Here is a 230686-nt window from a genome sequence, read left to right on the forward strand (position 1 = left end):
AATTTTCGATATAACATCACTATTCCTGTGATCATGGACCCAAGTGTTGCGAACAGCATATCTTTATGGGCATCCCAAATATCACCTTGTTGACCATTATAATTTTCTGCTGCCTCAGGGGAAAGATTAATCGCAATCGACCATTCAATCCATTCGTAAATGAGACTGGTGGCCATGACAAACTGAACCACAATAAGAAAAAGTACTCGTTCAGATAATTGTGGTAAATAGAATTGAATGATCCTCAGGAAAAAAGGATAGAGAAGTAGACCATAGGCAAAATGGACCAAGCGATCATACATATTTCGCTCCCAACCCATCTGTGCATTTAAATGTATGTTGAAGTAGTGCATCAAACATTCATTATAGGGAACATACGAATATAAATAGTGCGCCCCAAAAATATGAATGATCAGAAATCCAATATAGAGAGAAAATGCGATAAAACTCAAACCAACTTTCTTTTGTATATAGATCAAAAACACCAGCATTAAAGCTGTGCCAAGTTGATGTAAGCCATAAGAAGCATATTCAAGAGGCTTTATACTTGCCAAGATCAGCACTACTATGAAAATGAAGAATACGAGGTGGTGTTTAGGAGTAAAATTTTTGTAGTGCATTTTGTTATATGTTGATTTGATTAATTTCTTCATATGATTGTAAGGTATCAATCCTGAGAATAAGCTGTAGATCGCATTATTTTTATAAATAGTTGTTTATATCAATAGCTCATTGCAATCATGGATGATCAGTTAGAATATGATTTATTTTGAGTTTTTATTATGACGGTTTCAGCTGCTTTTCTTGCACAGCAAAATGCATATTTTCATTATGAGTTTGAAGAGCTTACTTTGGATGACTTTCCTGAAGAGATCTCAGTATCACTCCGAGGAATGATGTTTAGGCATGACATTCAATATGCTCAAGTGACTCATTATATTTACTATAGCGATGTTTTAACTGGTGATGAATTAGAAAAGCTCAGAACTGACTTTATACGTTACTGTCCTGATGAAGCATGATTTTTATTGAAACATTTGATGAGTCTCATACAAAAAAAGCGAAGCCTAAGCTTCGCTTTTTTATTCAATACTATTTAGATTTTAGCAATCAAATCTTTAATTTGTTTCGCTTGCTCAGCAGCATTACCTGTATAAGATGCAGGTGTCATTTCAGCAAGACGCGCACGATCTGCTGCAGGAACAGCTTCTAATTCGTTACCATTCACAAAATTCACCATCATTTCGCGAGTCATTGCTTGACCACGAGTAAGGGCTTTAAGTTTTTCGTATGGTTTTTCAACGTTATAACGACGCATTACTGTTTGAATTGGTTCAGCGAGAACTTCTTGAGCGTTGTCTAAGTCTTCAAGAATACGGTCGGCATTCAATTCAAGTTTACCCACACCTTTCAAGCAAGCTTCAAATGCGATCAAGCTTTGTGCAAAACCAACGCCCATGTTACGAAGAACAGTAGAGTCAGTTAAGTCACGCTGCCAGCGAGAAATTGGGAGCTTTTCACCAAGGTGAGCAAGGACTGCATTAGCAATACCCAAGTTACCTTCAGAGTTTTCAAAGTCGATTGGGTTCACTTTGTGTGGCATTGTTGAAGAACCAACTTCACCTTCTTTTAATTTTTGTTTGAAGAAACCAAGAGAGATATAACCCCAAACATCACGGTTGAAATCGATGAGGATTGTGTTGAAACGACGAAGCGCATCAAACAATTCAGCCATGTAGTCGTGCGGCTCAATTTGAGTTGTATACGGGTTAAACGTGAGACCTAAAGATTCAACAAATGCTTGCGAGTGAGCAGGCCAGTTAATTTCAGGGTAAGCAGAAAGGTGAGCATTATAGTTACCTACCGCACCATTGATTTTACCTAGAAGCTCAACATTGTTGAATTGTTTGATTTGGCGTGCAAGACGGTATGCCACGTTCGCCATTTCTTTACCCAATGTTGTTGGGCTTGCAGTTTGACCATGTGTACGAGACAACATTGGTTGATCAGCGTGTTTTTCTGCAAGTGCAACAATTGAGTCCACGATTTGTTGCATAGACGTAGCTAGTACTTCACGACCGCTTTTCAGCATGAGTGCATGAGACAAGTTGTTGATGTCTTCAGATGTACAAGCAAAGTGAATGAATTCACCCGCATTTTTAAGTTCATCAATGTTTGCAATTTTCTCTTTTAAGAAATATTCAACCGCTTTTACATCGTGGTTGGTTGTGCGTTCGATTTCTTTGATACGGTTAGCATCGTCTTCAGAGAAATTTGCAACGATTGCATCTAAAGCTGCATTTGTTTCGTTAGAAAAAGCTGGCACTTCAGTAATTTCTGGGCGATTTGCAAGTGCTTGTAACCAGCGCACTTCAACAGTCACACGAGCATGGATTAAACCAAACTCAGAGAGGAAAGGGCGCAAAGCATCACATTTGCTTGCATAGCGACCATCTAATGGAGAAAGTGCGGTTAAAGCGTTCATAGCAATTCCTTAAACTTTGGAATGAAACGTAAAACAGAACTCGATATACATCAGGTTAAACCACCTGAAACTGTAAACGAGCGAGATCTTGAATATCTTTCAGTAACTTGCGTTTGGTGAAGATCATGCTCCATGAACTTCCACCTGACTGACGCCATAAATGCGCCATCTGTAAACCTGTAAACAACGAAGCACGAATACGATTGGTGTGCGAAGAATCCTTAAAAGCTTCTGCATTGCCTTTCACCATAATGCGAGGATTAATCTGTCCTGCAGTTTCGACATAGGTTTGAGCAAGGTTTGCAAGAATACTTGGATGTAGATAATTATGATCAAAAAAGGAGAGTTGTTTTAGTATTTTTTCTTGTGATTTTTCAATAATTTCAACGAATTTTGGGTTGCTATATACTTTCTTTTCTAAATGTAATAATGCCATTGCATAGGACATTGGAAGTTTTGCATTGGCAAATTTAGGTATTCTTGATTTTGGTGCAGTATTGAATGGTTGGGTGATGCTACTTTCTAATGTTTTTAATCCCAGAGAAATATCTGCAAGCTGGTTAAAAAAATCTAAGGTTTGACAATTCTTATTGGAAGTAGGGCGAATATTTAAACTCGCCTTAATTAATTGTTCTAAATAGAAGTTACCGTTTTCGCCAATATTTTGTCGACCTGCAATGGCTGTCATATGTGTCAGCTGAGTCGATTGAAATACTGCTGCCAAAGCCAAAGCTCTGTTTTGACGATCATTCAGAGTCTGAAGCTGCTGGAACGGTAACTCTGTCATGCCTGAAAATTCCTTTAAATAAAATCAGGTTTAGGCGCATTGGTATGATGAATCACACCGCCACCTAAACAAACTTCATCCGCGTAAAACACAACGCTTTGTCCTGGCGTAACAGCACGTTGAGGTTCATCAAATTCTACACGTACACCTTGCGGTGCATTTGGGTCATTAAATAAGACACATGCTTGATCAGGTTGTCGATAGCGAGTTTTCGCTGTGCAACGGAAACCATTTTCTGGAATCTCTTGCTCACCTGCAACCCAATCAATCGCTTCAGACCATAACATAGTACTTTGCATGAGGGGATGCTCATGACCTTGGCCAACAACTAAACGATTGCCTTCGATATCTTTGTGTAATACGAACCAAGCACCTTCTTCAGCGCCTTTCATTCCACCGATACCAATACCACCACGTTGACCGAGCGTATAGTACATTAAGCCGTGATGATCACCAACCTCTTTACCATCTTCAAGGACAATTTTACCCGGTTGAGCAGGTAAATATTGCTTCAAGAAGTCATTAAATCGGCGTTCACCAATAAAACAGATACCTGTAGAGTCTTTTTTCTTCGCTGTTGCAAGACCTAAATCTTCAGCAATTTTACGAACTTGAGGCTTTTCAATTTCACCGACAGGGAACAAGGTCTTGTTAATTTCACGACCATGAACGGCATGTAGGAAATAAGTTTGGTCTTTGTTGTTATCCACGCCACGGAGTAAAGGCGCATATTGCTCACCTTTAGAGTTGGTCATGGTTTCACCGCGACGAGCATAGTGTCCTGTTGCGATGAAGTCAGCACCTAATTTCATGGCATGGTCGAGGAATGCACGGAACTTAATTTCTTTATTACATAAAATATCTGGGTTTGGGGTGCGCCCCGCAGCATATTCAGCCAAGAAGTGCTCAAATACACGATCCCAATATTCCATTGCGAAGTTGGCTGTATGTAATTTGATACCGATACGATCACATACGGCTTGCGCATCTGCAAGATCATCCATAGCCGTGCAGTATTCTGTGCCGTCATCTTCTTCCCAGTTTTTCATGAAAAGACCTTCAACTTGATATCCTTGTTGAAGTAATAAAGCCGCAGAGACAGATGAGTCTACACCACCTGACATACCGACGATGACACGTTGTTGCATAGGATTAGGCATCCAAATTTGAAATTAAGGGAGAATTTTGGTGCTCATAAACGAGCGATAAAGGAAATTTTTGTCCTGATTGGGCATCTTGAATGGCTTTGATGACCAATGGGCTACGCGCGCGAGCCGTTTCTAATAGCTCATCTAGGCTCATCCAAACTGCACCTACGATACCTGTATCTAATGTTGCATTGGCAAAATACTGTGTTGATTTTGCTAAAAAACAGAAGCGGTAATAGGTACGATCCGGAAACATAGGTGGGGTATAGGTGTATATACCCAATAAATCTGTGACTTCAACTTGGTGACCTGTTTCTTCCATGGTTTCACGAACCGCGGCTTGAATAAGGGTTTCACCAGCTTCTACATGACCTGCAGGTTGATTAAAAACGGTGTGCATGACACCTTCCGTTTGTTCTTCTACAAACAGATATTTACCATCTTTTTCAACCACTGTTGCAACAGTGACGTGAGCAGTCCAAGCGGTCATAAAAAAGCACCAGATGAAGGGAAGGCATATTGTATAAAATTTTGAGGTGTGTGGCTATGATGGGAGGGGATTTCTTTGAAGGCGTTCTATCTTAAGTTTAACTAAGAAGTTCTTTGGATCAATAATTTAATAAAGGGCGTGGAACATGAAGAATCAACAAAAAAGCCCAATTTAAGTAAATTGGGCTTTTGAATGTAATTTAAGATTATGATTTATATGAAATAAAAAAGATAATTTCGCATAAGGTGTATTATGTTAATTTTAGGGGAATTTAAAAATTGAAAGAATAAAGAAGCGAAGTGCCTACATGGATCTGTTTTAATAAAAATAACAATTTATTACCCTATGATTTCAAATCTAAAGTTTTGATTCTACAAATAATTTTAGAGATTGATTCATGTATTTAAAATCTTTCCTTATAGATTTCAAATTATTACGCATCATAGGTACAAGTAGACCACTAAATGTCTCAGAATGTATGAGACAAGTGCTGTCATCTTCTTGGGAGCAAAGTTTAAAATGATGCTCACCATCTAAAAGACCAGAGATTAGAAAGTGACCTAGCCAGCTTAAAGACTGAGCATTTTTAACTTCCAATAGTGTAGGCTTAAATTCCATTGCTTTTTGCTTAGTTGGTTGAATCCTAATCTTTAGTTTTTCACCTATGTTTAACTTTCCTTAAACTTTACGGATAAAGGGATTCCAACTCTCATACGATTTAAAATCAGTCAGTACCTGCCAAACTTGCTCCGGTGTCGCATGAATATCAATATGTGTAGTTATCTTTAAAGAAAGCATAATTTACCTCGGGTATCTAGAATGGCGATTCTCTGCTTATAAGCATAATTTAGTAGGGTTATTTTTTTGCTGACAGTAATCCTCTTTATGGCAGACACATTTTCAAATGTCTCATCAGGTGACAATTTCTTTAAAAGTCTTTCTGTGCTGTAACCCCATGAAACTGCACCGAAAGCAATTCCTACCGATCTAGCTGCCTCATAATCGGTAATCTGATCACCTATATAGATAGTTTCTGAGGGTTTATAGCCTGCTTTTTTTAAAAGCTGCTTTAACCTAGATGCTTTTCCAAAAAAAGATGCACCACATTCAAAGTAATTAAAGTATCGACAGCTTGAACCAAGAATACGGGTCACATTTTCGTATCCATTTGAAGAAACCAGGCCCACTGTAATTCCATGTTCATTAAGGTGGGAAAGCATTTCATCGGTATGGTCGAATAGAGGAATCTTTGAAGGATTTACCTTCATGAGTTTTATAAAATTCTGAGTAATCGCAGGTAGTTTCCATACTGGTATTCCAAGAGTTTTCATTAGCTCTCGGGAAGGTATTTCTCTAAAAGATTCCACTTCATCTAAATGAATCTTCTTGAAAGAGTGCATGTCAGCCAGATGATTTATAGTTGAAACAAAGAAAGGAAATGAATCTGCTAAGGTTCCATCAAAATCGAAAATAACCAACTTATATAGTGTAGTTGGATAAGTTTGTGATAATACCATTTAATCTACTTTCTCTATATAAAATATTTTGAAATCATAAACTTGATGACTACCCCGTATTATGGGATAGCCACACTACTTTGATTATTTGAATAGAGGTAAGCATGTACTAAGCACAACGCATCAAAGCTGCTACTGCTTTTTCTAAAAATTGCAAAGTGGTAGGTTTGAGCCAGGTTCCCTCGGCAAGACTTGGTTCATTTTGCATGGCATTGCGAATCTTCGCATGTGTCGCTGGATTTTTGCCTGCGTAACCCTGTAACATGGAGAGCCATTGCTGTGCTAAACATTTTGCTTGTTCACTGTCAGGTTCAATCCCAGCACGAATGGCCTTCTCCAATCCAATCAATAACTGGGGCCAATTTTTCATCTCACGTACATAATGTTGCTTCATAAAAGCAAATTCCTGCTCGGATAAATAACGTGCAAAAACGTTCAGCTTACTCTCGGCAAATGCTTCAAGTAGAAACTCAACCACTTCCGGACGCACACCCAATTTTTCCTGAAATGCCGATTCAGCTGAATGCATGCTATTCAATTTAGCCAACCATTCAGGATTAGCAGCCGTATTCTGTTCGAGGGTCAGCATCCAGCGTGAAGCCAGGTTTTGGGCAGTTTCACTACTAGAAGATTCTCCGGCCTTAAAGAGTGCATTGGCTTCGATGACAAGCGCTTCCCATTCTTTTTGTTGTTTACTATCTGCCTGTAAAAAAGTCAGTTCTGCAAGTTCCTCTTTTGTAAAATATTGTTCGTACATAGACATAAGCTCCAATGTTTTTAGCCAATTGTCCGGTTCCAGCTCTTCACCATTCATCAGTTGATTTTTGAGACTGCTCAAACGATAGCGCAGTTGAGTCTGCTTAATGATCATCTGATCGATTACCTGAATCTGCCGATCAATTAATGGGGCGAGTGCAAGGTTTGGACTATTAAGAACCGCGCCAATTTCTGCCAATGTCATTCCAAGCCCTCGCAATGCCTGAATTTGGTATAAGCGAGTAATATCTTGACGACTGTAAAGTCTATAACCGGCGTCGGAGCGGGCCGAAGGCTGAAGTAAACCGATATCATCATAGTGATGAAGGGTACGAATAGTTAACCCTGTTCGCTTCGCCAATTCACCGACTTGTAATAACATCTTTTGACTCCTTTATCCCTTAGGCATGTTTTATGCTAGAGGCTAACGTTACGTGAGGGTCAAGTATCTAAGCTATAAAAAATATTTATGGTAAATAATTTACATTTTTGATGTTTTATTTATTTAGGTAGTAAAATTTTTTATATTCCATACATTTCCATCTTCCATTTAACATAATGGCTGTTATGCGAATTCAAAATTATTTATAATTTCCCGAAACCTTTACATAATTCTGCGCTGAATACGGCAGAAACGCTTTTTCTTTATCAGTCAGTGGACGCACTTTTTTCACTGGGCTACCCACATACAAATAACCACTATCTAATACTTTGTTGGGTGGAACAAGCGAACCCGCACCTATCATCACATCATCTTCAACAACAACATCATCCAAAATAATCGTTCCAATACCGACTAAAACACGATTACCAATAGTACAACCATGTAATTTCACATGATGACCCACAGTAACGTCCTCACCAATAATGAGCGGTGAACCTTCAGGTTTATCCGCTTTCTTATGACTGACATGCAACATGGAATGATCTTGGATATTGGAATTTTTACCAATCCGAATAAAATTAACATCACCACGGATCACAGCATAAGGCCAGACCGAAACATTCTCAGCCAAGACAACATCACCAATCACTAACGCAGTTGGATCAATATAATTTGTTGTATCAAATTTTGGGTAAGTCTCTAAGTATTTGCGGATACTTTCAGTCATAAAAAATTGCCTGTTTTTATTCATTATAAACAAAAAAGCACCCAAAAGAATTTGAGTGCCTTTATATCTTTAGTCAAGCTGCGAATTAAAATAAATTACTAAAGAACTGTTTGATATGATCAATCATACGCGAGAAGAAACCAGCTTCTTCAACAGCTTGCAAAGCAACAAGCGGCTTCTCCGCAATAACTTTGCCGTCAAGTGTCGCTGTTAATTTACCTACAACTTGCCCTTGTTGAAGAGGGGCATTTAAGTTCGGTTGAACCGCGATTTGAGTCTGAATGGCATTTGCTTGACCTTTTGGCATAGTCACGTTGAAGTTCTCAGCAAGCCCCACACTCACTTGATTAGATTGACCAAACCAAACTTTAGAAGTGGTCAACTCTTTGTGAGCGGGTTGAACACTGACAGTTTCAAAGTTTGCATAACCCCAAGATAACAAATCACGTGTTTGTGTTGCACGTGCTTGCATTGATGGAGCACCAAAAATCACTGAAATTAAACGCATTGGGCCACGTTTAGCTGAAGTCGTTAAACAATAACCAGCTTCAGAAGTATGACCTGTTTTAAGACCATCTACACTCGGATCTGTATATAGCAACGCGTTACGGTTACCTTGCTTGATCCCATTAAAAGTAAACTCTTTTTCAGAGTAAATAGGATAATACTTTGAACTGTCATGAATGATGTGCTTCGCAAGGGTAGCCATATCTTTCGCTGTAGAATAATGACCTTCAGCAGGCATACCTGTTGAGTTCATAAAGTTCGTGTTGGTCATGCCAATACGCTTTGCTTCTTGGTTCATGCTGTGTACAAATGTACCTTCATTACCAGAAATATGCTCAGCCATCGCCTTAGATGCGTCATTACCAGATTGAATGATAATCCCGCGTAACATTTCCAATACGGTTGCTGTGCCGTTGAGAGGTACATACATACAAGATTCTGTACTACTACCACGACACCAAGCAGACTCGTTCATACGAACTTTTTCATCTTCCGTGAGTTCACCGTTCAACAACTTTTGTTCAATAATGAAACTGGTCATCATTTTGGTCATTGAAGCAGGAGCAAGTTTTTCATTTTCATTTTTACTTGCGAGAATTTGACCTGTTTCATAATCCATCAAAACGTAAGACTTGTTATTGAGTTCTGGTGGTGAAGATAAAACAGTTGCTGCATAAGTAAATGAAGGTAATAGTAATAATGCAGCAATGGCGCTTTTTCGGGTCATTCTATGTAGTTCCAATCTTGTATGAACGCAAAAATCAGCTTTGCATTCTAGGACAAAGCAAAGCCGACTTCTAGCAGTGGAGTCGGCTTATTTCAATCGAATTGTAACTATTTCGTGCTCTATTTAACTGAAGACTGATATTTTTTTATATCCTCGCACACTTGTTGATTTGCTTTATCTCCAGCTTTTTTCGCATCTTGTCTCGCTTGAGCTAATGCTTGCTGATAATCCTGTTGTTTAATTAGATTGTTCAGCGTGGTTTGAGGTGAATTTTCGTTAGGTAAATAGTCTTTTAATAGCTTTTGATAGCCTGCTTTAAACGCCGCATCTTCTTCCACTAAACTTGGGCATGATTCTGAAAAGACATAGATTGCAGCGAGTTCATCTTTAGTCACTTTTTGTTGAGTAACTTCGATATTTTCTTTTAAGTCTTGAGCATTGGCGAAAGTGAAACTTGAAAATAACATTGAGCTGTTGATAAATGCGGTTGAAATCAATTGTAAAAAACGGTTTTGCATAAATGACTCAAAAATTAGTAAGTTAGTTATAAGAATAGAATAATCTTTTTTCGTGTTTAAAAAATAGAGAAAGTGTATTAATGCTGTTGGAACTCAGAAAGTAAAGAAGAAAAGTTCAGGTATGAACAGGGGGATGACTACATGCCGAGTTTTCAAGATTAAAGGGTAAGCAGATTTTCAAGATTAAAGGCGTTTAAAACCTCAACATCTATGCGTGTGCTCATTGTTGTGTTGGGGGATTTTGATTAGGCTATCGAACAGATGGGATTACATGAATTGAGTGAATTGTTTTGAATATTTTGATTGCCAACGATGACGGTGTGTTCGCACCAGGAATACAAGCATTAGCACAAGCATTAAAACCTTTGGGTCGAGTAGTCGTGGTTGCTCCAGAAAGTGAGCGGAGTGGTTTTTCAAGTGCATTAACGCTTGATCGTCCATTGCGACCCGTGCAAATTTCAGAAGATGTATGGGCAATTAATGGTACACCAGCGGACTGTGTTTATCTGTCCATGAATGGTCTATTTGATTTTGAATTTGATCTAGTTGTAAGCGGGATCAACAGTGGTGCGAATTTAGGCGATGATGTGTTGTATTCAGGTACAGTTGGGGCCGCGTTTGAAGGCCGACTCATGAAACAACCTGCAATCGCAGTTTCATTGGCTGGTCCAAATGTTCGTTCGTATCAAGATGCTCAAGATTATGCACAAGCTGCAAATTGGGTATATGAGTTTATTAAAAATGGTTTGCCTGAGTTACCACCGCGTCATATTTTCAATATTAATATTCCAGATACGGCTGAAATAAAAGGGACATTGGTGACTTATCAAGGAAGAAGAAAACAAACGAAACCGATTACCACACAAGTGGACCCGAGAGGTCGTCAAGTTGTTTGGATTGGTTTGGCTGGAGAGGCCGTAACAGATCCCGAAAAAAGCCAACTGGGTTATCAGTCAGACTTTTATGCCATTGCAAATGGATATGTCAGTGTGACACCGATCCAAATGGATGCTACCAACTATCAGGTGTTGGCTTCACTTGAATCTCAGTTAGAGCTTTAATTGAACGACCACAGGTAGGATGTGTTATAACTTTGTGAAAAATATATTTGAAACGGTGAATTTAGCATTAATTTTGCTACTCTTAAGCCGAATTCAGTCTTTTTAATCTTTTGTCAGAGAGGGAAATCATGCTTTTGGCCAGACCCAAAACAGTTTTGAAGTTGTCTAAACCATCTATTCACTCAGCATTGATCGCGGTTGCTGTCGCTTCTTTTCTTGGTTTGTCGGGCTGTGCATCGAAACCCCAAATCCACAATTCTGCTCGTTATGCTGTTGCCCCTGACTTCTATACAGTTCGTTCTGGCGACACTTTAAGTAAAATTGCGGCACGTTATGGATTGAGCTATTTGAGCATTGCGGAGATGAACGATATTGCACCGCCTTATCGCATCTATGTAAATCAATCTTTAAGATTAAAACCCTCTGGCAATCGACAAGTGACACGTTCGACCACGCGTCCTTTGACAGCGACTGAAACTCAGATTCAACGTCAAACCATTCAGTTACCAACAAAACCAGCTGTGGTTACGCCACCACCACAAACCACACCAGTACCAGCGGTAACTGCTGCAGTACCGACGACTTCGACTAAAGCAACTTCATTACGCTGGGTGAAACCTTCGAATGGTCCAGTCATTGAAAACTTCAATGTGGCAAGTAATGTCAAGGGATTACGTTTTGGTGGCAATGTTGGTGATCCAATTTTTGCAGCAGCTGATGGTCAAGTGGTTTACGCTGCTGATGGTTTAAAAGAATATGGTAATTTGGTGCTCATTAAACATATTGATGGTTATATCACTGCGTATGCGCACAATAACCGGATGTTAGTGAAGAGTGGGCAAAACGTAAGTGCAGGGCAACAAATTGCAGAAATGGGCTCGAGTGGTGCAACCCGTACGATGCTTGAGTTTCAAGTTCGTTTAGATGGTAAGCCAATCAATCCAGCAAATATTTTGCCAATCAACTGAAGATATTTAGTGCAATTTAACAATTTCTTCGTATAATACAATGAGTTGCTTTTGTTAATTTTTGTTAATTAGAGAAGCATCTCATAATTTCAGAGGGAAATTTATGTTAGATCAACTTCGCTCGATGGGCGTATTTGCATGTGTTGTTGAAAAAAGCTCTTTCAGTGGTGCTGCTCGAGATTTAGGCATTACGACGAGTGCGGTTAGTCAGCAAATTCGTTCACTAGAACAAGAAATGGAAGTAACACTTCTGCACCGTTCCACAAGAAAACTAAGTTTAACGGAAGCAGGGCAGGCCTTTTTTCATAGCTGTCAAGAAATGCTCGCTGCAGCAGAGCGCGGTAAAATTCGAATTAATGAGTTACGAGACGATTTAGTTGGTGATTTACGTATTGCAACAACGCCAGAACTCGGTGCAACCCATGTAGTTCCTGCGTTGTCGCATTGGATTTCGGCACATCGTGGTTTAACCGTTCACTTTGAAGTTGAAAATCAATTTGTCGATTTGATTCAAGAAAGAATCGATATTGCAGTGAGAATGTGTTCTCGCGTGGATGAGTCTAATCACTTATCTTGTCTGCCGCTTGCACGTGTGGATCAAGTCTTGGTGGCTTCACCAAGTTATTTGAATCAAAATGCAGTTATTTCAAGACCTGAAGATTTAGCACAGCATGATTTGATTCCAGTAAATATTGTAAAAAATCAGCAAATGATGACATTTGAACACAGTACATCGCGTGAATTGGTAAATGTGTCCATGGAAAATCGTTTACAGACAAACAATGTTTATGTCGCTAAATCACTGTGCCAAAATGGTCACGGCATTGCGCGATTATTATATCTGGATGTGCAAAAAGAATTAATGAATGGCACATTGGTTGAAGTTTTACCTGAATGGAAGTTACCTGCATACACTTTGAATGCAATGACATTAAAACGTGAACAACAACCAATGAAAATTCATCGCTGCCTAGATGCTTTAAAACAATATTTCAGCCAGTTGCCTGGTGGTCGAGTATTCCAAGAAGCATCTTAAGTGTTCTTCTTAATAAAAAAGCCGCAATATGCGGCTTTTTTATTGATCTTGGCTTAAGCCAAAAAGTTTTTAATCGCTGGAACTAAGCGTTTTAATAAATCATCAGCTTGTTCTTGATTCATATTCAACGCTGGCAACAAACGAACGACATTACCTGCGGTGACATTAATAATTAGATTGTGCTCTATGCGTGCAATATCCACCAACTCTGCGCATGGTTTTGGTAATTCAATACCAATCATCATACCAAAGCCGCGAACAATAACGTTTTGATCTGCAAGTTGTGTACGGAATTGATCAACTAAGTATTGGCCAATTGTTGCTGCATTTTCAACAATATTTTCTTTTTGCATCAAATCGATAATCGTGTAGACAATGCGCGAACCTAATGCAGTACCACTATAAGTTGATCCGTGGTTACCTGCAGTAAGAATACCTACACCTTTACCTTGAGTCATCACTGCACCAATTGGGAAACCATTACCCAAGCCTTTAGCTGTCGTCATGACATCAGGAATAATATTGGTATGTTGATACGCGAAATATTTTCCTGTACGACCGTTACCTGTTTGAACTTCATCTAGCATCATCAACCAATTATGTTGATTACAGATTTGACGAATTTCTTCAAGATAACTAAAACCTTGAGGGGCAGTATTTACACCACCTTCACCTTGGATCGGTTCAACGAGAATCGCGACGATATCTGGATGGTTGATTGCTGCTTCTTCAATTGCCTCAATGTCGCCAAAAGGTACTCGGATAAAACCTTCAACGAGCGGGCCAAAACCTTCTTGTACTTTTTTATTGCCTGTCGCAGAAAGTGTTGCCATTGTACGACCATGGAAAGAATGATCAGCTACAATGATTTTCGGAAGAGCAATACCTTGCAGATGACCATATTTACGCGCAATTTTAATTGCACCTTCATTTGATTCAGCACCACTATTCGAGAAGAAAATTTCTTCCATACCAGATACTTCAGCTAACTTTTGCGCAGCTGCAGTCTGCCAAGGTACTTCATAAATATTACTGGTGTGAATAAGCGTCGCCGCTTGTTCTGCAATTGCTTCTGCCAAAACTGGATGTGCATGACCTAGACCACATACTGCAATGCCAGTCAGCGCATCTAAATATTCTGTACCTTCAGCTGTATAAAGATACGAACCTCGGCCACGCACAAAGCTGATCGGTTGACGGCTGAATACAGGCATCAAATGAGATGGTTGATCAGTTTGAACTGGAGCGAGGGTGATATTGTTCATGTCTAACTCGTATTTGTTAGGTGGAAAATAAAAGTTTATCTAAGCAAAATCTGCTTAAGATTAAAAGCCTAATTGCAAATTAAACTGGAAAAATTTACCAATCCATACTCTTTACGGCGGTTTTAGGTATAATGCAGGCAGAATAGTTGAGGATTTAATCAATGACTGAACAAGTGCGTGATACAGAAGCGTTAATTCGTGATCAAATTGCAAAACATGCAGTTCTTCTTTATATGAAAGGCACACCACAGTTCCCACAATGTGGTTTCTCTGCACGTGCAGTTGAAGCATTGAGCCAAATTGGTCGCCCATTTGCTTATGTAAATATTCTTGAAAACCAAGACATTCGTGCGACTTTGCCACAAATTGCAAACTGGCCAACATTCCCACAATTATGGATCAATGGTGAGTTGATCGGTGGTAGTGATATTATGCTAGAAATGTTCCAAACAGGCGAATTAAAAACGCTCGTGGAGCAATATAGCCCAGCGCCTGAAGCTTAATTTGAGCGCAATAAAAAAAGCACCGATGGGTGCTTTTTTTATTTTGAAAACTTCAAACTAGTTTGAAGTTTCATCAGCGAGTTGAGAAGGTTGTTCTTCAGCATTGATCGCTTTATCTTTTTTAGCTTTGTCTTTTTTCTTCTTTTTTTTCTTTTTCTTTGGCTCTTCTTCAATTTCAGCGCCATCTTCAATGGCTTGCCAATATTCTAGCTGCTCCATGACAGCAGCGTAAATTGATCCTTTGGTATAGCGACCTTTTTTATTTAATTCTCCGACAGGACGCGCCATGAGAATCTCAAGTGCTTGATCAATTGTGTTGATGGCATGAATATTGAATTGACCGGCCTCGACAGCATCAATCACATCTTGACGTAACATTAGATGCTGCATGTTTTGACGTGGAATAATGACACCTTGTTTGCCTGTTAAACCTTGAAGTTTACATGCATCAAAGAAACCTTCGATTTTGGCATTGACGCCACCAATCGGTTGTACTTGGCCCAGTTGATTCATTGAACCCGTAATCGCCCATGACTGATCAATCGGCAGTTGGCTGATCGCAGAAATTAAAGCGGAGAGTTCTGCAACGGTTGCACTATCACCATCGACTTGACCATAACTTTGTTCAAAAGCCAAAGCGGCAGAGAAGTGCAAGGTTTGTTCACGTCCGAAATGTGCCTTTAAGAAAGACGACATTAACAGTACACCTTTAGCATGAAGTGAACCGCCTAACTCCACGCTACGTTCGATATCTAAAATATCGCCGCCACCCTGATACACTGAAGCAGTCAAGCGTGATGGTAGGCCAAATTCGACATCGGCGTAGTGAATCACGGACAAAGCATTTATCTGACCGAGTCGATGACCACGCGTTTCGATAAGCTGTGTACCACGAGATAAATCTTGCCAGTACAACTCTCGTAAATAACCTAGACGATATTGGCGGTGTTTGAGCGCAGTGCCGATATGTTCTGCTGTCACCATAGTTGCATTAGATTTGGATGCATGGTGATGAGATTCATGAATCAGATCACCTAAAGTTAAGGCATGTAGTGACAACGAACTCTGATCCTCTGCTTGACGACTTGAGTCGGTCAGTAAAGCAGCCAAGGCAGAACGATCAAATGGAAGGAGTTTAGAGGATTGAACATAGTCTGCAATCAAATGCATATAAGCTTGTTCATTTTCGTCATTACGTTGTAATGTGTCGGTAAAATCAGCTCTGATTTTAAAGATACTTCCTAACTCAGGCTCCACCTCCAGAATCTCATAATAGATTTCTGGTTCAGCCATTAAAATGACTTTCAATTGTAATGGAATCGAAGCGGGCTCAATTGAAATGCTGCCCGTCAGCGTTAGCATGTGCTCTAGAGATGAGAGTTTAATTTGACCAGACTTAATCGCTCGTTTGAGTCCTTGCCATGCGTAAGGTTGCTCTAAAAGCTGCTCAGCCTCAAGCATTAAAAAACCACCATTGGCACGATGCAGTGCACCAGGTCGTATTAAAGTAAAATCAGTGCTGATAGTGCCATTTTGCGTTAATTGTTCAACATGGCCAAGTAAGTTGTAATGTGTGGGGAAATCTTCAAAGATGACTGGTGCCCCAGAATTTGGCTTGTGGCTAATGACTAAATTTGCTTGATAACGCGCAGGGACACGGTTAAATAATGCAGGTGAAAAATCACTTTCTTCCTGTTCTAGTACGGTTTCCACATTGTCGATAATATCTTGAGCATATAATTTTAAGTATTGTTCAAGATGTTTGATATCTGGAAATTTATTTAAAATATGTTCCATGCGAGGAATAATGACTTGTTTGGCAATGTCACGATTCAACTCAGACACCATATCACGTGCTTCATCTTCAAGATCACCAATCTGTAAACCTAAACGCTCAAGCTTTTTATCCATATAACGGATATTAGACGCAATTTCAGAACGTTCTTTGCTACTCAGTGCATTGATGTCATCTTGAGACATCTCTTGAATTTTATTGTCTTTAAGATGAACAGGAATAAAGCAGTGTTCTTCATTACGACTGATCAACTTTAAATCAAGCTCTTCACCTTCTTTGGTGAGCTCAATCAAAGCTTGTTGTTGTTCATGACCTGTCGTTAAACGAATTTTTTCAATCCGATTGTGATACGTTTCAGCACTAAAACGACGTTCGAGCTGTTTGAAAATGGTTTGCCATGTTTGATGTAGCGTACTTTGAAACTTTGCGCCTTGTCCTGCAGGAAAGTTAAGCGCAATTGGGTTGCGTGCATTTTTGAAGTTGTATACATAAACCCAATCATCCGGTGTAGGCATATCTTTGGCATGTTGTTGGAGTAAGCGCTTAATCATGGTGCGTTTACCCAACCCTGCCGTACCCACAGCAAAGATGTTATAGCCTGAGTATGGAAGGGCAATGCCTGCTTCTACAGATGCTTTAGCACGATCTTGTCCTAAAAAATTATTAAGAGGCTTGATACGTTTTGTAGACGCAGGAATATTGTCATAATTTGGAATATGCGTCAGTTGTTCTGGTTTGAGTGCTGTTGCATTCAAGGTGTTTTGCGTGGCTTCAAGTTCAAATACGGATAGGAGCTTGTTTTGCGAGTTTTGTTCTAAGTTTGTGGATGTCGTGGTTAAAGCTACTGCGGTGGAACTAATTTGATCGTGTCTCTGGGTCACAGGTGAAATCCAAAACTATAATTTACATTTGATAGTTTAAGGTATACAGGTTTAGCCAAAAATATCAAGTTGAGATAGATCAAATTGATGAAATACTCGGTGAAGTTTGCGTAAATTATATTGAAACCAAGCGCATTACAGAGTTGAATAGCGAGAGTACTTTTCACTGAAAATAACAACGCAATGACATCACAATCTTCGTCACCAGAATCAGCTGGATGGACTTCGGCATTTAAAGCCTTTCTTGATCGACGCGCGATCATTATGCTTTTTTTGGGTTTCTCATCAGGTATCCCAATTTTTCTGATTTTTTCAACTCTATCTTTCTGGTTGAGTGAAGCCGGTATTCAGCGTAGTACCATTACCATGTTTTCATGGGCAGCCTTAGCTTATGCCTTCAAGTTCATTTGGGCACCTTTGATTGACCGATTACCATTGCCTTATTTAACAAGGAAATTGGGTAAACGACGAGGGTGGTTGTTGGTTTCACAGATTTTGGTCGCAATTGCTATTTGTTCAATGGCATTTACTGATCCGAGTATTCATGGAGGAAGTGTAGGGCCATTTTCAAGTTTAACGTTCATGGCGATATCCGCAATCTTTCTCGGATTCTCATCAGCGACACAAGATATTATTGTGGATGCTTATCGTATTGAGTTGACACAAGATACGAGTGTTCAGACGGTTATGGCTTCGACCTATAACGCAGGTTATCGAATTGCGACCATTGTAACTCAGCTCGGTGCATTACTCTTCGCTGCATCACTTGGTACAGCCATGGGTAACTATATTTATGAGGCGTGGCAGTCCACCTATTTACTTATGGCTGGATTGATGATGATTGGGATTGTGACGACTTTAGTGATTCATGAACCGGTAGTAAATCAAGAACCTCATCAATATCAAGCAAAGGATTATTTTCAGTTATTTATCGTCTTTGTGATTTCAACAGTAGTTTTCGTTTGTGGGTTTCTCCAATTTGGTGCTTGGATTTCACAGTTAAATATTGATGGTAATTTTTTGTCATTTATCGGGCAAGTTTTACGTTTCTTCGCGAGTGTGGCGTTGGCTGTGCTAGTCGTATTTGGATTAATCCGAGCAAAACTCATTGATGAAAAAATAGTCGTCGAGACATGGCTATCACCGATTTTAGATTTCTTCAAACGTTATGGTTTGAAAGTTGCGTTAGCTATTTTATTACTCATTGGTTTTTATCGAATTTCAGATATTGTCGCTGGAGTGGTTGCCAATCTTTTTTATCTTGATTTGAATTTTGATAAAGAAGAAATCGCTTGGTTTAACAAGTTTTTCGCCATTTTTTTTGTAATTTTAGGTGGCTTCCTTGGAGGCTTATTAGCTCAGCGTTATAACATTATGAAAATGATGTTGGTGGGCGCTATTGTTGCCAGCACGACCAATCTCATCTTTGTGGGGCTCGTAAAATCTGGACCAACGATGAATCAAGTCTTGGTACAAATGGGGGGGCAACAGCATCAAGTGACTCCTGATGAAGTGGGGAACTGGTCTTTAAAGCTCCCTGCATCTAATTTTGCTGAACATAATAGTATTCAAGTGTTATCCACCCCTGATGGTTATGATAAAGCCCTGAATGTTGAAATCCCGCTTCAACGCTATTCGAGTCAAGATGATTCTCAGATTTTCATCCAAGCCATTGGAGGGGATAATGTTCTCTACCAAGATGAGTTAAGCAAGGATGTCATTATTCGCGGTCAACTCTCGAACTTAAAAGCTGACAGCACACTACAAACACTGAATATTCGTATTTCAAATCAGCAAGTGATACCTGCGAAGTTGGATCAAAATAATTGGAGCGTGGTCGTCCCCGGAGACAGTCTAAAAGACCACACTAAATTTACGGTGCAAGCGGTTGTGCAGCATGCAGGTCAGGCGCATGAATTAACCCAAGATCATATTTATAAAACAGTTTCAACGATCCAACCGAAGTCACGTATGGCTTTATCTGATCTTCCAGCTGTTCAAGTTGATAGTGATCAAATAGTCGAACTCAAAGGTAAAGTGGTTGTCCCTTATAGCAAGGTGTGGCTGGTGATGGGGATTGTATTTGACAATCTCGCATCAGGACTTGCTGGTGCAGTATTTATTGCGTTCCTATCAAGTTTGACTAGCGTTTCATTTACAGCAATGCAATATGCAATTTTTAGTTCATTGATGTTATTACTTCCAAAGATGATTGGTGGCTATTCAGGTACAATAGTGACAAACTTCGGTTATTCATCATTCTTCTTTATGACTTTTTTAATGGGTTTACCTATTTTGTTACTTGTTATTTGGGTGGCGAAATTGTTAAATCAGTTGAAAAGTACATCTTTCAATCAATAGGTAAATTTTATGCGAATGTTACATACCATGTTACGTGTAGGCAATTTAGAGCGTTCATTGGCGTTCTATACTGAAGTACTCGGTATGACTTTGCTTCGTAAACGCGATTATGAAGAAGGTCGATTCACTTTAGCCTTTGTAGGTTATGGTGATGAAGAAAACAATACTGTTCTTGAGCTAACGCATAACTGGGATACAGACAGCTATGAGCTGGGTAATGCGTATGGTCATATTGCGATCGCAGTGGATGATGCTTATAAAGCGTGTGAAGAAATCAAAGCACGTGGTGGTAATGTTGTCCGTGAAGCTGGACCAATGAAAGGCGGTGTAACCGTAATCGCTTTTGTGGAAGATCCAGATGGTTACAAGATTGAACTTATTCAACAAGACAGTAATGCGAGAAATAATTAAGTTTCACTCGCTGATTGGTGAGTAAAATTTTAAAGATAAGCCCAATCGATGAGTATTGGGCTTATTTTCAATTTAGAGAATAAAAAGAGGGATATGGGGTGCTAAAGCTCTTAGCGTTAGATCGTTTCACGATATTGCTGTTTGTTATGGTGATTTTAGCGTCACTGATGCCAATTTCAGGTGTTGCTGCTCACTATTTTTCTTATTTCACCACGATTGCAATTGCAATCCTATTTTTTTTACATGGTGCAAAGTTATCACGTGAGGCGGTGATTCAAGGCATTAAACATTGGCAATTACACAGTTTGGTCTTTGCACTGACGTTTGCAGTTTTCCCAATTCTAGGGTTAATGGCTAAACCTGTATTGCTACCGCTACTTGGACAAGAACTGTATTGGGGCTTCTTGTTTATGTGCTTCTTACCCTCAACAGTTCAGTCTTCTATTGCATTTACTTCAGTAGCAGGTGGTAATGTCGCAAGTGCTGTGTGTAGTGCTTCATTCTCTAATATTATTGGTATGTTTATCACACCTATATTAGTGACCTTATTTATTTTAGGCCAGTCTGATCATGGGTTTGATCCAACCAGTGCGATCGTCAAAATTATTCTGCTGTTATTGGTTCCATTTATTCTGGGACAATTATTGCGTCCTATCGTTTTTCCTCTGATTCAAAAAGCCCCGAGTATTGTCAAAACTTTTGATCAAGGCTCAATTCTTTTGGTGGTGTATGGCGCATTCAGTAGTGCAGTCGTAGCAGGTCTATGGAATGAAGTCAGTGGGGTGACCTTAATGTGGTTAATTATTGCATGCTCTGTGCTTCTGACTTTGATTATGCTTTTAGCCTATCACGCCCCAAAGTGGTTTGGATTTAATCGTGCCGATCAAATCGCTGTATTTTTTTGTGGTTCTAAGAAAACACTCGCAAGTGGAGTGCCTATGGCGCAAATTCTTTTCATTGGACAACCTATGGGGATGATCATATTGCCAATTATGATTTTCCATCAAATCCAATTAATGGTGTGCGGAATTATTGCAAATCATTGGTCCAAGCAAATTGAAAAGTCTTAAAGGAAAAATTCGCTATCTGAAATAAAGTGGCGTATAATGTCGTCCACTTGTTGTGCTTAGCTCTGACGGAAGCCGTCTCGGTGGGCCAAAAGAATGGTCTGTTGTGGTGTTGATCTGCTGTATTTCAGCCTTTCCTCTGCGTCTGTTGTAATGGATGAAGAGAGTGATCAATTGCGATGACAGCTAAAGCCTTCTTAACTCTATGGAGAATCGACCATGCGCGCCGATATTCACCCAAAATACGAAAAATTAGTTGCTACTTGCTCTTGCGGTAACGTAATCGAAACTCGTTCAGCTGTTGGTAAAGAAACACTTTACCTAGACGTATGCTCAGCTTGCCACCCATTCTACACTGGTAAGCAAAAGAACGTTGACACTGGCGGTCGTATCGACAAGTTCAAACAACGTTTTGCTGGTATGTCACGTTCTATCAAACGTTAATACCCAAAATAAAAAACAGGCGTTCAGCCTGTTTTTTTATGTCCAAAATTCGGATTTAACTTTGATCTTGAACATTCATGAGCTGATCCAATTTACGCTGGTAATAATCACCTTGTAAAAATCTCACGTCGACATTCCACGCGTTGGCAAAGCTATTCATATCATTGAGATTTTTGAGTAATAAATTGACTGATCGATGACTATTGAAGTATTCAATCGCTTGTTTAAAACGTTCAATACCTTCTTCAGTATTTAAATCATCTGTGAATTCTTCATGCAGCGTGAAATTCTGAATATTGGCAACTTTGAGAATGAGATCGCTACATTTACTTAATCCAAACTCACAAACGGCAATATCTGCACCTTGCGCTCTCAATACCTCAATCGCAGGCAGAATTTCATTTAAATGTTGAGCAATGTATTTTTCTTTAAACTGTAAAATCAGTGGTTGAGGTGCTTTTGCGCCTACAATCATGAGCAGTTTTGAAATTAATTCTGCCAATTGATGATGCTTTAAAAGAACATGGTGTCGTAAATTAATAATCAGTTTAGCTTCAGGATATTGTGTTAAAAAATTGTGCAGTTGCTTTGCTGCTTCAACCAAAATCCATCGGTCAATTTTAATAGACAACTCAGGGTCATCCACCAATTCTTCAATATCATCCAATTGAATCCATTGGTTTTCAAAAATAAACCCACTGCTTACTTCATAGGTATTAAGACTAGTGTCTTCTTTATCATAGATTTGTTGGAACTTTAGCGTAATTTGATCGCGTTCAAGAACTTTACGAAGATGTACTAGGATATCGCCGTGAACTTCGTCTGACTGTACAGGTTCTTCAATTGCTTGAAATACAAATTCTGTTGAATGATCAGGCTCTACTTCAGAAGAAGGTGTATTCAACTGAATAGAGGTCGGCTCATCTGCTTGAGTAACTTCAAAATGAATCTCTTCAATTTCTTCAAGCGTTGTCTCTAAAGCAGCATCATTGCTCAATAAATTGGGTAGGGGTGTGTTATAAGCATTTGCAATGAGCTGTTCAAAATTAACTACATTTAAATCTGACAGTTTGAAGAGACTATAACCAATTTTGACATGCTGTTGATAGGTTTGATCTCCCAGATTGACGAGCCTAGGTTTTTCAAGCGCATGTAGCGCAGAGAGTCTTGATTTTAGAACTTTAATCGTTTCAGCTTGAATGATAGTGGCATACAGGGCTGTTTCAATTTTAAATACAGCGCCATTGGTCTGTTCGAGAATAAAGTCTGAAAGTTTGCCGAAATAGCCTTTAAAAGTATCCCAATCAGAACTCAAGATATAGTCTGGACAACTGGCTAGGCTGAAGATGACTAAAGCATTTTCTTGAGCAGGGTGTTCTTCAAGATGTTGTAAAATTTTTGCCAATGTTGTGTGTGGTGCAATTCTACTGTCTTGGTGAGGTGCAGTCTCAAGTTGAGGACTAAATGGTTGATCATCCTGTTGAAAATGCGTTGAAATCGTAATTTCAATGATTTGATTTTGATCTGTAGGATTACATTCAATTTGGACTGGATTTTGATGTGTTAACTGTGGATTAAGAGAAATCAGTTCAAAAGGTCCATACTCAAATTTACCGAAAGCTAATTTTTTAAATCGTGCTTTAAAAGATTGAATATCCTCAGGTTGTATTAAATCAATGAGCGGGGATCCAATAACGTCATCAAACGTGTTGAAGCCAAATAAATGCGTAAACTCATGGTTGCATTCAACGACAATCCCTTCTTCTATGATTGCAACTGCTTTTTTATGCTCTTCGATCCAATTTTGTTTAATTTGAACATTGTGTTTCAGTTCATCCGTTAATTGCATCTGATTTTTTTGTAAGCGACTAAAAGCCAATGCTCGAATAATTTTAAGTAAACATTGTTCAGGTTGATCAATATTTAAAACATCGTAGATGCCCATCGAAATGAGTTTTACTTCAGACATTTCTAGCGCTTCTGGAGCTAGATAAAGTGTTGGGGTAAAAGCTTTATCAGAATCTGCAAGCAGTCGAAGAAAATGAGTTAAGGTCAGTTCATAGGCACGACCAAACAGAATTAAATCCCAATCTAAATGAAGTTGCTTTTCAAGACTCACTTGATCATCGAGTAGCACTGCTTCTACCTTGTACTCGCGTTTTTCGAGTAAAGAGATAATATGGTTATAACGAATCTGGTTATCATCGACAATCAGTAAGCGCATTCCAGATTGTTTTAATTGTGTTGATAGAAGTAGGTTTTTCACTTCAATGCTTCCCATACATCTTGAAAACGATTTGATTCAAGGTTTTGATGTTGTAAAAATTCATCAATCAGATATTGCTGCTCATCATTAAATAATTCAAATTCAAATTGAACAAAACTTTGTGTGATGAGCATGGTCTTTATCAATTCTACTTTGATATCTTGATCAGTTAAGCGTAAATAAATAGATTGTTGTTCTTTGAAAAACTGTAAATTTGGCAAAATAAGAGAATGCTGTGGAGCATCAATCTTCAAGGTATGTACAAATAAACATGGATGATAATTAAAAGAACTTCGATCTGTATAAACTTTTGCGGCGCAAGGGTGGATGTCGGGTCCAATCACTTCAAGCCCAAGTTCATAGCTTTTTTTAACAGATTGTTTGATCCAACGAATTACACCACCTTTCCATTTGCTGTTCACTCCCTCATTAATCAGGATAAATTCACCAGTTCTTAAATTTGGAGGTGCTTCTTCTTCTAACCAACGTACGCGATAACCATTTAAACTGATATCTAAAACTTGAGCCGCATGGATTTGACGTGCCTGTTTATCTAGAACCTTGTTTGATTTGTCTGTATAGGCATCTGGGTAGTCATTTAAATATGTAAATGCAAACTCGTCTTCTGATTTTGATTTAGGCGGTGTTAGTCGTAAGGTTTCGCTAAAAGTTTTGGTTTTAGAGAGATAATAATGAGCGGTAAGTAAACTGAAACAGAGTTGTAACTGAGCGGAATGTTCATAACGTTCATGTCTGCGTTCAATGGTCGAGCCTAAAACATTTTGTACATGAAATTTAAGAGGCGCAGTTAAATATGCTTTCTCTTTCTTAGATAAATATTCATTGTCCTTTTGAATGGTTAAGTTGACATGCTCAAGCAACGATTGTGTCGCCACGAAAATGTTAGGTTTAAAACTCTCATGGTGTTTTCGGTTGTAAACTGGCGGATGATCTTTAGTGGTATCAATGACGTAACGAGATAAAGCGGTTTCGCGTGGTAAAACTTGCACTAATTGTGCCCAATCCGCTGTGCATTGATAGAGCGCGTAGATCTCAGAAGGACGAATTTGGTGAGTATTAAATATTTCTAATAATAAGACTTGGGCATAGCACTGTTGAATATTTTTTAAAGCGTGATGAGTGCCTTGCAATAAATTAATATTGACCGTGTGTTCTTGGTTTTTTAATGCCAAATCATACAGATAATGGGTCATTAACCATTGCTTAGACAAGGCAGAACGATAAAGCATCTGTTGTTGTACTAGCAATAAACCCAATTGTTGAAGAGCGTAATAACTGGAAAGGAGTCGTGCAGTTTTCACATTACGCTTTTGAGCAAACTTCAAAATAGAAAACTTTTGTTGTTTTAGCTGCATTTCACTGCGCTGTGCAATATCTATGTAGATATCAGCAAATAATGTTCTCAAGCGAGTGGTTAATTCTATAATATCTTTGTTACGGTCAGATAGAAAAAGACCTTGATTTAAAAAGTTTTTTTCAAGTCTCTCTAAAATATTTTCGATCAAAGGGTGTAGCGCTTGAATAAGATCAAAGCGCAATGTTTCCGAACATTTGAGTTCAGCGATTTCATATAGGGCTTTTAACACCGCTTCAGAGGTGTCACCTAATTGCATAATTGAAAGTTGAGATGCCCAAAAACCCAAGTCCTGAACATTTGCATTTGCAAAACTCAGTTGATCTCGAGTCAAGGCAGTAGGATAGTGAAAAATTTCTGAAATCTGAGCCTGAAGCATGTGAATGAGTCTCTAAAAAGTGGCAACTCCATAAAGCGGTGTTTTATTCTGTTCTCCCGCAATTTCTCTAACCAGCTTTGGAACCAAGTATCCAGGCAACCTTGCCAAAACCTCTTTATAGATTGAATCAATAGATTCACTTGGTAAATCAAAATGCTGAGCACCTTTCACTTTATCCAACACATGTAAATAATAAGGCATCACACGCGCATCAAATAATCGATGACTTAGATCAACCAAAATATCAGCATGATCATTAATACCTTTTAATAACACAGCTTGATTCAACACCAAAATATTTTGTTGTGAAATTTGCATTAATTTCGAAGCGGTAAAGTCATCAATTTCAGTAGCATGGTTTGAGTGTACCACTAGAATAATACGTAGCCTACTGTTTTTTAACAGAGAAATAAGTTCATCATCAAGCCGATTTGGGATAACGATTGGAACTCTAGAATGAATACGCAAAATTTTAAGATGTGGAATTGAACTTAATCTATCGATCCAAACGGCAAGTTTACGATTTGAAAGTGTTAGGGGATCCCCTCCGCTTAAGATCACTTCATTGATTTCTGGATGAGCGAGTAAGTAGTCTTGTATTTTTTTCCAGTCGTCATTTTTAGGTAAATTTTCTTGATATGGAAAATGACGTCTAAAACAATAACGACAATGAACAGCACATGCACCTGTTAAAGTCAGTAAAAAACGTGACTGATATTTATGTAATACACCTGGAATTAAATTGGCAGCCTCCTCATCAAGGGGGTCTGTCACAAAATCAGGATGTTCATTTAACTCCAGATGATGAGGGAGTACTTGAAGTAACAGTGGATCATCAGGATTAGATTTTTGCATCTTCGCGACGAAGGCGCGAGGGACTCTTAATTTAAATTGGGCTGATGCCAAAATTGCACCATGTATTAAATCTTCAGGTTGCAATTCCAAGAGTTCAATGAGCTCATGTGGGTCAGTGATTAAATCGCTGAGTTGATTTTGCCAATGTTGCTCTTGATACAAATAGTGGGTCATACAGTTTAAATTTAGAGGGAGATGAAAGGCTTCATTTTAAATCAAAACCCATTGAAAAACTCAGTTGTGTCCTGATTAAGCCTTCTTTATTGAATGTTGGGATGAAAATACTCAAGCCTAAAGATGATCAAATTAAGTCTACAACAGTAGTTCTGCATGGAACTTAGACAGCTTAAACGTTGTATTTCGGAATTTATCATTGCGGCAGAGTAGGTTGGTCATTTAGAATACGCAACATAAATGCATGTGCATGTGGCATATCATGCACCTGTCAGCCTTGCTAAATGACAGTGTAGCAGCCCATCGCATTAATAGATTAAAGTTAGTAAGTTTGGAGTGAGCCTCTCATGGCCTATTATTCTACGAACGATTTCAAGTCTGGCCTTAAGGTAATGCTTGATGGTAACCCATGCTCAATCATGGAAAACGAATACGTTAAACCAGGTAAAGGCCAAGCGTTCAACCGTGTTAAATTACGTAACCTTAAATCAGGTAAAGTATTAGAAAAAACATTTAAATCTGGTGATTCTTTAGAAGCAGCAGATATCGTAGAAGTAGAAATGGACTACTTATACAACGACGGCGAACTATGGAACTTCATGGATCCTGTGACTTTCGAGCAAATTGCGGCTGACAAAGTTGCAATGGGTGATGCTGCGAAATGGTTGAAAGACGATTCAAACGAAAAATGCACAATCATGTTATGGAATGGTGTTCCTTTAACAGTGAATGCACCTAACTTCGTGGTATTAAAAATTGTTGAAACTGATCCAGGCGTACGTGGTGATACTTCTGGCGGTGGTGGTAAACCAGCGAAACTTGAAACAGGTGCTGTAGTACGTGTTCCATTATTCGTTCAACAAGAAGAAAGCGTTCGTGTTGATACACGTACTGGTGAATACTTAGAACGTGCATAATGGTGTAAATTTATACTATTATCGAAAGGGATGATGACAATCATCCCTTTTTTAATGCCAAGGTCTAAGGTAAAGAAGAATTATTGAGGAGTATAGTCGCAAGGGAAAACAGCAGTAACACGAATAATAAAATTGAGCTGATTGCAAATACGAAATAATGAGGGTTTGATATGGATCAAATACAACCGAAGTCATCCATGACTTCGAAATTGATTTGGATTATTGTGGCCATAATCGGTGCAGTATCCTTTGGAATATTAGCGGTTAGTCGTGGAGAACATGTCAACGCAGTTTGGCTCGTACTCGCTGCAGTCTGTGTTTACAGTATTGCATATCGTTTTTATAGTTTATTTATTGCTAATAAAGTATTCGAGTTAAATGCTCGGCGTTTAACACCTGCGCACCGTCTAGCGGATGGTCTAGATTATGTGCCTACAAATAAAAGTGTTCTGTTTGGTCATCACTTTGCTGCGATTGCAGGTGCTGGTCCGTTAGTTGGGCCTATTCTTGCTGCGCAAATGGGTTATTTACCAGGAACGATTTGGCTGTTAGTCGGTGTTGTACTGGCAGGTGCAGTCCAAGATTTTCTAGTTTTATTTATTTCTACACGCCGTGACGGACGTTCACTGGGTGAAATGGCAAAACAAGAACTGGGTTCATTTGCAGGAATTATTGTGATGCTTGGCGCATTAGGGGTAATGATCATTATCCTAGCTGTGCTTGCACTCGTCGTGGTTAAAGCATTAACCAATAGTCCATGGGGTGTGTTTAGTATTGCTGCTACCATTCCAATCGCATTATTTATGGGCGTATATATGCGATATATCCGTCCAGGAAAGATTGCCGAAGTTTCAATCATTGGCTTTGTACTGATGATGCTCGGTATCATTTATGGTGAAAACATTGCGCAACATCCTTATTGGGGGCAATTATTCACTTTATCTGGTACAGAGTTAACATGGGCATTGATTATCTACGGTTTCATCGCTTCTGTATTACCAGTATGGTTGTTATTGGCGCCACGTGATTATTTATCGACTTTCTTGAAAATTGGCGTGATTGCAGGTTTAGCATTGGGTATCGTATTTGCGATGCCTGAATTAAAAATGCCTGCAATTACCCACTTCGTAGATGGTACGGGACCTGTATTCTCTGGATCACTTTTCCCATTCTTATTTATTACCATTGCCTGTGGTGCAATTTCAGGTTTCCATGCATTGGTTTCATCAGGAACTACACCTAAGCTCGTAAATAATGAACGCGATATCCGGATGATCGGATACGGCGGTATGTTGATGGAATCATTTGTCGCAATCATGGCGATGATCTGTGCAACGATCTTGGATCCAGGCGTTTATTTTGCCATTAACTCACCAGCTGCGGTGATAGGAACGACGGTTGAAAGTGCCGCAGAGGCGGTACGTAATTTAGGATTTGTGGTTACACCTGAAGCTTTAACACTACTTGCCCAAGAGGTTGGTGAAAGCACAATTCTTTCTCGTACTGGTGGTGCACCGACGTTTGCGATTGGTATGGCGCACATCATCACTGAAATTTTTAATAGTCGTGAAATGATGGCATTTTGGTATCACTTTGCGATCTTGTTTGAAGCGCTATTTATTCTAACTGCTGTTGATGCAGGAACACGTGCTTGCCGTTTTATGGTTCAAGATACTGTGGGTATTGTTGTCCCTGCGGTTAAAAACTCTAAGTCGTTTGTGGGCAACTTGATTGGTACTGCCGTTGCAGTGGCAGGCTGGGGTTTCTTTGTATATCAAGGTGTAGTTGATCCACTGGGCGGTATCAATAGTTTGTGGCCATTATTTGGTATTGGTAACCAAATTTTAGCTGCGATGGCGCTGATGCTGGGTACTGTCATTTTATTCAAAATGAAGAAAGAAAAATATGTGTGGGTCACCATTGTTCCAACGATTTTCCTCTTCATTACAGCGATGACTGCTGGTTGGCAAAAAATCTTCCATGAAAATCCAAAAATTGGATTCTTGGCACAAGCAGATCGTTTCAATGCGGCTATTGAGCGAAACGAAATTTTAGCGCCTGCGAAATCCATTGCGGAAATGCAAACTGTTGCTTTATCTAATCAGATTAATGCTGCGTTATGTGCATTCTTTATGATTGTTGCTGTGGTGATGTTGTTTGCTGCCATTAAAGTGATTCGTCGTGCTTTAGCAAATCCGCAGCCAACGGCTCAGGAAGCTGAAGCAATTTATACTGATCAAGTCCCTGCAGGAGAGACCAAATGAGTTTGAAAGAACAAATTCGTCAAAAGCTGGCATTGGGTAAAATCATTAAATTCACGATTTTGGCTCAGCCGAAGAAGTTTTTAATGTTGCATGGAATCAAAACAGTTCAACTGATTTGGCAGCGGCTACAACAAAGTTTTCGTTTAATGGTGGGTGTCCCAGATTACCAAAACTATGTAGAGCATATGAAAAAGCATCACCCTGACCTAGAGCCAATGGATGAAAAAACTTTTCATCGTTATTGTGTCGATGCACGCTATCCAAGTGCAGCAGGCGGTATGAAAAAATGTCCATGTTAATTTTCTAATATTAAATAAAAAACGGCACTGAGGTGTCGTTTTTTATTTGTTTTAATTGTATAAAACCTGACAAATTTATTGTTCTGAAACTCGTATACTCTTGATCAATAACAAAGGATAAAAACATGAAAATTGGAATTTATGGTGCAGGATCGATTGGCTGTTATATCGGTGGAAGAATGGTCGCAGCAGGCCATCAGGTGACATTTTACTGTAGGGAAAGAAGCTATCAAAAATTAAGCCAAAATGGATTTGAGCTCAGTGATTTAAACGGCTACCATCATAAGCTCACTCCAGATCAATTAAGACTTACAACAAATCTAGCAGAAGTCTTAGACACGGACTTAGTCATGATTTGTGTAAAATCAGCAGCGACAGAGCAAGTGGCATCTGAAATACGAAGCTGTGACACTCTCAATAAACCGAGTCTCATCAGTTTTCAAAATGGGGTGAGTAATGTTCCACGGTTAAAAAAAATGCTGCCAGAATGGGAGATTATGGAAGGAATGGTTCCATTTAATGTCGCAGAACTCAAACCGTCTCATTTCCATCAAGGTTCTGATGGAACATTAATGATAAAAAAATTTGTAGAAAGTAATCAGCTAAAAATAGTGTTAGATGCGGCGAAACTGCAAGTTGAATTCCGTGATGATATGTTAGAGGTACAGTGGGCTAAAGTCTTATTCAACTTGAACAATTCGATTAACGCTTTATCTGGTCTAACTTTAAGAAATCAACTTACTAATCGAATGTATAGAAAGTGCCTTGCTCAGGCACAGTTAGAGACGCTTCAAATTTTAAAGCAGGCAAATATTAAACCCGCACAATTAACGCCTGTACCAGCGAACATCATTCCTCATATTCTTCGACTTCCTAATTGGTTGTTTAAGTTGATCAGTCGCAAAATGTTAGCCATTGATCCACTAGCTCGTTCATCTATGCAGGATGATCTGAATTTAGGGCGCACGACGGAGGTTGATTGGATTAATGGTGAAGTGGTCAGACTTGCTAATACACTCGGGGGGAATGCACCGATCAACAGCTATTTTATTGAACAGATCAAGCTGGCGGAAAACAATAATTCAAGCCTTCAAATTGGACCTGAAGAGATGCTCACACAGTTGAAGCTTATTCAGCATTAAGTTTGATACTGATTCTTTAATACACTGATTATTAGAAATATTTGAGAAAATAAAAAAAACCTGTATGGTAGAAATATATAGTTTTGGAAATGTAAATGATGATTTGGGGAATGAAGCAGAGTGTTCAATCAAAAGATATTATACAGCCTGAGTTAGAATCTCAGATTCAATCATTTACTCCCAAAATTTCATTATTTCTAGAACAAATCAATCAAATTGTTTTGGATAAAAATACGCAAACTGAATTGGCTTTATGTAGTTTAATTGCAGGTGGTCATATTTTATTTGAAGACTTACCTGGATTGGGTAAGACCACATTGGCCAGTAGTTTGGCATCATTATCAGGTTTATCATTTCAAAGAATCCAATTTACCAATGATATGCTCGCCAGTGATGTAATTGGCGTGAATGTTTTTAATCAAAAAGAGCATCAGTTTGAATTTAAGTACGGACCTGTCTTTACCCAAGTTCTTTTGGCAGATGAAATTAATCGCTGTAGTCCTAAGACACAGAGTGCATTGCTAGAAGCGATGGAAGAGGGCTACGCCACGATTGATGGACAGCGTTATGCTTTACCTCAGCCTTTTTGGGTGATAGCAACTCAGAATCCACTCTTTCAAAGCGGGACTTATGCACTACCAGAGTCTCAGTTAGACAGATTCCTCATGCGGTTATCTCTTGGCTATCCATCTCGCCATGCAGAAAAAATACTTCTTCAACAAGAATCACGTGCCAAATTAATCGCACAGTTGATCCATGTATTTAATGAGACTGAAATACTAAGATTGCAATCCTTGACTCATCAAGTCCATTTAAGTGATGCAATTCAAGACTATTTATTGGATTTGGCTGCGGTAACACGAAAAAGTGCGCATGGTTTATCGACGCGTGGATTATTGGCTTTAAAACGAGCATCACAAGCGAGAGCGATCGTGCATGCCAGAGCCTTTGTCATTCCTGATGATGTAAAAGCTGTATTTTCAGCAGTATGCGCTCATCGATTAAACTTGAGTGAGGATGAGACGGTCTCCCTAATGAATCAGGTTAAATTGATTTGAGGGTATGCAGGTGACCAGTATCTGGAAGCAATGGTTAAAAAAAAGATTTCGGTTTGAGCAGAGTAAAAAAATTGGTCAACGCGATATTTTGATTTTTATTTATCAGCAAGGTTTCTTATATCTTGTGTTGATTTTGATCACATTTATTGCGGGTATTAACTATGCCAATAATTTGATATTAGGTTTCTGCTTTTTAATTAGTGCGATCTTATGCATTAGTTTTTATATCACCTTTAAACAATTGCATGGTCTTGAGATAGACATCATTACTGATGAAGTCGGACAGGTAGGGCACTCGATTTTATTTAAAATCTACTTGAATCAACCTTATTCATATTCACGTTATTTATCGATCTCCATCGATTCTGAGACACAGCACATTCACATTGACCAAAAACAGTCTGAATGTGTTATACCGATTCATGTTGATCAACGAGGACAGTATAACTATCCCGATATACACATTGCTTCAGTGTATCCATTTGGACTTGTTCGAGCTTGGACTTATATCTTTCATGGTCGACATGCATGGATTGCGCCACAAGCCAAAATAAATCCGAATACAAGCTTTTCAAATGAATTTGTATTGGATCAGGAAAAAGATGAGTTTAAAGAATTAAGAAGTTTTCAGGTCGGCGACTCATTACAAAGTGTATCTTGGAAGCAGGCTGCTCGTGGACAAGGTTTGTATATTAAAGTTTTTGAAGAGCATCAAAAGGATCGATGTGTTGATATTCATTATCATCATATGCCGTCAGTCGAGCATGAAGAAAAGCTCAAATATATGATGGGTGTGGTGGAGCAGTGTGAGCAATTACAAATTCCTTTTAAGCTGGTGTTACCTCATGCCGAACTGAATCAAGGATTTGGAGCTGAGCATATCAAGCAGGCTAAAATTCTGCTTGCTCAGGCATAAAGTGTGAAATAGAAAATAGGTTTAGATATATGGTACATCCTAAAGTTTCACAATCCATGCTATTGAGTTTGGCACTCATTTTATTTATCCAGATTATTTATCTACCTTATGCTTTAATTTTGGTGCTCTGTATTGAGCTTATATATTTATGGCATATTCAAAAAAGTAAAAAAAATGTCTCCAAAGCAATAAAATTTAGTTTTACAGCAATTGCACTTGGCGCGATTTATCTGCATTACCATACTTTTGTTGGTGTTGAGGCTGGGGTAGCATCGCTGACAACTTTTCTATTTGCAAAAGCATTAGAAACCCAAAAAAAACGTGATTTGATCATCGTTTTTAATTTTGCCTTATTCGTGGCGGCAAGTACGTTTTTATACAGTCAAACGTTGTATGTTGCTTTGGGAGTGGTACTGTGCTTAGTGAGCTGTTTTGTAGGACTGTATAGAATTCAAACCGCGGAGTTTCTGTCCACTCCTGAAACTAAAAATGGCTTAAAGCACGATGTCATTCATGTCGGTAAATTCATCGGATTGGCAATTCCTTTTTTTATATTGCTCTTTATTTTTTTCCCACGATTACCTCCGCTTTGGCATATCCCGATTCAACAAAATAAGGGGATGACAGGAATCAGTGATTCCATGTCCCCAGGTGACATTGCTGAGCTGTCTCAGTCAAATGAATTAGCATTTCGTATTATTGGTGATATCACAAAATTACCGCCTCGTTCAGAAATGTATTGGCGAGCTTTGGTTTTAGATCAATATGATGGTCAAAAATGGACGAGTCATGGATTTAATAGAGGGTTAAACGAGTTAAACTCTTATCAACTTTCTAATTTAAATCAAAAAGTTGAATATCAGTATTTGGCTAAAGATCCTTCTGTAGAATGGATTATGGGATTAGAGCAATCTGTACCTCAACAACGAAATTATTATCTCCGTTATGACGGTGGTATTTCAGCTCAACGACCTATTCAAACGGCTCAACCTATAAACTTAGTTTGGTTAGGGCGTGGGATGAAAATAAATCATGAACTTAGTCAGTTTCAAATTCAGTATTACACCCAGTATCTCCATCAGCGTGATATCAAAAGTCAAAGTTTAGCGTGGGACTTATTTATTAAAAGTGGAGAGCAGCCAGAGCGTTATATCCAGCAAGTTTTAGACTGGTTTAAGCAAAATAGCTTTCAGTATTCTTTATCTCCCGGTGTTTTGAGTGGTGATCGGATAGATGCATTTATGTTTAATTCACGACAAGGATTTTGTGAGCATTTTGCTTCTAGTTTTGTCATGATGATGCGTTATGTCGGTATTCCTGCCCGAGTCGTGACTGGTTATCAAGGAGGTCAATTTGCGCCAGACCAGAAAAGTTGGGAAGTGAGGCAGTTAGATGCACATGCTTGGACTGAAGTATATTTTGGAGGTCAATGGCAGAGGATTGATCCCACTGCAATGATTGCTCCTGAACGTATTGATCAGGGAATGCAAAATTTAATTCAAAATAATCAAACACTCTACTCTGAGAATACAAATTGGTCAGTTGCAAAATATCCTTTTTTGACAAAAGTTCGCGTATGGAGTGATTACGCAAGTTATCAATGGCAAAGTAAAGTTGTTGGATATAATGCTGATCAACAGCAGAGTTGGATGACAAAATTTGGAATTAATTCAGTTGCTTCAGTGTTTGTGATTATCCTTGCAGGCTCACTAATCATATTAGGATGTTATGCGCTATGGATGTTGAGAAAAAAGAGAAAACACTATTCACAAATCGATTGGGTACTTCATGTTTTCAATAGAAAATTAGGACTTCACAATCGCCGTTATTCTTACGAAACGGTTCGACAATGGTTGGAAAGAATTTCATCACCTTTAAGTCAAAATGATAGAGCTGTTTTCCTCGAAATTATCATTCTGTACGAGCACTTAAGTTATTCACAATCGAGTATTTCTAAACAAGAGTTCGCAAATTTTAAGTCAATGATTAAAACTTGTTCATATCTTTTGGTTAAATATGAAAAAGGCTTGTCAGCCAAGTGATTTTTGCATAAGATGCGAAGCATTCTAGGTGTATAGCTCAGTTGGTTAGAGCGCTACGTTGACATCGTAGAGGTCTCCAGTTCGAGTCTGGATATACCTACCAAGATTAAAAAAAAGGGCTTAAGTATTTTACTTAAGCCCTTTTTTCGTAAGCAAGATATTACTTCTTTATTTAAAAGTAAAGTATTCGTTATCACTTGCTCTATCAAGAAAAATTGCGTTTCAAAAATCTCTAAATTTGATATTAAATTATATATTTTAAGTATAAATACCCAAAATGCTTTAATCTAAATATTGGGTATTTCCGTAATTTATTAATATACCCGTACATTAACACTTACAATAACGTCCGAAATGTACGCTTTTGCCATCCTGTTTAAATATGAGACACGTATAATGTTCATATTACAGGGAAGTTGAGATCAACGTTCATTACCAGTTCTTCACTTTTCATTCAGAAGTAATGAAATTCATACAGTATTATCAAACTAAAGATGGATACTATTTTGTATGTTATTTCATCAAAATAGCGTACTAAAAGCTTATTTCATTGACTGAAATGCGACGAAGAACGATACTCTCAACGTTTTAATTTAAGCAAATCGGTTCTAAGAGACTGGACCAAAAGTTCGGTGCTCTGTAACTCAATCCAAAGCAAGGGGCTATATATGGCTGGTGGAAAGTCAACTATCATCTACACACTGACCGACGAGGCGCCATTACTGGCGACTTACTCACTACTGCCGATCATTGAGACCTTTACTAAGCCTGCTGGTGTTGAGATTGTAAAAACTGACATCTCAGTTGCAGCACGCGTGCTCGCTGAATTCTCTGAATACCTTAGCGAAGAGCAGAAAGTATCAGACAATCTTGCAGAATTAGGTCGTCTTACACAAGATCCAGACACAAACATCATCAAACTTCCAAACATCAGTGCATCTGTAGCTCAGTTGACTGCATGTATCAAAGAGCTTCAATCAAAAGGCTATGCAATTCCAGATTATCCTGAGAATCCTACGACTGAAGAAGAAAAAGCACTCAAAGCACGTTTTGGTAAATGCTTAGGTTCAGCAGTAAACCCAGTATTGCGTGAAGGGAACTCTGACCGTCGTGCGCCTGCTGCTGTTAAAAACTATGCGAAAAAACACCCACATTCTATGGGTGAGTGGAAACAGTGGTCACAAACTCACGTTTCTCACATGGATGAAGGTGACTTCTATCACGGCGAAAAGTCTATGACTTTAGATCGTCCTCGCAATGTGAAAATGGAACTGATCACCAATTCTGGTGAAACCATCGTTCTTAAAGACAAAGTTGCACTGCAAGACGGCGAAATCATCGATTCTATGTTCATGAGCAAGAAAGCACTTTGCGACTTCTATGAAAAAGAATTAGATGATTGTAAAGAAGCGGGCATCTTGTTCTCTTTACACGTTAAAGCAACCATGATGAAAGTTTCACACCCGATCGTATTCGGTCACTGTGTGAAGATTTATTACAAAGAAGCGTTCGAAAAACACGGTAAACTGTTCGACGAACTAGGTATTAACGTAAACAACGGTATGGCTGGTCTTTACGAGAAGATCGAAACTTTACCGACTTCTTTACGTGAAGAGATCATCGAAGATCTACACGCATGTCAAGAACACCGTCCCGCTTTAGCAATGGTGGATTCAGCAAAAGGTATCACTAATTTCCATTCTCCAAACGACGTGATCGTAGATGCTTCTATGCCTGCAATGATCCGTGGTGGTGGTAAAATGTGGGGTGCTGACGGTAAGCCTTACGACTGTAAAGCAGTAATGCCTGAATCTACATTTGCGCGTATTTACCAAGAAATGATCAACTTCTGTAAGTGGAATGGTAACTTCGACCCACGCACAATGGGTACTGTACCTAACGTTGGTCTAATGGCTCAAAAAGCTGAAGAATACGGTTCACATGACAAAACATTCGAAATCGCGCAAGCTGGTGTAGCTAACATCACAGATATCGAAACTGGCGAAGTTTTAATGTCTCAAAACGTGGAAGAAGGTGATATCTGGCGTATGTGTCAGGTGAAAGATGCACCGATCCGCGACTGGGTAAAACTAGCTGTAACACGTGCACGTAACTCTGGCATGCCAGCAATCTTCTGGTTAGACCCATACCGTCCACACGAAAACGAATTGATCAAGAAAGTTCAAAAATACTTAAAAGATCACGATACAGATGGTCTAGACATTCAAATCATGTCTCAAGTACGTGCAATGCGTTACACACTTGAACGTGTTGCTCGTGGTCTAGATACAATCTCTGTAACGGGTAACATTCTACGTGACTACCTCACTGACTTGTTCCCAATTATGGAGCTTGGTACTTCTGCGAAAATGCTGTCTATCGTGCCTTTAATGGCGGGTGGTGGTATGTACGAAACTGGTGCAGGTGGTTCAGCACCTAAACACGTACAACAACTTGTTGAAGAAAACCACTTACGTTGGGATTCTTTAGGTGAGTTCCTTGCACTCGCTGTTTCACTTGAAGAGCTTGGTATTAAAGAAAACAACCCTAAAGCTAAACTTCTTGCGAAAACATTGGATGCTGCAACTGGTAAATTACTTGACAACGGCAAATCTCCATCACGTCGTACAGGTGAGTTAGACAACCGTGGTAGCCATTTCTATTTAGCGAAGTTCTGGGCTGAAGAATTAGCAGCTCAAGACGAAGATGCTGAATTAAAAGCGACATTCTCTACTTTAGCGAAGACTTTAGCTGAAAATGAAGAGAAGATCGTTGCTGAACTTGCAGAAGTTCAAGGTAAATCTGTTGATATCGGTGGTTACTACGCAATCGATCAAGAGAAAGTAAATGCAGTTATGCGTCCAAGTGCAACTTTAAATGCTGCTATTGCAAGCATCTAATAACACTTAAGTTGAACTGAATTTCAGTTTGGCGGATTAAAAAAGCTGGTACTTCGGTACCAGCTTTTTTTATTAAAATTTTTGTAAATAAAACACTGATTACGCCCAATTAGAGAGAGCTTAAGGGGAGGATCTAAAAAACTTTCATTCAATTTGCATGCATTTCTGATTACAATGCGTTTTAATTTATTTTTAACTTATCTAGCTGTTTGGATAAGTTCTGTAGGTGCCCGCATGGAAATCAAAGTCAATTATCTCGACAATCTTCGACAGGAAGCAAAGTTCGACGATTTCACGGTTATTGCCGATCAACCTATTCGTTATAAAGGTGATGGATCTGCACCAGGCCCATTTGACTATTTTCTTGCGTCTTCAGCATTATGTGCAGCTTATTTTGTAAAGGTGTATTGTGCTGCACGAGATATTCCTACAGAAAATATTCGATTATCCCAAAATAATATTGTTGATCCAGAAAACCGTTATAAACAAATTTTTAAAATTCAAGTCGAATTACCCTCAGATATCTCTGAGAAGGATCGACAAGGTATTTTACGTTCAATCGACCGTTGCACTGTAAAAAAAGTCATTCAAACAGGTCCTGAGTTTGTTATTGAGGAAGTTGAAAGCATTGATGCGGATGCTCAAGCTTTACTTATGCCAAATATTGCCAAGGAAAATGTGACTGTTATTCCGGGCAAAGATTTGCCGCTTGAAGAAACGATTGCCAACATGTCTGCAATTTTGGCGGGCTTAGGGATGAAGATTGAAATTGCGTCTTGGCGGAATATAGTGCCAAACGTATGGTCTTTACATATTCGCGATGCACAAGCGCCAATGTGTTTTACCAATGGTAAAGGTTCAACGAAAGAGAGTGCCTTAGCATCTGCATTAGGCGAGTTTATTGAACGTTTGAATTGTAATTTCTTCTATAACGACCAATTTTGGGGTGAAGAAATCGCAAATGCTGAATTTGTGCATTACCCTGATGAAAAGTGGTTCCAACCAGGTCCAAATGGTGAATTGCCATCAGAAATTTTAGATGAATATACACTTGAAATTTACGATCCTGAAGATGAATTATTAGGCACACATCTGTACGACACAAATTCTGGCAATACTGCGAGAGGTATTTGTTCGTTACCTTTTGTACGCCAGTCGGATGGTGAGATTGTATATTTCCCTTCAAATTTGATTGAAAATTTGTATCTGTCAAATGGTATGAGCGCAGGAAATACCTTGGCTGAAGCACAAGTACAATGTTTATCTGAAATATTTGAACGAGCAGTGAAGCGCGAAATTTTAGAGGGTGAAATTACCCTGCCAGATGTACCTGAACATGTTCTAGCAAAGTACCCAAAAATAGTTGAGGGTATTAAGGGGCTTGAGGAGCAAGGTTTTCCAGTGCTGGTCAAAGATGCTTCATTAGGTGGGAAATTCCCAGTCATGTGCGTGACATTAATGAATCCAAGAACGGGTGGTGTTTTTGCATCATTCGGGGCTCATCCAAACTTTGAAGTTGCATTGGAACGCAGCCTTACCGAACTTTTACAAGGTCGTAGTTTTGAAGGTTTAAATGACTTACCACGTCCTACTTTCAATAGCCATGCCCTGACAGAACCAAATAACTTTGTGGAACACTTTATTGATTCATCGGGCGTTGTATCTTGGAGATTCTTCAGTTCGAAATCTGATTATGATTTCGTAGAGTGGGATTTCACCAGTCAGGGTGAAAATACAAATGCTGAAGAAGCTGAAAAGATGTTCAATATCCTAAAAGAGATGGGTAAAGAAGTTTACATGGCTGTATACCAACATTTAGGTGCAACTGCATGCCGAATTCTAGTGCCAGGATATTCTGAGGTGTATTTGGTTGAAGATCTGGTTTGGGACAATACCAATAAAGCTTTAGCCTTTAGAGAAGATATTCTTAACTTACATCGTTTAGATAATGAACAGCTCGAAGCTTTGCTAGAGAAACTTGAAGAAGTTGAAGTGGATGACTATACCGATATTATTACCTTGATTGGTGTTGAATTTGACGATAATACGGTGTGGGGTCAGTTAACTATTCTTGAATTAAAACTATTAATTAACTTAGCTTTGGAAAATTTCGAAGAAGCGAAAGACCAAGTAGAACAGTTCTTACAATACAACACCAATACTGTAGAGCGCGGTTTATTCTATCAATGCATGGATGTCGTTTTAGAAGTATTGTTAGATGAAGAAATGGAAATTGAAGACTATGAACCGAATTTTAGACGTATGTTCGGTGATGAGAGAGTTGATGCTGCAATAGGCTCAATCGAAGGTGATGTGCGTTTTTATGGATTGACGCCAACCAATATGCAACTTGAAGGTCTCGATCGTCATTTAAAACTTATTGAGAGCTATAAGAAGCTTCATGCTGCCAGAGCACGTTTTGTTTCTCAACAAAACTGATCGAATGAAAGGCCACTATGAAGAGTGGTCTTTTTATTTTAAAGATCAGCAAATCGATGCATCTAGTTAGGGTGCTCAATTTTTTATCATAAAATGAAGTTGTTATGAAAAGTACTGATAGTATTTATTAAAAATAGTAATTTATTGATATTTAAGGGAAATAATTCTATTTAACTGGTATTATTAGCTAAATGCATTATCATAGTGCATGACGAGTTAACTTAAGGCGAGCATTATGAATTTCTTGAAAAAAAAGAATAAAGCAAGTTTCGTTTTCTTTATTATTACTGCGTATTCCTGTTTGGGCTTTGGATTAGGTTACCTAATTTGGGAATACCTCCAAATGAAATAATGTTCATATTGATCGGTAAGAGTGCAAATTTAGAAAGTATTCACTGTTAGCAAGCTTAATTTACTCTACCATTTAAAATTAAATGATCTAAAAATCATCAGTGATTTTTTAAGGGGTATATTTAAATTTATATTTTTTAACGTGATTTAAATAAAGATTAAATTTTATCGTTTTATAACCTATGACTGTGTATTCAGCCCTTCAAATTCAGTCTATGTTATAATTAAAAATATATCCCGATAGATCGAATTGTCTAGCGACTGTTCAATTGATAGATCATCATATCAAAGCTGCTTTATTGCAGCTTTTTTAATTGTGCTTCAATTTATCGGAAATGTCATTTTGGTACGTTTATTGAATGCGTCATCTGAGCTACATTTGCCAATGAATCATTAAATAAATGATCTAAATAATTTTTACGACTCGCTCGATCTTAAGCAGGGGCTCGACAATGACAAATCCAAATTCTTCAGCGGGTTTGCTTGAACGCTTATTTAAACTAAGTGAAAACAAAACAACTTTTCGAACTGAAATGATTGCAGGGATGACGACATTCCTGACAATGTGCTACATCATCATTGTCAATCCAATGATTCTGTCTGAAACAGGAATGGATCATGGTGCGGTATTTGTTGCGACATGTTTGGCAGCAGCAATTGGTTGTTTTGTCATGGGTATTATTGCCAATTACCCAATCGCATTGGCTCCGGGTATGGGCTTAAATGCATATTTCACCTATTCGGTATGTTTAGGAATGGGTGTGCCTTGGCAAACCGCTTTAGCTGCGGTATTTGTGTCTGGTCTGGTCTTCATCGCGATCAGTATGTTTAAAATTCGTGAAGCTATCGTGAATGCCATTCCAATGTCTTTAAAATTGGCTATTGGTGGTGGTATTGGTTTATTCCTAGCATTAATCGCTTTGAAAAATGCTGGCATCATTGTGGATAATCCTGCGACTCTAGTGGGTTTAGGTGATTTAAAACAACCAACCGTTCTCTTAGCCTTATTCGGTTTTTTGATGGTTGTTGTTATGCATCACTTTAAAATACGTGGTGCGATTATCATCAGTATTTTAGTGCTGACTGCAATCTCAACATTCCTAGGATTGAGTGAATTTAAAGGTGTGATTGGTCAAATTCCTTCAATTGCACCAACATTCATGCAAATGGATTTTGAAGGCTTATTTACCGCAAGTTTAATCGGTGTAATTTTTGTGTTCTTCTTAGTTGATCTATTTGATTCAACAGGAACGCTGGTTGGTGTTTCACATCGTGCTGGTTTACTCAAAGATGGCAAATTACCACGTTTGAAGAAAGCTCTGTTTGCCGACTCTTCAGCGATTGTTGCTGGTGCTGCATTAGGTACATCATCAACGACACCATATATTGAGTCTTCTGCGGGTGTAGCAGCAGGGGGGCGTACAGGTCTTACAGCGGTAATAGTTGGCTTACTTTTTATTGCTTGTTTGTTCTTAGCACCGTTGGCTCAATCTGTTCCTGGATTTGCAACTGCACCAGCCTTACTCTTTGTAGGGGTATTGATGATTCAGGGTATTACACATATTGATTGGGATGATATTACTGAAGCGGTTCCTGCTTTCTTAACGATCGTGTTTATGCCGTTCACTTACTCAATCGCTGATGGTATTGCCATGGGCTTTATCAGTTATGCGTTGGTGAAGTTACTTACAGGTAAAGCATCTACAGTACCATATATGGTATGGATTATCGCAGTATTATGGGCGCTAAAATTTGCAATGTTTGGCGGCTAATTTTTAACAGTTTTTAAAAGGGTGTAAACTCAGTTTGCACCCTTTTTATTTTTGGTTTCATGAGGAGTAGCAATGAACCGTGTTGAGTTAATTAAAGCTTTACCTAAAGCTGAGCTTCATGTCCATATTGAAGGGACATTTGAACCTGAGTTGATGTTTGCCATTGCTCAGCGCAATGAAATTGCAATCCCATATCAATCAGTTGAAGAAGTCAAACAGGCTTATAATTTTCACAATCTGCAATCATTTCTAGATATTTACTATGCAGGTGCGAATGTATTGATCAATGAGCAAGATTTTTATGATCTTGCATGGGCATATTTTGAAAAATGTGCAGAAGATCGAGTGGTTCATACTGAAATGTTTTTTGATCCGCAAACCCATACGGATCGTGGTGTGTCATTTGAAACGGTAATTAAAGGCTTAAAACGAGCTTGCCACGATGCTGAGGTAAAATTAGGCATCACAACGCATTTGATTATGTGTTTCTTACGTCATTTGAGTGAAGAGGCAGCATTTGAAACACTTGAACAGGCTTTACCTTACAAAGACCAAATTATTGGGGTAGGGTTAGATTCAAGTGAAGTTGGGCATCCACCTTCTAAATTTGAAAGGGTATTTGCAAAATCACGTGATGAAGGATTTTTGGTTGTTGCTCATGCAGGTGAAGAAGGTCCAGCAGAATATGTCTGGGAAGCTTTGGATTTACTTAAAGTGAATCGTATTGATCACGGCGTACGCTCTGAAGAAGATCCAAAGTTGTTGGCGCGTTTGATTGCTGAAAAAATGCCTTTAACGGTTTGTCCATTATCAAATTTAAAGCTTTGTGTTGTAGATGATATGGCAGATCATAATATTCGCCGTTTGTTACAGCAGGGTGTGCATGTAACCGTCAATTCAGATGATCCATCTTATTTCGGTGGGTATATGAATGATAACTTTATTGCGATTGCTGAGGCCTTAGATTTAACAAATCATGAATTAAAGCAACTCGCTATAAATTCATTTGAAGCATCGTTTATTTCCGATGTGCAAAAACAAAAGTGGAAAGATAAAATTCTCGCAATTTAAAACAGTTAAACTTGTTTATGTGAAATACTGGAAGGTGGGGGCAAAATCCCACCTTTGGTTTAATATGCTTTAAACAATAGAGCCGAATGTGATGTTGAAATTGAAGTCTTTGTTTTGCTTGAGTCTGCTAATGTTGCCCGTAGTTATCGCGAATGCAAATACGACATTTACACAGCGTATATTAAAGCCTGTCATCCAGTATCAATGTGAGCGTGAAGTCGACCATTCAAAAATATGGAAAATAACGACATATTTAATGAATGAAGAAAACAAAAAGAAATTAAAATTAGAAACCTGTGATTGTGTATCAAATCATGCTTTAAAAGATATTCCGGCTCAGGAACTTGCCAAAGCAACAGTTAACGAAGATATCAAGCAAGAAGTCATTCGAAAAGCCATGTTGAATAGCCTAAAAGCATGTGTGATTAGCTCTAAATCTAACTCAGAAATTTAGAGCCGTACTCAATCAATCTTTAGGTTGTTTGGTCATGCTGTCTAAGACATGATCTTTATCTATAAAGTGATGCTTTAATGCCGCAGCAATATGTCCGAGTAAAAGTAAACCTGCAGCCCAAGAAATCCAAATATGAAGTGGTTTTACAATTTCAGTTACTTGAGGATTCTCACCTATTAAAGCGGGTAGATCAAATAAGAATAATACTGGTGCAGGGTAGCCGAGACTCCAACTCCATAAGCAACCCGTAATTGGTAAAGCCAGAAGCATAAAATAAAGTCCAAGATGCCCTAAATGTGCGAGTCTTTTCATGAGGGGAGACATTGTCTCTGGTAACTCGGGTGCAGGATGAGTGTAGCGCCAAAAGATACGAACCACGACCAGAAAAATAATGGTGGTTGCAATATTTTTGTGAAGCGTGATGACGTCACCTTTGAAGCTACCATCTACTTCATAACTTAAAAAATTGCCGCTATAAAAGCCGATCGCCCACGCCGTGATAAAAATAATCGCCATGACCCAATGCAAGACTTGAGCTGTACGTGTGTAATATTTGGATTTATTATTCATGATATAAACTTATGATTGAATTTCGCACATAATAATTTAAGCATAAATTATTTATAAGTATTGAAATGGGACACAGTGTTGAAAATATGCAACGGAATGCGACTTATAACTGAACATATAGTCGGGAAATACAAAAAATCTATTTCTTCATGATGTTACATTAGGCAAAATAGCTCAATTCGTAAGATGATAAGGACAATACTGTGAAAAAATTAATCGCTTTACTCGCACCAATGACATTAGTGCTCGGAGCTTGTGCTACAGGTACAACAGGGACATCATCACCTGCCGCAAATACCACTCAACAGTTAGGTTCGGCTGCACTTAAAATTGCGATCAATGCAAAATGCACAACTGAATTGAACAATATTTCTGCGTGGAAAACTGCAACGAAATTAATGACTGCAGAGCAGAAAGAAAATATCCAAGGTGAAATTTGTGGATGTGTAAGTGAAAAAGCTCCTCAAAGCGTAACTACGGTTGATTTGGCTACAGCAGCGATTGATCCAACAGCACGTGCAACAATCGTCAGCAATATCGTGACTAAAACTATTAATGAATGTGTAGCTGAAGCTGTACGTTAATTTCAAAGATACATGAATAGGCTGATTTTGATCGGCCTATTTTTTTAAGGATAAATTAGGAAAATGATGTTGATTGCTGGTGCTGATGAAGCAGGGCGCGGTCCACTGGTGGGATCGGTCGTTGCGGCTGCTGTAATTTTGGATCCTAACAATCCGATTCTTGGGTTAAATGATTCTAAAAAACTCAGTGAAAAAAAACGTGAAAAATTATTTATAGAGATCAAAGAAAAAGCACTAGCTTGGGCTATCTCTGAAGCGAGTCATCAAGAAATTGATGAACTCAATATATTGCATGCTTCATTGTTGGCAATGCGTCGTGCCGTAGAACAATTGAGTGTGCAACCACAACATGTATTGGTTGATGGCAATAAAATTCCCCAAGGATTGAGTATGAGTTGTGATGCTGTGGTTGGAGGAGATGCATTACATCCAGAAATTTCTGCTGCCAGTATCCTGGCTAAGGTGACACGTGATCATCAAATGTTAGAACTTGATGCTAAATATCCTCAGTTTGGTTTTGCAAAACATAAAGGCTACCCGACCAAAGCTCATTTTGAAGCTATTGCACAGTTTGGCGTGGTTGAAGAGCACAGGCGTAGCTTTGGTCCAGTACGCAAATCATTGGGACTTTAAACAGCTTAAACACCAAAAATTTAAAGCGGCTAAATTTAGCCGCTTTAGTCACAAAATCATTTCTAATCAACGATTGAAATCATTTTGAGTGTAATTCTCTTCTTCGTAAGAAGGTTGGTAATCTTGGTCAAGATGTTGCAAGTGCTCATGCATCGCACGTTCATGCTGAATTCGTTGATAGATTTCTTCACGATGTACAGATACTTCTTTAGGCGCATTCACACCAATTCGCACTTGGTTACCTTTTACACCAAGTACAGTGACACTGACTTGATCCCCAATCATTAATGTTTCACCAACACGACGGGTGAGAATCAGCATGTTTATCTCCTTGCTTAAACGCTAAACCTGCGATAGTTTTTTCAAAAAGTGAAAATAACAACCTCGGCACCACGAAATATTTTAATAGATAAATGTGACGAATTTAACCATTCGCACAGGACTATTGAAATTATCCCATAAACCTCTAGACCTAATATAACAGAGCCACTATAGGAAAAACTATAGTGGCTCTGAATATTTCTTCATCAAGTATGCATTGTTTCTGCTAACTCATGGCAGAAAATTAAGCACGTGCGCTAGACTCACCATGTTCGCGGTCAAGACCAAACGCAGTGTGAAGTGAGCGAACAGCAAGCTCTAAATAATTTTCTTCAATAATAACAGAGATTTTGATTTCAGAAGTTGAAATCATCAGGATATTGATGCCTTCATCAGCAAGTGCTGTAAACATTTTACTTGCAACACCAGCATGAGAGCGCATACCAACACCTACGATAGATACTTTTACAATATCATCACGTGTTGCAACTTCACGAGCACCGATTGCTTGAGCAGTTTCTTCAAGAATTTTTTTAGCTTTAGCAAGTTCGCCACGATTGACTGTGAATGTGAAGTCAGTTGTACCATCTTCTTCAACGTTTTGGATGATCATATCTACTTCGATATTAGCATCACCAATCGGTTTTAAAATTTTAGATGCAATACCAGGAAGATCAGGCACACCTAAGATAGTTAATTTAGCTTCGTCACGGTTAAATGCGATACCAGAGATAATTGGCTGTTCCATGTTGTCTTCCAATTCAGTAGTGATAAGTGTTCCGACGTTGTTTTTAAATTCTTCGTCAAATGCGCCATCATTTTCATTGTCGAAGCTAGAGAGTACGCGTAAAGGGACTTGATATTTACCCGCGAACTCAACAGAACGGATCTGTAAAACTTTAGAACCAAGAGAAGCCATTTCAAGCATTTCTTCAAAAGAAATACGATCAACTTTCTTCGCTTTTGGTGCAACACGTGGATCTGTTGTATATACACCATCCACATCTGTATAAATTTGGCATTCATCCGCTTTGAGTGCAGCTGCTAATGCAACACCAGAAGTATCAGAACCACCACGACCCAAAGTTGTTGTGTTTCCATTAGCATCAAAACCTTGGAAACCTGCAACAACGATGACACGACCAGCATCTAATTGTTCAGTCATGACATCTGTATCAATTGATTCAATACGTGCTTTTGTGAATGAGCTGTCAGTTTTAATACCAACTTGGCGTCCAGTCAAAGATTTCGCTTCCACACCGATAGAATTCAGTGCCATTGCTAACATTGAAATCGTTACCTGTTCACCCGTTGAAACCATTTGGTCTAATTCTCGTGGGTCAGGGGTGTCGGTAATGGCTTTCGCTAAAGCGAGTAGGCGATTAGTTTCACCACTCATTGCGGATACAACAACCACAACCTTGTGGCCGTGATCATGCCAACGCTTTACACGACGAGCAACATTTAAAATGCGCTCAGGAGTACCCATTGAAGTACCGCCATATTTTTGAACGATTAATGCCATAGTTGTTCCATATAAACCATGACCTTGAAGAGTTGTTCAAGGTCAGTTACACAAAAGGTGAAGTTTTATTTTGCAGCTAGCCAAGCAGTTAATTCTGCCATGACAGAAGCAAACTTCTCGTTAAGTGGCGCGCCACCTTGTGCCAAATCAGGCTTACCACCACCTTTACCACCTAGCTCAGTTGCTAAGTGTTTGATGATGTCACCTGCTTTTATAGAAGCTGTGAAGTCTTTAGCTACAGATGCGATCAAGCTCACCTTGCCACCCTCTACACCTGCAAGGACAATCACAGCATTTTCTAATTTTGATTTCACGCCGTCGTGTAGATTGCGAAGTGATTTCGCATCCATACCTTGAACAGTCGTGATTAACGTTTTGCGACCTGCAATTTCCTTAACTTGGCTAAGTAGTTCACCCGCCTGTAAATGTGCAAGTTTTTGATTCAATTGATCGATTTGCTTTTGTAAGCTTGATGCTGTGTCCGCTAAGGCTTCAACTTTCTCAATCGTTTGATCTTTTTGTGCTTTCAATAAGCCATTAATCGTGTTGATGTCTCGATCAGCTTTTTGAGCCACCTCAATTGCTTTCGTACCTGTAACTGCCTCAATACGACGTACACCTGCAGCAACACCGCCTTCAGAAGTGATTTTGAACAGACCAATGTCACCTGTACGTTTTACGTGAATACCGCCACAAAGTTCGATCGAGAAATTTTTCTCTTCAATGATTGAACCCATAGAAAGTACGCGAACTTCTTCGCCATATTTCTCACCAAACAACATCATCGCGCCTTTAGCTTTTGCAGATTCGATGTCAAGGAGTTCGGTTGTTACAGGCGTATTGGCAATCACTTCAGCATTTACCAGACGTTCAATTTCTTGAATCTGTTCAAATGTCACGGGTTGATCATTGGCAAAGTCGAAACGTAACACGTCAGAAGCAACCAATGAACCTTTTTGTTGAACATGTGAACCCAAGATTTGACGAAGTGCAGCATGTAGAAGATGAGTCGCAGAGTGGTTACGTGCTGTTGCTGCACGAATGTCTGCTTTAACTGTTGCTTCTACATTTTGAGTAACTTTAAAGTTACCCATGGTCACGATACCTTGGTGAACGAACGCACCACCAGATTTTTTCGTGTCTTGAACTTCGAAAATACCTGTATCGTTTTTAAAGATACCTGTATCACCAATTTGACCACCGCTTTCTGCATAGAAAGGTGTTTGGTTTAGAACGATTAAAGCTTCATCACCTTCAACGACTTCATCAACTTGTTCGCCATCCTTATAGATTGCGATGATTTGACCCTCACCAGCAGTTGCATCGTAGCCGTCAAACTGAGTTTCGCCTTCAACTTTTACAACGCTGTTGTAGTCGATTGCGAATTTACCCGCATCACGTGCACGTTGACGTTGAGCAGCCATTTCTTTTTCAAAACCAGCTTCGTCAATCGTTAAATCACGTTCACGTGCGATGTCAGCCGTTAAGTCAGTTGGGAAGCCGTACGTGTCGTAAAGTTTGAATACTACTTCGCCCGGAATGACAGAACCTTTTAAGTTAGCAAGCTCGCCCTCAAGCAATTTCAAACCTTGTTCTAAGGTTTTAGCAAATTGCTCTTCTTCTTTTAAAAGTTGCGCTTCGATACGCGCTTGTTGTGCTTCAAGTTCAGGATAGGCAGCGCCCATCACCTCAATTAAAGGCTTTAACATTTTGTGGAAGAATGAACCTGTCGCACCCAACTTGTTACCATGACGAACTGCACGACGGATGATACGACGTAGAACGTAGCCACGCCCTTCATTTGATGGGTTTACGCCATCAGCGATTAGGAATGAGCACGAGCGTGCATGGTCGGCAACGACTTTAAGTGATGCTGGGTATTCAACTGGTTTGCCTTCCGCTTGCGCTTTCGCTTCAAGTTCAGCAGTATCTAAACCAATAATTTCAGCTGCAGCTTTTAATAGGTGTTGGAATAGATCAATTTCGTAGTTTGAGTTGACGTGTTGTAAAACAGCAGAAATACGCTCTAAGCCCATACCTGTATCGACAGACGGAGCAGGAAGCGGATGGAGTACGCCATCAGCAGTACGGTTAAACTGCATGAATACGTTGTTCCAAATTTCGATGAAGCGGTCGCCATCTTCTTCAGGTGTGCCTGGTAAGCCGCCCCAAATGTGATCGCCATGGTCATAGAAAATTTCAGAACATGGACCACAAGGACCTGTATCGCCCATTGCCCAGAAGTTATCTGAAGCGTATTGACCGCCTTTGTTGTCGCCGATACGGATAATGCGAGACTCATCTAGACCGATTTCTTTGTTCCAGATGTCGAATGCTTCATCATCAGTGTGATAAACCGTTGCATATAATTTGTCTTTAGGTAGACCTAACCATTTTTCATTGGTTAAGAAATCCCAAGCGAATTTAATCGCGTCACGTTTAAAGTAATCTCCGAAAGAGAAGTTACCTAACATTTCAAAAAACGTATGGTGACGAGCTGTGTAGCCCACGTTATCTAAGTCGTTATGTTTACCGCCAGCACGAACACATTTTTGTGATGACACTGCACGTACATAATCTCGTTTTTCTAGGCCTAAGAAGCAATCTTTGAACTGGTTCATACCAGCATTTGTAAAGAGCAAAGTTGGGTCGTTGGCAGGAACTAGAGAACTCGACGCGACACGTGTGTGGCCTTGCGATTCAAAGTAACGCAAAAATGCTTCACGAATTTCAGCTGATGTCATAAAACGAGTACTCACAACCAAGTCACTCCATTAATTCTGTATTGGCAAATAATATGTCTGGGAAATAAAGTGCGAATTCACAAAAAAATTCACCCCAGCATACCGGGCTAAAAGTTTAAAAACGCCAAATTATAACGGAATTTGCCACCTGTACCAATGATTTTAAAGTGTTTTAATGACAATTCTCTTTAATTCTGATTTTAGGTGAAATTTTAATCATTATTGGTGTTGAGATCATTTTCAAATGCTTAAGCAGTGTATCTCGCACGAAGATCAATCAAAAATATTGAGTAGTCATAAGACCATTATTTATTACTGAATATTTTAGAAATACTTTAACATAGAGCTTTCAAGAACTTGTATTAAAGAGTTGAAGGTTACATATGCAGCGTATCGCAATTAATGGATTTGGACGAATCGGGCGAAATGTTTTAAGAGCTTGGTTTGAAAATCCAAAACAATTCAATTTTGAAATCGTTGCGATTAATGATGTGGCTGATGTAGAAACTTTAATTCATTTATTTAAATATGACACCACACATGGAAGATTTCATGGGGAAGTGGAGTTGAGTTATGTTGCAGAGCAAGTATTTCTCAATATTCATGCCTATCAAAAAAAATTAACTATTGAAGTCCACTGTCAAACAGAACCTGATCAACTACCATGGAAGCGTTTAAACGTTGATGTTGTTTTAGAGTGTACTGGTTTATTTAGATCTCGAGCAGAAGCGACACGTCATCTCAATGCTGGTGCTCAACGTGTGATAATTGGGGCTGCACCTTTTGATACGGTTGATGCTGCAATTGTGTACGGGGTAAATCATACAGAGGTTAAAACTACGGATCAGATTATTTCGAGTGTTTCATGTACGACACAAGCATTGGTTCCTCTGGTCAAAATTATTGACGATGCCTTTGGCATAGAAAGTGCGTTAATGACAGAAATTCATGCTGTTACAGCGGATCAATCCGTTTTAGATCATGTTCACCGCGATTTACGTCGTGCGAGGGCATCTGGGCAAAACATTATTCCAACGACTTCATCTGCTCTAGGTGCAATCAAACGTGTTATGCCAAAAATGGAAGGGCGAATAGACGGTTACTCAATTCGTGTTCCTACCATTAATGTGGCAGCTATTGATTTGACATTTATAGCGCAACAGCCAATTACAGACCATCAGTTAAATGAAGTGTTAATTTCAGCAGCACGAGAGCGATTTTCGGAAATTATGTCGGTAACAGATGAGCCTTTAGTATCATCTGACTTTAATCATTCTCCGTTTTCACTCATTGTAGATTTAACTCAAACCATGGTGGTCGGGAAGCAAGCTAAAGTCTATGCTTGGTATGATAATGAGTGGGGATATACCAATCGTTTACTAGATTTATGTCATTCATTTCCAGATCAGTCATGAAACTGAAATGCTGTGTCTTTTATAAAGGCTTAAGTCTATAACATAGATCAACTGCTAGTGCGTTCAGAATTACCAATAGAAGCTTATGAATAATCTAAAATTCCGATTTAATTATTTAAAAGTCTGATGCACATGGGGGTTGATCGTGATAGACTAGGAGAAATCGGGTGTGTTCCCGATTTTTTTATGCGGATTTGTTCCGCGCTGACAGAATTTAGGTTTACAACATGCCCATTTCAGAGACATGGTTATTACCTGATGGTGTAGCTGATGTATTACCAGAGCAAGCGCAAGTTATTGAAACTTTGCGTCGTACCGCGTTAGATTTCCTCGCAGCTCGAGGTTATCAATTGGTGTACACGCCATTTATTGAATACATCGAATCTCTATCTTCTCTTTCAGAATCGAATCAAGATTTAGACTTAGCCACATTTAAAGTAATCGATCAACTTTCAGGTCGTTTACTTGGTGTGCGTGCAGATATGACGCCTCAGGTGGCGCGTATTGATGCACACGTGTATCCAGTTGAAGGTGTTGCACGCTATTGCTACGCTGGAACGGTACTTCATACCAAACCACAAGGTTTCAATACCACACGTGCGCCTTTACAGCTCGGTGCTGAGTTGTTTGGTTCAGACAGTATCGATGCTGACGTCGAAATGATCGATGTTATGTTGGAATTATTAAAAAATACAGGTGTAACTGAGGCGATCCATTTAGATATTGGACACGTTGGTCTATTCCGTAGCTTAGTTAAACATGCAGGATTGAACAAAGCTACAGAGTCGCATCTATCTGATTTATATCAGCGTAAAGCATTGCCAGAACTTGCTGAATATACGCGACAACTTAAATTCGGATCTGATTTTTATGCGCTTGGTCGTTATGCAAGTGATTTAGTCGCTTTAAAATCACATTTAAGCCAAGAAATCTTAGAAGATTCGGCATTCCAAGAAGCATTTAATGCAGTTCAAAGCACACAAGATGCGATTCAGCAACGTTGGCCAAATCTGCATATTGGTATCGATGTAGTAGAGCTTCGTTCATATCACTATCACACTGGCTTAATGTATGCAGTGTATGCACCAAATCGTGCTGCGCCATTAGCTCAAGGTGGACGTTATGATGGTATTGGTGAGCATTTTGGTCGTGCACGTCCAGCAACTGGCTTTTCATGTGACTTATACGCTTTAAGCGCTGGTCAATTTAAAGCATTGGAAGTGATCGTTGCACCTAAGGGAAATAATGCTGACCTAGTCAAAGCAATTCAAGGATTACGTGATCAAGGCAAAAGCGTTGTGCAGTTGCTTGGTCAAGATGAGTTGAATTCAGTACCTAACGCGACTCACCAATTGGTGAATCAAGCGGGTGAGTGGAAACTCGAACAGATTTAATCACCTGATTTGAATACTAAATTTCAAATCATGTTCTTCAATTTTAACAGCATGATGCAATGAGGCTATTATGGGCAAGAATGTTGTGGTACTTGGTACCCAATGGGGCGACGAAGGTAAAGGTAAAATCGTTGACCTGCTCACAGATCAAGCGGCTGCAGTTGTTCGCTATCAAGGTGGACACAATGCAGGTCATACTCTCGTCGTAGGTGGTAAGAAAACTGTTTTACACCTCATTCCATCTGGTATTTTACGTGAAAACGTACTTTGCTTAATTGGTAACGGTGTAGTGCTTTCTCCTGAAGCGTTAATCAAAGAGATGACGATTCTTGAAGAGCAAGGTGTGCCAGTTAAAGAACGTTTACGTATTTCTCCAAACTGTCCATTAATTTTGCCAAACCATATTGCATTAGACCAAGCACGTGAGAAAAAACGTGGGAATGCCAAGATTGGTACAACAGGTCGTGGTATTGGTCCAGCGTATGAGGATAAAGTTGCACGTCGTGCGGTTCGTGTCGCTGATTTAGTGCGTGGTGGTGATCATCTCAAAGCATTGCTTGAAGAGTTACTTGAATACCATAACTTCCAATTAACACAATTCTACGGTGTAGAAGCGGTTAAGCTTGAAGACGTGCTTGCGTTATGTGATCAATGGCGTGAAGTTGTTGCTCCACTGGTTGTTGATGTTACTGGCGAATTGCATAAATATCGTAAGAACGGTGACAACATCATGTTTGAAGGTGCTCAAGGCTCACTTCTTGATGTTGACCATGGTACTTATCCATACGTAACATCTTCAAATACGACTGCTGGTGGTGTGAGTTCTGGTTCTGGTCTTGGTCCATTACACCTTGACTATGTATTGGGTATTACCAAAGCTTATACAACTCGCGTAGGTGCAGGTCCATTCCCAACTGAGTTGGTTTATGATGCTGCAAACGATGTTGGTGATGCAATTGGTAAGCACCTTGGTACTGTAGGTTCAGAATTTGGCGCATCTACTGGTCGCCAACGTCGCTGTGGTTGGTTCGATGCTGAAATCCTTCGTCGTTCAGTAGAAGTAAACTCACTTTCGGGTATTTGCTTGACTAAACTTGACGTTCTTGATGGTTTAGAAGAAATCAAAATCTGTGTAGGTTATGAAGCTGCAGATTCGGGCTGCGTAGGTTCTTCTGATGCACTTGCATTTGAAACTTTAAAACCAATTTACGAAACAATGCCTGGTTGGACTGAGTCTACTTTTGGTGCTAAATCTTTAGACCAATTGCCAGAAGCAGCAATCAACTATATTAAGCGACTTGAACAGTTAATCGAATGTCCAATCGACATCGTATCAACTGGTCCAGACCGTGATGAAACGATTATTCTTCGTCACCCGTTTGAAGCTTAATTAAAAGTTTTAAAAAAGCCCTGTGATATCACAGGGCTTTTTTTGATCTAAACAACGACCAAAGTTGTATAAAAATTGGCTGTGCTGAATCTTAGAGATTGTTAAAATCGAATGTATAAAATAATAGAGTGTGCAGGATGCATAAAAATATTTCTGGAACAATGTTTTATTCGTTGTTATTTGCAATGGGGGGGGCACCCACGATTGCGATGATGATAATTCGATCTCAAACAGTAGCCGAAGATGTGGTCTACCAAGTCTTTATTGGGCTGTCGATTATGATCGCTTGCATATTGGTCCCTATTATTTTAATTCAGAACACCTATTTATTTTTTAAACGTAAAGATGAGAAGCTTGAAACTCGTTTAAAACCGTGGAGTCAAACCTATCTCGTGCTTAATATTTTTTGTTTGGTCTTTTGGATCAGCTATCAATTTGTTTACTAAATTACATAACAAATAAAAAAGTGAAGAAAAATGAGATATTAAGCTTAGTTGAGTTTGTCTATAATTATGAACAAGTACTTTCAAGTAGATTGGAACATTATAATGAAGAACAAATTATTGCTCGGTCTTACAGCATCTGCGGTGATCTCGATTTCAGGGTGTACAACATTTGCGGATATGGCGGGTGCGGACTCAGCGACATTAAATGCAGCTGCTGCACAAAGTTACTCGCAAGCCATTGATACAGCTCGCAGCAAGGGCTTATTGGATACAAGCTCAAATACCTATAAGCGTATTACCAATGTCTACAATCGTTTGCGTCCATATGCTGATCAAATGAATCAAACGGGTCAGCCATTCCAATGGCAGGTATCTGTAATTAAATCAAGTGAATTAAATGCTTCTGTCATGCCGGGTGGTAAAGTTGTTTTTTATACAGGTATTGTGGAACGTTTAAATTTAACAGATGCTGAAATTGCGGCCATCATGGGACATGAAATGATCCATGCTTTGGAAGAGCATGCAAAAAGTAAATTGGGTGCTCAAGCTTTAACTGACTTGGCTTTAGGTGTTGGTTTAAGTGCAGCTGGGGTAGGTCAAGGTGGCGCAGCAGTTGCACAAATTGGTTCTCAACTGGGTGTAGGGTTGCCTTATTCACGTAACTTGGAGAGCCGTGCTGATCAGGGTGGATTAATGTTAATGGCTCGAGCTGGTTATAACCCACAAGCAGCGATTACATTATGGGAGAAAATGGCTAAAGCAAGTAATGGTGGCAATGCATCTTTCTTATCAACACACCCTTCAAATGCTCAACGAATTGAGGCGATGCGTAAAAACTTACCTGCAGCTCAAGCGATTTATAACCAAAGTCGCCGTTAAAAGAATAAAGCTAAAAAAGGATGCGTTAGCATCCTTTTTTTTTATATTCACCACTTAGTAAATTGTTATCACAGTATGGCTTTGATTCAAATGTATTGAAATCGAATTTATTAGACACTTAAGGTGCTGGATTTGGCTGTTGTTTATGGATGATCTCAATTTCCTGAAGTATTTCTTCTGACAATGACACATTAAAAGCATCAATATTTTCTTTGAGTTGATTTAAATCGGTTGCACCAATGATTGTGCTGGTCACGAAGAACTGCTGCTTAATGAAAGCTAACGCCAATTGCGTTAATGTCAGTCCATGTTTTTCTGCTAAGAGGGCGTATTGTTCAGTTGCCCATTCACTTTCAGGATTACTATAACGCACAAATCTAGAGTATAAGGTGACTCTGGCATTTGCAGGTCTCGCACCATGTCTAAATTTTCCTGTTAAATAGCCAAAAGCGAGCGGTGAATAGGCCAGTAAACCGATGCCTTCAAATTTAGCAATCTCCGACATGCCGATTTCATAGGTACGATTTAATAAGTTATAGGGGTTTTGTACAGAAACAAATTTAGACAGCCCTAACTTTTCAGCTAAATGTAGAAATTTCATGGTTCCCCATGGTGTCTCATTGGAGAGTCCGATATAACGAATTCTACCTCTATTAATTTCCGCTTGAAGGGCAGATAAGGTTTCCTCGAGTGGTGTGATATCTAGTGTACTGTGAGCATGGTGATTGGAATAACCCAATTGACCAAACATATTGGTTGGGCGTTGAGGCCAATGCAGCTGATAAAGATCAATATAGTCAGTTTTTAAGCGTCTAAGATTTGAGTCTAAGGCTGAGCTGATGTCGCTGGCAGTATAGCGAGTTGTGCCGCCTCTAATATTGCTACCACCTTGGCCTGGACCTGCAATTTTTGAAGCAAGAAAAAGTTGATCACGTTGGCCGCGCTGCTGAATCCAATTGCCGATAATTTCTTCCGTCGCGCCTTGAGTTTCGACTTTAGGTGGTACTGGGTACATCTCTGCAGTATCCCAAAAATTTAACCCCCGCTCGAGTGCATATTCCAGTTGTTGGAAAGCCTCGGACTGGCTATTTTGCTCACCAAAGGTCATTGTTCCTAAACAAATTTCGGGAACGTGTATATCTGTTTGCCCAAGTCGATTAAATTTCATGCTCAACATCCTTGCTGTATTTTTTAAGTTGATATATTGAAATCATACCTAATCTAAGATTCAAAACGTATGTAAAATAAATTCGAAAGTTTTCAGAAAAAAGGCAATAAAAAAGCAAATCGTCAGATTTGCTTTTTTGAATGTAGATCAGATGAAAATTTATTCATCATCATTGTTGTCAAAGTCGTCTTCAACAGAATTTACTGCTTCTAATGATGAATCAAAAATTAAGATAGCTTTACCATCAGTTTCAATCATGCCTTGTTCTTCAAGTGTTTTAAGAACACGACCAACCATTTCACGAGAACAACCTACAATACGACCAATTTCTTGACGAGTAATACGAATTTGGCGTCCATTTGGAAGAATCATTGCTTCAGGTTGAGCTGACAAGTCGATTAAACAACGTGCAATACGACCCGATACATCAATAAATGCTAGGTCAGTTACTTTTCGAGTTGTATTTTTTAAGCGACGAACGAGCTGTGCGAACACCGCATAGCTAAGATCTGGATACTGCTTACTTACTTCATGGAAGTTAGCATATGAAATTTCAGCAATCTCACATACATCACGTGTACGTACTTCTGCAGTACGCTGAGGATTACTTTCAAATAATCCCATCTCTCCAAAAAAGTCCCCTGGGTTTAAATAGGCTACAACAATTTCACGTTCATCATCTTCACGTAAAATAATTGAAACCGACCCTTTTAAAATTAGATACAGAGATTTCGACTCTGAGCCCGCATCAATAATTGAAGTTCGTTTTGGAAATCTATTGATGTGCGCACGCTTGAGCAAAGCTTTGACAGATTCAGGTAATTGACCTGGCGACAAAGCATCTGTACTAAGTTGTGAAAAATTAGAAGTCATGCTTTTTAAATTCCGATTTGGATAGTAACTAGATCTTTAGACCTAAATAAACTTGCCACGTGAAGCATAAGAGGTGAAATTCCTTATCAGCTCAATATATGCTAGTGTACAGTCCTAAGTAAATTTATAGTTTTTTTTAGGTAGTTGCAATGCATACTAGCGTACATTGGTTAGAGAATGTTGCTTTTGAAGCAAAATCTGAAAGCGGTCACCAAATTATCATGGATGGTGCTGAAGCTTACGGTGGTGAAAACCGTGGTCCACGTCCGATGGAACTCATTTTAATGGGGCTTGGTGGGTGTGCTTCGTTTGATATTGTGACCATATTAAAAAAATCTAGACAAGATGTGACTGGTGTTCAATGTCAGTTGAAAGCTGAGAGGGCAGACACAATTCCTGCGGTTTTCACGAAGATACATTTGCATTTTGTGGTTACAGGAAAAGCAGTTAAAGAAAAGCAAGTCGCTAAAGCGGTTGAGCTATCTGCAGAAAAATATTGCTCAGCAAGTAAAATGCTTTCAGATGGCGGTGTTGAAATTACACATGATTTTGAAATCATTGAAGCCGAAGCTTGATTTTATCGAGTTGAAAAAAGCAACCTTAAGGTTGCTTTTTTTATGTAAGTTGAGCGAATCAATTTTACTCTTGTACCCATGGCAGATTGTGAAATCGCCAACCATTATAAGTACCACGATGTGAGTTAGGGTCTAAATCACCTTCAAAACCTTGATCGATATTGTATACGTTCGTGAAACCAGCGTTATACGCCACACTCGCTGCTGCTGCAGAGCGCTTTCCACTACGGCACATGAGCAAAATGATGTCATATGCATTAACAAAAGATTGTAACTTCTCTAAAAACTCAGGGTTACGTTCAAGTGAGATGCCTGTGAGCCAAGGAATATGTTCTGAATGTTCGACATAACCTACGAATTTTCGCTCTTCATGTGTTCTGACATCAATAATGATCGCTTGCTGGGATTGAAATAAAAGCCACGCATCTTGGGGTTTTAAAGAGCCTGCAAAGAGGAGTGTATGATCTTCTACATTTTTTTTTGCTTCAGATAAAATAAATTTAATTTTATCTTGATGGACTTTATTTTCTGAGAGATTTATAAAATGATTCATGTAAGTATGCCTGAATGATTAAATCATCCGTTTATGGAAAACGGTGATTATTATAAGTTTTATCTATATTCTTTAAATAAATATAAAATTAATTGTTTATCTTATAAATTCATATTGAATGATTTTGCACAACATGTACCGATTAGGTCGATATAAGTTCGGCATACTCCTATGTGATGATTTGAGAACAATAATGACCGTTTACTGAGAGTATATTTTCTTTGTCATATGTAGTGAATAGTAGATAAATATCATAATCACCATGAAAAAATTGTGAAGTGGTATTGAAAAATGTATGAGCAGCACAAATATTATAGTTATAATCTATCTTTATTTTTTAAATAATTGAAATTTAAGAAAATAATTAAAAAACCGACTTGAAATATGACGCTTCTCACCCATTAACTAAGCAAGTACCAAATTTGTTGTGAGGAAAATAATAATGCGTTTTGAAAAATTTACAAATCGCTTACAGCAAGCCTTATCTGATGCGCAATCTTTAGCAATGGGCAAGGATCATACAGCGATTGAAGGCATCCATATACTATCGACACTGCTGGAAGAGCCATCAAATATGAGTTTGTTGCAGCAGGCAGGGGCGAATTTACGAGAATTGAGCACAAAGTTGCAACAGGCGCTTGCTGATGCACCAACACTTGCCCATCCAACTGGGGATATCAATCTCAGTCCAGATGCGGTTAAAGCGCTTAACTTGGCAGATAGTTATGCACAAAAATCGGGTGATGAGTTTCTTTCAACAGATTGGGTGTTACTTGGTTTAGCAGAAACAGGTGCAACCAAAACTATTTTAAATGCGGTTGGTGTTCAATCCGCAGGTTTAAAAGCGGCGATAACTAAAGTTCGAGGTGATGAAAAAGTCATGAGTAACAATCATGAAGATCAACGTGATTCATTAAACAAATACACCATTGATCTCACTGAGCGAGCACTTTCTGGCAAGCTTGATCCAGTGATTGGGCGAGATGATGAAATTCGTCGAACAGTCCAAGTTTTATCACGCCGTACAAAAAATAATCCTGTTTTGATTGGTGAGCCGGGTGTTGGTAAAACTGCCATTGTTGAGGGTTTAGCACAGCGTATCGTTAATGGAGAAGTGCCTGAAAGTTTAAAAAATAAACGTGTCTTATCACTTGATCTTGGATCGCTTTTAGCTGGTGCAAAATATCGTGGTGAATTTGAAGAGCGCTTAAAAGCTGTATTAAAAGATCTTGCTAAACATGATGGTGAAATTATCCTCTTTATCGATGAGTTGCATACTCTAGTCGGTGCAGGTAAAGGCGACGGTGCAATGGATGCAGGTAACATGTTGAAGCCTGCTTTAGCACGTGGAGAATTACGTTGTGTAGGTGCTACAACATTAGATGAATATCGACAATTCATTGAAAAAGATGCAGCACTTGAACGTCGTTTCCAAAAAGTATTGGTTGATGAGCCTAGTGTTGAAGACACGATTGCGATTTTACGTGGATTAAAAGAGCGCTATGAAGTACATCATGGTGTTAAAATCTTAGATTCTGCCATCATTGCTGCAGCTAAAATGTCGCATCGATACATTACAGATCGTCAACTACCAGATAAAGCGATTGATTTGATTGATGAAGCGGCATCTCGAATTAAGATGGAGCTTGATTCAAAACCTGAGTCTCTAGATAAATTAGAACGTCGTCTTATTCAACTGAAATTACAGCTTGAGGCTGTAAAAAAAGATGAAGATGCAGGAAGTAAAGCTGAAGTTTCACACTTAGAAAAACAAATTGCTGAAGTAGAGAAGGAATACAGCGATCTTGAAGAAGTGTGGATTTCTGAAAAACGTTTAGTGCAAGGTGATCAACAAACTCAGGCGGAGCTTGATCAAGCACGTATCGCGATGCAAAAGGCACAACGTGAAAATGATCTAGCTGAAATGGCACGACTTCAATATGGAGTAATTCCTGATTTGGAGAAACGACTCAGTGAAGAAGCATCTGAAGAGAAAGTTGAACCTAAATTATTGCGTAATAAAGTGACGGACAATGAAATTGCCGAAGTTGTAAGTGCAGCTACAGGAATTCCTGTAGCAAAAATGCTACAGGGTGAGCGTGAAAAATTACTCAGTATGGAAACATTTTTACATAACCGCGTCGTAGGTCAAGATGAAGCGGTAGTTGCAGTTTCTAATGCTGTACGACGCTCACGTTCTGGACTTTCAGATCCAAATCGCCCAAGTGGTTCATTCTTATTTTTAGGTCCAACAGGTGTCGGTAAAACTGAGTTAACTAAAGCTTTAGCAAACTTCTTATTTGACAGTGACGATGCCATGATCCGTATCGATATGTCTGAATTTATGGAGAAACATTCTGTTAGTCGTTTGGTGGGAGCACCTCCTGGTTATGTTGGTTATGAAGAGGGTGGTGTGCTAACTGAAGCAGTACGCCGTAAGCCTTATAGCGTGGTGTTATTTGATGAAGTAGAGAAGGCTCATCCAGATGTATTTAATATTCTGCTTCAGGTACTTGACGATGGTCGCTTGACTGATTCGCAAGGGCGTGTGGTGGATTTTAAAAATACCGTGATCGTTATGACTTCAAACTTAGGTTCAAATGAAGTGCGCGAATTAGGTGACATGGCGACGGAACAAGATGTACGCAGTGTTGTGATGGCTGCTGTTTCTGAGCATTTTAGACCAGAGTTTATTAACCGAATTGATGAGCTTGTAATCTTCCATGCACTGAAAAAATCGCAGATTCGAGGTATCGCGGATATTCAGTTAGATCGCTTACGTGCTCGTTTGGCTGATCGTGATTTAAGTTTGACTGTAGATGACACTGCTTTCGATGAATTAATTGAGGCAGGATATGACCCAATCTATGGGGCTCGACCACTTAAACGTGCTATTCAACAAAAGGTTGAAAATACATTGGCTCAAAAAATCTTGGCGGGAGAATTTTTGCCAGGAGATACAATTGTTATACAAAGCACTGATGGAAATTTGAGTTTTAGTAAACTTAAATTAAATTAGAATTTAATAAACAAACTTAGAAAACCTGAATTCGTTCAGGTTTTTTTTCATTTAAGTGATTTAAAAATAATAAATTTATTTTTTAATAAAATTGCTACTCAAATCTATTAAGTATAAGATTGCACTCAATATTTTTGTGAATAAATGTTTAATTTGTTTATTGATTCACAAAAGGAATTCATTGTTTAGCTTAATGGGATCAATATGCTAGAATTAAAACGACTCCGAAAATTAAAAAAAGAACCTTATAGTGAGTTTGTTAAGGTAAAAGATTTAAAACCCCGTGATATTGAAAAGATGTTCAATATTTACAGTAACTATTATTCAAATACAGTCTTTGAAATTTTTGAAAGAGACCTTCTGGAAAAGACTGGTGTGTTTATCATTCGAGAACCCAAAAAAGATTTTTTAGTGGGTTTCTCAACTGTAATGGAGCGAAATTTTACCGTGAATGGTAAAACTGCCCATGCTTTTTTTAGTGGTGATACCATTATTGAGGAGGCGTATTGGGGTAGTCGAGCATTACAACGTGCGATGTTTCGTTATGTAATGACCTTCAAATTACGTCATACGGGTGTACCGATCTATTGGATGCTGATCTCAAAGGGCTTTAAGACCTACTTACTTCTTGCAAATAATTATTATCACTATTATCCAAATCCAGAAAATAAAGATGAATATTTAAAAGATTATGTTGAAGCGTATTGTCGTGAGTATTTTGCAGAATACTATGATGATGAATCAAAGCTGATTGATTTTGGAGAAAACTATCAGTGTCTGAAACCTGATGTGGCCCCAATAACAGAAGAAATGCGCCAGAAAAATCGTAAAATCGAGTTTTTTGAGGAATGCAATCCATCTTGGGTTCAAGGTACTGAATTACCGTGTATTGGTGAGCTGCGTTGGGTTGATATTTTGCAAACAGCGGTAAGGTTTGTGAAAAAATCATCGCTCAAAAAAAATAAGTCGAATCTGAATAAAGATAAATTATCTAAATCGGCTCAAACCAAAGATCAAGATCAAGATTCTAAGGTGGCCTAATGTCTGTGATATTTGCAGCTCATCAAGTTTTAAATTTGGCCTGTAAAAAATCATTTAAAGACTTTTATCAATACGCTGATCAATTGGAAAAAGTTCAGCGTGATAAATTAAAAGTTATATGTGATGATCCAAAGATGGAATATGAGTCGTTTGCTCAACACTTTCCAGTAACACGTTATGCTGATTGGAAGCAGAAAGTTGAAGCATCACGTAATCAAGGCGTAAATTTACTTAATAAAAGTAAAATTATCCGATTCCAGCCTACAAGTGGTTCAAGTGAAGCACTCAAATTTATTCCTTATACCCAACAATTTTTAAGTGAAATAGATCAGGCGATTGGTTTATGGCTCACGAGTTTATATCGTCGTTATCCTGAACTAAAACGTACAACACACTATTGGTCTGTATCTTGGTTGCCTGAAAGCCAGCGTCAACTGACGACCACTCATAATTTAAATGATGATAGTGCCTTACTTTCTTTTTCAAAACGAATTTTAACTCAAATTACGCAAGCAGTCCCTGCGGACATTGCTTTGGCAGAAACTGCTGAAGATGCGATGTTCGCTACGGCTGTGTATTTAGTCAGAGATGAAAATCTCGGCATGATTTCAGTGTGGAGCCCAACTTTTGCACTGCAACTGATCGAAATTATCCAAGAAAATAAGAGTGAAATCGTTGAGGTTTTATCGACTGGTCAGTGGAGTCGTCAAAGTTTAGATTTTTTAAAAATCAAAAAATCAGTAAAACGTAGCCAGATTCTAGAACGATTAGATTTGGAAGATCCGACTTGTTGGAAAAAATTGTGGCCAAAGCTATTTTTAATTTCATCTTGGGATACCGCAAGCGCACAGCACTGGGCACAAATTTTAAAAACCAAAATTAAGGGTGTAAGTTTTGAAGGTAAAGGGCTTTGGGCCACTGAAGGCGTAGTGACTATACCTTTAGATGATCATTATCCCTTGATGTATCAAACTCATTTTTATGAGTTTCAAGATTTAGATACTCAGCAAATTTACCCTGCTTGGCAGCTTAAACCAGGTCAAATCGTGAGTCCGATTATTACGACAGGGTCTGGCCTAAAACGCTACATTATTGATGATGAATTATTGGTTGATTCTTTTTATCAGGGCATTCCGTGCTTTAAATTTCTTGGTCGAAAGATGACAGTTGATTTGGTCGGAGAAAAGATTGATCAATCTGTTGCTTTGAGTGTGATCGATACATTTAAACAAAACGGTTTTTTACCCATTAGTTTACTCGGAATAGAAAAGACTGAATCGAAACCTTATTATGTTTTGCTTTCTGAGGGTAGTGTGAGTGGGCAGCCGTCCGATCAACAGTTAGATCAATTGCTAAAACAAAATTTTCACTATGAGTTGGCACGTAATTTAGGGCAATTAGATGAAGCACGCGTGATGCATGTGGAAGATGCATGGCATGAATATAAGACAATCGCAATGCGCAATGGCATGATTGAGGGGAATATCAAGCCAGAACCGTTGAAGAAAATGAAATTTATTTAAGAATTTAAAAATGACAGAGCAAAATTTACTATATCGATCAAAAACCTCGCCTGAATTTTATCTACGTTATGCTGCGGAGCAAGATGATCCTCAATTGATTGAGCTGATTTCTGAAAGTATGCCGAGTAACGGTATGGTGATTTCATTTGAGCGGAAACCGAGTTATTTTCGTGCTACACATGCACAATATAATAAGCCTGAAATTTTAGTTGTCGTACATCAAGATCAGCCTGATCAAATTATTGCCATGATGAACATCGGTTGGAAATCGTATTGGATCAATGGCGTCACTGAACAATTACGCTATGTATCAGATTTACGAATCAAACTTACAGCTCGGGGTAAAAAAGCGTTTAATGTATTTATGGAATACATTTTTGAATGTTTCCCTCGTGAAATTATCTTTCAAAGTGTGATTTTAGAAGATAATAAAGTAGCTCGTAATATGATGCATCGTGAAAGAGAAGGATATGCTTTACCTTATATCTTTGATTCGATGACCACTTTTACCATTTCTAAGGTGCCTAAGTTTAAGCAGTCTGCTGAACTTCGCCTTGAAACAATGACCATAGATAAGATTGATGCGGTCAATGGTTTTATACAAGAAATGGCTTCCCATTATAATTTTTTACCTGATTATGACTTTAGACAGTTATTGGAAGCTAATCATCCTTTTTGGTATGGGCTGAGATTAGAAGACTTTCATTTAGTGCTCAATTCAGATCATAAAATCGTAGGTTTATTTGGTTTGTGGGATCAAAAAGATTTCAAACAAACTAAAGTGGCGAGTTATTCTACAACGTTAAAACTGTTAAAACCTGTCTATAACACTTATGCTCGAATTACTGGACAGTTAACGCTTCCCGAAGAAGGGCAATCCTTTGATTATCTCATGACGCATAGTTTCCTCTGTGATCCAAGTGCGTTAGACGTACTAAAGTTTATGCTGACCAAAGTAAATACATTGGTGAAAGCTCAGGGTAAAACATCATTTTGTGTGACTGTGGTTGAGAATGACCCACGTAAGCAAGTTCTAGAGCAGTGTTCATCACATAAAATGAAAGCAGTTCACACGCTTCATAGTTATGAAAGTAAACCCTATGACGTGATTGATCGTTCTAAATACTCTTACTTTGAAGTGAGTCGTATTTAAGAATATAGTGCGTTCATCGGAATGCGGGTGAACGCACTTGATTAGCTGTAATTAATAAATATATAAATAAAATTACAATAATAATTCTCGAGATAAAAAATGGAATTTATAAGTGTTACTTTTCGACGGTCAATTTTAATTTCTAGCATGCTGATGTGTGGTTTCCAATGGGCAACTGCACAGCAATTAGATGAATCTGAACTCATCGAACAGCAAGTGATTGATCAGAATTTGAATGAAAATTTAGTGCAAGAATTAAAAAAAGAAGTATCACAGAGCGCTGAGGTACAAATACAAAATCAACAACATTTGGCTCAGACTCAAGCAGAAGAATTTAATCAGAAGCAATTGGTTTCAAATGCAGTTTCTGATTTTGAATTGAGCAAAAAAGCAGATCCAGAGCAGATTAGGAAAACCATTAAACCACTGACGTATTATCCTTATGATACGCTACCACGTACTGTCTATGTTTCAACAGATCCAACCATTATTGTGACAAAGGAATATTCACCTTCAAAAAATTAAAGAAAATAAAAAAGGGCAAACGAATTGCCCTGTTTTTTTATTGGTCAAGCTCTCTAGTCATTAGGCTTGAAGGTGTCTAATTTTCCATGAACGATGAATTTTAGTATTACGTTTAAAGTCTAGACCAATTGTTTCATGGGTGAGTTCTTCAATGTCATAAAACGCTTTGATTTCGTCGTCTAATTCGAAACCACGATAGTTATTTGAGAAATACAGCGTACCACCAGTGGTTAAACGATTCATTGCACGTTTAATCAGGGATAAGTGATCACGTTGAACGTCAAACGTACCATGGAATTTTTTAGAGTTCGAGAACGTTGGCGGATCGATAAAGATTAAGTCATATTGTTCATGACCTTCTTTTAACCATTCAAAACAATCACTGGCAAAGAACTGGTGTTGTTGGTCAGCATGATCAACCGTTAAACCATTTAAAACAAAGTTTTCTTTAGACCAGTTCAAATAAGTATTTGAAAGGTCGACACTGGTCGTGCTCGCAGCACCACCTAACGCAGCATGTAAACTTGCAGTTGAGGTATAACTATATAGATTAAGGAAATGTTTACCTTTTGCTTCAGCAGCGATGCGTAAGCGAATTTGGCGATGGTCGAGGAAAAGGCCAGTATCCAAATAATCTGTCAGGTTAACCAAAATTTTCGCTTTGCCTTCTTGAACGATAAAGCGTTTAGAGGCAGTACTTTGTTTGGTGTATTGGTTTTTACCTTCCTGACGAGCACGAGTCTTGATAAAAATGGCATCGCGACCTAAACCTGTGACAGCACGGATTGCTTGTAAAGCAAGATTAAAACGTTTTTTCGCTTTTTCAGGATCGATTGATTTTGGTGGGGCATATTCTTGAACATGCAGTCGGTCGCCATATAGATCTACAGCGACATTAAAGTCTGGTAAATCAGCATCATAAATTCGTAAACAATAGATATTTTCTTTCACTGCCCATTTTTTCAAATTCTGCATATTCTTTTGCAGGCGATTTGTAAAATCTTCGGCACCTTCAATTTTATCGAATTGAAGTGGTTGCCAATTGGCTAAGAAAGGTTGTGTCACAACAGGTGGCTTAATCTTGCCCGAGCGAATATAAATAGGCAGCTTACCATTCATTAAGCGAAGCGTTTGAGTTTCGCTGAATGCTAACACGTCTGCTTGTTCAATTTGAGCTGCAATAACTGCGGCAGTTTGGTTGGCAAAGTTCTTTTGAAGTAAGCCAGATAGACCAAGATAGAATGAACGGCTAGAGCCTTTATCCCCAAGACGCTCACCATAAGGTGGGTTGGTGACAACGACCACAGATTTACCTTCTGCTTTAAAATCTGGCCAATCAGAAAGGGTGCGCTCTTCTATTTGAATTTGATCTAGCAATGCCTCAAATCCTGCAGCGCGGATATTATTTTTGGTTGCTTTTACTGCTTCCCAATCTGCGTCAAAGGCATAGAATTTTGGAAGCGGTTTTTCTAAGGCAACTTTGTGACGTTCCGCAGCTTCACCTTTAATTTGCATCCAAAGATCATGATCATGACCATTCCAGCCATTAAAGCCGAAACGACGAACCAAACCAGGCGCGCGGTCAGTTAACATCATCAAAGCTTCAATAATAAATGTTCCTGAACCACACATTGGATCAAGAACAATATCTGGATTCTTTTCAATTAATTTTGCATGTTGAAGAATGGCTGCTGCCAAATTTTCTTTGATCGGTGCATCAGTCATATAGTGGCGATAGCCACGTTTATGCAATGAATCGCCAGACAAATCTAAACAGAAAGTATGTTCTTTTTTACCAGCCAAAGCGTAAATGGTTATTTCTGGTTGTTTGATATCGATGCTTGGACGCTTACCGACAGCCTCCATGAAGGAATCTACGATACCGTCTTTCACACGTAAGGTAGCGAATTGGCTGTTGACTTTGATCTCACGTTCGACATGTAAACGCACAGCAAATGTACTTTGAGGTGCAAAAATAAGCGACCAGTCAAAACTATTTGCACCTTCGTAGAGTTCTTCAGCTACATCGCGTGCATCGTGAGTAAATTCAACTTCAAACGTATGGATAGGCGTCAAAACACGTGATGCAAGACGAGACCACATACAAATCCGGTATGCATCAGCCAATTGACCTTTGAAAACCAATCGCCCAGGGAAACGTTCAACGTTTTGTACTCCTAAACCTTCAATTTCTTCTTGAAGTAAGGTTTCAAGCCCATCTGCACAGGTAACCCAATATGTAGAAAGACGAGGTTTAGAATTCATGAACATTCCCAAAGACTAATAAAGCAATCGTATATTTTAACTTATTTTTGATTTTAAAACTGCTTTAATGCGTTGATCCAACCATTTTAAAAATAATTTAAATTTACAAGATTGATTGAAACTGGTTGATATAGCCCCATAAAACTAAAAAACACTAAAAGATAAAAAAATATGCTGGCTTTAATTTTCTCTATGTTTACCTTTTCATTATCGATGTCTATCTCTCCTGGGCCTGTTAATTTAACTATTCTCAGTAGCAGTATGAACTTTGGTGTTCGAAAAACTTTTGCTTTTATTTCAGGTGCTACCATTGGATTTACTGCTTTACTTGCAGCAGTTTGCTTTGGTCTATATCAGATTATTTTATTGTATCCGGTTCTTTTGGATGCTATTGCGCTGTTAGGAACGGCTCTATTGGTTTGGATTGGCTGGAATATTTTAAGTGCTAAAGGCGAGAAAATTCAAACGGATCAACAAGATCTAGAGAAAATTCCAAATTTTACTCAAGGTGCTTTAATGCAGTGGCTGAATCCAAAAGCTTGGATTGCCGCTGTTTCAGGTACAGCTCTTTTTTCAGCTTCAGAGAATAGTGTTTATTTAGCGCTTTTTGTTTTGATTTATTTTATGGTCTGCTATGTCTCTTTATGGCTTTGGGGATATGCAGGGGAAAAATTGGCTCAGTTTCTTAATGTGGGAAATCGAGCAAGAATTTTGAATAGGGTGATGGGAAGTCTTTTAATCGTGATTGCTATACAGATGTGTCTCACTCATTTTTTAACATATCCATAAAACTATGAGTGGATCATTTATTAAAAATTTCTATTTTTATAATCTAACTCACTATTTCAGGGAAATTTGATTGAACAGATGTATCAAAATAAAGATAAACAAGATTTTATGTAGGAGTTTGGAGCTTAATTTTGAGGGAATTAGAAGATTTCAATGGGATGCTTTTGGTTAAATTAAGTTTTTGAAAAATTTTATGAAACATCATAAGTCGTGATTAAGTTAGATATTGATCAGCTGCAGTGTGGATCACTGCCAAATCATTTTAGAATCTGTATAATACGTTGACTTAACGTATAAGGAATCTCTCATGCACTTCGCTGCATTGCATACACCGAGCCAGATTCAACTCAACCAAGATGGGAATCTCAAACACTTCCTCACCATCGAAGGCCTTTCAAAAGAAACTCTTACAAAAATATTGGACACTGCACAGTCCTTTTTTAATGACCAAAATCAGCTCATTACCAATAATATGCTTGAAGGCAAAACGGTAATGAACCTGTTTTTCGAAAATTCGACACGTACACGAACGACATTTGAAGCAGCGGCAAAACGTCTTTCTGCCAACGTGCTCAATATTGATATTGCTCGCTCAAGTACTTCTAAAGGCGAAACACTGAGAGATACACTGTGGAATTTAGAAGCAATGGCGGCTGATATCTTTGTGGTTCGACATTCTTCATCGGGTGCTGCACATTTTATTGCGAAGGATGTTTGTCCAACTGTTGCGATTATCAACGCGGGTGATGGACGTCATGCGCATCCAACACAAGCAATGTTGGATATGCTTACGATTCGCCGTGAAACCAATAAAAAATTTGAAGATATTTCCATTTCAATCATTGGGGATATTAAACATTCACGAGTTGCACGTTCTGATGTGGCTGCATTGCAAACATTAGGTTGTAAAGATATTCGTGTGATTGCGCCGAATACGTTACTTCCTTATGGCTTCGATGAATATGGTGAAGGTGTTCGCCTATTTAACAATATGGAAGCTGGGATTAAGGATTGTGATGTCATCATTACTTTACGTATTCAAAATGAACGTATCGATTCACCTGCATTATCTTCACAAGCTGAATTTTACAAAATGTATGGTTTGAACAAAGAGCGTTTGGCTTTGGCCAAACCTGATTGTATCGTGATGCATCCAGGGCCGATGAATCGTGGTGTTGAGATTGATTCAAGTATTGCAGATGGTCCTCAATCAGTGATTTTGAATCAAGTGACCAATGGTATTGCGGTGCGTATGGCAGTTCTCGCACTGGCGATGCAGGGTCAGTTACAAGAACAAGGTTTAATTGAAGCAGTTGCGGTATAAGGAATCAGTCATGTCTATTGTTAAAGTCGAAAATGTACGCGTCCTAGATCCAATTGCTCAAACTGATCAAATAGAAACTATTTTTATTCAAGATGGAAAACGCATCGAAGCGACTTCAGATGTGCATGAAAGCATCGATGGGCAAGGCAAATGGTTGATGCCAACGATGGTTGATTTGTGTGCACGTTTACGAGAGCCAGGTCAACAACAACATGGAACGTTGAAATCTGAAGGTAAAGCAGCACGTGAAAATGGCATTTTACATGTATTTACCCCACCAGATTCAAAACCTATCGTTCAGGACAATGGCGCTTTAATTCATGGTCTTGTTGAAAAGGCCATGTTAGATGGCGGGATTTACCTTGAGGTGATAGGTGCACAAACACAAGGGCTTCAAGGAAATCAACCAGCCAACATGGCGGGTTTAAAAAAGGGTGGTTGTACTGCTGTATCAAATGCAAATGCACCTTTTGCGAATGACGATGTGGTGCTTCGTACGCTTGAATATGCTGCAGGTTTGAATTTAACTGTCGTATTCTATGCTGAAGAGCCTCAAATTGCGAAAGATGGCTGTGTGCATGAAGGCTTTATTGCTTCACGCCAAGGTTTACCAATGATTCCTGCTTTGGCAGAAACGGTCGCGATCGCAAAATATCTATTAATGATAGAGGCGACAAAAGTCCGCGCACACTTCGGATTACTGTCTTGTGGTGCTTCGGTTGAGTTAATACGTATCGCGAAGGAAAAAGGATTGCCAGTCACGTGTGATGTTGCAATGCATCAGTTACATCTTACGGAATCTTTAATTGATGGATTCAATTCCTTGGCACATGTACGTCCACCTTTGCGTTCAGAATCTGATAAAGAGTTACTTCGTCAGGGAGTGAAATCTGGAGTAATTGACGCGATTTGTACGCATCATGAACCACTCAGTAGTTCTGCAAAAATGGCACCTTTTGCAGAGACTTTGCCAGGTTTTACTGCTTTTGATTCATATGTTCCTTTTGGAATCAAATTGATTGAAGAAGGTTTATTTAGTCCATTAGAGTGGGTTGAAAAAGTAACGAGTGCGCCAGCTGCTGTTGCACAAATGACTGAGACATGGAAAGCACAGGCTGGATGGGTGCTGGTTGATCCAGATTTGGAATGGACACTTGATAAATCTTCTATTATTTCTCAAGGTAAAAATACACCGTTGATTAATCAAAAAGTCAAAGGTAAGGTAATTCGTACTTTCATAAAATAATGTGAATTCAATCATTTAAAGGTCGATTAATATCGGCCTTTTTTATTTTGGATGATTGAATAATTCATGATTCAGTATATTTTATGAAGATCTGTATTTTTTAATAAAATTTAACTGAGAGCTTTAATAAGAATCAAAACAAAACCAATGAGGTTTGGTATCAAGAGCTTGAGTTTGATTGGGGGAGTAGCATGAAACTTCGGATGAAAACATTGACCACATTGTGCATGGTTGGTGCATTGTCAGGATGCCAACAAGTGTATTCAATCATGTATGCTTTTAATCGTTGTGATCAACCTGAAGTGCAATTAAAACTCGAACAAGTCATCCATAAAGACATCGCCAATATCTCAGCGACTCAACTCAAAAGTATTATAGAAAATGATCAAGTTATTATAGATGGTCAACTCTTACAGCGTAGTTTGAAACCAGTTCAATTTAAAATTGAAAACATTGATAAAATAAAGAAAACGAGATCCTCTGATCAGACGATGTGTACAGCAAGAGTCACTGCTGAACTACCATCAAATTATCTGACGGATGCTGATGTATCGCGCGCATTAAATCGAGAGTCAAATGTTTTAGAATCAGCTGCACTTTCTCAATTAAACTTTGAGAACAATCAGATTTCTACTGAGTTAAATTATAGTGTACGAATTTCAGAGCATGAAGTAACTGTACAATTGGTGAATGCACTACATTTCACCAGTTTTATGCAAAAAGTTCTAATAGATGCCCATTTAAAACCATCACGTTTGACGGCTTTAGTGTTAGATCGTCAAAAGAAACAAGCACTTTTAAATCAGCAAAATAAAACATCAGATGATTATCAATCCATTCTTATTGCTGAAGCACAACTTAAATTAGATCAAGCCAATGAAGATCTAAATTCTGTATGGAGTAGAGCTTCACTTCAAGCACGCCAAAAAATACAATACGAGCAAGAACTGTGGGCAAAAAAGCGTAATTTAGAATGTAAATTAAATAGTGAAGGCGCCGATAATCCTGAAGTTTTTCGATTGAATTGCGAAACAAATATGGCGATTAGTCGAACATCTGAATTACAGCAAAAAATTTTCACTCTAAGTTAGGCATTGATTAAACAGGGTTGTTGAGCGTTAGCTTTTACGCATCAAATTTTAAAAAAATAAAAATGTGATGGAGTTGTTGTTTTTTATTTGATTAAATATGTCAAAATTATAAATATGCGGTATAAAAAATGACGTATAAGATTAAATTGGCTTTGATTATCTCTACCATCTTCGTTGCAGGTTGTGATCTGAATAAGAAAAGCAAAGACACCTCACAGAATGTAGAAATTGCTGATTGGAGTTGTACTTCTCCTACGAATGTCAAAGAAATTGAACGCTTTGCGCAACAGGAATATAACAACATTTTAGATCGTCGTTTAAAAGCAACACATCAGTATGAGTCAGATTTAAAATTACTTTCCCAAATCAACTCATCGCTTAGATTTGAACTCAAGTCGATTACAACAACGAATGATCCTTCAAATGCAACAAACAAACTGACGTGTTCAAGCCAGTTAGTTATCCACCTGACGAAGGGGCTTCAACGTCGTGCTGAAAATGCATACCTTGAAAAACCTTGCGAATATGAATGTGAACATGACGAAGGTAGTTATACGCTCCAACATTGGATTAATGATGTTCATGGCAATATCAGTTATGGGCAAGATAAGCTCATAGGCACTTTAAATTATGAGATTACCAAGACAGATAAAGAAGGTTTAATGCTAAGTGTGCAACCTGATAATGCATTGTTAGATATTGCTGCAAGTATGACGAGATATGCTGTTCAATTTGAAGCATTTCGTAAAGCAAATCAGAATGAATCAAAAGCTTACGAAGAATATGAGGCAGTACAACAAAAACAAAAGGCCTTGGCACTCAAAGCCATGCAATTGAGAAAATCTGATTTAGATAAAGAGCAAGCACGAGCTGTCGAGCGACTTAATTTAACTTGGGATAATTTGAGCGGCGAACAAAAAGAACAGCTAAAGAGCGATCAAACTGAATGGTTCGAACGTCGTGACGTGGATTGTAAAGTGGTCTCTCAAAAGTCAATTGAAAGTATCCCAGAAAAAGAACGCGAAACTTATCAGCAACATTATCAATATTGGGACAATGAAATGAATCAAATGAATGTTGAGATGCAATATTCTAAATGTTTCATTCAAAAGACCAATGAGAGAATTGTGTACCTAAACAATGTGTTTAATTAATTCATTACAATATAGCAAAAGGGCGAATTGATTCGTCCTTTTTTTATCGGCATGCTTAGGTATACAGAATATATGTGGAAGCGATATGCGTATTAGTGTGATTGGAGCAGGGCGCGTAGCTCATCATTTGGCTCAGGTATTGAGTCAGCATCATGAGATTGTCCAAGTGTTTAGTCGAGAGCAATCTAAAGCCAATTTGTTGGCGGCTTTAGTAAGAGCTAGACCATGCAATGCAATTGAAGATCTCGAAGACACTGTTGATATTGCATTATTGGTGGTGAGTGATAAGGCAGTTGAAGAAGTTGCTGAAAAAGTTGCAAAACAGCTTCCTCAGGCTTTAATTGTACATACGTCTGGCAGTACCCATATCTCTAAAATCACGCAATATCATGAGCGTGCAGGTGTGTTCTATCCACTACAAACCTTTAGCTTTGAAAGTCAAATTGATTGGTTGAGTACGCCAATATTTGTTGAAGCGATGAGCGACCAGGATTTAGCATCCTTGACTCAAATGGCAAAAGAGTTGAGTCAAAAGGTTTATCAATATGACTCAACACAGCGCTTGAGTTTGCATTTAGCAGCTGTCTTCGCGTGTAACTTTACCAACTACTGCTATGACGTCGCTAAGCAGCTCGTAGATGCACAAAAAGTCGATTTTAATTTATTGTACCCATTGATTTTGGAAACTGCGAAAAAAGCGACTTTAAATCCCCCAAAACAGGTGCAAACTGGTCCAGCGATGCGTGGTGATCAAAACATTATCCATATGCATCAAGAGATGCTGGCGCAGGCTGGACGTACGGATTTAAGCCAAGTGTATAGTGTGGTGAGTGATCAAATTTATAAAAGACAATCAGAATAAAAAAACAGGACTTAAGTCCTGTTTTTTTATTATTGAATCTTTTTAAATAAGAAGTCGTTAATTTTATGGCCTTCTTCAATTCCACGACGTTCAAACTTAGTTTGAGGACGCCAGTCAGGACGAGGATAACTGTTACCTTTACCCGCCATATTTTCTAAACGAGGGCGGTTATCTAATACATCTAACATCCATTCTGCATAGGGTTCCCAATCGGTCGCAGCATGGAATGTTCCACCCATTTCAAGTTTTTCTTCAACTAAAGGCATACGATCGTGTGAGACGAAGCGACGTTTATGGTGACGTTTTTTCTGCCAAGGATCGGGGAAATAAAGTTGAATTGCATTGATACTGTTATCTGGCATTTCACGCAAAACTTGAATTGCATCCGCATCAAGTAAACGTAAGTTTGTCAAACCAGCCATACCCGCTTCATATACACATTGTGCAATGCCGGGAACATGTACTTCGATGCCGACATAATTGCGTTCAGGATTGGCTTTTGCCATAAGTACAAGAGAGCGCCCCATACCGAAACCTATTTCAACCGTCAATGGACGTTCAGGATGCTCAAATTGCTGACGTAAATCACCAACAGGATATTCCAAAATTAAGTGACCATATTGTTCAAGCGCAGTTCGTTGAGAAGTATTCAACGGAGATGAACGGCGCATAAATGTGACAATTTCGCGATGCTCGTTCAAGTTGTCTAATTCTACAACTTGCGGGTCTAATTGATCGTTCGACATAACTTTGGCAAATGAGAAAAAATTCGAATGCGGTATTTTAAGACCTGAGACTCCTAAGTCAAACCTTTTTATACCTGAAAGCGCTACGTAGCTATCAATGATTTGTCGATCTATTCATGAACTTTTTCAAAATGTCATGAATTGTTCATCTACTTGTCATGCCTGTACACTAGGCTTGGAAAATAATATGAACAATGAATAAGACTTAGAATGAATAAACTCATATTATCTTTATGTATGATCGGATTTAGTTCAACGCCGTATGCTGAACTCATGATCAGCCAGTATGTGGATGGTAATAATAACAAGAAAGGTATTGAACTATACAATCCAGATGGAGGTGTTGTTGATTTATCCGCATATCAATTAAAAATATTTCCGAATGGTCAAACCACTGCGAATTTGACGGTCAAGCTGCAAGGAACTTTAACAACTCAGCAGCACTTTTTAATTGGACATTCAAATTTAAAAACTGAATTGGGTGAAGCTGTTCAGCAAACTGCTAACCTTTCATTTAATGGCGATGATGCAATTGTTCTCTATAAAAACAATGTGGCTGTCGACCGTTTTGGTGCGATTGGAATACAGCAAAACTGGGCAACTGGTTTAAGCTTTGAACGTACAAAGAAAATAAATGATGTCGTTTCGATAGATCCATCTGCTCCCTTTGAAATCCAGAAAGAGTGGACTAAATGGTCGGATCGCAATGCTTTTAACCAGTATTTAGCGATTAGTACAAATGAACCAATAGAGCCATCTCCGACGACTCTAAGTTGTAACTCTGCGAATACACCTATCGCTGAACTCTCACAAGCAGCTAAGAATCAAAACTATACTGTGAAGGGGGTGATTACTGCGGATTATCGTTATGCGAATGGATTCTCAGGTTTCTATATCCAAACCCCTGATGCCAAAGCAAAACCCGATCTAACTAACGCGATTTTTGTATATGCTCCTGCTTCAAGTTCTATAAAAGGAGGAAAAGTCGGAGAAGAAGTCGTTCTTAAAGGTCGATTAACTGAATATCAAAATCAGTTACAGATTGATAATTTATCCGAAAATATTTTAACTTGTAATCAAGCGGCAAGCGCTTGGATAACGCCATTATCAATCGAGTTACCATTTGAGAGTTTAACCAACGCCTCAGGGCATGCGCCAAAGCGTTATCAAGGTATGTTGGTTAAAATACCTCAAACATTAACGGTAAGTGAAAATTACAATTATGGTCGCTACGGACAACTGTCATTAAGTCTAGGACGTTTGTTTATGCCGACCAATATTTATCCAGCTAAATCAGCAGAAGCAACGGCATTGGCGCAAAAAAATCTTTTGTCCAAAATTGAACTTGATGATGGATATAATGCACAAAATTTAACGCCTACACTGCCAAGTCAGTTTAGTGCTTTAAATACCCTACGTGCAGGTGATCAGTTAAATGCTGTTGAGGGTATTCTAGAATATCGATTTAATTCTTGGCGTATTCAACCTGTACAAGGTCGTACTCAAATCCAAATTAAAGCGAACAACCCGCGGCCACCGATGATTCTGAAAAATTCAAACCAAACCCGTGTCGTGGCTTTCAATGTTTTGAACTATGATAATGGTTTAAATGGTTTTCCAACTGAGCGAGGTGCTAGCAGCAAAGCTGAGTTTGAGAAGCAACATACCAAAATAGTCAGTGCAATGAAAGAAATCGATGCTGATGTATTTGGTTTAATGGAAATTGCGAATAATGGTTATGGTGAAAATAGTGCCATTGCATATTTAACACGAGCACTTGGATCGGAGTGGAAATATATCACTCCGCCAAATTCAAATCGATTAGGTGATGATGCGATTGCTGTTGCGATTATTTACAACAGTAAGCGTGTAAAACCTGTTAACGCTGCTGCAGTGTTTGATGACCAGTCACAAAGAAATCGAGTGACCCTTGCTCAAAGTTTTCAACCAGTGAGTGGCGGTAAAATCTTTACGGTTATTCCGAATCATTTGAAGTCTAAAGGAAGTTGTCCTTCAAATGATCAATCTGCTGATGCGGATCAAGGTGATGGTCAGGGGTGTTGGAATGCGACACGGGTTAAAGCGGTACAACAACTCATGCAGTGGATTGCAAAGAATCCAACGCAAATTACAGGTCATACGAATACGCTCTTGATTGGTGATTTAAATAGTTATGCAAAAGAAGATCCAATTTTGGCTTTAGAGCGTGCTAATTATACGAATGTACTGGCGGACAAGGTTGTAGGGCTCGGTGAACAGGCATATACCTATGTATTTGGTGTCGACAGTAACAAAGCTGGATTTGGTGGAGCAGGTAATTTGGATCATGCTTTAGCTGATGCTTCGCTATTTCCTGCGGTTAAGCGTGCATTTGTATGGCACATCAACGCTGATGAGCCAACGAATCTAGATTATAACGAAGAATTTAAGACTACAGAGCAGAAGTCGCTCTTTTATGCTGATCATGCATTTAGATCTTCTGATCATGATCCAGTGATTGTCGACTTAGAGCTCAATAGCTCAACAAATGCTGAGCAGCCACAGCGTGACACTAAGTCAGGTGGTGGTTCGTTGAACTGGCTATCCATTTTAGGATTAAGCCTGTTAGCCTTGGTTGGTTGGAGACGCAGAAACCATTCCTAAAACTTAACAGTAAAAAAGAGCCATTTGGCTCTTTTTTTTAAGTATTTGAGATACGTTCTATCAATGTTACGCTCGCTTGGTTTAGACCAATCACACGTACCTGAGTCCCTTGGGCTTCAAATTTAGCCACGACATTCGCTAACATATTGACAGAAGTGATGTCCCAAATATGAGCATAGCTGAGATCTATTTCTACTTGCTTGATATCTTCTTTGAAATCAAAAAATGCATAAAAAATTTCTGCGCTACTGAAAAATATTTGACCTTTCACCGTATAGTAGCGCACGTGATTTTCTAATTCAGATTGAACTTTTACTTCACTCTCGAGTTTATTAATGAGAAATAAGGCTGACAGAACTACACCAATCAATACGCCTAGAGCAAGGTTATGTGTTGCAAGAACAATCACCACGACAGTAAGCATGACAACATTACTTTGCACGGGATGTTTGCGGAAATTTTTTACTGAATCCCAATTAAATGTCGTGAACGCGACCATGATCATAATGGCGACTAAAGCAGCCATAGGAATATAAGCCAACCAATCTTTAAAGAAGACCACGAGACATAGCAAAAAAACACCAGCCACTAATGTCGATAATCTTGTTCTTGCACCTGAGCTGACATTGATGATGGATTGACCGATCATTGCACATCCAGCCATACCCCCCATAAAGCCACTTACCATGTTCGCGATCCCTTGACCGCGACATTCTTGATGACGATCTCCTTCAGACTCAGTCATTTCATCAATCACAGTCGTAGTCATCATGGTCTCAAGCAAACCAACTGTGGCGAGCGTGAGAGAGTACGGTAAAATAATAAGTAAAGTGTCGAGATTGAATGGAATTTCAGGAACTAAAAATACAGGCAAGGTATCTGGGAATGCACCTAAATCACTAACTGTTCTCATGTCAGCGCCAAGTAGAAGTGCCAATACACTGAGTACAATAATACACACTAATGGCGATGGTATGATTTTTCCGATTTTGGGTAAATAGGGAAATGCGTAAATGACCAATAAACCAATCGCTAAAAATATATAGCCTAAGCTTTTCATTTGAGCAATTTCTGGAAATTGAGCGATAAAAATGAGAATCGCTAAAGCATTTAAGAAACCATAGACCACTGACTGGGAAACAAAACGCATGAGTTTTGCGACTTTGAGATATCCAGCGATAATTTGAATTACACCTGTCAGAATCGTAGCTGCCAATAAATATTGTAATCCGTGTTCTTTAACAAGAGTGATCATCAGCAGCGCCATCGCACCTGTAGCAGCCGAAATCATAGCAGTCCTACCACCAAAGAAGGCGATCGTAACAGCTATACAGAATGAGGCATACAGACCTACCTGAGGATCAACGCCAGCTATCGCCGAAAATGCGATTGACTCAGGAATCAAAGCTAAGCCTACGACTAAGCCTGCAAGTACGTCAGTTCGAATGTTAGAAAACCACTGATCTTTCTTTAAATAAATCACAATTTGCCTTTCACAAAGATGTAGCAGCGCTATGGTAAAACATCACACAAATAAAAGCTGAAAAAAGCTTGAAAATTAATTCAATCTGCACAATATTCATAAAGAGATCATCGATGTTTACGCTTGCTTGCAATTTAAAAAACAGTTCTTATTGAAAAAAAGCGTGAAGCAATTTAAAAATGATAGTAGTTAGATAACAAGGAAAAAGTATGAAGTTGTATTATTCGCCAGGTGCATGTTCACTCGCAGCGCATATTATTTTAAATGAAATTAATGTTGATTTTGATTTGGTTCGTGTTGATCTTAAAACTCATACCACTGAAAAAGGCGAAGATTACTTCGCAATTAATCCTAAAGGCTATGTGCCGGCGCTAGAAATTAATCCTGGCTTAATTTTAACGGAAAATGTCGCAATTTTACCATTTTTGGCACAGCATGATCCTGCTCAAGATTTAATCCCACCTTCTGGATTAGGTCGAGCAAAAGTATTAGAGTGGCTTGGTTATCTAAATTCCGAATTACACGATGCTTATGCAGTGTTTTTCGGTGCACCGCTCACGGACGATGCTAAACAAAAAGCGTATGCCGAAGTTGATCGTTTACTGACATTCATTGATAAAACAATTGGTGAATCTAATAATGATTATTTGGTAGATGATAATTTTGGACCTGCAGATGCGTACTTATTTGTACTCACCAATTGGTCTAATCATATTGAACATGACTTGAGTCCTTATAAAAATATTATTCATATACGCAATAAAGTTGCAGAGCGTCAGTCTGTACAGATTGCGATGCGAGATGAAGGATTGATTCCTTAACAGGTAAGGTTTCGTTCCGTTTGTTTCGAGAAAGAGCCGAAAGGCTCTTTTTTTACTCTAAAATTTTCAGAGTAATTTCACAAAGATTATTTAGAAATAGAGAGCATTAAAAAGACAAATTTTTCATCATAATTCGTTTCAGATTCAGTGGTAATCCATTAAATAAGATATCGTTATTCATGATATTTTTTGAACTAAACATTATTTAAGTTGCTGATTTAAATCTGATATTTATATTTTGTATTTAAATCGTTGGACTAAAAAATGAGTTTGAAATTATATTCTTACAACGAATCAGGTAACAGTTATAAAGTACGTCTGTTAGCAGCATTATTGAAAGTGGATCTTGAAATTGTAGAACTAGATTATTTCAGTGATGAACAGCATAGTGAGAAATTTTTAAAAATTAATCCAAAAGGCGAAGTGCCAGCATTAGTAGATGGCGATATTGTTTTAACTGATTCTGCCGCAATTTTGGTGTATTTAGCAGGTAAATATTCAGATAAAAACACATGGTGGTCTGAGGATTTAGTAGAACAAGCTAAAATTGTAGATTGGCTTGCTTTTGCTGCCAGTTGGGTTCAATACGGGGTTTTCACGGCACGCGCGATATTGTCTTTCAAAGGTCCATACAATGGTTTGGGATTAGAAAGTACTGAGCAAACACTTAAAGAGGCGAAAATACGTGGTCACAAATCTTTGGCTATTTTAGATGGTGTGCTCAAAGACCGTGAATGGTTAGCGAATAATAGACCAACTATTGCGGATATCGCAGTGTTTGTCTATGTCGCGTTAGCACCTATGGGTGATATTTCTCTAGAGCCTTATCCAAATGTACGCGCTTGGATTGAAAGAATAAAAAATTTACCTAACTTTATCAAAATTGATGGATTGGATGATCCTTTGTATCGTCGAGTGAGTTAAGAAAAAACCCACTTTAAAAAGTGGGTTTTTTTTATTTAAAAAAGTATCCAGTTTCTGGAGAGCTTGCATTTGCCATACGTTTGCGTGGCATACGACCAGCAAGATAAGCCTCGCGTCCAGCTTCAACGGCTTTTTTCATAGCAGAAGCCATTAGAATCGGATTCTGTGCAGCAGCAATTGCAGTGTTCATGAGTACGCCATCACAACCTAATTCCATCGCAATAGCAGCATCACTAGCTGTACCAACCCCAGCATCCACCAATACAGGGACTTTGGCATTTTCTTTGATGATAGAAATGGTATGTGGATTAAGAATACCTAAACCAGAACCAATTAAACTCCCCAAAGGCATAATAGCGACACAGCCCATACTCTCGAGTTCTTGCGCGACGATAGGATCATCAGAGGTATAAACCATGATTTCAAAACCATCATCGATCAATGTTCTTGCAGCTTTTAAGGTTTCAGTAATATTAGGATAAAGCGTTTTTTCATCACCTAATACTTCAAGCTTGACTAAATCGTGACCATCTAAAAGTTCACGTGCGAGCATACAAGTGCGAATGGCACTATTGGCATCAAAGCAACCAGCTGTATTGGGAAGAATGGTGTATTTTTCCGGTGGAATCACTGAGAGTAGGTTAGGTTGATCTGGATTTTGACCAATGTTTACGCGACGGATTGCAACAGTAACGATCTCAGCACCACTGGCTTGGATTGCTAAGTCAGTTTCCTGCATATCCTTATATTTTCCAGTGCCCACTAATAGTCGTGAACTAAATGAACGTGATCCTATGATCAACGGACTATCTTCCATATTTACTCCGAGTTAACCACCGCCAACAGCATGAATTATTTCTATACGGTCAGCATCTGAAATAGGGGTATCTGCCAGTTTACTTTTTGAAATGATCATTTCATTTTTTTCAACAGCAAATCGTTTACCTTCTAGCGATAATTCTTGAACCAGTTCTAATAAGTTTTGGCATTGCGTTTGAATCGACTCGCCATTTAAAAAAATATTCATCAGATGACCTTCAAATTAATGTTGAATTTTGAATGCTTGCCATGCTAAAAGTAGCCAGCCAATAATCATCAATGCTCCACCAAGAGGTGTAATTGCCCCTAACCCGCGCGGGAGCCCTAAAGCCATGAGATATAGAGATCCACAAAATAAAATGATACCGAACTGGATGAAGATAAAGCTGAATTGAGTTGAAAAGTTTGGAATTATTTTTGGTATGAGTGCGAGTATTAATAATCCAATTGCATGATAAAAGAAATAATCAGTTGCAGTCTGCCACCATGTCAGTTGGGCTTCGGTTGCACGAGCTTTAAGGCCATGAGCGCCGAAAGCACCTAGCATTACGGCAAGCGCTAAATTAATGGCTGATATTGAGATCCACATCAGGTTATTCCCAATCGAAAATTGCGTCATACGATAGCATACATGACGTACGATTTTTTTAAACTTGCATAGCGTAAATACAAAAAAAGAGCTTATAGCTCTTTTTTTGTAATCGTATTAATTTGATGACATGGCGATCTTGATCTTGTCCATGGCATTTTTTTCAAGCTGGCGAATACGTTCAGCGGAAACATTATATTCGGCTGCTAGTTCATGCAAGGTAGACTTATCATCATCTAACCAGCGGCGCTGTAAAATATTCCGTGAACGATCATCCAGCTGATCCATTGCTTCATGTAAAGCAGAGGTGCTCTGAGATTCATAATCTTCTTCCTCTGCTAAACGAGCAGGGTCATAACGATTATCCTCTAAGTAAAGCGCAGGAGCGACATGAACTGAGCTTTCATCATCTTCATCAGATTGAGCTTCGAAGGCTGCGTCATAAGCTGTTAAACGACCTTCCATTTCAAGAACTTGTTCAGCTGTTACATTTAAATCAGCCGCAATAGATTGCGCTTCCTCGAGCGTTAATTTCTTGCTCGATTTTTTTAAGCTTCTTAAGTTGAAGAACAGTTTACGTTGAGCTTTAGTTGTCGCAATTTTAACAATACGCCAGTTACGAATCACATATTCGTGGATTTCAGCTTTAATCCAATGTACTGCAAAAGAAACTAAGCGTACTCCCATATTGGGATCGAAGCGTTTTACAGCTTTCATCAAGCCTAAATTACCTTCTTGGATTAAATCGCCTTGAGGTAAGCCGTAACCTGCGTAACTGCGGGCAATATGCACAACAAAACGAAGGTGGGACATCACCAGCATTTTAGCTGCGTCTAGATCTTGGTCATAAAAATAACGTTCAGCTAACTCTTTTTCTTGTTCAGCTGTCAAAATAGGGATCTGGTTTACAGTACTAATGTAAGCACCTAAATTGACCCCGGGCGCAGACAATGACAGGGGCATCAATTGATTGCTGCTGTCAGTCATGAGTACTCCTTATAGGAAAATAGTTTAAAAAACCAATTACATTCATCTTAATCCTTATAGCATACAGAATTAAGCGAATTTGGGTAGTGAAATGTAAATTTAAATACAATATTTATCCATGATTAATTTAGATGAAAACACCTAAGATTCAATCACGTAATGAAATTCAGAATCCGAAACTTGTTTAAATGCGCATGTCAATTTATGTAGCTGACAATAACGTTGAATATCGATTTGACTGTTCGGATCTGAAGCTTTTAATAAAAATTGCTGAGGTGCACTATTTTGTTTCATCGATTTCTTAAGTAGCAGTAAAGGTAAAGGGCAAGGTTTACCCATCGCATCGATTAACACTTGAGACATAGTAAAACACGAGATTGAATAATAAAGTTGGTCATTATTCTAGCAAAAGTGTGACTTAAGAATAAAATTAAATGATTTAGATGAACTGTTCAAATAAAGTGCAATTTTTGCACTAAATTTGTGTGATTAATATACAAGTTTTAGTTAGATAATTAGCTAAAATTTTTCTATTAATTGTGTTGTACCCATGTTAAGCTCAATGCGTACTTAAGGATTGCGTAGAGAAATTTGTTCTCTAAGCCTTATTTATAATGGATATAACCGGGATTTTGTTAATAGTTTTACAGAATGATTACAAGCTTTGAAATAAAAAATGTTTTAAAATTTGTTTGCTCTGCTGTTTGCAACACCGGGTGGTCCCTTTTCTTACCAACTGAGGATTAACTTATGACAGCTCGCGAACAAGGCGTTGTTAAGTGGTTTAACGATACTAAAGGTTTTGGCTTTATTCAACGCGCAGGCGGTGATGACGTATTCGTTCATTTCCGTGCTATTCAAGGTGAAGGCCACCGTTCACTTCGTGACGGTCAACGCGTAGAATTCAGCGTTGTACAAGGTCAAAAAGGTTTTCAAGCTGAAGAAGTTCAGCCTTTAGACTAATCCTGCTTTTCACTGAAAATTAGGTTGCGCTCCAATTTTGATAAATTGGGGCGTTTTTTGTTTATACTATAGACCATTATCAAATATTGATTGTAGAGCCCCTTATATGTCATCAGGTTTCGAAACCCTTAATTTACATCCGCAACTTAAGCAAGCGATTGATGCTTTAGGGTTTAATGAAATGACCCCCATTCAACAGAAAGTATTGAAATATACGTTGGCAGGGCATGATGCAATTGGACGTGCACAAACAGGCACAGGAAAAACCGCAGCATTCTTAATTAGTGTTATTAATGATTTATTGAACAATCCGATACAAACACAGCGTTATCGTGGTGAACCCCGTGCTCTAATTATGGCACCAACGCGTGAGCTTGCGATTCAAATTGAAAACGATGCACGTGATCTGACTAAGTTTACCGACTTAAATGTTGTGACTTTGGTGGGTGGTGTAGACTTCGATAAGCAAAAAAAACAACTGGATGAAAATTTCGTAGATATTCTTGTCGCGACACCAGGTCGTTTGATTGATTTTACTGAACAAAAAGAAATTTGGTTGGATCAAATTGAATTTTTAGTCATTGATGAGGCAGATCGTTTACTAGATATGGGATTTATTCCTTCTGTTAAACGCATTGTGCGATTCTCTCCACGCAAAGAACAACGTCAAACGTTAATGTTCTCTGCTACGTTTAGTTATGATGTACTCAATCTTGCTCAACAATGGTTATTTGAACCTGTTACTGTCGAAATTGAGCCTGAGAAAAAAACCAATGCTGACGTAGAGCAACGTATTTATGTGGTTGGGAAATCAGATAAATACAAATTGCTGCAAGAAATATTGCGTGATGAGCCCATTGAAAAGGTCATGATATTTGCAAACCGCCGTGATCAGGTCCGTAAGCTGTATGATCATCTTAAGCATGATGGTTACAAGGTAGTGATGTTATCTGGTGAAATCGCGCAAGATAAACGTTTAAAGATGTTGGATCAATTTAAAAATGGCAAACACAACATTATGATCGCAACAGATGTGGCTGGTCGAGGTATTCATGTGGATGGTGTGTCACACGTGATTAATTTTACTCTGCCTGAGCAGTCTGATGATTATGTACACCGTATAGGTCGTACAGGTCGAGCAGGAACAAGAGGGGTGAGTATCAGTTTCTTGTCAGAAGATGATGCTTTTTATTTACCTGAGATCGAAAAAGCGATTGGTCAAAAGATTCCATTGACACGTTTAGATGGTTATTGCTAATTGCTCAATAAAAAAAGTCCCATCAAAGGGACTTTTTTTATAGGAAATTTTAGCGGGTTGAATTACAGCTGAAGGTGATTGTTGTTTGGTAGTCAGTGTCTTTTTCGATTGTATTTTTAGTGCCGATCACAGAGCCAAGAACTGATGAAGCTGCAGTAATGAGTTTACCAGTCTGTTCATCCACAACACCTTTTAGTGCGCCGTTATATTCAGTTTTTTCGTCAATTAGGACAGGTGCAGAATTCTTACCGCAAGTTTTGTTCGCGGCAGAAATTGCATTATTTTTTGCATGAACTTGGGTTTTGCCTAATCCTGACACCTCATATTGATTGTTTGGTTTTTGAATGGCAAGTGTTTGAGTAGGTGTTGATGCACAAGCACTCAGGAGAATTGTTGCAGTAGCTACAGAAGCCAATGTCATTAATTTTTTCATTTTATTTTTCCTCTAGCATTTGCAATATTAAGTTTGGAGCTCAGTCATGTATGCTAGGGCTTAAATTCCAAAGAATTAAGCATGTTTTGTATCGATTTTGAAGTGAAATGCCTGATTTATGTTTGATTGTAATTATGCTGGATGCATTGTGTATAAGTATAACTGTAGAGTAGTTTTCAATGTTTATGCTAAGCTTAAGTACATAGTGTTAGTTTAAAGATTAGTCTTCAAATGTCAGATCAATTTTCTCAAGTAGTGCATGACAATATTCATCAGCGTCAATCCGTTGGTCATTTGGTAGAACCTCATCCTAACGCAGAACAATTAGAATTAGCTTTTCAAGCCGCTTTAACCGCGCCTGATCATCATCGTCTGAAACCGACACAATTTATTGTTGTGAAAGGAGAGCAACGAGAAGCATTTGGTGTTTTACTCAGTGAAGCAGTAGCAGACCTTGGTGAAACTGATTCAATTCAAATTGAACGCGCACGTCAGCATCCTATGCGTGCACCTATGCTGATTATCGCTGTAACACGATTTCATGATCATGCGAAAGTTCCATATTTTGAACAAACTTTAAGTTCAGGTGCTGCAATACAAAATCTTTTGCTCAGTTTACAAGCTCAGGGTTTCAATACCATGTGGCGCAGTGGTGCTGTTGTGGAGTCGGATCTATTTAAAAGAAAGTTAGGGCTACAAACGCATGATTTAATTTCAGGTATCATTTATGTAGGGACTGCTTTTAAGGCGATTGCACCACGCGCTGAGATTGAAACAGATGCATTCGTCAGTTTTTGGCAGCCGTAATTGCAACATTGCAAATTTAACGATTAGAAAAAGAATGTTTAGGATTTAAAAGAATGTCGGAATTAAAGTTTTCAGATTTGGTCGAGCCAGTTGCAATTGATCATAAAACAGCATTGCGCGTTACGATTCTTGGTGGTGGTAGTTTTGGTACAGCCATGGCGAATACGGCAGTACGAAATGGTTGTGATACTATGATTTGGATCCGTGATGAGGAAATTGCGAAAGAAATAAATCGAACACATGTAAATTCAAGATATTTGCCAGATTATAACCTTGAGCCAGCATTAAAAGCAGAATCCAATCTTGAAAAAGCTGTTCGAGATCGAGACATTATTTTGGTTGCTATTCCGAGCCATTCATTCCGAGATGTACTCAAACAGATTAAGCCCTTTATCACCGCTCAGGCAGTTGTATCACTCACAAAAGGGATTGAAGCTAAAACCTTTAGTTTCATGAGTGATATTATTCGTGAAGAGCTTCCAGAAGTGCCTTATGGCGTCCTTTCGGGCCCAAATCTAGCGAAAGAAATTATGTCAGGAATGCCTGCTGGAACAGTGATTGCCAGCCATTCTGAATTGGTGAGATATGCAGTGCAACAAGCATTACACAGTGCACTATTTCGTGTATTTGGAAGCGATGATGTACATGGCGTGGAGCTTGGAGGTGCACTTAAAAATATCTATGCTGTCGCAATGGGGATGGCTGCAGCCTACAACGTTGGCGAAAATACCAAAAGCATGATTTTGACACGTGCGTTGGCGGAAATGAGTCGCTTCGCTGTACAGCTAGGTGCAAATCCACTGACATTCTTAGGTTTGTCTGGTGTTGGCGATTTATTCGCAACGTGTAATAGTCCCTTAAGTCGAAATTATCAAGTTGGATTTGCTTTAGGTTCAGGTAAAACCTTAGAGCAGGCAACGACGGAACTGGGTCAAACAGCTGAAGGGATTAATACCATTGTGCAAGTGAATGCAAGAGCCAAAGAGCTTGATGTCTATATGCCAATCACCACAGCACTCTACGAAGTGATTTATGAAGGTGCACCACCATTACATATTGCATTATCTTTGATGAAGAATGGTCATCGAAGTGATGTTGAATTCGTATTGCCGCATCATAAAGTTTAAGATTAATGAATGGTTTATCATCATTGTCATAATGTTTAGATATGATGGATGACACATGGTTTAGGGAAAACAAATGCAACTCACTTTAGTTCGTCATGGTGAAGCCGCTCCACCAATTAATGGTAATGACTCGAAACGACCACTGACTGAGCGGGGTCATATTCAAGCTGAACAAACTGCGCACTTTTTAAAAGACGTGGTTGCACCTGATATATTTGTAGTGAGTACTTTGCTCAGGGCGCAGGAAACTTTAAAACATATACAGCAATTCTTTCCAAATGTTGAAGTTTTAGTATGTGATAAAATTAAACCTGACGATGATGCTAAAGTTGCAGTTGAGTGGTTATCTCAACTACCTTTTGAGAATATTGTGGTTGTATGTCATATGAATGTTGTGGCATATATTGAAGAAATTATTACGTCTGAATTTTTTACTCCTTTTTCGCTTGCTGAAGCGCGGATTTATGATCAGACAGTCATTGCTGCGGGACTTTCCACAAAATTAAAACATTTTGTACCGTCAGCTTAATAACCATAAGTGTTTAATGAATAAAACGGCAGAATAAAATTAATGTTGTATTTATGGATGCCAGTGTCGAATGGGGTTTGGCTCTGGTCAAATGGTGAAAATTGGAATTCATCAACAACGCTAGAAGAGTTGATTCAAGATACTCAACCGTATCATGGACAAGAAGCTGTTGTATTCTTTTCAAGCCATGATGTACAAATTATTCAACAAAATATGCCCAAAGCTCAATTCAAGCAAATTGGAAGCGAAGGCGCTAAATATTTACTTGAAGAATATACCATTCACTCCATTGATCAGATGAAAGTGCTTACTCAATTTGAGGCACCAGACCAATTGTCAGTAATGGGGATCAGTCAATACCAAGTCCAAACAATGCAACATGCTCTGAACTTGATTCCGGTGAAAGTGGTTGCGCTATTACCCGATTTTTTGGTCTTACCAGTGCCAGAACAGGGGGAAACTATTTTAGCTAATATTCATGGGCATTTATTGGCGAGAACAGGATCAAATCAAGGTTTTGCGATTGATGATTTACCATTGTTTTTGGATCTATTGCCAAAGCCTATACATATTTTGCATGATCGGTTAAATGATGATCAGATGATGAGTTTGATTCATGCAACGGAACAAAATGAGCGGGAAAGCTTTAATTATGTATTTAAAGCTGAAAAAAAATTAAAGAATCATCCATTCAATGTTTTGCCTAAAGCAAAAAACACAGAGGGTGGAATCTCAGGCTATTGGAAAGCATGTGCAGCACTGCTTGTGGGCCTGCTTGTAGTGCAATTCAGTTATGATTTAGTGCGTTGGGTAAAGTTAAAAAAAGTATCTGATCAAACGGCTTTGGTTGCGGTAGAGCAATATCAATCTTGGTTTGGACCCAACAGTCGTCTCAATGAGCAAAATTTGCGAAGCCAATTTGAAAGTAATTTGCGGATGAGTAAACCTGCAAATACTGAGGTCTTACAGTTAATCAGCCGTGTAGGTCCGATTTTAATGCAACATCAAATTATCGCAAATCGTGTTTCTTATGAAGCATCTGGTTTAAGTATGGATTTGGTGGCGGACTCATCCGAAAAATTACAAAATCTAATTCAGCAAATGAATCAGCAAGGCTTCAAAGCTGAACTTGGGAATGTGCAAACTCAGGATAAAATGGTCGTTGGTTTGGTGAAAGTACAATAATGAAAACTTTAGAAAAATTTCAAAATCAATTTGATCAATTATTTGAAAAGATTGATGACTATTTATCGTCATTGAGTGTGCGTGAGCGTGTACTTGTCATCGCTGCAACGATTATCGTTGTCGTCGCATCAATTGGATCTGCTTTGTGGAAAATGCACGAAGCAGCAGATAATCAGCAAAAAAGATTGAATGAACTGAAAGACACATTGGTGTGGATGCAATCCAATGTGGTGACAATGAAATCTTCAACAGATTTGAGCCTAACACCTTCGGATAAAATTCAGCGTGTGGCACAACAAGCAGGATTATCTGTGGTCACACAACCAAGCGATAATAAATTAATGATCAGTGCTGAGCATGAAAACTACGCGATCCTCGCAAATTTTCTTACCCAATTGGTTCAAATGGGTTTAAGTGTTGAAAAATTGGAACTTATTAAGTCTGGAGCTGCGATTAAATTAACAGCATCAGTACAGTAAGTGGTGAAAATAAACCTATGACAGGCATAGCGTTTTGGGCATACTCAGCCTATAATGTGGCAACTTAAAAAACCGCAGTTTTTGAGATATGTTATATTCGCTTGCTCGTCCATTTCTATTTTCATTGGCGCCTGAGCGTGCACATGATTTGACATTATCAATGCTTAAATCGACATATAAGTTTGGCATAATGCGTCAAAAAATAGACCCAAAGCCAGTGACTTGTATGGGTATTCAATTTCCAAACCCAGTTGGTTTGGCTGCAGGTTTAGATAAAAATGGTGCATATATTGATGCACTTGCGAGTTTAGGTTTCGGTTTTATCGAAATTGGAACCATTACCCCTCGACCTCAGTCTGGTAATCCTCAACCGCGTTTATTCCGCCTTCCAGAGGCTCAAGCGATTATTAATCGTATGGGTTTTAATAATGATGGTGTAGATCAGCTGATTGAGAATGTTAAAGCAGCAAATTATAAAGGTGTATTAGGCATCAATATCGGCAAGAACGCCGATACAGCAGTTGAAGATGCTGTAACTGATTATCTCATTTGTTTAGAAAAAGTTTATAATTATGCATCTTATATTACTGTTAATATTTCATCTCCGAATACCAAGAACTTACGTAGTTTACAAAGTGGACATGCATTAACAGAACTTCTTGAAACTTTAAAAAATCGTCAACTTGAACTTGCTGAACAATATCAACACTATGTTCCACTGGTATTAAAGGTTGCCCCAGATTTAACTGAGTCAGATATTGAATTTATTGCATCTCAATTAATTCAATTTAAAATTGATGGACTGATTGTGACCAATACGACTTTGTCACGTCAGGGTGTAGAAAATTTAGCGCATGGTGATGAAGCAGGTGGTTTATCTGGTGCGCCTGTATTTGAAAAAAGTACACAATGTCTATCTGCATTTTCAAAATTACTTCAAGGTCAAATCCCATTGATTGGTGTTGGTGGTATTCTTAGTGGTGATCAAGCCGCGACTAAACAGCAAACGGGTGCGCAATTGGTTCAAATTTACAGTGGTCTAATTTATACAGGGCCAAAACTGATTAAAGATTGCGTACAAGCTATGACCTAATCTATGAATACCATCGATATCTTTATACTGATTATTCTGCTCATTGGAGGGCTTAACGGTTTGCGTCAAGGATTCGTTAAAGCCTTTGCGAACTTGGTAGGATGGATTTTTGCACTCATTATGGGTGCAAAATTTGCGGGTAAAATTGCGCCTTCAATGTCCGCACTCAGTCAAGATCCTGTGGTTCAAAAAATAGCGGCATTTGCTTTTATTGTTCTGATTATTGTTGTTTTGACTTGGATCGTCACTGCAATATTAAATCGGTTGCTGAAAAGCTTAAAGCTTGGTCCATTAAATCGATTGGCAGGTGGTGCATTTGGCACCTTGAAAGGTCTCTTAATCGTCCTCATTACTATGCAAGGGATTGGTTCATTTGTAGAGAGCTCTCCACATTGGAAACAATCTAAGTTTATTCAAACTTTATTGCCTTACGCGCCTTTAGCGACTGAGTACACCAAAGAGACAGCGTCAAAAGCTTTAAGTCATATGAAATCAGAAGAGTTGAATCAATCATCAGATTCTTCTCGTCAATCATCTTCTGAACAAGATGATTCGTCATCTCATTCAACGAATAATCCTTTTTATTAATCCTAGCTTGTCTGCGAGGTTGCTATGTGTGGAGTTGTTGGTATAGCTGGTAAATCACCTGTTAACCAAATGTTGTTTGATGCATTAACGATGTTACAACATCGTGGACAAGATGCTGCAGGGATTGTGACATGCCATAATGGTCGTCTCTTTTTGAGAAAAGACAATGGCATGGTGCGTGATGTATTTCATACACGTCATATGCGTGCATTGTTAGGTAATTACGGAATTGGTCATGTCCGATATCCAACAGCTGGCTCATCGAGTAGCGCTGAAGCACAACCATTTTACGTAAACTCTCCTTATGGTATTACTTTAGCGCACAATGGTAATTTAACCAATGCTGACGAGATTCATGATGATCTGTTTAAAACAGATTTACGTCACATGAATACTGATTCAGATTCAGAAGTGTTATTAAACGTTTTTGCACATGAATTACAAAAACGCGGCAAACTTACACCGACTGCGGATGATATTTTCCATGTAGTCACTCGTGTGCATGAGCGTTGTAAAGGTGGTTATGCTGTTGTTGCGATGATCACAGGTCATGGTTTAGTTGGCTTCCGTGATCCAAATGGTATTCGACCTTTAATTTTGGGATCGCGTGATACCGATGATGGTGTTGAATATATTCTTGCTTCCGAATCAGTTGCTTTAACAGCGCTTGGTTTTAAAGTTGAACGTGATGTGATGCCAGGTGAAGCAATTTTTATTGATGATGCGGGTAATCTATTCACGAAGCAATGTGCGGCTAACCCACACCATAGCCCATGTATTTTTGAGTATGTTTATTTTGCTCGTCCAGATGCCATCATTGATGGAATTTCGGTATACAAAGCACGTTTGAAAATGGGTGAGAAGTTAGCGCAGAAAATCCTGCGTGAATGGAGTGAGGACCATGACATTGATGTTGTCATTCCTATTCCAGATACTTCGCGTACATCCGCTTTAGAACTTGCCAATACACTCGGTGTGAAATTCCGTGAAGGTTTCATGAAAAACCGTTATATCGGTCGTACCTTCATTATGCCGGGTCAGCAGTTGCGTAAAAAGTCTGTACGTCAAAAGCTCAATCCAGTTGAATTAGAGTTTAAAGATAAGAACGTATTGCTTGTAGATGACTCAATTGTGCGTGGCACAACGTGTAATGAGATTATTCAAATGGCGCGTGACGCCGGTGCTAAAAAAGTTTTCTTTGCATCTGCTGCACCAATGGTGAAATACCCGAATGTCTACGGTATTGATATGCCAGTTAAAAACGAATTAATTGCTTCAAATCGTGATGTTGAAGAAATTCGTGAAATGATTGGTGCTGATCGTTTGATTTTCCAAGATTTGGAAGATTTAAAGCAAGCTGTTCGTACGAAAAAAGTACCTGAGTTAACTGACTTTGACTGCTCAGTATTTGACGGTATTTACGTTGCGGGTAACATTGATGAGTCGTATCTCGATGGTTTAGAGCGCAAGCGTAATGACTCTGCCAAGAAAATCAAAGATGGTTATATCGATCTAAATATTGATGCAGCCTCAGTTGATCTGAGTGGCATTAAAGAAAATTAATTTATAGTTTTCTATTTGAAAAAGCGGGTATTTCCCGCTTTTTTAATTTATGATCACAAGACAATGTAATGAGGAAATTTTACATTGAAAGATGTGAGTGGTTACTTAATTAAAAACAAAAATATGCTGTGGTCATTAAGCGTATGTTTAATTGTTATTGTGCTCGCAATTATCATTTTAAACACGACGCTCGGATTGTTGGTTCACTATATTGATCCTTCTGAGTCCATTTGGTGGCATTTTCTCAGTCCATATATGATGGTGCTATTGATTAGCATTATTGGTGGTTCTGTCGTTTATGAGTTTTATGTCTTCCGCTCTGGTGGTCATACGCTCGCAAAACAATTGAAAGCACGACAACTCACTTTTATTGAAAGTACTCCAGAAGAAAGTACAGCGCTTAGACTTGCTGAAAAATTAGCACATCGTTTCTCAATTGATACACCTACACTCTATGTCTTACCCGATGAAATAGGGGTTAATGCACTGACTGCGGGTTTTCATCCCAAAGATACTGTGATTATTCTGACTTGGGGGGCGCTACAAAATCTTGATGAGTTAGAGCTTTATGGATTGTTGGGTCATGAATTCCATAAAATTTTATCGGGTGAAACTCGAGAAAATACTCGTCTTAAAATTTTATACAGTGGGTTAATTACCTTTAGCCAATGGGGCAGTAAAATCGCGAAGCAGGGGTTTCGACGTAATCGGGATCAATTGAGAGATAGTTTGGAAACAACTTTTGTGGCGATCGGTGGAGTCATATGGTTAATTGGTAGTTTAGGCGTCTTTATTACGCGTCTGATGAAATATATTACTTTGGGTAGTCGAACATTGTATAACGATGCAATGACAAGACAATTATTGAGTAGTAATGCAAATATTCAAACCTTATTAAGAATCTATGTTCATCACGCAGGATCACAGATTCATAGTGAATATTCTGAAGCTATTTCTCATATGTGCTTTGCTAACTCACTTAGTCCTCAAAGTTGGTTGAATATCCAACCTTGTATTCAAGATCGTATATATGAATTAAATCCGAATTTACTTGAGGATATTCAATTAGAAAATTTACAAAAATTACGCAATCAACCACTATTTAGTTTAATGCGTTCTTTAGAGGAATCTATTGCTGAAGAATATAATCCATGGATGTCACCACAGCCACTTCCATTATTAAGATTATCACCGATCAGCTTTGCAATTAAGGATGCCATCAAACCCTTAAATAGTGAAGTTAGACAGCAGATGAAACGTCCAGAACTCATTCAAAGGGCTTTGCAAACTTCGACTGGTGCGCGTGAAGTGATGGTTGCGATTTTAATGATTCGGCAGTACCGTGAATTTATTCCTTCTGATGCGCCTGTGAGTCGTGCAATTGTCGACTCACTGTTAAATATAGATGGTCGAGTGCATATTCAAATTTTTCATGAGGCATGTAAGCAGTTGGGAAATATGCCTGCTACAAGTGCGCGTCAGTTTATTACTAAATTGGCTAAAATTATTCAAGAAGATGGTGAAATTGGACTTTTGGATGCTTTGCTGATTGAAAAGGTGAAGTCTCAACTGGATTTATTGCCAATACATCGTCCAACATCAATCGAGGATGCTAAGCCGCAAATTGTTAGGCTAATAGATGCGTTATTACATGTTCAGCAGTTAAATACTGCTAATCAGCTTGAAGTTAGAACCCAAATCTTAGAACGAATTTTAACTCGTGATGAAATTGAGTTTTATGAAGAAATTTCAGATGAACCTATCGACTTAGGTGAAATTCTTAATGATATTGCTGGATTGTTGCTGAGAGATCGGTTGAGTATTTTGGGTGTTGCTGAATTATGCTTATGGAATGATCGAATCATTACACAAGATGAGTTAGATGTACTTGAATTATTATATTGGCGACTTGGATTTGAAAGTGATGAAATTGTGGATCAAATGCATAAGAAAAATAGCGTCATTATTGTTTAGTTATCAATGCATTCTGAATTTAAAAGGTGCAAGGATATTAATGCGTCAGAAATGAAATTAAGTTATGATTGTTTGCGGATTAAAAGTTCAGTAAAAGATTAAAAAAGTGGGTAGAATACCCAGCCCTCATGCCAGTCCATCTGTAATGAATGTGAATATGTTAGAGCATCAAAGAAGCCTCTTAGCTGTGATGGGAATCGATATATGGATTCCACAAAATACGGCACAAACACGTCATTACAAACCTTCCTTATATCGCGATCAAGTTGAAGAAAATCATCCAACAGATGTATCTTTTCCTGAATTTGCGCAAGCTCAATTAGAACAGTTCATCACAAAACCAGCTTCACAAGCTGAACAGCTAAATAAACATGATTCTTCGCCTCAGTTAAAAAGTAATCCAGACGGTGTGCAGCTTCCTCGAGAGTTTGTGGAAAATGACAAACAGTCTCAAGATGAAGTTGTTGAGCGTCAACCGCTTGTAATCGATGCTTTTGAAATTCAAGCGATGATCACTAAAACACATACTATTCTGCTAGATGCTACAGCGCTCACCACAGAACAAGAAAACTTATGGGTGAATATCCAGCGTAGTGTGAGTTCACAGTTTTACGATTTAAAATGGCCATTTAATTTCGCACAATTCCAAGATGGAAGAGGTGCTGAAGTATTTATACAGGGTTTTATCGATGCATTATCTGTTGATAAAAAAATATTGAGCTTAGGGTATTTGCCGCATATATCGACGACGCAGCATATGCAGATTGCAAGTTTACAAGACATGATTGAGCAGCCATTGTTAAAACGTCGCTTGTGGAACTTAATTAAAAATTAAATCGATACTGGATCTAAAGGGGGAGTTTTATGAAAAAAAAGGTTGTGGTATTTAGTCAGATAGATCCGAAAATATTAAATCAATTAGAATCGAAATATCAGGTCGTTCAAATTAATCCAAAACAGGGTGACATTAATGAGCAACTTTTAAGAGAAGTTGCGGATGCAGATGGGATGATAGGCGCTGGGCGTCGTTTAAATCAAGACAACTTACAGACCGCAAAAAAACTTAAAATTATTTCTTCGGTCAGTGTGGGCTATGATAATTACGACGTTGAATATTTAAAACAACAGGGTATTTGGTTGACCAATACGCCTCATGTGTTGACAGAGACGACTGCTGATTTGGCTTTTACATTATTGATGAGTGCGGCTCGTAAAGTTACACATTTAGATTCTTGGACAAAGCAAGGACATTGGACGCGTACCGCTGGTGTTGCACAATTTGGTCAAGATTTTTATGGGAAAACGCTCGGTATCATTGGCTTAGGTCATATCGGTGCTGCGATAGCTCGACGTGGTTTTTATGGATTTAATATGAATATTCAATACCATAATCGAAAACCATGTATAGAGCGAGCTGAGCCTTTAAAGGCGAAATATTGTGATCTTGATACTTTACTTTCAACGTCTGATTTTATCGTCATTGCAGTCGATTTAAATGAGCAATCGAAAGCGCTAATCGGTCAAGCTCAATTTGAGAAAATGCAAAAACATGCTGTGTTTGTGAATATTGCCAGAGGATCAGTTGTGGATGAGTCGGCCTTGATTGAGGCGCTTGAAAATCACAAAATTTTTGCTGCTGGTTTAGATGTTTATCAGAAAGAGCCGCTCCAAGAATCACCATTGTTTCAATTGGAAAATGTAGTGACATTGCCGCACGTAGGTTCGGCGACAGCAGAAACCAGAATGAAAATGGCAAATCTTGCTTATGATAATCTGGTAAAAGCCTTAGATGGGGATGAGCCTCAATATATTGTGAATAAGTAAAGTCTTTTGAGAATGATAATAAACGTAACAGTTCATCATTAATCTTCACATTATTCAATGTTATAGTCGATGAAGTACACGTTTAGGAATACAGGTTTGAAGAAGATCATTTTGGCTTTATTGATAGCGAGTTCGAGTTTTTCAGCGGCGGCTGATGAACTCTACAATGCCAATAAAATTCAATTTGAAGTGCCTGATATTAATAGTGGTGTTGGATTTATCGATCAACAAAAAGAAAAAATGATCGGTGAAAAAGTCTATCGTCAAGTACAGCAACAACTTCCAGTGTTAAACAATGTTTGGTTGGAAGATCAATTTATGGCTGTATTCCGAAAAATTATTGCGCAAACACAGTTGGGTCAACCAATTGCTTTGGTGATTGTAAACGATCCGCAAATTAATGCCTTTGCTGTACCTGGCGGTTTATTTGCATTGAATAGCGGATTAATTACGTCGGCAAAGAACATGGATGAAGTTGCGGGTGTGGTTGCTCATGAGGTGGCACACGTCTCGCAAAGACACTACAGTCGTTCTCAAGAGGCTTTTAAAGGGCAGGGATTGCTTGCACTCGCTGGTATCATTGTAGGTGCTGCAATTGCATCACAAGCTGATGGTAATGCAGGTGCTGCCCTGATGATGGGAACTCAAGCTGCATTGGTGGATCGACAGTTAAGTTATAGTCGTAATCAAGAGCGTGAAGCAGACCGTATTGGAATGCAATTGATGTATCGTGCTGGATATAACCCGTACAGTATGTCTGAGTTTTTTGAAACCATGAATCGTGCGACTCCAAAAATTAGTTATCTTCCTGATTTTTGGTTAACACATCCTTTGACTACTCAGCGTATGAGTGAGGCTCGATTACGTGCAGATCAACTTCCTAAAGTTCCATATAGCAACACACTCTCTGAGTTTGATCAGATCAAGTGGTATACCGCAGTTGTGACCAATCAAACCAACGAGGAACAGTTAAAGGGAGTGGTGAGAGCAAATGCATTGGCTGGAAGAATTGCACTGTCTGCTTTTTATTTAAAGCGTGGTGATTTTGATCTAGCACAAAAAGAAATTGAGCTTGCTAAGAAAGTCCAGCCAAATCATCAGCTTATCGCGCTTATTCAAGCAGATATCTACTTGGCGACCAATCAATTTGATTCTGCGCAGGAAACGATATTGGTGCGTCAACGAATAACGCCTGAAAATCGCGCTCTAAGCTATAAATTAGCTGAAATTTATATTCGACAGGGAAATTTTGTTGCTGCTGAAAGGTTGGCGAATAAATTTATCCAAATCAATAATCGTGATGCGCAAGCATGGTTCATCCGACAACAAGCGGCAAATTTAGATATTAAAAATCCTTTACGTACTGTAAATGTTTTGCGATATCGGGCTGAAGTTGAATATTGGAAGGGGGCGGAAGAGAATGCGATACGCTCACTCATTCATGCTCAGCGTTTAGCTAAGGAAAATAACTCTATGAGTGCAATCATCAATCAAAGACTGCGGATGATGCAGGATGAACGTCAACAAAAATTATAAGAGGTTTAAATGATAAAAGGTCAATGCTTATGTGGGAAGATACAATATATTTATCATGGCGTTCTTGAGAAAAGTATTTTGTGCTATTGCAAGCACTGTCAGTTGGCTCAAGGCGGTTTTGCTGCATGGAATAGCCCGATCCCGCTTGAAAACTTCGAGTTAATTTCTGGTGAAGATGTGCTTAAGTCTTATTTTCATACCGAGTTAAAGGCAAGAGTATTTTGTGGTGAATGTGGAAGTCCTTTATATTCACATCGACTTGATTTACCAGGAATTATACGTTTAAGGCTCGGTTCTGTGGTTGAAGGGAAAATACCGCCACCTTATGAAGAGTTTTTCCAGGAATACAAACCTAACTTTATTGAAACTATTCATTCTTAGTGATTAGATTCTTTTAGAATGATGAATGAATAAATATTTTTAATTATGTGATTGAATCTAATAATGAAATTTCCACTATTTTTTATGATGTTGTTTGGGGCAGGGGTGTTCACTCATGCGGAAACACTTCCTGTTAAATTTACACAAGAAATTGAAGTTGTATCACAAAAATATAATGCCGATATGAGGCATTTTCTAAAAATGCTAGCACCAAATACAACACACTTTAGCGTTGATCAGACTCAAAGATATTGTGTCATTGTTGGAACTTATGTCGATGGTTTTTATCAGGTGGTGGATAAATATCGAAAGGATTTACCATTTTCCTACTCTAGAATGAGTAAACAGGATGTTGTTGAGAAAGTGAAGCGATCTAAAGAAATGCAGATTTTACAAAGATATAATATTCAATGTGAGTTTAAATAATCAGAAAGTGAAAAACTAAAAGTATTGTTGTAATAAAATCGGGGATACGTGATTTAGACTGGACTATTTAATGACATTATTAAATAGACCAAATCAAACATAATACGAAAAGTTAAGAAAGTTGAGCTTTAATTTTACTCGAAACTTGTGCAGGATCGGCACGTCCGGCTATGATCGGACGTAGAGAATTCATCACCTTACCCATATCTTTCATGCTAGTAGCTTGTTGCGCAGCAATCGTTTGCGCAATAATTGAATCAAGTTCTTCCTCAGTCATAGCTGCTGGTAGAAATTGAGATAAAACCTCAACCTCGGCTTGTTCCTTACTAGCTAAGTCTTGTCGATTAGCGCTTTCAAAAGCTTTAATCGATTCTTTACGTTGCTTGATTTGTTTTTCAATGACCGCGAGAACTCGACTATCATCTAGTTCTACGCGTTCATCGACTTCGATTTGCTTAATTGCTGCTTGGAGACTACGAATCACCGTTAACTTATCCATTTCTTTAGCACGCATTGTTGCTTTCAAAACGTCAGTAATTTGGTTTTTTAAAGTAGTCATTTATATATCCGAGCAGTCAATCACAAATTAATCTTAGTAAAGGCGAGTAGTACGTACTGATTCACGCGCCAATTTCTTTTGGTAGCGTTTAACAGCAGCAGCTTTTTTGCGCTTACGTTCTTGAGTTGGTTTCTCGTAGAATTCACGTTTACGAACGTCAGCTAAAACACCCGCTTTTTCGCATGAACGTTTGAAACGACGGATAGCTACGTCTACTGGTTCGCCTTCTTTCAATTTAACTTGTGGCATGAAGAATCCTCTAGTTTATGGATAAGACTAAGCGCCGAATTGCGCTGAGTCACAAGTGAAGGTCAGTATTTTACTCATTTACATCTCATATCACAAGTCTATAATAGCTTTAGCAATATTTTGAAATGGGTTAAAGGCAATTTAATGATCGTTTTAGGCTTAGAAACGTCGTGTGATGAAACTGGTCTCGCACTCTATGACAGCGAAGTCGGCTTAAGAGGACAGGTGTTATATAGTCAGATTAAATTGCATGCTGAATATGGTGGAGTGGTACCTGAATTGGCATCCCGCGATCATGTTCGTAAATTAATTCCTTTAATCAATCAATTGCTTGAAGAAAGTCAAATCAAAAAATCTGAGATTGATGCGGTGGCTTATACACGTGGTCCAGGCCTAATGGGTGCACTCATGACTGGAGCATTATTTGGTCGTACGCTTGCATTTGCGTTAAATAAACCAGCGATTGGTGTGCATCATATGGAAGGGCATATGTTGGCGCCTCTTTTATCAGCTACTCCACCGGAATTTCCGTTTGTCGCTTTGTTGGTCTCGGGTGGGCATACACAATTAATGGCGGCATATGATATTGGTCATTATGAAATCTTAGGTGAGTCGATCGATGATGCAGCGGGTGAAGCATTCGATAAGGTTGCTAAGATGATGGGGTTGCCTTATCCAGGCGGTCCAAATATCTCTAAACTTGCTGAGCAAGGTGATGCCACTGCTTTTGAATTTCCACGTCCTATGTTGCATCAAGGTTTGGAATTTTCATTTAGCGGCTTAAAAACAGCAGTTTCTGTCCAAATGAAAAAATTAGGTGAAGAAAACCGAGACGCTGATATTGCTGCGAGTTTTCAAGAGGCTATTGTTGATACATTGGTCAAAAAATCAGTTAAAGCATTAAAACAAACTGGTCTTAAGCGTTTGGTCATTGCTGGTGGTGTGAGTGCCAATAAGCGTCTTCGTGAACGTCTTGAAGCAGATTTAGCTAAAATAAAAGCTCAAGTATATTATGCTGAACCAGCTTTATGTACGGATAATGGCGCCATGATTGCTTTTGCTGGATATCAACGCTTAAAAGCAGGACAGCATGATGGCTTAGCCGTGACAACGACGCCACGTTGGCCGATGACGGAACTCAAAAAACCTACTGAAGCATAAATGTTTGGTCCCGAGAAAAAAGAGGCTTATAGCCTCTTTTTTATATTTACATTATTGAAAGAATTTGCATGTCTTCTGGTGAGAGTTGAAGATTCACTGCATTTGAAAATTGGGTAATTTGTTCAAGGTTTGTTGCACTGGCGATTGGTGCTGAAATATGCTTTTGCGCAAGTAACCAAGCCAAAGCTACCTCAGCAGGTGCCGCATTGTGGCGCGATGCCACTTCTCTGAGCTTATCTAAAAGGTTTAAGCCTCGCTCATCAAAATATTTTACAAGCGTATCTGCACGTTGACGCCCTTGAATATTGTCTAATGACGAATATTTCCCAGATAGAAATCCACTAGCCAGACTATAAAAACTTACGACACCAATTTGATGGCGTTCACAAATGGGTTGCAGTGTTTGTTCGAATACATCGCGATCGTAAAGATTATATTCAGGTTGAAGAACCTGATAATGTTGCACACCAATCTTTTGTGCAGCTTGAATAGAAGCGTCTAATTGAACAGCTGAAAAATTAGAAGTGCCATAGGCACGAATTTTTCCTTGATCTTTGAGCTTTGAAAATGCTGATAATGTTTCCTCATGAGGTGTGTTTTCATCAGGCCAGTGTGCAAAATAAAGATCAAGATAATCTGTTTTCAAACGGCTTAGAGAGTCTTCAACTGCTTGCATAATCCATCGTTCAGATAAACCTTGATGGCCGGGAATCCCCATATCTAAACCGACTTTAGTAAATAGCACGATGTCTTCACGTTTACTTGGATTTTGTTTTAACCAATTACCAATGATTGTTTCTGACTCGCCACCATGATTGCCTGGTGCCCAAATGGAATAGAAGTCTGCTGTATCAATGGTGTTAAATCCACGCTCATACAGTGCATCTAAAATTTTGAAACTTTGTTTTTCATCAACCGTCCAACCGAATACATTTCCTCCGAATACGATGGGTGCGATGAATAAATCAGTTTGTCCAAGTTTTCTTTTTTGCATGAAATATCCTAGGTAGAATAATACGACTTATTCTAGCTATATAGGATTCGTCTATTTCTCGCTATCCAAATAATGTATAAACATTATCCAATGATTTTGACAAAAAAAGAGGCAAAAAGCCTCTTTTTTAATTCTCTATGTATTCAAGCAGAATCAGAAACGATAACCTGCGCTGATGTTGAACCCATCAAATTTAGCCCCATCAACTTTAGTACCTTCATAACCGATATTGATCGCATATTGCGGAGCAGGATTAATATTAATACCAACACCATATGCAAACGCTGTTTCACTTAGATCCATGTTTTCGTATATGTTCAAGGCGCGATATGAACTTTCAACTTTTGAATGCGCGATCCCGACAACACCATAAACACTGAAATTCTCATTAAGACGATATGCAGGGCCTGCTAGCAAAGAAAAATGTTTTACATCTGTATCTTGGCGTTCACCTGGTTCAATCCAAGTTTCATCACCAGTTTGATACGACATTGTTGCCATAACGCTTAAAGGAGTCTCGAGTTCATAGCGATATTGAGCGTGAACACCGCGAATATCAAACGCATTTTCAATTTCAGACTGAGCATAACCCAATGAAACGGTGTGTTGTTGGGCAAAAGTTGTCGTTGTTAAAGTGGTCATCGAGAGGATTAAACCCAATTTTAAAAATTTAGTTATCATGGCGCATGCTCATTATTTGTGATTTGTTTATCTTTAAATGCAAAAAATGGTGATCATTTTTTGGTAAATGCTATTGTACTTTCTATTTTTCTATTGTAAATAAAAATTAAAGAAATAGTTTTGTTTGTATTATAAATGGTGTGAGAATGTATTTATTGACTCGCAATTGAGTTTTTAAATCGTTCTTTTAATGCAATATAGTGGGAATGCTGTTTAGCTTCATCCCATTTCACTTTAAAAATTCGTGCTGCTGCAGCCTTAATAGGGTCTTCTTGTTGGCGTGGTAGTTCTTCACGCCCGTGATCACCACTTAAACCTTTTTTGTCATTAGGTACAGGACCTTTATATTTTTTTCCACCTTTATGGTTTGCATAACGTCTCGCTCGGGTATAACCCATTTGTAAAAATTTACGAGCCATATCTGCACCGACAAAATCATCGACTGCTAAATATTCAAGAAAGAGTTGATAAATCTTATTAGAACTCTCTCTAGCTTTATCTTCATCTGCAAATTTCCAAAAGGGCAGAATTTCAGATTTGTAAGGTTCGACGAGTAATACACCCTGTTCACCACGACCAATTCGATAGAGTTCCGGTCTCTCTCTGAAATTAATTTTTTTAAAGTCCAAAGAGTAGTCAAAACTTTGAGAATAAACACGAGTGCTTCTATGTGGGATGGTATCAAGGTCTTTATGATTGTAAGCCATCACATTCTCTTTAGTACTTTTAAAAATATATTAGGTGATTTGAAATGAAAAACGATTATAGAATTGTGAGTGAAATTTTAAAAATCTGATTAGTTGTTTTAAAGAGATGCGCTAGCACGCTGAAAGATTGAAATTGAACTTTATTAGAATTCAACGCCACGAAGTCAACTATGGTCGATAGCTGGGCGAAATTAAGTTTTAAAATTAAAACCTAGCAGCCAAAAGTGATGAGACATGACGATGCTCTGTAAGAAACATTTTGTCATATTAATTTTATATCTATGGATTAATCTAAGCGATACGTATAAAAATAATTTTGGAAGTCTGATTGGATCTTATCATTATCATTTTTGGCTATCTATATGGTCGCAAATTTCATCCCAAAAAGTACATTGAACAAGTATTTTTTTTAGCCCTGATTTTATTTATATTTTTTTGCACTGTTTACGCAGCGCCAAACCTACTCGCATTAGAAAATCCTAAAGCTGTTTTGAACAAGTTAGTTTTTCTTGGAATCGGGGTATGCGTATTTACTTACTGGTTTAGTTCTCTATTTTATAAGAAGAAACAGCAGGAAAACAGTAAACGAGGCACAATCCAAATTAAGGACATCATTAAAATATTGACAGTTTATCTTTTGCTTAGTTTGGTATTTGTGGGAGGTATCTTCACTTATCGAATGGATTTAATAGATGAGCAAATAGCTTTAAGTATTCAAAACGTGCTTATCTACATTATTCTATTTTTGATCGGAGTTTTTATATCAGCCTCTAACATCAAAACATTGCAATGGCATGATTTAAAACTCCCAATCATAATGGTATTGGCAAATACAATATTTGCCTACTTTATGCTGATAATTTGGAAGGAAAGTGCTGTATTGCTTTCTGGATTCGGTTGGGCAAGTCTGTCTGCTGCGATGATTTCACAAAAACTAAATCCCTTATTGGCAGTTCAAGCTTTAATTGTGGATATGATTCGAGGATTGATTTCCATCATTTTTCTACAGCTTTTTGGAAGACATCAACCACAAGCAGCAATTAGCACCACAGGTGTACTGTCCTGTGATGCATTCTTACCGATGATTAAGCAACATTGTGGTGAGCAATATGTGCTAGATGCGTTTAAAGCGGGACTATTGTTGTCGCTGTTTTGTCCATTGAATATATTTATTGCGATTCATTTTACCCAAAGTGTGACAAATTAAACGGTAAAACACCTCAAAGACAGTGATTTTGGCAATCACTAACATACCATCACCATTGGTATATCCGGCATTGTGATTCAAAAAAAATGCAGCATCCTCATTCATATTATCGTGTTCATGCTTACAACCACGTGTTCCTCCAAGACCATCGTTATAAATAAAAACATGGCCAGATTTTGAAAGTTGATAATTGAATTGCTGAGAGAATAGGGTGCAAAGGTCTTGCATTTCTGTATTGTTATCGAGGTTTAAGCGAGTAGGCCATGTATTTTTTTTGAAAGCATAACGTGTAATTGCACGATAACTTGAGGGATGTAAACACACAGCAAAAAAATATGATGGTGCTGGGTGGCGGATCATTTGAGAAATGATGAAGTAAATATATTGGAATTTTAATAGATTTGATTTTCGATAGGCGCTAAGAAGACCTGCTTGACCACGAAAAACATTCATTGTCTGGTCATTCTTTTTGACTTCATAACGTTGCATACATAAAAATCCAACAGGTTTTTCTTCATCAAAATAGATCAAAACCCGTTTGCTTGCAGCATCATCGGGGGCATAGGCTTGAGCAATATCATTCAAATCACAACCCTCAGGTGTCATGAAGATCGCTTGATGAAGCGTTTTTAATATATTTTGAACATCTGGGGATTGTGTATGTTGGTTACTATATTTTTTAATTTGGAGCATGGATGCAGCCTTTTTCTATAATTATTTGCGTCCCTCATACTATTTTTGAATTGTTAAGTTTGGGTTACATTAATTTTTTCGAAAAACAAAAAATGGTTGTTATGTTATATTGTTTTAAATTTAAATTATTTTTTTAATTCTTATTTAGTTAATAAATTTTATTTAAATTAATAGCTTAAGGTAATATTTGAGATTTTTTTTTATTTAAAATTTTTTGATATCGATAGAGAGCAATGAGTTAAATTGTTAATTTTATCTTTATAATTATTCATGAATAATTTATTAACTTTTATCGTAATAAAAGCTAATTACTTAGCTTAAAGAGTGAAAGTCGAGAAACTAAGACGTCATTCCATCTTAGTTTCTTATTGCAGAAGCAGATGTAAATGCTTAATCACGCTTTAATTGAGTAGAGCCGATCCAATGTTTTGAAAATTGGAATGCAGAACGACCTGAGCGTTGACCTCTGGCTTGGCACCAACGTAGCGCTTCAGCACGTACTTCAGGTGTCATTTCAATACCAGATTTTTTTAAATAGTGCTCTACAATCTCTAAATAAAGATTTTGATCCATCGGGTAGAATGAAAGCCAAAGACCAAAACGATCAGACAATGAGATTTTTTCTTCGATCGCTTCTTGCGGATGTAATTCAGTATATTGAGGCACGTCTACTTTAGTGATCGGGGTGTTTTCATGCATAAATTCTGGGAGTAGGTGGCGGCGGTTACTGGTCGCATAAATAATAAAGTTGCCAGAACCTGACTCTAGTGAACCATCTAACACACTTTTTAAACTACGATAATTTTCGTCTTCAGCATTAAAGGCTAAGTCATCACAATACACGATAAATTTTTCGGGACGACCTTCAATAATTTTTTGTATTTCTGGTAGGTCTGACAGATTATCACGCTCAATTTCAATGATGCGTAAACCACGGTCAGCATATTTTGACAGTAAAGATCTTACGATAGATGATTTTCCGGTTCCACGAGATCCAGTCAATAAAATATCGTTTGCAGGTAAACCTTGTAAAAATTGTTCAGTGTTTTGCAGTATTTTTTCTTTTTGTTTTTCGATACCTTTTAAATCATCAAGATGAATTATTTTAGGTTTTTGAATGGGGATCAGCCGTTTATTTTGCCATTTGTATCCTAGTGCTGAGAAATCAATTTCCTGACTCGGTTCAGATAATGTGTGATTAAGTTGGTCAATAAGTTGAGAAATTTTTGTTAACAGTTGATCTGGTAGTTCTAGAGTCGCCATAGGTATTCGTGAAATACAATTCAATAAAATCAAGTTTAATCTACATGATGACGACAGCGATGTGAACTGATCTAAGGGATAAATCTATGATGACTGGTCGATACAAGAAATAAATTTTATTAAGTTGATTATTTTCTGCTTTTTTTGCATAGTTTAAAAACTGAACAAAACTAATTGAACTAATAAAAATCAAAGGACTAGCTCAATGATTTTAGGCACTCGTAGTCAAATTAATCCGCATCAAGCGTATCGAATTAAAAAAATGCAACATGAGCTTGAACGTGCGGAGAGCTATGAAGAGTGGAAAGACATTGCCTTAAAGCTGGATGAGGAGACGGGCGCTCAGGAATGGAAGTTTGATAATACTTCACCCTATTTTGATGCTGAAATTATATCGCATCGTTTAAATCTCTTACGCCGTTACAAGCTGAATCATCGTGTAATTGATCTGATCTATATTTTGCGAGAAGGCCTGAGTCATGATGTCGCCAATATTGGTCATCCTATGCTGTTCACACAAACATATATTGGCACTAAAAAACTTATTGAGGACTATATTGAAGAGGTTTCACAGAGTTTAATTTATATCGCTTCAAATGAATGTTCGGGTTTGACGTATCAAGAAAAATTTGATTTTTTTAAAAATTGTCAACTGACCTATGGTCAACCTGCAATGATGTTTTCGGGTGGGGCCTCATTAGGTTTGTTTCATACAGGCGTGTGTAAGGCGCTGATGGAACAAGATTTGATGCCGAAAGTTTTATCAGGTTCGAGTGCTGGTGCGTTGATGACGGCGATGTTAGGCGTTTCTGATCAAAAAGATATTGATCAGCTGCTGACAGGAGAGAGCTTTTATAGTGAAGCATTCCATTTCAGAAGTTTCAAAGAGTTGCTTAGAGGAAATGGTGGTATTGCTGATGTGCGATATCTTAAGAAATTTTTAGTGGAAAATTTAGGGGACTTAACGTTCCAAGAAGCGTATGAAAAGTCTGGACTTGATATTAATATCAGTGTCGCACCTTATGATGTCGCTCAGGAAGATGCTCGTATCATGAATAAATATACTGCGCCAGATTTACTGGTATGGAGTGCAGTATTGGCATCATGCGCGGTTCCTATCTTATTTCCTCCAGTTCGACTGACCAGTAAGCGTTATGATGGGGTGCATACACCATACTTGGCAAGTATTCGTTGGGTGGATGGCAGTGTGAGAAGTGATTTTCCACAAGAGAAAATGGCTCGTCTCTACAATATTAATTACACCATTGCCAGTCAGGTGAATCCACATATTGTGCCATTCATGCAAAGTGATGCGGAGCGTTTTAGAACAGATCTACTCAGCTGGCCGCAACGTTTAGTGCGTAAACATGGTAAAACGATTGCGATGGATGTCATGAATTTCACTCGTGACCGAATGGGCAGTGTGCCGACGATTAGACGACTATTGGATCACGGTTATGGTATTGTTGATCAGCGTTATTATGGTGATTTAAATATTGTAGGTAATTACAGCCTACGACATTATCATTATATGCTACAAAATCCGCGACCTCATTTGTTTAAAGTCCTTCAAAGAGAAGGCGAGCGGGCAACTTGGTCTAAACTGTCCAGTATTGAAACACATGCGCGCATAGGAAAAACCATTGAACATTGTTTGGATATGCTGACGCAACTGAAACAGCAAAATGAATCTCTCGAAAAACAATCTACAGTGGCAAACCATTCAGCCTCTGCTCAGGCAACCAGTTAATTCTGAACAAAGTCAGCAGTATGGTCGTCTAATTTATTGTATCGAAATAGACGACCAAACATATTGGGTTAAGCGACAACAGCAGAGTATCAGTTCACAGCATGAGCAGTGGTTCGACAATGAGATAAAACACTACCAATCACTCAGTACTCGCTCTTCAAAGATCTTAGTGCCGTTTGAGATCGTGTATGACGAAAACAGCAGATTCAATACACGTATATCAAAACATGATTCTTCATCATTGATTCTGATAGAAAATGCGGCGCCGTTATTTGAAGTAGAAAATTCTGTCTATATTCAAATGCAGACCTTCCCACACAATGAGTTTTCAAATGTGGTCAATTTATTATTACATAGTCTAGATGCATTACTATCGATTCATGAGCAAGGATTGGTCCATGCAGATCTCAAAAGAGAACATTTTAGAATATTGAATGGTCAACCCAAATTAATTGATTTTGAACAGATGTTTCACTTTGAGTGCCATCCTCAAGTTTCTACGCATGGAACACCGAGGTATATGGCGCCTGAGTTGTTTCATGGTGAGTCAAAATCACAAGCATCAGATATATATGCACTCGGTATTATTTGGTTAGAATGGTTAAATCAGTACTCAATCCGTAAAAAAAGCTATATAGATTGGGCAAAATGGCATTGTCAGCAATTAAAAGTTGAAATTATTAGGCCTTTTTCTGACTTAACACCAGTACTCCAGCAGATGTTGATGAAAAATAAATCACAAAGATTGTACAATATTTATCAATTAAAACAGATATTAAGCGAATTTGTTTAAAGAAAAACCAGTAAAATGGATAATTGTTTTATATTTAGTCAAACAATAAGGTTTTTCAAAAAAAGGGCTTGTCATGAGATAATGATCTCTATAATATACACAGCCATCGGGGACGTGGCGAAATTGGTAGACGCACTGGATTTAGGTTCCAGCGCCGCAAGGTGTGAGAGTTCGAGTCTCTCCGTCCCCACCAAGTAATTTACTAGGTGGAACGACCGAAGTAGGTGAAATAGAGGATTGGTGTAATGGTAGCATGACGGTCTCCAAAACCGTTCGTCAAGGTTCGAATCCTTGATCCTCTGCCAAGTTTTATGAAGCTCAGTAATATGATTGAGTATTCAAAGGGGACGTGGCGAAATTGGTAGACGCACTGGATTTAGGTTCCAGCGCCGCAAGGTGTGAGAGTTCGAGTCTCTCCGTCCCCACCATATTAAGGCAAGGTTTGATACCTTGCTTTTTTATTGCCTATATTTTTATATAAAAACAGACTGAAATATATAAATATAAAAAAATCGCCTACAAAGAGGCGATGTTAATATTTAGATGATCTATTTAGTATTCATTCCGTTGAATTAAGGTGAGATTAAGCTTTTAAGTGATCCTCGAATTCTTCACCTAATTGCATTGCAAGAGTATTTCCAGATAAGTCACATGTCACTAAACCATATTCTTTTTTAAAGCTGAAAGTGAAGCCTTGGTTATCCTTTAAATTTCGAACGGAATAACCTAATTTTTCTAACCAAATTCTGAATGCAATTAAATTTTTTGCTTTGACCACTTTCTTCATGAGACAACTCCTTTGACTAATGAAATATTAATAAGGTTAATGATGGTCTTTTTAAAGGGCTTGACCATAAATTAATGTAAATTTATTGTAATTTAATAAAAATGTATATATTTCATGCGATTGAAAGAAGAAATTTGATCAATTTTTTATGAAGTGTTGAAGTAAAGAATAGAAAATTTTATCTGAAAGGGATAAAAAAACTGAGCGAATGTCGCTCAGTAATAAACACCTGTAATTTGAATAGATAATGCTAAATTTAGAAATTATCTTTCATTTCCCGAATACGTTTAAATTCTTCAGCACTGTTGACGCGCAAGAAAGGATTGGTCTCAAGTTCAATTTCAATGGTGGAAGGTAAGGTTATTTGATTTTGATCTCGAAGTTTCTGAACTTGCTCAAATCGTTCTTGCAGTGCCTTATTCTCAGGTTCTACTTGCAAAGCGAATTGTGCATTTGAGAGCGTGTATTCATGGGTACAGTAGACTTGAGTTCTTGGAGGGAGCGCTGACAGTCGGTTAAGTGATTGATACATTTGTTCAGCCGTTCCTTCAAAAAGGCGTCCGCATCCCATTGCAAATAAGGTATCTCCACAGAATAAACTGTCAATTTCATCTGCAAATATTGCGATATGACCTAAGGTGTGGCCAGGAACAGCGATGACGTCAAGTTTTAAGTCATTAAAATAAAATTCATCATCATGATTGAGTGGACAACTGATAAATGGAATTTTAGATAATTCTTCACGTGGACCATAAACTTCAATATTTTTTTCCGCGATTAACTCTGGCACACCACCAATATGGTCTTTATGCCAGTGGGTAAGCCATATTTGCTTAAGTGTTAAACCATTCGAGTCACAATAGTTGACCACCAAATTGGCTTCTGTAGGGTCTACCACTGCAATTTCTTGGGTTTCAGTATCTTCAATAATCCATATATAGTTTTGTAGCGCATTGTTAACATCAATTACGCGAACTTGATAACGCATCCTAAACGATCCTAAAGCATGTGACTTATTTGATCTCATCCTAGATCAAGCTTATCAAATTGTAAAATTCACCCAAATTTTAAACAGCGATGTATTGTAAATATTGATTTCGAATTTGATGAGGTGCATTGTTGTTAGCTTAAGATTATCTGATCTGATGAACTAATTTCGAGTAAAAAGTAAATGATGATAAAAGTGAGATTGAGTGCTTGCATCAGCGCAGTGATGAGTTCGATTGTTCTTGTTGGTTGTATGCAAAACTCTCAAGTTGGTCAACTGCAAAAGTCTCAATTATACGAGCGTCCAAGCAGCTGTAAGGTCAATGAGACAATCGAACGTAAAGCGGTTCCTCAAACACCCAACCAAATGAGCCTTCCGAGTTTTGGGCAAGGGGTTATCGGTTGGGCAACAGGTCCAGAAGGTGCTCAAGCACGTTTAGAAAGTGTATCTAAGCAAGACATCCATCAGTTTAAAGCACAAGGTGTTAGTTTGGAAATGATACGCGAATGGCAAGCGTTTTATACGCATGAAGCAAAGCGTAATCCATGCAATCGGACTGCGCCGTTACGTGCGCAATTAATGGAAAAAATCGCTTCACTTTGGATGGATTGATATTAAAAAAGATCTCATTTGAGATCTTTTTTAAATTTACTATCGCATTTTGGCGAGTTTTTCACCTGTCATTTGCACCAATTGAACTAATACTAAAAGCACAATGACGGTGAGTATAACGACACTGGTATCAAAGCGTTGATAACCATAGGAGATCGCAAGATCACCAATGCCGCCTGCACCGACCGCACCAGCCATGGCTGTTGCACCAATTAAGCTGATTGCAGCTGTAGTTAAATTGAGAATGAGGGAGCTACGCGCCTCAGGCAGAATAAACTTGAAAATAATTTGCAGGGGTGTTGCGCCCATAGCTTGCGCTGACTCCACGATACCTTCGTTGACTTCAAGGAGTGAAGTTTCAACCAGACGACCAATATAAGGTCCTACATAAATGGTTAAAGGAACAATAGCTGCCCATGTCCCAATAGAAGTACCCACAATCATTTTTGTCAGTGGAATAACCGCGATCAGGAGGATAATAAACGGGAGGGAACGTAATGCATTCACAATAGGGTTTAATCCATAGTAAATCACACGATTGGCTAAAATCCCGTTTGGTCGTGTAACAAGTAGAGTTATCCCTTGAATTAAACCCCAAATCGTACCGAATAGCATTGCAAAAAAAACCATATGAAAGGTTTCTTGTAGGGCTGTCACAAATTGATCAATTGAAAGCGAGCTTTTCCAAAAAGGTTCAGTAATTTCTGTTAGCCATTGAACAATCATATCTCTCATGCACGTACTCCTGATTGCTCAACTTTAACGCCATGTTGTTGGAAAAAGCTGATGGTTTCTTGAATAATGTCTGGATCACCCAGTAATTGCACAAACATTTGCCCAATCACAGCGCCATTAATTTCGGTCATGTTGGCAAATAAAATATTGAGACTAATATCAAATCGTTTAATGGCAGCTTGCACAACCGTTTCTTGGGCCGAAGTACCTAAGAACTGCAAGCTATAAATACTGTGGTGATTTTGATTTTCTAAGTTATTTAAAATATTGATAGGTAATTGCTGCTGTAAAACAGTTTGAATAAATGTTTTGGTCGTCGGGTGTTGAGGTTGACTAAAGATATCGAGAGTACTGCCGTGTTCAATCACTTTGCCTTGCTCCATAACTGCAACAAAGTCGCAAATCGACTCAATAACATCCATTTCATGCGTAACCATAACAATGGTGATTCCTTGCTCTTGATTAATTTTTTTCAAAAGGGCAAGTACAGACTTTGTCGTTTGAGGATCAAGCGCTGATGTTGCTTCGTCACAGAGTAGAATTTTTGGATGATTGGCAAGTGCCCGAGCGATACCTACACGCTGTTTTTGACCACCAGAAAGCTCATCTGGAAAAGCATCGCGTTTATGTTTTAAATCGATAAACTCAAGTAGCTCATCTAAGCGTTTTAGACGCTCAGCTTTACTCCAGCCAAGGAGTTTCATTGGCATTTCAATATTGGCTGCAACGGTTTTGGTTTGTAGTAAATTGAAATGCTGAAAAATCATACCAATATTGGCGCGTTCTTGACGTAATTTTGAAGCGCTCAAAGCAGTGAAATCTTGACCGTGGATGATCATTTGACCTTGATTGGGTCTTTCTAGTAAATTGATCAAACGGATCAGTGTACTTTTACCTGCACCACTATAGCCTATAATTCCGAAGATACTTCCATCTGGAATCGTCAGATTAATATTGTCTAAGGCGTGAATAGTTTGGCCTTTAAGCTGATAATGTTTACTAATATTTTTAAATTCAATCATAACGTCAAGAACTATTAAAAATGAAAAACAGGCAAATTAAATTTGCCTGTTAAAAATACAGAAGTCTAGAATTATTGAGCTTCTGTGAGATATGTCGTTGGTTTATCAACATTAACTTTAGTGCCACCAAAGTTCTCTTTCACATATTGCTTAACCGCATCTGTATGATATAGCTGACCTACCTTTTGCAATACAGGATCATTCTGACGGCCTTCAGCTACAGCCAGTACATTCACATTCATTTTTGTACTTTGATCGATTGGCTCGTAGTAGATCGCATCTTTTAATACGTTCAAACCACCTTCCATTGCTAAGGTGTTGCCTAATACAATGGCATCCACTTCATCTTTCACACGTACCGCAGTTGCCATTTGAATCGGTTTGATGGTGATTTGTTTAGGATTCTCAGTTACATCAGAAGTAGTGCCTTTGACATTGTCAAATTGAGGTTTTAACTTTACTAAACCAGCAGATTGCAATAATAAAAGGGCACGTGATTCATTAGCACCATCGTTTGGAATTGCAATGGTCGAACCTGTTTTGAAATCATTTAAATTTTTAACTTTGCTTGAGTAAATCCCCATTGGCTCAAGATAAGTCGTAGATAATGGCGCAATTTTTTGAGTATTGGCATCATTGTATGCAACCATATACGCATATGATTGGAAGGCATTGATATCAATCTCTTTATTGGCTACCGCAGTGTTCATTGAAACATAATCAGTAAAGTTTTTAACATCTAACTTTAAACCTGCAGCTTCAGTTTCTGGTAATTTTGCAATGAACTTCCAGATATCTGCATCTGAACCTGTAGAAGCGATTGTAATGGTTTGAACTGAATCTTTATTCGTGTTGTTTGCAGCGGTTTCTGGAGCATCTTGTTTTGAGCATCCAGCGATACCCACTGATAGGCCCAAAACTAAACCAAGAATTTTCTTCATGATATTTCCTGAGTATGTTGAAACGATCTTCAACTTACATATGCAGTGAGGTGAATAGTGAAATGAACTGTCCTTGTTTCAAGAGCACTTCAAGCTATTCATCTGTTAGAGATAATTCGGTATTTAGCTATCAATTATTTAAGCATTGATAACAAAAAAGTTGGTTGATGATAACAATTTTTTTTTATTCAATATAGTGATGTTAATGAACTAGCTTAGCATAAAGCGTCATATACAATTTATGAGAATGTATAAATAAACTTTAAATATCATACTTATAATTTGAGTGTTTAAAATTAGAAAGACCCGTTATCAGCCGAACACCTTATAATGATTTAATATATCAATATGAAAAATATGGATTTAATTTAATTTAGAAATTTGCTTGGTAAGATCATTATTGTATTTCTGCCGATATTGGCTAGGGGGCATACCAAACCAACGCTTGAATGCTCGTCTGAAATTTGAGGCATCGTGATAATTAAGAAGCATACCAATTGTTTCAATCGTGAGTTGCGTATGCTCAAGAAAATAAGCACTTTGCTGTGCAAGCACCTGATCTTTGACCTCTTTAAAGGTTAAACCTTCTTTTTCTAAATGACGAGCTAAGGTTCGTTTGCTCATGAATAATGAAGCGGCAATCTCAGATTCATTTTTGGGATCTGATAAATGCTCAATCAGTATTTTTTTTACACGAAATTGGTAAGTATTTTGGGGTGTAAGAAGATCCTTAAGTACATTTTCACATTGTTTTTTTGCAATGAGATAGTTCTCCTGACTTGCTGAAGCATTAGGGATTTTACACACAGATAAAGGTATCTGAATGCCATCAAAAGATTGTGAAAATGCGAAATCACATTGAAAAATTTTTGTATAAGCAGCATGGTAAGCAGGTTTAGGATAGCTAAAAAGCAACTTCGCCTCAGTTAATGGCTTACCTAAAATAAATTCAGCACACTCTTTAAATACCACCATGCAAGACTCGATCATGCTTTGATATACAAGGGTGGAGCAATCGATATTAAATTGAATTTTACAATTCATCTGCTGATCACGCATTTCGAGAATGACTTCTGCAAATCCAATTCGAGTAGGTAGATAATGTTGAATCGCTTCAAGTGCAGCATAAAGGTTTGGGCAACTGTGCATCAAAAAGCCCATTGCGCCATGAGTCGTTGGTTTAAGGCGATGTCCAAGTTCTAAACCGAAATCGGGAACATCTGCCATGTTCAATGCATTGTCAAATATACGAATAAAATCAGATGCTGAAATCCGGGAATCTTCCTGTTGAATAAATTCAGCAGTCAGACATGTGCCATTCAATAAAGTTGGGAATACACGCAGCCCACCTCCCAATTGTTGCGCAATAATTCTGACATATGCGCAGGGAATCAATGCCCGAATTGCATTATCGTCCTGATTGCTATGTTCTATTCCTTTAGACATCATACTCAAGTCCAGATAGCGTGATATTGATCTTTCTTAAATCTAGCCTCATTAGAGCTGCTAATTTGAATTAAAAGAATGTCAAAAAATGACTTATTAATGTCAAAAAATGACCTGATTCTGTATTTTTTAAATTCTATGCTCAAACACAGATCATCAGCTTAATGGAATAAAGGCTGAATATAAATTTAAAGATGAGATCACATAGGACACATTGTCATGAATAATTTAGTCAAAAAAATGAATGCTGTTCGAGTAGATTTGGTGAATTTTAGCGCTCGCTATATTCCCTTAGAAAATCACATCAAAGCTGCCCATGTATACCATAAATTAAAAAGTAGCCTATTTAAGAATCCTGATTTTGATCAAATTGAAGAAATTCAACTTCCAGATCCAAATGTTTGCCCCTTACAAGAGCTTGATGTCAGTAGCCCTTTTTTATACAAGCAAGGTGTATGGAAGGATACTTTTAAGCGATTACGGAAAGATGCGCCGATACATTATCAATCAAACAGTTTATTTGGTCCTTTTTGGTCGATGACACAGTACGAAGATGTCATGTACGTTGATAAAAATCATCAGCTCTTCTCTTCAGAACCGATCATTATGTTGGGTGAGCAACCGCAAGGTTTAGAGCTTGAAATGTTTATTGCGATGGATCCACCGAAGCATGATATTCAGCGTAAAGCTGTGCAGGGGGTTTTTGTACCTAAAAACTTAAAAGACATGGAAAGCTTGATTCGGACACGTACCCAAGACGTACTTGATCACTTGCCTTTAAATGAAGCTTTCGACTTTGTAGATCGAGTTTCAATTGAGCTGACCTCAAGAATGTTGGCAACATTGCTAGATTTCCCTTACGAAGAACGCCGTAAATTGGTCTATTGGTCTGAAATTGCATCTTCATCCCCAGGTACGACAGGCGGCACGATGACCATTGAAAATACTTTTGATGGTTTAAAAGAGATGGTGAGAGATTTGTCTCAACTCTGGCATGATAAGGCTGCACGTATAAAAGCAGGTGAGGCTTCAAGTTTTGACTTGATGAGTATGCTTATTCGGAGTGATGAGACAAAGGATCTGATTCAGCGACCATTAGAGTTTCTGGGGAATTTGGCATTATTAATCGTAGGTGGGAATGATACGACTCGTAACTCGATGTCGGGCGGGGTTTATGCAATGCATTTGTTCCCTCAGGAATTAGACAAGCTGAAGAATAATCCTGATCTGTTGCCTAATATGGTTAGTGAGATTATTCGTTGGCAGACACCATTGGCGTATATGCGCCGTGTAGCGACTCAAGATCTAATTTATAAAGGTCAGTATATCCGTAAAGGTGATAAAGTTGTTATGTGGTATGCGTCTGCTAACCGTGATGAAACTGTGTTTGAAAATGCGGATGAATTTCGTATTGATCGTGAAAATGTGAAAAAACATCTATCATTTGGTTATGGAATTCATCGCTGTATGGGTAGTCGTTTGGCTGAGATGCAACTGACCATTCTGTGGGAGGAGATTCTCAAACGTTATGACAGAATTGAAGTGCTTGAAGAACCTGAAATTGTTCAGTCTAATTTTGTTCGTGGATATTCTAAGATGATGGTAAAGCTGCATCCAAAGTTAGAATCTAAATAGTCCATAATCCCTCATATTAGATGAGGGATGTTTTTATGTGTCGTGAAAAAGAGATAGGATTTGATCATAAATTATAACTCAAGCATCTACATACATTTGGATAAATGGGATGGTTTTAGTCTTTTGTCATTGGCAGAGGATCAGGCGAGGGGTTTGGTTGTTTTTCATCAATATAATATTATAATTCATTAATTTTTAATATAAAAATTAAATGAGGATGTGATTTATATTTATGAAATTATTGCTCCAGGTATTTGGCTTGATTATGAGGATCGAGAGTGGAGTTGGGAGGTTGAGAGTCTGCTTCGTTCTTTAGAAGGACAATTTTTTGAAGCAAATTTAGCATTAAATCTTTTTCATTCAATTGATCGTCAAGAATCGACATCTAAACAAGATTGGCTTCTAGATAATAAAAGAAGAAGTGAAATAAGGAAGCAAATTGAGGCTGAAATTCTTCAAGACGGTAATAATCATTGGAATTATATGGATGAGATCAATTTAAAAACTGAAGTTATTTTTAAAAGAGAAAAATGGAGTCAAGGGCATATACCTAGAGAATTTAATCATAATTTAGCATTTTTGTACGCACGAGCATTTTTATATGCTTTGGATACTTTCGATAAATTTCTTAAAGTTCTTTCTAACTATGAACTTGTTCCAATTGAAGTAAAAAATGCATATCAGAAAATGACGGAATGTTTCCCTAATTTACGTGGAGTTAGAAATACAGTTCAACATTTAGAAGATAGATCTAGAAGTTTAGGGGGAGGACGAAATCCAAAGCCTTTGGATTTAAAGCCTGTTGATAATGGCTTTATAAATGCTCCAAATGGTGCATTAATATTAAATTGTTTAAATGGTTCTAAGTACGGATCAACTATGGCAGATGGTCATTATGGTGAAGTAGATGTATCACCAGAATCTATGAATAATTTACAAATTATTTTGACAGAGGTTTTGAATGCTTTTAAATGGAAAGGCAGTCCTCAGCATAAGCCTAGTGCGTAGAACTAGTATTGTTAAAAAACCCCGAAAGAATCGGGGTTTTTGTTAATCTAAATTAAGATTAGGCATTTTCACGAGCAATGGCACGGTAACCAATATCTTTACGATATTGAACGCCGTCGAACGTTACTTTTTGGCAAAGCTCGAGAGCTTTTGCTTGTGCTTCACCAATCGTATTGCCCAGTGCAGTCACACAAAGTACACGACCACCCGCAGTCACGATATCGCCATTTTCATTGGCTTTCGTACCTGCATGGAATACTTTCGCATCTGCCATCACAGTATCTAAACCTGAAATGACATCGCCATTGCTTGAAGTTTCAGGGTAGCCTTTAGATGCAAGTACGATACCAACTGTTTTACGCTCATCCCATTCAGCTTCTGCAGGAAGTTTACCTTCAATACCTGCTTCAACTAAATCAACTAAAGATGATTTTAAACGCATCATAATGGGTTGAGTTTCAGGGTCACCAAAACGACAGTTAAACTCGATCACTTTAGGTTGACCTTGTTCATCAATCATCAAACCTGCGTATAAGAAACCTGTGTAAACGTGGCCATCTTTTTTCATGCCTTCAACAGTAGGGCGCATGATTTCTTTCATGGTTTTTTCAAACACATCAGCGGTTACCACAGGAGCGGGAGAGTAAGCACCCATACCACCAGTATTTGGACCTTGGTCGCCTTCAAAGATACGTTTGTGATCTTGTGAAGTCGCCATTGGTAAAATGTTGTCACCATCAATCATACAAATGAAAGATGCTTCTTCACCTGCCAAGAATTCTTCGATGACAACACGTGAACCTGCATCACCAAATTTGTTGCCTGCAAGCATGTCATCAATCGCATCAAATGCTTCTTGATTGGTCATGGCAACAATTACGCCTTTACCCGCAGCAAGACCATCTGCCTTGATTACGATCGGTGCACCATTTTTCTCAACAAATGCCTTAGCAGCATCGACTTCCGTGAACACGTCATAGAAAGCCGTTGGGATGTTATGGCGTTTTAAGAAGTGTTTAGCGAACGCTTTAGAGCCTTCTAACTGTGCTGCAAATTGGGTAGGGCCCCAAATCTTTACGCCAGCTTCACGGCATGCATCTACAACACCATTTACAAGTGGTGCTTCAGGGCCTACAACAATCAATTCAACTGCATTGTTTTTTGCAAAATCGATAATCGCAGGATTGTCTAAAATGTTCAGTGCAACATTTTCGCATTTTGGTTCAGTTGCTGTTCCAGCATTACCTGGAGCAACAAATACTTTTGCAACTTTTTCGTCTTGTGCGATTTTCCATGCTAAAGCATGTTCACGACCACCACTACCCAAAACTAAAATATTCATCGGTTCATACTCCATGAATCGAAAATGACATAAAGTCCTCAACCTAAAAATAGGAGAGGACTTTATGCAAGATTAAAAATCTATGTCTTTCAATGTAAATGACATTGTCATTACAAGTCTTACCATCAATTAGTGACGGAAGTGACGCATACCAGTGAAGACCATCGCAATACCCGCTTCATCAGCAGCAGCAATTGTTTCTTCATCACGCACAGAACCACCCGGTTGAATAATGCATTTGATACCTGCTTTAGCAGCATTATCAATGCCATCACGGAATGGGAAGAATGCGTCAGATGCCATTACTGCACCTTCAACAACTAAACCAGCATGTTCAGCTTTAATTGCAGCAATACGAGCAGAGTTCACACGGCTCATTTGACCAGCGCCTACACCAATTGTTTGACGGTTTTTAGCATAAACAATTGCGTTTGATTTAACGTATTTCGCAACTTTCCAAGCAAAGATCATGTCTTCGATTTCTTGTTCAGTTGGAGCACGTTTAGTCACAACTTTAAGATCATCTTTAGTAATCATACCTAAGTCTTGATCTTGAACGAGTAAACCGCCATTCACACGTTTGTAGTCCATTTGTGGAGCACGTTCGTCAATTGCTGGTAATTCGCCACATACGAGTACACGTACGTTTTTCTTAGCACCAGTAACTTCTAACACACCTTCAGCAACGCTTGGCGCAATAATCACTTCCACGAATTGACGGTCAACAATCGCTTGAGCAGTTTCAACGTCTAATTCACGGTTAAATGCAATAATACCGCCGAATGCAGATTCAGGGTCAGTTGCATAAGCAAGGTCATAAGCTGCTTTAATACCGTCTAAAGAGACTGCAACGCCACATGGGTTTGCGTGTTTTACAATCACACATGCAGGCTTAGCGAATGATTTAACACATTCAAGTGCTGCATCAGTATCTGCAATGTTGTTATAAGATAATTCTTTACCTTGCAACTGTTTAGCAGTAGAAACAGAGGCTTCAGTTGCAGCAGGGTCAACATAGAATGCAGCAGATTGATGTGGGTTTTCACCGTAACGTAAATCTTGAGCTTTATTTAATTGCGTATTGAATGTACGTGCAAATTGATCAGCTTGACCTTCTTCTTTACCAACGCGAGCGCCTAAGTAAGATGCGATCATACCGTCGTACTGAGCAGTATGTTCAAATGCTTTAACTGCTAAGTCAAAACGAGTTGCATATGAAAGTGAGCCTTCAGCTTTAAGCTCAGCAACTACAGTCGCATAGTCAGATGCATTTACAACGATACCTACAGACGCATGGTTTTTCGCAGCAGCACGAACCATCGTTGGACCACCGATGTCGATATTTTCAATCGCATCAGCAAGTGAGCAGTTAGGTTTTGCAACAGTTGCAGCAAATGGATAAAGGTTTACCACAACTAAATCGATCGCATCGATGTTGTGTTCAGCCATCACAGCTTCATCTAGACCACGACGAGCCAAGATACCACCGTGGATTTTCGGATGAAGTGTTTTTACACGTCCGTCCATCATCTCTGGGAAACCAGTGTGCTCTGAAACTTCGACTACAGCAATATTGTTGTCACGTAACAACTTATAAGTACCGCCAGTAGATAAAATTTCTACCCCTAGAGCAACAAGGTCTTGGGCAAATTCAACAATGCCTGTTTTATCAGAAACAGAGATTAATGCGCGTTTAATAGTCATGATTTAGTCACAGTTATCAAGAATTAAAACAAAAAAGCTAAATAGCAGGTAAAAAAAATGCCCGCGGAAGCCGCAAGCATTTTATCATTTATTCACTCATTAAACCGTGAGCTTTCAACTTTTTACGTAAAGTACCACGGTTAAGGCCTAGAATCTCAGCAGCGCGAGTCTGGTTGCCACGTGTATATTCTAACACTACAGATAAAAGAGGTTTCTCCATTTCTGCTAAAACCATGTCATAAACTTGAGATGGTTGCTCGCCTTGCAATTGTGCAAAATAATGGCGAACTGCGCGATCTACGTGAATACGAAGAGCGACATCAGATTGTGCAGTAAAAATAGGAGATTTGCTATTCATGCGAGTTAATCCGAGAATCAATAATCACTTAGGGTAAAAGTGATTTTGTGGTCAAAATAAAAAAACGAGCTCCGTTTTAGGTCCTAAAACGGTCGACTCTAAAACAAGAACAATTAGCTTGCCACAACTAGAGCAATTGAGTGAAAAATAAGCGTAACAATAGTTTAATATTTGTTACGGTTCCACATAAAACAAAAAACATCCCTGATGCGCTGAATAAAAAAATTAAGCACATGAACAGAACTGTATTTATTTTGAGAAATTGCGAGGAGTTTGCGGTACAAAGCTTTCGTGGCGCGTATCATACCATTGTCTATGAAAAAGTGAGCAAGAAAACTACATTTTTTTTAATTTTTTTATCGTTTTTTTTGATCTTATGGTCGTATAACTTCCAATTTATAATTGTCAAACTCAGATTGAGAAAAATTTATACTAAATTTGAAACCAAATGGACTGTCTTGAGGAATTCGTGTAATTCCATGCAAACTTTCTACTAAATATTCATTGGGTGCTTTAATAGAGGATGAAATCAATTTACCTTGTTGAAAAATGCTTATTTTCAACAGAGGCAGTTTTAGCCCTTTGCTATATTCGTTCACCAAGTGACCTGAAAAAACAGTAGAGATCACTGATGTTGACTCAATATTGAGGTCTTGTACTTTTATATGGGTATAGCGTTCATCAAGCGTGTCACAATTAAATAAGTTACATGCTGATATAAATGCCTGATTTAGCGGAGGTGAGCGTTGCAATACATTTGGGTTAAACCATAAAAATTGAAAAACCAGTAATAACGCTAAAATTGTATTTACGATCGCCCATGTTGCAATATAAAGCCTAGTTCTTGGTTTCGATTGGCTATTGGCATGGATTGATGATGAAAGATTTAAAGAAGGGTAGTTGGTAATCGGATCATGATTGAACGTATTTAAGTTATTTAAATACGTACGCAAGGTAATATTTGAATTCGCAACTTTACGATCGAAAATATCCAATAGGTGTTGTTCTTGTTTGGGGTCGATCACATCTTCAGATGGTGCTGTACTGTCTTGGACTTCTTTGATTAAAGGCTCAACCACTTTCGGTTGAGGATTGAATAGATGTAGAAGCGCATTAAACTCAGCAGAACATTTAGGACAACAAACCATACCCTCGGCAACAGTTAACTGGGTGACTGATACCTTGTAAATTGTGGAGCAATTTGGGCAGCGGGTTTGTTTATCACTCATATCTTAAATTAAGCTCTACTTATTTATGGCGTTTCCCAGAAAGACGGTACCAATTTTCATCACGCTTTTCTTTGTCTAATATATCAAAAAATTCAGCATAAACACGAGAAACATCATCAACTTGCTCTTCAATAATACCGGCAAGTGCGAATTCACCTTCAGGTTGAATGAGTGTTGAAAACTCCTCAGCAAGCGCCATCAGTGGGCCAGCAAGAATATTTGCGACAAATACATCTGCCTTTTGCTCACCAAGTGCTTGATTAAATTCTTCAGGTAAGCCGACATATAAATTTTCGAGCACGCCATTTAATTCAGCATTTTGTTGTGTAGCGAGTACAGCTTGAGGATCAATATCTGTCGCATATACTTTTTTTGCACCAAGCAATAGGGCAGCAACACCTAGAATGCCAGAACCACAGCCGTAATCGATGACGATTTTGTCTTTTACATCGGTTTTACCTAACCATTGTAGGCAGAGGAATGTTGAAGCATGATTACCTGTACCAAAAGCTAGGCCTGGATCTAATTTAATATTGACCGCATCCGCTTCAGGTGCTTCCATCCACTCAGGAACGATCCAATATTTTTCACCAATTTGAATTGGCTCATATGCATCCATCCAAGTGCGTTCCCACTCTTGATCTTCGATAAACTCATAACGTAAAGGTGCTTCAGGCATCTGGTCTTTAATGAATGTTTCTAGTGCGACGACATCGATTTCTTCATCATCTTCTTGAGCGTAAATACCCGTTACGATGACTTTGTTCCAAAGCGGAGTCTCACCTGGAAGTGGTTCTAATAACGCTTGATCTTCTGCATCATCTAGCGTCACACTGACTGCACCAAGAGATAATAATAGTGTTTCAGTAAAATCAACTTGTGCTTGATCGACAGTAATATGGATTTGTAACCACTTCACAGTAAAAAAACCTAAATATGCAATACGAGAGTTAGCATTGTACTGTATTCGCTTTAAGAATGCAGATAAAACCTGAAGCATAAATAAAGGCACGATTACAGTGCCTTTAAGATGAGTTGGTTAACTCAATTAATATCAGTTAATTTGTGAGTGGTTTCGAGTTAACTCAGCCGGATGGTCTAATGGTGCAAAACGATTCAGCAACATGCCGAAAATAGCTGCGAAGATATACATAAAGATTGAATAAACAGCTGCTGGCATCGCAATTTCGCTGCTATTCATTATCGTGATTGCAATCGCCATGGCCAAAGTACTGTTATGGATACCAATTTCAAAAGCACACGCTCTTGCTTGAAAGCTCGGTACACCAAAGAAGCGTGGTAGAAAATAACCAACGCTAAGACTTGCGATACAAAATAACGCTGTTGCCAAACCAATTTGAGCAAGATAATTCATAATGTTGGCACGTTCAGAAAGTACTGCACCGACAATAATTAACACTAAGAATACAACGGCAAAAATACGCACTGGTTTTTCTAGTTTAGTTGCAACATTTGGAAATTTGTAGCGCATAAACATACCGAGGGCAACTGGAATAAGAATAATGGCGAACACTTGTAAAATTTTACTAAATTGTAGACCAATTTGAGTTGAATCCTGAATGAAATGGGTGATTGCAAAATTCACGATAAGCGGCAAGGTCACTGCAGCAATAATGGCATTAATCGCAGTCAAGGTGATGTTGAGCGCAACATCACCTTTGTATAAATAGCTAAATAGATTGGCTGTCGCACCCCCTGGTGAGGCAGCAAGCAACACTAAGCCGACAGCCAAGTAAGGCGAAAGATTGAGTATTCTACATATAATAAATGCAACGCCAACCAAAATGATGAGTTGGGAAAATAATGCGATGAGCACTGCTTTAGGGTGTTTACGAACGCGTAGAAAATCTTGAACAGTGAGTTCAAGTCCTAAACCCGCCATCACAATTGCAAGTGCTAAAGGTAAAAAAATCGTAAGGATCCCTGTGTCCATAAATTCATCCTGAATTTTGTTGTGTTATTTGTAAATAGATCATTATTTTTAATTTGGTTTTATCGTTATCAATAAATAAAAGCAACCAATTTTTCAATTGGTTGCATAAATGGTCGAATTTAAAAAATTGGATTAAGACGCTTTTGGCATCGGTGGCGCATATCCGAGTGCACATTTGCCTTTATATTCTTGACCTTCAATATTCACGGAAACACTCGCTGCATCAGACTTACAAGCTGAATTAAGCTGCTCTTCATTGCCTTTCAAATCTTTACTTTGGGTAGGGAAAAATTGAGTTTGGCAAGTACCATTCCAAATGATTCCTTTATACGGGAAACTGACAGCATCGCCTTCGCTTTTACCCTTACATACACTTTGGAATTGTTTGGCATTATAGGCATTATCAACTTTGTCATTCGCAATACTCATACTACTTACGCTTAGACCCAAACAACATAACATTGATATCGTAAATAACTGGACTTTCATGTTCGTATACTCTTGTTAAAAAATATGACTTGAATATGTTGAAAAAATAGTCGAATCAATGGAAGGGCAATGCTGTAAATAAATTTTCTAAATTGTTAAAAAATCACTTAAATCTGCAAAATTTATAAATTTTTATATCAAAATGGTTTATATTATTGGACTTCAAAAAAATTAGAATTAAATCGTTCTCGATTGTCTCAAGGCAAACAAAATTTGCTATAATTTTCTGTCATTATTTCTATCTCCTCATATACCACTATGCATTATCCTAAAGTTTACGATGTCATTGTTATCGGTGGCGGACACGCTGGTACAGAAGCAGCGCTTGCTGCGGCACGTATGGGTCGACAGACTTTACTCTTAACTCATAATATTGAGACTTTAGGGCAGATGAGCTGTAACCCAGCGATTGGTGGTATTGGTAAATCACACCTTGTTCGCGAAATTGATGCCTTAGGTGGTGCGATGGCACTCGCAGCAGACAAGGGTGGTATTCAGTTCCGTATTCTGAACTCACGTAAAGGTGCTGCAGTTCGTGCAACGCGTGCGCAGGCTGACCGTGTACGTTATAAAGCGGCTATTCGCGAAACATTAGAAAACCAAGCCAATCTTGATATTTTCCAACAAGCAGCAGATGATCTCATTGTTGACGGCGATACCGTTAAAGGTGTGGTAACACAAATGGGGATTCGCTTTGATGCGAAAACTGTCGTGTTAACCGCTGGTACATTCTTGGGTGGCGTGATTCATGTTGGTCTTGAGAAATCAAGCGGCGGTCGTGCAGGTGATCCACCTTCAATTTCTTTAGCGCACCGTTTACGTGAGCTTCAATTGCCAGTAGGTCGTTTAAAAACAGGTACGCCACCACGTATTGATGCACGTTCTGTAGATTTCTCTGTGATGACACCACAGCCGGGTGATTTCCCATCACCAACGATGTCATTTATGGGTGATGCATCTATGCACCCAGAGCAAGTCAACTGCTATATCACGCATACCAACGAAAAAACTCATGATATTATTCGTGGCGGCCTAGACCGTTCACCGATGTATACTGGTGTGATTGAAGGTGTAGGACCACGTTACTGTCCGTCAATCGAAGATAAAATTCATAAATTTGCCGATAAAGATTCTCACCAAGTATTCTTAGAGCCTGAAGGCCAAGATACACATGAACTTTATCCAAATGGTATTTCTACATCTTTACCGTTTGATGTCCAGTTTGAATTAGTACGCTCAATCCGTGGTATGGAAAATGCGCATATCCTGCGCCCGGGTTATGCCATTGAGTATGATTATTTCAACCCACAAGCTTTGAAATTCACTTTAGAGACTAAAGCGATTAATAACTTGTACTTTGCGGGTCAAATTAACGGTACGACAGGTTATGAAGAAGCCGGTGCACAGGGTTTACTTGCAGGTTTGAATGCTGCACGGCGTGCGTGGGATCAAGAACAATGGACACCGAAGCGTGATGAAGCGTACATGGGTGTATTGGTCGATGACTTAATTACTTTAGGTACGAAAGAACCTTACCGTATGTTTACCTCACGTGCGGAATACCGTTTGATGCTTCGTGAAGATAATGCAGACCAACGTTTGACACCAATCGGTCGTGAAATGGGTCTTGTGGATGACGAGCGTTGGGCAGCGTACTGCGAAAAAATGGAAGCGGTTGAGCGTGAAACAGGTCGTTTACAACATCTTTGGGCTGCACCTAACAATCCAATGGGTAAAAAATTCGTTGAAATGACAGGTGCGGATCTTTCTAAAGAATGTTCTGCGATTGATTTGTTGAAACGTCCGAACATTACTTTTGCTCAAATTGCGGAACTCACTGGTTCTGATGTTTCTGCTCAAGTGGGTGACCAAATTGAGATTGCAGTTAAATATGAGGGTTATATTAACCGTCAGCATCAGGATGTAGCGCAAATGAAGCGCTTAGAAGAGACTAAGATTCCAGCTGATTTTAATTATGACGTGGTATCTGGTTTATCTCGTGAAATTACTTTGAAACTCAAAGAAGTTCGCCCTGAAACTCTCGCTCAAGCAAGTCGTATTCCGGGCGTTACACCTGCTGCTGTTCAATTGGTGATGATTACGATTCGTAAGAATGCACAAACTAAAAAATCTGCTTAAGCCTGTTGCAGTCCAAAAAACCCGCTTGATGCGGGTTTTTTTGATCCTCATATAACGATTTATTCATAAATAAGATAAATAATTTATTATTTACGTTTAACAAGAATAGAGATTAATAAAGAAATTATGATTATTTCTCAATCCAAGTTGATGTCGTTATATTGATTCTACGTTCACAACAAAGAGGAAAGGCCATGACGATGAAGCGTATTCGTTATAATGGTTATGAAATTGCATGCTGCACGATGTAAATCATAATCCAACGACATTGAAAAGTGTACGTGGGCTAAAGGGGAGTTTAGTTCACGTATTTAAACTCAACACAATAAGAAATCAGCGCAATACTGAAAATATGATAATAAAAAATCTTCAGAGCCAATTTGGCTCTTTTTTAATATTCAATTTCATGAACGGCGTTAAATACATCGAGCGGTTCAATACGAATGATTTTTTTGCCGAAGCTTCTGAGCCACCAAACCAATTGTGAAGTAAATGGCACATTAGCCACCACTTTAAAGAGATCATCGGATACTTGTGTGATGGATTGATCTTTACTGAGTTGGCTTTCGGAAAAGTAAAGTGCATCAGCTTTATTCATAAAGAGTTCGAGTTGAACGAGCTCAGTGGGTTTATTGAAATCAACTCTGAAGCCAAGCGCACCAGATTCAATGTAAGCATCAATATCAAAGTCAACAGGGTGTAAGGCGCGTTGTTCTAGAACTTTTGCAGATTTAAAACGATGTAAAGCAAAAGTTTGAACTTCTGATTTGTCATGTCGAGTACAAATCAAATAAATGATCGAGCCCTTTTGAACCAGTGCAAGCGGGTTTAAGGTATAACCACGTTCTTCACTTTCAGGTCCACGCGCACGATATATACATTCAATCTGTTTATCTTGTAATAGACCTTCGTAAATAGCTTGCTGCGCATGTTTCTCTACAACAGGAGGGATCAAGGGCTGGCTTGCTGGGACAATACGAACTCGGTTAATCCACTGACGTACATTGTTTTGTGTAGATAAGCTGCGTTTTGCAAGCTCGAACCAAGGGTTCATTTCCTCAATTAAACTTGGTGGAAGCAAATGCTTCAAATGTTCTTCAACCATCATAAAGGTGACAGCTTGAGAGCTGGTCATATGCGGCAAGCTTTGAATAGGGGCATCTGATCGCCAACGCCAACCTTGTGGTACAGTTTTATTACTCTCAATAGGAAATCTTTGAGAAATTTGATTTAAATCACGTTGAATGGTTCTTAAACTGATTTCAATACCTTCTCTTTGCAGGGTCTCTTGCAACTCTCGTGTACCCATCCATTTGCCAGTGGTTAAACGTGAAAGAATTTGCCACTGTCGATATAAGCTATTCGATGTTTCTTTTTCTTGAGAGGACATAATCAACTAATGAATAAAGAGAAAATATTTTTCAAACACACAATAAAAAATCTTTAAGAGATAAGCAAGCATGGAAAGTGAAGCTGTTGAGTATATTTCGATACATCTTTAGGCCATTTTTCGTTGTGAATGCTTCAAAAATGGGGCATTAATAGATGAATAGGTAAATTTTTGGCATTGAAATTGCTTAATTTTGTTTACAATTGATAACAATTAAGAGGTATGTATGCTAAAAGAGGAAAAAGATACCACTTCAATTCTCGCAAATTTTAAGGCTGATCATACCGTCGAAGCTTTCGAAAAATCTAAGCAGATCGAAGTTAAACAAAACAGCACTGCGTACTTGTTCGATCAACTTAAATCTGAATTTTATAATGAACTTTTAGATGATAAAACGATTGGCTTAGAGGCATCTAGCAAAATCGAAAATTGGTTATGTGAAAGAAGCTTGGATGAGCTGAAATCATTAAATCATCAAGCGAAGGAACATTTCCTCTATCAGGGCATTACATTTACAGTCTATGGTGATGCTGAGGGTACAGATCGTATTATTCCTTATGACTTAATTCCACGTGTAATTGCCAAACAACAATGGCACAAAATAGAGCAAGGCTGTGCACAAAGAGTGCAAGCATTGAACTTTTTTTTAGATGATATTTACCATAATCAGGCGATTTTAAAAGATGGTTTAGTGCCTGAGCTGCAAGTGCTCACTCATGAGGCATACCAACCATTGATGTATAAACATTCATTGAAAGGTAAAGTTTATAGTCAAATTAGCGGAATCGATATTATTCGTGATCAGCAAGGTGACTTCTTTGTATTAGAAGACAATTTAAGAACACCATCAGGCGTGTCTTATATGTTGGAAAGTCGAAAAATTAGTGAAAAAATGATGCCCGAACTTTGTAAGTCATCAAATTTACAAGGTGTAGAGCAATACCCACAACTTTTAAGACAAATACTCGAGGAAAATGCTGAAGTAGATAATCCATTTATCGTGGTGCTTACACCGGGTCGATATAACAGTGCATATTATGAGCATTGCTTCCTCGCACGTGAGATGGATGTTCCTCTAGTTACAGGTCAGGATTTATTTGTTGAAAATGCTAAGGTCTATGCCAAAACCGTTTGGGGTAAAAAACAAGTCGATGTAATTTACCGACGCCTAGATGATGGATTTCTTGATCCATTGTGTTTTATGCCAGACAGTACATTAGGTGTACCTGGCCTAATGTCTGCTTACTTACAACACAATGTCGTGATTGCGAATGCGCCTGGCACGGGGGTAGCAGATGACAAATCAATCTATCCTTATGTCGATAAAATGATTAATTACTATCTAAACCAGAAGCCAATTTTAAATAACGTACCGACTTACCAATGTCGTGAACGTGAAGAACTCGATTATGTACTTTGTAATTTAGAAAAGTTAGTGGTTAAAGAGGCGCAAGGTTCAGGCGGTTATGGCATGTTAATTGGTCCTAAAGCGACCGAACAAGAAATTGAACAATTTAGATTAAAGTTAATTGCACAGCCGCATGCTTACATTGCACAACCAACTTTAGCGCTTTCAGTCGCTCCCACTTTAACTGAATTCGGCATCGCTGAACGCCATATTGATTTAAGACCGTTTATTTTAAGTTCACCGTATCGTACAGAAATCGTGCCGGGAGGTTTAACCCGAGTTGCGATGCAAGAAGGGTCATTAGTTGTAAATTCATCACAGGGTGGTGGCATTAAAGATACGTGGGTTATAGATCCGCTACATTCATAAATATACAACCAGGAGCTTGTCATGATTATATTAAACAGCAATGCGCAAAATATTTATTGGGTTGGCCGTTATTTATCTCGTATTCAACATTTATGTGGTCAGTTTCCATTTCAAGATGATGTTCAAGCATTGCAGTATGCCCATGCTTTTTGCTTACCTGCTTTTAATGCGTGTTCGCTCAATGAGCTGATTCTGAGTAATGATCAGCCTGCTTCTTTTTTTCAACAATTTGAATGTGTGAAAAATAATATTCAAGATTTACGTGGTGTATTGTCAGTTCAGGCTTATTCAGAATTAAAACAGATGGTGGATACAGCGACACAAAATGCAGGTTTAATTTGTACTGTTGTTGATGAGTGTAGCGATATTCTAGAAGCTGAAAATGAAGACATTTTTCTGTTTTTTAGTCTAGGACAATATTTCGAAAATCTTGATCGTGAAATAAGATTGAATCAGGATGTTAATTCTACAATCAATTCTTTAAGTGTTGTGATTGAACTGTTGAAGTCTAAAGGATGGGACAGCTTAGATGAGGCTTGGCAACATCTTTTAGCGCATCCAAATGCTAATAGCTTTTACCAATTGAATGATCAGGTGCAATGTTTATTTGAGGTGGATGCATGAAATTGATGATTAATCATCAAACCCATTATCAATATACGGAAACGGCAAAAAATAGTATCCAATATATACGAATGTGTCCTCAATGTAATGCTCACCAAAAAGTAGATGCTTGGTCAGTGAGTATTCCTGGTCATACGGTCGAAGCAAAAGATGCCTTTAATAATATTTGGATCACTTCGACTCAACGCTATGCATATCAAAATTTAAGTATTATGGCGCAGGGCATTATTGAAATCGATACAGTTTCAGAACAAGCTATCGAGTCAGAAGTGCCAGTCGGTATTTTTCTACAAATTACCCCAGCGACTCAATGTGATGCTGAAATGAAAGCTTTTGCAGCTCAGCATGTGAGTAAAAAGACTCGTGATGAATTAAAACATTTAAGTTCTGCATTGCTTGAGCATATGCCATATATTTCAGATTCTACTCAAGTGAATACTACGGCAATAGATGCATTCCATCATCAACAAGGGGTATGTCAGGATCATACTCATGTATTTGTAGGTATGTGTAGAGAGTTAAATATTCCTGCGCGTTATGTTTCTGGATATCTTTACGTTCCAGAAATGAGTCATTTGGCGAGCCATGCTTGGGCTGAAGCTTATATAGATGGAGTTTGGTATACATTTGATGTTAGCAATCAGCTCTATACGCCAAGTTCACACATTTATATTGCATTAGGGCGTGATTATTGGGACGTTGCACCTATCAGAGGTGTGCGAGAAGCTGGTGGCGTGGAGAGTATGACGACCATCGTTCAGGTATTACCGTGTTAGAACAAAATTTAGAAGAGAGATTTCAATGACCTATTGTTGTGCTATGCGTTTACGTGATGGCTTAATTTGTATCAGTGACACGCGAACAAATGCAGGTGTAGATCATATCTCTGTATTTCGTAAACTCTATCTTTTCGGTGTTGAGGGTGAGCGTTTTATCAGTATACAAACTGCGGGTAATTTGGCGACGACACAAGCCGTTATAGGACATTTACAGAATCAGCTAGATTTAAAACACGAACCTAATTTGTATAGTGTGAATAGCATGTTCGAGATGGCTGAATTGGTTGGTCATACTTTAAAGCGTGTCATTATGGATGTGACTACTGATCAACTAGAGCAAAGTAATTATCACTGTACGATTTTACTTTCTGGTCAAATTCAAGGGGAGGATATTCAGTTATATAATATTTATCCTCAGGGTAATTTTATCAATGCGACGTCAGATACGCCCTTTTTTCAGATTGGGGAAAGTAAATACGGTAAACCAATTTTAGATCGTGCATTAAATTACAATACTGAATTAGATGAAGCATTAAGATGCGGTTTAATTTCATTTGATTCAACCCTTAGATCTAATGTTTCTGTGGGCTTACCACTAGATGCATGTATTTATAAAAAAGATAGTTTTGCAATTCCATTGTCTAAACGTATTCATGATGATGATCCATATTTCTCATCAATTAGTAAACTTTGGTCAGATACTTTGCGTCAAGGATTGAACGGTTTGCCACGGCCAACAGAAGACTATTGGCAATAATTTTGCTTTATGATTGAGTTTAGATTAAATTGAGTTGCATTGAATATTAAATCATTACTATAAAAATTAGGGGAAGCAATGCAACAGTTCAGTTATGCGAGTGTGTCGACTGCAGATGCAAGTCGCTTATTGATTGATGTTCGTGAAATCTTGAATGAAGCCCGTCATTTCAATTTTGAGCATCAAATTTCTGGAGCACTTTATTATGCAGATGGGCACTATTTTCAATGTCTAGAGGGTGATGAAGCCACACTAGATATATTGTTGCAAAAGCTTCACAAGGATAAACGCCATCATCAAATTCGCCTATTCCAGCGAAAAAATATTGAAAAAAAACAATTTCAAGAATGGTCTATGAAGTTTGTGGGACGACAAAGTCCAGTGAAGCAGGCTTTAATAGATATGGGATTTAGTCAATTTACGCCTACACAGTTTACACAAGATCAAGCTGATTATTTAATTCGATTTTTGACACGCGCTCAGGATACGGATTTTAATGAACTACAACGTAATGCTGTTTAGCATTACGTTGATTTAATTCGCTCATTACATTTTGAGACGCTTCGGACGTTGGCTTAATCGACATAACAACTCATAACCAATCGTACCATTCGCTTCAGCAACATCATCCACTAAACGATGTTTACCCCATAATTCTACTAGATCACCAATTTTTGCGTTGAGATCAGTGACATCTATGGCAATCATATCCATGGCAACCCGACCGATCACTGGGGTCAATTGACCTTTAAATGAAACTGAATTCTCACGAATAAAAGCTCTTGGATACCCATCACCATATCCGATCGAGACAATTGCTAATTGCATAGGTCGCTGTGCAACAAAGGTTGAGCCATAACCTACAGCTTCACCTGATTGAATGGCGTTAAGTGCAATAATCTCAGCACTGAATGTCATGACAGGTTTTAAATCTAGAGCGTGGACGTCACGATCTGCAAATGGCGTTGCGCCGTACAGCATAATACCAGGACGAACATAGTCAAAATGCAATTCAGGGTATTTATAAATTGCTGCTGAATTACAACACGAAGCTAAAATTGGTGCACAATCTTGTTTTACTTCAAGAAATTGAGATATTTGTTGTTCATTTAAAGGGTGATCAACATCTGCATTAGCAAAATGCATTGCAAGTACACAGGTAAAACCTTCATTTTTTAATTGATGAATAATAGATTTGATTACATCAATTTTGAAGCCTAAGCGGTTCATTCCGCTATTTAATTTAACCCATACTTTTAGATTTCGGGCGATATAAGCATCTTTAACTTGCAACAACCACTGCAGTTGTTGATGATGATGAACGATTACTTCAATATGTTGCTCAATCGCAATTTGCATTTCATCTTCAGAAAAAACACCTTCAATTAAGGTGATAGGTTGTTTAAAACCTAATTCACGTATTTCAAGTGCTTCTTCTAAACATGCAACGCCAAAAGCATCAGACTGGCTCAATGCGGCTAAACAGTCTGAGACTCCATGACCATAAGCATTTGCCTTTACCATACTTACAACTGTAGAGTTTGGTGCAAGTTGTTTCACGCGATTTAAATTGTATTGCAATGCGTGTGTGTCAATACAAACCGTTGCTTGGCGCACTCTAATTTACTCCTAGAGGCATGTGGAAAGGTTAAATCTTTTAAACTGAAAAAAGATAATTGTGGTCAGATCAATTCGTGCGTTCTTAACTAAGAATTGATCAAAGCAAAATTACTCTTCTTCTTGGTTCTGCGCGTAATATTCAGGTGACAAGTTACTAAAACGCGTATATTGACCTTCAAAAGCGAGTCGAACGGTACCAATTGGACCATTACGTTGTTTACCGATAATGATTTCAGCAGTTCCTGCTTCTTTAGATTCTTTGTTATATACCTCATCACGGTAAATGAACATGATCAAATCGGCATCCTGCTCAATTGCTCCAGATTCACGTAAGTCTGACATCACAGGACGTTTATTTGGACGGTTTTCGAGTGAGCGGTTAAGCTGCGAAAGTGCAATCACAGGGCAATGCATCTCTTTCGCCAATGCTTTCAAGCTTCGAGAAATTTCACCAATTTCACCCACACGGTTATCACCCATACCTGGTACTTTCATTAACTGCAGGTAATCGACCATGATGCAACCCAGTTTACCACCGTGTTGTTTCGCGATACGTCTTGCACGTGCGCGCATTTCAGTCGGTGGGAGGGCAGATGAATCATCAATATAAAGATGTTTTTCTTGCAATTGAAGAATCGTTCCCGTGACCTTGTTCCATTCTTCGCCATCTAATTTGCCAGATCGCAAATGTCCTTGATGCACTTTACCAAACGAGGAAATTAAACGCATGGCAATAGAGTCAGCAGGCATCTCCATGGAGAATACGAGAGCAGGAAGGTTGCAATTGAATAGCACACTTTCGACTAAATTCATTGCAAAAGTTGTTTTACCCATTGATGGACGGGCAGCAACGACGATCATATCTCCAGCTTGCATACCTGATGTTTTATTATCAAGCTCCACAAATCCTGTGGTCAGACCTGTAATATTCCCATCAAGTTGTGATAATTCGTTGAGTTTATCGAATACATCTGCGACAACGGTATTAATTGCTTTTGGACCTTGAGCTTTAGCATTGTTATTGTGTTGTTCAGCCAAAGAAAAGATACTGGTCTCAGCTAAATCTAAAATTTCACTGACTTCTCGACCTTTCGTGTCATACGCATTTTGTAGAATTTCATTACCAACTTTGATCATATTTCTCAAAGTTGCAAATTCACGTATTTTATTGGCATAAGTTTCAAGGTTATAAAAGCTTGATGGAGAATCCGCCATCAATTGCATTAAATATTCTTCACCGCCAATCGCATCAAGCAGGTTCTGTTTGATTAACCAATCATTGACCAATACGGCATCATAAGGTGAACTTTCTTTAGAAAGTTTTTCAATTGCTCTAAAAATATATTTATGTCGAGTCGCGTAAAAATCATTCTCGGTTAATATATCGCTGACCTGTTCGAATGACTCAGCTACTGTCATGAGTGCGGCAAGAACAGCCTGTTCAATAGCAAGATTGTGCGGAGGCGTACGAAACTCTTTGAGTGCTGAAGATTCACTCTTTAGCAAATCTAACTCAGTGTTATTCGTATTTTTTTTGGCAGTCGCCTGAGACATATAAAACCTTGATTTACAATAATTACGAAAATGAATAGGGGAGACTTATCTTAATGCAAAATGCACAAGCAAGACAGTGCAACAAATAATATCGATAACAAATAAAAAACTAAGTCTAAATTTCAGCTTGCTAAATCAAATTTTATAATTATTAGGGATAAAAAAAGAGCATGCTGATGCATGCTCTTTTTCTTTGCATAAAATTACTCAGATACGATAGTAACGAGAACTTCAGCAACAACATCATGGTGCAATTGGATTGCGATGTTGAATTCGCCAGTGTGACGAAGTGCACCGTTCGGTAAACGAACTTCAGCACGGTCAACTTCAAGACCAGCATTTGTCAACGCGTCAGCGATGTCACGAGTACCGATAGAACCAAATAGTTTACCTTCGTCACCAGCTTTCGCAGTGATTACGATATTTACTTCGTTCAATTGGTCAGCACGTGCTTGAGCAGCAGCTAATACTTCAGCTTCTTGCTTCTCAAGTTCAGCACGACGAGCTTCAAATGCAGCAGTGTTAGCTTCAGTAGCAGCAACTGCTTTACCTTGAGGGATTAAGTAGTTGCGGCCGTAACCAGCTTTAACTGAAACTTTATCACCTAATTTACCAAGGTTCTTAATGCGTTGTAATAAGATAATATCCACAGCTCAACCTCACTTATGATTGTCAGTGTAAGGAATCAACGCTAAGTAGCGAGCTTGTTTGATAGCAAGAGCTAATTGACGTTGGTAACGAGCTTTAGTACCTGTAATACGGCTAGGAACAATCTTGCCGTTTTCAGTGATGTACTGTTTTAAAGTATCGATATCTTTATAGTCGATATATGTAACGTTCTCAGCTGTAAAGCGGCAGAACTTACGACGACGGTAGAAACGTGCCATTGATGTTCTCCTTATGCTTCAGCAGAGTCTTGAGCTTGTTGTGCTTCTTCACGTTGAGCTTTACGCGCACGTTTTTCTTCAGCACTCTTAGCCAATAAAGACTCTTCAGTGATTGCGTTTTCACGACGAATAATAACGTTACGAAGAATAGCATCGTTGTAACGGAATAATTCTTCCAATTCATTAAGCGTAGTTTGGTTACATTCAACGTTCATTAAAATGTAGTGCGCTTTGTGAATTTTGTTAATTGGGTAAGCCAATTGGCGACGGCCCCAATCTTCAAGACGGTGAATTTGACCTTCAGCATCTTTAATGTGAGAGATATAGCGTTCTACCATACCTACCACTTGATCGCTTTGGTCTGGATGTACCAGAATTACGATTTCGTAGTGACGCATTGTCAGCTCCTTACGGTTTTATGCAGCCCCTAACGCATTTGTTAGAAGCAAGGAGTCACAAATAAATTTTATTGGTTTCAAAAAAACTTAATGTGTCGCAAAAAAATGCGAAGCTGTATTGTAAGGATGTCGGCAGGGGATTACAAGAAAAATAAAGCAAAATATAACGACGAAGAAAATAAATTGGACTATTCAATTTTGAAAATTAACACACTTTTAGAAAGTATTTGAAGGTAGTGTTGAGTATAGATATTTATAGACTGCTTAAAGCGAAGATAAAAAAAAGATAGAGGCTTCTCTATCTTTTAAAAAATGACAAGATTGTTTATTGGTGCAGTAGCAGTAAAACTAAAGCAAATACTGATAATCGTAATTAGGAGAACAGAGAATAAGAAATATTTCTTTGCCCATAATTGATCATGTTCAGCTTTAAATCCAATGATATTTAAATATAGCCAATAAACAGTCAATACATTGAGAATTATACAATAAAGCCAGTTTGCATAGCCAAATACAAATAAAGCGTTCATTGCAATTGCAAATAGCACAATGTAAATCAGCGATTCGATCTTGGTGCGAACAATCGAGCGCGCAACAGGAAGAATCGGAATACCTGCATTTTTATAATCATCAAAACGATAAATTGCAATTCCCCATGAGTGAGGCATTTGCCAAAATGCATAACCCAAGAAAATGAGTAGCGCACCTAAATCGAATTGATTCGCGACCGCTGTATATCCAATGACAGGGGGGGCTGCACCAGAAATACTACCGACCACAGTTTGGTGGATCGTTGTTCGTTTTGTCCATAAGCTGTAAAAACCAACATATACGACAAAACCAATAACTGCGAATAAAAAAGCGTACGCATTTACCCAAAACCATAAAATACCAAAACCGAGTATGCCTAACAGCAAAGCAAAAGCTAATGCAATTTGAACAGAAATGGTTTTCTTAACTAACGCACGATTTTGAGTGCGCTGCATTTTTTGGTCGATGTCTTGATCAATAACGTTATTAACCACACATCCAGATGCAACTACGAGGGTAGTGCCAATGAGGGTAAGAAGCAGGAGAAGGAAATCTACTGAACCTTGGGTAGCTACAAAGTAGCCACCCAAAGTGGTAACAAAGTTACCAAAGAGAATTCCTGGCTTAGTCAGGAATAAGTACTTTTTAAACATGACAATCAGTTTAGATCATCATGTTTGAATGTAAGTAGTTCATGATCCATACAGAACCAACTAAAAGAACAGCAATAGTTAGAATTGTATAGATAAATGCAATCACGTTCCAACGTTGCTCTGAAGATGAGTTCATGTGCAAGAAGTAAACTAATTGTACAAGTACCTGAGCAACAGCTGTAATACCGATAACAGCAATAATTGCACCACGGCTGAAGCTATCAGTATTCATTGCCATGTAGAATGGAACTACAGTCAATAAAACAGAAAGTACAAAACCGATTGTGTATTGCTTTACGTTACCGTGTGATGCACCAGCAGCATTATGATCATGACTCATTATAATACTCCCATTAAGTACACTACGCTGAATACGCAGATCCATACGATGTCAAGGAAGTGCCAGAACAAGCTTAGGCAAGCAAGACGACGAGTATTGATTGTAGTCAAACCATATTTTTTGATTTGAATCATCAACACGATCATCCATACCAAACCAGAAGTTACGTGAATACCGTGCGTACCAACTAAAGTAAAGAACGCAGATAAGAACGCACTAACGCTTGGTCCATGACCAGCATGAACTAAATGATTAAATTCATAAAGTTCCATGCCGATGAAGATTGCACCGAATACAAATGTAACTGCTAACCAAGCTAGAACTTGACCAACATTTTTCTTGTAAGAAGCAAGTACCGCAAAACCAAATGTCACTGATGAAATCAAAAGTGCGAAAGTTTCAGTTAAAACGAAACCTAAAGAATCTGCAAAAAGATCCTTTGCACTTGGAGTGCCAGGTGGAATATGACTGCTTAATACAGCGAACGCGATGAAGAGTGTACCGAATAAAATCAAGTCACTCATCAAGTAAGTCCAAAAACCAAAGACCGTGATGTCTGTATCATCGTGATGATGTTCATCATGCTCGTGGTTTTCGTGATGAAGTACTTCAGCCATATCCTTAGTCCTTCTTCAAGTGTTTTTCGAGTAACGCATAACGTTCGTTTTCAATACGTTCTACTTCAGCAGCTGGAACATAGTAATCCACTTTCTTCGTGAATGAGCTCCAGATAAAGCCGATGATTGCAGAAACGAAAGAAACAATCGCTAACCACCAAATGTGCCAGATAAGTGCAAAGCCCATAACAGTGATGATCAGTGCAATAAGTACACCCGCAGCACGGTTAGTTGGCATATGAACATCTTCATATTTAGCAGGACGTGCGTAAGCTACACCATTTTCTTTGTCAGTCCAGAAGCGGTCGATACCGTTCGCTTGAGGCAATACTGCAAAGTTATAGAATGGAGCTGGAGATGAAGTCGCCCATTCAAGCGTACGTGCATCCCATGGATCGCCTGTAACGTCACGAGTTTGTTCGCGTTGTAAGAAACCAACAATGATTTGCATGATGAAACAAGCAATACCAATTGCGATTAATACAGCACCGAATAATGCGATACCAACATATGGATCCCAGTCTGGGTTGTCATACGAGTTTAGACGACGAGTCATACCCATGAAACCTAGGATATACAATGGCATGAACGCGAAGTAGAAACCAAAGAACCAGAACCAGAAGCATGCTTTGCCCCAGAATTCACTTAACTGCCAACCGAACATTTTCGGCCAGTAGAAAGTAATACCAGCAAACATACCAAATACAACACCACCAATAATTACGTTATGGAAGTGAGCGATTAAGAATAGTGAGTTGTGTACAAGGAAGTCCGCAGGTGGAACCGCCATAAGTACACCAGTCAAACCACCGATACCGAAAGTCACTAAGAAGCCAACTGTCCAGTACATAGGTGATGTGAAGGTAATACGACCCTTATACATTGTGAATAACCAAGAGAAGATTTTCACACCTGTAGGAATCGCGATAATCATGGTCATGATACCGAAGAACGCGTTAACGTTGGCACCTGAACCCATTGTAAAGAAGTGGTGTAACCATACAACGAATGCAAGAACTGTAATCGCGATCGTTGCATACACCATTGATTTATAACCAAACAATGTCTTACGAGAGAATACAGAAGTAATCTCAGAGAATAGACCGAATGCAGGTAAGATCAAGATATAAACTTCTGGGTGACCCCATGTCCAAATCAAGTTTACATACAACATTGGGCTACCACCCATGTCATTTGTAAAGAAGTGGAAACCGAAGTAACGGTCAAGCGTTAACATTGCAATTGTTGCAGTCAACACTGGGAATGATGCGATGATCAATACTGCAGTACATAAAGATGTCCACGTAAAGATCGGCATATCCATAAGACCCATGCCAGGAGCACGCATTTTAATGATGGTAACGAAGAAGTTAACACCAGTAAGAAGTGTACCAAGACCAGAGATCTGAAGTGCCCAGATATAGTAGTCAACACCAACACCAGGAGAGTATTCGATACCTGAAAGAGGAGGGTAAGCCATCCAACCAGTTGCCGCAAACTCACCAAGCGCAAGAGAAACCATCATCAAACCTGCAGCACCAGCGAATAACCAGAAGCTTAAAGAGTTTAATAATGGGAATGCTACGTCACGCGCACCAATTTGTAGTGGAACAGAAATGTTCATCATACCCACTACAAGACCCATCGCTACGAAGAAAATCATGATTACACCGTGTGCGGTGAAAATCTGATCGTAGTGTTCAGGGTGTAGATAGCCTTCGCCGCCGCCTTTTGCAAGGAACAATTGAAGACGCATCATAATCGCATCAGCGAAACCACGTAATAACATGATCACAGAAACGATAAGGTACATAATACCAATTTTTTTATGGTCTACAGATGTGAACCATTCGTTCCACAAGTAGCCCCATTTTTTGAAATAAGTGATACCAGCAAATACTGCAATACCACCTAAAATCATCATTAACACTGTTACCTGTACGATTGGATCGTACGGGATAGCATCTACACTTAACTTACCTAAGAAGCTCATGTCTTATTCCCCTACAACTGAAGAAGCAGGTTCAGCATTTACATCAGCAGCTACAGCATGACCTTCAGCTTTAGCTGAGTGATCTGCACCGTGGTAGTTTGCCATGTATTTGTTGATAATTGATTCAAACAAGCCTTTTTCAACAGAAGAGTAGTAAGTCACAGGATGAGGATGTGCCTTATATGGACCTTCTTTTTGAGCAATTTCAGCTTGTTGCTTCTCTAGATCGGTTTTAGCGTTACGAACCATCGCAGCGATTTGTTTCTCTGAACGGTTACCATCACGCAAGGTTGCAAATTCAGCTTGGTCTAAAACTGTTTTTTGAACAGCTTCAGGGTTAATTGAAGTACCGTTACCAGCTTTTACTGCAGACACCCATTCAGCGAACTTAGCTTCTGAAACAGAATGAGCTTGGAAGCGCATTTGTGTGAAACCATAGCCTGAATAGTTCGAAGAGAAACCACGGTATACACCTTCATTATCCGCAAGGACATGAAGTTGAGTTTGCATACCCGCCATTGCATAAATCTGACCAGCTAACTGAGGAATGAAGAAAGAGTTCATTGTGAAGTTAGAGGTGATATTGAAATTAATCGGAGTTTTTTCTGGGAAACGAACTTCGTTAACTGTTGCAATTTCTTGTTCAGGGTAAACAAAAACCCATTTAAACTGTTCAGCAATAACTTGAATAGTTAAATGCGATTTCTCTGATTCTAGCGGACGATAAGGGTCATACTTGTGTGAGCCCCACCATGTTAAATACGCTAAAATACCAATAATAATACACGGGATACCCCACACTACGATTTCAATAATAGTAGAGTGCGCCCATGTAGGTTTATAGTCTGCATCTTTATTTGACGCACGATATTTCCAACTAAACCATAAAGCCATTAATGCTGATGGAATTACTACCAATAGCATGAGGTAGATCGCAGTCATCATAAGATCAGACTGACCTTGTGCTACTGGACCTTTTGAGTTTAGAAGTACTATATCACCGCCACACCCTGTTAAGAGCACGGCAAGCGTTGATAAAGACAATACAGCTAAAATTGTTTGTCTCATTTTACAACCTCGGTGAAGAGTCCCATTCCCTAATAAAATTATGGGATAGCGATTATAGTGTCACATGATTGAAAAACAGAAAATGACATTTACTGAATTTCAGTCATATGACACCGCTACGTTGTAGGGCATTATGCCCTATAACGACCAACTAAGCTATATGTAAAGTGCCTTTAAATATAAGGATTAAACCCAATTTGTTTGGTCGGAATTGGTTGAAGAATTAATTACTTTTGGTATGAAAACAGAGGCAAAACAAAGGGGAGCATTTGCTCCCCTAAGATAAAAATTATCGTTTTATGACTTTAGTCTTTGCTAATTTATCGTGCAAAGTTTGTCTTTTTTGACTTAGACCGAAGGCATGATCAATGATGGTAATGAATGGCATAAAGAGTAAATTCAATACAATAAAAATCACACTACGCAATGTGAATGCGCGCATTAAGTTTACTTGCTGTCCATTTTCAGCATCAACAATTTGAATTTTTGCTACTTTTTTTCCTAAACTCTGACCACTTTTCGCAATTAAAAATGCTTGAGCAGCTAGCATTAATACAATGTAAACCAACATTGCTTGCCAAGCTTCCATTGGAATCAGTGTAAATAACTGTTCCTGTAATTTGATTGCTTGATCTGATGAGCTAGCATTCTGCATTTTTTGCTGAAGTTCAGTCAATTGAGCAACTTGTTCTTCCTGCATAAAGAACGAAGGAATCACCATGGCAGGCAACCAAAGCGCCAGATCAACGAGTTTAGCTAAAAATCGAGATCCAATTGAGGCAAGTTCTTGCTGAGCAGTATTTTTTTGAATATTTACATTCGCAATTGAAGGATTTGAATAGCTTTGTTGTACTGGTGGAGTCGGTTGATAGCCTTCAGGTTGGTAATATAATTTTCCTTGAGTGAGTTCACCTAAAGCTTTCCATTCAGTCATACCTTGATGCCAGACCAAGTCTGTGAGTAAAACTTGTTGGCTCGAGAGCATTTGATTTAACTGCTCTACCGTATACGGTCCAGCTTGTTGATTATTTCTCGCCAAGTAAATTTGCATAAACCTAATTTCTCAAAAATTACTAAAAAATAATGGGGTAAAAAAAAGACCCACGAATGGGTCTTTTTTTAACATAGTTTATTAAGCTTGTTTAGTCTTTTCTTCAGATAAGAAGAACCATGTATCTAAAACAGAGTCTGGGTTGAGTGAAACAGATTCGATACCTTGTTCCATTAACCAGCGAGCAAGATCTGGGTGGTCTGATGGTCCTTGGCCACAAATACCCACATATTTGCCTGCTTTACGACATGCGTGAATCGCCATTGAAAGAAGAGCTTTTACTGCTGGATCGCGTTCATCAAATAAATGAGAAACGATGCCTGAGTCACGGTCAAGCCCAAGCGTTAACTGAGTTAAGTCATTTGAACCGATTGAGAAGCCATCAAAATGTTCTAAGAATTGTTCAGCAAGTAGGGCATTGGTTGGTAATTCACACATCATGATCACTTTAAGACCATTTTCACCACGTTTTAAGCCATTTGCAGCAAGAAGTTCAATAACACGTTTTGCTTCAGCAACTGTGCGGACGAATGGGATCATGATTTGAATGTTAGTTAGACCCATTTCATCACGAACTTTCTTCAATGCACGGCATTCTAATTCGAAGCAGTCACGGAAGTTGTCAGAAACATAACGGCTCGCACCACGGAAGCCCAACATCGGGTTTTCTTCTTCAGGTTCGTATAACTTACCACCGATTAAGTTCGCGTATTCATTCGATTTGAAGTCTGACATACGTACGATGACAGGTTTATCAGCAAATGCAGCAGCAAGTGTAGAAATACCTTCAACGAGTTTTTCAACGTAGAACTCGATCGGTGAAGAGTAACCTGCAGTACGGGTCATCACAGCTGCACGTGTTTCGCGAGGTAAGCTGTCAATATTGAGTAATGCTTTAGGGTGAACACCAATCATACGGTTGATGATGAACTCTAGACGTGCAAGACCAATACCTTCGTTTGGAATTTGAGCGAAGTCAAATGCACGATCAGGGTTACCAACGTTCATCATGATTTTGAACGGAAGTGTTGGCATAGATTCAATCGAGTTACGTTGAACTTCGAAATCTAAAGCGCCTTCGTAAATGAAACCTGTATCGCCTTCAGCACATGAAACAGTTACTTCTTGACCATCAACAAGTACTTCTGTTGCGTTACCACATCCAACAATTGCTGGAACACCGAGTTCACGTGCAATAATCGCGGCATGACAAGTACGACCACCACGGTTTGTAACGATCGCAGCAGCACGTTTCATAACTGGTTCCCAATCAGGATCGGTCATGTCAGAAACAAGAACATCGCCATCTTGGACTTTGTCCATTTCTTTGATTGAATTAACAATACGGACTTTACCAGAACCGATACGTTGACCGATTGAGCGACCTTCACAAAGAACTGTACCTTTTTGTTTTAATAGGTAGCGTTCCATTGTGCCGACATTCTCACGGCTTTTCACAGTTTCAGGACGTGCTTGAACGATGTAAATTTGACCATCATCACCGTCTTTCGCCCATTCGATATCCATTGGCGCACCGTAGTGTTGCTCAATGATTAACGCCTGCTTAGCAAGTTCTTGTAATTCTTGATCATTTAAAGCAAATTGTTGGCGTTCAGTTTTTTCAACATCCACAACAACAACTGATTTACCTGCAGAGCCTTCTTCACCATAGATCATTTTTTGGTGTTTAGAGCCGAGGTTACGACGCAATACTGCGTGTTTACCTGCATTTAAAAGTGGCTTTGATAAATAGAATTCATCAGGGTTTACAGCACCCTGTACGACCATTTCGCCTAAACCGTAAGATGCAGTAATGAATACAACGTCACGGAAACCAGATTCAGTGTCCAGTGTAAACATTACACCAGCAGCACCAGTTTCTGAGCGAACCATACGTTGCACACCAGCAGAAAGAGCAACGATGTCATGATCGAAGTTTTGGTGTACACGGTAAGCAATTGCGCGGTCGTTATAAAGTGAAGCAAAAACTTCCTTAATCGCGATTAAGACGTTGTCAATACCGCGGATGTTTAGGAAAGTCTCTTGTTGTCCTGCAAAAGATGCGTCTGGTAAATCTTCTGCAGTCGCAGATGAACGAACGGCAACCGCGATCTCAGGGTTGCCGTTAGAAAGAGTTGCGAATGCATCACGAACTTCTTTTTCAAGTGCTGGAGTAAGCGGAGTATCAACGATCCATTGACGAATTTTAGCACCAGTTTCAGCAAGTGCATTTACGTCGTCAACATTGAGTTGTTTGAGCTCGGCTGAAATTTTGGCATTAAGACCACTTTGCTCAAGGAATTCACGGTAAGCTGCAGCAGTTGTTGCAAAACCACCTGGAACTGATACACCAGCATTTGCTAAATGGCTGATCATTTCGCCTAGAGATGAGTTTTTACCGCCCACGATTTCTACGTCGTGTTTACCTAATTTTTCCAGACCGATTACGCGTGCTTCCAAAGTTGTTACTCCACTTTTGCAGTATTAATCACTATCTTGGCATGATATTTTTCTGTGAAAACTTAGCAAACTTTCATTACTAAGCGACAGTCATGTAAGATCGGTTTACTATAAAGATTATATAGTACTTAGACAAATATTTGAGGATTAATTTAATGGCAGAAAGTAAAGATATTAAACGAAGTGTTTTTTTTATTTCCGATGGTACTGCCATTACGGCTGAAACACTCGGGCATTCTTTATTGGCTCAATTTCCTCATGTCGATTTTGATATTCATATCATCCCGTATATCACTACAGAAGAAGCCGCAATGAACGTCGTTGCAGAGATTAACGCGCGCGCAGAGTCTGATGGCCAACAACCTCTTGTCTTTGATACTCTTGTGGATCCCTATGTTCGGGATATCATCAATACGGCAAATGCGGTTAATTTAGATGTGTTTGAAGGGTTAATTAGTAAGCTATCTGAGGTGCTTGGAACAGCCCCTACAACTTTAGTCGGACAAACGCATGCTGTGACTGATTCTGAGTCTTATAAGGCACGTATTGATGCTGTACATTTCGCGCTGGATAATGATGATGGCGCACGTACAAGACACTATGATAAAGCGGACTTAATTTTGATTGGAGTGTCGCGTTCTGGTAAAACACCGACCTCAATTTATTTGTCATTACAATTTGGTATTCGAGTTGCGAACTATCCGTTAACTGAAGAAGATTTGGATGACAACCGTTTGCCAGCAGTTTTACGTCCACATAAGCATAAATTGTTTGGATTAATGATTGATGCTGATCGTTTGGTGGCAATTCGATCTGAACGCAAAGCCAACAGTCGTTATGCAAGTTTTAGCCAATGTCAGATGGAATTGCGTGCAATCGAAGGTATTTATATTTCTGAAGGGATTAAATATCTAAATGTTTCAGAAATGTCGATTGAAGAAATCTCAACACGAGTATTGCAAATGACAGGCTTGAAACGCCGGATTGGTTAAATCGGTAAATCTAATTTAAAAAAAGAAGCACTAGCTGTGCTTCTTTTTATTAAGAGATTAATCGTCATAAATACTCATAAAATTCAAAAATTATATAATTCAAGTGTCTATAATTTCATCATAAAATATCATTTAGAATCACATTTATCTACAAAATGATGATCACTATTCGTACGTTGTAATAATAATATCTACTAAGTGTTCGATTCCTTCCATACTTTGAACGGCATTTTCAGTAATTTTCACGACTGGCCATGTGATCAATTTACAGTTTTCTCGCTGTAAGGCGTTGTAATAATGATCGGATTTAAAAAACATTTTTTGCGACGAAGCTGGATTTGGCATCAATTGTCTTTTTAACCAAGTATCTGAAATCTGAGAATCTAAATAGCGTATTGCCAATGTTGTCTTAATTCGCTGATTAAATAATCGTTTATTTTTAGCGATGAGGGGATGAGCAATAATTTTTTGAATCCCTTTTTCAGTGTGTGGCAAAACGAAATGAGGTGTTATTTGAAATACTTTGACGAATAGCGCATTTTGACAAACCACATCTAAATGTGAAACTGACATTTGATTGGCACCAATAATCGCGACCTTTAATCCTGAAAAATCGGTTTGTTTGATGTCCTCAGCTGAGATAATTTTTCCTTTAAAGTTGGAAAAATACTCAGCTTCATTATGAAAGAATGAATCCGTGTGGGCTTTATTCCTTTTTTTCATTTCTGTACCTAATTATTGTTTTAGTGGGTTGCTTTTGGTTCTGCAGTTAATTCATATATCCAAGATGGGATTTTAGGTAAAGATTTTTCTGGAATCTTATCAGTCATTTTTACCATAGTGTCGACAGGGATATGAAACCATTTATTACGTCGGTTCATGGCACTTCGTGCATGGAAGTTAATAATTTGATACCAAGGATTACGACGACCTTCTGCAGTACGTCCACCTATTCGAGCAAATTTGTGCATCGCTGCATAGAGCTTTTCTTCTGGCAAGCCTAGTTTAATCACATTATCACGCATTTTATTAATGAGTGGTAAGTAGGCAAGAATACCAAGTAGTAAACGTGGATCTACAACTCGCGCTGCCATTTTAGAAAGCTCAATAAAGGTTTTATTGTAGCCTTGATCTTCCATGACACTAAATCCAACACCTAAATGACGAGCTTCATCACCATTAATCAGTTCAAAAGCTTGATGACAAACTGGGTCTTCTACAGTATCCAATAGGAATGTACAAAGTGCGCCATCAAGAGCGACTTCCAGCATCGGAATGACAGCACCTAGAATATAGAAGGGCATTTCATCAGCATAAGTGTCGAGCCATTCCATGATCAGTCTTAAATTTTTATTGGGTTTAGGAATATCGCCTTCAAGCATACCCCATCTTTTCATCAGTGCCATTTCGGCATTGGCGTGACGCTGTTCCTCAGCGTGGAAAATGGCATATATTTCGCGAAGCGTATCTGTCGGTGCTTTTTTTGACATCGCAGAAAATGCACGAGCACCTACATGTTCGATCCACATTAGATCAGCCATAAAATCTTTAAGCTTGGGCCACTGTTCTGCGGTGACTAATTCTTTGCCAGGAGCATCCCAGTCAATATCCGAGAGTGTCCATTGAGTATGTTTTACTTTATCCAACATTTTTTCTAAGTCGATAGAGGCCATGTTATACATCCGTATTTATTTTTTAATCATGAAATTTTATCGCTTAAAAATGTGATGTGTTTTGCAGAAGTGCTTATTTTAGTTTGATATAAAATGCCAAATTTTAAGTATTTGATTGTGAATAATTAATATTGTTGGTTAAAAGAATTTTTTCATTGGAATAGTCTTTTAGGGACATTTGATGTCATTTACTGCCAATAGTTGTTTGACAAACTCAAGAAATGAAAGAGTAATTAATTATATATTTGAAATCAAAACCATTACTCAATCATTTCAGGATTTTTTTGATCTAAGCATTTTGCTTAATTTGCATTAAATACTCAAAGTTTTGAATGCGTTTGTCTGTATCGTAGATATCACAGGTAAAAATAAACTCATCTACATCATAAGGCACCAGTAGTTGTTCAAGACCTTGTTTCACTGTTTCTGGTGATCCGATTTGAGCCATTGCGTAAAAATTATCAACTGACATCTTTTCTGGAGCAGACCAAATTCCATCCATTGATTTAACTGGAGGTTTGAGTTTTAAGCTTTGCCCACGCATTAAGCCTAATACACGTTGATAAGCGCTAGTAGCCAAGTATTCAGCTTCTTCATCAGTATCAGCTATAACAGTTGGAACGCCCATTGATACATAAGGACGATCCAAATATTCAGAAGGTTCGAAGTTTTCTCTGTAAAGTTGAATCGCTTGACCCAACATACGAGGGGCAAAGTGAGAGGCAAAAGAATAAGGTAAGCCAAGTTTAGCTGCCAATTGTGCGCTAAATAAGCTAGAACCTAACAGCCATACAGGAACATGTGTTCCTTGACCTGGTGTCGCTTTGATTCTCTGATGTGGCGATGGTTCCCCCAAATAGCTCAAAATTTCGAGCACGTCTTGTGGAAATTGATCTTCAGTCTCTTGACGACCTCGGCGTAAAGCACGCATGGTCAATTGATCTGTACCTGGTGCGCGTCCTAGTCCGAGCTCAACTCGATCAGGATAAAGCGTTGCTAGTGTTCCAAATTGTTCTGCTACAACAAGTGGTGCGTGATTAGGCAGCATGATTCCGCCAGAACCTACTTTTAAAGAGGAGGTGTTAGCAAGGATATAGCCTAATAACACAGCTGTAGCTGAGCTAGCGATACCATCCATATTATGGTGCTCTGCAAGCCACAGTCGTTTAAAACCCAATTGTTCGATTTTTTGTGCTAACTCCAAAGCATGCTGTAGTGAAAAAGCAATCGTTTTATCATCACGTACAGGAGCGAGTTCCAATACTGAAAACTCGATATCTTTTAAGCTTCGCATAACTTTCTACTCTTTTGAACACTCATAAAGATGTTAATACGAACTCGAGTATTTGTATATTGAAAAAAAACGATATAAGTGTAAATAAAAAAGCGCTCTAAGTTGAGCGCTTGAATTCTAAGAGTTTGGAATTACCGTTTACCGTTTTTATACCAGCCTAAATGACGACCATTGTCACTTCTGTAATTACGGTCATTATAACGATAGTTTGAATTGCGATAACCGCTTTCACGGCGATCATAACGATCTCTATAGTCATCTTCGCGACGATCTTCAGCCACTTTTTTACCTAAAACTGAACCGCCAGCTGAACCTAATGCAGCCCCAGCATAACCAGCATTTGTTCCGCCCATATTATTACCAACGGTGTAACCACCAGCACCACCTAATGCAGCACCAATTGCAGCAGCATTACGATCTTTTTTGTTCGCTGATGCAGCTGCGCCACCAGCACCACCAATCGCTGATCCGATCATTGCTCCAGTCGAGCCACCCATTTGTTGACCAATCGCAGCACCAACGACTCCACCTAAAGCAGATGTGAGGGCAACTCTGGACGAACTATCAGCATAAGCAGTTGTTGTACTCAAGGCCGCAGTTGCGATCGCAGCAGCAAATAACTTTGAATTAAATTTCATGGTGAACTCCTTGTCGAAGTCTTATATTTGATGGTTTTAATTTAATCCAAATTTCTGCAATCATTTTGGAGAGCAAGTTGCTGGTTTGTATTTTTCTCTCCCTAATTTATCCATAATTAATTTGTTAATAAAAAAATGCGCCCTAAGGCGCATCGAGGTGAATACAGAGTATTCAAAGGGGAAACTATCAATCAGATTATATTAACGACGGCTATGTTTTTTCTTTTTCCATTTACGATCTTGACGTGAATCATAAGCTTTGTCTTTCGCAATTTTGTTACCAAGAGCAGCACCACCAGCAGCACCTAAAGCAGAGCCGATATAACCACCATTGGTTCCACCCATGCTATTACCTACGGTATAACCCGCACCGCCACCTAATGCACCACCGATGGCAGATTCAGTACGGTTACGTTTATTACTGGCAACTGCAGCACCACCAGCACCACCAAGTGCTGCACCTAAAGTTGCACCTGTTGTGCCACCCATGTTTTTACCAATTGCTGTACCTGCTACACTACCTAAAGCACTCGCAGCAGCGACACGCGCTGTACTGTCTGCATGTGCAGATACCGTGAACATTGATGCAGTGGCTAAGGTGGCTGACATTAATAGGGTATTCAATTTCATGTGTGACTCCATGTCCTTGTTCGTGGACGAGTAATAATTCGTTGAGCACAATGTAACAAGAATTGAAGCGCTAAATATGTAGAAGTTGACCTAGAGTTTTACGTTTTGGTTGCACAATGTTGTTTTTATATTACAGCTGATCATTCAATATGCATTATTGGGCTGATTAAGAAGAAACTATGGAGAGTTGATTCCATCAACATTTTTTAAACTTGGCAGTTATGGAGCTAATTTTTGATTATCCATTAATTGGGTGTGACAAGGATTGAAAAATGGTTTTGCAAAGTCATTCTATATAAATATGTTAATTGAATGTCAGAGTCGTTAAACTACTCGCAATTTTAGAAATATTAATTTAAGGCAGTCCTTAAGTTAATCCAGTATTAGAGATTTTATTTAACATGAAAGAATCGTTACGTTTACGATTAGACCAACTTTGTGATCGTCATGAAGAATTAGAAGCGCTATTGGCTGATGTTGAAGTCATTTCCGACAATAAGCGTTTCCGTAATTTGTCACGTGAACACAATGATTTGACTGAAATCACCACTGTTTGGAAAAAATATACCCAAGCGGAAGAAGATATTGTAACGGCTGAAGCAATGTTGTCAGATCCTGACTTTAAGGAAATGGCACAAGAAGAAATTAAAGAAAATAAAGCATTAATTGAATCTTTAGAGGCAGAATTGAATATTCTGATGATTCCGAAAGATCCAAATGATGCGAACTCTGCATATCTGGAAGTACGTGCAGGGACAGGTGGCGATGAAGCTGCGATTTTCTCTGGTGATTTATTCCGTATGTACAGTAAATATGCTGAATCACAGGGTTGGCGTGTCGAAATCCTTTCTGAAAATGAAGGTGAACATGGCGGTTACAAAGAAATTATTTGCTTAATTAATGGTGAAGGTGTTTACGGACGCTTAAAGTTTGAAAGCGGTGCTCATCGAGTTCAGCGTGTTCCTGCAACTGAATCGCAAGGTCGAGTTCATACGTCAGCTTGTACCGTTGCAATTCTTCCTGAAATTGATGTTGATACGACTGTAGATATTAACCCTTCAGACTTGCGTATTGATACTTATCGTGCATCTGGGGCGGGTGGTCAGCACGTTAATAAAACGGATTCTGCTGTGCGAATCACCCATATTCCGACAGGTACTGTTGTTGAATGTCAGGAAGAGCGTTCACAACATAAGAACAAAGCAAAGGCAATGGCATTATTGGCATCTCGTCTTGAGAATGCTAAACGTGCAGCAGCTGATGCTGCGACATCTGAAATGCGCCGTGATTTGGTGGGTTCAGGTGATCGTTCAGAACGTATTCGTACCTATAATTATCCTCAGGGTCGTATGACTGATCATCGTATTAACTTAACTTTATATAAATTGGATGCAGTGATGGAGGGAGATTTAACTGAGCTTTTAGATAGCTTACATCGTGAATATCAAGCGGATCAATTGGCAATGCTTGCACAGCAGAATGGTGGTTAATGAACATTCAACAAGCGCTTGCACTGCGTGGTGAGCCTGAAAGTTATGAGCGTCAAGAAAATGCTTGGTTGCTCGAACATATCACTAAAATCGATTCATTCGATTTGGTGATGAAGAAGGATAAAGAGCTCACTGCAGAACAAGAGCAGGCGTATCGAGAGGCGATTGCTCGGATTAAAGCAGGTGAGCCTTTAGCTTATGTCACAGGTTCGCAACCTTTTTGGACATTGGACTTAAAAGTGACGTCCGATACGTTGGTGCCTAGACCAGACACCGAAGTTTTGGTGGAGACAGTTTTAAAGTTAGAGTTGCCTGAGGATGCGCGCGTTGTAGATTTAGGAACTGGGACAGGCGCCATTGCATTGTCACTCGCTTCCGAGCGTCCTAGTTGGTCTTTAACAGCAACCGATATTTATGAGCCTACATTGGAAGTCGCTAAATTTAATGCTGAGCAACATGACTTAGATCAGGTTCAATTTGTATTAGGCAGTTGGTTAAAACCGTTTGGGCGTCAATTTTTTGATGTCATTGTGTCTAATCCGCCTTATATTGATCCAGCAGATGAACATATGCACAATTTGGCGACCGAGCCTCAACGTGCATTAATCTCTGATAAAAAAGGTTTAGCGGATCTTGAGCAAATTATTTTACAAGCCAAGAAGCATCTGACTGTTGAAGGTTGGGTGGTACTTGAACATGGATATGATCAAGCAGACGCTGTTCAGCATCTATTTCGTCAAGCAGGTTATAAGAAAGTGAGAACCGTTAAAGATTATGGTGGTAACGATCGCGTGACTTTAGCACAATGGCCTCATTAGAAATAAAAAAGCGACTTTAGGTCGCTTTTTTATTGATTCATCTTTTGATGACATCACGCCATAACAATAATTTTGATTCAAATACTTTCATTATGGTATCCGTGATTTTTCCCAATATTGCCAATAAAATAATAGCAATGATCACAATATCTGGACGCGATGTTTCACGTCCATCGCTTAATAAATATCCAATACCTTGCGTTGCTGCAATGAGTTCAGCGGCAATCATGAACATCCAAGCTAAACTCAAACTATTGCGCAAGCCTGTAAGGATAGATGGAGAAGCTGCGGGTAAAACGATTTGGTAGATTTGTTGCCAGCGATTCAGTCTATACACTTGAGCCAACTCAATCAATTTTCGGTCGACACCATGAATACCAGCCACAGTATTGGTATAAGTTGGAAAAAAAGCACCAATCGCAATGAGGGTGATTTTGAGGATTCATCAATACCAAGCCATAACAAAAGGAGGGGAATCCACGCAAGACTAGGAATTGACTTAATTGCAGAAAAGGTCGGTTCAATAAACTCTTCTACATGGCGATTGAGCCCAACCAAAACTGCAAAAAATAGTGCTAAACCACTACCAATAGCAAACCCTAAAAACACTCGCCATGTACTTGCCCAAATATGTTGACCTAAATCATTCTGAGCAAATTCTTGCAGGGAAACAAATAAGCTACTTGGTGCAGGTAGCAGATAAGGTTCAACTAAACCACCTCGAACCAAAATTTCACACAGCAGTACCAGTAATACAGGGAGGAAAATACCTTTCAACCATTTATTTCCTTTTGTCGACAGTTGTGATTGGACATTGATATTCCGATGCTCAATCGCTTTTTCACTGATCGCCATTATTTTGTCACCAATTTTTGAGCGAATGAGGCATTAAATAACTGTTGAACAACTTGATTTACATTTGTTCCTTTACGAACTAAGTCTTCTTCAGTCAAGATTTTGCCGGATTTTTGTAGTGCATTAATATGTTGGGCTGTAGGAATGTTTTGATTAAAGTCAGTACGCTGAAGCTGAAGTTTTGCAACCTCTAAAGGTAGTTTAGCTTCAGTGGCGAGTAACTGCGCCAGTTTATCTGGATTAGCTTTTGCCCATTTACGTGCTTGCTCATACGCTTTAATTACGGCTTCAATTGCTTCTGGGCTAGATCGAGTAAATGGCTCTTTGACGCTTAACACGCTATAACTATTAAAGCCTACATTACGATAAAGCAGTTTTGCACCCGACTGAACTTGAGCTGATGCCATCAAAGGGTCTAAGCCAGCCCAAGCATCCACTTGTTTACGTTCTAACGCCGTTTTGCCATCTGGATGTTGCAAATGAACAAGCTGTACATCTTTTTTATTCAATCCAACGGTATCTAAAGCTTGTAGCGTAAATAAAAATGGGTCAGTTCCTTTTGTTGCGGCAATTTTTTTACCTTTTAGATCTTTTAAGGATTTAATCGGGGAGTCTTTTGGCACGACTAAAGCTGTCCATTCAGGTTGGCTTTGGATATAAACTGTTTTAACAGGGCTACCATTGGCACGACTTAATACAGCGGCAAGACCAGCAGTTGAAGCAAAATCAACATTGCCGCTATTGAGATATTCTAAGGAGCGATTACTGCCTTGACTAAATACCCATTTGATTTTGGTATTGGGTAAAGCCTTTTCTAATAGCTTTTGATTTTTAACCACTAAGCTCGTAGGAGCATAATAGGCATAATCCAGTTTGATTTCCTTAGGAAGTGCGGCATTGGCTCCACTATGAACAACACTAATTGCTAAACCCAACAGTCCTAATTTCAATGGAGATATCGATTTTTTCATTAAAGTACCTGATTTAATTCGCTAAATTTTCGATATAAATAGCCTTTCAGGTGATTTGTGACAAAAAAGAAAATGAGATATTAAAAGAACAAATTTTGATAAAGTTAAAATTATGAGTTAACAAATTGAAATCAGATCAATATTTTATAAATATTGTGGTTTTGTGAAAATATAGTGATTTATCAGAACTTTATATAAATTAATGCAATGAGATGAAGGTCACATAATTTAATATAGCAAGGCTAAGAGTGAAAATGAGACCAAACCATATCAGCTTGATCTCAATACTCACATTATACGAAATACTCAGTTGAAATATCGCTCACTTCAAGAAGGTCTAATGAGTCTGACTCCAAAGCCAAGCATAGCGCTACTACCTTTAAAGTGTCCGAAATTTTTGAAGCATCTTTTAACGCAATACCAGATTTCAGTTCATTAAGACGCTCAGTTGAAATATCTAATGCAAGTGCAGTTTCACTTGCATCTTGAGTGTCTAGGAATTGATTGATTGCATTTTTTAAATCTATTTCAGATGCATTCAGAATGCTCATTTGAAGCTGCTCTGTAATTTGATCTGAATCTTGATTAAGTGCATGGGGGAAAGTTTGAGCAAAATTTTGCTCTAAGACATCGATCATTTTAAACATGATTGAACCTTTAGGAGATATGGCAAACTGCCGAAATGAATAAGATTAAAATAGTCTAAATATTAGCCGAATTCAAAAGAATAACGATGACTGTATGGTTTTTAAATCATGTCACTAAAGCAAACTTAACTGTAATGTGTGATTAATTTTTTATATTAAATAAATATTAAATTATAACTATTTTGAATTATTTAGACCAATTGGTCACTGAATAAATTGAATCCGTATTAGAGGAGGATTACCCTAAAGCCAACTTAAAACTAAAAAAAGGATAATGAGATTTATGAATATTCAAGGAAAAGTGATTGTTATTACAGGTGGCGCTTCTGGGTTAGGTGCGGCGACAGCAGCTTATCTTCAACAGCAGGGTGCTCGTGTGGTAATTGTTGATATGAATGCATCTTTGGGCGAGCAGACGGGTCAAGAAATTGGTGCAGAGTTTATTCAACTAGATGTAACTGATGAAAAAGCAGTTGAATCATTCTTTGCACACATACAAGGAAAATATGGACAATTAAATGGTTTAATCAACTGTGCTGGTATTGCACCATCAGCTAAAGTGCTTGGTCGTGATGGCCTGCATGCCTTAGATATGTTCCAAACAGTACTGAATATCAACGTCAGTGGAACCTTTAATATGTTGCGATATGCTGCGCAATTAATGTCACAGTATGCGCTTTCGGGGGAAGAGGAAGAACGCGGTGTCATTGTGAACACGGCTTCAGTTGCTGCTTTTGATGGTCAAATTGGTCAGGCTGCATATTCTGCATCTAAGGGCGCTGTTGTTGGTATGACTTTGCCATTGGCGCGTGAGTTAGCACGCGAAAAGATCCGTGTTATGACTATTGCACCTGGGATCATGGAAACTCCGATGCTTAAAGGTCTTCCGCAAAATGTGCAGGATGCATTGGGACAGATGGTTCCATTCCCACCACGTTTAGCTAAACCTGAAGAATTTGCGAAACTGGTTGGACATATCTTTGAAAATTCGTATTTAAATGGTGAAGTGATTCGATTGGATGGCGCAATTCGTATGGCGCCAAAATAATATATGAAAATCAGTTTAGTCTTCACTTAAATAGACGACTAAACTGATCTCAGATGCTTTATGGTGTAATCGCCGGACGAGCTACATTACGATACTTCTCAAGTAATGCATCAAGGCGGGCTACAGTTTCAATATCCGCGAAACCATCATATTTCTCAGGATAAAAATGCATTTGGAATGCGGATACAACATTTTGAGTGACTTGATCGTATTGACCAGTGACAGGAATGTTATATCCGTATAATGCCAATTTGCTTTGTAACGAAGCAATATCATTCTTCCAAGGATGATAAGTACGATAATAATTTACAGTGTCGTTATCGTACCAAGCACCGATGTTATAATCTTCATATAAACGTTTCCAAGGAAATAGCGGACCTGGATCAAATTTACGACCTGGAGAAATATCACTGTGCCCCAAAATTCGGTCGGGTCTGATCTCGTATTTTTTAGTAATTTTTAAAATAATATCTGCAAGGACTTCGATTTGTTGTTTTGATGAAAATGGATACCATCGACGTTGCATCAAAGGGAGTTGTTCATCGTCTGCAGGGAAACCGAGATTTTCAATTTCAATGCCGATACTTGAGGCATTCAAACTGCTGTTGGTCTGCCAAGAACTCGTGCCAGCATGCCAAGCTCTTTTATCATCAGGCACAAGACGGTACACAGTAAATTTACCATTGGTTGGTAATTCGGGTACAAAATAGTGACTACTGGCAGGGAAATTAGGATCTTTAAACAAAGCCAATGTTTCGTCTTTAGATACTGCTGTGTAGTGCAGAATCAAGAACATTTGCCGATTGTCTTGATTGGGTGAAGCATTCTCTTCGTCCAGATCATAAAGCGTGCTTTCTATATATTCTGGTTGGGTATCCGAACCTTGATTGACGTATGTAATGTTGGTGATCTTTTCATCTTTACATGCCGTCAGGAATAAACTCGAAACTAATAATGTAGCGAGTGCAAAAATTTTTTTATTCATAAGTATGACTGTCATTTATTGGAGTTAGATGTTTTTAAAATTAATTGCTAGTGAAGCAATTATTGAGATTATGTTTATTAATAGTACAAAATAAAATAAGAAAAATTAAACAAACCTATTCGAATTGTAACAATAAGGTACAGATCTTCTAGGGTAAAAATTATCTTCAGAATTGTATGAATAGACTGCTTATTTATTCGGTATCATAGGCTTATACAAGCATGTAATCAGGGTGTTTAGGTGAGTGATAGCATTGAACTGAGTGATGTTGAGCTACAGTTGTACGCAAGACAAATATTACTAGAGGATTGGGATATTGATGCACAAGAAAGATTAAAGCTGTCCAATGTGCTTATTATTGGTTGTGGTGGAATAGGGTGTTTGACTGCAGAGTTATTGGCGAGAGCAGGCGTGGGTAAATTGACACTCATCGATGCTGATACTGTAGAAATTAGTAATTTACAGCGACAAATTGCCTTTGATCATCATGATGTGGGTTTTTACAAAGCTGAAGTGTTAGCCAAGAAAATTTCTCAAATTAATCCTTATATTAAGATTGAATACATCAATACTAAATTTGATTTTAATAATGCTGCCGCACTGATTACACAGCAAGATCTTGTGTTAGATGGTTGTGACAATTTTGAAACCCGTTATTTGGTCAATCAAATGTGTAAGGATGCGAATGTTCCACTCATTAGTGCATCTGCGATTGGTTTGCAGGGGCAGTTATTTATGGTGGATGGTGAATCAGCATGTTATGAATGTCTTTTTCCTAAAGAAGATCATGCAGATGAGAGTTTAAGGTGTGCAGATTCAGGAGTTTTAGCAACAACTCCTAACCTGATGGCAAGTATGCAAGCACATCATGCGCTATTATATCTGGGGTTAAATTTAACACCATTAAAACAGAAGATCCTTCTATGGAATGGAAGGAACATGCAACAGCGAATTTTGAATTTTGACAAGGATAAAGAATGTCAAATCTGTCACATCAGTCAATCCGCAAAGACAATTTAATTTGCTACACTCAACATATCGAAATTTAATATCGACATTATGAAAAATAATATTTGGTTAGATGGTTTACGCTCAGTGGCCCGTGTAGGTGAAACTGCGGTCATTGCTGCGCGAGCAGGGATTAAATACGCGACAGAAAAACCGAGTAATGCGAAATTAATGCGCGAAACTTTCGAGTCACTTGGTTCAACGTATATTAAGTTGGGACAGTTTATTGCCAGTACGCCTTCATTATTTCCACGTGAATATGTTGAGGAATTTCAAGGGTGTTTAGATCAGACACCTAAACTCCCATTTAGCTATATTGAAAGTGTTTTGAATGCTGAGTTTGACGGTCGCGATTTAGGTGAAATTTTCGCATCTATTGATGAAACGCCATTAGCTTCTGCTTCGATCGCACAAGTGCATGCTGCTAAATTGGTGAGCGGCGAAGATGTCGTGATCAAAGTCCAAAAACCTGGTGTTGAAACTATCCTTTATACGGATTTAAATGTCCTACATTGGGCGACCAAGATTCTAGAGAAGGCAGTTCCTAAAGTAAAATTTGCTTCACTTGCGGATATTGTTGAAGAAATCAAAACACGTATGGTTCGTGAAGTTGATTTTATTGAAGAAGCAAAAAATATTGATGATTTTGTTAATTATCTGCACATTACTCAAAATACTAAAGCGACTGCACCAAAGGTATATCATCAATATTCAACACGTCGTGTCCTGACAATGCAGCGTCTTTATGGCGTGCCGTTGACGGATTTCGATGTGGTTCGTCAAGTTTCTAAAGACCCATCACAGGTTTTGATTACTGCCATGAACACATGGTTTGGTAGTTTGATGATGTGTGAAAGTTTCCACGCAGATTTACATGCTGGCAACCTCATGCTTTTGGATGATGGTCGCATTGGATTCATTGATTTTGGTATTGTGGGACAATTAAAGCCTGAAGTATGGACGGCATGTATTGCTTTCATGGATGCATTGCAAAATACCAATTATCCATTGATGGCAGAAAATATGCTGAAAATGGGCATGACCAATACGCAAATTGATACAACAGTTTTGGCAAACGATTTAGAGCGATTATTCAGTGGTGTACTCACAGCTGATCCTCAGCAAATTCTGTCATCTAATCCAGCCGACTTAAATGACATCATGATGGATATGGTGGCTGTAGGTGAGCGTCATGGCATCCGTTTTCCACGGGATTTCGCATTGTTGTTTAAACAAATGCTTTATTTTGATCGTTTTATGAGAATTCTTGCGCCGTACACTGATATTTATGCAGATCAGCGCTTACAAATGGTACAAACAATCGATCCTAATCTTTTGTTGAAACATTAAATCTTAAACAAGTGTTAAAATATCACAGCAAATCCTCAATAGAAGAGGATTTGCTTTTATCGCCTCCCGTCAAGCGTGCTATCACTGTTTGATAGTTTACGAAAAGGTCATGATTGAAGATGGATTCCATATTAATTGAAGGATTGAAAGTTGAAACAGTCATCGGATGTTTTGACTGGGAACGGCAAATCATTCAACCATTATTGCTTGATCTTCATATTGCGACTGATTTAGAGCAGGCATCAAATTCAGATCTTCTCGCTGATACTTTAAATTATGCTGAAATTTGTGAAATCGCGACTCAGACGATTCAAAAAGCTCAACCTGAATTAATTGAATTTGCTGCAAAAATTGTCCTCAAAGCTTTGTTTGAACAATATCCAGCAATTGAGTCTATCCAAATTACTGTGCGTAAGCCTGCTATTATTCCACAAGCTAATTCAGTAGGAATTCGTCTTGAAAGACACCGTAATGATTTATGCGCTAGCATTGGCGAGTAATAGCCAACCGCACAATCATCTGGTGAATGCATTAAAACAAATTGCGTCATTGGGATGTATTACGCGTTCTCCTATCTATGTCATACCTTGTCGAGATGGTGTTGGACAAGATTATTGGAATGCTGCATGTTTATTAGAATCAAAGCGGCAAGTCAATGAAATTACCAATCTTTTAAAAGCGCTGGAAAAAGCTTCTGGTCGAGTCCGTCCGTCACATGATATTTCTTTGGATGTAGATCTCATTGCATGGGGAAATACGCTCCAAAATATGCAATTTAATCCAAAAAAAATGCCATTAGCCTTAGATGTTAAAATTCCAATGTTTGATATTTGGGAAAATCCATTATTTGAGCATGAAGCGCATCATTTTCCTCAAGTGTCACTAGATGGTTAATTTTCTAAAATAGGATGAGTTTCGCCGAATAGTCCATCGGTAGCATTGATCAAATATGTCTTTGATACGGAAATAGGCTGTGATGTAACAATAATCAGCTTCTTTTAAATGGACTAATTTTTATAATACGCCACTTCAAAATAAATAAGCTCCATATCAAGAAGATGTATAAAATTATTGTGTTAAGCGCAATTTTGGCGTTCCTCTCAGGTTGTGCAACGCTTTCCCCTCAAGAGTGTCGAACTGCTCAATGGTCGGAAATAGGTGAAAAAGATGGAAGCAGTGGTTATTCGTATCGCATTGTTAAACATCAAAAAGCCTGTTCAAAAGTGAATATTGAACCTGATCACAAGTTATATGAAAAAGGTTACCAACTTGGGCTTCGTTCATATTGTCAACCCGAAGTTATTTTCGATGGAGCTTTGGATGGAAGAGGTGGGTATAGGGTTTGTCCATCAGAGTTACATGCCCAATTAGCACCCTTTTATAATGTGGCCGATCAGTACTATCGTTCTAAGAAAGACAAAGATGCTAAAGATAAAGAAATTGAAACTTATCGAGACTACTTACTGGATGACAAAATCACCAAAGAAAAGCGGGAAGAGTATCTTAAGAAAATAAAGTCCTTAAAGCAGGATAAATTGCGGTTAGATTTGAATTTCAATCATGCTGAGCGTGAATTAAATAAGTTTAGACGATTCCATCATCTATAAAAAATGCGGCCCATGAGCCGCGTTTTTTTTAAATATAATAACTTGTTTTGGTCATGAGTTTGGATATACCCGTCATTGCGATTTTGACCGCAGCTGGTAATTCCACACCACCTGCATTTAGTGCAGTATCTCGATGTTGAAGTTCATCCTGATTCATCTGTGTCAAAATTTGACGAGAGCGTTCATCATGCGGTGGGAGTTGGTCAAGATGGTGTTGCAAATGCAGACTCACTTGGCGTTCAGTTTCTGCAACGAAGCCTAAACTGTATTTGTCACCAGCAATACCTGCAATCGCACCCATACCAAAAGAAAGACCATACCATACAGGATTGAGTAGACTTGTATGACTATCTAACTCTTTTAAACGATCTTCACACCATGCTAAATGATCTTGTTCTTCAATCGCGGCATGCTCCATTTCACGACGAACATTAGGCAATTTAGCTGTCAATGCTTGACCGTGATAAAGCGCTTGAGCGCAGACTTCACCACTGTGATTAACACGCATGAGTCCAGCAACATGCCTTGCTTCACTCACTGCGAGATGAGTCTCTGCTTGACTTGCTGGATTTTCACGTTGTGAGGTGGTGGTGCCTGGTACCAAACTACGCAGTGCTTGATCAAATGAATGGATAAATTTATCTAGACCTGTGTAGTGACGCATAACCTTAATCCTCTAAATCAATTTGAGCATTTTTTAACATTGGTTTTAAGCGTGTTAATAACCAAATCGTGTACAGAGCACTCAATATTGCTGTAATACCGAATAGAATCTTAATATCAATACTTAAGATACTTAAAATAATAATGGAGAATATAGCAGAAGACACCATGAATACTGCATTCATAATGTTATTAGCAGCCACTACGCGAGCACGATGTGAACACGGTGAATAGGCTTGCATCATGGCATACAGCGGAACAATATAAAAACCACCACTGATCCCTAATAAAGTAACTGCAATCATCACATGATAATAAATCATACCAGAATTAAACATGTCTGATATGCCAATAAAATCTCCAGTCCTTTCAGGAACAAAGGCTAAACTTCCTGCTAAATAGAAGGCGAAAACGGTTAAGCCTACTGCACCAATAGGCACCATTTTAATATTGACCTCTGAGCCACCAATTTTTCGGCATAGCAATGAACCTACACCAATACCCACAGAAAAAAAGGTAAGGAGGAGGCTAACCACATTTTCGTTGGCATGAAGATTTTGCTGAGTCATTTGAGGTATTTGAGTTAAATATGTCGCGCCATAAAACCAATACCAAGAATTACCCAATAAAATGGTAAAGATGAGGGGTAAGCTTTTTGCATAACGTATGGTTTGAAAACTGGTTCGAAAGAAATTCCAATCGACATTGATATGATTTTCACGGACTTTTTGTTTGAGAATGAAGCGACTACAACTATAACCAAGTATCGCGATGGTCACGACCGTCAGGCTGATCCAAACTAAGTTACCTTCAGAGTTTGAAATCACTACACCACCCAAGATCATCCCCATCAATATTGCAATGGAAGTACCTGACTGGAATAAAGCATTACCCGACATCAATTCATTCGGTTTTAATATTTCAGGGAGAATGGCGTATTTAATCGGTCCGAAGAAGGTACTGTGTGTACCCATGAGGAACAATGCTAATAACAATAGCCATAAATTGCCGAGTAAAAATCCAGCAGTACCAATCAGCATAATCAAGATTTCAAGCAATTTGATATTACGAATCAAGAAAGAGCGTTCGTATTTGTCTGCAATTTGTCCTGCAGTCGCTGAAAAAATGAAGTAAGGTAGAATAAAGAGAAGTGCAGCTAGATTATTCAGTGTGCTTACGCTTGCGGTCTGTTGTTGAATCCAACCATAGGTAATGACGAGCAATAAGGATTGTTTAAAGACATTATCGTTTAAGGCCCCAAAAAATTGAGTCAAAAACATAGGTAAAAAACGGCGCGAACTCAGTAGATGCTCTTGTTTTTGCATGACAATTCAGCTTTTTTAAAAATTATTAAGAAATGTGATGATTTAGTAACAATATCGGAAAATCATGTATCATATTTTCATCCTAAAAATTTTGAAAATACTAGAAATTTGATTCAGTTAGCTTGAGTGAAAAATCTGTATTTTCTATTTAAAATATAAAGTATTCAGAGCGCAGTATGCCATCGAAAACACAATTTAAAAAATCATTACTTTCCCAATGTGTACAGCACACATGGATATCAAATGATATCAATAAATGGTTATATGCAAGTGTTTTTTTAGGTGCGCTTTCTTCACCTGTATTATTTGCAGCCGACACAGTGATTTCAAGTCAGGAGCTTGAGCCTGCGACATCCGTACAAGCCATCGAAAATAATAAACAAAAAATTGAAAACGTTGCGCAACAACAGGGATTATCAAAAGAGAAAATTGAAAGTATTGATCAAAAAATAGATCAGTTGAGTGGGCAAGATGATTTTAATAGTTATGAAATGCTTCAGCAGCAAGAGCAATTGAGTCCACAAGAGCAATTCAAGCCGATAGAATTTGATGATTTGGAGTTGCTGCCTGAGGAGAGTGTGGACCCTCGACTTGCCAATGAAATTTTATCAGTCGCTGAAGAAGCCAAGCAGGAAGCGCAAAATTTCAGATCGGGATTGACGACTCCAGCCATTCAAGTACAAGATCTACCTGCGAATGACATTTCAGAGGCTGAGTTAACAAAAGCGCCAGTCAACATTGATCAGTTGATGCAAAATATTCAGTCTGATCGTCAGATTGAGGTGTCTGAAAATGTGGAAGGACGTTCATTATCCGTTCAAACCCAAGAACCTGAAAATAAAGAACCAGAAAAAGTAAATGTGTTTAAACGCATTTTCTACAAAATACGTCCTCCACGTCTTAATCAGCCCGCTGCTGTGCCACGTATTACCGCAGATGTTACGGGCGCACCAAAACCACTCGCGGACAATATCAAAGCAAAGTTATCATCATTCACTGTTGAGTCATTTTCAGATTTCAATGCTGCCGTCCCGCAACTCCGTAATATGACTGTCCAAGCTGCACAAGCCGTAGGTTATTACGATGCTGAATTTAAGTTTGAAAAAGTCAGTGATAACCGAGTAAGTGTCAATGTCACACCTCATAATCCAGTAGTGGTGCGAGAACAAAATATTGAATTTACTGGGCCTGGGCAGAATCTTGCTCAATTGCAAGTGATTCGAGTGCTTCCTGATTTGGAGGTGGGTGATATTTTCGATCATGGTAAATATGAAGCGACAAAAGCTCGAATCATTGAAGCGGCGAATAACAATGGTTTCTTTGATTATTATTGGCGAATGCACGATGTCATGTTGGCCCGCCCTCAAAATCAAGCAGATATAAATTTGAAGATGGAAACAGGTGAACGTTATAAGCTGGATGATGTGCAGTTTAGAATGAGTGATCCATCAAAAAAATTACCGATTCGTGAAGATATTTTAAGAACCTTAGCTCCTTGGCAAGAAGGTGCAGACTTTACCGCATGGCGTGTAAATGTATTAGCCAACAACTTAACCAATTCACGTTATTTTAACTATAGCCTTGTTGACGCTGTTAAACCTGATCCAATTATTAAGCCGCTTGAACTCGCACCTGATTTGCAGGCTTTAGTGGATGAGCAAAAAATTGATAGAAGTTTATTAACAGGTCAAGAAAAGGCTGAACAACAGGCAAGTTCATCAGAAGAAGTCACGCAGAATGTGGCAGATGAAACTCAATTTGCGGGTGGAAATGAACGTCGTACTTTGCAAGAGCGTAATGATGCTGATAATCAAGCGCAAGCCAAGCAGGAAGAAACTGAGCGTTTACAAGCCTTAGCACGTGAAGAGAAAAAAATCCCTGTCATCGTGACATTGAATGCGGATAAATTAAATAGTGTTGAAGCGGGTATTGGTTATGGTACTGATACAGGTGTACGCTTACGAAGTCAGTACCGCCGTTCTATTGTGAATGATCGTGGTCATTCGTTTGATGCAAACTTAGAGTTGTCACAAGTCAGACAATCAATTGATGGTCGTTATAATATTCCATATAAACACCCATTAAATGATTATGTCAGTCTAGTTGGTGGTTACGAGCGTGAAGATCGTGATGAAATTGGGAATGGATTAAATCTCATCGTGGAATCCGCTGTTGCCGGAGCTGACAGAATTATTAAAGGAGCGCGTCGTGATTGGCAGCATATTTTTGGTGTGCGTTATCGTCTAGATCGTATGACGATTGAAGGTGATATTCCTGAGACACTTGACCCAGATACCAATTGGGATGAAATCCCAGAGTTTGTCGTTGCAACGGGTAATGATGAGCAGCAATCTTTATTACTTGGTTATGAAGCCACTAAAGTCACCAGTGATAATCGATTGAATCCGACTAAAGGATTTAAACAAAACTACAAAATCCAATTGGGGAGTGAGAGCCTGCTATCCGATGCTGATATGGCGATTGTAAATGCGAACTGGAAATTTTTATATTCATTAGGCAGTAACAATGATCATCAATTCATTGGTGGGGCAAACCTCGGTTATATCATCACAGAAGATTTTCAAAAAGTGCCCTATAACTTGAGATTCTTTGAAGGGGGTGACCAAAGTCTACGAGGCTTTGACTATAAGAGTTTGTCCCCTGTGGAATTTGGATATAAAGTCGGAGGTCAAGCGCGTGCGATTGGGACTTTAGAGTACAATTACCAATTTAAAGAAGGCTGGCGCGCCGCGTTATTTAGTGATTTTGGTAATGCTTATGATGAAAAATTTACCAATGATACTGAATATAGCATAGGAGCAGGAATCCGCTGGAACTCTCCAATTGGTCCAATTCGTCTAGATGTGGCATCGGGGATATCTGATCCTGGTAAACCTATTCGTCTACATTTCTTTATCGGGCCGCAACTTTAATATTTAAGATAATAAAAGTACTCAAACATTTTTTGGAATAAGTATGGCTGAAGACATCGAGCAGCAACCAGAGCAACAACCTGATCAAAACGTGACGCCACAGCGAAGTTTATTACGCCGTGTATTGCTGATCATTTTATTTATTCTGATCTTTTTTGTGGCTTCGCTTGCCGTAATGTTTTCAACAGACAAAGGCAGTAAATTCTTACTTGACCGTGCTTTGTCCACTCAACAGATTATTCAGTATGAATATGAAGGTGGAAATTTACTTCAAGGCATCATTCTAAAAAATGTATTGGTGACGCTGAAATCAGTTGATGTGAAAATTGATAGAGCTGATGTCACTTTGGGTTGGCGTGCCATATTAGATAAAGAAATTCATTTGAATCGTGCCGATGTCCGAAATTTGCGTGTCATTAACAAGTCACCGCCAAGTGATGAGCCATTTAAGTTTAGTGAAATTAAACTCCCTTTTGTTTTACGTGTTGATCAAGCCGATATCGATCAATTGGTCATTCAGACTTCAAGTTCTAAAGTACAATTTAATGACATTATCCTAAACGAAGCACTATGGTCAGGTACTGAGCTTAAGTTTGAAGATTCACAGTTTGATATGGGTTATTTGTCTGTAAAAAAAGCAACAGGTCAGATGGATTTTAAAGGTAAATATCCGTTAGATGCGCAAGCAGTTGTAAGACTCCCATCTTTAAAGTCGATCAACGTTGAGGATATTTATCTCCATGCAAAAGGCTCTTTAGATACCATTCAAGCGGGCATTGCCACGCGTACCCCTGATTTATTAACAGGTTGGGTAGTGGTACATCCAGTTCGCAAAAATGTACCGATGCAAGGTGCTTTAAACTTTAAAGATTATCACTGGCCTTTAATGCTAGAACAGGAGCTCTTATCTAAACAAGGAGTTGCTAAGTTTTCTGGAGATATCCAACGTTTGAATTTGGATATTAATACCGATATTTCTGGTAAAAATATTCCTCAAGGACAATATACTGCGCTGGCGCATACAGATCTCGTCAATGAATTGAATATTTCAAACCTTAATGGTCAATTGATGAATGGGGCGCTGAATCTTGCGGGTGTCTTAGGATGGAAGGATAAAGTCACTTGGGATGTGCAAGGTCGCTTAGATAAAATCAATCCTAAAGATAAAGTGATTCCACAGGTGGTGCAAGATTTTCTGCCAGAACGTTTGGATGCCAAAATTGCCTCAGCTGGGTCGTTAGAGGAGGGATTAGCTCTCACAGCACTTATTGATTTTGACCAATATGAAACATGGAATTTAAATCTTAATCAAGCTGAACAAAAAAATAATAAACCGAATCCAATGTTGCTAGATGTCGCTTGGAAAAATATTGATCGTGCTGTTCCGTACATTGGTTGGTTAAGTAGTGAATCTGGGGATGTAAAACTTGCTTTAGTTGAAGGTCAACAAAATATTCATGTGGCAACCGTAGTTGGTGCAAATGAAAAAGGAACTTTACCTGCTGGCAAATACAATGCCCAATTAGACCTTAAAGGTAATGATCTTCATGTTCCTTCATTTATCTATCAAGCAGATGGAAAAGGATCTTTACAAGCAAATGCCAAGGTTGAATTACCATCTGATCAAAGACAGTTGAAGTGGAATGCGGTGCTTAATGCAAAAGACTTTAATCCGCAAACCATCAGTTCTGCTGCTCCTGTAAATTTATTAAATGGACAAATTCAAGCGAGTGGCTTTGCTCGACCTAACCAGCAAATTATTCAGTTAAATCAGATCAATCTTTCAGGTCAACTTGCCAATCAAAATCCACCGGAAACAATTAAGCTGACTGGCTCAAGTACAGCAGCCATTCTTCTACATGATGAAAAGTCGGGTGGTGGCTTTAAAGGCTTCGCAGTAAATTATGATGGTGCATTACATGCAAGCCAACTGCCACAAGGGGATGGTCAGCTTAAAATACGTGTAGCAGGCACACCTCAGCGCATCAATATTTCCGAATTTAAACATCAGGGTGCTGCGGGTCAGATCAATGCCAATGGTTTAGTCAATTTAGCCAATGGAATCGGATGGGACATTAATGCTTCTTTAATACGCTTTAAGCCTCATTATTTTGTTTCAAGTGTTAAAGGGGAAATTTCAGGTAATGTCAAAACGGATGGTGTTTGGTCAGATCGTTTGAAAAAAATTAATATTGATCGACTCAATCTCGCTGGCATGATCAATAAAAAACCGCTGAGAGCAAAAGGTAATCTTGCTGTTATTCTTAATTCGAATCAGACAGGTTTCCTACCACAACAGTTTGAAGCCAATAATTTGTATTTTGTGTATGCGCAGAATCAGATTCAAGCCGAAGGGAATGCTCAGAATCTTCGCGTTAAGATTGACGCGCCTGCATTATTTGAGCTTTATCCTGGTTTACGTGGTCGTGCGCAAGGTTTTGTTAACGTGCAGTCTCAACCGAGATTGTCTGCAACTGCGAATGTGAGGGTGAATAACTTTGGTTTCAATGATCTTGTCAGTATCAAATCACTCAACATCCAAGGGGAATTACCAACTTCAGACACAGTGCCTACTGCATTAACTGCAAGAATGGACAGTTTAAGAAGTGGCAATCGTGAGATTCAAAACGCTGAAGTCTCAATTGCTGGTACACGAAAAGCACATTTATTGAAAGTGCAAGCCTCGAACAAGCTGTCTAAATTTTATGTGCAACTGGCAGGTGGATTTAATCCTGCGAATGATTGGTTAGGTCAAATTCAAAAAGGTGACTTTGACTCTGCACGGGTGCATTTAAAACAGGCCCAATCTGCCCCTGTGATTTATAATACTGCGAAAACAGAATTATTTGTGGGTGCTCATTGCTGGACCAGTAATCAAAGCCAACTTTGCTTTGATCAGCCCTTACGTGTGAGTAAGACCAAAGGTAGCGCTTCATTTATGAGTCGGAATTTAGATCTTGGTGACTTTGCCGCATTTATGCCTGAAGGTTTCGCAATTACAGGTAAATTGGATGGTTATGCTAAAGCGTCTTGGGGGCAAGGCATTCAACCAAAAATCGATGCCAAACTTGTTACGCGTAATGGTGTTGTCGGTCTAGCAGCTGCCGATCCTGATGATATCAGCACTACAATGAACTACGATGAAGTAAGTCTTATTGCGCGAAGTATTCGTGAAGGATTATTACTTCGTGCTGATTTGAAAGCTCCGAATATTGGGACTGGATATGCAAATGTTGTGGTGAATCCATTTGTTGATTCGAAACCAATGCGTGGTGAAGTTGCTCTGAGTCAAGTACAACTGAAAATTTTAAAACCATTCATTTCGGATGTGCGTAAAATCGATGGTAATTTATCCCTTGCGGGTAAAATCAGTGGGACATTGACTCAACCGTTATTTAACGGCGAAATGCGACTTAAAAATGGTTCAATCAGCATGATTTCGTTACCTGTTAATCTCACGAATATTCAGCTGTATTCATCTATTCGTCAAAACCAAGCGACGATCGATGGCGCTTTCAATAGTGGTCGAGGTGTGGGTAAGTTAACGGGTGATATCGATTGGAAAAATGATCCTAGAATTCGTTTAAAACTCAAAGGTGATAATTTATTTATTCGCCAAGCACCATTAATCACAGCTGTTGTGAACACTGAAATGGATTTAGATGCACGTCCTGTCAGTAAGCAGTTAACTTTGAATGGTAAAGTTGAAGTTCCGCGTGCGCTGATTTCAATGCCAGAATCGAGCGCATCCGTAGTGCCTTTATCCGCCGATGTTCGAGTAGTACGTGAAGGTGATAATCAACTCGCGGTACTTAAGGCTGCAAAGCCATGGGATATCCGCGCTGACTTAGAATTAAATTTAGGAAACCAAGTGATTTTCCAAGGCTTTAATAGTCGTATTCCATTGCTTGGGCGAATTTACTTAACGCAACGCGGTTTAGAAACTGCCATGCGTGCCAATGGTGCGATTGGTGTAAGTAAGCGCGTTACTATTGAAGCTTATGGGCAGTCTTTAGAACTAAGTCGTGCAATTGCGCGTTTCAATGGTGCATTGTCTAACCCAACCCTTGAGGTTGAAGCAAGTAAACTCATTTCAGGCAGTACAGTTGGTGTGCGTGTTACTGGAACCGCAAGTAGTCCAAATATCCAAGTATTTAATGATGCGGGATTATCTGAACAAGAGGCGATGAATGCCTTGATTACAGGTCGAATCAATGAAGGTTCTAGTAGCTTGAGTCAAGCAGAAGGCTTTAAATCAGATGTGAACAATACCATTGCTGCAGCGGGGATTAGTTTAGGGCTTGGTGGTACACGTGCTTTAACCAATCAAATTGGACAGACATTTGGGTTAAGTGGTCTTGCTCTTGATGCGCAAGGAACAGGCGATGATACTCAAGTGAGTGTGACAGGTTATCTGACCCCTGATTTATATATCCGTTATGGTGTTGGTGTGTTTACGCCAGTCAATAAATTGACGCTACGATATCAGATGAACCAAAGACTCTATCTGGAAGCAAGTCAGTCTTTAGAAAAAGCCATTGATATTTTCTACAATTGGCGATTCTAAAAGGTAAAAGGGCTTTAATCGAAGCCCTTTTTAATTCACTGTATAAACCGAAATTAAATTTAAGCCCTATTGTTAAAATGCTAGACTTAAAATTTATCGGACAAGAAAGCATTAAAAAATGAAAACAATTGCAATATTCATCGCGATGATAGCGGCAACACTCATGGCGGGCTGTCAAACCACTCAAACTGAGCAACTTACTCCAAAAATTGGAATGGCTAATCCTGCAAGCAAATTTTGTGTTCAACAAGGTGGAAAATTAGAAATACGCGATGAGGCAAATGGTCAAGTGGGTTATTGCCAGTTGCCAGATGGCGTTGTAGTAGAAGAATGGGAGTTATTTAGACATCATCAAAATATTTGCAAACCTGAAGAAGCGAAAAAATTAGTCGGTATGCATAATCTTGATGATCAACAGATTTTGAATAAAACCAAAGCCAAAATTATTCGCCGTGTCGGACCAAATGATCTGGTTACTATGGATTATCGAAATGATCGTATTACAGTAACCGTGGATGATCAGAATAAAATTATTCGCTCAAGCTGTGGCTAATGAACGAGAAATGTCATTACACGATTTCCTATTCGGTTTAACTCGATTATCATAGCCGCAACAGGAGAGATGTATGAACAAATTCGTGATTCTGGGTGCTGTACTTGGTTCAGCCGTTTTGCTCAGTGCTTGTGAAGAAAAAAAGCCACTAACCCCTGAAGAAGTCTGGCATGGTTACTGTACCAGTATTGGTAATGCTGCACGCTCTATTTTGCTAGACCGTCAAAATGGTATCGAGAAAACTGCGGCGGTCGAACATGCTTCTAAACTGACCGATCCGACGACGAAGAAATTCGTAGATGCTCAAATTGAGAAGGTCTATGCTTATCCTGCGAATCAATTAGAATTGGATCGTGATGCATTAATGGCTAAATTCAAAAAAGAAGCAACGGATGAGTGTTTAGCCACTCCTTACGATAAAGATAATCTGCCTGACTACAAACAGTTTTAAGGCGCTACAAAAAGATTGATCATAAAAAAGAGGGAAGCGTAAGTTTCCCTTTTTTTGTTGAAATTAATTACAAATTTTAATTAGCATTAAAATAGAAAAGCTTATATAAAAATAAGATAAATAAAACAAAAGGAGCGGAACAATGGAAGTGGTCGCATACCTGAATAATGCCGATCTTCTGCTTGAAGATGCCAATGGTGTTGCTGTAATTAATGGCAGCCATTACGTCCTAAGTCTAGGGGATCGAGTCTATCTTAAAAATATGATCAATGAACATGCCAAAATTTATCAGGTACACATTAGTTTTGCCTGTGCCGAACACCGCATGCTACATGATGATGAAATTCTGGTCAGATTCGAAGGAACACGAGAAAGTCTGCAACAATATTTAGATCGCACGACTGTCCACTAAGGTTGAATAGTCAAAAAAGGATTTAAAAGGCAACATCTTGTTGCCTTTTATTTATTTCAGATCCGTAAAAGCTTCATGTTAATGTCAGAATTGTTCGATAAAACAACATATTGAGCAATGAGTAATCAGAAGAGAGATCATTTAGTAAGAAAATAATGGTCATCACAAAGAAACACTCTTCTTGCATTAACTTTTAACCGGAATTTTAGTAAAATTTAGCAGTCCATATTATTTGCAGGCTTTATAAGCAGGATATTGCAAGTAATTTTTTAAAGAAGAGGAATAACACCGTGCTAGAAGCTTACCGCCAACACGTTGAAGAACGTGCCGCACTCGGAGTCCCACCGAAGCCACTTGATGACGCTCAAACAGCTGCATTAGTTGAATTATTAAAAAATCCACCAGCTGGCGAAGAAGCATTCTTAGTTGATTTGCTTGAAAACCGTGTTCCAGCAGGTGTTGACCAAGCTGCTTATGTAAAAGCTGCTTTCTTGGCTGCTTTGGCGAAAGGTGAAGCGACTTCTCCATTAGTTTCTAAAGAGCGTGCGGTTTACTTACTAGGTACTATGCTTGGTGGTTACAACGTTGCTCCTTTAGTAGAATTATTAGAAGACGCAGCGCTTGGTGCTTTAGCTGCTGAAGCGCTTAAGAAAACACTTCTTGTTTTCGATGCGTTCCATGACGTTGCTGATAAAGCAAAAGCAGGTAACGAAAACGCGAAAGCTGTTCTTCAATCTTGGGCTGACGCTGAATGGTTCACTAGCCGTAAAGACGTTCCAGAAGAAATCAAACTTACAGTTTTCAAAGTTACTGGCGAAACTAACACTGACGACTTGTCACCTGCGCAAGACGCTTGGAGCCGTCCAGACATTCCGTTACACGCGAATGCAATGCTTAAAAACGTACGTGATGGTATTAACCCAGAAGTTCCTGGTGAAGTTGGTCCATTAAGCCAAATCAAAGAATTAATCGCGAAAGGCAACCAAGTTGCTTACGTGGGTGACGTTGTTGGTACAGGTTCTTCTCGTAAATCTGCAACTAACTCTGTACTTTGGTTCTTTGGTGACGAAATCGCTCACATTCCGAACAAGAAAGAAGGCGGTTACTGCTTAGGTTCTAAGATTGCTCCGATTTTCTTCAACACTATGGAAGACGCTGGTGCGTTACCAGTTGAAATCGACGTTGCTAACATGAACATGGGTGACGAAATCACGTTGAAGATTGACAAAGCGACTGCAAAAGTTACAGCGTTCAAAGATGGCGCTCAAATTGCTGAAGCTGAGTTAAAAACTCCAGTACTTCTAGACGAAGTACGTGCGGGTGGTCGTATTAACTTGATCATTGGTCGTGGCTTGACTACTAAAGCACGTGAAGAACTGGGTCTTCCTGCTTCTGACTTGTTCCGTACTCCAGTTCAACCAGCTGCAACTGGCAAAGGCTTCACGCTTGCTCAGAAGATGGTTGGTCGTGCTTGTGGTCTTCCAGAAGGTCAAGGTGTACTTCCAGGTACTTACTGCGAACCTAAGATGACAACTGTTGGTTCTCAAGATACAACAGGTCCAATGACGCGTGACGAATTGAAAGACTTAGCTTGCTTAGGTTTCTCTGCTGACCTCGTAATGCAATCTTTCTGTCATACTGCTGCGTATCCAAAACCAGTTGACGTTCAAATGCAACACACGCTTCCTGATTTCATCATGAACCGTGGTGGTGTTTCTTTACGTCCAGGTGACGGTATTATCCACTCTTGGTTAAACCGTATGCTTCTTCCAGATACAGTTGGTACTGGTGGTGACTCACATACACGTTTCCCAATCGGTATTTCTTTCCCAGCGGGTTCTGGTCTTGTAGCGTTCGCTGCAGCAACTGGTGTTATGCCACTTGATATGCCTGAATCAGTTCTTGTGAAGTTCAAAGGTAAAATGCAACCTGGTATCACTTTACGTGACCTAGTACATGCGATTCCTTACTACGCAATTAAAGAAGGTGACTTAACTGTAGAGAAGAAAGGTAAGAAAAACATCTTCTCTGGTCGTATTTTAGAGATCGACTTATCAGAAATGGAAACTGACTTAACTGTTGAACAAGCGTTCGAACTTTCTGATGCTTCTGCTGAACGTTCTGCTGCTGGTTGTGCGATCACACTTTCTGAAGAGAAAGTTGCTGAATACCTTCGTTCAAACATCACGATGTTGAAGTGGATGATCTCTGAAGGTTATGGCGATGCTCGTACTATGGCGCGCCGTGTTGAGAACATGGAAAAATGGTTAGCTAATCCATCACTTCTTAAAGCTGATGCTGACGCTGAATACACGAAAGTGTATGAAATCGACCTTGCTGACATCAAAGAACCTATCCTTTGCTGCCCGAACGATCCAGATGATGCAAAACTTCTTTCTGACGTTCAAGGCGACAAAATTGATGAAGTATTCATCGGTTCTTGTATGACTAACATCGGTCACTTCCGTGCAGCTGGTAAACTTTTAGACAAAGTACCTGGTGGTTCTTTATCTACTCGTCTTTGGTTAGCTCCTCCAACTCGTATGGACGAACGCCAATTGATGGAAGAAGGTTTCTACAATACTTATGGTAAAGCTGGCGCGCGTACAGAAATGCCAGGTTGTTCATTATGTATGGGTAACCAAGCACGTGTAGCTCCAAATACAACTGTTGTATCTACTTCTACGCGTAACTTCCCGAACCGTTTAGGTCAAGGTGCAAACGTTTACTTGGCTTCTGCTGAGCTTGCATCTGTTGCTGCGGTACTTGGTAAGTTGCCAACTCCTGAAGAATACCAACAGTATGCTGCTCAAATCGACAGCATGTCTGCGGATATCTACAAGTACTTGAACTTCGATCAAATGAACGACTATACAGACGCTGCTAAAGACGTTGATACGAAGAAAATTGCTGCTGCTCAATTGTCTTAATGAGCTAGGGTAAAGAAAAGCCGAAAGGCTTTTCCCTAGCGCAAGAGTAAATCTATGATTTGCTTGAAAATTAAGCGTTAAGCAATATAAGATAAGGGCTGATTTATCAGCCCTTATTTTTATGCAAAATTATTATGAAAATAAATTCGATGCTTTGTTTTTGAATTTTGGTCCAGAACTAGCAAAAGAAAAAATTGTACAAGAACTTTTGTATAAAAGTTCACAACCCAAACATGGAGTTTTTAAAAATAAATTTGATATGTTCTGGCAATCAAGTTTTATTAAATTACTCACTGTTGATGATATAAAAAGTCAAAATTATATTCTCGCATTAAGTCAATATATTCGTTTAAATTCGATTGATAAAAATATTTGTCTAAATTATTTAAAACTTGATGTTCAAAGTTTTATTTTGGCAGTACGTTATTCAGGGATAATACTTCATTCTGCTCATTATTCATGGTGTCTACTAAGGGAAATTGAACAAGAATTTACAAATGAAACCCTTACTAGTTTTTTTCAGACTGTAGAGTATTTACAATCACAATATACGCATCGATTAGAAATTTATGATGATATTAAGAATAGGCTGAATATCGGTCAAATTACAGCTATGGCTTTTGGCAGTTTATATGCTTATGAGTATTTGATTCCAAATCAAGATTACTTTGATTATTTGCCTTATCAATTTGATAGAAATGAAAATAATTCGGCACAAACAGTGTGGAAAGCTTTTGATGAAATTGTTAAAACATCAAAGAAAAATACTAAAAAATTATCTGAAGAGTCAATTGCTTTAGCATTAAAAAATAAACTTATGCCTTTGTTGATTGAAGACGGGATGACACCACAGCTTCTACAGCAATATGAATTATATAAAAAACTTGTGGCAATAAAAGTTGAGATTATTAACTACCAAAGAAATGTACTTGAGTCATTTTGTTTTGACGAAGATGTAAATTATAAATTCAAAAATTGTGAACTAATTTATACAAATGCAAAAAAAGATAAAGATGTTTGGTTTAAAAAACACTCTTTATTATTAAATTATTGGCTAAGTATAGGTACTAAAAAACTTTTAAACTCAGATGTTGTGTATAGCATTATAAATACTGGTGAGAATTTAGAAGCTAATGCAATTGCTTTATCAAAAGCATTTGGTATCCAAGAACAATTAGATCAGGTCTATGGGATTGTAGACTTCAGTATTAACAATCAAAAACTTGATGCGTATGAAACCATGATTACCATGACTTTATCGCAAGCCCATTATTTAAAAGATCATATTGAAAAATTTATAAGTTTTTTACCTCATTCTCAAAGTAATTTGCAAGCCTTAATGCGACTCACTATGCATGGTTTTATGATCGGTGAAAATAGAATGCCTTTCACATTTGCTAGGCAAGAAGACAAGATTAAAAGAATGTCATCTTGGATAAAAGGTAGTTCAAATTCTGTCAAAAAAAAGAAAATGGAACAAATCTTGAATTTTTGGACTTGTGACTTGTACAGTGAAGATGATTATTCCACATTTCAACAAAAACCATTTTACAAAATTGATGATTTTGTTTTTCAATTTCCATGGCTAACTGCATTTCAAAATGTAAATTCGATGATGATTAATTATGTGCGCAAGCTACATAAAAATCGTTTGGAGCTTAAAAATGAAACAGATAAGATTGAATTAAACTTAGCTGAGAAATTTAAGAATGTTGGATTTAAGGTAATTTGCCAATATCAACCTCTAGATAGAGAAGTTGGCGAAATTGATCTAATCGCAATATATGAAAATTTTGTCATTGTTGCAGAAGTAAAATCAACTTATATTAAAAGTAGTATTCAAGAAATCTATGAATATCGAAACTTCACGTTAAATAAAGCAGCTTATCAACTATCTAAAAAAGTGACCTACATTAGAAATGAATTTTTGAAGCAATATTTTGAAAATTTAGATGATGTAAAAATTCATTCTTGGATTATAGATACAACATTAGAATTTGATCACCAATATTTTGAAAATCATTTAAAAATATCTATGGATGAAATCATTATATCTTTAAATGGAAAGGCTGATTTTATGAACTCCTTCATAGATGATTCATTTGATCTAGAGAAAGAAGCGAATCCTGTTGATGTTGTACAGTTTATTGATGATATTGAGAATGATAGATTTTGGAAAAATCAACTTGGGAATTATGATAATTATATGAATAGTATGCTGAGTAAATTGAATGTTTAAACACCCCCGCTTCCTCTGTATCGGTGGCTTCCTCAACGGAACACAAATTAAAGACCAAGGCGACAGCTTTGTTTGTATGACCAACGGAAAGAATGAAACTTATACGAAGAAGGTCATTTTCCATCAAGAAGCATGGGATCATGACTACTACGTGTTTGAAAACATCACCGACCAACAAGCCAAAGAGTGGGTGTTTCAAAAATATGGAGAAACCGTCATCTACCGAAAAAGAAAGCCCATGAAAAAGCCCCGTAATTAAAAAATTAACGGGGCTAGTCGTACCACTCACGTGATACTCATATAAGGCTCATCTCATACTGCCTGCATTAAAACACATTCACATAGATTCGTCATGCTGAATCGAATATAAATTCAAATCGACTACTGCGAAAATCTTACAACCACGTAACCATAAATAAAACAGACAGCAATAATCTAGAAAGGTGAAATAAATAGAATAAGCAAAAATGAAAACACCATGAATATAATGAAAAGCATACTCACATTAAGTTTAATCAGTCTATCGCTCATTGCATGTTCAAGCGTGGAGATTAAAAATACTGATTCAGAAGAAGACGCACGTTATCAGAAATATAAAGATGAAACAGTAAACATGTCTGAATACGATAAACAGCGCTATTATAATCAGCATCACCTAGGTGTAGTCGAGCCAGATCGAGTTCGCGAATCAATTCGAGAACAAAGAAGAAAACAATCGCAATAAACCAACAGTACAGTACAAATAAATGTACTGCCTGTAAATCATTGAAAAATTACATTTCAATAGCTGAATAAAGCATAATTCTTTGTGAAAATTGATTAAAATTAAAACATTAGGGAAATACAATGAATTTTGAAGTTGATGCCTTTGGCACCATCGTGATTGCCGTATTTTTTCTATTTATTGGGCGCTATCTAGTCAACCGAGTCCAATTCTTTAAAAACTACAATTTACCTGAACCTGTGATTGGCGGTTTGGTCGCAGCAATTACAGCATTCATCTTATTTAAATTCTTTAATATCAGTGCCACATTTGATGCGCAAATTCAAAGCATTTTAATGCTGATGTTCTTTACCTCTGTGGGCTTAGGTGCAGATTTTGTTAAATTAAAAGATGGTGGTAAAGCCCTATTTATATTTTTGTTCTGTGTGATCGGATTTGTGATCGTTCAAAATATTGTTGGGGTGAGTTTAGCGACGGTATTAGGTTTAGATCCGCTCATCGGTTTAATTGTAGGTTCAATCACCTTAACGGGTGGTCATGGCACGGCAGGTGCATGGGGCCAAGTGCTTGAAACCCAGCATGGCATTCAAGGTGCTATTGTATTGGGTATGGCAAGTGCGACCTTTGGTCTGATCATTGGTGGTATCGTTGGTGGTCCAGTTGCTAAATTTTTAATTAAACGTCATCAACTGGCTAACAAAATTGACAATGATCAAAACGAATCACAATTGGATGATCAGTTAAAATCTGCACCATTTGAATATCCAAAAAAGACACGATTAATTACTGCGAGTAATGCTGTGTCGACCCTTGGTATGTTTGCACTTTGTATATTCACGGCAAACTTAATGACAGATTTTAGTCAAGGTAAATGGTTTGAGCTTCCAACCTTTGTTTGGGCGCTAGGTTCAGGTGTGATTTTGAGAAATCTGCTTGAACATGTATTCAAAGTAAATATCTTTGATCGTGCGATTGACGTGTTTGGAAATGCATCGTTATCGCTCTATTTATCTATGGCATTGTTATCACTACAACTGTGGTTATTAGCAGATTTGGCAGGTCCGTTAGTCACGATTCTGATTGTGCAAATGCTGGTATTGATTTTATACACTGCTTTTGTGACATTTAAGGTGATGGGGAGCAACTATGATGCTGCAGTTTTATCAGCAGGTCATTGTGGTTTTGGTATGGGTGCGACGCCAACGGCTATTGCCAATATTCAAGCAGTAACCAATACCTATGGTCCTTCACATAAAGCATTCTTACTCATTCCACTGACAGGTGCTTTTTTCATTGATATTGTAAATGCGATAGTGATCCAGCTTTCCATTGGTATATTGGGATAGAGCAAGTTTAAAAAACCGCCTTTAAGGCGGTTTTTTTACTTATGGAGAGTTAAATATGCAGTTGAGATTCGATCATCGGCCAAATATTTTGATGCGACTGTTTGAACATCATCATGTGTCCGATCGCTTTATGTCCAAGCTCTTTAGGTTTGAGTTCGATCGCTTCAGTAGGTGCATTAGGATACAAACGAAGTAAATCCTGAACATTTGCTTCGGTTGCAATCTCATCATCACTTGCCCAAATGGCCGTGACAGGAATTCGTATCTCTTTGTGATAATCTTGATCTAGGGTAACCGTTTTGCCAATCGCATTAATAACATAGCCTGGTTGACTGCAAAATTGAGCCCAGTCACGTGCAACATCTTTCGGTAGATTTTCCCCCATACCAATGGCTTGGGTAGGGCCGTAACCGAGCATCATACGTGCGAGAGGAAAAATACCTTTAAACATCACAGGGGCAAGTAGTTTCGTACGACCTTTGAGCCCTTTTACATGCCCAGTCGAACCTGCAATTGCAACGACTTTTGCAACTTTATTATGATTTGGGGTAATCCCAATGAGTTGTCCGCCGGCGCTGTGACCAATAAGAATAACTTGCTTGGCATGGGTAAGTTGTAAGAGTTGATCAATCGCAGCGGGAATATCTAACTGTCCCCATTGCACAATACTTGCTTTGGATTGCTTCAATGGGCCATAAAGAGAAGCACCAATACCACTAAAATCAAACACCATTACGGCATAGCCTTGTTGGTTAAGCCATTCGCAAAATCGATGATAAAACTTTTGAGTAATTCCAGTGGCAGGGCACACCAAGACGGGAAGACGCTTTGAATGCTCGGCAGGAAAAAAGGTAGCAGCGAGTTCGTATTGATCCTGACGAATAATTTTAATTTTTTGCATAATTTAAACTGTCCATGTATCCGTAATCAAAATACTTTACTGCAGTTCTAAAAGATCAAACCAACAAATAATGACTGTTGCGTTTGTGAAATGACTGTTCAGTCGTGAAAGCAACCTGTTTCAAGAAGTGCCAATAATAATGGAAAGTATTCCTGCTGCAATTAAAGGTCCAACAGGGACGCCACGTAAAATAGCCACACCTGCTACAGTACCAATCAGAAGTCCAGCGACAATATTTGGCTGATTCGCCATAAGCGTTACGCCACGACCACCTAACCATGCCACCAGTAACCCGATTCCAATAGCTAAAATTGAGTTTAAGCTCAAGAATGATTTGAGGATATCTTTACCCGGAATGGTGCCACTGGCAATTGGCGTGAGTACGCCAATGGTGAGGATAATAATGCCGATATTTAAACCATGCTGTTGAAGCAATGGAAAATACTCGTTTAAAGGGGTGATACGAAAAACAATAAGTACTGCGACTGCAATTGTGACAGCTGTATTTTGACTGAATATTCCACATGCCAATAAAATGATTAGAACGATTAAATTGAGGTCTAATTGAGACATAAAGAAGATCCAGTGCTTATCAGGACAGTACTTGAAAGTTATAATAGTTTAACTGATTTAAAGTCTGCATTCAGATGGCATCCTTTAAATTTCAACGAATATTGTAAGTAATGGAAGTGATTCATGGTTCTGGAAAAAATGTTACAGTCTCAAGGCTTTGGATCACGAAAATATTGTCAACAATTAATTAAAGCTGGTGCAGTGGTCATTGATGGTACTGTGATCACGGACCCGAAATATAAACTGAAGCTTCAAGGTCTTAGCTTCCACGTGTATAACGATGAATATACTTATCGTGAAAAAGTTTATATAGCACTCAATAAACCTGTAGGCTATGAATGCTCGCATCAAGCGACGCATCACTTCAGCGTGTTTGAATTAATCGATGACATATTGTTGCAAAGGGGAGTGCAAACAGTCGGACGTTTAGATCAAGACACGACTGGTATATTGTTACTTACAGATGATGGACAATTTCTGCAAGCGCTGACTCATCCTAAAAAACATGTTCCTAAAGTTTATCAAATGCATACAGCAGATCCAGTCACTGAGCAGCAAATCATTCAATTGGGTCAAGGTGTAGAGCTTCGCAATGAAACAGGATTGTTTCAAGCAACAGACATTCAACTCATAAGCGAACAACACCTACAATTTACAGTGCATCAAGGTGTTTATCATCAAGTTAAACGTATGGTTGCTGCTGTGGGAAATCGTGTTGAATCATTGCATCGACTGCAAATTGGACAATTAAAATTAGATCAGCTTGCTGAAGGTGAATATTGCTATCTCACTGAACAGCAAATACTCGCCGCAAAAAATCAAAGTCCAGATGCTCAACTCCTTTAGATTTAAATCATGAATGCTAAAGACTCTATTCTCAAGACGATATGTTGTGTAATGCCTTAGGATAGAAAGCAATGATAGGTTTGGAATTCATTGTCTTTGACGAAGCCCATCTTTTCGTAAAGTTGGTGAGATTGAAAGTTACTTCGTTGTGTCTCTAATGAAATTCGACTGGCTTTTTCGGATTGTGCAAACAAAATTGCAGTGTCAATGAGTTGTTTGGCTGAACCTTGTCTTCTATAAATTGGAGTGACATATACATCATCTAGAATGTAGTAGCTTGAACAAGCATGGGATGAAAAGCCTAAATAAAGAATCACGAAGCCAGTGATTACATCATTTTTGATGTGAATAAAAATAACACTTTGTTGGTTTTCGAATCGCTGTTTTAGAAAATCATAGGATTGTTGAATATTGGATGATGCACCATAAAACTGTCGGTATTCATCAAAAAGTACAGCGAGTTGATTGAGATCTTCTGTTGTGGCTTTCCGTACTATCACTGTTAAGCTCTCCTCAGATCATTATTTTTAATGTTGTTATGATTAAGAGCTAAACATATTTGCGCAGAGTGCTGTAAATTAAATTGTTTAAAAATACGACAAAGTTAACTTATGTCAAAAATTAATCTTTATCGCTTTCACCCAAAAGTGCATTCAATTCTGCAAAAAAATCGTCGTCATCTAAACTCGAAGTTGTAGTGTTGGAATCTTGATGTTCTTGCTTAAGCTTTTTAAGTTTCAACAATTGATCCATGTTGATCGTTTGATTTTCGATTGCAAAAGGAATGGACTTTGTCAGTACAACTTGTTTGAAAAATAAACGCACTGCTTGCGCTGGTGTAATCCCCAATTGCTTAAAAACTGCAAAGGCTTGTTTTTTTTCTTGTGAGTCAAGTCGGACTTGATAAACTTCTGTTTTTCTCATGAATTAAAACCAAACGACTCTAAATTTAAGTGCTTATTTTAATCTAAGTAAATGTAATTTCAATGTCTGAACGTGAAAATTATATAAATTTGTCATTACAATGAATCTACAATGTCAGTGTTTGCGTGCTTTTAAAGTGCATTTCAATATTTAATATCGGATCAATAAATTGAAGCTCATCAGCAAGTAATTGCAACGGAGCACTGAAATCATCCTCAGCTTTATGCGCGATTACCGGATAAAAAGGATCATGTTTGATTGGAATGTTGAGCGCATTGAGGTGAACGCGGAGTTGATGTTGCTTACCGGTCAGTGGTTTCAAAATATATCGTCCCCACTGTGAATTGTGTTCTATCAGGTCAATTTCAGTGACAGAATTGGTGACGCCTTCACATACTTTCATTATATAAAATGGATTTCCCTTTTCCATGCGCAATTCGACTGTTTGTGGAAAGACTAAATCTTTTGAGTAAGGTGCGATGGCTTGATATGTTTTGGATACCTTTCGATCTGCAAAAAGTTGTTGATAGACTCCGCGACTTTCGACTTTTTTTGAAAATAAAACAACACCTGCTGTTTCGCGGTCTAAACGATGAATCGGTGTGAGATGAGGATTATCAGTGAACTGCTTTAATCTCACCAATAAGGTTTCTTGAACATATTGACCTGTCGGACTCATGGTTAAAAAATGAGGTTTATCCACCACGAGCAGATCATCGTTTTCGTATAAAATTTTTTCCTTAAACGGAACATGAATTTCGTTTGCTAAAAAACGATAATAAAAAATATGAGAATTAGGTTGATACGCCGAGTTGATGGAAAGTTTGTTGCCATCTGCATTATAAATAAGACCATCTTGAAAACGTTGTTGCCACTCCAGTGCGTCTATATGAGAAAAGGCTTGAATGAGAAAATCATAAATCGTAATTGGGGAGATTTGTAGATTTGGAAGAAATACTTTGCTGGCTGTTACACCTTTGATCATCGGTGGCGTAAAACTTGGGGCACTTTCTGAATTTGATTTTGGCATAACAAGACAACAGAATAAAAAAATGATCAGATGAATGAGTTTTTGAACAAGTCTAGATAGGCACTGTTCAGGAGCATGCTATTATACCTCTTCAACAGATGTCTAATGTGATCCAGATGCAATATTCTTTTCAACTCAACTTAAATGATGAAGCAGATACTCAAAAATTAGCTGCATGTTTAGGGCAGTGTATTGAAAAGGGTATCATATACCTCATTGGAGATTTGGGTGCGGGTAAAACCACCCTGACGCGTTATTGGCTACAAAATTTAGGTCATCGTGGTGCGGTTAAAAGCCCGACTTATACACTGGTTGAACCCTATAAAATCAATCAGCAGGATGTCTTTCATTTTGATTTGTACCGTTTGAATGATCCTTATGAACTTGAGTTGATGGGTATTCGTGATTATCTGGATATTGCTGATGCGCTATTCTTGTTTGAATGGCCCTCTAAAGGTGGTGACGAAATTCCAAATGCAGATGTTATCTTGAATATTGAGAAATCTGATGATGAATCAGTACGTCATGTCACGATTTCTTCAAATGATGAAGCTTTAATCGCAAAATTAAAGACACAGTTTTAAATAATTCTATGGCGCATGATCTTAGCTTGAATCGAATTCAAACCTTATCTCCTGCATTAGCAAACCAAATTGCTGCGGGAGAGGTAATTGAACGTCCTGCATCAGTGGTGAAGGAACTTCTAGAAAACTCCATTGATGCAGGTGCGACTGAATTAATCATTCGAGTCGAACAAGGCGGTAGTACGCTGATTGAGATTATCGATAATGGCAAAGGAATTCATCCTGAGGATCTTCCGCTTGCGGTCATGCGTCATGCGACCAGTAAAATTCAAACTGCTGAAGATTTACATGCAATTGTGAGCTTAGGTTTTCGCGGAGAAGCCTTGGCTTCCATTGCTGCTGTTTCGCGCTTGACCTTGACCAGTAGTCGTGATGATTCAGGAATTGGTTATCAGGTCGAAGTAAACGGCACGGCCTTTGATCATCAAGAGATTCAAGCTGTTGCTACTCAGCAAGGCACACACATACGTGTACAAGATTTATTTTTTAATGTGCCAGCAAGACGAAAGTTTTTAAAAAAGCCAAATACGGAATTTGGTCACATTGAAGAAATCGTACGGCGCTTAGCCTTAACGCATTTCGATATTCGGATTGTGCTGGAACATAATGGTGCTATTCGTTTAAATTTGCCTGTCGCAGACAGTGGTCAACTCAGATTTCAACGTGTACAGCAGCTTTTAGGTCGACAATTTACGGAAAATGCGTATTGGATCGATGCTGATAGTGTCAATATGCGCTTATCAGGATGGTTAGGTCATCCTTCTGATGCTCGAGCACAAAGTGATTTGCAGTATGTGTACGTGAATGGTCGTATCGTAAAAGATAAAACAATCTCTCATGCTTTGCGAATGGCCTATGATGGCATCTTGCATGGGCATCAACATGCAGCTTATTTGTTGTTCTTAGAAGTTGATCCTGAATTTATTGATGTGAATGTGCATCCGACTAAACATGAAATTCGATTTTTGAATCAACGTGAAGTACACGAATTTGTACGTCATTTTGCCAAAGATACTTTGTCGCAATTTCAAACTGCGACTGCGGATTTAGCCCAGGCTTTAAAGCTTGATCAAGATGTCATCGCACCATCAGTACAGTTACCACGTTATCAAGAGCAATTTAATCTGCATCAAAATGCTCCAGCATCGTCCCCTATGTCCCAGACGTTGCAGGAATCGAGTCATGCGGGGTATTTAACAGATTTTAGTGTTAAACAGCCTCAGTCAGTTCAATATAGTGCGCCGAGCCAGCCTTATTCAAATTCTAATATCAGTAATGCACTCAAGTCTTATTTGGCACCTTTGAAAGAAACGTCATCTAATTTTGAAGTTCCTCATGATGCTGAGATGGAATCAACATCGTCTAGAGTTGATGAATTCCCCTTGGGGATTGCAATTGCACAACTTCATGGAATTTATATTCTGGCGCAAAATTCTGAAGGTTTGATCATTGTGGATATGCATGCTGCGCATGAGCGAATCTTGTTGCAGCAAATGAAATCTGCTTGGAATAAACCTGAATTTTGGACATCACAGCAGTTGCTGATTCCAAAAGTGATTTCAATTACACGCATGCAAGCCACGCGTATCGAAGACCTTAAGCCTCAGTTGGCGCGGCTTGGTTTAGAAATTGATCAATATGGCGATGAGCAAGTGATAGTGCGAGGTGTGCCTGCTATTTTGCACAAAGCTGATTTTAATGCATTAATCCCAGAACTTTTGAATGATCTTGATCCCAATGATGAGGCCAGTGCTTTACAACAAAAAAGAGACCATATCTTGGCAGGGATGGCATGTCATGGCGCAGTGCGTGCGCATCGAATGTTAAGTATTTCTGAAATGAATGCACTGTTGAGGCAGATGGAACAAACTGAGTTTGCAAGTCAATGTAATCATGGACGACCGACTTGGAGAGCTTTTCCACTTAGTCAATTAGATAAATTATTTGCTCGAGGAGAGTAATTGTACATGTCAAATCAAATGCCAGTCATCAACTTAATGGGGCCGACTGCGAGTGGGAAAACTGCTTTGGCATGCGAGCTATATGAGCGCGGTAATTTTGAAATTGTTTCAGTGGATTCTGCGTTAATCTATAAGGACATGGATATCGGTTCGGCAAAGCCATCAAAAGAAGAGCAGGAACGATATCCACATCACTTGATTGATATTATTACACCGCTCGAGGTTTATTCGGCAGCTCAATTCGTTGAAGATGCATCGCTGCTGATTGATGAAATACATTCACGCGGTAAGACCCCAATTTTGGTGGGTGGGACGATGTTGTACTACAAAGCACTGTTGGAAGGCTTGGCAACGAATCTCCCTAATGCTGATGAAAAGGTACGTCAACAAATTGAAAATGAAGCCATGGCATTGGGTTGGGAGAGCGTCTACGAAGAGTTAAAACGTGTCGATCCTATGGCAGGTGAGAAGTTTAAAGTGAGTGATCGTCAGCGCATTATACGTGCGCTAGAGGTCTATCGTCTGACAGGTCGACCTATCACTGAGCTTCAAGCTGAACAGCCTAAAAAACAGCCATATCGTTACAATTTTCATAATTATGCGCTATTACCTGATCGTGTAGAATTACACAAAAGAATTGAACTGCGCCTAAAAATAATGTGGGATATCGGTTTTTTAAATGAGGTGGAGTATCTGATTGAAAAATACGATTTAAACGATAATTTGCCATCGGCGAGATCTGTTGGATATCGCCAAGCTTTAGATTTTCTTAAAAATAGTGATAGAAGTCTCAAATCTAAGCAAGATATGGAAGGCAAGTGTTTGTTTGCAACACGACAACTTGCTAAACGTCAATACACTTGGTTACGTTCTTTGCAAGAAGCGCACAGTTTTCAAACTTTTTTGACGATAAAGCAAGCTCAAGAAGACTTGCGAAACTTATATGGATAAAGCAAAATTTACTCACTATCTTTTTTATAAATTTTAATTGAAAAATAAAGATAGTTTTTTTGCGCTGATTTTATTTTTTGGAGTATAACATGTCTAAAGGTCAAACTTTACAAGATCCGTTCTTAAACTCTCTCCGTAAGGAACGTATTCCAGTTTCAATCTTTTTAGTCAACGGTATTAAATTACAAGGTCATATCGAATCATTTGACCAATACGTTGTATTATTAAAAAACACGGTAAGCCAAATGGTTTACAAACACGCTATTTCAACAGTTGTACCTGCACGTAATCCACGTCCTGCTGGTGCTCCTGCAGGCGCTCCTGCTGGTGCTCAAGGCGGCTTCGGTGGTCAACAAGGTGGCTTCGGTGGTCAAGGTGGCTTCGGTGGTCAAGGCGGCTTCGGTGGTCAAGGTGGCTTTGGCGGTCAAGGTGGCTTTGGCGGTCAAGGTGGCTTCGGTGGCGGTCAAGGTTTTGGCGGTCAAGGTGGCTTCGGTGGTCAAGGTGGCTTCGGTGGTCAAGGTGGCTTTGGTGCGACTTCTACACCAAACTTTGATGGCGAAACAAAATTTGATGATGCTCAAGAAGACGATAACAATCGTTAATTTTTGAGTAATCAAAAAGGCACCTGATGAAGGTGCCTTTTTTTATATGAACAGCCTAAAAATTAAAATTAAAGCCCCCATAGTGGAGGCTCTCAATTAAGAAAAAATTAGTTTTGGTTGGGTTGTTTAATTTCAACGTATGTACTTGCGCGAAGCTCTCTTAACCAGCCATCTAACTCTGCATCAAATTGACGGTCACCAAGAATTTGGCGCGCTATGCGTTTTTGCTGTTCCTGAGTCATGTCTTGCTGACGTGCATCAGTAACTTGCAAAATATGCCAACCAAACTGTGTTTCAAAAGGTTCACTGACTTCGCCAATTTTCGCAGTCTGCATTTTTTGATCAAACTCTGGCACCATCATACCTGGTGAAACCCAACCTAAGCTACCACCATCACGTGCAGAACCCGGATCATTTGAATAAGTTGCAGCAAGGACTGCAAAATCATCACCTGCCTTTACACGGCTATAGATACTGTCAATAGTGTGTTTGGCATTTTCAGGGCTCACCACTTCAGAAGTCTTAATCAGAATATGGCGAGTTTGGTATTGTGGCACAATTGTCTTTTTCTCATTTGACTTGCGCTCTAAGAGTTTCAACAAGTGGATGCCATCTCGAGCCTGAATTAAATCAGTAGTATTGCCTGGTGAAACTAAAGCGATACTCGATGCAAGTTCTTCTGGAATATCTGCGATTGAGCGCGAGCCCATATCTGCACCTTCAACTTTAATTGTAGATGTAGAAAATTGTTTCTGTATCACATCTACATCATTCGAAGCTTGAAGTGCATCTTGAACTTGTTGCGCGACTTGAGTGAGTTCTTGTTGAGAGGCTTCACCAGAAATTCTGAAGTGAATCACGTGAGCTTGAGTACCCACAGCAGCTTGACCTTCCGGTGATTTGAGGAAGTTTTCAACATCTTGGTCGCTGATTTTGATGCGTGACATCACTTGTTGTTGACGTAAGCGCTGAATAGCAAGATCATCAGCGACTTTAGCACGTAGGTTTTCATAAGTGCCTGGAGCCATACGGTCAAGCTTTTGCTGGAAGTCTTCTAGGCTATTGCTGTTCGACTGGCGAGCAACATTAAGTACAGCATCATTTAAAGTTTTTTCATCAACTTGAATGCCATAGCGTTTTACTTGTTCAAGTTGCGCATTTTGGATGATAAGTTTATTCAGAGCTTGATTTTCAAGTACCTGAAGTGGTGGTACATCCTGTTTTTGAGCTTTAAGCTGATGTTGTAGCTCAGCGACACCTTGTGCAATATCACTTTTTAAAATGGCACTTTTGCCAACAATAGCAACGATTTGATCTGATGGGTTTGCATAACTTGACACTGATGCAGAAATAACAAGTGCTAATGCTGAAGCTTTAAAGAGTTGTTTTAAATTTTGCATCTTCATTAATTCGTCCAATTTTGTTTAACTTTATCGAAACCCAAGATTCGATTTTCCAGTAAAGAGCTTAACTTACTGTTTAAGCCACCAAGTCCTTTAAGTGTAAACTCTGCCATTACAGCACGTTTTTGTTTGGTATCTGGTGCATTAACATCATCTAAGTCATTGTAATAAGAGCGACCATAGACCGAAACACCCCAGCAGCACGACTCATAATTAATACCTAAAAGGTACTCGCGTGCAACACTGTTGTCTAGATCATATTGCATATGACCCATCAAATTCCAATTACCTTTCACAGGTTGTATAAAGGATGCTGTAACTTGGTCATAGTGGTCTTGACGATCTTCAAGTCGCTTACGATTAAAATAACCAAAGTTGTATAGGTTACCTTGATCACCTGTGTAATACACTTGTAGATCACGTTGAGCATTATCTCCGTTAGACATCCACATTGAGTTTGCATTCACAGTAAAGTTCTGAGAAAGCTGGCTGGCAATGCTGATCACAGGACCAGTTTGACGCTCAGTATTAAATGGGTCATTTTGACTATTATTCAAAGTCACCTTACGGTCTTCAAAATAGTAACTTTGTCCGATGCTGGCACGTAAACGTTCTAATCCGATTGTATCAAAGAGGCTGTAACTTACCCCGAGTGATAAGAAGTTATTATCTTCTAGGCGGTCGTGGCCATAAAAGCGACGTGGATTAAAGAGTTGATCGTAATTCAGGGACGCTGCGGTTGAGTCAAAGTTCGGTGAACTGTTTTGATTTCTGTGTGGTGCATAAGCATAGAATGCACGTGGTGTGATGGTTTGTAAGAATTTTCCATCTTTTTCAAAGATAAGACCTGCATCCAAAGTAAACTCTGGAACTATAACTGCATTGTCTTTGGTATTTTTTCTTTGTTCTTCAGTGATACGATCAATCGTATTTTGATCAAAGAAAGTATTTATAGAGCGAACTGATGCTTGTGGTATAAAGAATGACCACTGATTGCGGAAATTATATCGAGCAGAAAACTCATTATAAAGACGTGTACCACTTGGTTGATAAATGGTGTCCATATTTGAGTTGTCTGAAGCATTTAAGTCATTAATATCTTTTTGGAAATATGCTGTATCGTTATTAAATTCGTATTCCAATCCTTGCGGGTTGCCAGTGATATAATTGACGAGCAATTGCGGTAGTCGCGCATAGGGGCGATCAACATCATCAACATCAGGGTCTAGCGTCTGGAAGTCTTCAACTTTGAGTTGCGCGCGCAACCCTGGAATTCCATTGGCGTAATTAAGATCCCAAGCGCGGCGTTGGTTTAACTCTGTTCTTGTATTCGGGTTGCTGTCTAGATCGGCAAAGAAGTCTTTATCAGAAACATAGTTGTATTCTAAATTGGTCGTCCATTGGTCATTGATTTTCCAATTGTGCAAGAGGTGTAAATCTTTACGATCTTCATCATCATATTTACGATCTTGTGCTAAATAACCACCCCAAATACGGCCACCACCATATTGTTCAGTCAGATACCTGAACTCACCTTCAGCCATGAATCCACGACCGCCAATGAAACGTGGGGTTATAGTTGCATCATAATTGGGTGCTAAATTGAGATAAATTGGCGCTTCAAGTTCTAAACCACCATCGTTTGTATAACCAAAACCTGGGTTTAATAAGCCAGTGGTACGACGATCATCAATAGGGAAATTGAAATATGGCACAGCCAGCACTGGTGTGTTTTTAATATATAGTTTAGTGCCTTTGGTCACGCCACGCCCAGTGTCTTGATTTAACTCAATCGAATTGGCTTGAATCTTCCACGTTGGGCTTTGCTCAGGTGGACACGTGCTATAAGTTGCATTCTGAAGGAGTAAAATATTGGGTGAGGTGCGCTCAATATTTTCTGCACGACCATGCCCATGTGTCGCTTCTGAAATATAAAAGCTGTTATTGAGGCGTCCCGTTTGGGTTTTTAAATTGTAGTCAATTTGATCACTTTGAGCCAATAAACCCGCTTGTGCTAACTGTACATTGCCAGAAGCTTTGGCATGGGTCTGAGTATTGTCAATTTTAATCTTATCTGCACGAACCATACGACCTTGCTGATCGATGATGACATTGCCTTCTAATTCTGAATCACCATTTGGATTGTAATATGCACGATCAGCGGTGATGATCGATGTTGCTTGCTCAGGATCAACTGCTTTAGTATCAGGGCTGATTGGTGTCAACCAAGTTTGAGCACAAAATTTCGAGCTTGGGGAGAACGTGCTACGTTGTTGCGCTTCGGCTGAATTTTTATTGACATAATATTGATCAAAGAAGCGCTGACCAGGGTAGCTTTCTTTAATTGCAGTTTGAAGTGCTTGATTGTCCACCTCAGTTGTACTGTCTTTAGAGTCGGCATAACTTGAGACTGTGCTACCACACAATAAGGTTAAAATAGCAGTCGCCAAAGGGCTGAAAGTAAACTGATGCTTCATTTATATCATTAACCAAGTATGCAAATTGCAATTAATTATTGTCGCATCATAGAGAAAAAACGGATTAGTGGCTACACTTAGCACTTTAAATATTCAGCCTGTACTAGAATTTATAGCAAATGAATACACAACGTGAACAATTGATACATACGTGGGTGCAATCTGTACTTCAATCAGAGCAGTTCGAAATAAAATATTTAGCAGGCGATGCCAGTTTCCGTCGCTATGCGCGAATCACCTTGAATAATAAATCATTTATGTTAATGGATGCACCTCCAGAAAAAGAAGATTGTGTACCTTTTGTGACGATTGATGAATTCTTCGATCGTCATGGTGTTCGTGTTCCACATATTGTTGCAAAGGATTTAGAGCAAGGGTTGTTGCTTCTTGAAGATTTTGGGGATGAGCTTTTAGCGAACCATTTAAACAATGACACGGTAGATCAGCATTATTTACAGAGTTTTAAACAACTCATTCAATTACAGTCTATTCATGGTGTGGATCAGTTTCCAGAATATAGTTACGAAAAATTAATCAGTGAAATGGAGTTATTCACAGATTGGTTGCTTCCATCACTAAATATTCGATTAAATGCTGATGAACAAGGTTTGATTAAGCGTACTTTTGCGATATTGGCAAATGCGGCTTTAGCTCAACCACAAGTGATTGTTCATCGAGACTTTCACAGTCGTAATCTCATGCTGTTAAGTGATGAGCAAGAGCAAGGTGTAATTGATTTTCAAGATGCGGTAATCGGTGCGGATACCTACGACTTGATTTCAATTACACGTGATGCATACGTGCAATGGCCTCCAGCACGTGTAAAACAATGGTTTAAAACCTTCTATGAATTATTACCAGATGATTCAAAAATTGATCGTGATTTAGAGCGCTTTATTAAAGATGCTGACTTCATGGCGATTCAACGCCATTTAAAGATTTTAGGTATTTTTGTGCGATTGTTTGAACGTGATGGAAAGTCGGGCTATTTAAAAGACTTGCCTCGTGTCATGTGGTATTTACTCGAAGAGTCGAAGCCTTACGCTGAACTCACTCCATTTATTCAATGGGTTGAAGATAAAGTGCTTCATGCATTTGAAGCCAAGTATGGTCACTATGAGGTAGTAGCTGCATGAAAGCCATGATTTTAGCAGCGGGTCTGGGTAACCGTATGCGTCCCTTGACGCTTTATAAACCAAAGCCACTGTTGGAAGTGGGTGGAAAGCCTTTAATTGTATGGCATATTGAAAAATTAAAGTCGATTGGTGTTAGTGAAATTATTATTAATTCGGCATGGCTGGCAGACAAATTGATTGGTGCTTTAGGCGATGGTTCTCAGTTTGGTGTGAACATTCGCTGGACGCGTGAAGATGAGGGTTTGGAAACAGCTGGTGGAATCATCAATGCTTTGCCGTTGTTGGGTGAAGAACCATTTATTCTCGTCAATGGGGATGTGTGGACTCAGTTTGATTTTGCTCAGTTGCTTGAGCTTGATTTACAAGAAGATCTAGCACACTTGGTACTTGTGCCAAATCCGCTACAACATCCTCAAGGTGATTTCACACTATTAGATGGTCGTGCTTATACTTTTGAGCAAGAAAAAGAGGGCGAAAATCTGACTTATAGTGGTATTGCGGTGATTCATCCTCGTTTATTTCAAGGTCTAGAATGGGGCAAGCGTCCTTTAGCACCTTTGCTTAAAGATGCTATGCACAACCACAGAATTTCTGCTGCAAAAATGGCAGAAATGTGGGTGGATGTGGGTACTCCAGAAAGGTTGATGCAGTTGGATCAGCAAATTCGAGAAGGACAATTTAACTAACTGAGTATTCACTAAGCGTTAAATAGTGTTCCACGATGCATAAAACGGTATACTTTGATTAATTTTATTGAGATGTTTACTGTTTATGCATCCTTTTTTTCATGAGTTACAACAAGGTAGTCAAAAACTAGGTTTATCACTCAGTGATGAGGCGTTGAGTTTATTATTAAAATATCAAGATGCGCTTGTATTGTGGAATAAGGCGTACAACTTGACCGCGATTCGTGATCCTAAAGAAATGTTAGTTAAGCATTTATTGGATAGCCTCAGCATCTTGAAAGACTTGCCTCAAGGGCGATTGCTTGATATCGGTACCGGTGGTGGGATGCCGGGGATGATCATCGCGCTATGTCAACCTGAGCGAAGCTGTGTGCTTCTGGATTCGAATGGAAAAAAAATTCGTTTTCTCAAACAGTTTATTGCTGATCTAAAACTAAAAAATGTTGTGGCAGTTCAAACTCGAGTAGAGAATGAAGAGAGTATTAATGAACTGGGTAAATTCGATGTAATTACCAGTCGTGCTTTCGCCTCACTGACAGATTTTATTACTGCTTCTCGTCCTTTTATGCATGAAAACAGTGTTATTGCTTCTATGAAAGGTTTAATTCCTGCTGAGGAAATTGAAAACCATAAAGATGAGTTGAGTTGCGAAATTATTGAGCTTCACGTTCCTCGTTTAGATGAACAACGTCATTTATTGCTACTTAAACAAATTTAAAAATTCTAGGGATTGGGGTTACCATGGCTCAAATTATTGCTATTGCGAACCAAAAAGGTGGCGTAGGTAAAACCACGACTGCTGTAAATTTGGCTGCATCATTAGCAGTGCTTAAAAAGCGAGTATTGTTGATTGATATGGACTCTCAAGGCAATGCCACTATGGGTTCAGGTATTCAAAAGAATGATCTCTTATACTCAGTAACTGATGTTTTACTGGGTGAAGTGCCAATTGAAACTGCCATCACTAAAGCTGAAGTTGGATATCGCGTACTTGGCTCCAATCGTGATTTAGCAGGTGTTGAATTAGCCATTGCTGAGCAAGACGGTCGTGAATTTATTCTGCGTGATGCGATCCAACAAATTGAAGATAAGTTTGATTACATCATTGTGGATTGTGCACCAAGCTTAAGTTTGATCACGGTAAATGCATTGGCTGCTGTTAAAAGCGTGATCATTCCAATGCAGTGTGAATATTATGCCTTGGAAGGCTTGGCAGATTTAACACAAACGATTGATCGTATTCAACAAGCGTTAAATCCTGATTTAGAAATCATTGGTGTATTGCGTACCATGTACGATGCTCGAAATGCACTGACACGTGATGTGTCGGATGAGTTGGAGCAGTATTTTGGTAAAAAATTATACGAAACGGTTATTCCTCGAAATGTGCGTTTAGCGGAAGCGCCAGCACATGGGTTACCGATTATTTATTTTGAAAAAAGTTCTAAGGGTGCAGTGGCTTATTTGAATCTTGCTGCTGAAATGTTAAAAAAAACCAAAGTGAAAAAAGGAAGTAAAGCATGACCGTGAAGAAAAGAGGCTTAGCAAAGGGTCGTGGCTTAGATGCGTTATTGGGCTCTATTCAAAAAGAAAAATTACAATTAGAAGCACAGTCATTAGATCATGGTCAGCTCAAACAAGTAGATGTCAAACTTCTTAAACGTGGTAATTATCAGCCGCGACGTTTTATTCATGAAGAAGACCTTCAGGAATTAGCATCTTCTATTAAAAAGCATGGCATCATGCAGCCGATTGTCATTCGTCCAATTGAGGATGATGTGCATCAATATGAAATTATTGCAGGGGAGCGCCGTTGGCGAGCAGCTCAAATCGCTGGACTAAATGAAGTTCCTGCAATTGTTCGTGATTTGTCAGATCAAGTTGCAATTGCGTTGGCATTAATTGAAAACATTCAACGCCAAGATTTAAATCCAATTGATCAAGCTATGGCATTGCAGCGTTTTCATGAAGAGTTTGGATTAAGTCACCAAGAAATTGCTGAAACAGTGGGCAAGGCACGTACTACAGTAAGTAATTTATTGCGCTTATTAAGCTTAGCGGATCCGATTAAAGACCATATCCAACAAGGTCAATTAGATATGGGGCATGCGCGTGCAATATTGACTTTGCGTGCAAAAGACCAAATTGAAATTGCAAAAATTGTCATTGAAAAAAACCTTTCTGTTCGTCAAACAGAACAGTTAGTGCGTGATTTTAATGCACCAAAACAGGATAAGCCAAAACCATCAATTTCAGCTGATTTAGAGCAACTGACTCAGCGTCTTTCTGAACGTTTCAGTGCAGATGTTAAAATTGATCACAATAAGCAAGGTAAAGGTAAGCTTGTGATTCATTATCATTCACTTGATGAGTTAGATGGTATTCTAAATATCTGTTTAGATGAAAAATAATTAATTTAAAAGCAGTAAATGTGATTTATTTAGATGAGTTTGAGATTTAAGTCATTTAGGTCTCAATACTCCAATTGAGCTAAGGTTTACTTTGATCATTCCATACAATCAGGTCATTGATTTTAGAGTGGGGCAGACTTTAGCATTCGATGTTCGAATTATGTATGATTAAATTGCATACGTGCTGAATCTGTTTAGGTGTTTAAGGATACCGTACCAATTAGAGGTTGTGAGTGAAGCAAGATTTTAAAGTTTATATGCGTTTGTTGAGTTACTTAAAACAGTACTGGACGATTGCATTGATTGTTGTATTTGGTTTTGTGCTGAATGCCGCGACTGAAGTTTCTGTTGCGAAATTATTAGAGCATATTATCAATGCCATTCAAGAACAGGATCGAAGTTTCACGAACTTATTCCCATTTTTGGTTGTGGTTTTGATGTTTGTACGAGGAGTGGGGCTATTTCTAGGTGGATACTACACTTCGGTGATTTCTCGAAATCTAATTTTTAATATTCGCCAAGAAGTTTTTGCTAAATTAATGCGATTGCCGTCGCAATATTATTTAGATAACACTAGTGGTCATATTACTGCCAAAATTATGTACAACGTTGAACAGCTGACTGCTGCCTCAACGGAGTCATTAAGAACCTTATTACAACAAGGTTTGATCACCATTGCGCTGTTAGGATATTTGTTCTATTCCAACTGGCGCTTGACTTTATGTATTTTGATTTTTGCGCCATTAATCGGTTTGTTGATTAGAAAAGCTGCTAAACGTATGCGTAAGCTGTCTACTCAAGTGCAAGATACGATGGGTGATGTAAACCATGTAGTGCAAGAAACCGTGAATGGTAATCTGGTTGTTAAAGGGTTTGGTGGACAGGCATACGAGCAAACTCGTTTTAAAGAAACCTCACTCGAAAACTTGCGTCGTGGTTTAAAAATGGTTGCAGTACAACAATTAAATAGTCCTGTTGTGCAACTTATTATGGCGATCGCTTTAAGTATTGTGATTTGGATTGCTTTAAGACCTGAGATATTACAGGATACTTCAGCAGGTCAGTTTGTTGCGTATATTACTGCAGCCGGTATGTTGAGTAAGCCAATTAAAGCTTTGACCGATATCAATGAAAAATTACAGCGAGGAATGGCTGCAGCACATTCAGTATTTGAATTATTGGATATGCCTGAAGAAAAAAATGAAGGGCAGTTAAAACCACAACTCAAAGGCAGTATTGAATTTAATCAGGCAAATTTAACATATAGCGATGGTTTCCATGCCATCCATGATTTCAATTTAAATGTAAAAGCTGGGCAGACTGTAGCTTTGGTGGGGCGTTCGGGGGCTGGCAAGTCTTCTTTAGTTAACTTATTGGTTCGTTTTCAAGAATTAAGTTCAGGGTCAATCAAATTTGACGGCCATGATATTCAAGATATTGAAGTTACAGCGTTACGCTCACAAGTGGCTATGGTCAATCAGCAAGTCGTGCTGTTTAACCGTACTGTTCGTGAGAATATTGCTTATGGTCAGTTACAAGATGCTTCGGAAGAGCAGGTTATTGCTGCTGCGAAAGCTGCTTATGCCCATGACTTTATTATGGCACTGCCTCAAGGCTATGACACACCATTAGGTGCTCAAGGTTTAAATTTATCTGGCGGACAAAGACAGCGTATTGCAATTGCTCGCGCAATCTTAAAAAATGCTCCGATTTTAATTCTTGATGAAGCGACAAGCGCATTAGACAATGAGTCTGAATACTTCATTCAACGTGCTTTTGATGCAGCTATGCAGGATCGGACAACGATTGTCATTGCACATCGATTATCAACGATTGAGAATGCAGATCTTATTGTGGTAATGGATAAAGGTCGAATATTAGAGCAGGGAACACATCAGGAATTACTCGATTTGCGTGGTGCATATTTCCAACTGCATCAACGTAATTTTGAGGAATAAGTTATGTCTATTGCGCAGGTCATTCAAAACGCTTGGAATAAGCAATCCAAGTGGTTGATTGTATTGCGACCTCTGTCATTGCTTTATCGATTAGGATTTTTCCTGAACAAAGCCTTGTATCAACGTGGTATAAAACCTATTTATACTGCACCAGTTCCTGTCATGGTCATTGGCAATATAACGGTAGGTGGTAGTGGTAAAACACCGTTATTAATTCAATTGGTTAAATATCTTCAACAAAAAAATATTCGAGTTGGAGTAATTAGTCGAGGCTATGGTGGCAAAGGTCCTTTTCCTGCAAGCGTGAATCTCGATTCTGAGCCAAATGAAGTGGGTGATGAGCCCTGTTTAATTGTGCAATCTACTGGCGTGCCGATGGTCGTAGGTGGGCAACGACAGAAAAGTATAGAGTTACTTCTCTCTCAGCATCAACTTGATTTGATCATTAGTGATGATGGTTTGCAACATTGGGCACTTGATCGTCAATTAGAATGGATTGTGCTGGATAACAATCGTGGTTTAGGTAATCAGAAACTGTTGCCAGAAGGCTTTTTGCGTGAGCCAGTAGCACGGTTATGCAGGGGTACAGTAATTGAGCATGCTGAACAACCAAGCTCAAATCTGTATATGCAATTACAAGTTGCAGCGCCGTACTTGTTAAATCCAGTTGAAGATCAAGTTGAATATTTTGCCACTGATTTGAATTATTATGCGGTCGTTGGTATTGGGTTCCCGCAACGGTTTTATAAAACCCTTGAAAGTATGGGCTTAAAGCATTTTCAGTGTCATGAATTTCCTGATCATTATGATTATCAGATTGATGATTTACAATTTGAAGATTCAAATCCAATCATCACCACTGAAAAAGATGCTGTGAAACTCCTCCCTTTGTTAAAACAACATCCAGAATTTAGTCGTGAAATTTGGGTGGTTCCTGTTGAAGCAGCTTTATCATCAGCTTGTTATGATTTGCTGGATCACCAGCTTGCAAAACTCGGTATCGTAAACACATAAGGAATATCCATGAAACATATTGTAATACCTGCTCGCTTTGCAAGTTCGCGTTTACCTGGAAAACCACTACTTAAAATACACGGGCGTGAAATGATTTTACGTGTGGTAGATCAGGCACGAAAAGTGACTGGGTTTGATGATTTATGTGTTGCTACTGATGATCAAAGAATTGTTGATCTTTGTAAGGCAGAACAAATTGATGTTGTGTTGACCAGTGCAGAACACCCTTCTGGAACCGACCGATTGAGTGAAGTCGCACGAATCAAAGGTTGGGCGAGTGAAGATATTATTGTAAATGTGCAAGGTGATGAACCATTATTACCTGCTTCGTTAGTCCAACAGGTTGCTTCTTTGTTAGAGCAAAAGCCTGAATGTTCAATGTCCACTTTGTGTGAAGTGATCCAAGAATTAGAAGAGTTTAAACGCGATAGTATTGTCAAAGTCGTCATGAGTAAGTTCAATGAAGCGCTTTATTTCAGTCGTGCAACCATTCCATATGATCGTGATGGATCAAAGCAACAACCTCAGATACTACATCGAAAAGCCTACCGACATCTTGGTTTATATGCCTATCGAGTGAAGTTGCTACAAGAGTACGTGACATGGGATCAGGGAGATCTCGAGGTTTTAGAAAGCCTTGAGCAACTGCGTGTTTTAGAAAATGGTCATCGAATCGCAATTGATGTGGCAGAGGTGAGCTTACCACCAGGTGTGGATACGCAACAAGATTTAGACCGTCTTAATGCAATGCCTATTTCTCATTTCCAATAGTATAGATTAGTCAATGACTCAGACTCAGCATGTTTATCCTTGGCAACTTAATGTATGGAGCACACTGACTCAGCGGTTTCCTCAAGTAGGTCATGGATTACTTTTTTATGGCAAAAAAGGCTGTGGTAAAGAAGCTTTTACCCAGCAATTTGTTACTTGGCTGCTATGTTTAGATAAGCAGCCAAATCAACCTTGTGGTCAGTGTTCGAGTTGTTTGTGGCTAAAATCAGATACTCATCCAAATTATGTTTACGTCACGACGGATGAGGACAATAAGAAACAAAACGCTAAAATTAAAATTGAGAAAATTCGTGAATTACAGCCATTCGTGCAACAAACCGTCGATGGTTGGCGGGTTATTGTGATTGAACCGGCGGAAGCGCTCAATATCGCATCGTCAAATGCTTTATTGAAAACACTTGAAGAACCAGGTGAGCGTGTTGTGATTATTCTTTTGGCGGATCATTATTTAAAATTACCAGCCACTATACGAAGTCGCCTACAACATTACGCCTTAGATCGGCTGACTGATGATCAAGCCAATGCATATTTGAATGAACATTTGAATGCAGAGCAGCAGACTTTGAGCTCACTGTTGCTTAACCTTTCGAATGGTATGCCTTTAGCTGCTATTGAGTTGGCCTCAAGTGAATGGTTAACTCTGCGAAGTGCGTTTATAAATGATTGGTATCATTTAGTCAGTCAAAAAAATATGCCAATGCAGTACGCCTCTAAATGGAATAAGCAACTCAACTTTTCCGAGTTGATTGTTATGTTTGAGTACTTATTAGCTGATCTTGTTGCCTATAAAATGGAACAAAATGTAAAAAATAGCGATTTAGACTTTAGTTTGTTGGCTGAGCAATATCAATTAGAGCAATTATTTGATATTTATAATGATGTGCATCAAGCAAAACAAATGGTTGAGCAGAATGTTCAATCAAATTTAATTGTTGATCAGCTTTTTATAAAATTAATGAATGTTCAATAATCATGTTTGAATACAGGGGATAGAGATGCAGCCACGTCCGGGCGGTTTATTACAAGTCAATATTAATGATCGCGAAACTCTGCAATCCAGTTATATGCCTTTTGTTGAGGGTGGTGGATTATTTATTCCAACCAAACATCCAGTCAAAATGGGTGAAGAAATTTTTATCTTGGCAACACTTCCTAATCAAACCCAAAAAATACCAATTACGGGTAAGGTGATTTGGATTTCCTATAAGCAATCGGGCATTAAACCACAAGGTTTTGGAGTGCAGTTAACTGGAGATAAAGGAGCCTATTACAAAATGGAAGCAGAAAAAATACTCGCTGGAAGTATGTCAACAGCACGCGCAAGCTTTACAATGTAGGCTCTGACTTAAAAAATTAAAAGGTGTCCTTGTGTTTGTAGATACACACTGTCATTTAAACATGCTCAATCTTGAACCTTACGAGGGAAATATCGATTTAGCAATTCAGCAAGCGATTGATGCTGGTGTCACAAAAATGATGGGGATATCGGTTGATTTAGATGATCATATTATTCTGTCAGAAATTGCAGCTCGACACGAAGGAGTAGGCTACAGTGTTGGGGTGCATCCATGTGAAGATCCAGCAGTCATGCAGCGTGCTACTCTTGAAATTTTGGTTGAATTGGCGAGTAAAGATAAGGTCTGGGCAATTGGTGAAACGGGTCTAGATTATTATCACAGTACTGAATTTGTTAAAGAACAAAAAGAATGTTTTGCACGACATATTCAAGCTTCACAGATGGTGAAAAAGCCAGTGGTTGTACACACACGCTCATCTAAAAACGATACGATAGATATTATAAGAGCTGAAAAGTCGACACACGGAATTTTGCATTGTTTTACTGAGGATTGGGATACGGCAAAAGCGGTTCTAGATTGCGGTTATTACATTTCATTTTCAGGAATAGTATCGTTTAAAAATGCTCAGGATTTACGTGATGTGGCCAAGCAAGTTCCATTAGATCGACTATTAATTGAGACTGATAGCCCTTATTTAGCACCAATGCCATATAGAGGAAAGTCTAATGAACCAAAGTATGTCCCATATGTAGCCAAAGCATTAAGTGATGTATATGATAAGTCAGTCGAGGAGATTGCCTTTATTACAACGCAAAATTTCGAGAATCTTCTACGAATGCAGTAAAAATTTAATACGGAAAATAGAAAGAAGAGAGTTTATAGAGTGAAGATGGATCGTCAGGCTCAGTTTAGAGCGAGAGAAGCATTAATATTTCAGGTCGCAGAACAACTTCTTTTGGAAAACGGCGAAGCGGGCATGACATTGGATGCATTGGCCGCTGAGTTGGATTTGGCAAAAGGAACACTCTATAAGCACTTCCAAAGTAAAGATGAATTGTACATGTTGCTCATTATTCGTAATGAGCGCATGTTATTAGAAATGGTTCGAGATACTGAAAAAGGATTTCCTGAACATTTAGCTTTTTTTATGTTGCACCATTTGCATCATCCAGAACGTACTGTACTCTTTCATCAAATTGAAGAGCGATTGTCTACAACCGGTCAAGGTATTAATCATTTGTTTAATGAAATGTATCAGATTCGCAAAAGTAGACTCAGAATTATCATTCGTATGACAGAAAATCATCTAGCATCCATTCAAAGTAAGATGAGTTCTCGGGATTATTTAGCATCCATTTGGTCGATTACTCATGGTGGTGCTGCGATATTAAACTCGAGTTTCTATCAACGCTATTTAGGCTGTCGAGATACGTTAAGGGTTGCTTTAATTGATCAAGCGTTGATGATGCCTAAACAGATTAATTTGACAGAATCAGTGGCCTAATATGCAATCTCTAGATCACCGTCAAGGCGGATTTACTTTAATCGAATTGATGGTGGTCATTGTGATCATCAGCATCATGGCGGCATTGGTGGTGATGAATATTGGTGGGATTGATCAACGTAAGGCAATGCAAGCTAGAGAAGCTTTAATATTAGATTTAAAACGTATTCAACGAGAGGCTGTTGATCAATCGTTAGTGGTTGCATTGATGCCACAATGGAATGGTGATCAGTTTCGCTATACATTTCAAAAATATAATGATTTAACTCGTCCTGAGCAGACGCTTGTATCGAACAATAATCGTCAACCTTCCACTTGGGTTGAAATGCCAGAGTTTTCTGCGAGAGAGCTACCTGCTAAGGTTTCATTTCAGATCGAAAGTAGCGACTATAGTTTTGAAAATGCAACTAATGCAGACTTGATGAATAATAATGCACCGAAATTAATTTGGTTGGGCAATGGCGAGGTTAAACCTGTCACAATTCAAATGTATTATGAACAAAAAGCAATTGGTGATCTTATTCAAATAGATTACTTAGGTAAAATCGATGCGGGCGCTTAAAGGATTTACCTTGATTGAGGTTGTGGTGGCTTTGGCTATTTTCGCTGTAGCAGCAATGTCATTGACGAAGGTAGCTATGCAGTACACACAGGCGACTGCGAATGCAATTTTACGAACAAAAGCACAATTCGTCGCACAAAATGAAGTCGCTGCAATGCAAATTAGTGGTGAATGGTTAGAGGGAACTCAATCGAAGCAAATTACCTCTCAAGGGTTAAGTTGGCAAATTGATAAAAAATCAGAAGCGACTATTAGCCCAGATGTTCAGAAAATAGAAGTGCAAGTGAGTCTATATAACAATGATTTAGGTAAAGTTGAATCAGGTGTCACCACCATGGTGTTTTATAACTATCCTATCAGAGAGCAATCCAACTCATGATCAAGAGTAAACAACAAGGTTTTACCTTGGTAGAGCTTTTGGTTGCCATAGCCATCTTTGCAGTATTGTCTGCTTTAGGATGGAAAATTTTTGATTATTTAAATAAAGTCAAAGATCGCAATGCGGTGCATGAGCAGCAGCTTCTCAGTTTGCAAGATAGTTATTTACAAATGCAAAGAGATGCTTTGCAAATTGTACCGCTGACTGCAAATATCGCAGGACAAATCCAACCTGCATTTTTACTGGATGATCAGTCTTTACAATTTAGTAAGGCAGGGGTCACTGATCCGCTGAAACAGGGTTTGTCTCCATTTGAGAGAATAGAATATCGTTATAATGCACAAGATCGAAAAGTTTATCGTTTAAAGTATCCCAATCTGAATGTTCTTCAAACAACCCAACCTTTATCCAGTACGATCCTAGAGAATGTGGATGAGTTTCAAATCACGATTTTAAACCCGAATGAATTGAATTCGTGGCCGGAAGCATCAACAATAAGTTCTAATAGTAATGATGCTCAAGATGGTGTTGCTCGGCTATTGCCTAAAGGTATGCGAATTAGATTTAAACAACAAGATGTTGAATTCGAGTGGATTTTTAGTTTGCTTAATACTGACTATTTAAAACCGGCATCTAGTTAATCATTAGGAAAATGCATGAAGCAGCAAAAAGGAATCGCCCTGATTACGATTTTAATGTTAGTCGCTTTGGCAACTATCATTGCTGCGACGATTGCCCATCGTCAATACAATACCAGTGAAAATACGGCTTATGTGATTCGTCAAAACCAAGCACTGTATTATGCAAAAAGTGCTGAAGCTTTTTTCTCAGAATTATTGGTTCAAGATGCTAAGTCCAATTCAAAATCAGATAATCTTCAAGAAACTTGGGCTCAACCGATGCCACCATTTCCAATTGATGGTGGTTATGTCGCAGGGCGAATTGTTGATGAAACGGGTAAGTTTAATTTAAACAGTTTGGTCAAAGATGATGGCGTGCCGAATGATAATGCGGTGAATTACTTTAAGGGATTATTAACAAAGCTTGGTTTGCCAGAAGAATTGAATGAAGCGGTAATTGATTGGCAAGATCAAGATGATTTGACGATTGGTGCGATGGGGGCAGAGAGTAATTATTATTTAAGTTTAACGCGTCCTTATTTGCCAGCGAATGGTCCTTTTCATAGCGTTGAAGAGTTGAAGCAAGTGCGAGGATTTGAAGGTGATAAGTTTTTATTGATAAAACCTTATGTTACAGCGATTCCTTTAAAAGAAATTAAAATTAATATTAATACAGCACCAGCGATGATTATTGCTGCTATAGACCCAAGTTTGGATGTGCAAAATGTGCAGCGTGATTTGGATCAGAAAAAAGCCAATGGTGAGTTTTTTGAGTCCGTAGATCAGCTCTGGGAACTCAACACTCTAAGTCAGTTAAGTGAAGAAGCAAAAAGCACAGCAAAAAATAATTTTGATGTTAAATCTGCATTCTATCGAGCAGATATTGAAATCATGCTATCTGATCGAAAGCGATATTTTTCGAGTTATCTGATGCGTGATGAAGATAAGGTTTATGTCTTCTCAAGAAGTTTGGCACCTCTTCAAACCAATTGATTAAATTGCTAAACTATTAATTTAAACAAATTGAATGATGGCTTTTTATTTTTTTTGTTTTTAATACGTTTTGCCAATTGCTTAAAACGTTAAAATTAATGATGAGTTGTGTGAATATGCACTATAATCATTTTAACCCATGATTTTTTATTGCTCTGACATATGTTAATTCGAAAATTATTTAAGTTTGAAAACGCGCATATTGTGCGAAATTGCACATCAGACCGCTGTAAGCGTTCAATTCATGGTCATAGCTATAAAGTCGAATTATTATTGAGAGCCTCAAAGCTAGACCATGGTCAAATGGTCTATGATTTTGGTTTGCTGAAAGGTGTGATCAAAGAACTTTATGATAGTTTTGATCATGCGATTTGTTTTTGGCAAGAAGATTCAGCTGAATATATTCAAGCATGTAAAACTTTTAGTGCGCGTTGGGTTTCATTACCCGTTTCACCTTCTGCTGAACAATTTTCTCGAATTTTCTTTTATTTGGCAGAACAAGTACTGAAATCAACTGTCACGCAAAATGGTGAAGGTGATGTTGAAGTCTATTCAGTGATCGTGCATGAAACTGACACAGGCTATGCGCAAAGTTTTGCTGAAGATATCGTAAATGAACAGATGGGCTTATTGGCGCTTGATCAAATCGTATTCTCAGAACAAATTCAAAATGAATGGTCTGATCCTAAAATGTACGAACAATTGAAACAAGGCTTAACTTTTAAGAACCCAAGTGTAGATTTACAAGTAAAACTTTAAAGCTGTGATTGATTTAGGGATGAACACAATGCAACTCACCGAACAAGAATTAAGTCAACTGAATCAAGTTCGGTTAGAGGATAGTTGGAAGTATGCTTTAGCAGAGTTTTTGCTCAGCGATAAAATGGATCAGCTGAAAGCTTTTCTCAAATCTGAATTACAGGCGAATAAGGTGATATACCCACCTAATTCTCTTATTTTTAATGCCTTCAACACCACACCCTTAGATCGTGTAAAGGTCGTGATTCTCGGTCAAGATCCTTATCACGGTCCAAATCAAGCACATGGATTGAGTTTTTCAGTGCAAAAGGGTGTTGCATTACCGCCGTCTTTGCGTAATATCTATCACGAACTCAGCACTGACCTTGGAATAGCGCCTGCCAAGCATGGTGATTTAACCCAATGGGCTGAAGAGGGTGTCTTGTTGCTGAACAGTGTATTGACTGTTGAAGCGGGCCAGCCGACTTCACACCAAAAGAAAGGTTGGGAAGATTTCACTGATGCTGCGATAGATGTTCTAAATGAGCAACGTGAAAAGATCGTTTTCATTCTTTGGGGTGCGTACGCGCATAAGAAAGGTCAACGAATTGACCAAAATAAGCATTTGGTCTTAAAAGCAGCACATCCATCACCGTTGGCAGCAAACCGAGGTGGTTTTTTTGGGTGTAAAGTTTTTTCAAAAACAAATAATTATCTTAAACAAAATGGCATTGAGCCAATTAAATGGCAGCTGGAAGCATGACAATATCTCCTGAGACGAATCAATATCATCCTGACTTAATTGTTGAAGAAGCACAGAATGGATGGAGAGTGGTTCGATTAAATCGTCCAAAATCTTTACATGCACTTGATGAATCTATTGTGACGGCTTTATTGGCTGTTTTTGAAAAGTTTCATCATGATGATGCCGTTAAAGCGATCTGGTTTGATTCAACAACACCTAAAGCTTTTTGTGCCGGTGGGGATGTGCGCAAACTCCGTCAGTTGGTCATCAATAATGAAGTTGATGCGGCAAATAAATTTTTTGAACAAGAATACGCGCTAGATCTTTTGTTGCATAACTACGCTAAGCCGATAGTCGTTTGGGGTGAAGGTTATGTGATGGGTGGTGGGCTTGGCTTATTTATGGCTGCACCATTCAGACTGGTTACACCTTATTCGCGTCTTGCAATGCCAGAAGTGAATATTGGTTTATATCCAGATGTTGGTGCTAGTCGTTTCTTGGCAGATCGTGGTCCAATTGGTCTATTTACAGGTTTAACTGGATCGATCATGACTGCGGCAGGAGCTTATGGTATCGGTTGGGCGACTCATATTTGTGATGCTCAGCGTGATGTTGTTTTACAAAAGTTGATCAATATCGATTGGGATCATTATCCTGCTGGCGATTTTAGGGCATTAGATGACACTTTAAATAGTTTGCATCGACCAGTTTCTCCAGGGCCACTGCAAATCTCGTTAGATGTGATTCACAGTGTCTGTCGCGGTGCAAACTTTGAAAATGACTACGAAGCAATCATCGGGTTAAGTGATGCACGAAGTGATTGGCTAAGACAAGCCAGTGAAAATCTGGCAAAAGGCTCACCGAGTACGGCTGCGATTACTTGGTTGTTATGGCAATGGGGGCGTCAAGTTCATCCTTGGCAAGAAGTATTTGAACTTGAAACTCAAATTTCTGATTGGAAAATTAGACATCCTGATTTTGTTGAGGGCGTGCGTGCGCGTTTAGTGGATAAAGATTTATCTCCTGAATGGACACCTGCAGAGTCTATGTCCTTAAAAGGAATTTTAGGTGCGCACCCACCAGTTACAAATATCGAGAGCTGGAATAACTTGTTAAAACAGTACGGTATTATCTAATTTTGACTGAAATCCAATTTGATACTGAAGATCTAAAATGGATGCAGCGTGCCTATGAGCAGGCTGCATTCGCAGCTCAATTGGGAGAAATCCCTGTTGGAGCTGTCATTGTGAGTCAGGGAAAAGTGATTGGTGAAGGATATAATCAACCCATCCTGAGTCATGATCCAACTGCTCATGCAGAAGTGGTCGCACTTCGCCAAGCATGTAATCAAATTCAGAACTATCGTCTACCAGAAGATGCAACCCTTTATGTAACCCTTGAGCCATGCACGATGTGTGTGGGGGCTTTAATTCATGCTCGAGTTCACCGTGTTGTATTTGGTACTTTAGAGCCGAAAGCGGGTTCTCTGGTCAGTGCGCGACAGTTATTAAATAATCAAGGTTATTACAACCATATATTTGAATTTGAAGGGGGCTGCATGCAATCAGCGTGTGCTCATCAGCTTTCAGAATTTTTTAAATTCAGACGTGAACAAAAAAAACAACAGCGTGTACGACAAAAAATAGAAAATAATCAGGAATGATTGCTATTGTTGATTGTGGAAAAATTGACATAATGTATTGTCAGTATGAAGCGGAATCAATGAAAAGGAATAAAAAATGAATTCAATCCAAGTTAAACAAGAATTTAACCAGCCTATAGATCGTGTATTTGAAGTTTTGTCAAAACATGCGACTTATAATGATGTATTTGCACCGATTCAGGTTGTACGCATTAAAGATGCAGCTGATCCGAGTCGTCCTGATGGGATTGGATCAGTACGAAAAATGGGATTAGGCCCAATAAAGCCAATTCAAGAAGAAATTACTGTACTAGAGCCAAATAAGCGTATTGAATACAAACTTATCAAGAATCCATTAATCAAACATCATCTTGGAATTATTGAATTTAAAGAGCTTTCAACAGCTAAAACTTTAGTCACATACACGATCGAATTACAGGCAAGAGCACCATTTGTGAGCAAATTAATTCTTGCACAACTCAAACTTGCTATTACACTTGGTTTTAAGAAATTAGCAAAACGCCTTTAAGGCGAAGTTGGTAAAGTAATGACAATTCAAATTATCACGATCGATGGACCAAGCGGTTCAGGCAAAGGAACTTTGGCAGCAAAATTGGCACAGCATTACCAGTTTCATTTACTGGATTCTGGCGCCTTGTATCGTTTGTTGGGATTGTCATTACATCAGCTGAATTTAATTGATTCAATTCACAATCGAGATGTGTTGGTCAAATGCGTAGAAATAGCGACTCATCTCGATATTCAATTTGTTAGTGATCATTTAAAAACAAAAATTTTACTTAACGGGTATGATGTAACGGATGAAATTCGCACGGAAAAAGTTGGAGAGTTTGCATCCAAGGTTGCAGTTGTACCTGAATTAAGACAGGCATTATTCGAAAGACAACGTGCATTTGCACAAGCACCAGGTCTTGTTGCCGATGGCCGTGATATGGCGACTTCAATCTTTCCAGAAGCCCAAGCGAAAATATATTTGACGGCTTCTGCTGAGTCTCGTGCTGAGCGACGTGTAAAGCAGTTGCAGGCTATGGGGCAAAATGTTAAAATGAGCGACATTTTATCTAATATCCAAGCACGTGATAAGCGTGATATGGAAAGAACCGTTGCGCCGCTTAAGCCGGCTGAAGGTGCTTACATTATCGATAGTTCAGATCTGGACATTGACGCTGTATTTAACCTGATGACCGCATATATTGATGCGCAATAAGATAAATTAATGAATATTAGTGGAAGCATAGCTTGATCAGTTCTATATGGACTATGTCGATACTTAACTAAACCGGCCTTGTCTGATCCAAGACCGCTGACTTTTCTAGGTATATCATGACCGAATCTTTTGCAGCCCTCTTTGAAGCAAGCGAATTAAACCTCAACGTTGAAAAGGGTGCAGTCATCCAAGGTATCGTTGTTAGCATCGATTCTGACTGGGTAACTGTAGATACTGGCCTTAAATCTGAAGGCGTAGTAGCTCGCTCTGAATTCTTAAACGAACAACGTGAACTTGAAGTTAACGTTGGTGACACAGTTGACGTAGTTGTTGAAGCGCTTGACAACGGTATGGGTCAAACAGTTTTATCACGTGAAAAAGCTAAACGTGCTGAAACTTGGACTAAACTTGAAAAAATCTTTGAAGACGGCGAGATCGTTACTGGTGTTATCTCTGGTAAGGTTAAAGGCGGTTTCACTGTTGACATCGGTCCAGTACGTGCGTTCTTACCAGGTTCTTTGGTAGACACTCGTCCTATCCGTGACACGACTCACCTCGAAGGCAAAGAGTTAGAGTTCAAAGTTATCAAACTTGACGCTAAACGTAACAACGTTGTTGTATCACGTCGTGCTGTTATGGAAGCTGAATCTTCAGCTGACCGTGAAGCTCTTCTATCTCAACTTGAAGAAGGTCAAACAGTTACTGGTACAATCAAAAACCTTACTGACTACGGTGCTTTCGTTGACCTTGGCGGTATTGATGGTCTTCTTCACATCACTGACATGGCTTGGAAACGTATCAAGCATCCATCAGAAGTTGTTGAAGTTGGTCAAGAAGTTACTGTTAAAGTACTTAAATTTGACAAAGAGCGTAACCGTGTATCATTAGGTCTTAAACAACTTGGTGAAGATCCATGGTTAGCGATCATGAACCGTTACCCTAAAGGTTCTATCGTTAAAGCGCGTGTAACTAACTTAACTGATTACGGTTGCTTCGCTGAAATCGCTGAAGGCGTTGAAGGCTTAGTACACGTTTCAGAAATGGACCACACAAACAAAAACATCCACCCATCTAAAGTTGTTCAGATTGGTGATGAAGTTGATGTTATGGTTCTTGAGGTTGATGAAGAGCGTCGTCGTATTTCTCTTGGTATCAAACAAACTCGTGCTAACCCATGGGAAGAGTTTGCTAAGGCTCACGACAAAGGTGAAAAAGTTTCAGGTACAATCAAGTCTATCACTGACTTCGGTATCTTCATCGGTTTACCAGGCGGTATCGATGGTCTAGTTCACTTATCTGACATTTCTTGGAACGAACAAGGCGAAGAAGCGATTCGTCGTTACAAGAAAGGTGACACTGTTGAAGCGGTTATCCTTTCTGTAGACGCTGAAGGCAACCGTATCAGCCTTGGTATCAAGCAAATGAACAGCGATCCGTTCAACGATTTCTTAGCTGCTAACGAACGTGGTGCTCTTGTTAAAGGTACTGTAGTTGCAGTTGATGCTCGTGGCGCAACAATTAAGTTGGCTGACGAAGTTGAAGCTTCTCTTAAAGCTTCAGAAATCAACCGTGACCGCGTTGAAGATGCAACTAAATTCTTAGAAGTTGGTCAAGAAGTTGAAGCTAAGATCATCAATGTTGATCGCAAATCACGCGCAATCAACTTGTCTATCAAAGCGAAAGACGAAGCTGAAGAGAAAGAAGCTGTTGCTAACTTGAAAACTGCTTCTGCAGGTCAAGACAACGGTCCTAAGACAATTGGTGATTTGATCAAAGCTCAAATGAACCACTAAGTCTTTCGTGTTCAATGTATTGTTAATGTAATTTAACTAATACTTTTTACACAAATACTGTAAACGGTAGCGTAGTATTGACTTACTGCGCTACCGTTTTGTATTTAAACAGGTTATTATCTCGCTATGCACAGAGTAGCTTGATAATTAAAGAGGTCGCAGATGACTACTGAAGCACTTAATAAGTCTGACTTAATAGAACGTATTTCTATCAAAAATCCTCATTTGGCTGAGCCATTGGTCGAAGAAGCTGTTAAAATTATGATCGATCAAATGATTGAGTCATTATCAGCTGATAATCGTATTGAAATTCGTGGGTTTGGAAGTTTTGCTTTACATCATCGCGAACCGCGAGTTGGACGTAATCCTAAAACAGGTAAGTCAGTTGAAGTGGCTGCTAAAGCTGTACCTCATTTCAAACCAGGTAAAGCACTAAGAGATGCTGTAAATGAATCAGCAGGAAAATAATAAATTACTCAGGGGTGGTTATGCGTTACGTATTAGTTGCACTGTTAGTTGTAATCTTCGGATATGCATTGGCATTGGTTCTGCAAAATGGTACAGAACTGACTGTTGATCTTCTCTTCACTCAAGTACCGGCAATGAGATTAGGTTTATTGCTTTTGTTGACTTTGGCACTTGGGATCATCGTTGGATTATTACTCGGAGTTCAAGTTTTCCGTGTATTCCAAAATAGTTGGGAAATTAAGCGTCTTCGCAAAGATATTGAATATCTTCGTAAAGAACAAATCCAAAATGCTCAGTTAGCTGCTGCTGAAGCTGCTGCAAATGTACGTCATGAAAAGACAGTACTAGATGTGCATTCAGATCCGCGTAACTCAAATCCGCTGTAATTTATAAATATTTAAAAAACCTCTAAAATTTATTTTAGAGGTTTTTTTTTATTGAAAATAAACTGTTGAATTTTAAGCTGAGTTTTTTAAAGTTAATTTTGCAGCTTAAGTTGAACATCTTTATAATGACGCAACTTTAGATGGACGGAAGAACAACCTTGAGTATCATTGTTGCTTTAGATGCAAAAAGCCAATACGACGCATTGAAAATGGCTGAAAATTTGGATCCTAAACTTTGTCGTGTAAAAGTGGGTAAAGAACTTTTTACACATGAAGGTCCGACTGTTGTAAAAGCATTGCATGATCAGGGTTTTGAAGTATTTTTAGATTTAAAATTTCATGATATTCCAAATACTACAGCACAAGCCGTTTGCGCTGCTGCAGATCAAGGGGTATGGATGGTTAATGTTCACGCATCTGGTGGACGAAAAATGATGGAAACTTGTGTAGAAAGATTAAAATCAGGTAACTATCAAACACAGTTGATTGCAGTCACCGTATTAACTTCAATGGGGCGAGAAGATCTACGTGATCTTGGTTTGGATATTGAGCCTTTTGAACATGTAAAACGTCTAGCGACCTTGACTCAAGAAAGTGGCTTGGATGGTGTTGTATGTTCTGCGCAAGAAGCAAAAATGTTACGCGAAACTTTAGGTCAGAACTTTGCTCTCGTCACTCCGGGAATTCGTCCGGAAGGTTCAGCAGCTGATGATCAAAAACGTATTGTTACACCTAAGCAAGCAATGTTAGATGGTTCTACACACTTGGTGATTGGTCGTCCGATTACTAAATCAGAAAATCCAAATCAGACTTTAAGAGACATTTTAGCGACTTTGTAATTTTCCAATTACAGTCATTAAATATTTTAAAACGCCATGAATGTTCATGGCGTTTTTTGACTAGTTTTTAAAATGAATGATGTTTTCAAAGTTAACCTTACATTTTCTTTAGGGGAGCTATAGTCCAATATTTGGACTAGCATTTACTCATCAATAAAATAAATAAGCCCTCTAAAAAGAGGGCTTAAAGTTAAAGATTATGCACGATTAGAGAATTGCTTTTAAGCGTTTAACAACTTCTTTACATTGGTCTAAATCTGCGACCAGTGCCAAACGAACATGGCTTTCACCTGGGTTTCCTTGTTCAGTATCACGAGATAAATAACGACCCGGTAAGACTTTGATATGTGCTTTTTCCATCAGCATTTTGGCAAAAGTTTCATCATTATCGACCTTTAACCAATAATAGAAACCCGCATCAGGCTTTTTCAGTGGTAGCAAATGACCTAATTCTTGTTGGAATAAATCAAATTTAGCACGGTATTGTTTACGGTTTTCTTCAACATGTGCCTCATCATTCCATGCAGCAATCGATGCCAATTGATGTTGTACTGGCATTGCAGCACCGTGGTAAGTGCGGAATTTTAAATAAAGTTTTAATAGACTAGCATCACCTGCAACGAAGCCAGATCGCATACCTGGTAAATTAGAACGTTTAGACAGAGAGTGGAATACGATACAGTTTTTATAGTCATCACGACCTAGTTCAGCACAAACTTCGAGTAATCCTACAGGGGCTTCATGAAACCATAGTTCTGAATAGCATTCATCAGATGCGATGACAAAATTGTATTGATCAGAGAGCGCAATTAATTTTTTGAACTGTTCTTTTGAAAGAACAGCACCTGTTGGATTTCCGGGTGTGCAGACAAAAAGTAAAGCTGTCTTCTCCCATACTTCTGCAGGGACAGTATCGAAGTCACCAAGGTAACCATTTTCTTCAGTACAGTTGATGAAATAAGGTTGAGCGCCAGCGAGTAAAGCTGCACCTTCGTAAATTTGATAAAAGGGATTCGGCATAACTACATAAGGCGCTTCATCACGATTAATCAGCGCTTGTACGAATGAGAAAATTCCTTCACGTGTGCCAGTCACAGGTAAAATATGATCTTCTGCGCTAATAGCATTTAATTTGAAACGGCGTGTGAGCCATTGCGCAATACTTTCACGTAATTCTGGTAAGCCTTTACTGTTTGGGTATGTCGAAAGATGATTGAAGTTATCGACAATAGCTTGTTTTACGAATTCAGGTGCAGGATGTTTTGGCTCACCAATTGACAATGGAATTAACGGAAGATTTGCAGGTTTTACATCCTGAAAAAGTTTATTCAACTTTTCAAATGGATAAGGATGTAATAGGTTTAAACTAGAGTTCATGAAACAGTTACCGTCGGGTTAAATCTAAATTTTAATGATGATTACAGACCTGATTTGAAGCCTCATCTAATGCTGCTTTTAATTGTTCAGCAAAAGCCTGAGCTTCAGTTAAATTCATAGGTTCGCCATTCTTTTTGGTTACAAAGAAAATATCTTCTGCGCGCTCACCCAAGGTGGCGATTTTCGCGGAATGGATATCGAGACCTTGCATCATAAATAAGCCACCGATACGGGCAAGTAATCCAGGCTGATCAAGGGTAGAGATCTCGACCATATTTTGCTGTAGCGCCTCGTTCAACGTAATATCAATTGTGTTTTCGATATCAAAATGACGAAGTTGGCGAGGTATACGGCGTTGCATTAAACCTGGATAATTTTGTGAATCTGTTAATGCGTGCACCAATGATTCTTTTACCGTATTTTCACGTTCTGGATCTGTTACTAATGTGCCAAAACGATCAAGCACCACGTAGGTGTCTAAGCTAAAGGATTTAGTTGCTGTAATAATGCGTGCATCTTGTACATCTAGATTCATACGATCTAGAACTGCAACAGTGGTGGCAAAAAGATTAGGTTGATCTTGAGTGTAAATAAAAATCTGCACAGCATCTTGCGCTGATTTACGGTGCGCGCGCATCATCACCAATGGTGCTGAATTATCACCATGATCTAGGATTGCACGTGTATGCCATGCGACTTCATCTGCAGTTTCTTTGAGGAAGTATTCGTCACCAAGTTCTTGCCAAACTTTTTCAACAGCTTCTAAAGCATAATCATTGACAAGTAATTCACTTGCTGCAAATTTGGTATCTTCGATCAGCATTTGGTAATCGACAGGACGTCCCAAACCACTACGAATTACATCACGAGCATTGGTATATAACTGACGCATGAGCGATGCTCGCCATGTGTTCCAAAGCTTAGGATTGGTTGCGTTAATGTCAGCCACTGTAAGCGTATACAGATAGTCTAAGTGTTCCATATCACCGAGCTTCTCGGCAAAATCTTTTACAACATCTGGATCAGAAATATCTTTTTTCTGCGCAGTCATCGACATCAATAGATGATTTTGGATCAACCACGCAACAAGATTACACTCACGCTCAGTAAAACCGTGCTTGCTACAGAACTCAATGGCATCAACCGCGCCCAATTCACTATGGTCTCCACCACGGCCTTTGGCGATATCATGGAACAAAGCAGCGAGGAATACGATGTCTCGGCGCACCAGACGCTGGAATACCGAACTTACGACAGGAAAATCTTTAGCAAATTCTGGCGCTTTAAAACGATTTAAATTACGTAAGAGTAGGAGTGTATGTGCATCTACAGTATAGATATGGAATAAATCGTATTGCATAAGGCCCATGATTTGCCCAAATGCAGGAATATAGTTGCCGAGTACACCATAACGTTTCATCGCAAGCAATGTTTCATATAAGTTATTCGGTGATCGGATGATCGCCATAAACAAGGCTTGATTAACTGGATTGTCTCGATACGCTTGATCAATGCGTTTTGCAGCTAAAGTAAGCAATCGAAGTGTACGAGCTCGAATGCCATCAATATCAGGGCGATTTGCTAGGATATAGAAAATCTCAAGGATGGCTGTAGGCTTCTCTGCAAAAATTTTATGGTGTTGAACTGCGAGTTTACCATCCACCAATTTGAAGTTTTCATTCACTTCCTCAATTTTACGCTCATAGTTGGGTAAACGAGGCGTGATGACAGACTCATTAAAATAGGCGAGTAGCATTTCATTCAGGGTTGAAACCTGCTGAGCTGCTCGATAGTAGCGTTTCATGAACTGTTCAATTGGATAATTGATATGTTCACCTTCGACTTTGTGGTAACCAAATTTTGCTGCGATATCGCGTTGGTAATCAAACAATAGTCGGTTTTCATCACGCTTAGTTAAGCGGTGTAAATGATGACGAATTTCCCAGAGAAAATTCTCAGCATCTTCGAGCACCCCAAGTTCAAACTCAGAAATGAAACCTAAATGTACAAGATCGTATATACGATTTACTCGGAAATGCCGTTTTGCAATCCAACCAATTTGGTTAATGTCTCGAATGCCGCCCGGTGCATTTTTGATATCAGGTTCTAAATTACTTTCAGTGTTGTTGTGCTGAGCGTAGCGTTTGGCTTGTTCTTCCATCTTGGCATCAAAGAAGGTTTTATCCGTCCAAGTTTGTGAAACAACACGACGAGGCCATTTCGCTAGGTGTTCATTGCCAATAATTAAACGAGACTCAATGAGAGATGTTGCTACCGTTAAGTCATTCATGGCCTGTTCAAAGCACTGTTGAATGGCTCTTACACTTACGCCAGGTTTAAAATTTCCAACATCCCATAGAGAGGAAATAAAAATGGTAATGGCATTTTCTTGTTCTTGTGTAAGATCATCTTCTGAAAGGATCAGAATGTCGACATCAGAGTAGGGCATCATTTCACGACGACCATAACCTCCTACAGCGAACAAGCCCAGATCGGTTTGATCTAACTCAGCATGTTGCCAAAGGAATTTAAGTGCCTCATCAATCAGGTTAGATCGAGTGAGGATGATCTCACGTATCGCCTTACCATTTTCAAACTCATGTTGTAATTGATTTTCAACATCTGAGCGCCATTGATTAATTGCCTTGATGTCGTGATTACTCGAAACATAGTTTGCTAATGGAGACGTATTGATCATGAAATGATGGCCTACCTAATGAATTATTTGTTTTGATTTACAATTACTTTTGAAGCTGCTTCAGTCGCTAATTCGCGTGCAATGTCAGTTGTTTCAGCACGTGCAGTTGCGACCCCCATACGGCGACGTTTAAAACCTTCAGGTTTACCAAAAAGACGTAAATCGACATTAGGGTTTTGCATAGCAAGATTTACGCCAGAAAATGACAAATTCGTATCATCAACACCTGCATAAATCACAGCGCTTGCAGCAACACTGTGACGTTGCGTGTTCACTGGAAGACCTAAAATCGCACGGGCATGAAGTTCAAATTCACTTTGATATTGAGATGCAAGTGTGACTAATCCAGTGTCATGTGGACGAGGAGAAACTTCACTGAACCAAACTTGATCACCTTTAACGAATAATTCCACACCAAAAATACCGCAACCGCCGAGCGCTACTGTGACTTTATTGGCAATACGTTTTGCTTCATCAAGGGCAGCTGTGCTCATAGGTTGAGGTTGCCAGCTTTCTACATAGTCACCTGCATCTTGACGGTGTCCAATAGGATCGCAGAAGTGCGTTTCGATTTCTCCTGTTTCAGGATTTTTTGCCCGTACTGTGAGTAATGTAATTTCGAAATCAAAATCAATTTGCGATTCTACGATGACAGTACCTTGATTGACACGACCACCTGTTTGAGCATATTCCCAAGCAGCGTCGACTTCATCAAAAGATTTTACACGTGATTGTCCTTTACCTGATGATGACATCACAGGTTTTACAAAATTTGGATAGCCAATATCATCACATGCTGCACGGAATGATTCCAAACTATTGGCAAAACGATAAGCCGAGGTTGGTAGCCCTAGTTCCTCAGCTGCGAGGCGACGAATTCCTTCACGATTCATGGTGAGATTCACGGCTTTCGCAGAGGGAATAACTACGGCAGTTTTAGCATCTTCGATTTCCACTAAGACTTCAGTGGCAATGGCTTCAATCTCAGGAACAATTAAATGAGGTTGAACTTGTTCAATCAGTTTTTTTAATTCTTTTGGGTCCGCCATATTCAAAGTGTAGGAATGATGAGCAACTTGCATGGCAGGTGCATTGTCATAGCGATCTGCTGCATGTACTTCTACACCTAATCGTTGTAATGATATTACCACCTCTTTACCCAACTCACCTGAACCCAATAATAGAACTTTAAACGCCGAAGATTGAAGTGGAGTACCGAGTGTAATAAGCATTTGATTCATCCGTGCTTGATATTATGGACTTTTAGCATATCAGAACTAAAACCTCTTGAGCGCGATGAATACAAGAAAAAGCAAGAAATTATTTTGATATCGTTTAATTTTTTTATTGATAAAAATGCATAAGCCTTATCCAAGGATCAGGCTTATACATTTAGAATTTGAATGAACAATACGGGAGAAATGCTTTAAAGTGGGAAATAGGTATACACCAAACCATATGTGAGTGCCGCTGTGAGTGTTGCAGGTACAATCTGTTTAAATTTGAAATACAAACCCGAGAGCACAATAAAACCAATTAACATGGCAACGCTCTTATTGGGTGTTTCTAAGAGCGGCGGTAAAGTCGCGACCACGAGCATTGAACTGATTGCTGTAATACCGATAGATCCAAGGGCGATTTTAAGCCAAAGAGCACCGCGTTTCTGGCGACCTTGTTGTAGTTTCTGAATCACAAAAAAAGGACCAAAGCGTGAGGCGAAATTCGCGATGCCGACCAGAATACCGACACAAATAATTTCTAGATTCATGATTGTTCACCTGTGTGCAAAGGATCATGTTGCTTCAGTACATAATGTTTAAACAAACCAGCCAAAATACCAGAGCTTATGCCAATGAATATCGCTGCAGATAAATCGATAAAGTAACACGAAATAGCAGAAACAATAATGGTAATGGTCACGACAAAGGTATGTTTTTTCTCAAATGCAGCTAGTAAGAAGCTCAAGAAAAGTGCAGGTAATAGAAAGTCGAGCGCTGCTTGCAAAAATTGGGGGAGATGACTGACTTGATCTGCAAATAAGCCCCCGAGAAAAGATCCAAGTGCCCAAGACAACCAGCTAAACAGACTGAGACCTAACATCCAAGATTCAGACCATTCTTGACGGCGTTGCGACAGTTTAATCATGCCTGATGCAAAAACTTCGTCGGTCAAGCCCCATGACCAAATTGCAGTTTTTTTCAGATTGAGTTTATCTTGAATTAAGTTTTGTAAAGCAGGACCATATAACAAATGTCGAATATCAAGCGCTATTACAGTTAAGGCTGTCATCCAGATGGAAGTGCCACTGCCGAGTAAGGCAACCACCAAAAATTGACTGGCACCTGCATACATCGAACAGGATAAAAATAATGCTTCCCACGCCGTAAATCCAAATTGAGTTGCAGATACACCAAACGCGAATGAAACAGGCAAATAGGTGAAAATGATGGCTTGACTGTCTTTGGCACCTTGCCAAAAACCTGCCGGTGTCATGTGTGGGGAGCTTGATTGGGTCACGATAAACCTAATTGGAGATTGGAACAAAAGGTATAAAACGAGATTGAGTATTCTACCCGAATTTACTAGCATAGTGCCGAATAGTTTATTAGAGCGATGTCATGTTTGCGATTCAATCTCCCTTTAAATTAGCTGCATTGACTACATTCCTCATCTTCACTTTATCCGGTTGTGGTGGTCAGGCAGAAACTGCCGATGAAAAGGTTGAAATTAAAGAAGCACCGAAGCTGACTAATGACGCAACTGAATATGCAAATCATGCTTGGCAATTGATTAATCAGGTTGATCCTATTCTGTATCAAGCCAATAAAGCGCTTATACCATCACAAGTACGCGAGCCTGTGCGTCAATTGGTATTAGATTGGCGTATTAATGTCAAAATGACCGACTCAGTGACTGAAGGGAAATATGCGCTTTGTCGTAAAGCGCTAACAACCATAGATGCTTGGGCACGTGCAATCGTGGAAAATGAGGGCCAGCTCGCACAGCGTCAAGCCAATTATGAACGCGATAAAGCGCAGTGCAAAACTGCAATTGAGCAACCAGAATTAGGAAACACTAAGGCGTATACAAAATTATTTTAAGTGACCCTAGCGACCCCAATACAATGATTAATCCAGATTTTACTGAAGCACATCATCTTTAATCGATTAAGTTTGATCGGCTAAAGCTTTAAGTTGATTAAGATTAATCACCTCAATTTTTTTAAATGCAATTTTAATTGCGCCAATTTTTTCTAAATGTTGTAGTTCTTGATTAATGGTCTGTCTTGAGCAGACCAACATTTGTGCCAATTGTTCTTGAGATAGGTTGATGGTGTTTTTTTCAATCTCTTTGAGATTACCGTATCCATTTAAGATAAAGATTAATCTTTGAGCTAAACGTTGAATAAGGGGTTGTGTTTGAATAGACACCAACTCCATGAAAGCATAACGGAGTTTATGACTGACCAATTGGGCCAGATAAAACCAAAATTTTGGATATTGTTCTAAAATCAGATCAAGTCCTACACGACTTATTTTGAGGATTTTGGATTTTTTACTGGTAATCGCATGATGAGAGCGGGGTTGTTGATCAATCAACGAAATTTCACCAAACCACATAATGGGATCTGCGATAACTGTCACCGTCTCACGACCTTCTACGTCAATATGTGCTAAACGAACAGCACCATCAATCACGGCATAAATGCCATCAAATTGATCAGCTTTAGAAAATATCAGTTGCTCTTTGCCATATTCAATGAGCTGTGCATGTTCGAGCATCAGCTGTTGTAGTTCATGATCAAACTGGCTAAACCACCAAGTATTTTTTAAAAGATAAACGTATTGATTTAAAAGCAAAATTATCCCTTTTATACTGTTTATTTGTCGTCTAGTCGACAACTTATTGGTTTACATTTATATATATTGAAGGAAATAGTCAGAAAAAGGAATGATAACATGACTCGTTTAGAGAGCTTGCTTGGACAATATGCAGCTTATCACCTAGATCGTAAAAACGTATTTTCGCATTTTATTGGAATTCCCTTGATTGTATTTTCGATCTTGTGTTTTGCAGCCAAAGCGCAATTTACGGTTGCTGGATATTCCATTGATTTTGCAATGTTATTGATCGTCGCATCAGTGATTTATTACTTGAGTTTGGATCTCATTTTTGGTGTGGTAATGGCAGTGCTATTTGCTTTAATTTATCAGCCAGCCACACAAGTAGCAGCTTTAGCGACATCCTCTTGGTTATTGGTAAGTGCTGGATTTTTTATTGTGGGATGGATTATTCAATTTATTGGTCACTATTATGAAAAGAAAAAACCAGCTTTTGTGGATGATCTTGTAGGTCTCGCGATAGGCCCTTTATTTGTCGTAGCAGAATTTATCTTTCTCATTGGTTTACGTAAAAAACTGGAGGAGAAAGTATTGGTTCGAGCTAAACAATTGCGCTATGACATGGACCATAAACACGTAAATCACTCGAGTACTTCAACTCAAAATCCATGATCTCAATCTTTTAATTAATCTTTGCAAAAAAAAAACAGCCTTTCGGCTGTTTTTTTAATGACTTAAACGTTGAAACGGAAATGTAAAACATCACCATCTTGAACGACATAAGTTTTACCTTCAAGACGCCATTTTCCAGCTTCTTTAGCGCCAGCTTCGCCGTTGTATTGAACAAAATCGTCATAGGCAATGCATTCTGCACGAATAAAGCCTTTCTCAAAATCAGTGTGAATCACACCAGCAGCTTGAGGAGCGGTCGCACCGATTTTTACAGTCCAAGCACGAACTTCTTGAACACCTGCAGTGAAATAAGTTTGTAGGCCAAGTAAGCCATAACCTGCACGAATAACCACGTTAAGACCTGGTTCTTCCATGCCCATCGCTTCTAAGAATTCAGCACGCTCATCATCTTCAAGCAAAGAAATTTCAGCTTCGATTTGGTTGCAAAGTGGGACAACAATGGCATTTTCTTCTGCCGCTAATTTTTTAACAGCATCAAGGTGTGGATTGTTTTCAAAACCGTCTTCAGCAACGTTTGCAATATACATTGTTGGTTTAAGGGTTAATAAACCAAAGCCACGAACTAATTTGCGCTCGTCGTCATCAAGATCAGCTGCGCGAGCAGGGCGACCTTCATCAAGTAATGGCTGAATTTTTTCTAGTACAGCTTTTGTTGCAACTGCTTCTTTATCACCACCTTTCGCAGACTTTGCTAAACGTGTAACCGCTTTTGATACTGTTTCTAAATCTGCTAAAGCAAGCTCAGTGTTAATAGTTGCAATGTCATCAAGTGGGTCAATTTTGCCGTTCACGTGAATAACATTTTCGTCTTCAAAACAACGTACTACGTGTGCAATTGCATCAGTTTCACGAATGTTGGCTAAGAATTGGTTCCCTAAACCTTCACCTTTAGAAGCACCAGCAACTAAACCTGCGATGTCTACAAATTCCATTGTGGTTGGAATAACACGTTGAGGTTTAACAATAGCAGTTAATTTATCTAAACGTGGATCTGGAACAGGAACGATGCCAGTGTTTGGTTCAATGGTACAGAATGGGAAGTTTTCTGCAGCAATAGCAGCTTTCGTCAATGCATTGAAAAGTGTAGATTTACCAACGTTCGGCAAGCCGACAATACCGCAATTAAAACCCATGAAAAGACTCACACAGTGTTATTTAAAAATTGTCGGTGATTTTACATCAAAGCCATGACAAAGTCAGGTCATGGCTTTGATGTTTCTCGAAAAGACAGATGAGACTCAATTGAATAGTGTGAATTAGATTTTACGTTTGTCCAAACTATGTGCCAATTGATCACCCAAAGCTTGAATCAGCATGACCAATACGACTAATACAATGATCACCGCCAACATAATTTGCATATCGAAGCGTTGGTAGCCATATCGATAGGCGATGTCACCTAAACCACCCGCACCAATAGCACCCGCAATCGCAGAGGAATTGATCATGGTTACAAGCGTGACAGTAAAACCTGCAACAATACCAGGCAGTGCTTCTGGTAAAAGTACATGCCAAATAATTTGTTTGCGATTACAGCCCATGGCTTGTGCAGCTTCTATGAGTCCATGATCAACTTCTCGTAGACTGACTTCCGCAATACGTGCGAAAAAAGGTGTAGCCGCAATAGTTAAAGGTACAACCGCAGCCCATACCCCATAACTGGTCCCCACAATCAGTCGAGTGAAGGGAATGAGCGCCACCATCAAAATTAGGAAGGGAATAGAGCGCGTAATATTCACCACCCAACCCAAGGTATGATTAATTTTTTTTGACGGATAAATCCCATTTTCTGAGGTATTGACGAGGATTACAGCCATAGGCAATCCAATGAGAAGCGCTAAAAATGCAGAAATACCGACCATTAACAAAGTATCAATGGTACCCATAATTAAAAGATCAATGAGCTGGTTGTGCATAGCCAAGCACCTCGATTTGTGATGTTTTATGGTGGAATTGCTGATGGAGCGTATGTACATCAACATCTAATTGAGGAATACCTACGATAAGTGAGCCAACCAGATGATGTTGAATAGTGTCTACATGGCTTTGATATAAATGCACAGGCAGTGTAATTTTAGAAAGTACATCATTTAAGTTGGGAGGATTTTTCAAATCAGTTGCATAGCTGATTTTCAAAATGGTATGCGTTAAATGTGTAGCTCGCTCTTGATGTAACTGGAATGGCAAATCAAGCTGTTCCAAATTGAGGAGTTCTTGCGTGATTTTCTGCTGGGGACGAGAGAAGACTGACCAAACTTGCCCTGATTCAACGATTTCACCTTGATCAATAACCACCACTTGATCGCAAATTTCACGAATTACCTGCATTTCATGTGTAATGAGAACGATGGTGAGTCCTAATTTTTGATTAATTTCCTTCAGTAAAGATAGAACAACAGATGTGCTTTCTGGATCAAGTGCCGATGTTGCTTCATCGCACAATAGTATTTCAGGTTTACTGACCAATGCGCGGGCAATCCCAACTCGTTGTTTTTGCCCACCCGATAATTGTGATGGATAGTGATGATGCTTTTCAGCCAGACCGACTAGATTTAAAACCTCATCCACACGAGTTTGAATCTCAGCAGCAGGCACTTTTGCGATTTTCAATGGAAGCGCGACATTTTCCCAAACTGTTTTGGCAGATAGTAAATTAAAATGTTGAAAAATCATGCCAATACGCTGGCGTAGGGCGATTAATTCATTGTGATTAAGCTGCCCTAGATCATGTTGATGTATATGAATACTACCATCAGAAATTGTTTCTAACCCATTTAAGGTGCGAATCAATGAAGATTTGCCCGCACCACTTTTGCCGATAATGCCGAAAATTTTTCCTTCGGGAATATCCAAATTAATATTTTTGAGTGCGTGAACTTGTTTTCCTTGTACATCGTAATACTTATTTAAATGACGAATTGTAATATGGGGTACTGCAAATTCAATGTGTGAACCAAAACTCACCATGATCATTCTCCTTATTTCCAGCCTTCAAACCACAAACCTTGTCCAAAGTCTTTGTCTAGAATCTGACGGACTTTTGCAGAGTTTTGGAAGGTTTCAACCACAGTTTTTAATTTGTCATCCTGATCTTGATAATCTCGACGCGTTACAAACAAAATCGCAAATTTTTTATTAATCGGATCTAATAACAGTGCAGACGTAGGATCAGCAACTTTTGCCATTTTCAAATAATGAGGAAAACCCATAATTAAGTCAGCTTCATTGTAAGCATGCGCGGTTTGCGGGCCTTCAACTTCAATAATCTTGAGTTTTTTAGGATTACTGATAATGTCTCGGGTGCTGGTGAGCTCATTATTAATATCTTTGACTTGAATTAAGCCTGCACGAGCCAGCAAATTTAAACCACGTGCCATGTTAACTGGATCATTCGGTACGACTACTTTCGCTTGATCAGGTATTTCCTGTAGGGATTGATATTTTTTTGAATAAAGTCCGACATGACTGCCTGAACCTTTCGCAAAAGGCACAAGGTCATAGCCTGTTTCACGCACTGCATTCGCTAGAAAAACACTTTGTTGAAAGAAATTAGCGTCAATATCACCATTTTGCACAGCAACATTGGGTGCTTGCCAGTCTGAAAACTCAATCAACTCCAGATGGATTCCTTGTGCTTTTACATCCTCAGCGACACTTTGCAGTAATTCAGCATAGGGTGGGCTAATGCCGATTTTAATCACTTTATCATTTGAGTTTTGACTGATATAACGATATCCCACTAAGGCCGCCAGTACTGCGACGATGATGACTGCAATTTTGATGAATTTAGATGATTGAGTTGAAGTAGACATGAACACTCCTTATTTCCAGCCTTTGAACCATAGTTTTTCACCAATATCCTCATTCAATGCTTGTTTAACTTTGTCTGAGCTTTGATAAATTTGGATAAATTTTTTCAGTTGAGCTGCTTTTTCAGGCTGAGTTTGTTCAAAGTCATCGCGAACAACAAATAAGATGGCATAAAGCGTGTTGTTAATTTCATCCAAAATTAAGGCATCATTTGGATCAATTGTTTGCGCTAAGCGTAGGTACATTGGATAGCTAAATACGAGGTCTGCATCATCTACGGCACGCGCAGTTTGCGGGCCTTCGACTTCAATAAAGTTCAATTTTTTTGGATTGGATTTAATATCTTTTAAGTTGGATAAGTGGTTGTTGGAATCCTTAAGTTGTATTAATCCAGCGTGTTGTAAGAGGAGTAGGGCGCGACCCTGATTCACAGGATCATTTGGCAGTACAACTCGAGCGCCATTTTCAACTTCACTAATCGCTTTATATTTTTTTGAATATAAACCGACATGTGTTCCTGAGCCGATGCCCAAGGGTTTGAGCTTAAAGTTGGTTTCTTTTAACGCATTATTCAAGAAAGGTTGATGCTGAAAATAATTTGCATCAATATCCCCATGATTTAGGGTGATGTTGGGTGTATTCCAATCTGAAAATTCTACCAAACGTACATGAATGCCTTGGGCCTTTGCTTCTTCAATTGCGGCTTGAAGTGGTTTTGCAAATGGTGGGCTAATGCCAATCACAATTTCTTGTTGATCATTTTTTTTCAAAAAGGACCATGCAAACGCTGCAATCACAATAATGGCGATTGCAACGCCGATCCATTTAAGTCGAGAAGACTGAGCTTGTGCCATAGAAAGACCCCTAAATATTAAAAACTTAAGCTGAATGTTGGTGTATAGGATTTAAATTTGATTGTTGTATATCTTGTGTTGAGCTTGGACATCGGAAATGATGTGCAGGATGTGAAAGTGGTAAATGATCTCCCGCATTGAATAGCTTGTGCCTTAAGCTACCCTCAGCATAGGCGGTCTTATAGCGACCACGTTGTTGGAGTTCAGCAATGACATAACGAATAAAATCTTGATGTGACTCTGGAGCGACTGTACGGGCAAGGTTAAAACCATCTAATCCAGAAATATCAATGAATTCGATTAGCTGTTGAGCAACTGTTGCTCCACTGCCAACAAATAAGGGATAACGTCCACCGAGTACATGCTGAGCTTTTAAATCTGCCAAAGTGACTTTGTTTTCCTTAAAGCGTTCATTTACAGAAACGATGCTGTTGGTTTTTTTATATGGAATAGCATCCTCATCTTTTAGATGACCTAAGTCTGTTCCGATTGAGCTTGAAAAATGCGCAATCCCTGCTTCAGGACTTGCATATTGAATATAGTCCTGCAGTTTTTCTTGCGCTTGTTGATCTGTTTCAGCAGTAACGACAGTGATACCCGCAAATAATTTAATTGCTGTACCATCACGACCGTGTGAATGGGCTAATTGGCGAATCTTTTGTGTTTGCGACGCAATTTTTTCAGCAGTATCTCCACCAATAAACATGGCTTCTGCATGCCGAGTGGCAAACTGTAGTCCTTTAGGTGATGCTCCTGCTTGATATAGCACAGGTGTACGTTGCACTGAAGGCGAGACTTGGAAGACGCCGTGACTGTTATAGAACTGTCCTTGATGGTGGATCGTATGTACTTTGGTCGGATCGGTAAAAATGCGATTGAGCTTATCTTGGATGACAGCATCATTTTCCCAAGAGCCTTCCCAAAATTTGTAGCAGAGTTCTAAAAATTCTTCAGCTTGTTCATAACGTAAATCATGATCTTTCAGTCCTTGCTGACCGACCAATCGCGCTGCGCTATCCAAATAGCCAGTGACGATATTCCATCCCAAACGTCCTTGGGTCAGATGATCCAGACTCGCGAAGCGACGAGCAAATTGATAAGGAGATTCATAACTTAAGTTCACTGTAATACCGAAACCCAAATGCTGTGTGACGGCTGCCATTGCAGACACCAGCGTGCTTGGATCATGGCTCGGCAGTTGAATCGATTCTTTCAAGGTTAGATCAATGCCATTTTGATAGACATCGTAAACGCCAGTAATATCGGCAATGAATAATCCATCGAAAAGACCTTTCTCTAAAGTTTGAGCGAGTTCTGTCCAATAACTTAATTCATTAAATCTGTTTGATTGATCACGTGGATGTGTCCAAAGTCCATGATTGATATGACCCACACAATTCATATCAAATGCATTGAACAGGATCTGTTTTTGAGGATTCGATTGAATTTTTGTCATTACAGCGTACCTCGTCTTGGAGGGAATACGCCGTTTAAAACATAATTGGCTATGAAGAAATATTTCCAACGCGCTGGATCATGCAAGGTATGAACACGTGCGTTTCTCCAGTATCGGTCAAGATTATCTTGTCGTTGACTTCCACGACTACCAGCCAGTTCAATTAGTTTTGACGAGACTTTTAGTGCAGTTTCGGTACTGTGTGCACGTGCTTTAGCCACTTGAATAGAAGCATGTGCAACTGAATGTTCTGAAGGGGCGATTTTGGCGTCTTGAACCGCTTGCGCTGCTTGTTTAAGTAGTAACTCAGTGGCCTTGACGTCTGTTGCAATTCGACCAATTTCGTACAGTGTCAAAGGGTCTTGAGTGGCATGTTCAACTTTTGCATCTATCCAAGGGCGTGCTTGACGAACGCGTATTAATGTTTCTTCAAAAGCAGCTCGAGCAATGCCTGTTTCAATTGAGGCATGAATAATTTGTGCAAATGGACCTGAAATTGTGACAGTTGAATAAGCCAAATCAAAAGGGACTACATCCTCAGGGTCAATCTGTACATTTTCAAATTTAACCGTCCCACTGCCTGTGGTTCGTTGTCCAAATCCACTCCAATCATCTATTAGGCTTAAGCCCTTGCTATGACGTGGAACAAAGACCAGAAACTGGCG

The 230686-nt window shown here is 38.8% G+C and carries 220 protein-coding genes, 4 tRNA genes and 1 pseudogene (2 of these 225 cut by a window edge); 129 read left to right on the plus strand and 96 right to left on the minus strand.

The window, feature by feature from the left end:
* A protein-coding gene (locus AC1M9E_RS04775) for a DUF2238 domain-containing protein (RefSeq protein WP_488225088.1) crosses the window boundary here: on the minus strand, nucleotides 1-620 show its 5' portion. 22 nt of this gene lie to the left of the window's left edge; only the first 620 of its 642 coding nucleotides appear in the window; it begins with the start codon at nucleotides 618-620; the stop codon falls past the left edge of the window.
* 162 nt (nucleotides 621-782) lie between these two features.
* Between AC1M9E_RS04775 and AC1M9E_RS04780 the strand changes: the two genes are divergently transcribed.
* Entirely contained in the window at nucleotides 783-1022 is a 240-nt protein-coding gene (locus AC1M9E_RS04780) for a hypothetical protein (protein WP_092766082.1), read from the plus strand.
* A 74-nt stretch (nucleotides 1023-1096) separates the two neighbouring features.
* On the opposite strand, the gene purB is transcribed toward AC1M9E_RS04780, so the two are convergent.
* The 10 genes from purB to AC1M9E_RS04830 all read right to left on the minus strand — a co-directional run bounded on the left by purB (nucleotide 1097) and on the right by AC1M9E_RS04830 (nucleotide 10047).
* Nucleotides 1097-2485 carry an adenylosuccinate lyase gene (gene purB, locus AC1M9E_RS04785; RefSeq protein ID WP_092766083.1) on the minus strand — a complete coding sequence of 463 codons (1389 nt, stop codon included), beginning with the start codon at nucleotides 2483-2485 and terminating at the stop codon, nucleotides 1097-1099.
* A gap of 55 nt (nucleotides 2486-2540) precedes the next feature.
* Nucleotides 2541-3272, minus strand: a complete 732-nt coding sequence (gene hflD / locus AC1M9E_RS04790) for a high frequency lysogenization protein HflD (protein ID WP_092766084.1) — start codon at nucleotides 3270-3272, stop codon at nucleotides 2541-2543.
* Between the two features lie 14 nt (nucleotides 3273-3286).
* Entirely contained in the window at nucleotides 3287-4420 is a 1134-nt protein-coding gene (gene mnmA / locus AC1M9E_RS04795; RefSeq protein WP_035265757.1) for a tRNA 2-thiouridine(34) synthase MnmA, read from the minus strand.
* A gap of 4 nt (nucleotides 4421-4424) precedes the next feature.
* Nucleotides 4425-4910 carry an NUDIX hydrolase gene (locus AC1M9E_RS04800; RefSeq protein ID WP_035265740.1) on the minus strand — a complete coding sequence of 162 codons (486 nt, stop codon included), beginning with the start codon at nucleotides 4908-4910 and terminating at the stop codon, nucleotides 4425-4427.
* 678 nt (nucleotides 4911-5588) lie between these two features.
* The gene (locus tag AC1M9E_RS04805; protein ID WP_481586643.1) at nucleotides 5589-5708 is read right to left on the minus strand and encodes an SRPBCC family protein; all 120 of its coding nucleotides are present in this window, start codon (nucleotides 5706-5708) and stop codon (nucleotides 5589-5591) included.
* Nucleotides 5696-6427 carry an HAD-IA family hydrolase gene (locus AC1M9E_RS04810; protein ID WP_481607052.1) on the minus strand — a complete coding sequence of 244 codons (732 nt, stop codon included), beginning with the start codon at nucleotides 6425-6427 and terminating at the stop codon, nucleotides 5696-5698. Before AC1M9E_RS04810 ends, AC1M9E_RS04805 begins: the two co-directional genes overlap by 13 nt.
* Before the next feature lie 109 nt (nucleotides 6428-6536).
* Entirely contained in the window at nucleotides 6537-7565 is a 1029-nt protein-coding gene (locus AC1M9E_RS04815; protein WP_488225089.1) for a MerR family transcriptional regulator, read from the minus strand.
* Between the two features lie 199 nt (nucleotides 7566-7764).
* Nucleotides 7765-8295 (minus strand): gamma carbonic anhydrase family protein, encoded by a 531-nt coding sequence (locus AC1M9E_RS04820; protein ID WP_481954245.1) that lies wholly within the window; start codon nucleotides 8293-8295, stop codon nucleotides 7765-7767.
* Nucleotides 8296-8380: 85 nt separating this feature from the next.
* Nucleotides 8381-9529: a D-alanyl-D-alanine carboxypeptidase PBP5/6 gene (gene dacC, locus AC1M9E_RS04825; RefSeq protein ID WP_035270478.1), complete on the minus strand. Its 1149-nt coding sequence runs from the start codon at nucleotides 9527-9529 to the stop codon at nucleotides 8381-8383.
* Nucleotides 9530-9648: 119 nt separating this feature from the next.
* Nucleotides 9649-10047, minus strand: coding sequence for an MCR_0457 family protein (locus tag AC1M9E_RS04830; RefSeq protein WP_481954244.1), 399 nt, complete (start codon nucleotides 10045-10047; stop codon nucleotides 9649-9651).
* A gap of 290 nt (nucleotides 10048-10337) precedes the next feature.
* On the opposite strand from AC1M9E_RS04830, the gene surE reads away from it, so the two are divergent.
* From surE to AC1M9E_RS04845, 3 genes are all read left to right on the plus strand, one after another.
* Nucleotides 10338-11108 carry a 5'/3'-nucleotidase SurE gene (gene surE / locus AC1M9E_RS04835; protein WP_035270482.1) on the plus strand — a complete coding sequence of 257 codons (771 nt, stop codon included), beginning with the start codon at nucleotides 10338-10340 and terminating at the stop codon, nucleotides 11106-11108.
* Nucleotides 11109-11236: 128 nt separating this feature from the next.
* Nucleotides 11237-12076 carry a peptidoglycan DD-metalloendopeptidase family protein gene (locus AC1M9E_RS04840; RefSeq protein ID WP_179998373.1) on the plus strand — a complete coding sequence of 280 codons (840 nt, stop codon included), beginning with the start codon at nucleotides 11237-11239 and terminating at the stop codon, nucleotides 12074-12076.
* Between the two features lie 103 nt (nucleotides 12077-12179).
* On the plus strand, nucleotides 12180-13112 hold the full coding sequence (locus AC1M9E_RS04845; protein ID WP_179998372.1) for a LysR family transcriptional regulator: 933 nt from the start codon (nucleotides 12180-12182) through the stop codon (nucleotides 13110-13112).
* A gap of 53 nt (nucleotides 13113-13165) precedes the next feature.
* Here the strand turns inward: AC1M9E_RS04845 and AC1M9E_RS04850 are convergent, their stop codons facing one another.
* Nucleotides 13166-14377: an acetylornithine/succinylornithine family transaminase gene (locus AC1M9E_RS04850; RefSeq protein ID WP_481954243.1), complete on the minus strand. Its 1212-nt coding sequence runs from the start codon at nucleotides 14375-14377 to the stop codon at nucleotides 13166-13168.
* Between the two features lie 161 nt (nucleotides 14378-14538).
* Between AC1M9E_RS04850 and grxD the strand changes: the two genes are divergently transcribed.
* Entirely contained in the window at nucleotides 14539-14880 is a 342-nt protein-coding gene (gene grxD, locus AC1M9E_RS04855; RefSeq protein WP_092766094.1) for a Grx4 family monothiol glutaredoxin, read from the plus strand.
* A 57-nt stretch (nucleotides 14881-14937) separates the two neighbouring features.
* Here grxD and AC1M9E_RS04860 read toward each other — a convergent pair whose 3' ends face one another.
* The gene (locus tag AC1M9E_RS04860; RefSeq protein ID WP_488225090.1) at nucleotides 14938-17556 is read right to left on the minus strand and encodes a Lon protease family protein; all 2619 of its coding nucleotides are present in this window, start codon (nucleotides 17554-17556) and stop codon (nucleotides 14938-14940) included.
* Between the two features lie 183 nt (nucleotides 17557-17739).
* On the opposite strand from AC1M9E_RS04860, the gene AC1M9E_RS04865 reads away from it, so the two are divergent.
* The 4 genes from AC1M9E_RS04865 (at nucleotide 17740) to rpmE (ending at nucleotide 21839) form a co-directional block, all read left to right on the plus strand.
* On the plus strand, nucleotides 17740-19917 hold the full coding sequence (locus AC1M9E_RS04865; RefSeq protein WP_481595524.1) for an AmpG family muropeptide MFS transporter: 2178 nt from the start codon (nucleotides 17740-17742) through the stop codon (nucleotides 19915-19917).
* 9 nt (nucleotides 19918-19926) lie between these two features.
* A complete protein-coding gene (gloA, locus tag AC1M9E_RS04870) occupies nucleotides 19927-20328 on the plus strand; it encodes a lactoylglutathione lyase (RefSeq protein WP_481588447.1) in 402 nt (133 codons plus the stop codon).
* A 98-nt stretch (nucleotides 20329-20426) separates the two neighbouring features.
* Nucleotides 20427-21398 (plus strand): bile acid:sodium symporter family protein, encoded by a 972-nt coding sequence (locus AC1M9E_RS04875; protein ID WP_481607047.1) that lies wholly within the window; start codon nucleotides 20427-20429, stop codon nucleotides 21396-21398.
* A 216-nt stretch (nucleotides 21399-21614) separates the two neighbouring features.
* Nucleotides 21615-21839 carry a 50S ribosomal protein L31 gene (gene rpmE, locus AC1M9E_RS04880; protein ID WP_004971624.1) on the plus strand — a complete coding sequence of 75 codons (225 nt, stop codon included), beginning with the start codon at nucleotides 21615-21617 and terminating at the stop codon, nucleotides 21837-21839.
* Nucleotides 21840-21894: 55 nt separating this feature from the next.
* Here rpmE and AC1M9E_RS04885 read toward each other — a convergent pair whose 3' ends face one another.
* The 3 genes from AC1M9E_RS04885 to epmB are packed head-to-tail and all read right to left on the minus strand — an operon-like array spanning nucleotide 21895 to nucleotide 26888.
* Entirely contained in the window at nucleotides 21895-24105 is a 2211-nt protein-coding gene (locus AC1M9E_RS04885; RefSeq protein WP_481954240.1) for an EAL domain-containing protein, read from the minus strand.
* Nucleotides 24102-25859, minus strand: coding sequence for a GTPase (locus AC1M9E_RS04890; protein ID WP_481595521.1), 1758 nt, complete (start codon nucleotides 25857-25859; stop codon nucleotides 24102-24104). The genes AC1M9E_RS04885 and AC1M9E_RS04890 overlap by 4 nt, the downstream gene beginning before the upstream one ends.
* A gap of 12 nt (nucleotides 25860-25871) precedes the next feature.
* Nucleotides 25872-26888 carry an EF-P beta-lysylation protein EpmB gene (gene epmB, locus AC1M9E_RS04895; RefSeq protein ID WP_481607045.1) on the minus strand — a complete coding sequence of 339 codons (1017 nt, stop codon included), beginning with the start codon at nucleotides 26886-26888 and terminating at the stop codon, nucleotides 25872-25874.
* A gap of 347 nt (nucleotides 26889-27235) precedes the next feature.
* Between epmB and efp the strand changes: the two genes are divergently transcribed.
* From efp to AC1M9E_RS04965, 14 genes are all read left to right on the plus strand, one after another.
* Nucleotides 27236-27805 carry an elongation factor P gene (gene efp, locus AC1M9E_RS04900; RefSeq protein ID WP_035265851.1) on the plus strand — a complete coding sequence of 190 codons (570 nt, stop codon included), beginning with the start codon at nucleotides 27236-27238 and terminating at the stop codon, nucleotides 27803-27805.
* 170 nt (nucleotides 27806-27975) lie between these two features.
* Nucleotides 27976-30069 (plus strand): carbon starvation CstA family protein, encoded by a 2094-nt coding sequence (locus tag AC1M9E_RS04905; RefSeq protein ID WP_092766101.1) that lies wholly within the window; start codon nucleotides 27976-27978, stop codon nucleotides 30067-30069.
* Nucleotides 30066-30368, plus strand: coding sequence for a YbdD/YjiX family protein (locus AC1M9E_RS04910; protein ID WP_092766102.1), 303 nt, complete (start codon nucleotides 30066-30068; stop codon nucleotides 30366-30368). Before AC1M9E_RS04905 ends, AC1M9E_RS04910 begins: the two co-directional genes overlap by 4 nt.
* A 125-nt stretch (nucleotides 30369-30493) precedes the next feature.
* On the plus strand, nucleotides 30494-31510 hold the full coding sequence (locus tag AC1M9E_RS04915; RefSeq protein ID WP_481607043.1) for a 2-dehydropantoate 2-reductase: 1017 nt from the start codon (nucleotides 30494-30496) through the stop codon (nucleotides 31508-31510).
* A gap of 98 nt (nucleotides 31511-31608) precedes the next feature.
* On the plus strand, nucleotides 31609-32568 hold the full coding sequence (locus AC1M9E_RS04920; protein ID WP_035265922.1) for an AAA family ATPase: 960 nt from the start codon (nucleotides 31609-31611) through the stop codon (nucleotides 32566-32568).
* Between the two features lie 10 nt (nucleotides 32569-32578).
* Nucleotides 32579-33484 (plus strand): DUF58 domain-containing protein, encoded by a 906-nt coding sequence (locus AC1M9E_RS04925; RefSeq protein WP_481596853.1) that lies wholly within the window; start codon nucleotides 32579-32581, stop codon nucleotides 33482-33484.
* 29 nt (nucleotides 33485-33513) lie between these two features.
* Nucleotides 33514-35526, plus strand: a complete 2013-nt coding sequence (locus tag AC1M9E_RS04930; RefSeq protein ID WP_481596854.1) for a transglutaminase TgpA family protein — start codon at nucleotides 33514-33516, stop codon at nucleotides 35524-35526.
* 26 nt (nucleotides 35527-35552) lie between these two features.
* Nucleotides 35553-35629: transfer RNA gene (locus AC1M9E_RS04935), tRNA-Val, on the plus strand.
* Between the two features lie 565 nt (nucleotides 35630-36194).
* Complete coding sequence (locus tag AC1M9E_RS04940) at nucleotides 36195-38426, plus strand: NADP-dependent isocitrate dehydrogenase (RefSeq protein ID WP_481595516.1); 2232 nt, start codon at nucleotides 36195-36197, stop codon at nucleotides 38424-38426.
* Nucleotides 38427-38660: 234 nt separating this feature from the next.
* On the plus strand, nucleotides 38661-40865 hold the full coding sequence (locus AC1M9E_RS04945) for an OsmC domain/YcaO domain-containing protein (RefSeq protein WP_481591236.1): 2205 nt from the start codon (nucleotides 38661-38663) through the stop codon (nucleotides 40863-40865).
* A gap of 235 nt (nucleotides 40866-41100) precedes the next feature.
* The gene (locus tag AC1M9E_RS04950) at nucleotides 41101-41217 is read left to right on the plus strand and encodes a hypothetical protein (RefSeq protein ID WP_092766106.1); all 117 of its coding nucleotides are present in this window, start codon (nucleotides 41101-41103) and stop codon (nucleotides 41215-41217) included.
* Nucleotides 41218-41668: 451 nt separating this feature from the next.
* Entirely contained in the window at nucleotides 41669-42988 is a 1320-nt protein-coding gene (locus AC1M9E_RS04955; protein ID WP_481589776.1) for an NCS2 family permease, read from the plus strand.
* Nucleotides 42989-43060: 72 nt separating this feature from the next.
* Nucleotides 43061-44059, plus strand: coding sequence for an adenosine deaminase (locus AC1M9E_RS04960; protein WP_481591235.1), 999 nt, complete (start codon nucleotides 43061-43063; stop codon nucleotides 44057-44059).
* Between the two features lie 130 nt (nucleotides 44060-44189).
* A complete protein-coding gene (locus tag AC1M9E_RS04965; RefSeq protein WP_488225091.1) occupies nucleotides 44190-44513 on the plus strand; it encodes a hypothetical protein in 324 nt (107 codons plus the stop codon).
* Nucleotides 44514-44525: 12 nt separating this feature from the next.
* On the opposite strand, the gene AC1M9E_RS04970 is transcribed toward AC1M9E_RS04965, so the two are convergent.
* Nucleotides 44526-45083, minus strand: coding sequence for a cytochrome b (locus AC1M9E_RS04970; RefSeq protein WP_035265864.1), 558 nt, complete (start codon nucleotides 45081-45083; stop codon nucleotides 44526-44528).
* A gap of 203 nt (nucleotides 45084-45286) precedes the next feature.
* Here AC1M9E_RS04970 and AC1M9E_RS04975 point away from each other — a divergent pair, with 203 nt between their 5' ends.
* Both AC1M9E_RS04975 and rnhB read left to right on the plus strand, forming a co-directional pair.
* Nucleotides 45287-45667, plus strand: a complete 381-nt coding sequence (locus AC1M9E_RS04975) for a hypothetical protein (protein WP_180027580.1) — start codon at nucleotides 45287-45289, stop codon at nucleotides 45665-45667.
* Nucleotides 45668-45733: 66 nt separating this feature from the next.
* On the plus strand, nucleotides 45734-46300 hold the full coding sequence (gene rnhB / locus AC1M9E_RS04980; RefSeq protein ID WP_488225197.1) for a ribonuclease HII: 567 nt from the start codon (nucleotides 45734-45736) through the stop codon (nucleotides 46298-46300).
* A gap of 66 nt (nucleotides 46301-46366) precedes the next feature.
* Here rnhB and csrA read toward each other — a convergent pair whose 3' ends face one another.
* From csrA to alaS, 3 genes are all read right to left on the minus strand, one after another.
* A complete protein-coding gene (gene csrA / locus AC1M9E_RS04985; protein ID WP_035265869.1) occupies nucleotides 46367-46621 on the minus strand; it encodes a carbon storage regulator CsrA in 255 nt (84 codons plus the stop codon).
* 244 nt (nucleotides 46622-46865) lie between these two features.
* Entirely contained in the window at nucleotides 46866-48146 is a 1281-nt protein-coding gene (locus AC1M9E_RS04990; RefSeq protein ID WP_092766113.1) for an aspartate kinase, read from the minus strand.
* A 65-nt stretch (nucleotides 48147-48211) separates the two neighbouring features.
* On the minus strand, nucleotides 48212-50905 hold the full coding sequence (gene alaS / locus AC1M9E_RS04995; RefSeq protein WP_488225092.1) for an alanine--tRNA ligase: 2694 nt from the start codon (nucleotides 50903-50905) through the stop codon (nucleotides 48212-48214).
* Between the two features lie 368 nt (nucleotides 50906-51273).
* Here alaS and gap point away from each other — a divergent pair, with 368 nt between their 5' ends.
* The 5 genes from gap to AC1M9E_RS05020 all read left to right on the plus strand — a co-directional run bounded on the left by gap (nucleotide 51274) and on the right by AC1M9E_RS05020 (nucleotide 56414).
* Nucleotides 51274-52305 (plus strand): type I glyceraldehyde-3-phosphate dehydrogenase, encoded by a 1032-nt coding sequence (gene gap / locus AC1M9E_RS05000; RefSeq protein ID WP_488225093.1) that lies wholly within the window; start codon nucleotides 51274-51276, stop codon nucleotides 52303-52305.
* Between the two features lie 227 nt (nucleotides 52306-52532).
* Complete coding sequence (locus AC1M9E_RS05005; RefSeq protein WP_488225094.1) at nucleotides 52533-53699, plus strand: ATP phosphoribosyltransferase regulatory subunit; 1167 nt, start codon at nucleotides 52533-52535, stop codon at nucleotides 53697-53699.
* Nucleotides 53700-53769: 70 nt separating this feature from the next.
* Entirely contained in the window at nucleotides 53770-55089 is a 1320-nt protein-coding gene (locus tag AC1M9E_RS05010; protein ID WP_035265875.1) for an adenylosuccinate synthase, read from the plus strand.
* Between the two features lie 137 nt (nucleotides 55090-55226).
* Nucleotides 55227-55535, plus strand: a complete 309-nt coding sequence (locus tag AC1M9E_RS05015) for a hypothetical protein (RefSeq protein WP_180027584.1) — start codon at nucleotides 55227-55229, stop codon at nucleotides 55533-55535.
* Between the two features lie 102 nt (nucleotides 55536-55637).
* Nucleotides 55638-56414 carry a M48 family metallopeptidase gene (locus tag AC1M9E_RS05020; RefSeq protein WP_035265878.1) on the plus strand — a complete coding sequence of 259 codons (777 nt, stop codon included), beginning with the start codon at nucleotides 55638-55640 and terminating at the stop codon, nucleotides 56412-56414.
* Nucleotides 56415-56532: 118 nt separating this feature from the next.
* Here the strand turns inward: AC1M9E_RS05020 and AC1M9E_RS05025 are convergent, their stop codons facing one another.
* A complete protein-coding gene (locus tag AC1M9E_RS05025; RefSeq protein ID WP_488225095.1) occupies nucleotides 56533-57582 on the minus strand; it encodes an NADP(H)-dependent aldo-keto reductase in 1050 nt (349 codons plus the stop codon).
* 159 nt (nucleotides 57583-57741) lie between these two features.
* Nucleotides 57742-58455 (minus strand): cAMP-activated global transcriptional regulator CRP, encoded by a 714-nt coding sequence (crp, locus tag AC1M9E_RS05030; protein ID WP_092766118.1) that lies wholly within the window; start codon nucleotides 58453-58455, stop codon nucleotides 57742-57744.
* Nucleotides 58456-58604: 149 nt separating this feature from the next.
* Here crp and AC1M9E_RS05035 point away from each other — a divergent pair, with 149 nt between their 5' ends.
* The gene (locus tag AC1M9E_RS05035) at nucleotides 58605-59030 is read left to right on the plus strand and encodes an OsmC family protein (protein ID WP_481608349.1); all 426 of its coding nucleotides are present in this window, start codon (nucleotides 58605-58607) and stop codon (nucleotides 59028-59030) included.
* Between the two features lie 64 nt (nucleotides 59031-59094).
* On the opposite strand, the gene AC1M9E_RS05040 is transcribed toward AC1M9E_RS05035, so the two are convergent.
* A complete protein-coding gene (locus AC1M9E_RS05040; RefSeq protein WP_035265884.1) occupies nucleotides 59095-59583 on the minus strand; it encodes a rhodanese-like domain-containing protein in 489 nt (162 codons plus the stop codon).
* 442 nt (nucleotides 59584-60025) lie between these two features.
* On the opposite strand from AC1M9E_RS05040, the gene clpB reads away from it, so the two are divergent.
* The 5 genes from clpB to AC1M9E_RS05065 all read left to right on the plus strand — a co-directional run bounded on the left by clpB (nucleotide 60026) and on the right by AC1M9E_RS05065 (nucleotide 66844).
* Complete coding sequence (clpB, locus tag AC1M9E_RS05045) at nucleotides 60026-62602, plus strand: ATP-dependent chaperone ClpB (protein WP_488225096.1); 2577 nt, start codon at nucleotides 60026-60028, stop codon at nucleotides 62600-62602.
* Between the two features lie 204 nt (nucleotides 62603-62806).
* Nucleotides 62807-63643, plus strand: a complete 837-nt coding sequence (locus tag AC1M9E_RS05050) for a hypothetical protein (protein WP_481588431.1) — start codon at nucleotides 62807-62809, stop codon at nucleotides 63641-63643.
* A complete protein-coding gene (locus AC1M9E_RS05055; RefSeq protein ID WP_488225097.1) occupies nucleotides 63643-65166 on the plus strand; it encodes a GH3 family acyl-acid amido synthetase in 1524 nt (507 codons plus the stop codon). The genes AC1M9E_RS05050 and AC1M9E_RS05055 overlap by 1 nt, the downstream gene beginning before the upstream one ends.
* A gap of 10 nt (nucleotides 65167-65176) precedes the next feature.
* Entirely contained in the window at nucleotides 65177-66319 is a 1143-nt protein-coding gene (locus AC1M9E_RS05060; protein ID WP_481596863.1) for a GNAT family N-acetyltransferase, read from the plus strand.
* Between the two features lie 99 nt (nucleotides 66320-66418).
* Complete coding sequence (locus tag AC1M9E_RS05065) at nucleotides 66419-66844, plus strand: hypothetical protein (RefSeq protein WP_488225098.1); 426 nt, start codon at nucleotides 66419-66421, stop codon at nucleotides 66842-66844.
* Nucleotides 66845-66904: 60 nt separating this feature from the next.
* Here AC1M9E_RS05065 and rlmKL read toward each other — a convergent pair whose 3' ends face one another.
* Nucleotides 66905-69109, minus strand: a complete 2205-nt coding sequence (rlmKL, locus tag AC1M9E_RS05070; RefSeq protein WP_481589786.1) for a bifunctional 23S rRNA (guanine(2069)-N(7))-methyltransferase RlmK/23S rRNA (guanine(2445)-N(2))-methyltransferase RlmL — start codon at nucleotides 69107-69109, stop codon at nucleotides 66905-66907.
* A 171-nt stretch (nucleotides 69110-69280) separates the two neighbouring features.
* On the opposite strand from rlmKL, the gene AC1M9E_RS05075 reads away from it, so the two are divergent.
* The 6 genes from AC1M9E_RS05075 to AC1M9E_RS05100 all read left to right on the plus strand — a co-directional run bounded on the left by AC1M9E_RS05075 (nucleotide 69281) and on the right by AC1M9E_RS05100 (nucleotide 75575).
* The gene (locus AC1M9E_RS05075) at nucleotides 69281-69898 is read left to right on the plus strand and encodes a LysE family translocator (RefSeq protein ID WP_481607028.1); all 618 of its coding nucleotides are present in this window, start codon (nucleotides 69281-69283) and stop codon (nucleotides 69896-69898) included.
* A 307-nt stretch (nucleotides 69899-70205) separates the two neighbouring features.
* Nucleotides 70206-71222 (plus strand): aspartate carbamoyltransferase catalytic subunit, encoded by a 1017-nt coding sequence (locus AC1M9E_RS05080; protein WP_488225099.1) that lies wholly within the window; start codon nucleotides 70206-70208, stop codon nucleotides 71220-71222.
* A gap of 10 nt (nucleotides 71223-71232) precedes the next feature.
* A complete protein-coding gene (locus tag AC1M9E_RS05085; protein ID WP_481588425.1) occupies nucleotides 71233-72468 on the plus strand; it encodes a dihydroorotase in 1236 nt (411 codons plus the stop codon).
* Nucleotides 72469-72659: 191 nt separating this feature from the next.
* Entirely contained in the window at nucleotides 72660-73559 is a 900-nt protein-coding gene (locus AC1M9E_RS05090; RefSeq protein WP_488225100.1) for a lysozyme inhibitor LprI family protein, read from the plus strand.
* Nucleotides 73560-73687: 128 nt separating this feature from the next.
* Nucleotides 73688-74713 carry a lysozyme inhibitor LprI family protein gene (locus tag AC1M9E_RS05095; protein WP_092766131.1) on the plus strand — a complete coding sequence of 342 codons (1026 nt, stop codon included), beginning with the start codon at nucleotides 73688-73690 and terminating at the stop codon, nucleotides 74711-74713.
* Nucleotides 74714-74798: 85 nt separating this feature from the next.
* The gene (locus AC1M9E_RS05100) at nucleotides 74799-75575 is read left to right on the plus strand and encodes a Rossmann-like and DUF2520 domain-containing protein (RefSeq protein ID WP_481607026.1); all 777 of its coding nucleotides are present in this window, start codon (nucleotides 74799-74801) and stop codon (nucleotides 75573-75575) included.
* A 29-nt stretch (nucleotides 75576-75604) separates the two neighbouring features.
* Here the strand turns inward: AC1M9E_RS05100 and trmB are convergent, their stop codons facing one another.
* A complete protein-coding gene (trmB, locus tag AC1M9E_RS05105; protein ID WP_035265903.1) occupies nucleotides 75605-76321 on the minus strand; it encodes a tRNA (guanosine(46)-N7)-methyltransferase TrmB in 717 nt (238 codons plus the stop codon).
* Between the two features lie 210 nt (nucleotides 76322-76531).
* Between trmB and AC1M9E_RS05110 the strand changes: the two genes are divergently transcribed.
* Entirely contained in the window at nucleotides 76532-78964 is a 2433-nt protein-coding gene (locus AC1M9E_RS05110; RefSeq protein ID WP_488225101.1) for an ExeM/NucH family extracellular endonuclease, read from the plus strand.
* A 37-nt stretch (nucleotides 78965-79001) separates the two neighbouring features.
* Here the strand turns inward: AC1M9E_RS05110 and AC1M9E_RS05115 are convergent, their stop codons facing one another.
* Complete coding sequence (locus AC1M9E_RS05115) at nucleotides 79002-80447, minus strand: SulP family inorganic anion transporter (protein WP_481591220.1); 1446 nt, start codon at nucleotides 80445-80447, stop codon at nucleotides 79002-79004.
* A gap of 209 nt (nucleotides 80448-80656) precedes the next feature.
* Between AC1M9E_RS05115 and AC1M9E_RS05120 the strand changes: the two genes are divergently transcribed.
* Complete coding sequence (locus AC1M9E_RS05120; protein ID WP_092766135.1) at nucleotides 80657-81268, plus strand: glutathione binding-like protein; 612 nt, start codon at nucleotides 80657-80659, stop codon at nucleotides 81266-81268.
* A gap of 264 nt (nucleotides 81269-81532) precedes the next feature.
* Complete coding sequence (locus AC1M9E_RS05125) at nucleotides 81533-82192, plus strand: glutathione S-transferase family protein (protein ID WP_481591219.1); 660 nt, start codon at nucleotides 81533-81535, stop codon at nucleotides 82190-82192.
* Between the two features lie 31 nt (nucleotides 82193-82223).
* On the opposite strand, the gene AC1M9E_RS05130 is transcribed toward AC1M9E_RS05125, so the two are convergent.
* From AC1M9E_RS05130 to AC1M9E_RS05150, 5 genes are all read right to left on the minus strand, one after another.
* Nucleotides 82224-83009 (minus strand): thiazole synthase, encoded by a 786-nt coding sequence (locus tag AC1M9E_RS05130; RefSeq protein WP_488225102.1) that lies wholly within the window; start codon nucleotides 83007-83009, stop codon nucleotides 82224-82226.
* 12 nt (nucleotides 83010-83021) lie between these two features.
* Nucleotides 83022-83219, minus strand: a complete 198-nt coding sequence (thiS, locus tag AC1M9E_RS05135; RefSeq protein ID WP_035265912.1) for a sulfur carrier protein ThiS — start codon at nucleotides 83217-83219, stop codon at nucleotides 83022-83024.
* A gap of 15 nt (nucleotides 83220-83234) precedes the next feature.
* A complete protein-coding gene (locus tag AC1M9E_RS05140) occupies nucleotides 83235-83600 on the minus strand; it encodes a DUF423 domain-containing protein (RefSeq protein ID WP_035265913.1) in 366 nt (121 codons plus the stop codon).
* Between the two features lie 117 nt (nucleotides 83601-83717).
* Nucleotides 83718-84587 carry an RNA polymerase sigma factor RpoH gene (gene rpoH / locus AC1M9E_RS05145; protein ID WP_035265916.1) on the minus strand — a complete coding sequence of 290 codons (870 nt, stop codon included), beginning with the start codon at nucleotides 84585-84587 and terminating at the stop codon, nucleotides 83718-83720.
* 141 nt (nucleotides 84588-84728) lie between these two features.
* A complete protein-coding gene (locus tag AC1M9E_RS05150) occupies nucleotides 84729-84950 on the minus strand; it encodes a sulfurtransferase TusA family protein (RefSeq protein ID WP_035265917.1) in 222 nt (73 codons plus the stop codon).
* Between the two features lie 387 nt (nucleotides 84951-85337).
* On the opposite strand from AC1M9E_RS05150, the gene AC1M9E_RS05155 reads away from it, so the two are divergent.
* On the plus strand, nucleotides 85338-85550 hold the full coding sequence (locus tag AC1M9E_RS05155; RefSeq protein WP_004824348.1) for a cold-shock protein: 213 nt from the start codon (nucleotides 85338-85340) through the stop codon (nucleotides 85548-85550).
* A gap of 106 nt (nucleotides 85551-85656) precedes the next feature.
* Nucleotides 85657-86808, plus strand: coding sequence for an ATP-dependent RNA helicase RhlB (gene rhlB, locus AC1M9E_RS05160; RefSeq protein WP_481589795.1), 1152 nt, complete (start codon nucleotides 85657-85659; stop codon nucleotides 86806-86808).
* Between the two features lie 49 nt (nucleotides 86809-86857).
* Here rhlB and AC1M9E_RS05165 read toward each other — a convergent pair whose 3' ends face one another.
* Nucleotides 86858-87241, minus strand: coding sequence for a hypothetical protein (locus AC1M9E_RS05165; protein ID WP_488225103.1), 384 nt, complete (start codon nucleotides 87239-87241; stop codon nucleotides 86858-86860).
* Nucleotides 87242-87472: 231 nt separating this feature from the next.
* Here AC1M9E_RS05165 and AC1M9E_RS05170 point away from each other — a divergent pair, with 231 nt between their 5' ends.
* The 14 genes from AC1M9E_RS05170 (at nucleotide 87473) to AC1M9E_RS05235 (ending at nucleotide 100753) form a co-directional block, all read left to right on the plus strand.
* Nucleotides 87473-88048 (plus strand): nitroreductase family protein, encoded by a 576-nt coding sequence (locus AC1M9E_RS05170; RefSeq protein ID WP_481586680.1) that lies wholly within the window; start codon nucleotides 87473-87475, stop codon nucleotides 88046-88048.
* Nucleotides 88049-88101: 53 nt separating this feature from the next.
* Complete coding sequence (locus AC1M9E_RS05175; RefSeq protein WP_481588416.1) at nucleotides 88102-89175, plus strand: NAD(P)H-dependent glycerol-3-phosphate dehydrogenase; 1074 nt, start codon at nucleotides 88102-88104, stop codon at nucleotides 89173-89175.
* Nucleotides 89176-89248: 73 nt separating this feature from the next.
* Nucleotides 89249-89704 carry a phosphoglycerate mutase family protein gene (locus AC1M9E_RS05180; RefSeq protein ID WP_180027606.1) on the plus strand — a complete coding sequence of 152 codons (456 nt, stop codon included), beginning with the start codon at nucleotides 89249-89251 and terminating at the stop codon, nucleotides 89702-89704.
* Between the two features lie 42 nt (nucleotides 89705-89746).
* Nucleotides 89747-90889, plus strand: coding sequence for a type II secretion system protein GspL (gspL, locus tag AC1M9E_RS05185; RefSeq protein WP_488225104.1), 1143 nt, complete (start codon nucleotides 89747-89749; stop codon nucleotides 90887-90889).
* Nucleotides 90889-91368: a type II secretion system protein M gene (locus AC1M9E_RS05190; protein WP_035268769.1), complete on the plus strand. Its 480-nt coding sequence runs from the start codon at nucleotides 90889-90891 to the stop codon at nucleotides 91366-91368. Before gspL ends, AC1M9E_RS05190 begins: the two co-directional genes overlap by 1 nt.
* 88 nt (nucleotides 91369-91456) lie before the next feature.
* Nucleotides 91457-92461 (plus strand): quinone-dependent dihydroorotate dehydrogenase, encoded by a 1005-nt coding sequence (locus AC1M9E_RS05195; RefSeq protein ID WP_488225105.1) that lies wholly within the window; start codon nucleotides 91457-91459, stop codon nucleotides 92459-92461.
* A gap of 3 nt (nucleotides 92462-92464) precedes the next feature.
* Entirely contained in the window at nucleotides 92465-93049 is a 585-nt protein-coding gene (locus tag AC1M9E_RS05200) for a CvpA family protein (protein WP_488225106.1), read from the plus strand.
* 24 nt (nucleotides 93050-93073) lie between these two features.
* Complete coding sequence (gene purF, locus AC1M9E_RS05205; protein WP_481591212.1) at nucleotides 93074-94612, plus strand: amidophosphoribosyltransferase; 1539 nt, start codon at nucleotides 93074-93076, stop codon at nucleotides 94610-94612.
* 84 nt (nucleotides 94613-94696) lie between these two features.
* On the plus strand, nucleotides 94697-96586 hold the full coding sequence (locus AC1M9E_RS05210; RefSeq protein ID WP_481607019.1) for a M48 family metalloprotease: 1890 nt from the start codon (nucleotides 94697-94699) through the stop codon (nucleotides 96584-96586).
* A gap of 157 nt (nucleotides 96587-96743) precedes the next feature.
* Nucleotides 96744-97421, plus strand: coding sequence for a hypothetical protein (locus AC1M9E_RS05215; protein ID WP_488225107.1), 678 nt, complete (start codon nucleotides 96744-96746; stop codon nucleotides 97419-97421).
* Between the two features lie 29 nt (nucleotides 97422-97450).
* Nucleotides 97451-98410 (plus strand): 2-hydroxyacid dehydrogenase, encoded by a 960-nt coding sequence (locus AC1M9E_RS05220; protein ID WP_481952996.1) that lies wholly within the window; start codon nucleotides 97451-97453, stop codon nucleotides 98408-98410.
* Nucleotides 98411-98506: 96 nt separating this feature from the next.
* Complete coding sequence (locus AC1M9E_RS05225; protein ID WP_481608367.1) at nucleotides 98507-99946, plus strand: M48 family metalloprotease; 1440 nt, start codon at nucleotides 98507-98509, stop codon at nucleotides 99944-99946.
* Between the two features lie 9 nt (nucleotides 99947-99955).
* A complete protein-coding gene (locus AC1M9E_RS05230; protein WP_488225108.1) occupies nucleotides 99956-100327 on the plus strand; it encodes a GFA family protein in 372 nt (123 codons plus the stop codon).
* A 63-nt stretch (nucleotides 100328-100390) separates the two neighbouring features.
* Nucleotides 100391-100753, plus strand: a complete 363-nt coding sequence (locus tag AC1M9E_RS05235) for a hypothetical protein (protein WP_488225109.1) — start codon at nucleotides 100391-100393, stop codon at nucleotides 100751-100753.
* A 112-nt stretch (nucleotides 100754-100865) separates the two neighbouring features.
* On the opposite strand, the gene AC1M9E_RS05240 is transcribed toward AC1M9E_RS05235, so the two are convergent.
* Together AC1M9E_RS05240 and rpsU are read right to left on the minus strand one after the other, a co-directional pair.
* Nucleotides 100866-101312 carry a GatB/YqeY domain-containing protein gene (locus tag AC1M9E_RS05240; RefSeq protein ID WP_035268744.1) on the minus strand — a complete coding sequence of 149 codons (447 nt, stop codon included), beginning with the start codon at nucleotides 101310-101312 and terminating at the stop codon, nucleotides 100866-100868.
* A 33-nt stretch (nucleotides 101313-101345) separates the two neighbouring features.
* A complete protein-coding gene (gene rpsU / locus AC1M9E_RS05245; RefSeq protein ID WP_001136722.1) occupies nucleotides 101346-101561 on the minus strand; it encodes a 30S ribosomal protein S21 in 216 nt (71 codons plus the stop codon).
* Nucleotides 101562-101705: 144 nt separating this feature from the next.
* On the opposite strand from rpsU, the gene tsaD reads away from it, so the two are divergent.
* The gene (gene tsaD / locus AC1M9E_RS05250; protein WP_481607016.1) at nucleotides 101706-102722 is read left to right on the plus strand and encodes a tRNA (adenosine(37)-N6)-threonylcarbamoyltransferase complex transferase subunit TsaD; all 1017 of its coding nucleotides are present in this window, start codon (nucleotides 101706-101708) and stop codon (nucleotides 102720-102722) included.
* 46 nt (nucleotides 102723-102768) lie between these two features.
* Here the strand turns inward: tsaD and AC1M9E_RS05255 are convergent, their stop codons facing one another.
* The 3 genes from AC1M9E_RS05255 to AC1M9E_RS05265 all read right to left on the minus strand — a co-directional run bounded on the left by AC1M9E_RS05255 (nucleotide 102769) and on the right by AC1M9E_RS05265 (nucleotide 105104).
* Complete coding sequence (locus AC1M9E_RS05255; protein WP_488225110.1) at nucleotides 102769-103716, minus strand: aldo/keto reductase; 948 nt, start codon at nucleotides 103714-103716, stop codon at nucleotides 102769-102771.
* 153 nt (nucleotides 103717-103869) lie between these two features.
* Nucleotides 103870-104397, minus strand: coding sequence for an Ail/Lom family outer membrane beta-barrel protein (locus AC1M9E_RS05260; protein WP_092766154.1), 528 nt, complete (start codon nucleotides 104395-104397; stop codon nucleotides 103870-103872).
* 152 nt (nucleotides 104398-104549) lie between these two features.
* Nucleotides 104550-105104, minus strand: a complete 555-nt coding sequence (locus AC1M9E_RS05265) for a DUF4385 domain-containing protein (protein WP_481953001.1) — start codon at nucleotides 105102-105104, stop codon at nucleotides 104550-104552.
* Nucleotides 105105-105432: 328 nt separating this feature from the next.
* On the opposite strand from AC1M9E_RS05265, the gene AC1M9E_RS05270 reads away from it, so the two are divergent.
* On the plus strand, nucleotides 105433-106311 hold the full coding sequence (locus tag AC1M9E_RS05270) for a LysO family transporter (RefSeq protein ID WP_488225111.1): 879 nt from the start codon (nucleotides 105433-105435) through the stop codon (nucleotides 106309-106311).
* Here AC1M9E_RS05270 and AC1M9E_RS05275 read toward each other — a convergent pair.
* Entirely contained in the window at nucleotides 106240-107004 is a 765-nt protein-coding gene (locus AC1M9E_RS05275) for a hypothetical protein (protein WP_488225112.1), read from the minus strand. The two genes, AC1M9E_RS05270 and AC1M9E_RS05275, sit on opposite strands and share 72 nt — an antisense overlap.
* A 390-nt stretch (nucleotides 107005-107394) precedes the next feature.
* Entirely contained in the window at nucleotides 107395-108267 is an 873-nt protein-coding gene (locus tag AC1M9E_RS05280; protein WP_481591202.1) for an ATP-binding protein, read from the minus strand.
* Nucleotides 108268-108472: 205 nt separating this feature from the next.
* Here AC1M9E_RS05280 and AC1M9E_RS05285 point away from each other — a divergent pair, with 205 nt between their 5' ends.
* From AC1M9E_RS05285 to AC1M9E_RS05305, 5 genes are all read left to right on the plus strand, one after another.
* The gene (locus AC1M9E_RS05285) at nucleotides 108473-110017 is read left to right on the plus strand and encodes a DUF3336 domain-containing protein (RefSeq protein ID WP_481589806.1); all 1545 of its coding nucleotides are present in this window, start codon (nucleotides 108473-108475) and stop codon (nucleotides 110015-110017) included.
* A complete protein-coding gene (locus AC1M9E_RS05290) occupies nucleotides 109953-110810 on the plus strand; it encodes a protein kinase domain-containing protein (RefSeq protein ID WP_488225113.1) in 858 nt (285 codons plus the stop codon). Before AC1M9E_RS05285 ends, AC1M9E_RS05290 begins: the two co-directional genes overlap by 65 nt.
* Before the next feature lie 108 nt (nucleotides 110811-110918).
* A tRNA-Leu gene (locus AC1M9E_RS05295) sits at nucleotides 110919-111003 on the plus strand.
* Between the two features lie 38 nt (nucleotides 111004-111041).
* Nucleotides 111042-111115 (plus strand) — tRNA-Trp (locus AC1M9E_RS05300).
* Nucleotides 111116-111153: 38 nt separating this feature from the next.
* Nucleotides 111154-111238 (plus strand) — tRNA-Leu (locus AC1M9E_RS05305).
* 155 nt (nucleotides 111239-111393) lie between these two features.
* On the opposite strand, the gene AC1M9E_RS05310 is transcribed toward AC1M9E_RS05305, so the two are convergent.
* Together AC1M9E_RS05310 and gloB are read right to left on the minus strand one after the other, a co-directional pair.
* The gene (locus AC1M9E_RS05310; protein ID WP_035267651.1) at nucleotides 111394-111597 is read right to left on the minus strand and encodes a hypothetical protein; all 204 of its coding nucleotides are present in this window, start codon (nucleotides 111595-111597) and stop codon (nucleotides 111394-111396) included.
* 256 nt (nucleotides 111598-111853) lie between these two features.
* Complete coding sequence (gene gloB / locus AC1M9E_RS05315) at nucleotides 111854-112585, minus strand: hydroxyacylglutathione hydrolase (RefSeq protein ID WP_481591199.1); 732 nt, start codon at nucleotides 112583-112585, stop codon at nucleotides 111854-111856.
* Between the two features lie 225 nt (nucleotides 112586-112810).
* Between gloB and AC1M9E_RS05320 the strand changes: the two genes are divergently transcribed.
* On the plus strand, nucleotides 112811-113197 hold the full coding sequence (locus AC1M9E_RS05320) for a DUF4951 domain-containing protein (RefSeq protein ID WP_481595486.1): 387 nt from the start codon (nucleotides 112811-112813) through the stop codon (nucleotides 113195-113197).
* Nucleotides 113198-113236: 39 nt separating this feature from the next.
* On the opposite strand, the gene AC1M9E_RS05325 is transcribed toward AC1M9E_RS05320, so the two are convergent.
* The 4 genes from AC1M9E_RS05325 to AC1M9E_RS05340 form a co-directional block, all read right to left on the minus strand.
* A complete protein-coding gene (locus AC1M9E_RS05325) occupies nucleotides 113237-113932 on the minus strand; it encodes a methionine ABC transporter permease (protein ID WP_035267644.1) in 696 nt (231 codons plus the stop codon).
* Nucleotides 113929-114954, minus strand: a complete 1026-nt coding sequence (locus AC1M9E_RS05330; protein WP_179998301.1) for a methionine ABC transporter ATP-binding protein — start codon at nucleotides 114952-114954, stop codon at nucleotides 113929-113931. Before AC1M9E_RS05330 ends, AC1M9E_RS05325 begins: the two co-directional genes overlap by 4 nt.
* A 71-nt stretch (nucleotides 114955-115025) precedes the next feature.
* On the minus strand, nucleotides 115026-115895 hold the full coding sequence (locus AC1M9E_RS05335) for a MetQ/NlpA family ABC transporter substrate-binding protein (protein WP_035267639.1): 870 nt from the start codon (nucleotides 115893-115895) through the stop codon (nucleotides 115026-115028).
* A 363-nt stretch (nucleotides 115896-116258) separates the two neighbouring features.
* Entirely contained in the window at nucleotides 116259-117341 is a 1083-nt protein-coding gene (locus tag AC1M9E_RS05340; protein ID WP_051586576.1) for an AraC family transcriptional regulator, read from the minus strand.
* A gap of 219 nt (nucleotides 117342-117560) precedes the next feature.
* Here AC1M9E_RS05340 and AC1M9E_RS05345 point away from each other — a divergent pair, with 219 nt between their 5' ends.
* Nucleotides 117561-118976, plus strand: a complete 1416-nt coding sequence (locus AC1M9E_RS05345; protein WP_481607010.1) for a cytochrome P450 — start codon at nucleotides 117561-117563, stop codon at nucleotides 118974-118976.
* 219 nt (nucleotides 118977-119195) lie between these two features.
* Nucleotides 119196-119984 (plus strand): hypothetical protein, encoded by a 789-nt coding sequence (locus tag AC1M9E_RS05350; protein ID WP_481607009.1) that lies wholly within the window; start codon nucleotides 119196-119198, stop codon nucleotides 119982-119984.
* Nucleotides 119985-120042: 58 nt separating this feature from the next.
* Here AC1M9E_RS05350 and purD read toward each other — a convergent pair whose 3' ends face one another.
* From purD to AC1M9E_RS05385, 7 genes are all read right to left on the minus strand, one after another.
* On the minus strand, nucleotides 120043-121326 hold the full coding sequence (purD, locus tag AC1M9E_RS05355) for a phosphoribosylamine--glycine ligase (RefSeq protein WP_481607008.1): 1284 nt from the start codon (nucleotides 121324-121326) through the stop codon (nucleotides 120043-120045).
* 129 nt (nucleotides 121327-121455) lie between these two features.
* Nucleotides 121456-123030: a bifunctional phosphoribosylaminoimidazolecarboxamide formyltransferase/IMP cyclohydrolase gene (gene purH, locus AC1M9E_RS05360; protein ID WP_488225114.1), complete on the minus strand. Its 1575-nt coding sequence runs from the start codon at nucleotides 123028-123030 to the stop codon at nucleotides 121456-121458.
* A gap of 88 nt (nucleotides 123031-123118) precedes the next feature.
* Nucleotides 123119-123388 carry a DNA-binding transcriptional regulator Fis gene (gene fis, locus AC1M9E_RS05365; RefSeq protein WP_001086304.1) on the minus strand — a complete coding sequence of 90 codons (270 nt, stop codon included), beginning with the start codon at nucleotides 123386-123388 and terminating at the stop codon, nucleotides 123119-123121.
* Nucleotides 123389-123762: 374 nt separating this feature from the next.
* On the minus strand, nucleotides 123763-124617 hold the full coding sequence (locus AC1M9E_RS05370) for an MJ0042-type zinc finger domain-containing protein (protein ID WP_481607006.1): 855 nt from the start codon (nucleotides 124615-124617) through the stop codon (nucleotides 123763-123765).
* 19 nt (nucleotides 124618-124636) lie between these two features.
* Nucleotides 124637-125536 carry a 50S ribosomal protein L11 methyltransferase gene (gene prmA / locus AC1M9E_RS05375; RefSeq protein WP_035267660.1) on the minus strand — a complete coding sequence of 300 codons (900 nt, stop codon included), beginning with the start codon at nucleotides 125534-125536 and terminating at the stop codon, nucleotides 124637-124639.
* Nucleotides 125537-125671: 135 nt separating this feature from the next.
* Complete coding sequence (locus AC1M9E_RS05380; protein ID WP_481589816.1) at nucleotides 125672-126571, minus strand: bile acid:sodium symporter family protein; 900 nt, start codon at nucleotides 126569-126571, stop codon at nucleotides 125672-125674.
* A gap of 132 nt (nucleotides 126572-126703) precedes the next feature.
* Nucleotides 126704-127060: a hypothetical protein gene (locus AC1M9E_RS05385; RefSeq protein WP_481589817.1), complete on the minus strand. Its 357-nt coding sequence runs from the start codon at nucleotides 127058-127060 to the stop codon at nucleotides 126704-126706.
* A 258-nt stretch (nucleotides 127061-127318) separates the two neighbouring features.
* Between AC1M9E_RS05385 and mnmG the strand changes: the two genes are divergently transcribed.
* Nucleotides 127319-129199, plus strand: a complete 1881-nt coding sequence (gene mnmG, locus AC1M9E_RS05390; protein WP_488225115.1) for a tRNA uridine-5-carboxymethylaminomethyl(34) synthesis enzyme MnmG — start codon at nucleotides 127319-127321, stop codon at nucleotides 129197-129199.
* 391 nt (nucleotides 129200-129590) lie between these two features.
* On the opposite strand, the gene AC1M9E_RS05395 is transcribed toward mnmG, so the two are convergent.
* Nucleotides 129591-130589, minus strand: a complete 999-nt coding sequence (locus AC1M9E_RS05395; RefSeq protein ID WP_481607003.1) for a helix-turn-helix transcriptional regulator — start codon at nucleotides 130587-130589, stop codon at nucleotides 129591-129593.
* 226 nt (nucleotides 130590-130815) lie between these two features.
* Here AC1M9E_RS05395 and AC1M9E_RS05400 point away from each other — a divergent pair, with 226 nt between their 5' ends.
* From AC1M9E_RS05400 to AC1M9E_RS05420, 5 genes are all read left to right on the plus strand, one after another.
* Entirely contained in the window at nucleotides 130816-132366 is a 1551-nt protein-coding gene (locus AC1M9E_RS05400) for a circularly permuted type 2 ATP-grasp protein (protein ID WP_481607002.1), read from the plus strand.
* Nucleotides 132367-132387: 21 nt separating this feature from the next.
* On the plus strand, nucleotides 132388-132990 hold the full coding sequence (locus AC1M9E_RS05405; RefSeq protein WP_481588393.1) for a hypothetical protein: 603 nt from the start codon (nucleotides 132388-132390) through the stop codon (nucleotides 132988-132990).
* The gene (locus AC1M9E_RS05410) at nucleotides 132987-133766 is read left to right on the plus strand and encodes a transglutaminase family protein (RefSeq protein WP_180027633.1); all 780 of its coding nucleotides are present in this window, start codon (nucleotides 132987-132989) and stop codon (nucleotides 133764-133766) included. Before AC1M9E_RS05405 ends, AC1M9E_RS05410 begins: the two co-directional genes overlap by 4 nt.
* Nucleotides 133767-133791: 25 nt before the next feature.
* A complete protein-coding gene (locus tag AC1M9E_RS05415; RefSeq protein ID WP_035267625.1) occupies nucleotides 133792-134526 on the plus strand; it encodes a proteasome-type protease in 735 nt (244 codons plus the stop codon).
* Between the two features lie 78 nt (nucleotides 134527-134604).
* A complete protein-coding gene (locus tag AC1M9E_RS05420; RefSeq protein WP_180027635.1) occupies nucleotides 134605-135048 on the plus strand; it encodes a BLUF domain-containing protein in 444 nt (147 codons plus the stop codon).
* A 24-nt stretch (nucleotides 135049-135072) separates the two neighbouring features.
* Here the strand turns inward: AC1M9E_RS05420 and alr are convergent, their stop codons facing one another.
* The 12 genes from alr to ppsA form a co-directional block, all read right to left on the minus strand.
* Nucleotides 135073-136143 carry an alanine racemase gene (alr, locus tag AC1M9E_RS05425; RefSeq protein ID WP_481607001.1) on the minus strand — a complete coding sequence of 357 codons (1071 nt, stop codon included), beginning with the start codon at nucleotides 136141-136143 and terminating at the stop codon, nucleotides 135073-135075.
* Nucleotides 136144-136254: 111 nt separating this feature from the next.
* Nucleotides 136255-137700, minus strand: a complete 1446-nt coding sequence (dnaB, locus tag AC1M9E_RS05430) for a replicative DNA helicase (RefSeq protein WP_035267619.1) — start codon at nucleotides 137698-137700, stop codon at nucleotides 136255-136257.
* Nucleotides 137701-137903: 203 nt separating this feature from the next.
* Nucleotides 137904-138350 (minus strand): 50S ribosomal protein L9, encoded by a 447-nt coding sequence (gene rplI / locus AC1M9E_RS05435; protein WP_035267617.1) that lies wholly within the window; start codon nucleotides 138348-138350, stop codon nucleotides 137904-137906.
* Nucleotides 138351-138359: 9 nt separating this feature from the next.
* Entirely contained in the window at nucleotides 138360-138587 is a 228-nt protein-coding gene (rpsR, locus tag AC1M9E_RS05440; protein ID WP_004719336.1) for a 30S ribosomal protein S18, read from the minus strand.
* 11 nt (nucleotides 138588-138598) lie between these two features.
* The gene (gene rpsF, locus AC1M9E_RS05445) at nucleotides 138599-138985 is read right to left on the minus strand and encodes a 30S ribosomal protein S6 (RefSeq protein ID WP_035267614.1); all 387 of its coding nucleotides are present in this window, start codon (nucleotides 138983-138985) and stop codon (nucleotides 138599-138601) included.
* 305 nt (nucleotides 138986-139290) lie between these two features.
* The gene (gene cyoE / locus AC1M9E_RS05450; protein WP_481607000.1) at nucleotides 139291-140169 is read right to left on the minus strand and encodes a heme o synthase; all 879 of its coding nucleotides are present in this window, start codon (nucleotides 140167-140169) and stop codon (nucleotides 139291-139293) included.
* 10 nt (nucleotides 140170-140179) lie between these two features.
* On the minus strand, nucleotides 140180-140512 hold the full coding sequence (gene cyoD, locus AC1M9E_RS05455; RefSeq protein WP_171076771.1) for a cytochrome o ubiquinol oxidase subunit IV: 333 nt from the start codon (nucleotides 140510-140512) through the stop codon (nucleotides 140180-140182).
* On the minus strand, nucleotides 140509-141126 hold the full coding sequence (cyoC, locus tag AC1M9E_RS05460; protein WP_035267060.1) for a cytochrome o ubiquinol oxidase subunit III: 618 nt from the start codon (nucleotides 141124-141126) through the stop codon (nucleotides 140509-140511). Before cyoC ends, cyoD begins: the two co-directional genes overlap by 4 nt.
* Before the next feature lie 4 nt (nucleotides 141127-141130).
* Nucleotides 141131-143119, minus strand: coding sequence for a cytochrome o ubiquinol oxidase subunit I (gene cyoB / locus AC1M9E_RS05465; RefSeq protein WP_035267062.1), 1989 nt, complete (start codon nucleotides 143117-143119; stop codon nucleotides 141131-141133).
* A 3-nt stretch (nucleotides 143120-143122) separates the two neighbouring features.
* On the minus strand, nucleotides 143123-144187 hold the full coding sequence (cyoA, locus tag AC1M9E_RS05470; RefSeq protein ID WP_481595475.1) for a ubiquinol oxidase subunit II: 1065 nt from the start codon (nucleotides 144185-144187) through the stop codon (nucleotides 143123-143125).
* A 289-nt stretch (nucleotides 144188-144476) separates the two neighbouring features.
* Nucleotides 144477-145238, minus strand: coding sequence for an RDD family protein (locus tag AC1M9E_RS05475; RefSeq protein WP_481595474.1), 762 nt, complete (start codon nucleotides 145236-145238; stop codon nucleotides 144477-144479).
* A gap of 81 nt (nucleotides 145239-145319) precedes the next feature.
* Complete coding sequence (gene ppsA, locus AC1M9E_RS05480; RefSeq protein WP_035267067.1) at nucleotides 145320-147698, minus strand: phosphoenolpyruvate synthase; 2379 nt, start codon at nucleotides 147696-147698, stop codon at nucleotides 145320-145322.
* Between the two features lie 155 nt (nucleotides 147699-147853).
* Between ppsA and ppsR the strand changes: the two genes are divergently transcribed.
* A complete protein-coding gene (gene ppsR / locus AC1M9E_RS05485) occupies nucleotides 147854-148690 on the plus strand; it encodes a posphoenolpyruvate synthetase regulatory kinase/phosphorylase PpsR (protein ID WP_035267069.1) in 837 nt (278 codons plus the stop codon).
* Between the two features lie 165 nt (nucleotides 148691-148855).
* Here ppsR and AC1M9E_RS05490 read toward each other — a convergent pair whose 3' ends face one another.
* The 5 genes from AC1M9E_RS05490 to AC1M9E_RS05510 all read right to left on the minus strand — a co-directional run bounded on the left by AC1M9E_RS05490 (nucleotide 148856) and on the right by AC1M9E_RS05510 (nucleotide 152925).
* Entirely contained in the window at nucleotides 148856-149413 is a 558-nt protein-coding gene (locus AC1M9E_RS05490; RefSeq protein ID WP_481606999.1) for an NAD(P)/FAD-dependent oxidoreductase, read from the minus strand.
* Nucleotides 149414-149433: 20 nt separating this feature from the next.
* Nucleotides 149434-150363: a ferritin-like domain-containing protein gene (locus AC1M9E_RS05495; protein ID WP_488225116.1), complete on the minus strand. Its 930-nt coding sequence runs from the start codon at nucleotides 150361-150363 to the stop codon at nucleotides 149434-149436.
* Nucleotides 150364-150652: 289 nt separating this feature from the next.
* Nucleotides 150653-151657 (minus strand): LLM class flavin-dependent oxidoreductase, encoded by a 1005-nt coding sequence (locus AC1M9E_RS05500; RefSeq protein ID WP_481589827.1) that lies wholly within the window; start codon nucleotides 151655-151657, stop codon nucleotides 150653-150655.
* A gap of 131 nt (nucleotides 151658-151788) precedes the next feature.
* On the minus strand, nucleotides 151789-152295 hold the full coding sequence (locus AC1M9E_RS05505; protein ID WP_092766182.1) for a YMGG-like glycine zipper-containing protein: 507 nt from the start codon (nucleotides 152293-152295) through the stop codon (nucleotides 151789-151791).
* Between the two features lie 201 nt (nucleotides 152296-152496).
* Nucleotides 152497-152925: a glycine zipper domain-containing protein gene (locus AC1M9E_RS05510; protein WP_092766183.1), complete on the minus strand. Its 429-nt coding sequence runs from the start codon at nucleotides 152923-152925 to the stop codon at nucleotides 152497-152499.
* 401 nt (nucleotides 152926-153326) lie between these two features.
* Between AC1M9E_RS05510 and prfA the strand changes: the two genes are divergently transcribed.
* Nucleotides 153327-154415, plus strand: a complete 1089-nt coding sequence (gene prfA / locus AC1M9E_RS05515; RefSeq protein ID WP_035267080.1) for a peptide chain release factor 1 — start codon at nucleotides 153327-153329, stop codon at nucleotides 154413-154415.
* Nucleotides 154415-155233, plus strand: coding sequence for a peptide chain release factor N(5)-glutamine methyltransferase (gene prmC, locus AC1M9E_RS05520; RefSeq protein ID WP_180027643.1), 819 nt, complete (start codon nucleotides 154415-154417; stop codon nucleotides 155231-155233). The genes prfA and prmC overlap by 1 nt, the downstream gene beginning before the upstream one ends.
* Before the next feature lie 37 nt (nucleotides 155234-155270).
* On the opposite strand, the pseudogene AC1M9E_RS05525 reads toward prmC, so the two are convergent.
* From AC1M9E_RS05525 to AC1M9E_RS05535, 3 genes and pseudogenes are all read right to left on the minus strand, one after another.
* Nucleotides 155271-155971: pseudogene (locus tag AC1M9E_RS05525) on the minus strand (ABC transporter permease); the annotation flags it as partial.
* Between the two features lie 116 nt (nucleotides 155972-156087).
* The gene (locus AC1M9E_RS05530; RefSeq protein ID WP_481606997.1) at nucleotides 156088-157059 is read right to left on the minus strand and encodes an aliphatic sulfonate ABC transporter substrate-binding protein; all 972 of its coding nucleotides are present in this window, start codon (nucleotides 157057-157059) and stop codon (nucleotides 156088-156090) included.
* 293 nt (nucleotides 157060-157352) lie between these two features.
* Nucleotides 157353-157706, minus strand: coding sequence for a hypothetical protein (locus tag AC1M9E_RS05535; RefSeq protein ID WP_180027646.1), 354 nt, complete (start codon nucleotides 157704-157706; stop codon nucleotides 157353-157355).
* 283 nt (nucleotides 157707-157989) lie between these two features.
* Between AC1M9E_RS05535 and AC1M9E_RS05540 the strand changes: the two genes are divergently transcribed.
* Nucleotides 157990-158754, plus strand: coding sequence for a 3-hydroxyacyl-CoA dehydrogenase (locus AC1M9E_RS05540; RefSeq protein ID WP_481606996.1), 765 nt, complete (start codon nucleotides 157990-157992; stop codon nucleotides 158752-158754).
* A 58-nt stretch (nucleotides 158755-158812) separates the two neighbouring features.
* Here AC1M9E_RS05540 and AC1M9E_RS05545 read toward each other — a convergent pair whose 3' ends face one another.
* The gene (locus AC1M9E_RS05545; protein WP_481606995.1) at nucleotides 158813-159739 is read right to left on the minus strand and encodes an N-acetylmuramoyl-L-alanine amidase; all 927 of its coding nucleotides are present in this window, start codon (nucleotides 159737-159739) and stop codon (nucleotides 158813-158815) included.
* Nucleotides 159740-159979: 240 nt separating this feature from the next.
* Here AC1M9E_RS05545 and AC1M9E_RS05550 point away from each other — a divergent pair, with 240 nt between their 5' ends.
* The 5 genes from AC1M9E_RS05550 to AC1M9E_RS05570 all read left to right on the plus strand — a co-directional run bounded on the left by AC1M9E_RS05550 (nucleotide 159980) and on the right by AC1M9E_RS05570 (nucleotide 163704).
* Nucleotides 159980-160759 (plus strand): HesA/MoeB/ThiF family protein, encoded by a 780-nt coding sequence (locus AC1M9E_RS05550; RefSeq protein WP_481586996.1) that lies wholly within the window; start codon nucleotides 159980-159982, stop codon nucleotides 160757-160759.
* Nucleotides 160760-160798: 39 nt separating this feature from the next.
* Nucleotides 160799-162097 (plus strand): ABC1 kinase family protein, encoded by a 1299-nt coding sequence (locus AC1M9E_RS05555; RefSeq protein ID WP_481586997.1) that lies wholly within the window; start codon nucleotides 160799-160801, stop codon nucleotides 162095-162097.
* Nucleotides 162098-162216: 119 nt separating this feature from the next.
* Complete coding sequence (gene folB / locus AC1M9E_RS05560; RefSeq protein WP_481589834.1) at nucleotides 162217-162597, plus strand: dihydroneopterin aldolase; 381 nt, start codon at nucleotides 162217-162219, stop codon at nucleotides 162595-162597.
* Nucleotides 162554-162991 (plus strand): 2-amino-4-hydroxy-6-hydroxymethyldihydropteridine diphosphokinase, encoded by a 438-nt coding sequence (locus tag AC1M9E_RS05565; RefSeq protein ID WP_481606994.1) that lies wholly within the window; start codon nucleotides 162554-162556, stop codon nucleotides 162989-162991. Before folB ends, AC1M9E_RS05565 begins: the two co-directional genes overlap by 44 nt.
* Nucleotides 162992-163155: 164 nt before the next feature.
* Entirely contained in the window at nucleotides 163156-163704 is a 549-nt protein-coding gene (locus AC1M9E_RS05570) for a DUF2799 domain-containing protein (RefSeq protein WP_481606993.1), read from the plus strand.
* Between the two features lie 28 nt (nucleotides 163705-163732).
* On the opposite strand, the gene coq7 is transcribed toward AC1M9E_RS05570, so the two are convergent.
* Together coq7 and AC1M9E_RS05580 are read right to left on the minus strand one after the other, a co-directional pair.
* Nucleotides 163733-164368, minus strand: coding sequence for a 2-polyprenyl-3-methyl-6-methoxy-1,4-benzoquinone monooxygenase (gene coq7, locus AC1M9E_RS05575; protein ID WP_481588376.1), 636 nt, complete (start codon nucleotides 164366-164368; stop codon nucleotides 163733-163735).
* Between the two features lie 4 nt (nucleotides 164369-164372).
* The gene (locus tag AC1M9E_RS05580) at nucleotides 164373-165692 is read right to left on the minus strand and encodes an MFS transporter (RefSeq protein ID WP_481606992.1); all 1320 of its coding nucleotides are present in this window, start codon (nucleotides 165690-165692) and stop codon (nucleotides 164373-164375) included.
* 176 nt (nucleotides 165693-165868) lie between these two features.
* Between AC1M9E_RS05580 and AC1M9E_RS05585 the strand changes: the two genes are divergently transcribed.
* The 10 genes from AC1M9E_RS05585 to gltS all read left to right on the plus strand — a co-directional run bounded on the left by AC1M9E_RS05585 (nucleotide 165869) and on the right by gltS (nucleotide 181847).
* On the plus strand, nucleotides 165869-168625 hold the full coding sequence (locus AC1M9E_RS05585; RefSeq protein WP_488225117.1) for an autotransporter assembly complex protein TamA: 2757 nt from the start codon (nucleotides 165869-165871) through the stop codon (nucleotides 168623-168625).
* Nucleotides 168626-168668: 43 nt separating this feature from the next.
* The gene (locus AC1M9E_RS05590; RefSeq protein WP_488225118.1) at nucleotides 168669-173192 is read left to right on the plus strand and encodes a translocation/assembly module TamB domain-containing protein; all 4524 of its coding nucleotides are present in this window, start codon (nucleotides 168669-168671) and stop codon (nucleotides 173190-173192) included.
* A 118-nt stretch (nucleotides 173193-173310) separates the two neighbouring features.
* On the plus strand, nucleotides 173311-173745 hold the full coding sequence (locus AC1M9E_RS05595; RefSeq protein WP_481595461.1) for an I78 family peptidase inhibitor: 435 nt from the start codon (nucleotides 173311-173313) through the stop codon (nucleotides 173743-173745).
* A gap of 73 nt (nucleotides 173746-173818) precedes the next feature.
* Nucleotides 173819-174196 (plus strand): hypothetical protein, encoded by a 378-nt coding sequence (locus AC1M9E_RS05600; RefSeq protein ID WP_180027655.1) that lies wholly within the window; start codon nucleotides 173819-173821, stop codon nucleotides 174194-174196.
* 142 nt (nucleotides 174197-174338) lie between these two features.
* Entirely contained in the window at nucleotides 174339-174608 is a 270-nt protein-coding gene (locus AC1M9E_RS05605; protein ID WP_035267100.1) for a hypothetical protein, read from the plus strand.
* A 290-nt stretch (nucleotides 174609-174898) separates the two neighbouring features.
* Nucleotides 174899-177538: a bifunctional aconitate hydratase 2/2-methylisocitrate dehydratase gene (locus AC1M9E_RS05610; protein WP_481595459.1), complete on the plus strand. Its 2640-nt coding sequence runs from the start codon at nucleotides 174899-174901 to the stop codon at nucleotides 177536-177538.
* A 121-nt stretch (nucleotides 177539-177659) separates the two neighbouring features.
* Nucleotides 177660-179777, plus strand: a complete 2118-nt coding sequence (locus AC1M9E_RS05615; RefSeq protein ID WP_481606989.1) for a hypothetical protein — start codon at nucleotides 177660-177662, stop codon at nucleotides 179775-179777.
* Complete coding sequence (locus AC1M9E_RS05620; RefSeq protein WP_481606988.1) at nucleotides 179770-180036, plus strand: hypothetical protein; 267 nt, start codon at nucleotides 179770-179772, stop codon at nucleotides 180034-180036. Before AC1M9E_RS05615 ends, AC1M9E_RS05620 begins: the two co-directional genes overlap by 8 nt.
* A gap of 219 nt (nucleotides 180037-180255) precedes the next feature.
* Entirely contained in the window at nucleotides 180256-180501 is a 246-nt protein-coding gene (locus AC1M9E_RS05625; RefSeq protein WP_481606987.1) for a hypothetical protein, read from the plus strand.
* A gap of 122 nt (nucleotides 180502-180623) precedes the next feature.
* Nucleotides 180624-181847 carry a sodium/glutamate symporter gene (gene gltS / locus AC1M9E_RS05630; protein WP_481587009.1) on the plus strand — a complete coding sequence of 408 codons (1224 nt, stop codon included), beginning with the start codon at nucleotides 180624-180626 and terminating at the stop codon, nucleotides 181845-181847.
* Nucleotides 181848-181896: 49 nt separating this feature from the next.
* Here the strand turns inward: gltS and AC1M9E_RS05635 are convergent, their stop codons facing one another.
* Both AC1M9E_RS05635 and AC1M9E_RS05640 read right to left on the minus strand, forming a co-directional pair.
* A complete protein-coding gene (locus tag AC1M9E_RS05635) occupies nucleotides 181897-182748 on the minus strand; it encodes an alpha/beta hydrolase family protein (RefSeq protein ID WP_481606986.1) in 852 nt (283 codons plus the stop codon).
* Nucleotides 182749-182868: 120 nt separating this feature from the next.
* Entirely contained in the window at nucleotides 182869-183321 is a 453-nt protein-coding gene (locus tag AC1M9E_RS05640) for a DUF441 domain-containing protein (protein ID WP_092766204.1), read from the minus strand.
* 123 nt (nucleotides 183322-183444) lie between these two features.
* Between AC1M9E_RS05640 and AC1M9E_RS05645 the strand changes: the two genes are divergently transcribed.
* Nucleotides 183445-184167: a pseudouridine synthase gene (locus AC1M9E_RS05645; RefSeq protein ID WP_481596916.1), complete on the plus strand. Its 723-nt coding sequence runs from the start codon at nucleotides 183445-183447 to the stop codon at nucleotides 184165-184167.
* Between the two features lie 56 nt (nucleotides 184168-184223).
* On the opposite strand, the gene AC1M9E_RS05650 is transcribed toward AC1M9E_RS05645, so the two are convergent.
* The 3 genes from AC1M9E_RS05650 to AC1M9E_RS05660 all read right to left on the minus strand — a co-directional run bounded on the left by AC1M9E_RS05650 (nucleotide 184224) and on the right by AC1M9E_RS05660 (nucleotide 186121).
* Nucleotides 184224-184667 carry a GNAT family N-acetyltransferase gene (locus tag AC1M9E_RS05650; protein WP_035264628.1) on the minus strand — a complete coding sequence of 148 codons (444 nt, stop codon included), beginning with the start codon at nucleotides 184665-184667 and terminating at the stop codon, nucleotides 184224-184226.
* 121 nt (nucleotides 184668-184788) lie between these two features.
* Entirely contained in the window at nucleotides 184789-185091 is a 303-nt protein-coding gene (locus tag AC1M9E_RS05655; protein WP_481606985.1) for a type II toxin-antitoxin system RelB/DinJ family antitoxin, read from the minus strand.
* Between the two features lie 106 nt (nucleotides 185092-185197).
* A complete protein-coding gene (locus AC1M9E_RS05660; RefSeq protein ID WP_488225119.1) occupies nucleotides 185198-186121 on the minus strand; it encodes an RluA family pseudouridine synthase in 924 nt (307 codons plus the stop codon).
* Nucleotides 186122-186237: 116 nt separating this feature from the next.
* Here AC1M9E_RS05660 and tsaE point away from each other — a divergent pair, with 116 nt between their 5' ends.
* From tsaE to hfq, 4 genes are all read left to right on the plus strand, one after another.
* Nucleotides 186238-186705 carry a tRNA (adenosine(37)-N6)-threonylcarbamoyltransferase complex ATPase subunit type 1 TsaE gene (gene tsaE, locus AC1M9E_RS05665; protein ID WP_488225120.1) on the plus strand — a complete coding sequence of 156 codons (468 nt, stop codon included), beginning with the start codon at nucleotides 186238-186240 and terminating at the stop codon, nucleotides 186703-186705.
* 8 nt (nucleotides 186706-186713) lie between these two features.
* Nucleotides 186714-188666 (plus strand): DNA mismatch repair endonuclease MutL, encoded by a 1953-nt coding sequence (mutL, locus tag AC1M9E_RS05670; protein WP_481606982.1) that lies wholly within the window; start codon nucleotides 186714-186716, stop codon nucleotides 188664-188666.
* Between the two features lie 6 nt (nucleotides 188667-188672).
* Nucleotides 188673-189617 (plus strand): tRNA (adenosine(37)-N6)-dimethylallyltransferase MiaA, encoded by a 945-nt coding sequence (gene miaA, locus AC1M9E_RS05675; RefSeq protein WP_481606981.1) that lies wholly within the window; start codon nucleotides 188673-188675, stop codon nucleotides 189615-189617.
* A gap of 89 nt (nucleotides 189618-189706) precedes the next feature.
* A complete protein-coding gene (gene hfq, locus AC1M9E_RS05680; protein WP_035264611.1) occupies nucleotides 189707-190219 on the plus strand; it encodes an RNA chaperone Hfq in 513 nt (170 codons plus the stop codon).
* A 107-nt stretch (nucleotides 190220-190326) separates the two neighbouring features.
* On the opposite strand, the gene AC1M9E_RS05685 is transcribed toward hfq, so the two are convergent.
* Nucleotides 190327-191625 carry a peptidylprolyl isomerase gene (locus AC1M9E_RS05685; protein ID WP_481606980.1) on the minus strand — a complete coding sequence of 433 codons (1299 nt, stop codon included), beginning with the start codon at nucleotides 191623-191625 and terminating at the stop codon, nucleotides 190327-190329.
* The gene (locus AC1M9E_RS05690; RefSeq protein ID WP_481606979.1) at nucleotides 191625-194099 is read right to left on the minus strand and encodes an LPS-assembly protein LptD; all 2475 of its coding nucleotides are present in this window, start codon (nucleotides 194097-194099) and stop codon (nucleotides 191625-191627) included. The genes AC1M9E_RS05685 and AC1M9E_RS05690 overlap by 1 nt, the downstream gene beginning before the upstream one ends.
* A gap of 119 nt (nucleotides 194100-194218) precedes the next feature.
* On the opposite strand from AC1M9E_RS05690, the gene AC1M9E_RS05695 reads away from it, so the two are divergent.
* From AC1M9E_RS05695 to pyrF, 26 genes are all read left to right on the plus strand, one after another.
* Nucleotides 194219-195235, plus strand: a complete 1017-nt coding sequence (locus tag AC1M9E_RS05695; RefSeq protein WP_481606978.1) for an aminoglycoside phosphotransferase family protein — start codon at nucleotides 194219-194221, stop codon at nucleotides 195233-195235.
* Complete coding sequence (murU, locus tag AC1M9E_RS05700; RefSeq protein WP_481588357.1) at nucleotides 195232-195921, plus strand: N-acetylmuramate alpha-1-phosphate uridylyltransferase MurU; 690 nt, start codon at nucleotides 195232-195234, stop codon at nucleotides 195919-195921. Before AC1M9E_RS05695 ends, murU begins: the two co-directional genes overlap by 4 nt.
* Nucleotides 195922-196006: 85 nt before the next feature.
* The gene (gene rsmG, locus AC1M9E_RS05705; RefSeq protein ID WP_481606977.1) at nucleotides 196007-196639 is read left to right on the plus strand and encodes a 16S rRNA (guanine(527)-N(7))-methyltransferase RsmG; all 633 of its coding nucleotides are present in this window, start codon (nucleotides 196007-196009) and stop codon (nucleotides 196637-196639) included.
* Between the two features lie 23 nt (nucleotides 196640-196662).
* Nucleotides 196663-197445 carry a ParA family protein gene (locus tag AC1M9E_RS05710; protein WP_035264598.1) on the plus strand — a complete coding sequence of 261 codons (783 nt, stop codon included), beginning with the start codon at nucleotides 196663-196665 and terminating at the stop codon, nucleotides 197443-197445.
* Nucleotides 197442-198332, plus strand: a complete 891-nt coding sequence (locus AC1M9E_RS05715; protein WP_035264597.1) for a ParB/RepB/Spo0J family partition protein — start codon at nucleotides 197442-197444, stop codon at nucleotides 198330-198332. The genes AC1M9E_RS05710 and AC1M9E_RS05715 overlap by 4 nt, the downstream gene beginning before the upstream one ends.
* A gap of 233 nt (nucleotides 198333-198565) precedes the next feature.
* On the plus strand, nucleotides 198566-200290 hold the full coding sequence (gene msbA, locus AC1M9E_RS05720) for a lipid A export permease/ATP-binding protein MsbA (protein ID WP_488225121.1): 1725 nt from the start codon (nucleotides 198566-198568) through the stop codon (nucleotides 200288-200290).
* A 3-nt stretch (nucleotides 200291-200293) separates the two neighbouring features.
* Nucleotides 200294-201304 carry a tetraacyldisaccharide 4'-kinase gene (gene lpxK / locus AC1M9E_RS05725; RefSeq protein WP_481606976.1) on the plus strand — a complete coding sequence of 337 codons (1011 nt, stop codon included), beginning with the start codon at nucleotides 200294-200296 and terminating at the stop codon, nucleotides 201302-201304.
* Nucleotides 201305-201313: 9 nt separating this feature from the next.
* Nucleotides 201314-202075 (plus strand): 3-deoxy-manno-octulosonate cytidylyltransferase, encoded by a 762-nt coding sequence (gene kdsB / locus AC1M9E_RS05730; protein WP_481591157.1) that lies wholly within the window; start codon nucleotides 201314-201316, stop codon nucleotides 202073-202075.
* 13 nt (nucleotides 202076-202088) lie between these two features.
* Nucleotides 202089-203066 (plus strand): DNA polymerase III subunit delta', encoded by a 978-nt coding sequence (locus tag AC1M9E_RS05735; protein WP_481591156.1) that lies wholly within the window; start codon nucleotides 202089-202091, stop codon nucleotides 203064-203066.
* A 25-nt stretch (nucleotides 203067-203091) separates the two neighbouring features.
* Nucleotides 203092-203433: a PilZ domain-containing protein gene (locus AC1M9E_RS05740; protein WP_481606974.1), complete on the plus strand. Its 342-nt coding sequence runs from the start codon at nucleotides 203092-203094 to the stop codon at nucleotides 203431-203433.
* Nucleotides 203434-203464: 31 nt separating this feature from the next.
* Nucleotides 203465-204238: a TatD family hydrolase gene (locus AC1M9E_RS05745; protein WP_481606973.1), complete on the plus strand. Its 774-nt coding sequence runs from the start codon at nucleotides 203465-203467 to the stop codon at nucleotides 204236-204238.
* Nucleotides 204239-204283: 45 nt separating this feature from the next.
* Nucleotides 204284-204898: a TetR/AcrR family transcriptional regulator gene (locus AC1M9E_RS05750; protein ID WP_035264575.1), complete on the plus strand. Its 615-nt coding sequence runs from the start codon at nucleotides 204284-204286 to the stop codon at nucleotides 204896-204898.
* Between the two features lies 1 nt (nucleotide 204899).
* Nucleotides 204900-205460 carry a pilus assembly FimT family protein gene (locus AC1M9E_RS05755; protein ID WP_481606972.1) on the plus strand — a complete coding sequence of 187 codons (561 nt, stop codon included), beginning with the start codon at nucleotides 204900-204902 and terminating at the stop codon, nucleotides 205458-205460.
* The gene (gene gspI, locus AC1M9E_RS05760) at nucleotides 205447-205839 is read left to right on the plus strand and encodes a type II secretion system minor pseudopilin GspI (RefSeq protein WP_481588351.1); all 393 of its coding nucleotides are present in this window, start codon (nucleotides 205447-205449) and stop codon (nucleotides 205837-205839) included. Before AC1M9E_RS05755 ends, gspI begins: the two co-directional genes overlap by 14 nt.
* Nucleotides 205836-206480, plus strand: a complete 645-nt coding sequence (gene gspJ / locus AC1M9E_RS05765; protein WP_481606971.1) for a type II secretion system minor pseudopilin GspJ — start codon at nucleotides 205836-205838, stop codon at nucleotides 206478-206480. The genes gspI and gspJ overlap by 4 nt, the downstream gene beginning before the upstream one ends.
* Before the next feature lie 15 nt (nucleotides 206481-206495).
* Nucleotides 206496-207452, plus strand: a complete 957-nt coding sequence (gene gspK / locus AC1M9E_RS05770) for a type II secretion system minor pseudopilin GspK (RefSeq protein ID WP_481591151.1) — start codon at nucleotides 206496-206498, stop codon at nucleotides 207450-207452.
* A gap of 162 nt (nucleotides 207453-207614) precedes the next feature.
* Nucleotides 207615-208211, plus strand: a complete 597-nt coding sequence (locus AC1M9E_RS05775) for a 6-pyruvoyl trahydropterin synthase family protein (protein ID WP_481588348.1) — start codon at nucleotides 207615-207617, stop codon at nucleotides 208209-208211.
* Between the two features lie 28 nt (nucleotides 208212-208239).
* The gene (ung, locus tag AC1M9E_RS05780; protein WP_488225122.1) at nucleotides 208240-208953 is read left to right on the plus strand and encodes a uracil-DNA glycosylase; all 714 of its coding nucleotides are present in this window, start codon (nucleotides 208240-208242) and stop codon (nucleotides 208951-208953) included.
* Nucleotides 208950-210071: an enoyl-CoA hydratase/isomerase family protein gene (locus AC1M9E_RS05785; RefSeq protein ID WP_481606969.1), complete on the plus strand. Its 1122-nt coding sequence runs from the start codon at nucleotides 208950-208952 to the stop codon at nucleotides 210069-210071. Before ung ends, AC1M9E_RS05785 begins: the two co-directional genes overlap by 4 nt.
* A gap of 2 nt (nucleotides 210072-210073) precedes the next feature.
* Complete coding sequence (gene tadA / locus AC1M9E_RS05790; protein WP_035264563.1) at nucleotides 210074-210598, plus strand: tRNA adenosine(34) deaminase TadA; 525 nt, start codon at nucleotides 210074-210076, stop codon at nucleotides 210596-210598.
* Nucleotides 210599-210674: 76 nt separating this feature from the next.
* Nucleotides 210675-211106 (plus strand): SRPBCC family protein, encoded by a 432-nt coding sequence (locus AC1M9E_RS05795; RefSeq protein ID WP_481606968.1) that lies wholly within the window; start codon nucleotides 210675-210677, stop codon nucleotides 211104-211106.
* An 18-nt stretch (nucleotides 211107-211124) separates the two neighbouring features.
* Complete coding sequence (gene cmk, locus AC1M9E_RS05800; RefSeq protein ID WP_481606967.1) at nucleotides 211125-211805, plus strand: (d)CMP kinase; 681 nt, start codon at nucleotides 211125-211127, stop codon at nucleotides 211803-211805.
* Between the two features lie 116 nt (nucleotides 211806-211921).
* Nucleotides 211922-213598 carry a 30S ribosomal protein S1 gene (rpsA, locus tag AC1M9E_RS05805; RefSeq protein ID WP_035264556.1) on the plus strand — a complete coding sequence of 559 codons (1677 nt, stop codon included), beginning with the start codon at nucleotides 211922-211924 and terminating at the stop codon, nucleotides 213596-213598.
* A gap of 162 nt (nucleotides 213599-213760) precedes the next feature.
* The gene (locus AC1M9E_RS05810) at nucleotides 213761-214066 is read left to right on the plus strand and encodes an integration host factor subunit beta (RefSeq protein WP_035264555.1); all 306 of its coding nucleotides are present in this window, start codon (nucleotides 213761-213763) and stop codon (nucleotides 214064-214066) included.
* A 20-nt stretch (nucleotides 214067-214086) separates the two neighbouring features.
* Nucleotides 214087-214452: a lipopolysaccharide assembly protein LapA domain-containing protein gene (locus AC1M9E_RS05815; protein WP_035264552.1), complete on the plus strand. Its 366-nt coding sequence runs from the start codon at nucleotides 214087-214089 to the stop codon at nucleotides 214450-214452.
* 140 nt (nucleotides 214453-214592) lie between these two features.
* Nucleotides 214593-215291, plus strand: a complete 699-nt coding sequence (gene pyrF / locus AC1M9E_RS05820) for an orotidine-5'-phosphate decarboxylase (RefSeq protein ID WP_179998209.1) — start codon at nucleotides 214593-214595, stop codon at nucleotides 215289-215291.
* Nucleotides 215292-215498: 207 nt separating this feature from the next.
* Here the strand turns inward: pyrF and dapC are convergent, their stop codons facing one another.
* The 5 genes from dapC to AC1M9E_RS05845 all read right to left on the minus strand — a co-directional run bounded on the left by dapC (nucleotide 215499) and on the right by AC1M9E_RS05845 (nucleotide 221859).
* Nucleotides 215499-216668 (minus strand): succinyldiaminopimelate transaminase, encoded by a 1170-nt coding sequence (gene dapC / locus AC1M9E_RS05825; protein WP_481606966.1) that lies wholly within the window; start codon nucleotides 216666-216668, stop codon nucleotides 215499-215501.
* Between the two features lie 31 nt (nucleotides 216669-216699).
* Nucleotides 216700-219366 carry a [protein-PII] uridylyltransferase gene (gene glnD / locus AC1M9E_RS05830; RefSeq protein WP_488225123.1) on the minus strand — a complete coding sequence of 889 codons (2667 nt, stop codon included), beginning with the start codon at nucleotides 219364-219366 and terminating at the stop codon, nucleotides 216700-216702.
* A 23-nt stretch (nucleotides 219367-219389) separates the two neighbouring features.
* Nucleotides 219390-220607, minus strand: coding sequence for a formate-dependent phosphoribosylglycinamide formyltransferase (gene purT, locus AC1M9E_RS05835; protein ID WP_481591144.1), 1218 nt, complete (start codon nucleotides 220605-220607; stop codon nucleotides 219390-219392).
* Between the two features lie 185 nt (nucleotides 220608-220792).
* Nucleotides 220793-221134 (minus strand): L-valine transporter subunit YgaH, encoded by a 342-nt coding sequence (gene ygaH, locus AC1M9E_RS05840; RefSeq protein WP_488225124.1) that lies wholly within the window; start codon nucleotides 221132-221134, stop codon nucleotides 220793-220795.
* Nucleotides 221131-221859: an AzlC family ABC transporter permease gene (locus tag AC1M9E_RS05845; RefSeq protein ID WP_180027874.1), complete on the minus strand. Its 729-nt coding sequence runs from the start codon at nucleotides 221857-221859 to the stop codon at nucleotides 221131-221133. Before AC1M9E_RS05845 ends, ygaH begins: the two co-directional genes overlap by 4 nt.
* 125 nt (nucleotides 221860-221984) lie before the next feature.
* Between AC1M9E_RS05845 and AC1M9E_RS05850 the strand changes: the two genes are divergently transcribed.
* On the plus strand, nucleotides 221985-222467 hold the full coding sequence (locus AC1M9E_RS05850; RefSeq protein WP_035264529.1) for a hypothetical protein: 483 nt from the start codon (nucleotides 221985-221987) through the stop codon (nucleotides 222465-222467).
* A gap of 66 nt (nucleotides 222468-222533) precedes the next feature.
* Here AC1M9E_RS05850 and AC1M9E_RS05855 read toward each other — a convergent pair whose 3' ends face one another.
* Nucleotides 222534-223226, minus strand: a complete 693-nt coding sequence (locus AC1M9E_RS05855; protein ID WP_488225125.1) for a Crp/Fnr family transcriptional regulator — start codon at nucleotides 223224-223226, stop codon at nucleotides 222534-222536.
* A gap of 99 nt (nucleotides 223227-223325) precedes the next feature.
* On the opposite strand from AC1M9E_RS05855, the gene AC1M9E_RS05860 reads away from it, so the two are divergent.
* Nucleotides 223326-223880, plus strand: coding sequence for an Mpo1 family 2-hydroxy fatty acid dioxygenase (locus AC1M9E_RS05860; protein WP_481606963.1), 555 nt, complete (start codon nucleotides 223326-223328; stop codon nucleotides 223878-223880).
* Nucleotides 223881-223942: 62 nt separating this feature from the next.
* On the opposite strand, the gene ychF is transcribed toward AC1M9E_RS05860, so the two are convergent.
* From ychF to AC1M9E_RS05895, 7 genes are all read right to left on the minus strand, one after another.
* Entirely contained in the window at nucleotides 223943-225034 is a 1092-nt protein-coding gene (gene ychF / locus AC1M9E_RS05865) for a redox-regulated ATPase YchF (RefSeq protein WP_035264512.1), read from the minus strand.
* Nucleotides 225035-225157: 123 nt separating this feature from the next.
* Complete coding sequence (locus AC1M9E_RS05870; protein ID WP_481606962.1) at nucleotides 225158-225817, minus strand: methionine ABC transporter permease; 660 nt, start codon at nucleotides 225815-225817, stop codon at nucleotides 225158-225160.
* Nucleotides 225798-226868: a methionine ABC transporter ATP-binding protein gene (locus AC1M9E_RS05875; protein ID WP_481595433.1), complete on the minus strand. Its 1071-nt coding sequence runs from the start codon at nucleotides 226866-226868 to the stop codon at nucleotides 225798-225800. The genes AC1M9E_RS05870 and AC1M9E_RS05875 overlap by 20 nt, the downstream gene beginning before the upstream one ends.
* An 11-nt stretch (nucleotides 226869-226879) precedes the next feature.
* Complete coding sequence (locus tag AC1M9E_RS05880; protein ID WP_481591139.1) at nucleotides 226880-227713, minus strand: MetQ/NlpA family ABC transporter substrate-binding protein; 834 nt, start codon at nucleotides 227711-227713, stop codon at nucleotides 226880-226882.
* A gap of 9 nt (nucleotides 227714-227722) precedes the next feature.
* Entirely contained in the window at nucleotides 227723-228565 is an 843-nt protein-coding gene (locus AC1M9E_RS05885; protein WP_481591138.1) for a MetQ/NlpA family ABC transporter substrate-binding protein, read from the minus strand.
* Nucleotides 228566-228590: 25 nt separating this feature from the next.
* Entirely contained in the window at nucleotides 228591-230021 is a 1431-nt protein-coding gene (locus AC1M9E_RS05890; protein WP_488225126.1) for an LLM class flavin-dependent oxidoreductase, read from the minus strand.
* A protein-coding gene (locus AC1M9E_RS05895; RefSeq protein WP_488225127.1) for an SfnB family sulfur acquisition oxidoreductase crosses the window boundary here: on the minus strand, nucleotides 230021-230686 show its 3' portion. 558 nt of this gene lie beyond the right edge of the window; only the last 666 of its 1224 coding nucleotides appear in the window; its start codon lies off the right edge, out of view; it ends in the stop codon at nucleotides 230021-230023. The genes AC1M9E_RS05890 and AC1M9E_RS05895 overlap by 1 nt, the downstream gene beginning before the upstream one ends.

The sequence above is a fragment of the Acinetobacter sp. 24-47-47 genome (assembly GCF_057737035.1).

Coding starts and splice junctions, on each gene's coding strand:
- AC1M9E_RS04780 (WP_092766082.1), top strand. CDS start 783: ATGACGGTTTCAGCTGCTTTTCTTGCACAGCAAAATGCATATTTTCAT.
- purB (WP_092766083.1), bottom strand. CDS start 2,485: ATGAACGCTTTAACCGCACTTTCTCCATTAGATGGTCGCTATGCAAGC.
- hflD (WP_092766084.1), bottom strand. CDS start 3,272: ATGACAGAGTTACCGTTCCAGCAGCTTCAGACTCTGAATGATCGTCAA.
- mnmA (WP_035265757.1), bottom strand. CDS start 4,420: ATGCAACAACGTGTCATCGTCGGTATGTCAGGTGGTGTAGACTCATCT.
- AC1M9E_RS04800 (WP_035265740.1), bottom strand. CDS start 4,910: ATGACCGCTTGGACTGCTCACGTCACTGTTGCAACAGTGGTTGAAAAA.
- AC1M9E_RS04805 (WP_481586643.1), bottom strand. CDS start 5,708: ATGCTTTCTTTAAAGATAACTACACATATTGATATTCATGCGACACCG.
- AC1M9E_RS04810 (WP_481607052.1), bottom strand. CDS start 6,427: ATGGTATTATCACAAACTTATCCAACTACACTATATAAGTTGGTTATT.
- AC1M9E_RS04815 (WP_488225089.1), bottom strand. CDS start 7,565: ATGTTATTACAAGTCGGTGAATTGGCGAAGCGAACAGGGTTAACTATT.
- AC1M9E_RS04820 (WP_481954245.1), bottom strand. CDS start 8,295: ATGACTGAAAGTATCCGCAAATACTTAGAGACTTACCCAAAATTTGAT.
- dacC (WP_035270478.1), bottom strand. CDS start 9,529: ATGACCCGAAAAAGCGCCATTGCTGCATTATTACTATTACCTTCATTT.
- AC1M9E_RS04830 (WP_481954244.1), bottom strand. CDS start 10,047: ATGCAAAACCGTTTTTTACAATTGATTTCAACCGCATTTATCAACAGC.
- AC1M9E_RS04840 (WP_179998373.1), top strand. CDS start 11,237: ATGCTTTTGGCCAGACCCAAAACAGTTTTGAAGTTGTCTAAACCATCT.
- AC1M9E_RS04845 (WP_179998372.1), top strand. CDS start 12,180: ATGTTAGATCAACTTCGCTCGATGGGCGTATTTGCATGTGTTGTTGAA.
- AC1M9E_RS04850 (WP_481954243.1), bottom strand. CDS start 14,377: ATGAACAATATCACCCTCGCTCCAGTTCAAACTGATCAACCATCTCAT.
- grxD (WP_092766094.1), top strand. CDS start 14,539: ATGACTGAACAAGTGCGTGATACAGAAGCGTTAATTCGTGATCAAATT.
- AC1M9E_RS04865 (WP_481595524.1), top strand. CDS start 17,740: ATGACATCACAATCTTCGTCACCAGAATCAGCTGGATGGACTTCGGCA.
- gloA (WP_481588447.1), top strand. CDS start 19,927: ATGCGAATGTTACATACCATGTTACGTGTAGGCAATTTAGAGCGTTCA.
- rpmE (WP_004971624.1), top strand. CDS start 21,615: ATGCGCGCCGATATTCACCCAAAATACGAAAAATTAGTTGCTACTTGC.
- AC1M9E_RS04890 (WP_481595521.1), bottom strand. CDS start 25,859: ATGCTTCAGGCTCAGATTTCAGAAATTTTTCACTATCCTACTGCCTTG.
- epmB (WP_481607045.1), bottom strand. CDS start 26,888: ATGACCCACTATTTGTATCAAGAGCAACATTGGCAAAATCAACTCAGC.
- efp (WP_035265851.1), top strand. CDS start 27,236: ATGGCCTATTATTCTACGAACGATTTCAAGTCTGGCCTTAAGGTAATG.
- AC1M9E_RS04905 (WP_092766101.1), top strand. CDS start 27,976: ATGGATCAAATACAACCGAAGTCATCCATGACTTCGAAATTGATTTGG.
- AC1M9E_RS04910 (WP_092766102.1), top strand. CDS start 30,066: ATGAGTTTGAAAGAACAAATTCGTCAAAAGCTGGCATTGGGTAAAATC.
- AC1M9E_RS04915 (WP_481607043.1), top strand. CDS start 30,494: ATGAAAATTGGAATTTATGGTGCAGGATCGATTGGCTGTTATATCGGT.
- AC1M9E_RS04920 (WP_035265922.1), top strand. CDS start 31,609: ATGATTTGGGGAATGAAGCAGAGTGTTCAATCAAAAGATATTATACAG.
- AC1M9E_RS04930 (WP_481596854.1), top strand. CDS start 33,514: ATGGTACATCCTAAAGTTTCACAATCCATGCTATTGAGTTTGGCACTC.
- AC1M9E_RS04940 (WP_481595516.1), top strand. CDS start 36,195: ATGGCTGGTGGAAAGTCAACTATCATCTACACACTGACCGACGAGGCG.
- AC1M9E_RS04945 (WP_481591236.1), top strand. CDS start 38,661: ATGGAAATCAAAGTCAATTATCTCGACAATCTTCGACAGGAAGCAAAG.
- AC1M9E_RS04950 (WP_092766106.1), top strand. CDS start 41,101: ATGAATTTCTTGAAAAAAAAGAATAAAGCAAGTTTCGTTTTCTTTATT.
- AC1M9E_RS04955 (WP_481589776.1), top strand. CDS start 41,669: ATGACAAATCCAAATTCTTCAGCGGGTTTGCTTGAACGCTTATTTAAA.
- AC1M9E_RS04960 (WP_481591235.1), top strand. CDS start 43,061: ATGAACCGTGTTGAGTTAATTAAAGCTTTACCTAAAGCTGAGCTTCAT.
- AC1M9E_RS04965 (WP_488225091.1), top strand. CDS start 44,190: ATGTTGCCCGTAGTTATCGCGAATGCAAATACGACATTTACACAGCGT.
- AC1M9E_RS04970 (WP_035265864.1), bottom strand. CDS start 45,083: ATGAATAATAAATCCAAATATTACACACGTACAGCTCAAGTCTTGCAT.
- rnhB (WP_488225197.1), top strand. CDS start 45,734: ATGTTGATTGCTGGTGCTGATGAAGCAGGGCGCGGTCCACTGGTGGGA.
- csrA (WP_035265869.1), bottom strand. CDS start 46,621: ATGCTGATTCTCACCCGTCGTGTTGGTGAAACATTAATGATTGGGGAT.
- AC1M9E_RS04990 (WP_092766113.1), bottom strand. CDS start 48,146: ATGGCATTAATCGTTCAAAAATATGGCGGTACTTCAATGGGTACTCCT.
- gap (WP_488225093.1), top strand. CDS start 51,274: ATGCAGCGTATCGCAATTAATGGATTTGGACGAATCGGGCGAAATGTT.
- AC1M9E_RS05005 (WP_488225094.1), top strand. CDS start 52,533: ATGCCCATTTCAGAGACATGGTTATTACCTGATGGTGTAGCTGATGTA.
- AC1M9E_RS05010 (WP_035265875.1), top strand. CDS start 53,770: ATGGGCAAGAATGTTGTGGTACTTGGTACCCAATGGGGCGACGAAGGT.
- AC1M9E_RS05015 (WP_180027584.1), top strand. CDS start 55,227: ATGCATAAAAATATTTCTGGAACAATGTTTTATTCGTTGTTATTTGCA.
- AC1M9E_RS05020 (WP_035265878.1), top strand. CDS start 55,638: ATGAAGAACAAATTATTGCTCGGTCTTACAGCATCTGCGGTGATCTCG.
- AC1M9E_RS05025 (WP_488225095.1), bottom strand. CDS start 57,582: ATGAAATTTAATCGACTTGGGCAAACAGATATACACGTTCCCGAAATT.
- crp (WP_092766118.1), bottom strand. CDS start 58,455: ATGACTTCTAATTTTTCACAACTTAGTACAGATGCTTTGTCGCCAGGT.
- AC1M9E_RS05035 (WP_481608349.1), top strand. CDS start 58,605: ATGCATACTAGCGTACATTGGTTAGAGAATGTTGCTTTTGAAGCAAAA.
- AC1M9E_RS05040 (WP_035265884.1), bottom strand. CDS start 59,583: ATGAATCATTTTATAAATCTCTCAGAAAATAAAGTCCATCAAGATAAA.
- clpB (WP_488225096.1), top strand. CDS start 60,026: ATGCGTTTTGAAAAATTTACAAATCGCTTACAGCAAGCCTTATCTGAT.
- AC1M9E_RS05050 (WP_481588431.1), top strand. CDS start 62,807: ATGCTAGAATTAAAACGACTCCGAAAATTAAAAAAAGAACCTTATAGT.
- AC1M9E_RS05055 (WP_488225097.1), top strand. CDS start 63,643: ATGTCTGTGATATTTGCAGCTCATCAAGTTTTAAATTTGGCCTGTAAA.
- AC1M9E_RS05060 (WP_481596863.1), top strand. CDS start 65,177: ATGACAGAGCAAAATTTACTATATCGATCAAAAACCTCGCCTGAATTT.
- AC1M9E_RS05065 (WP_488225098.1), top strand. CDS start 66,419: ATGGAATTTATAAGTGTTACTTTTCGACGGTCAATTTTAATTTCTAGC.
- rlmKL (WP_481589786.1), bottom strand. CDS start 69,109: ATGAATTCTAAACCTCGTCTTTCTACATATTGGGTTACCTGTGCAGAT.
- AC1M9E_RS05075 (WP_481607028.1), top strand. CDS start 69,281: ATGCTGGCTTTAATTTTCTCTATGTTTACCTTTTCATTATCGATGTCT.
- AC1M9E_RS05080 (WP_488225099.1), top strand. CDS start 70,206: ATGCACTTCGCTGCATTGCATACACCGAGCCAGATTCAACTCAACCAA.
- AC1M9E_RS05085 (WP_481588425.1), top strand. CDS start 71,233: ATGTCTATTGTTAAAGTCGAAAATGTACGCGTCCTAGATCCAATTGCT.
- AC1M9E_RS05090 (WP_488225100.1), top strand. CDS start 72,660: ATGAAACTTCGGATGAAAACATTGACCACATTGTGCATGGTTGGTGCA.
- AC1M9E_RS05095 (WP_092766131.1), top strand. CDS start 73,688: ATGACGTATAAGATTAAATTGGCTTTGATTATCTCTACCATCTTCGTT.
- AC1M9E_RS05100 (WP_481607026.1), top strand. CDS start 74,799: ATGCGTATTAGTGTGATTGGAGCAGGGCGCGTAGCTCATCATTTGGCT.
- trmB (WP_035265903.1), bottom strand. CDS start 76,321: ATGTCGAACGATCAATTAGACCCGCAAGTTGTAGAATTAGACAACTTG.
- AC1M9E_RS05110 (WP_488225101.1), top strand. CDS start 76,532: ATGAATAAACTCATATTATCTTTATGTATGATCGGATTTAGTTCAACG.
- AC1M9E_RS05120 (WP_092766135.1), top strand. CDS start 80,657: ATGAAGTTGTATTATTCGCCAGGTGCATGTTCACTCGCAGCGCATATT.
- AC1M9E_RS05125 (WP_481591219.1), top strand. CDS start 81,533: ATGAGTTTGAAATTATATTCTTACAACGAATCAGGTAACAGTTATAAA.
- AC1M9E_RS05130 (WP_488225102.1), bottom strand. CDS start 83,009: ATGGAAGATAGTCCGTTGATCATAGGATCACGTTCATTTAGTTCACGA.
- thiS (WP_035265912.1), bottom strand. CDS start 83,219: ATGAATATTTTTTTAAATGGCGAGTCGATTCAAACGCAATGCCAAAAC.
- AC1M9E_RS05140 (WP_035265913.1), bottom strand. CDS start 83,600: ATGTGGATCTCAATATCAGCCATTAATTTAGCGCTTGCCGTAATGCTA.
- rpoH (WP_035265916.1), bottom strand. CDS start 84,587: ATGACTGACAGCAGCAATCAATTGATGCCCCTGTCATTGTCTGCGCCC.
- AC1M9E_RS05150 (WP_035265917.1), bottom strand. CDS start 84,950: ATGTCTCAAGTGTTAATCGATGCGATGGGTAAACCTTGCCCTTTACCT.
- AC1M9E_RS05155 (WP_004824348.1), top strand. CDS start 85,338: ATGACAGCTCGCGAACAAGGCGTTGTTAAGTGGTTTAACGATACTAAA.
- rhlB (WP_481589795.1), top strand. CDS start 85,657: ATGTCATCAGGTTTCGAAACCCTTAATTTACATCCGCAACTTAAGCAA.
- AC1M9E_RS05165 (WP_488225103.1), bottom strand. CDS start 87,241: ATGAAAAAATTAATGACATTGGCTTCTGTAGCTACTGCAACAATTCTC.
- AC1M9E_RS05170 (WP_481586680.1), top strand. CDS start 87,473: ATGTCAGATCAATTTTCTCAAGTAGTGCATGACAATATTCATCAGCGT.
- AC1M9E_RS05175 (WP_481588416.1), top strand. CDS start 88,102: ATGTCGGAATTAAAGTTTTCAGATTTGGTCGAGCCAGTTGCAATTGAT.
- AC1M9E_RS05180 (WP_180027606.1), top strand. CDS start 89,249: ATGCAACTCACTTTAGTTCGTCATGGTGAAGCCGCTCCACCAATTAAT.
- gspL (WP_488225104.1), top strand. CDS start 89,747: ATGTTGTATTTATGGATGCCAGTGTCGAATGGGGTTTGGCTCTGGTCA.
- AC1M9E_RS05190 (WP_035268769.1), top strand. CDS start 90,889: ATGAAAACTTTAGAAAAATTTCAAAATCAATTTGATCAATTATTTGAA.
- AC1M9E_RS05195 (WP_488225105.1), top strand. CDS start 91,457: ATGTTATATTCGCTTGCTCGTCCATTTCTATTTTCATTGGCGCCTGAG.
- AC1M9E_RS05200 (WP_488225106.1), top strand. CDS start 92,465: ATGAATACCATCGATATCTTTATACTGATTATTCTGCTCATTGGAGGG.
- purF (WP_481591212.1), top strand. CDS start 93,074: ATGTGTGGAGTTGTTGGTATAGCTGGTAAATCACCTGTTAACCAAATG.
- AC1M9E_RS05215 (WP_488225107.1), top strand. CDS start 96,744: ATGTTAGAGCATCAAAGAAGCCTCTTAGCTGTGATGGGAATCGATATA.
- AC1M9E_RS05220 (WP_481952996.1), top strand. CDS start 97,451: ATGAAAAAAAAGGTTGTGGTATTTAGTCAGATAGATCCGAAAATATTA.
- AC1M9E_RS05230 (WP_488225108.1), top strand. CDS start 99,956: ATGATAAAAGGTCAATGCTTATGTGGGAAGATACAATATATTTATCAT.
- AC1M9E_RS05235 (WP_488225109.1), top strand. CDS start 100,391: ATGAAATTTCCACTATTTTTTATGATGTTGTTTGGGGCAGGGGTGTTC.
- AC1M9E_RS05240 (WP_035268744.1), bottom strand. CDS start 101,312: ATGACTACTTTAAAAAACCAAATTACTGACGTTTTGAAAGCAACAATG.
- rpsU (WP_001136722.1), bottom strand. CDS start 101,561: ATGCCACAAGTTAAATTGAAAGAAGGCGAACCAGTAGACGTAGCTATC.
- tsaD (WP_481607016.1), top strand. CDS start 101,706: ATGATCGTTTTAGGCTTAGAAACGTCGTGTGATGAAACTGGTCTCGCA.
- AC1M9E_RS05255 (WP_488225110.1), bottom strand. CDS start 103,716: ATGCAAAAAAGAAAACTTGGACAAACTGATTTATTCATCGCACCCATC.
- AC1M9E_RS05260 (WP_092766154.1), bottom strand. CDS start 104,397: ATGATAACTAAATTTTTAAAATTGGGTTTAATCCTCTCGATGACCACT.
- AC1M9E_RS05265 (WP_481953001.1), bottom strand. CDS start 105,104: ATGGCTTACAATCATAAAGACCTTGATACCATCCCACATAGAAGCACT.
- AC1M9E_RS05275 (WP_488225112.1), bottom strand. CDS start 107,004: ATGCTCCAAATTAAAAAATATAGTAACCAACATACACAATCCCCAGAT.
- AC1M9E_RS05280 (WP_481591202.1), bottom strand. CDS start 108,267: ATGGCGACTCTAGAACTACCAGATCAACTGTTAACAAAAATTTCTCAA.
- AC1M9E_RS05285 (WP_481589806.1), top strand. CDS start 108,473: ATGATTTTAGGCACTCGTAGTCAAATTAATCCGCATCAAGCGTATCGA.
- AC1M9E_RS05290 (WP_488225113.1), top strand. CDS start 109,953: ATGAATCTCTCGAAAAACAATCTACAGTGGCAAACCATTCAGCCTCTG.
- AC1M9E_RS05310 (WP_035267651.1), bottom strand. CDS start 111,597: ATGAAGAAAGTGGTCAAAGCAAAAAATTTAATTGCATTCAGAATTTGG.
- gloB (WP_481591199.1), bottom strand. CDS start 112,585: ATGCGTTATCAAGTTCGCGTAATTGATGTTAACAATGCGCTACAAAAC.
- AC1M9E_RS05320 (WP_481595486.1), top strand. CDS start 112,811: ATGAGTTCGATTGTTCTTGTTGGTTGTATGCAAAACTCTCAAGTTGGT.
- AC1M9E_RS05325 (WP_035267644.1), bottom strand. CDS start 113,932: ATGAGAGATATGATTGTTCAATGGCTAACAGAAATTACTGAACCTTTT.
- AC1M9E_RS05330 (WP_179998301.1), bottom strand. CDS start 114,954: ATGATTGAATTTAAAAATATTAGTAAACATTATCAGCTTAAAGGCCAA.
- AC1M9E_RS05335 (WP_035267639.1), bottom strand. CDS start 115,895: ATGAAGAAAATTCTTGGTTTAGTTTTGGGCCTATCAGTGGGTATCGCT.
- AC1M9E_RS05340 (WP_051586576.1), bottom strand. CDS start 117,341: ATGTCTAAAGGAATAGAACATAGCAATCAGGACGATAATGCAATTCGG.
- AC1M9E_RS05345 (WP_481607010.1), top strand. CDS start 117,561: ATGAATAATTTAGTCAAAAAAATGAATGCTGTTCGAGTAGATTTGGTG.
- purD (WP_481607008.1), bottom strand. CDS start 121,326: ATGAATATTTTAGTTTTGGGTAGTGGTGGTCGTGAACATGCTTTAGCA.
- purH (WP_488225114.1), bottom strand. CDS start 123,030: ATGACTATTAAACGCGCATTAATCTCTGTTTCTGATAAAACAGGCATT.
- fis (WP_001086304.1), bottom strand. CDS start 123,388: ATGAATAGCAAATCTCCTATTTTTACTGCACAATCTGATGTCGCTCTT.
- AC1M9E_RS05370 (WP_481607006.1), bottom strand. CDS start 124,617: ATGAGTGATAAACAAACCCGCTGCCCAAATTGCTCCACAATTTACAAG.
- AC1M9E_RS05380 (WP_481589816.1), bottom strand. CDS start 126,571: ATGGACACAGGGATCCTTACGATTTTTTTACCTTTAGCACTTGCAATT.
- AC1M9E_RS05385 (WP_481589817.1), bottom strand. CDS start 127,060: ATGAAAGTCCAGTTATTTACGATATCAATGTTATGTTGTTTGGGTCTA.
- mnmG (WP_488225115.1), top strand. CDS start 127,319: ATGCATTATCCTAAAGTTTACGATGTCATTGTTATCGGTGGCGGACAC.
- AC1M9E_RS05395 (WP_481607003.1), bottom strand. CDS start 130,589: ATGTCCTCTCAAGAAAAAGAAACATCGAATAGCTTATATCGACAGTGG.
- AC1M9E_RS05400 (WP_481607002.1), top strand. CDS start 130,816: ATGCTAAAAGAGGAAAAAGATACCACTTCAATTCTCGCAAATTTTAAG.
- AC1M9E_RS05405 (WP_481588393.1), top strand. CDS start 132,388: ATGATTATATTAAACAGCAATGCGCAAAATATTTATTGGGTTGGCCGT.
- AC1M9E_RS05410 (WP_180027633.1), top strand. CDS start 132,987: ATGAAATTGATGATTAATCATCAAACCCATTATCAATATACGGAAACG.
- AC1M9E_RS05415 (WP_035267625.1), top strand. CDS start 133,792: ATGACCTATTGTTGTGCTATGCGTTTACGTGATGGCTTAATTTGTATC.
- AC1M9E_RS05420 (WP_180027635.1), top strand. CDS start 134,605: ATGCAACAGTTCAGTTATGCGAGTGTGTCGACTGCAGATGCAAGTCGC.
- dnaB (WP_035267619.1), bottom strand. CDS start 137,700: ATGTCTCAGGCGACTGCCAAAAAAAATACGAATAACACTGAGTTAGAT.
- rpsR (WP_004719336.1), bottom strand. CDS start 138,587: ATGGCACGTTTCTACCGTCGTCGTAAGTTCTGCCGCTTTACAGCTGAG.
- rpsF (WP_035267614.1), bottom strand. CDS start 138,985: ATGCGTCACTACGAAATCGTAATTCTGGTACATCCAGACCAAAGCGAT.
- cyoE (WP_481607000.1), bottom strand. CDS start 140,169: ATGTTTAAAAAGTACTTATTCCTGACTAAGCCAGGAATTCTCTTTGGT.
- cyoC (WP_035267060.1), bottom strand. CDS start 141,126: ATGGCTGAAGTACTTCATCACGAAAACCACGAGCATGATGAACATCAT.
- cyoB (WP_035267062.1), bottom strand. CDS start 143,119: ATGAGCTTCTTAGGTAAGTTAAGTGTAGATGCTATCCCGTACGATCCA.
- cyoA (WP_481595475.1), bottom strand. CDS start 144,187: ATGAGACAAACAATTTTAGCTGTATTGTCTTTATCAACGCTTGCCGTG.
- AC1M9E_RS05475 (WP_481595474.1), bottom strand. CDS start 145,238: ATGCAAATTTACTTGGCGAGAAATAATCAACAAGCTGGACCGTATACG.
- ppsR (WP_035267069.1), top strand. CDS start 147,854: ATGGCAGAAAGTAAAGATATTAAACGAAGTGTTTTTTTTATTTCCGAT.
- AC1M9E_RS05490 (WP_481606999.1), bottom strand. CDS start 149,413: ATGAAAAAAAGGAATAAAGCCCACACGGATTCATTCTTTCATAATGAA.
- AC1M9E_RS05495 (WP_488225116.1), bottom strand. CDS start 150,363: ATGGCCTCTATCGACTTAGAAAAAATGTTGGATAAAGTAAAACATACT.
- AC1M9E_RS05500 (WP_481589827.1), bottom strand. CDS start 151,657: ATGCGAAGCTTAAAAGATATCGAGTTTTCAGTATTGGAACTCGCTCCT.
- AC1M9E_RS05505 (WP_092766182.1), bottom strand. CDS start 152,295: ATGAAATTTAATTCAAAGTTATTTGCTGCTGCGATCGCAACTGCGGCC.
- AC1M9E_RS05510 (WP_092766183.1), bottom strand. CDS start 152,925: ATGAAATTGAATACCCTATTAATGTCAGCCACCTTAGCCACTGCATCA.
- prfA (WP_035267080.1), top strand. CDS start 153,327: ATGAAAGAATCGTTACGTTTACGATTAGACCAACTTTGTGATCGTCAT.
- prmC (WP_180027643.1), top strand. CDS start 154,415: ATGAACATTCAACAAGCGCTTGCACTGCGTGGTGAGCCTGAAAGTTAT.
- AC1M9E_RS05530 (WP_481606997.1), bottom strand. CDS start 157,059: ATGAAAAAATCGATATCTCCATTGAAATTAGGACTGTTGGGTTTAGCA.
- AC1M9E_RS05535 (WP_180027646.1), bottom strand. CDS start 157,706: ATGTTTAAAATGATCGATGTCTTAGAGCAAAATTTTGCTCAAACTTTC.
- AC1M9E_RS05540 (WP_481606996.1), top strand. CDS start 157,990: ATGAATATTCAAGGAAAAGTGATTGTTATTACAGGTGGCGCTTCTGGG.
- AC1M9E_RS05545 (WP_481606995.1), bottom strand. CDS start 159,739: ATGAATAAAAAAATTTTTGCACTCGCTACATTATTAGTTTCGAGTTTA.
- AC1M9E_RS05555 (WP_481586997.1), top strand. CDS start 160,799: ATGAAAAATAATATTTGGTTAGATGGTTTACGCTCAGTGGCCCGTGTA.
- folB (WP_481589834.1), top strand. CDS start 162,217: ATGGATTCCATATTAATTGAAGGATTGAAAGTTGAAACAGTCATCGGA.
- AC1M9E_RS05570 (WP_481606993.1), top strand. CDS start 163,156: ATGTATAAAATTATTGTGTTAAGCGCAATTTTGGCGTTCCTCTCAGGT.
- coq7 (WP_481588376.1), bottom strand. CDS start 164,368: ATGCGTCACTACACAGGTCTAGATAAATTTATCCATTCATTTGATCAA.
- AC1M9E_RS05580 (WP_481606992.1), bottom strand. CDS start 165,692: ATGCAAAAACAAGAGCATCTACTGAGTTCGCGCCGTTTTTTACCTATG.
- AC1M9E_RS05585 (WP_488225117.1), top strand. CDS start 165,869: ATGCCATCGAAAACACAATTTAAAAAATCATTACTTTCCCAATGTGTA.
- AC1M9E_RS05590 (WP_488225118.1), top strand. CDS start 168,669: ATGGCTGAAGACATCGAGCAGCAACCAGAGCAACAACCTGATCAAAAC.
- AC1M9E_RS05595 (WP_481595461.1), top strand. CDS start 173,311: ATGAAAACAATTGCAATATTCATCGCGATGATAGCGGCAACACTCATG.
- AC1M9E_RS05600 (WP_180027655.1), top strand. CDS start 173,819: ATGAACAAATTCGTGATTCTGGGTGCTGTACTTGGTTCAGCCGTTTTG.
- AC1M9E_RS05605 (WP_035267100.1), top strand. CDS start 174,339: ATGGAAGTGGTCGCATACCTGAATAATGCCGATCTTCTGCTTGAAGAT.
- AC1M9E_RS05615 (WP_481606989.1), top strand. CDS start 177,660: ATGCAAAATTATTATGAAAATAAATTCGATGCTTTGTTTTTGAATTTT.
- AC1M9E_RS05620 (WP_481606988.1), top strand. CDS start 179,770: ATGTTTAAACACCCCCGCTTCCTCTGTATCGGTGGCTTCCTCAACGGA.
- AC1M9E_RS05625 (WP_481606987.1), top strand. CDS start 180,256: ATGAATATAATGAAAAGCATACTCACATTAAGTTTAATCAGTCTATCG.
- gltS (WP_481587009.1), top strand. CDS start 180,624: ATGAATTTTGAAGTTGATGCCTTTGGCACCATCGTGATTGCCGTATTT.
- AC1M9E_RS05635 (WP_481606986.1), bottom strand. CDS start 182,748: ATGCAAAAAATTAAAATTATTCGTCAGGATCAATACGAACTCGCTGCT.
- AC1M9E_RS05640 (WP_092766204.1), bottom strand. CDS start 183,321: ATGTCTCAATTAGACCTCAATTTAATCGTTCTAATCATTTTATTGGCA.
- AC1M9E_RS05645 (WP_481596916.1), top strand. CDS start 183,445: ATGGTTCTGGAAAAAATGTTACAGTCTCAAGGCTTTGGATCACGAAAA.
- AC1M9E_RS05655 (WP_481606985.1), bottom strand. CDS start 185,091: ATGAGAAAAACAGAAGTTTATCAAGTCCGACTTGACTCACAAGAAAAA.
- AC1M9E_RS05660 (WP_488225119.1), bottom strand. CDS start 186,121: ATGCCAAAATCAAATTCAGAAAGTGCCCCAAGTTTTACGCCACCGATG.
- tsaE (WP_488225120.1), top strand. CDS start 186,238: ATGCAATATTCTTTTCAACTCAACTTAAATGATGAAGCAGATACTCAA.
- mutL (WP_481606982.1), top strand. CDS start 186,714: ATGGCGCATGATCTTAGCTTGAATCGAATTCAAACCTTATCTCCTGCA.
- miaA (WP_481606981.1), top strand. CDS start 188,673: ATGTCAAATCAAATGCCAGTCATCAACTTAATGGGGCCGACTGCGAGT.
- hfq (WP_035264611.1), top strand. CDS start 189,707: ATGTCTAAAGGTCAAACTTTACAAGATCCGTTCTTAAACTCTCTCCGT.
- AC1M9E_RS05685 (WP_481606980.1), bottom strand. CDS start 191,625: ATGAAGATGCAAAATTTAAAACAACTCTTTAAAGCTTCAGCATTAGCA.
- AC1M9E_RS05690 (WP_481606979.1), bottom strand. CDS start 194,099: ATGAAGCATCAGTTTACTTTCAGCCCTTTGGCGACTGCTATTTTAACC.
- AC1M9E_RS05695 (WP_481606978.1), top strand. CDS start 194,219: ATGAATACACAACGTGAACAATTGATACATACGTGGGTGCAATCTGTA.
- murU (WP_481588357.1), top strand. CDS start 195,232: ATGAAAGCCATGATTTTAGCAGCGGGTCTGGGTAACCGTATGCGTCCC.
- rsmG (WP_481606977.1), top strand. CDS start 196,007: ATGCATCCTTTTTTTCATGAGTTACAACAAGGTAGTCAAAAACTAGGT.
- AC1M9E_RS05710 (WP_035264598.1), top strand. CDS start 196,663: ATGGCTCAAATTATTGCTATTGCGAACCAAAAAGGTGGCGTAGGTAAA.
- AC1M9E_RS05715 (WP_035264597.1), top strand. CDS start 197,442: ATGACCGTGAAGAAAAGAGGCTTAGCAAAGGGTCGTGGCTTAGATGCG.
- lpxK (WP_481606976.1), top strand. CDS start 200,294: ATGTCTATTGCGCAGGTCATTCAAAACGCTTGGAATAAGCAATCCAAG.
- kdsB (WP_481591157.1), top strand. CDS start 201,314: ATGAAACATATTGTAATACCTGCTCGCTTTGCAAGTTCGCGTTTACCT.
- AC1M9E_RS05735 (WP_481591156.1), top strand. CDS start 202,089: ATGACTCAGACTCAGCATGTTTATCCTTGGCAACTTAATGTATGGAGC.
- AC1M9E_RS05740 (WP_481606974.1), top strand. CDS start 203,092: ATGCAGCCACGTCCGGGCGGTTTATTACAAGTCAATATTAATGATCGC.
- AC1M9E_RS05750 (WP_035264575.1), top strand. CDS start 204,284: ATGGATCGTCAGGCTCAGTTTAGAGCGAGAGAAGCATTAATATTTCAG.
- AC1M9E_RS05755 (WP_481606972.1), top strand. CDS start 204,900: ATGCAATCTCTAGATCACCGTCAAGGCGGATTTACTTTAATCGAATTG.
- gspI (WP_481588351.1), top strand. CDS start 205,447: ATGCGGGCGCTTAAAGGATTTACCTTGATTGAGGTTGTGGTGGCTTTG.
- gspJ (WP_481606971.1), top strand. CDS start 205,836: ATGATCAAGAGTAAACAACAAGGTTTTACCTTGGTAGAGCTTTTGGTT.
- gspK (WP_481591151.1), top strand. CDS start 206,496: ATGAAGCAGCAAAAAGGAATCGCCCTGATTACGATTTTAATGTTAGTC.
- AC1M9E_RS05775 (WP_481588348.1), top strand. CDS start 207,615: ATGTTAATTCGAAAATTATTTAAGTTTGAAAACGCGCATATTGTGCGA.
- ung (WP_488225122.1), top strand. CDS start 208,240: ATGCAACTCACCGAACAAGAATTAAGTCAACTGAATCAAGTTCGGTTA.
- AC1M9E_RS05785 (WP_481606969.1), top strand. CDS start 208,950: ATGACAATATCTCCTGAGACGAATCAATATCATCCTGACTTAATTGTT.
- AC1M9E_RS05795 (WP_481606968.1), top strand. CDS start 210,675: ATGAATTCAATCCAAGTTAAACAAGAATTTAACCAGCCTATAGATCGT.
- cmk (WP_481606967.1), top strand. CDS start 211,125: ATGACAATTCAAATTATCACGATCGATGGACCAAGCGGTTCAGGCAAA.
- rpsA (WP_035264556.1), top strand. CDS start 211,922: ATGACCGAATCTTTTGCAGCCCTCTTTGAAGCAAGCGAATTAAACCTC.
- AC1M9E_RS05810 (WP_035264555.1), top strand. CDS start 213,761: ATGACTACTGAAGCACTTAATAAGTCTGACTTAATAGAACGTATTTCT.
- AC1M9E_RS05815 (WP_035264552.1), top strand. CDS start 214,087: ATGCGTTACGTATTAGTTGCACTGTTAGTTGTAATCTTCGGATATGCA.
- pyrF (WP_179998209.1), top strand. CDS start 214,593: ATGGACGGAAGAACAACCTTGAGTATCATTGTTGCTTTAGATGCAAAA.
- dapC (WP_481606966.1), bottom strand. CDS start 216,668: ATGAACTCTAGTTTAAACCTATTACATCCTTATCCATTTGAAAAGTTG.
- glnD (WP_488225123.1), bottom strand. CDS start 219,366: ATGATCAATACGTCTCCATTAGCAAACTATGTTTCGAGTAATCACGAC.
- purT (WP_481591144.1), bottom strand. CDS start 220,607: ATGAATCAAATGCTTATTACACTCGGTACTCCACTTCAATCTTCGGCG.
- ygaH (WP_488225124.1), bottom strand. CDS start 221,134: ATGAATCTAGAAATTATTTGTGTCGGTATTCTGGTCGGCATCGCGAAT.
- AC1M9E_RS05845 (WP_180027874.1), bottom strand. CDS start 221,859: ATGACACCGGCAGGTTTTTGGCAAGGTGCCAAAGACAGTCAAGCCATC.
- AC1M9E_RS05850 (WP_035264529.1), top strand. CDS start 221,985: ATGTTTGCGATTCAATCTCCCTTTAAATTAGCTGCATTGACTACATTC.
- AC1M9E_RS05860 (WP_481606963.1), top strand. CDS start 223,326: ATGACTCGTTTAGAGAGCTTGCTTGGACAATATGCAGCTTATCACCTA.
- ychF (WP_035264512.1), bottom strand. CDS start 225,034: ATGGGTTTTAATTGCGGTATTGTCGGCTTGCCGAACGTTGGTAAATCT.
- AC1M9E_RS05870 (WP_481606962.1), bottom strand. CDS start 225,817: ATGCACAACCAGCTCATTGATCTTTTAATTATGGGTACCATTGATACT.
- AC1M9E_RS05875 (WP_481595433.1), bottom strand. CDS start 226,868: ATGGTGAGTTTTGGTTCACACATTGAATTTGCAGTACCCCATATTACA.
- AC1M9E_RS05880 (WP_481591139.1), bottom strand. CDS start 227,713: ATGTCTACTTCAACTCAATCATCTAAATTCATCAAAATTGCAGTCATC.
- AC1M9E_RS05885 (WP_481591138.1), bottom strand. CDS start 228,565: ATGGCACAAGCTCAGTCTTCTCGACTTAAATGGATCGGCGTTGCAATC.
- AC1M9E_RS05890 (WP_488225126.1), bottom strand. CDS start 230,021: ATGACAAAAATTCAATCGAATCCTCAAAAACAGATCCTGTTCAATGCA.